The organism is Modestobacter roseus (assembly GCF_007994135.1).
GTDB lineage: Bacteria > Actinomycetota > Actinomycetes > Mycobacteriales > Geodermatophilaceae > Modestobacter > Modestobacter roseus.
Genome location: NZ_VLKF01000001.1, coordinates 1,945,849 through 2,174,390 on the forward strand (window position 1 = coordinate 1,945,849; position 228,542 = coordinate 2,174,390).

The 228,542-nt window shown below is 74.4% G+C and carries 209 protein-coding genes (2 of these 209 only partly in view); 94 read left to right on the top strand and 115 right to left on the bottom strand.

The window, feature by feature from the left end; translation table 11 throughout:
* From JD78_RS09295 to JD78_RS09345, 11 genes are all read right to left on the bottom strand, one after another.
* Positions 1 to 157, bottom strand: partial view of an AMP-binding protein gene (locus JD78_RS09295; RefSeq protein ID WP_153356262.1) — the start only. The gene continues 1,382 nt to the left of window position 1, outside the view; 157 of the gene's 1,539 nt are visible here — the first part of the coding sequence; the start codon lies at positions 155 to 157; its stop codon lies beyond the left edge, outside the window.
* Between the two features lie 106 nt (positions 158 to 263).
* A complete protein-coding gene (locus JD78_RS09300; protein WP_153356259.1) occupies positions 264 to 1,346 on the bottom strand; it encodes an ABC transporter ATP-binding protein in 1,083 nt (360 codons plus the stop codon).
* A complete protein-coding gene (locus JD78_RS09305; RefSeq protein WP_153356256.1) occupies positions 1,343 to 2,506 on the bottom strand; it encodes an ABC transporter ATP-binding protein in 1,164 nt (387 codons plus the stop codon). The genes JD78_RS09300 and JD78_RS09305 overlap by 4 nt, the downstream gene beginning before the upstream one ends.
* On the bottom strand, positions 2,503 to 3,390 hold the full coding sequence (locus JD78_RS09310) for an ABC transporter permease (RefSeq protein ID WP_153356253.1): 888 nt from the start codon (positions 3,388 to 3,390) through the stop codon (positions 2,503 to 2,505). Before JD78_RS09310 ends, JD78_RS09305 begins: the two co-directional genes overlap by 4 nt.
* On the bottom strand, positions 3,377 to 4,414 hold the full coding sequence (locus JD78_RS09315; protein WP_153356250.1) for an ABC transporter permease: 1,038 nt from the start codon (positions 4,412 to 4,414) through the stop codon (positions 3,377 to 3,379). Before JD78_RS09315 ends, JD78_RS09310 begins: the two co-directional genes overlap by 14 nt.
* Entirely contained in the window at positions 4,411 to 5,901 is a 1,491-nt protein-coding gene (locus JD78_RS09320; RefSeq protein WP_228394880.1) for an ABC transporter substrate-binding protein, read from the bottom strand. The genes JD78_RS09315 and JD78_RS09320 overlap by 4 nt, the downstream gene beginning before the upstream one ends.
* A gap of 603 nt (positions 5,902 to 6,504) precedes the next feature.
* Entirely contained in the window at positions 6,505 to 7,506 is a 1,002-nt protein-coding gene (locus tag JD78_RS09325) for an amidohydrolase family protein (protein WP_153356244.1), read from the bottom strand.
* A gap of 10 nt (positions 7,507 to 7,516) precedes the next feature.
* Positions 7,517 to 8,623 (bottom strand): zinc-dependent alcohol dehydrogenase, encoded by a 1,107-nt coding sequence (locus JD78_RS09330; RefSeq protein WP_153356241.1) that lies wholly within the window; start codon positions 8,621 to 8,623, stop codon positions 7,517 to 7,519.
* A 98-nt stretch (positions 8,624 to 8,721) separates the two neighbouring features.
* Positions 8,722 to 9,837: an NDMA-dependent alcohol dehydrogenase gene (locus JD78_RS09335; protein WP_153356238.1), complete on the bottom strand. Its 1,116-nt coding sequence runs from the start codon at positions 9,835 to 9,837 to the stop codon at positions 8,722 to 8,724.
* Between the two features lie 60 nt (positions 9,838 to 9,897).
* Positions 9,898 to 11,376 carry an aldehyde dehydrogenase family protein gene (locus JD78_RS09340; RefSeq protein ID WP_153356235.1) on the bottom strand — a complete coding sequence of 493 codons (1,479 nt, stop codon included), beginning with the start codon at positions 11,374 to 11,376 and terminating at the stop codon, positions 9,898 to 9,900.
* 11 nt (positions 11,377 to 11,387) lie between these two features.
* Positions 11,388 to 12,497, bottom strand: coding sequence for an NDMA-dependent alcohol dehydrogenase (locus JD78_RS09345; protein ID WP_153356232.1), 1,110 nt, complete (start codon positions 12,495 to 12,497; stop codon positions 11,388 to 11,390).
* Between the two features lie 376 nt (positions 12,498 to 12,873).
* Between JD78_RS09345 and JD78_RS09350 the strand changes: the two genes are divergently transcribed.
* The 5 genes from JD78_RS09350 to JD78_RS09370 all read left to right on the top strand — a co-directional run bounded on the left by JD78_RS09350 (position 12,874) and on the right by JD78_RS09370 (position 17,100).
* Positions 12,874 to 13,635: a CoA transferase subunit A gene (locus JD78_RS09350; RefSeq protein ID WP_153356229.1), complete on the top strand. Its 762-nt coding sequence runs from the start codon at positions 12,874 to 12,876 to the stop codon at positions 13,633 to 13,635.
* Entirely contained in the window at positions 13,632 to 14,294 is a 663-nt protein-coding gene (locus JD78_RS09355) for a 3-oxoacid CoA-transferase subunit B (protein WP_153356225.1), read from the top strand. The genes JD78_RS09350 and JD78_RS09355 overlap by 4 nt, the downstream gene beginning before the upstream one ends.
* Positions 14,291 to 15,187, top strand: a complete 897-nt coding sequence (locus JD78_RS09360) for an amidohydrolase family protein (RefSeq protein WP_279526836.1) — start codon at positions 14,291 to 14,293, stop codon at positions 15,185 to 15,187. Before JD78_RS09355 ends, JD78_RS09360 begins: the two co-directional genes overlap by 4 nt.
* Before the next feature lie 30 nt (positions 15,188 to 15,217).
* The gene (locus JD78_RS09365) at positions 15,218 to 16,135 is read left to right on the top strand and encodes an SDR family NAD(P)-dependent oxidoreductase (protein WP_153356221.1); all 918 of its coding nucleotides are present in this window, start codon (positions 15,218 to 15,220) and stop codon (positions 16,133 to 16,135) included.
* Positions 16,136 to 16,245: 110 nt separating this feature from the next.
* Complete coding sequence (locus tag JD78_RS09370; RefSeq protein ID WP_153356218.1) at positions 16,246 to 17,100, top strand: DUF559 domain-containing protein; 855 nt, start codon at positions 16,246 to 16,248, stop codon at positions 17,098 to 17,100.
* A 135-nt stretch (positions 17,101 to 17,235) separates the two neighbouring features.
* Here the strand turns inward: JD78_RS09370 and JD78_RS09375 are convergent, their stop codons facing one another.
* From JD78_RS09375 to JD78_RS09410, 8 genes are read right to left on the bottom strand one after another with little or no spacing between them, the layout of a single operon-like run.
* Entirely contained in the window at positions 17,236 to 18,168 is a 933-nt protein-coding gene (locus tag JD78_RS09375; protein WP_153356215.1) for an SDR family NAD(P)-dependent oxidoreductase, read from the bottom strand.
* A 2-nt stretch (positions 18,169 to 18,170) separates the two neighbouring features.
* Positions 18,171 to 18,401, bottom strand: a complete 231-nt coding sequence (locus JD78_RS09380; RefSeq protein WP_153356212.1) for a hypothetical protein — start codon at positions 18,399 to 18,401, stop codon at positions 18,171 to 18,173.
* A complete protein-coding gene (locus JD78_RS09385; protein WP_153356209.1) occupies positions 18,398 to 19,462 on the bottom strand; it encodes a hypothetical protein in 1,065 nt (354 codons plus the stop codon). Before JD78_RS09385 ends, JD78_RS09380 begins: the two co-directional genes overlap by 4 nt.
* Entirely contained in the window at positions 19,459 to 20,019 is a 561-nt protein-coding gene (locus tag JD78_RS09390; RefSeq protein ID WP_153356206.1) for a UGSC family (seleno)protein, read from the bottom strand. Before JD78_RS09390 ends, JD78_RS09385 begins: the two co-directional genes overlap by 4 nt.
* An 11-nt stretch (positions 20,020 to 20,030) precedes the next feature.
* Positions 20,031 to 20,891, bottom strand: coding sequence for an SDR family NAD(P)-dependent oxidoreductase (locus tag JD78_RS09395; RefSeq protein ID WP_153356203.1), 861 nt, complete (start codon positions 20,889 to 20,891; stop codon positions 20,031 to 20,033).
* Complete coding sequence (locus tag JD78_RS09400) at positions 20,888 to 21,763, bottom strand: SDR family NAD(P)-dependent oxidoreductase (RefSeq protein WP_208104063.1); 876 nt, start codon at positions 21,761 to 21,763, stop codon at positions 20,888 to 20,890. The genes JD78_RS09395 and JD78_RS09400 overlap by 4 nt, the downstream gene beginning before the upstream one ends.
* Positions 21,760 to 22,851 carry a hypothetical protein gene (locus JD78_RS09405; protein ID WP_153356200.1) on the bottom strand — a complete coding sequence of 364 codons (1,092 nt, stop codon included), beginning with the start codon at positions 22,849 to 22,851 and terminating at the stop codon, positions 21,760 to 21,762. The genes JD78_RS09400 and JD78_RS09405 overlap by 4 nt, the downstream gene beginning before the upstream one ends.
* Entirely contained in the window at positions 22,848 to 23,426 is a 579-nt protein-coding gene (locus tag JD78_RS09410) for a UGSC family (seleno)protein (RefSeq protein WP_153356197.1), read from the bottom strand. The genes JD78_RS09405 and JD78_RS09410 overlap by 4 nt, the downstream gene beginning before the upstream one ends.
* 453 nt (positions 23,427 to 23,879) lie before the next feature.
* Between JD78_RS09410 and JD78_RS09415 the strand changes: the two genes are divergently transcribed.
* Complete coding sequence (locus tag JD78_RS09415) at positions 23,880 to 24,644, top strand: IclR family transcriptional regulator (protein ID WP_243731009.1); 765 nt, start codon at positions 23,880 to 23,882, stop codon at positions 24,642 to 24,644.
* A gap of 25 nt (positions 24,645 to 24,669) precedes the next feature.
* On the opposite strand, the gene JD78_RS09420 is transcribed toward JD78_RS09415, so the two are convergent.
* On the bottom strand, positions 24,670 to 25,704 hold the full coding sequence (locus JD78_RS09420; RefSeq protein ID WP_153356191.1) for a phosphatase PAP2 family protein: 1,035 nt from the start codon (positions 25,702 to 25,704) through the stop codon (positions 24,670 to 24,672).
* 240 nt (positions 25,705 to 25,944) lie between these two features.
* Here JD78_RS09420 and JD78_RS09425 point away from each other — a divergent pair, with 240 nt between their 5' ends.
* From JD78_RS09425 to JD78_RS09445, 5 genes are all read left to right on the top strand, one after another.
* Entirely contained in the window at positions 25,945 to 28,809 is a 2,865-nt protein-coding gene (locus tag JD78_RS09425) for an aconitate hydratase (RefSeq protein ID WP_153356189.1), read from the top strand.
* A gap of 7 nt (positions 28,810 to 28,816) precedes the next feature.
* Positions 28,817 to 29,578 carry an SDR family oxidoreductase gene (locus JD78_RS09430; RefSeq protein WP_153356186.1) on the top strand — a complete coding sequence of 254 codons (762 nt, stop codon included), beginning with the start codon at positions 28,817 to 28,819 and terminating at the stop codon, positions 29,576 to 29,578.
* Positions 29,579 to 29,597: 19 nt separating this feature from the next.
* On the top strand, positions 29,598 to 30,323 hold the full coding sequence (locus JD78_RS09435) for a sirohydrochlorin chelatase (protein ID WP_153356183.1): 726 nt from the start codon (positions 29,598 to 29,600) through the stop codon (positions 30,321 to 30,323).
* A 648-nt stretch (positions 30,324 to 30,971) separates the two neighbouring features.
* Positions 30,972 to 31,133: a hypothetical protein gene (locus JD78_RS09440; protein WP_153356180.1), complete on the top strand. Its 162-nt coding sequence runs from the start codon at positions 30,972 to 30,974 to the stop codon at positions 31,131 to 31,133.
* A 333-nt stretch (positions 31,134 to 31,466) separates the two neighbouring features.
* Positions 31,467 to 31,973: an FBP domain-containing protein gene (locus JD78_RS09445; RefSeq protein WP_153356177.1), complete on the top strand. Its 507-nt coding sequence runs from the start codon at positions 31,467 to 31,469 to the stop codon at positions 31,971 to 31,973.
* A 54-nt stretch (positions 31,974 to 32,027) separates the two neighbouring features.
* Here JD78_RS09445 and JD78_RS09450 read toward each other — a convergent pair whose 3' ends face one another.
* From JD78_RS09450 to JD78_RS09485, 8 genes are all read right to left on the bottom strand, one after another.
* Positions 32,028 to 32,405, bottom strand: coding sequence for a hypothetical protein (locus JD78_RS09450; RefSeq protein WP_153356174.1), 378 nt, complete (start codon positions 32,403 to 32,405; stop codon positions 32,028 to 32,030).
* A 28-nt stretch (positions 32,406 to 32,433) separates the two neighbouring features.
* Positions 32,434 to 33,252, bottom strand: coding sequence for a sulfurtransferase (locus JD78_RS09455; protein ID WP_153356171.1), 819 nt, complete (start codon positions 33,250 to 33,252; stop codon positions 32,434 to 32,436).
* Positions 33,249 to 33,719 (bottom strand): SgcJ/EcaC family oxidoreductase, encoded by a 471-nt coding sequence (locus tag JD78_RS09460; RefSeq protein ID WP_153356168.1) that lies wholly within the window; start codon positions 33,717 to 33,719, stop codon positions 33,249 to 33,251. The genes JD78_RS09455 and JD78_RS09460 overlap by 4 nt, the downstream gene beginning before the upstream one ends.
* 101 nt (positions 33,720 to 33,820) lie before the next feature.
* Positions 33,821 to 34,090, bottom strand: coding sequence for a hypothetical protein (locus tag JD78_RS09465; RefSeq protein WP_153356165.1), 270 nt, complete (start codon positions 34,088 to 34,090; stop codon positions 33,821 to 33,823).
* A gap of 113 nt (positions 34,091 to 34,203) precedes the next feature.
* On the bottom strand, positions 34,204 to 36,087 hold the full coding sequence (locus JD78_RS09470) for an ABC transporter ATP-binding protein (RefSeq protein WP_153356384.1): 1,884 nt from the start codon (positions 36,085 to 36,087) through the stop codon (positions 34,204 to 34,206).
* 97 nt (positions 36,088 to 36,184) lie between these two features.
* Entirely contained in the window at positions 36,185 to 36,973 is a 789-nt protein-coding gene (locus JD78_RS09475; protein WP_153356161.1) for an enoyl-CoA hydratase/isomerase family protein, read from the bottom strand.
* A complete protein-coding gene (locus JD78_RS09480) occupies positions 36,970 to 37,200 on the bottom strand; it encodes a helix-turn-helix domain-containing protein (RefSeq protein WP_153356158.1) in 231 nt (76 codons plus the stop codon). Before JD78_RS09480 ends, JD78_RS09475 begins: the two co-directional genes overlap by 4 nt.
* Before the next feature lie 368 nt (positions 37,201 to 37,568).
* Positions 37,569 to 39,170 (bottom strand): ABC-F family ATP-binding cassette domain-containing protein, encoded by a 1,602-nt coding sequence (locus tag JD78_RS09485; RefSeq protein ID WP_153356155.1) that lies wholly within the window; start codon positions 39,168 to 39,170, stop codon positions 37,569 to 37,571.
* A 443-nt stretch (positions 39,171 to 39,613) separates the two neighbouring features.
* On the opposite strand from JD78_RS09485, the gene JD78_RS09490 reads away from it, so the two are divergent.
* Positions 39,614 to 41,464, top strand: a complete 1,851-nt coding sequence (locus JD78_RS09490) for an SCO7613 C-terminal domain-containing membrane protein (RefSeq protein ID WP_153356151.1) — start codon at positions 39,614 to 39,616, stop codon at positions 41,462 to 41,464.
* Positions 41,465 to 41,536: 72 nt separating this feature from the next.
* A complete protein-coding gene (locus JD78_RS09495) occupies positions 41,537 to 41,983 on the top strand; it encodes a hypothetical protein (RefSeq protein ID WP_153356148.1) in 447 nt (148 codons plus the stop codon).
* A gap of 39 nt (positions 41,984 to 42,022) precedes the next feature.
* Here JD78_RS09495 and JD78_RS09500 read toward each other — a convergent pair whose 3' ends face one another.
* From JD78_RS09500 to JD78_RS22575, 10 genes are all read right to left on the bottom strand, one after another.
* Complete coding sequence (locus JD78_RS09500) at positions 42,023 to 42,451, bottom strand: hypothetical protein (RefSeq protein WP_153356145.1); 429 nt, start codon at positions 42,449 to 42,451, stop codon at positions 42,023 to 42,025.
* 151 nt (positions 42,452 to 42,602) lie between these two features.
* Positions 42,603 to 42,983 (bottom strand): metal-sulfur cluster assembly factor, encoded by a 381-nt coding sequence (locus tag JD78_RS09505; protein WP_153356142.1) that lies wholly within the window; start codon positions 42,981 to 42,983, stop codon positions 42,603 to 42,605.
* Positions 42,980 to 43,450 carry a Fe-S cluster assembly sulfur transfer protein SufU gene (gene sufU, locus JD78_RS09510; protein ID WP_153356139.1) on the bottom strand — a complete coding sequence of 157 codons (471 nt, stop codon included), beginning with the start codon at positions 43,448 to 43,450 and terminating at the stop codon, positions 42,980 to 42,982. Before sufU ends, JD78_RS09505 begins: the two co-directional genes overlap by 4 nt.
* Positions 43,450 to 44,787, bottom strand: a complete 1,338-nt coding sequence (locus JD78_RS09515) for a cysteine desulfurase (protein ID WP_153356136.1) — start codon at positions 44,785 to 44,787, stop codon at positions 43,450 to 43,452. The genes sufU and JD78_RS09515 overlap by 1 nt, the downstream gene beginning before the upstream one ends.
* A complete protein-coding gene (sufC, locus tag JD78_RS09520) occupies positions 44,784 to 45,617 on the bottom strand; it encodes a Fe-S cluster assembly ATPase SufC (protein ID WP_323368763.1) in 834 nt (277 codons plus the stop codon). Before sufC ends, JD78_RS09515 begins: the two co-directional genes overlap by 4 nt.
* Before the next feature lie 13 nt (positions 45,618 to 45,630).
* The gene (locus tag JD78_RS09525) at positions 45,631 to 45,972 is read right to left on the bottom strand and encodes a non-heme iron oxygenase ferredoxin subunit (RefSeq protein WP_153356133.1); all 342 of its coding nucleotides are present in this window, start codon (positions 45,970 to 45,972) and stop codon (positions 45,631 to 45,633) included.
* A gap of 1 nt (position 45,973) precedes the next feature.
* On the bottom strand, positions 45,974 to 47,323 hold the full coding sequence (gene sufD / locus JD78_RS09530; protein ID WP_194290380.1) for a Fe-S cluster assembly protein SufD: 1,350 nt from the start codon (positions 47,321 to 47,323) through the stop codon (positions 45,974 to 45,976).
* Positions 47,323 to 48,765: a Fe-S cluster assembly protein SufB gene (sufB, locus tag JD78_RS09535; RefSeq protein ID WP_153356130.1), complete on the bottom strand. Its 1,443-nt coding sequence runs from the start codon at positions 48,763 to 48,765 to the stop codon at positions 47,323 to 47,325. The genes sufD and sufB overlap by 1 nt, the downstream gene beginning before the upstream one ends.
* Positions 48,762 to 49,553, bottom strand: a complete 792-nt coding sequence (locus tag JD78_RS09540; RefSeq protein ID WP_228394879.1) for a helix-turn-helix transcriptional regulator — start codon at positions 49,551 to 49,553, stop codon at positions 48,762 to 48,764. Before JD78_RS09540 ends, sufB begins: the two co-directional genes overlap by 4 nt.
* Before the next feature lie 175 nt (positions 49,554 to 49,728).
* On the bottom strand, positions 49,729 to 52,299 hold the full coding sequence (locus JD78_RS22575; protein WP_153356124.1) for an ATP-dependent Clp protease ATP-binding subunit: 2,571 nt from the start codon (positions 52,297 to 52,299) through the stop codon (positions 49,729 to 49,731).
* A 171-nt stretch (positions 52,300 to 52,470) separates the two neighbouring features.
* Between JD78_RS22575 and JD78_RS09550 the strand changes: the two genes are divergently transcribed.
* Positions 52,471 to 53,430, top strand: coding sequence for a COX15/CtaA family protein (locus JD78_RS09550; protein WP_228394878.1), 960 nt, complete (start codon positions 52,471 to 52,473; stop codon positions 53,428 to 53,430).
* 160 nt (positions 53,431 to 53,590) lie between these two features.
* On the opposite strand, the gene JD78_RS09555 is transcribed toward JD78_RS09550, so the two are convergent.
* Entirely contained in the window at positions 53,591 to 54,514 is a 924-nt protein-coding gene (locus JD78_RS09555; RefSeq protein ID WP_279526837.1) for a heme o synthase, read from the bottom strand.
* A gap of 321 nt (positions 54,515 to 54,835) precedes the next feature.
* Here JD78_RS09555 and tkt point away from each other — a divergent pair, with 321 nt between their 5' ends.
* The 5 genes from tkt (at position 54,836) to JD78_RS09580 (ending at position 62,109) form a co-directional block, all read left to right on the top strand.
* Positions 54,836 to 57,067 carry a transketolase gene (gene tkt / locus JD78_RS09560; protein ID WP_153356121.1) on the top strand — a complete coding sequence of 744 codons (2,232 nt, stop codon included), beginning with the start codon at positions 54,836 to 54,838 and terminating at the stop codon, positions 57,065 to 57,067.
* A gap of 91 nt (positions 57,068 to 57,158) precedes the next feature.
* Entirely contained in the window at positions 57,159 to 58,265 is a 1,107-nt protein-coding gene (gene tal / locus JD78_RS09565) for a transaldolase (RefSeq protein ID WP_153356118.1), read from the top strand.
* Between the two features lie 123 nt (positions 58,266 to 58,388).
* On the top strand, positions 58,389 to 59,912 hold the full coding sequence (zwf, locus tag JD78_RS09570; RefSeq protein ID WP_153356115.1) for a glucose-6-phosphate dehydrogenase: 1,524 nt from the start codon (positions 58,389 to 58,391) through the stop codon (positions 59,910 to 59,912).
* 59 nt (positions 59,913 to 59,971) lie between these two features.
* Entirely contained in the window at positions 59,972 to 61,192 is a 1,221-nt protein-coding gene (locus JD78_RS09575; RefSeq protein ID WP_153356112.1) for a glucose-6-phosphate dehydrogenase assembly protein OpcA, read from the top strand.
* Positions 61,189 to 62,109 (top strand): 6-phosphogluconolactonase, encoded by a 921-nt coding sequence (locus JD78_RS09580; RefSeq protein WP_153356110.1) that lies wholly within the window; start codon positions 61,189 to 61,191, stop codon positions 62,107 to 62,109. Before JD78_RS09575 ends, JD78_RS09580 begins: the two co-directional genes overlap by 4 nt.
* An 89-nt stretch (positions 62,110 to 62,198) precedes the next feature.
* Here the strand turns inward: JD78_RS09580 and JD78_RS09585 are convergent, their stop codons facing one another.
* The 12 genes from JD78_RS09585 to JD78_RS09640 all read right to left on the bottom strand — a co-directional run bounded on the left by JD78_RS09585 (position 62,199) and on the right by JD78_RS09640 (position 77,903).
* On the bottom strand, positions 62,199 to 62,540 hold the full coding sequence (locus JD78_RS09585; RefSeq protein ID WP_153356107.1) for an RNA polymerase-binding protein RbpA: 342 nt from the start codon (positions 62,538 to 62,540) through the stop codon (positions 62,199 to 62,201).
* Between the two features lie 197 nt (positions 62,541 to 62,737).
* Positions 62,738 to 62,971 carry a preprotein translocase subunit SecG gene (gene secG / locus JD78_RS09590; protein WP_153356104.1) on the bottom strand — a complete coding sequence of 78 codons (234 nt, stop codon included), beginning with the start codon at positions 62,969 to 62,971 and terminating at the stop codon, positions 62,738 to 62,740.
* Positions 62,972 to 63,120: 149 nt separating this feature from the next.
* Positions 63,121 to 64,842, bottom strand: a complete 1,722-nt coding sequence (locus JD78_RS09595; RefSeq protein WP_228394877.1) for an ABC transporter substrate-binding protein — start codon at positions 64,840 to 64,842, stop codon at positions 63,121 to 63,123.
* 88 nt (positions 64,843 to 64,930) lie between these two features.
* Positions 64,931 to 65,764, bottom strand: coding sequence for a triose-phosphate isomerase (gene tpiA, locus JD78_RS09600; RefSeq protein WP_153356101.1), 834 nt, complete (start codon positions 65,762 to 65,764; stop codon positions 64,931 to 64,933).
* Positions 65,764 to 66,957, bottom strand: coding sequence for a phosphoglycerate kinase (locus JD78_RS09605; RefSeq protein ID WP_153356098.1), 1,194 nt, complete (start codon positions 66,955 to 66,957; stop codon positions 65,764 to 65,766). Before JD78_RS09605 ends, tpiA begins: the two co-directional genes overlap by 1 nt.
* A 2-nt stretch (positions 66,958 to 66,959) precedes the next feature.
* A complete protein-coding gene (gene gap, locus JD78_RS09610) occupies positions 66,960 to 67,967 on the bottom strand; it encodes a type I glyceraldehyde-3-phosphate dehydrogenase (RefSeq protein WP_153356096.1) in 1,008 nt (335 codons plus the stop codon).
* Between the two features lie 256 nt (positions 67,968 to 68,223).
* A complete protein-coding gene (gene whiA / locus JD78_RS09615; protein ID WP_438861299.1) occupies positions 68,224 to 69,249 on the bottom strand; it encodes a DNA-binding protein WhiA in 1,026 nt (341 codons plus the stop codon).
* Positions 69,250 to 69,336: 87 nt separating this feature from the next.
* Positions 69,337 to 70,266 (bottom strand): gluconeogenesis factor YvcK family protein, encoded by a 930-nt coding sequence (locus JD78_RS09620; RefSeq protein ID WP_228394876.1) that lies wholly within the window; start codon positions 70,264 to 70,266, stop codon positions 69,337 to 69,339.
* Between the two features lie 47 nt (positions 70,267 to 70,313).
* Positions 70,314 to 71,108, bottom strand: coding sequence for an RNase adapter RapZ (rapZ, locus tag JD78_RS09625; RefSeq protein WP_243731012.1), 795 nt, complete (start codon positions 71,106 to 71,108; stop codon positions 70,314 to 70,316).
* Complete coding sequence (uvrC, locus tag JD78_RS09630) at positions 71,023 to 73,317, bottom strand: excinuclease ABC subunit UvrC (protein ID WP_243731013.1); 2,295 nt, start codon at positions 73,315 to 73,317, stop codon at positions 71,023 to 71,025. Before uvrC ends, rapZ begins: the two co-directional genes overlap by 86 nt.
* 153 nt (positions 73,318 to 73,470) lie before the next feature.
* Entirely contained in the window at positions 73,471 to 76,389 is a 2,919-nt protein-coding gene (gene uvrA / locus JD78_RS09635; protein ID WP_153356084.1) for an excinuclease ABC subunit UvrA, read from the bottom strand.
* Between the two features lie 143 nt (positions 76,390 to 76,532).
* Positions 76,533 to 77,903, bottom strand: a complete 1,371-nt coding sequence (locus JD78_RS09640; protein ID WP_228394875.1) for an amidase — start codon at positions 77,901 to 77,903, stop codon at positions 76,533 to 76,535.
* 102 nt (positions 77,904 to 78,005) lie between these two features.
* Between JD78_RS09640 and JD78_RS09645 the strand changes: the two genes are divergently transcribed.
* Together JD78_RS09645 and JD78_RS09650 are read left to right on the top strand one after the other, a co-directional pair.
* Positions 78,006 to 78,683, top strand: coding sequence for an MBL fold metallo-hydrolase (locus JD78_RS09645; RefSeq protein WP_153356078.1), 678 nt, complete (start codon positions 78,006 to 78,008; stop codon positions 78,681 to 78,683).
* 76 nt (positions 78,684 to 78,759) lie between these two features.
* The gene (locus tag JD78_RS09650; RefSeq protein ID WP_153356075.1) at positions 78,760 to 79,167 is read left to right on the top strand and encodes a PNPOx family protein; all 408 of its coding nucleotides are present in this window, start codon (positions 78,760 to 78,762) and stop codon (positions 79,165 to 79,167) included.
* Here the strand turns inward: JD78_RS09650 and JD78_RS09655 are convergent.
* Positions 79,151 to 79,750, bottom strand: a complete 600-nt coding sequence (locus JD78_RS09655; RefSeq protein WP_153356072.1) for a hypothetical protein — start codon at positions 79,748 to 79,750, stop codon at positions 79,151 to 79,153. The two genes, JD78_RS09650 and JD78_RS09655, sit on opposite strands and share 17 nt — an antisense overlap.
* 319 nt (positions 79,751 to 80,069) lie before the next feature.
* On the opposite strand from JD78_RS09655, the gene JD78_RS09660 reads away from it, so the two are divergent.
* Entirely contained in the window at positions 80,070 to 80,318 is a 249-nt protein-coding gene (locus JD78_RS09660; RefSeq protein WP_153356069.1) for a hypothetical protein, read from the top strand.
* 8 nt (positions 80,319 to 80,326) lie between these two features.
* Positions 80,327 to 80,749: a hypothetical protein gene (locus JD78_RS09665; RefSeq protein WP_228394874.1), complete on the top strand. Its 423-nt coding sequence runs from the start codon at positions 80,327 to 80,329 to the stop codon at positions 80,747 to 80,749.
* A gap of 12 nt (positions 80,750 to 80,761) precedes the next feature.
* Here JD78_RS09665 and JD78_RS09670 read toward each other — a convergent pair whose 3' ends face one another.
* Positions 80,762 to 82,804 carry a S9 family peptidase gene (locus JD78_RS09670; RefSeq protein ID WP_153356063.1) on the bottom strand — a complete coding sequence of 681 codons (2,043 nt, stop codon included), beginning with the start codon at positions 82,802 to 82,804 and terminating at the stop codon, positions 80,762 to 80,764.
* 76 nt (positions 82,805 to 82,880) lie between these two features.
* On the opposite strand from JD78_RS09670, the gene JD78_RS09675 reads away from it, so the two are divergent.
* Positions 82,881 to 84,125, top strand: a complete 1,245-nt coding sequence (locus tag JD78_RS09675) for a metal-dependent hydrolase family protein (protein ID WP_153356060.1) — start codon at positions 82,881 to 82,883, stop codon at positions 84,123 to 84,125.
* An 11-nt stretch (positions 84,126 to 84,136) separates the two neighbouring features.
* On the opposite strand, the gene JD78_RS09680 is transcribed toward JD78_RS09675, so the two are convergent.
* From JD78_RS09680 to uvrB, 3 genes are all read right to left on the bottom strand, one after another.
* Positions 84,137 to 85,228 (bottom strand): TerC family protein, encoded by a 1,092-nt coding sequence (locus JD78_RS09680; RefSeq protein ID WP_153356056.1) that lies wholly within the window; start codon positions 85,226 to 85,228, stop codon positions 84,137 to 84,139.
* A 109-nt stretch (positions 85,229 to 85,337) separates the two neighbouring features.
* A complete protein-coding gene (locus JD78_RS09685) occupies positions 85,338 to 86,483 on the bottom strand; it encodes a TerC family protein (RefSeq protein WP_153356052.1) in 1,146 nt (381 codons plus the stop codon).
* 304 nt (positions 86,484 to 86,787) lie between these two features.
* Positions 86,788 to 88,917 carry an excinuclease ABC subunit UvrB gene (uvrB, locus tag JD78_RS09690; RefSeq protein WP_153356049.1) on the bottom strand — a complete coding sequence of 710 codons (2,130 nt, stop codon included), beginning with the start codon at positions 88,915 to 88,917 and terminating at the stop codon, positions 86,788 to 86,790.
* 301 nt (positions 88,918 to 89,218) lie between these two features.
* On the opposite strand from uvrB, the gene glgX reads away from it, so the two are divergent.
* Positions 89,219 to 91,330 carry a glycogen debranching protein GlgX gene (gene glgX, locus JD78_RS09695; RefSeq protein WP_153356046.1) on the top strand — a complete coding sequence of 704 codons (2,112 nt, stop codon included), beginning with the start codon at positions 89,219 to 89,221 and terminating at the stop codon, positions 91,328 to 91,330.
* Entirely contained in the window at positions 91,327 to 93,651 is a 2,325-nt protein-coding gene (gene treY / locus JD78_RS09700) for a malto-oligosyltrehalose synthase (RefSeq protein ID WP_153356043.1), read from the top strand. Before glgX ends, treY begins: the two co-directional genes overlap by 4 nt.
* A gap of 34 nt (positions 93,652 to 93,685) precedes the next feature.
* Here treY and JD78_RS09705 read toward each other — a convergent pair whose 3' ends face one another.
* Complete coding sequence (locus JD78_RS09705) at positions 93,686 to 93,883, bottom strand: hypothetical protein (RefSeq protein ID WP_153356040.1); 198 nt, start codon at positions 93,881 to 93,883, stop codon at positions 93,686 to 93,688.
* A gap of 549 nt (positions 93,884 to 94,432) precedes the next feature.
* Between JD78_RS09705 and JD78_RS22580 the strand changes: the two genes are divergently transcribed.
* From JD78_RS22580 to JD78_RS09760, 11 genes are all read left to right on the top strand, one after another.
* The gene (locus tag JD78_RS22580; RefSeq protein ID WP_153356037.1) at positions 94,433 to 94,990 is read left to right on the top strand and encodes a LysM peptidoglycan-binding domain-containing protein; all 558 of its coding nucleotides are present in this window, start codon (positions 94,433 to 94,435) and stop codon (positions 94,988 to 94,990) included.
* A gap of 131 nt (positions 94,991 to 95,121) precedes the next feature.
* Positions 95,122 to 96,873: a malto-oligosyltrehalose trehalohydrolase gene (gene treZ / locus JD78_RS09715; RefSeq protein WP_153356034.1), complete on the top strand. Its 1,752-nt coding sequence runs from the start codon at positions 95,122 to 95,124 to the stop codon at positions 96,871 to 96,873.
* 2 nt (positions 96,874 to 96,875) lie between these two features.
* Positions 96,876 to 97,586 (top strand): dihydrofolate reductase family protein, encoded by a 711-nt coding sequence (locus tag JD78_RS09720; RefSeq protein ID WP_153356031.1) that lies wholly within the window; start codon positions 96,876 to 96,878, stop codon positions 97,584 to 97,586.
* Between the two features lie 188 nt (positions 97,587 to 97,774).
* Positions 97,775 to 98,848 carry an ATP-dependent DNA ligase gene (locus tag JD78_RS09725; protein WP_153356028.1) on the top strand — a complete coding sequence of 358 codons (1,074 nt, stop codon included), beginning with the start codon at positions 97,775 to 97,777 and terminating at the stop codon, positions 98,846 to 98,848.
* A gap of 297 nt (positions 98,849 to 99,145) precedes the next feature.
* On the top strand, positions 99,146 to 100,705 hold the full coding sequence (locus tag JD78_RS09730; RefSeq protein ID WP_153356025.1) for an alpha/beta hydrolase: 1,560 nt from the start codon (positions 99,146 to 99,148) through the stop codon (positions 100,703 to 100,705).
* A gap of 76 nt (positions 100,706 to 100,781) precedes the next feature.
* On the top strand, positions 100,782 to 101,843 hold the full coding sequence (locus tag JD78_RS09735) for a DNA polymerase domain-containing protein (RefSeq protein WP_153356022.1): 1,062 nt from the start codon (positions 100,782 to 100,784) through the stop codon (positions 101,841 to 101,843).
* Between the two features lie 50 nt (positions 101,844 to 101,893).
* Complete coding sequence (locus tag JD78_RS09740) at positions 101,894 to 102,541, top strand: cyclodeaminase/cyclohydrolase family protein (RefSeq protein WP_153356019.1); 648 nt, start codon at positions 101,894 to 101,896, stop codon at positions 102,539 to 102,541.
* Entirely contained in the window at positions 102,541 to 103,200 is a 660-nt protein-coding gene (locus JD78_RS09745) for a 5-formyltetrahydrofolate cyclo-ligase (protein ID WP_153356017.1), read from the top strand. Before JD78_RS09740 ends, JD78_RS09745 begins: the two co-directional genes overlap by 1 nt.
* Positions 103,201 to 103,284: 84 nt before the next feature.
* The gene (locus JD78_RS09750; protein WP_228394873.1) at positions 103,285 to 104,901 is read left to right on the top strand and encodes a peptide chain release factor 3; all 1,617 of its coding nucleotides are present in this window, start codon (positions 103,285 to 103,287) and stop codon (positions 104,899 to 104,901) included.
* 125 nt (positions 104,902 to 105,026) lie between these two features.
* On the top strand, positions 105,027 to 105,467 hold the full coding sequence (locus JD78_RS09755) for a hypothetical protein (RefSeq protein ID WP_153356012.1): 441 nt from the start codon (positions 105,027 to 105,029) through the stop codon (positions 105,465 to 105,467).
* A 128-nt stretch (positions 105,468 to 105,595) separates the two neighbouring features.
* Positions 105,596 to 105,799 carry a cold-shock protein gene (locus JD78_RS09760; RefSeq protein ID WP_153356009.1) on the top strand — a complete coding sequence of 68 codons (204 nt, stop codon included), beginning with the start codon at positions 105,596 to 105,598 and terminating at the stop codon, positions 105,797 to 105,799.
* A 106-nt stretch (positions 105,800 to 105,905) separates the two neighbouring features.
* On the opposite strand, the gene JD78_RS09765 is transcribed toward JD78_RS09760, so the two are convergent.
* Positions 105,906 to 106,373: a hypothetical protein gene (locus JD78_RS09765; RefSeq protein WP_153356003.1), complete on the bottom strand. Its 468-nt coding sequence runs from the start codon at positions 106,371 to 106,373 to the stop codon at positions 105,906 to 105,908.
* An 89-nt stretch (positions 106,374 to 106,462) separates the two neighbouring features.
* Between JD78_RS09765 and msrB the strand changes: the two genes are divergently transcribed.
* On the top strand, positions 106,463 to 106,900 hold the full coding sequence (gene msrB / locus JD78_RS09770) for a peptide-methionine (R)-S-oxide reductase MsrB (protein WP_153356000.1): 438 nt from the start codon (positions 106,463 to 106,465) through the stop codon (positions 106,898 to 106,900).
* 142 nt (positions 106,901 to 107,042) lie between these two features.
* Here msrB and hemQ read toward each other — a convergent pair whose 3' ends face one another.
* On the bottom strand, positions 107,043 to 107,774 hold the full coding sequence (hemQ, locus tag JD78_RS09775) for a hydrogen peroxide-dependent heme synthase (protein ID WP_194290378.1): 732 nt from the start codon (positions 107,772 to 107,774) through the stop codon (positions 107,043 to 107,045).
* 158 nt (positions 107,775 to 107,932) lie between these two features.
* On the opposite strand from hemQ, the gene JD78_RS09780 reads away from it, so the two are divergent.
* Positions 107,933 to 108,403, top strand: coding sequence for a Dps family protein (locus tag JD78_RS09780; RefSeq protein ID WP_153355994.1), 471 nt, complete (start codon positions 107,933 to 107,935; stop codon positions 108,401 to 108,403).
* Between the two features lie 74 nt (positions 108,404 to 108,477).
* On the opposite strand, the gene hemG is transcribed toward JD78_RS09780, so the two are convergent.
* Positions 108,478 to 109,869, bottom strand: coding sequence for a protoporphyrinogen oxidase (hemG, locus tag JD78_RS09785; protein WP_153355991.1), 1,392 nt, complete (start codon positions 109,867 to 109,869; stop codon positions 108,478 to 108,480).
* Positions 109,866 to 110,930: a uroporphyrinogen decarboxylase gene (hemE, locus tag JD78_RS09790; protein ID WP_153355989.1), complete on the bottom strand. Its 1,065-nt coding sequence runs from the start codon at positions 110,928 to 110,930 to the stop codon at positions 109,866 to 109,868. Before hemE ends, hemG begins: the two co-directional genes overlap by 4 nt.
* A 153-nt stretch (positions 110,931 to 111,083) precedes the next feature.
* Between hemE and JD78_RS09795 the strand changes: the two genes are divergently transcribed.
* The 3 genes from JD78_RS09795 to JD78_RS09805 all read left to right on the top strand — a co-directional run bounded on the left by JD78_RS09795 (position 111,084) and on the right by JD78_RS09805 (position 113,823).
* Positions 111,084 to 111,710, top strand: a complete 627-nt coding sequence (locus JD78_RS09795; RefSeq protein WP_153355986.1) for a DUF3000 domain-containing protein — start codon at positions 111,084 to 111,086, stop codon at positions 111,708 to 111,710.
* Between the two features lie 125 nt (positions 111,711 to 111,835).
* Positions 111,836 to 112,558, top strand: a complete 723-nt coding sequence (locus JD78_RS09800; protein ID WP_153355983.1) for a LuxR C-terminal-related transcriptional regulator — start codon at positions 111,836 to 111,838, stop codon at positions 112,556 to 112,558.
* Positions 112,555 to 113,823, top strand: coding sequence for an HRDC domain-containing protein (locus JD78_RS09805; RefSeq protein WP_153355980.1), 1,269 nt, complete (start codon positions 112,555 to 112,557; stop codon positions 113,821 to 113,823). Before JD78_RS09800 ends, JD78_RS09805 begins: the two co-directional genes overlap by 4 nt.
* Positions 113,824 to 113,845: 22 nt before the next feature.
* Here JD78_RS09805 and JD78_RS09810 read toward each other — a convergent pair whose 3' ends face one another.
* From JD78_RS09810 to JD78_RS09825, 4 genes are all read right to left on the bottom strand, one after another.
* Complete coding sequence (locus JD78_RS09810) at positions 113,846 to 114,313, bottom strand: hypothetical protein (RefSeq protein ID WP_153355977.1); 468 nt, start codon at positions 114,311 to 114,313, stop codon at positions 113,846 to 113,848.
* Positions 114,314 to 114,439: 126 nt separating this feature from the next.
* Complete coding sequence (locus JD78_RS09815; RefSeq protein ID WP_153355974.1) at positions 114,440 to 115,726, bottom strand: sugar ABC transporter permease; 1,287 nt, start codon at positions 115,724 to 115,726, stop codon at positions 114,440 to 114,442.
* 1 nt (position 115,727) lies between these two features.
* Positions 115,728 to 116,522 carry an ATP-binding cassette domain-containing protein gene (locus JD78_RS09820; protein ID WP_153355971.1) on the bottom strand — a complete coding sequence of 265 codons (795 nt, stop codon included), beginning with the start codon at positions 116,520 to 116,522 and terminating at the stop codon, positions 115,728 to 115,730.
* A 72-nt stretch (positions 116,523 to 116,594) separates the two neighbouring features.
* A complete protein-coding gene (locus JD78_RS09825) occupies positions 116,595 to 117,671 on the bottom strand; it encodes a sugar ABC transporter substrate-binding protein (RefSeq protein WP_228394872.1) in 1,077 nt (358 codons plus the stop codon).
* A 252-nt stretch (positions 117,672 to 117,923) separates the two neighbouring features.
* Between JD78_RS09825 and JD78_RS09830 the strand changes: the two genes are divergently transcribed.
* Positions 117,924 to 119,159: a thiolase family protein gene (locus tag JD78_RS09830; protein ID WP_153355968.1), complete on the top strand. Its 1,236-nt coding sequence runs from the start codon at positions 117,924 to 117,926 to the stop codon at positions 119,157 to 119,159.
* Complete coding sequence (locus tag JD78_RS09835) at positions 119,156 to 121,234, top strand: 3-hydroxyacyl-CoA dehydrogenase NAD-binding domain-containing protein (RefSeq protein WP_153355965.1); 2,079 nt, start codon at positions 119,156 to 119,158, stop codon at positions 121,232 to 121,234. The genes JD78_RS09830 and JD78_RS09835 overlap by 4 nt, the downstream gene beginning before the upstream one ends.
* A gap of 102 nt (positions 121,235 to 121,336) precedes the next feature.
* On the opposite strand, the gene JD78_RS09840 is transcribed toward JD78_RS09835, so the two are convergent.
* The 3 genes from JD78_RS09840 to JD78_RS09850 all read right to left on the bottom strand — a co-directional run bounded on the left by JD78_RS09840 (position 121,337) and on the right by JD78_RS09850 (position 124,030).
* Positions 121,337 to 121,639, bottom strand: coding sequence for a thiamine-binding protein (locus JD78_RS09840; protein ID WP_228394871.1), 303 nt, complete (start codon positions 121,637 to 121,639; stop codon positions 121,337 to 121,339).
* The gene (gene dxs, locus JD78_RS09845; RefSeq protein ID WP_153355962.1) at positions 121,636 to 123,558 is read right to left on the bottom strand and encodes a 1-deoxy-D-xylulose-5-phosphate synthase; all 1,923 of its coding nucleotides are present in this window, start codon (positions 123,556 to 123,558) and stop codon (positions 121,636 to 121,638) included. The genes JD78_RS09840 and dxs overlap by 4 nt, the downstream gene beginning before the upstream one ends.
* A 103-nt stretch (positions 123,559 to 123,661) precedes the next feature.
* Entirely contained in the window at positions 123,662 to 124,030 is a 369-nt protein-coding gene (locus JD78_RS09850) for a hypothetical protein (protein WP_153355959.1), read from the bottom strand.
* Positions 124,031 to 124,193: 163 nt separating this feature from the next.
* Between JD78_RS09850 and JD78_RS09855 the strand changes: the two genes are divergently transcribed.
* Positions 124,194 to 124,631: a hypothetical protein gene (locus JD78_RS09855; RefSeq protein ID WP_153355956.1), complete on the top strand. Its 438-nt coding sequence runs from the start codon at positions 124,194 to 124,196 to the stop codon at positions 124,629 to 124,631.
* Between the two features lie 102 nt (positions 124,632 to 124,733).
* Complete coding sequence (locus JD78_RS09860; RefSeq protein ID WP_153355953.1) at positions 124,734 to 125,387, top strand: class I SAM-dependent DNA methyltransferase; 654 nt, start codon at positions 124,734 to 124,736, stop codon at positions 125,385 to 125,387.
* A gap of 81 nt (positions 125,388 to 125,468) precedes the next feature.
* Here JD78_RS09860 and JD78_RS09865 read toward each other — a convergent pair whose 3' ends face one another.
* Both JD78_RS09865 and JD78_RS09870 read right to left on the bottom strand, forming a co-directional pair.
* Entirely contained in the window at positions 125,469 to 126,731 is a 1,263-nt protein-coding gene (locus tag JD78_RS09865; protein ID WP_323368769.1) for a class I SAM-dependent RNA methyltransferase, read from the bottom strand.
* Positions 126,732 to 126,774: 43 nt separating this feature from the next.
* Positions 126,775 to 128,811, bottom strand: a complete 2,037-nt coding sequence (locus JD78_RS09870) for an APC family permease (protein WP_153355947.1) — start codon at positions 128,809 to 128,811, stop codon at positions 126,775 to 126,777.
* Between the two features lie 187 nt (positions 128,812 to 128,998).
* Here JD78_RS09870 and JD78_RS09875 point away from each other — a divergent pair, with 187 nt between their 5' ends.
* Both JD78_RS09875 and JD78_RS09880 read left to right on the top strand, forming a co-directional pair.
* Positions 128,999 to 129,667: a potassium channel family protein gene (locus JD78_RS09875; RefSeq protein WP_153355944.1), complete on the top strand. Its 669-nt coding sequence runs from the start codon at positions 128,999 to 129,001 to the stop codon at positions 129,665 to 129,667.
* Complete coding sequence (locus tag JD78_RS09880) at positions 129,667 to 130,335, top strand: potassium channel family protein (protein ID WP_153355941.1); 669 nt, start codon at positions 129,667 to 129,669, stop codon at positions 130,333 to 130,335. The genes JD78_RS09875 and JD78_RS09880 overlap by 1 nt, the downstream gene beginning before the upstream one ends.
* Positions 130,336 to 130,353: 18 nt before the next feature.
* On the opposite strand, the gene JD78_RS09885 is transcribed toward JD78_RS09880, so the two are convergent.
* From JD78_RS09885 to JD78_RS09915, 7 genes are all read right to left on the bottom strand, one after another.
* A complete protein-coding gene (locus JD78_RS09885; protein ID WP_228394870.1) occupies positions 130,354 to 131,187 on the bottom strand; it encodes a DUF3159 domain-containing protein in 834 nt (277 codons plus the stop codon).
* A 7-nt stretch (positions 131,188 to 131,194) separates the two neighbouring features.
* On the bottom strand, positions 131,195 to 131,623 hold the full coding sequence (locus tag JD78_RS09890) for an OB-fold nucleic acid binding domain-containing protein (protein ID WP_228394869.1): 429 nt from the start codon (positions 131,621 to 131,623) through the stop codon (positions 131,195 to 131,197).
* Positions 131,620 to 132,417: an alpha/beta hydrolase family protein gene (locus JD78_RS09895; protein ID WP_153355938.1), complete on the bottom strand. Its 798-nt coding sequence runs from the start codon at positions 132,415 to 132,417 to the stop codon at positions 131,620 to 131,622. Before JD78_RS09895 ends, JD78_RS09890 begins: the two co-directional genes overlap by 4 nt.
* On the bottom strand, positions 132,414 to 133,265 hold the full coding sequence (locus JD78_RS09900; protein ID WP_153355935.1) for a DUF3710 domain-containing protein: 852 nt from the start codon (positions 133,263 to 133,265) through the stop codon (positions 132,414 to 132,416). Before JD78_RS09900 ends, JD78_RS09895 begins: the two co-directional genes overlap by 4 nt.
* A 1-nt stretch (position 133,266) precedes the next feature.
* Positions 133,267 to 133,824, bottom strand: coding sequence for a dUTP diphosphatase (gene dut / locus JD78_RS09905; RefSeq protein ID WP_228394868.1), 558 nt, complete (start codon positions 133,822 to 133,824; stop codon positions 133,267 to 133,269).
* A 27-nt stretch (positions 133,825 to 133,851) separates the two neighbouring features.
* A complete protein-coding gene (locus tag JD78_RS09910; protein WP_153355932.1) occupies positions 133,852 to 134,793 on the bottom strand; it encodes a hypothetical protein in 942 nt (313 codons plus the stop codon).
* A gap of 88 nt (positions 134,794 to 134,881) precedes the next feature.
* Entirely contained in the window at positions 134,882 to 135,181 is a 300-nt protein-coding gene (locus JD78_RS09915; protein WP_153356348.1) for a DUF4193 domain-containing protein, read from the bottom strand.
* A 272-nt stretch (positions 135,182 to 135,453) separates the two neighbouring features.
* On the opposite strand from JD78_RS09915, the gene JD78_RS09920 reads away from it, so the two are divergent.
* Positions 135,454 to 136,500, top strand: coding sequence for a phosphotransferase family protein (locus JD78_RS09920; RefSeq protein ID WP_153355929.1), 1,047 nt, complete (start codon positions 135,454 to 135,456; stop codon positions 136,498 to 136,500).
* Positions 136,501 to 136,530: 30 nt separating this feature from the next.
* Complete coding sequence (locus JD78_RS09925) at positions 136,531 to 137,073, top strand: LytR C-terminal domain-containing protein (protein ID WP_153355926.1); 543 nt, start codon at positions 136,531 to 136,533, stop codon at positions 137,071 to 137,073.
* Between the two features lie 34 nt (positions 137,074 to 137,107).
* Here the strand turns inward: JD78_RS09925 and JD78_RS09930 are convergent, their stop codons facing one another.
* Positions 137,108 to 137,956, bottom strand: coding sequence for an inositol monophosphatase family protein (locus JD78_RS09930; protein WP_153356343.1), 849 nt, complete (start codon positions 137,954 to 137,956; stop codon positions 137,108 to 137,110).
* 76 nt (positions 137,957 to 138,032) lie between these two features.
* Here JD78_RS09930 and ppgK point away from each other — a divergent pair, with 76 nt between their 5' ends.
* The 5 genes from ppgK to JD78_RS09955 all read left to right on the top strand — a co-directional run bounded on the left by ppgK (position 138,033) and on the right by JD78_RS09955 (position 144,791).
* Positions 138,033 to 138,776, top strand: a complete 744-nt coding sequence (gene ppgK, locus JD78_RS09935) for a polyphosphate--glucose phosphotransferase (RefSeq protein WP_153355923.1) — start codon at positions 138,033 to 138,035, stop codon at positions 138,774 to 138,776.
* 343 nt (positions 138,777 to 139,119) lie between these two features.
* On the top strand, positions 139,120 to 140,433 hold the full coding sequence (locus JD78_RS09940) for an RNA polymerase sigma factor (RefSeq protein WP_228394867.1): 1,314 nt from the start codon (positions 139,120 to 139,122) through the stop codon (positions 140,431 to 140,433).
* Positions 140,434 to 140,995: 562 nt separating this feature from the next.
* On the top strand, positions 140,996 to 141,220 hold the full coding sequence (locus JD78_RS09945; protein WP_208104066.1) for a DUF7455 domain-containing protein: 225 nt from the start codon (positions 140,996 to 140,998) through the stop codon (positions 141,218 to 141,220).
* Positions 141,221 to 141,366: 146 nt separating this feature from the next.
* The gene (locus JD78_RS09950; protein WP_153355918.1) at positions 141,367 to 143,622 is read left to right on the top strand and encodes a VanW family protein; all 2,256 of its coding nucleotides are present in this window, start codon (positions 141,367 to 141,369) and stop codon (positions 143,620 to 143,622) included.
* Positions 143,623 to 143,768: 146 nt separating this feature from the next.
* Positions 143,769 to 144,791, top strand: a complete 1,023-nt coding sequence (locus JD78_RS09955; protein ID WP_228394866.1) for a YihY/virulence factor BrkB family protein — start codon at positions 143,769 to 143,771, stop codon at positions 144,789 to 144,791.
* 154 nt (positions 144,792 to 144,945) lie between these two features.
* Here the strand turns inward: JD78_RS09955 and JD78_RS09960 are convergent, their stop codons facing one another.
* On the bottom strand, positions 144,946 to 145,173 hold the full coding sequence (locus JD78_RS09960) for a DUF3039 domain-containing protein (RefSeq protein WP_153355915.1): 228 nt from the start codon (positions 145,171 to 145,173) through the stop codon (positions 144,946 to 144,948).
* Between the two features lie 70 nt (positions 145,174 to 145,243).
* On the opposite strand from JD78_RS09960, the gene JD78_RS09965 reads away from it, so the two are divergent.
* Positions 145,244 to 146,173 carry a pseudouridine-5'-phosphate glycosidase gene (locus JD78_RS09965; protein WP_228394865.1) on the top strand — a complete coding sequence of 310 codons (930 nt, stop codon included), beginning with the start codon at positions 145,244 to 145,246 and terminating at the stop codon, positions 146,171 to 146,173.
* Complete coding sequence (locus JD78_RS09970) at positions 146,173 to 147,057, top strand: carbohydrate kinase family protein (protein WP_153355909.1); 885 nt, start codon at positions 146,173 to 146,175, stop codon at positions 147,055 to 147,057. Before JD78_RS09965 ends, JD78_RS09970 begins: the two co-directional genes overlap by 1 nt.
* Positions 147,058 to 147,062: 5 nt before the next feature.
* Here the strand turns inward: JD78_RS09970 and JD78_RS09975 are convergent, their stop codons facing one another.
* Together JD78_RS09975 and JD78_RS09980 are read right to left on the bottom strand one after the other, a co-directional pair.
* On the bottom strand, positions 147,063 to 147,407 hold the full coding sequence (locus JD78_RS09975; protein WP_153355906.1) for a DUF3099 domain-containing protein: 345 nt from the start codon (positions 147,405 to 147,407) through the stop codon (positions 147,063 to 147,065).
* Between the two features lie 148 nt (positions 147,408 to 147,555).
* Complete coding sequence (locus JD78_RS09980; protein WP_153355903.1) at positions 147,556 to 148,146, bottom strand: HhH-GPD-type base excision DNA repair protein; 591 nt, start codon at positions 148,144 to 148,146, stop codon at positions 147,556 to 147,558.
* Positions 148,147 to 148,265: 119 nt separating this feature from the next.
* Between JD78_RS09980 and JD78_RS09985 the strand changes: the two genes are divergently transcribed.
* Positions 148,266 to 148,886, top strand: coding sequence for a DUF305 domain-containing protein (locus JD78_RS09985; protein WP_153355900.1), 621 nt, complete (start codon positions 148,266 to 148,268; stop codon positions 148,884 to 148,886).
* 41 nt (positions 148,887 to 148,927) lie between these two features.
* Here the strand turns inward: JD78_RS09985 and JD78_RS09990 are convergent, their stop codons facing one another.
* Complete coding sequence (locus JD78_RS09990) at positions 148,928 to 149,677, bottom strand: hypothetical protein (protein WP_153355897.1); 750 nt, start codon at positions 149,675 to 149,677, stop codon at positions 148,928 to 148,930.
* Between the two features lie 154 nt (positions 149,678 to 149,831).
* On the opposite strand from JD78_RS09990, the gene dtd reads away from it, so the two are divergent.
* Both dtd and sigB read left to right on the top strand, forming a co-directional pair.
* Positions 149,832 to 150,263 (top strand): D-aminoacyl-tRNA deacylase, encoded by a 432-nt coding sequence (dtd, locus tag JD78_RS09995; RefSeq protein ID WP_153355894.1) that lies wholly within the window; start codon positions 149,832 to 149,834, stop codon positions 150,261 to 150,263.
* A 247-nt stretch (positions 150,264 to 150,510) separates the two neighbouring features.
* On the top strand, positions 150,511 to 151,494 hold the full coding sequence (sigB, locus tag JD78_RS10000; RefSeq protein WP_194290377.1) for an RNA polymerase sigma factor SigB: 984 nt from the start codon (positions 150,511 to 150,513) through the stop codon (positions 151,492 to 151,494).
* A gap of 208 nt (positions 151,495 to 151,702) precedes the next feature.
* On the opposite strand, the gene JD78_RS10005 is transcribed toward sigB, so the two are convergent.
* Both JD78_RS10005 and JD78_RS10010 read right to left on the bottom strand, forming a co-directional pair.
* Positions 151,703 to 154,390 (bottom strand): bifunctional acetate--CoA ligase family protein/GNAT family N-acetyltransferase, encoded by a 2,688-nt coding sequence (locus JD78_RS10005; RefSeq protein ID WP_153355891.1) that lies wholly within the window; start codon positions 154,388 to 154,390, stop codon positions 151,703 to 151,705.
* Positions 154,391 to 154,456: 66 nt separating this feature from the next.
* A complete protein-coding gene (locus JD78_RS10010; RefSeq protein ID WP_153355888.1) occupies positions 154,457 to 155,641 on the bottom strand; it encodes an acetoin utilization protein AcuC in 1,185 nt (394 codons plus the stop codon).
* Positions 155,642 to 155,830: 189 nt separating this feature from the next.
* On the opposite strand from JD78_RS10010, the gene JD78_RS10015 reads away from it, so the two are divergent.
* Positions 155,831 to 156,550 carry an iron-dependent transcriptional repressor DtxR gene (locus JD78_RS10015; protein ID WP_153355885.1) on the top strand — a complete coding sequence of 240 codons (720 nt, stop codon included), beginning with the start codon at positions 155,831 to 155,833 and terminating at the stop codon, positions 156,548 to 156,550.
* Between the two features lie 161 nt (positions 156,551 to 156,711).
* Positions 156,712 to 158,814: a S9 family peptidase gene (locus tag JD78_RS10020; RefSeq protein ID WP_228394864.1), complete on the top strand. Its 2,103-nt coding sequence runs from the start codon at positions 156,712 to 156,714 to the stop codon at positions 158,812 to 158,814.
* Positions 158,815 to 158,854: 40 nt separating this feature from the next.
* On the opposite strand, the gene JD78_RS10025 is transcribed toward JD78_RS10020, so the two are convergent.
* Positions 158,855 to 159,919: a DUF4192 domain-containing protein gene (locus tag JD78_RS10025; protein WP_153355882.1), complete on the bottom strand. Its 1,065-nt coding sequence runs from the start codon at positions 159,917 to 159,919 to the stop codon at positions 158,855 to 158,857.
* Positions 159,920 to 160,024: 105 nt separating this feature from the next.
* Entirely contained in the window at positions 160,025 to 160,318 is a 294-nt protein-coding gene (locus JD78_RS10030; RefSeq protein ID WP_153355879.1) for a Dabb family protein, read from the bottom strand.
* Between the two features lie 90 nt (positions 160,319 to 160,408).
* On the opposite strand from JD78_RS10030, the gene JD78_RS10035 reads away from it, so the two are divergent.
* The 5 genes from JD78_RS10035 to JD78_RS10055 are packed head-to-tail and all read left to right on the top strand — an operon-like array spanning position 160,409 to position 165,257.
* On the top strand, positions 160,409 to 161,671 hold the full coding sequence (locus JD78_RS10035) for a glycosyltransferase family 4 protein (RefSeq protein WP_153355876.1): 1,263 nt from the start codon (positions 160,409 to 160,411) through the stop codon (positions 161,669 to 161,671).
* Positions 161,665 to 162,387, top strand: a complete 723-nt coding sequence (locus JD78_RS10040; RefSeq protein ID WP_153355873.1) for a class I SAM-dependent methyltransferase — start codon at positions 161,665 to 161,667, stop codon at positions 162,385 to 162,387. Before JD78_RS10035 ends, JD78_RS10040 begins: the two co-directional genes overlap by 7 nt.
* The gene (locus JD78_RS10045) at positions 162,380 to 163,438 is read left to right on the top strand and encodes a prenyltransferase (RefSeq protein WP_153355870.1); all 1,059 of its coding nucleotides are present in this window, start codon (positions 162,380 to 162,382) and stop codon (positions 163,436 to 163,438) included. The genes JD78_RS10040 and JD78_RS10045 overlap by 8 nt, the downstream gene beginning before the upstream one ends.
* 29 nt (positions 163,439 to 163,467) lie before the next feature.
* Positions 163,468 to 164,325 (top strand): glycosyltransferase family 2 protein, encoded by an 858-nt coding sequence (locus JD78_RS10050; RefSeq protein WP_228394863.1) that lies wholly within the window; start codon positions 163,468 to 163,470, stop codon positions 164,323 to 164,325.
* Positions 164,322 to 165,257 (top strand): glycosyltransferase family 2 protein, encoded by a 936-nt coding sequence (locus JD78_RS10055; RefSeq protein WP_153355867.1) that lies wholly within the window; start codon positions 164,322 to 164,324, stop codon positions 165,255 to 165,257. Before JD78_RS10050 ends, JD78_RS10055 begins: the two co-directional genes overlap by 4 nt.
* A gap of 56 nt (positions 165,258 to 165,313) precedes the next feature.
* On the opposite strand, the gene JD78_RS10060 is transcribed toward JD78_RS10055, so the two are convergent.
* Together JD78_RS10060 and JD78_RS10065 are read right to left on the bottom strand one after the other, a co-directional pair.
* Positions 165,314 to 165,922, bottom strand: a complete 609-nt coding sequence (locus tag JD78_RS10060; RefSeq protein WP_166521102.1) for a TPM domain-containing protein — start codon at positions 165,920 to 165,922, stop codon at positions 165,314 to 165,316.
* Between the two features lie 172 nt (positions 165,923 to 166,094).
* Positions 166,095 to 166,955, bottom strand: a complete 861-nt coding sequence (locus tag JD78_RS10065; protein ID WP_166521103.1) for a 4'-phosphopantetheinyl transferase family protein — start codon at positions 166,953 to 166,955, stop codon at positions 166,095 to 166,097.
* Positions 166,956 to 167,123: 168 nt separating this feature from the next.
* Between JD78_RS10065 and JD78_RS10070 the strand changes: the two genes are divergently transcribed.
* Genes JD78_RS10070 through JD78_RS10080 form a run of 3 tightly spaced genes read left to right on the top strand, consistent with a single transcriptional unit; the run spans position 167,124 to position 173,397 of the window.
* Positions 167,124 to 171,293, top strand: coding sequence for a Pls/PosA family non-ribosomal peptide synthetase (locus JD78_RS10070; protein ID WP_153355858.1), 4,170 nt, complete (start codon positions 167,124 to 167,126; stop codon positions 171,291 to 171,293).
* A 2-nt stretch (positions 171,294 to 171,295) separates the two neighbouring features.
* Positions 171,296 to 172,690, top strand: coding sequence for a heparan-alpha-glucosaminide N-acetyltransferase domain-containing protein (locus JD78_RS10075; RefSeq protein WP_153355855.1), 1,395 nt, complete (start codon positions 171,296 to 171,298; stop codon positions 172,688 to 172,690).
* 2 nt (positions 172,691 to 172,692) lie between these two features.
* Positions 172,693 to 173,397 (top strand): BPL-N domain-containing protein, encoded by a 705-nt coding sequence (locus JD78_RS10080; protein WP_153355852.1) that lies wholly within the window; start codon positions 172,693 to 172,695, stop codon positions 173,395 to 173,397.
* A gap of 77 nt (positions 173,398 to 173,474) precedes the next feature.
* Here JD78_RS10080 and JD78_RS10085 read toward each other — a convergent pair whose 3' ends face one another.
* Positions 173,475 to 174,194: a hypothetical protein gene (locus tag JD78_RS10085; RefSeq protein WP_153355849.1), complete on the bottom strand. Its 720-nt coding sequence runs from the start codon at positions 174,192 to 174,194 to the stop codon at positions 173,475 to 173,477.
* A 752-nt stretch (positions 174,195 to 174,946) separates the two neighbouring features.
* Between JD78_RS10085 and JD78_RS10095 the strand changes: the two genes are divergently transcribed.
* Positions 174,947 to 176,365: a M1 family aminopeptidase gene (locus tag JD78_RS10095; RefSeq protein ID WP_153355846.1), complete on the top strand. Its 1,419-nt coding sequence runs from the start codon at positions 174,947 to 174,949 to the stop codon at positions 176,363 to 176,365.
* 24 nt (positions 176,366 to 176,389) lie between these two features.
* Here the strand turns inward: JD78_RS10095 and pip are convergent, their stop codons facing one another.
* Positions 176,390 to 177,349: a prolyl aminopeptidase gene (gene pip / locus JD78_RS10100; protein ID WP_153355843.1), complete on the bottom strand. Its 960-nt coding sequence runs from the start codon at positions 177,347 to 177,349 to the stop codon at positions 176,390 to 176,392.
* A gap of 124 nt (positions 177,350 to 177,473) precedes the next feature.
* The gene (locus JD78_RS10105) at positions 177,474 to 177,806 is read right to left on the bottom strand and encodes a TraR/DksA family transcriptional regulator (protein WP_153355840.1); all 333 of its coding nucleotides are present in this window, start codon (positions 177,804 to 177,806) and stop codon (positions 177,474 to 177,476) included.
* Between the two features lie 134 nt (positions 177,807 to 177,940).
* Here JD78_RS10105 and JD78_RS10110 point away from each other — a divergent pair, with 134 nt between their 5' ends.
* Together JD78_RS10110 and JD78_RS10115 are read left to right on the top strand one after the other, a co-directional pair.
* Entirely contained in the window at positions 177,941 to 178,909 is a 969-nt protein-coding gene (locus JD78_RS10110; RefSeq protein ID WP_153355837.1) for an ATP-binding cassette domain-containing protein, read from the top strand.
* Positions 178,906 to 179,715, top strand: coding sequence for an ABC transporter permease (locus tag JD78_RS10115; RefSeq protein WP_153355834.1), 810 nt, complete (start codon positions 178,906 to 178,908; stop codon positions 179,713 to 179,715). Before JD78_RS10110 ends, JD78_RS10115 begins: the two co-directional genes overlap by 4 nt.
* Here the strand turns inward: JD78_RS10115 and JD78_RS10120 are convergent.
* The 3 genes from JD78_RS10120 to JD78_RS10130 are packed head-to-tail and all read right to left on the bottom strand — an operon-like array spanning position 179,697 to position 184,982.
* Positions 179,697 to 182,978: an AfsR/SARP family transcriptional regulator gene (locus tag JD78_RS10120; RefSeq protein WP_166521104.1), complete on the bottom strand. Its 3,282-nt coding sequence runs from the start codon at positions 182,976 to 182,978 to the stop codon at positions 179,697 to 179,699. The genes JD78_RS10115 and JD78_RS10120 overlap by 19 nt on opposite strands.
* A gap of 22 nt (positions 182,979 to 183,000) precedes the next feature.
* Positions 183,001 to 183,624: a class I SAM-dependent methyltransferase gene (locus JD78_RS10125; RefSeq protein ID WP_166521105.1), complete on the bottom strand. Its 624-nt coding sequence runs from the start codon at positions 183,622 to 183,624 to the stop codon at positions 183,001 to 183,003.
* Positions 183,621 to 184,982, bottom strand: coding sequence for a YibE/F family protein (locus JD78_RS10130; protein ID WP_153362165.1), 1,362 nt, complete (start codon positions 184,980 to 184,982; stop codon positions 183,621 to 183,623). The genes JD78_RS10125 and JD78_RS10130 overlap by 4 nt, the downstream gene beginning before the upstream one ends.
* 81 nt (positions 184,983 to 185,063) lie before the next feature.
* Here JD78_RS10130 and JD78_RS10135 point away from each other — a divergent pair, with 81 nt between their 5' ends.
* A complete protein-coding gene (locus tag JD78_RS10135; protein ID WP_153362166.1) occupies positions 185,064 to 185,954 on the top strand; it encodes an oxidoreductase in 891 nt (296 codons plus the stop codon).
* Here JD78_RS10135 and JD78_RS10140 read toward each other — a convergent pair.
* Positions 185,939 to 187,093, bottom strand: coding sequence for an MFS transporter (locus JD78_RS10140; RefSeq protein ID WP_228395398.1), 1,155 nt, complete (start codon positions 187,091 to 187,093; stop codon positions 185,939 to 185,941). The two genes, JD78_RS10135 and JD78_RS10140, sit on opposite strands and share 16 nt — an antisense overlap.
* A 24-nt stretch (positions 187,094 to 187,117) precedes the next feature.
* Here JD78_RS10140 and JD78_RS10145 point away from each other — a divergent pair, with 24 nt between their 5' ends.
* From JD78_RS10145 to JD78_RS10160, 4 genes are all read left to right on the top strand, one after another.
* On the top strand, positions 187,118 to 187,723 hold the full coding sequence (locus JD78_RS10145) for a TetR/AcrR family transcriptional regulator (RefSeq protein WP_153362168.1): 606 nt from the start codon (positions 187,118 to 187,120) through the stop codon (positions 187,721 to 187,723).
* Between the two features lie 61 nt (positions 187,724 to 187,784).
* Positions 187,785 to 188,762 (top strand): YihY/virulence factor BrkB family protein, encoded by a 978-nt coding sequence (locus JD78_RS10150; RefSeq protein ID WP_153362169.1) that lies wholly within the window; start codon positions 187,785 to 187,787, stop codon positions 188,760 to 188,762.
* Between the two features lie 100 nt (positions 188,763 to 188,862).
* Positions 188,863 to 189,381, top strand: coding sequence for an Hsp20/alpha crystallin family protein (locus tag JD78_RS10155; RefSeq protein WP_243731017.1), 519 nt, complete (start codon positions 188,863 to 188,865; stop codon positions 189,379 to 189,381).
* Positions 189,382 to 189,454: 73 nt separating this feature from the next.
* Complete coding sequence (locus JD78_RS10160; protein WP_166521106.1) at positions 189,455 to 189,775, top strand: MerR family transcriptional regulator; 321 nt, start codon at positions 189,455 to 189,457, stop codon at positions 189,773 to 189,775.
* Between the two features lie 82 nt (positions 189,776 to 189,857).
* Here JD78_RS10160 and JD78_RS10165 read toward each other — a convergent pair whose 3' ends face one another.
* Together JD78_RS10165 and JD78_RS10170 are read right to left on the bottom strand one after the other, a co-directional pair.
* On the bottom strand, positions 189,858 to 190,799 hold the full coding sequence (locus JD78_RS10165; RefSeq protein ID WP_166521107.1) for a M56 family metallopeptidase: 942 nt from the start codon (positions 190,797 to 190,799) through the stop codon (positions 189,858 to 189,860).
* Between the two features lie 2 nt (positions 190,800 to 190,801).
* A complete protein-coding gene (locus tag JD78_RS10170) occupies positions 190,802 to 191,179 on the bottom strand; it encodes a BlaI/MecI/CopY family transcriptional regulator (protein WP_194290562.1) in 378 nt (125 codons plus the stop codon).
* Positions 191,180 to 191,327: 148 nt separating this feature from the next.
* On the opposite strand from JD78_RS10170, the gene JD78_RS10175 reads away from it, so the two are divergent.
* From JD78_RS10175 to JD78_RS10190, 4 genes are read left to right on the top strand one after another with little or no spacing between them, the layout of a single operon-like run.
* The gene (locus JD78_RS10175) at positions 191,328 to 192,911 is read left to right on the top strand and encodes a cytochrome ubiquinol oxidase subunit I (RefSeq protein ID WP_153362171.1); all 1,584 of its coding nucleotides are present in this window, start codon (positions 191,328 to 191,330) and stop codon (positions 192,909 to 192,911) included.
* A 24-nt stretch (positions 192,912 to 192,935) separates the two neighbouring features.
* Positions 192,936 to 193,952, top strand: coding sequence for a cytochrome d ubiquinol oxidase subunit II (cydB, locus tag JD78_RS10180; protein ID WP_166521108.1), 1,017 nt, complete (start codon positions 192,936 to 192,938; stop codon positions 193,950 to 193,952).
* Positions 193,949 to 197,404 (top strand): thiol reductant ABC exporter subunit CydC, encoded by a 3,456-nt coding sequence (gene cydC / locus JD78_RS10185; RefSeq protein ID WP_166521109.1) that lies wholly within the window; start codon positions 193,949 to 193,951, stop codon positions 197,402 to 197,404. Before cydB ends, cydC begins: the two co-directional genes overlap by 4 nt.
* A 48-nt stretch (positions 197,405 to 197,452) precedes the next feature.
* Positions 197,453 to 198,202 carry a GAF domain-containing protein gene (locus tag JD78_RS10190; protein WP_153362172.1) on the top strand — a complete coding sequence of 250 codons (750 nt, stop codon included), beginning with the start codon at positions 197,453 to 197,455 and terminating at the stop codon, positions 198,200 to 198,202.
* Between the two features lie 38 nt (positions 198,203 to 198,240).
* Here the strand turns inward: JD78_RS10190 and JD78_RS10195 are convergent, their stop codons facing one another.
* The gene (locus tag JD78_RS10195; RefSeq protein ID WP_228395401.1) at positions 198,241 to 198,918 is read right to left on the bottom strand and encodes a hypothetical protein; all 678 of its coding nucleotides are present in this window, start codon (positions 198,916 to 198,918) and stop codon (positions 198,241 to 198,243) included.
* Positions 198,919 to 198,936: 18 nt separating this feature from the next.
* Here JD78_RS10195 and JD78_RS10200 point away from each other — a divergent pair, with 18 nt between their 5' ends.
* Complete coding sequence (locus JD78_RS10200) at positions 198,937 to 199,236, top strand: hypothetical protein (RefSeq protein WP_153362173.1); 300 nt, start codon at positions 198,937 to 198,939, stop codon at positions 199,234 to 199,236.
* A gap of 7 nt (positions 199,237 to 199,243) precedes the next feature.
* Here JD78_RS10200 and eutC read toward each other — a convergent pair whose 3' ends face one another.
* From eutC to JD78_RS10225, 5 genes are all read right to left on the bottom strand, one after another.
* A complete protein-coding gene (gene eutC / locus JD78_RS10205) occupies positions 199,244 to 199,987 on the bottom strand; it encodes an ethanolamine ammonia-lyase subunit EutC (RefSeq protein ID WP_153362174.1) in 744 nt (247 codons plus the stop codon).
* The gene (locus tag JD78_RS10210; RefSeq protein WP_153362175.1) at positions 199,984 to 201,393 is read right to left on the bottom strand and encodes an ethanolamine ammonia-lyase subunit EutB; all 1,410 of its coding nucleotides are present in this window, start codon (positions 201,391 to 201,393) and stop codon (positions 199,984 to 199,986) included. Before JD78_RS10210 ends, eutC begins: the two co-directional genes overlap by 4 nt.
* Positions 201,390 to 202,853 carry an ethanolamine permease gene (eat, locus tag JD78_RS10215; RefSeq protein WP_153362176.1) on the bottom strand — a complete coding sequence of 488 codons (1,464 nt, stop codon included), beginning with the start codon at positions 202,851 to 202,853 and terminating at the stop codon, positions 201,390 to 201,392. Before eat ends, JD78_RS10210 begins: the two co-directional genes overlap by 4 nt.
* A 121-nt stretch (positions 202,854 to 202,974) precedes the next feature.
* Positions 202,975 to 203,925, bottom strand: coding sequence for a pyridoxal-phosphate dependent enzyme (locus JD78_RS10220; RefSeq protein WP_166521110.1), 951 nt, complete (start codon positions 203,923 to 203,925; stop codon positions 202,975 to 202,977).
* A gap of 48 nt (positions 203,926 to 203,973) precedes the next feature.
* Positions 203,974 to 205,332, bottom strand: coding sequence for an MFS transporter (locus JD78_RS10225; protein ID WP_243731018.1), 1,359 nt, complete (start codon positions 205,330 to 205,332; stop codon positions 203,974 to 203,976).
* A gap of 208 nt (positions 205,333 to 205,540) precedes the next feature.
* Here JD78_RS10225 and JD78_RS10230 point away from each other — a divergent pair, with 208 nt between their 5' ends.
* A complete protein-coding gene (locus tag JD78_RS10230) occupies positions 205,541 to 206,506 on the top strand; it encodes a hypothetical protein (RefSeq protein ID WP_153361825.1) in 966 nt (321 codons plus the stop codon).
* 5 nt (positions 206,507 to 206,511) lie between these two features.
* Here the strand turns inward: JD78_RS10230 and JD78_RS10235 are convergent, their stop codons facing one another.
* The 5 genes from JD78_RS10235 to JD78_RS10255 all read right to left on the bottom strand — a co-directional run bounded on the left by JD78_RS10235 (position 206,512) and on the right by JD78_RS10255 (position 212,255).
* Positions 206,512 to 207,111, bottom strand: a complete 600-nt coding sequence (locus tag JD78_RS10235; RefSeq protein ID WP_153361826.1) for a TIGR03086 family metal-binding protein — start codon at positions 207,109 to 207,111, stop codon at positions 206,512 to 206,514.
* On the bottom strand, positions 207,108 to 207,524 hold the full coding sequence (locus tag JD78_RS10240) for a hypothetical protein (RefSeq protein WP_166521111.1): 417 nt from the start codon (positions 207,522 to 207,524) through the stop codon (positions 207,108 to 207,110). The genes JD78_RS10235 and JD78_RS10240 overlap by 4 nt, the downstream gene beginning before the upstream one ends.
* A gap of 5 nt (positions 207,525 to 207,529) precedes the next feature.
* A complete protein-coding gene (locus tag JD78_RS10245) occupies positions 207,530 to 207,688 on the bottom strand; it encodes a hypothetical protein (protein ID WP_166521112.1) in 159 nt (52 codons plus the stop codon).
* 33 nt (positions 207,689 to 207,721) lie between these two features.
* Complete coding sequence (locus tag JD78_RS10250; RefSeq protein ID WP_153361827.1) at positions 207,722 to 208,681, bottom strand: siderophore-interacting protein; 960 nt, start codon at positions 208,679 to 208,681, stop codon at positions 207,722 to 207,724.
* A 148-nt stretch (positions 208,682 to 208,829) separates the two neighbouring features.
* Positions 208,830 to 212,255, bottom strand: coding sequence for a TM0106 family RecB-like putative nuclease (locus JD78_RS10255; RefSeq protein WP_166521113.1), 3,426 nt, complete (start codon positions 212,253 to 212,255; stop codon positions 208,830 to 208,832).
* A gap of 129 nt (positions 212,256 to 212,384) precedes the next feature.
* On the opposite strand from JD78_RS10255, the gene JD78_RS10260 reads away from it, so the two are divergent.
* Complete coding sequence (locus tag JD78_RS10260) at positions 212,385 to 213,398, top strand: LacI family DNA-binding transcriptional regulator (RefSeq protein ID WP_153361828.1); 1,014 nt, start codon at positions 212,385 to 212,387, stop codon at positions 213,396 to 213,398.
* An 11-nt stretch (positions 213,399 to 213,409) separates the two neighbouring features.
* On the opposite strand, the gene JD78_RS10265 is transcribed toward JD78_RS10260, so the two are convergent.
* From JD78_RS10265 to JD78_RS10275, 3 genes are all read right to left on the bottom strand, one after another.
* A complete protein-coding gene (locus tag JD78_RS10265) occupies positions 213,410 to 214,627 on the bottom strand; it encodes an acetyl-CoA C-acetyltransferase (RefSeq protein WP_153361829.1) in 1,218 nt (405 codons plus the stop codon).
* Between the two features lie 117 nt (positions 214,628 to 214,744).
* Positions 214,745 to 215,218 (bottom strand): LppU/SCO3897 family protein, encoded by a 474-nt coding sequence (locus JD78_RS10270; RefSeq protein ID WP_153361830.1) that lies wholly within the window; start codon positions 215,216 to 215,218, stop codon positions 214,745 to 214,747.
* 103 nt (positions 215,219 to 215,321) lie between these two features.
* The gene (locus JD78_RS10275; protein ID WP_153361831.1) at positions 215,322 to 216,107 is read right to left on the bottom strand and encodes an SDR family NAD(P)-dependent oxidoreductase; all 786 of its coding nucleotides are present in this window, start codon (positions 216,105 to 216,107) and stop codon (positions 215,322 to 215,324) included.
* Positions 216,108 to 216,201: 94 nt separating this feature from the next.
* On the opposite strand from JD78_RS10275, the gene JD78_RS10280 reads away from it, so the two are divergent.
* The 4 genes from JD78_RS10280 to JD78_RS10295 all read left to right on the top strand — a co-directional run bounded on the left by JD78_RS10280 (position 216,202) and on the right by JD78_RS10295 (position 219,436).
* A complete protein-coding gene (locus tag JD78_RS10280; protein ID WP_153361832.1) occupies positions 216,202 to 216,792 on the top strand; it encodes a GNAT family N-acetyltransferase in 591 nt (196 codons plus the stop codon).
* The gene (locus JD78_RS10285) at positions 216,789 to 216,998 is read left to right on the top strand and encodes a hypothetical protein (RefSeq protein ID WP_153361833.1); all 210 of its coding nucleotides are present in this window, start codon (positions 216,789 to 216,791) and stop codon (positions 216,996 to 216,998) included. Before JD78_RS10280 ends, JD78_RS10285 begins: the two co-directional genes overlap by 4 nt.
* Before the next feature lie 103 nt (positions 216,999 to 217,101).
* Complete coding sequence (locus JD78_RS10290; RefSeq protein ID WP_166521114.1) at positions 217,102 to 218,112, top strand: alcohol dehydrogenase catalytic domain-containing protein; 1,011 nt, start codon at positions 217,102 to 217,104, stop codon at positions 218,110 to 218,112.
* Positions 218,113 to 218,143: 31 nt separating this feature from the next.
* Entirely contained in the window at positions 218,144 to 219,436 is a 1,293-nt protein-coding gene (locus tag JD78_RS10295) for an MFS transporter (RefSeq protein ID WP_243731019.1), read from the top strand.
* Between the two features lie 3 nt (positions 219,437 to 219,439).
* Here JD78_RS10295 and JD78_RS10300 read toward each other — a convergent pair whose 3' ends face one another.
* Complete coding sequence (locus JD78_RS10300) at positions 219,440 to 220,339, bottom strand: potassium channel family protein (protein WP_208104068.1); 900 nt, start codon at positions 220,337 to 220,339, stop codon at positions 219,440 to 219,442.
* 126 nt (positions 220,340 to 220,465) lie between these two features.
* Here JD78_RS10300 and JD78_RS10305 point away from each other — a divergent pair, with 126 nt between their 5' ends.
* From JD78_RS10305 to JD78_RS10315, 3 genes are read left to right on the top strand one after another with little or no spacing between them, the layout of a single operon-like run.
* Positions 220,466 to 222,130 carry an NAD(P)/FAD-dependent oxidoreductase gene (locus JD78_RS10305; protein WP_208104069.1) on the top strand — a complete coding sequence of 555 codons (1,665 nt, stop codon included), beginning with the start codon at positions 220,466 to 220,468 and terminating at the stop codon, positions 222,128 to 222,130.
* Positions 222,127 to 223,554, top strand: coding sequence for a sensor histidine kinase (locus JD78_RS10310; RefSeq protein WP_166521116.1), 1,428 nt, complete (start codon positions 222,127 to 222,129; stop codon positions 223,552 to 223,554). The genes JD78_RS10305 and JD78_RS10310 overlap by 4 nt, the downstream gene beginning before the upstream one ends.
* Before the next feature lie 10 nt (positions 223,555 to 223,564).
* Positions 223,565 to 223,852, top strand: coding sequence for a UBP-type zinc finger domain-containing protein (locus JD78_RS10315; protein ID WP_153361838.1), 288 nt, complete (start codon positions 223,565 to 223,567; stop codon positions 223,850 to 223,852).
* A gap of 62 nt (positions 223,853 to 223,914) precedes the next feature.
* On the opposite strand, the gene JD78_RS10320 is transcribed toward JD78_RS10315, so the two are convergent.
* On the bottom strand, positions 223,915 to 224,373 hold the full coding sequence (locus JD78_RS10320) for a hypothetical protein (RefSeq protein WP_153361839.1): 459 nt from the start codon (positions 224,371 to 224,373) through the stop codon (positions 223,915 to 223,917).
* 284 nt (positions 224,374 to 224,657) lie between these two features.
* Here JD78_RS10320 and JD78_RS10325 point away from each other — a divergent pair, with 284 nt between their 5' ends.
* Positions 224,658 to 225,446, top strand: a complete 789-nt coding sequence (locus JD78_RS10325; RefSeq protein ID WP_153361840.1) for a TetR/AcrR family transcriptional regulator C-terminal domain-containing protein — start codon at positions 224,658 to 224,660, stop codon at positions 225,444 to 225,446.
* 18 nt (positions 225,447 to 225,464) lie between these two features.
* Here JD78_RS10325 and JD78_RS10330 read toward each other — a convergent pair whose 3' ends face one another.
* Entirely contained in the window at positions 225,465 to 226,133 is a 669-nt protein-coding gene (locus tag JD78_RS10330; protein ID WP_153361841.1) for a response regulator, read from the bottom strand.
* Positions 226,130 to 227,779, bottom strand: coding sequence for a sensor histidine kinase (locus JD78_RS10335; RefSeq protein ID WP_208104070.1), 1,650 nt, complete (start codon positions 227,777 to 227,779; stop codon positions 226,130 to 226,132). Before JD78_RS10335 ends, JD78_RS10330 begins: the two co-directional genes overlap by 4 nt.
* Positions 227,780 to 227,929: 150 nt before the next feature.
* On the opposite strand from JD78_RS10335, the gene JD78_RS10340 reads away from it, so the two are divergent.
* Positions 227,930 to 228,542 carry the 5' portion of a cation:dicarboxylate symporter family transporter gene (locus JD78_RS10340; protein WP_153361842.1) on the top strand. The gene runs 800 nt beyond the window's last position, so 613 of the gene's 1,413 nt are visible here — the first part of the coding sequence; it begins with the start codon at positions 227,930 to 227,932; its stop codon lies beyond the right edge, outside the window.

Consider the following 228,542-nt stretch of genomic DNA (forward strand, 5'->3'; position numbering starts at 1 on the left):
CGGCCTGGACGGCGCGGGCGCGGCGGGCCAGCTCGCGGTGGGTGGTCGGTCCCAGCGACGGCGCCGGCTGGGCCGGCTCGTCGACGACGCCGATCCGGTCGCCGTAGACGAGCTCGGCGCGGTCGAGGAAGTCACGGGTGGTCAAGGGCACGCGCATGGCGGCTCCCGGTGCCGGGGCCGGCTGCACTGCCGGCCGCTGACGTGGTCCCCGTCACGCTAGCGGGGTGCACGGGGGGACGCCGCACCTCGGCGTCCCCCCGTGCTCAACCGGCCGCCGGCCCGCCGACCGCGGTTGCACCGGCCGGACGGCGCAGGCTCTCCTCCAGCCCGGCGAGCGGGAAGTGGCAGGCGACCTGGTGTGCGGGGCGCAGCTCCCGCAGCTGCGGCGCCTCGTCCGCGCAGCGCTGCTCCGCCTTCGGGCAGCGGGTGCGGAACCGGCACCCGCTGGGCGGGTCGATCGGCGACGGCGGCTCCCCGGGCAGCACCGTCGGCCGGTGCGCCCGGCCGGTGGCGGCGTCGACCCGCGGGATCGAGTCCAGCAGCGCCGCCGTGTAGGGGTGCAGCGGCTCCCGGTACATCTGCTCGGCCGGCCCCACCTCGGCCAGCTGCCCCAGGTACATCACCGCCACCCGGTCGCTGACCTGCTTCACCAGGGCCAGGTCGTGGCTGATGAACAGGTAGGCGAGGTCCAGCTCCCGGCGCAGCTTCTCGAACAGGTTGAGCACCTGCGCCTGGATGAGCACGTCGAGGGAGGAGACCGCCTCGTCGCAGATGACCAGCGCCGGGTTCAGCGCGATCGCGCGGGCGATCGCCACCCGCTGGGCCTGACCACCGGAGAGCTCGTGCGGCCGGCGCCGGCCGTACGAGGTGGGGTCGAGGCCGACCAGGTCCAGCAGCTCCGCCACCCGGGCGCGCCGCCAGTCGGCGTTGCCCGCGCCGTAGCCGATCATCGGCTCCTCGACCAGCTCGGTGACCCGCCAGCGCGGGTTCAGCGAGCCGAACGGGTCCTGGTAGACCATCTGCATCTGCCGGCGGGCGTCCTTGAGGTCGCCCCGCTTGAGCGTCATCAGGTCCTGGCCCTGGAACTCCACGGTGCCCGACTTGGGCCGGGGCGCCTGGATCACCGACCGGGCCAGCGTCGACTTCCCCGAGCCGGTCTCCCCCACCACGCCGAGGGTCTCCCCGGCGCAGATGTCGAAGGACACGTTCGACACCGCGTGGACGACGCCGCCCTTGACCCCGCCCGCGGCCCGGACCGGGAACTCCTGCACCAGGTCCCGGGCGCGCAGCAGCGGCGCCTTGCCGCGCACCGCCTCGCCCTCCACGCGCTCGTCGACGGCGGTCATCGCTGCTCCCCGATCTCGGTGGCACGGTTGTCGGTGGCACGGTTGCCGGCCGCACGGTCCTCGGTGCCGCAGGGGTGCCAGCACGCGTACGAGTGCTCCGGCTCGTGCTCGAGGAGGGCGGGCTCCTCCAGGCACGTGTCGGTGGCGTTGGCGCAGCGCGGCCGGAAGGGGCAGCCCTTCGGCAGCGCGGCGAGGTCCGGCGGCTGACCCGGGGTGACCGGCAGCAGCGAGTGCGGCTCCCGCTCCAGCGCGGGGATCGCCCCGAGGAGCGCCCGGGTGTAGGGCATCCGCACGTTGGCGAACAGGGTGCGGGTGGGCGCGTGCTCCACCGCCCGGCCGGCGTACATGACCACGACGTCCTGGGCGTAGCTGGCCGCCAGGCCCAGGTCGTGACTGATCATGATCACGGCCATGCCGAGCCGCTCCTGCAGCTCGACGAGCAGGTCCATGATCTGCGCCTGGGTGGTGACGTCGAGCGCCGTGGTCGCCTCGTCCGCGATCAGCAGCCGCGGTTCGCCGGCGAGGGCGATCGCGATCATCACCCGCTGCCGCATGCCGCCCGACAGCTGGTGCGGGTACTCGTGGAAGCGCCGCTCGGGCGCCGGCAGCCGCACCAGCCGGAGCAGCTCGATGGCCCGGGCGTGGGCGCCCTTCTTGTCCAGGTCGCTGTGCGCCCGGATCGCCTCGGTGATCTGCAGGCCGATCTTCATCGTCGGGTTCAGCGACCGCGCCGGGTCCTGGAACACCATGGCGATGTCACCGCCGCGCAGCTTGCGCAGCTCCCCCTCGGAGAGCCCGAGCAGCTCCCGGCCGTCGAAGCGGATCGACCCGGTGATCTGCGCGGTGGGCGGCAGCAGGCCCATCAGCGCCCGGGAGCTGACGCTCTTGCCGGAGCCGGACTCCCCGATGATCGCCATCATCCGGCCGGGCACCAGCTCGTAGGACAACCCGTTGACCGCCCGCACGCACCGGCCACCGCGGGTGAACTGCACCCGCAGGTCCGTCACCTGCAGCAACGGCTCCCCCGGCACCGGGTCCGGGCGGCCGAGCGCGCCGGAGGCCGACGCACCGGGACGCGAGGCCCCGCGGTCGGAGTCGATCACCCCCGCCGTCACGTGGGTGTCCGCGACCCCGAGGGCCGCCGTCCGCTCGCCGCTCATCGACCGCTCCATCGCGCCCGGAGGTTCTCCCCGAGCAGGTTGAAGGACAGGACGGTGACCAACAGCGCCAGGCTGGGCCAGACCACGAGCATCGGCGTCGCGGAGAGGCTGAGCTGGCCGTCGGCCACCATGTTGCCCCAGCTGGGAGCCGGGGCCGGGATGCCCAGACCGAGGAAGCTCAGCGCGCCCTCGATGATGATCACGATGCCCATGCCGAGCATCGCGAAGGTGATCAGCTGCGGGGCGATGTTGGGCGCCAGGTGCTTGAACAGCACCCGCCACCCCGGCGTCCCCGCCAGCTGGGCCGCCGCCATGAACGGCTGCTCGCGCAGCCGCAGCACCGCCGAGCGGGCCACCCGGGCCACGGCCGGGATGCTGAAGAAGGTCAGCGCGAAGATCGTGTTGACCATGCTGGGGCCGAGCGCCTGCGCCACCGCGAGGGTGAGCACCAGCGACGGGAAGGCGATCAGCACGTCGAGCACCCGCATGATCACGGTGTCCACGACGCCGCCGACGTAGCCCGACAGCGCACCGAGCGTGCCGCCGACGACCAGGCCGAGCAGGTTGACCGTGGTGGCGATCAGCAGCGACGCCCGGCCACCGTGCAACAGCCGGGACAGGATGTCGTTGCCGTTCGGGTCGGTGCCGAGCAGGTGCCCCGGGGAACCGGCCGGCAGGTAGCTCTCCAGCACGCTCCCGCCCACCGGACGGGGCAGGCCGAGCAGCAGCGGCCCGAGGAAGCAGGCCACCACGATGAACGCGATCATCCCCGCGGGGATCCAGGTGCCCAGGTTGGCCGGGCGGCGTCGCCGGCCGGCCTCGACCTGCTCCAGGTCGACGTCCGGGCCGACGGCGGACGCGGCCGCCGGTTCAACGACTGTCATGGCGGATCCTCGGGTCCAGGACGACGTACAGCAGGTCGACGACGAGGTTCGCGATCACCGCGACCAGCGCGAAGATCACGACCGCGGCCTGCACGACGACGACGTCACGGGTGTTGATGGCCTGCAGCAGCATCTGGCCGATGCCCGGCAGCGCGAAGATCTGCTCGATGATCACGGTGCCGCCGATCAGCGCGCCGAGGTTCAGGCCGACGACGGTGATCAGGCCGAACGACGAGTTGCGGAACGCGTGCCTGATCAGCACCTGCCACGGCCCGATGCCCTTGGCGCGGGCGGTGGTGACGTACTCCTCCTGCTGCATCTGGTCGACCAGGTCGCCCCGCAGGAAGCGCGCGTAGAAGCAGAACAGCGGGATGCCGATCGCCGCCGAGGGCAGGATCAGCGGCTTCAGGTTGGCCCACAGCCCGTCCTCCAGCGGCACGAACCCGATCGCCGGCAGGGCGCCGAGCTGCACGGCGAACACCAGCACCAGGAGCAGCGCCAGCACGTAGTTGGCCACCGAGAGCCCCATGGTGCTGACGAACATGCTGACCCGGTCCAGCAGGCCGTTGGGCTTGTAGGCGGCCAGCAGCGCCACCGGGATCGCCAGCGCCAGCGACACCACGAACGCCAGCAGGACCAGTTCTCCGGTCACCGGCAGCCGGTTGGCGAGCAGGTCGCCGACCGGCTGGCGGCTGACGATCGAGTTGCCCAGGTCGCCGGTGAGCGCGCCGCCCAGCCAGTCCAGGTAGCGGGAGACGCCGGACTCGTTGAGTCCGAGCTGCTCCTCCAGCTGGGCGATGTCCTCGGGTGTGGCCTCGGGGCCGAGCAGCTGCTGGGCCGCGTTGCCGGGGATCAGGCTGAGCACCCAGAACGCCAGGATGGTGACGCCCAGCATGATCGGGATCGCCATCAACAGCCGCTTGACCACCAGCCGGAGCACCGGCGAGCTGGTCGCCCGGCTGAGCGGGGAGACCCGCGGGTCCCGGGCGACCGGGACCCGCGGGCTGGTGGTGGCCGTGGTCACTGCTCCTGCCAGACCTCGTCCCAGATGACCCCGGCGTTGACCAGGATCGGCGGGATCTTGGTGGTGATGCCCGGCCCGTACACGCCCTGCGCCGAGAGGTTGGCGGGGGCGAAGGCCAGACCGAACGGTGCGTAGAAGTTCTCCGCGATGAGCTCACCGGCCTGCCGGTAGAGGTCTTCCCGCTCGCCCTCGTCGACCGTGGCGGCCGCGTCGTTCAGCAGCTGGTCCAGCTCCGGGTCGTTCACCCCGCTGTAGGGGACGCCGGAGGCGAAGCGGAAGCCGACGCCGACACCGGCGGCCGGGTCCCAGGCGCCGGCGGTCTGCAGCATCGCCTGCCACTGCCCGCCGGTGAACTCCTGGATGACGCCGGAGAGCTGGTAGTCGTTGATCTCCACGTCGATCCCGGCCTCCTCCCACTGCGTCTGCAGGGCGGTGTTGATCTGGGTGGCGACGTAGTTGCTGATCGTGCCGAGCCGGACGGTCAGCCCGCCGAGCTCGTCCACCAGCTCCTTGGCCCGGTCGAGGTCGTACTCCGGGTAGCCCTCGATCTCCGGCTGGTGGAACTTGCCGCCGGGGCCGGTGAAGCTCTGGCTCACGTCGTACTTGCCGCCGAAGATGCCCTCGTTGATCGCCTCGAAGTCGGTGGCCCGGTAGATGGCCTCCCGCGCCCGGACGTCGTCGAAGGGGGCGATCGCGGTGTTCAGCTGGATGACGTACGGCGACGTCGCCGGCTGGATCGTGACCTGCATCTGGCCACTGGACTGCGCCTGGTCGAGCAGCGGGGTGGTGTTCAGGCCCTCGTACACCTGGGCCTGACCGGCCTGCAGCGCCTGGTAGGCGGGCTGGTCACCGCCGATGGACTGGAAGGTGAGCCCGTCCAGGTAGGGCAGGCCCTCCTTGAAGTAGTTCTCGTTCTTCTCCAGCTCGAGCTTGGAGCTCAGCTGGTTGGAGACGACGGTGAACGGGCCGGCGCCGACCGGGTTGATGGCGAAGTCGTCCTCGCCCTGCGCCTCGACCGCGGCGGGGCTGGCGATCCAGTTCACGTTGCTGGCCGGGAAGGAGGCGAGGATCGCCGGGTAGGGGCGGGTGAACGTCAGCCGGATGGTCAGCGGGTCGAGCACCTCGATGCCGTTCTCGGCCAGCGGCCAGGTCGGCTTGCAGGTGCAGGGGTTCGAGAGGTCGCGCTCCCAGTTCCAGCGCACGGCCTCGGCGTCCAGCGGCGTGCCGTCGCTGAACTCGATGCCCTCGCGGAGCGTCACCGTGAACTGGGTGCCGTCCTCGGAGATCTCGTAGCTCTCCGCCTGGTTGGGGGTGACCTCGGCGTTGCTGCCGTCGTCGTCCGCCGTCAGCAGGAACAGCCCACCGAAGATCGCCTGGTTCATGGCGATGTTCGAGCCACCCGTGGTGTTGGTGGCCGGGTCCAGTCCGGCCGGCCAGGAGCCGGCGAAGGCTGCGTCCTCCAGGACGGTGATCTCGCCACCGCTCACCGGGTCACCGGCCGGGGCTGCGCTCCCACCGGCCGCTGGGGTGGAACCGCCGTCACCGCCACCACAGGCCGTGACCAGCATCAGGGCCGCGGCGACCGGGGCCAGTCTCATCATTCGTCTCACGTGGGTGCTCCCGCTTCAGAAGGCGTCGTTGGCTGCGCGGATCCGGCGGATCGCCGGTGAGCCTCGGTGCTGCGTGCAGCAGGCCGGGCCTAGTGACCGGGCTCACTGCGTTGGACCCAATCTCCCGTGGCGGGGGCCACACGAGGCCCGCCGCTTCCGTCGTACGGGAGAGAAACTGCCCCCCTCGGCGACCGCTCCGGAGCAGGATCACGAGGGGGTCACGAGGGGGTCACGAGACGGTCGACGACGAGGTCGCGGCGTGGCCACGGACCGCCTCCTCGGGCGCCACGACGAGGCGCCGGCGGGGGTTGAGCCGCACGACCTGACGGTGAGCCGCGCCGTGGCACGGCTCCCCGTCGGGTGCAGCGGGTCAACCCGGTCAGCGGCGCCGCCACGGACCGGAGCCAGCCGTGGAACGCACCGGGCCCCGTCCGCGGGTGGCGGACGGGGCCCGGCAGGCTCGGGGGCAGGGGAGGCGGCTCAGGGGTGGTCGATCCCCAGCCAGCGGAACGCGTTGCCGCTCATCACGTCGGCGAGGTCCTCGGGCGGCAGGTCCAGCGTGCGCAGGGTGCGCCCGGCCGGGTCCTCACGCAGCATCGCCGGGAAGTCCGAGCCGACCAGCAACCGGTCGGCACCGAGGTAGTCGACGAGGAACCGCAGCGCGCGGCGGTCGAAGACCATCGAGTCGTACCAGAACCGGCGGGCCAGCTCGACCGGCGAGGGCCCGTCGTCGTGCATCACCGCGCGGGTCAGGTCGACCGGCTCCTCGTTCCACGAGCCACCCCAGAAGTACTGGGCCCGCGGCAGCATCAGCGGGAACCCACCGGCCGCGTGGCTGAACGAGATGCGCAGGTCCGGGCAGGCCTTCGCCGTCCCCCCGGTCACCATCGAGCCGGCCGCGAAGGCGCCCTCCACGCCGACGACGTAGGTGCCCATCGCCGACATGGGCAGCCGCTCCGACGGGCTGGGCATGGCGTGCACGAACACCGACAGGCCCAGCCGCTCGACCTCGGTGAAGAAGGGCAGGAACTGCTCGTGGCCGATCGACTTCCCCAGCACGTTGGAGGCGATCTCCACCCCCAGCAGCCCCTGGTCCTTGATCGCCTTGAGCTCGGCGGTGGCGGCGTCGGGGTCCTGCATCGGCACCATGCCCAGCCCCTTGAGCCGGTCCGGCACGGCAGCGCAGAGCTGGGCGGTGGCCTCGTTCACCCAGCGGGCCAGGGACAGCCCGTCGCCGGCGGGGAGGTCGTACTTCAGCAGCGGCGGCATCGGGCTGAGCACCTCGACGTCCACCCCGGAGGCGTCCTGCTCCTGGATGCGCCGCTCGGCGTCGAAGAAGGCGTCCCGGGCGGTGAAGCGCATCGCGCCGAAGACCAGGGTGCGCGCGGTGTCGCCGTCGACCGGCTCCATCCGGGGGAAGCACTCCGGGGCGTCGGCCGGGTAGTCGCGGGGCAGCAGGTGGGCGTGCGCGTCGACGAGCACGGGTGCCTCCTCAGGCGGAGAGGTTGGGGTGGACCGACACGTGCACCGGGAGCTCCCCCGGCACCTCGCCGGCGAGGGTCTCGATGGCCAGGGCGGTGTCGTCGAGGCCGAAGGTGTGGGTGTGCAGCTTCTCCAGCGGGAAGCGGCCGGACTCGATCAGCGCGATCGCGGCCTCCTGGCCGGCGAAGTCGACGCCGAACGCGCCCTTGACGACCAGCCCGCGGTTGATGATCAGGTCGGTGCTCAGCGGGATCTCCCGGCCGCCCTTCAGCCCGGCGAGCACCACGGTGCCGCCGAACCGGGCGACCTTGAGCGCGTCGGTGACCGGGCCGGCGGCCATCGGGGTGAGCTCCAGGACGACGTCGGCCAGCTCGCCGTCGGTGATCTCCCGGACCCGCTCGACGACGTCCTCGCCGTCCTCCCCCACCACGACGGTGTGGTCGGCGCCGAACTCCCGGGCGAGCGCGAGCTTGTGCTCGTCGGCGGCCAGGCCGGTGACGATGACCGTCCCGGCACCGGCGGCCTTGGCCGCGATCACCGAGGCGATGCCGCGCTGGCCGGCGCCGAGCACCACGACGGTGTCCCCGAGGCCGATGCCGCCCAGGTGCACGGCCCAGCGGACGCCGGCGCCCAGCGGGTTGAACATGACCGCGATCTCCGCGGGGATGGTCGCGTCGATCTTGTGCAGCACGGAGTTCGGCGTCAGGTAGAGGTGCTCGGCGAAGCCGCCGAACAGGCTGGGCTCGACGTCCACCCCGGTGACCCCGTGCCCGAGCGTCCGGTTCGGGCAGGCCTGGTAGTGCCCGGTGAGGCACTTCGCGCAGGCCCGGCAGGGGACGATGACCTCCAGCGCGACCCGGTCGCCGACCTGCACGCCCCACCGCTCGGCCGCGCGGTCACCGATCTCCTCGACGATCCCCATCGGCTCGTGGCCGGGGACGAAGTCGCCGCGGCTCATCGACATGTGGCCCTTGTAGGTCTCCACGTCGCTGCCGCAGATGCCGTTGGCCTCCACGCGCAGCAGCCCGTCGTCGGCGCCGATCCGCGGTCGGGGGAAGTCCCGCAGCTCCATCTTGCGGGGCCCGGTCTGGACCATCGCGCGCACGCTGTCGCTCATCGCTCTCCTCGAGCTCTGGCCGGCGCGCGGACGCGCCGGGTCGCCGGTGCCGCCCGGCAGCAGCCGGGCGGCACCGGACGTGGGTGTCCGGCGCGGGGTCAGTCGTGGACGATGACGCCGCGGATGTTCTTGCCGTCGTTGAGGTCCTGGTAGGCCTGGTTGACCTCGTCGAGGGCGTAGGTGCGGGTGACCAGCTCGTCGAGCTTGAGGTCACCGGCGCGGTAGAGGCCCAGCAGCTTCGGGATGTCGTAGAGCGGGTTGCAGTCGCCGAACAGCGCGCCGCGGACCTGGCGCTGGTAGCCGATGAGCGCGCCGGCGTGGAAGTGCACGGCCTTCTCGGTCAGCTTGCCGACGCCGGTGATGGTCACCTTGCCGCCCTTGCCGGTCATCTGGACCGCGGAGTTGACGATCTCCTCGGTGACGACGCCCGGGGTGAGGATGGCGTGGTCGGCCAGCTGGCCCCACGTCGTCTCCACCACGAAGTCGTGCGCCTCCTTCGCCGAGGCGAAGGCGTGCGTGGCGCCGAAGACGGTCGCCATCTCCCGCTTGAACTCCACCGGGTCGACGACGACGACGTTCTTGGCGCCGGCGTACCGGGCGCCCTGCACGGCGTTGCTGCCCACGCCGCCGGAGCCGAAGACGACGACGGTGTCCCCGGGCTTGACGCCGGCGGCGTAGACCGCCGAGCCCCAGCCGGTGGGCACACCGCAGCCGACCAGGCTGGCGACCTCGAAGGGGATGTCGTCGGCCAGCGGCACGACCGCCCACTCCGAGACCACCGCGTACTGCGAGAAGGTGCCCAGCGAGCAGAAGCCGCCCAGGTCCTCGTCGCCCAGGTGGAACCGGAACGTGCCGTCGAGGAACATGCCGCTGCCGGCGTTGAGGCCCTTGACGCACATGTTCTGGTGGCCGGTCGAGCAGGGCCGGCAGGCCCCGCAGGCGGGGATGTAGGAGCAGATCACCCGGTCGCCGGGCTTGACCCGGCGGACGTCGGGGCCGACCGACTCGACGACCCCGGCGCCCTCGTGGCCGCCGACCATCGGGAAGCGCACCGGGGCGTCGCCCTGGGTGATGTGGTCGTCGGAGTGGCACAGCCCGGAGGCGGCGAACTTGACCCGGACCTCGTGGGCCTTGGGGTCGTCCAGCTGCAGGTCGACCATCTCCCAGCCGATGTGCGGCCCGCGGGCGATGGCGGCGTGCGTGGTGATGCTCATCGGGATGCCTCCCTGGAGGGGTGGACTGGGGCGGGGCGGGCGGGGCCGGAGAGGCAGAGGTCAGACACCGGTGCCGCGCAGCGAGACGGTCTTGACCTGGGTGTAGTCCAGGACGGCGTCGGCGCCCATGGTGCGGCCGAAGCCACTGCGCTTGTAGCCGCCGAAGGGGCCGCCGATGACGCCGGCGCCGAGCGCGGCGTTGACCGCCACCTGGCCGGCCTGCAGGCCGCGGGCGAACCGGACGGCCTGGCCGACGTCGTTGGTCCACACCGAGGCGACCAGGCCGTAGTCGGTGCCGTTGGCGACCGCGAGGGCCTCGGCCTCGTCGGCGACGGGGGTGACCCCGAGGACCGGGCCGAAGATCTCCTCCTGGTGGATCCGCATCGCCGGGTCGACGTTGTCGAACAGCGTCGGCTCGACGAAGAACCCGCGCTCGTACTGCTCGCCGGACGGGCGGCCACCGCCCAGCACGAGGTCGGCGCCCTCCTCCTGGCCCAGCTGCATGTACTTCAGCACCCGCTCGTGCTGCTTGCCGTTGATCAGCGGGCCCATGTTGACCTGCTCGTACCAGGGGCCGACCTTGACCTTCGACATCTGCTCGGCCAGGCGCTGCACGACCTCGGCGTGGATCGAGCGCTCGACCACCACGCGCGAGCCGGCGGCGCAGATCTGGCCGGTGTTCATCGTGATGCCCATGGCGATCGCCGGGATGGCGGCGTCCAGGTCGGCGCCGGCCAGGATGACCTGCGGGGACTTGCCGCCCAGCTCCAGGTGCAGCGGGGTGAGGTTCTGCGCGCACGCGGCCATCACCAGGGCACCGGTGTCCGGCGAGCCGGTGAAGCTCATCCGCCGGATCCGCGGGTGCGCCGGGATCGCGGCGCCGGCCTCGTGGCCGTAGCCGGTGACCACGTTGACCACGCCCGGCGGGATGCCCGCCTCCAGCGCCAGCTTGGCCAGCGCCAGCGCGGTCAGCGGGGCGTCCTCGGCCGGCTTGATCACGATGGTGTTGCCGGCGGCGATCGCCGGGCCGACGTCGTTGACGAACATCGGCGCAGGGGCGTTCCACGGGATGACCGCGCCCACCACGCCGTAGGGCTCGCGCAGGGTGAGCCCGATGGCGTCGGGGGTGTAGGTGGGCAGGGTGACGCCCTGCACCTTGTCCGCCTGGCCGGCGATGAAGTTCAGGATCCGGGACATCGGCGGCGGGCCCCAGCTGGGCCGGCCGACCTCCTGGGACTCCAGCTGGTCCAGCTCGGTCGCGTGCTGGTCGATCAGCTGGGCCCAGCGGGTGATCAGCGCACCGCGGGCGGTGGCGTTGGTGTCCCGCCAGGCGGGGAAGGCGGCCTCGGCCGCGCGCACGGCGGCGTCGACGTCGTCGGCACCGCCGCGCGGGACCCGGCCGAGCACCTCACCGGTGGCGGGGTTGATCACGTCGATGGTCTGCCCGCCCGCGGCGGGGACCCAGTCGCCGCCGATCAGCTGGGCGTCGTCGATGAGCAGGGGCGAGCCGGCCTGCGGGCCGGGAGGGGCGATCGTCATGTCCGGTTCCTTCAGTGCTCGTGGATGATCACGCCGCGGATGTTCTTGCCGTCCAACATGTCCTGGTAGCCCTGGTTGACCTCGTCGAGGCGGTAGGTGCGGGTGATCAGCTCGTCGAGCTTCAGGTCACCGGACCGGTAGAGGCTGAGCAGGCGGGGGACGTCGAACAGCGGGTTGCAGGCGCCGAAGATCGCGCCCTGGATGCGCCGCTGATAGCCGATGAAGACGCCGGGGTGCTCGTTCACCCAGCCGTTGCCGACCGCGGTGACGGTGACCTGGCCGGCCTTGCCGACGACCTGCAGCGCGTCGGCGATGACCTCGTCGTGCAGCACGCCGACGGTGATGATCGCGTGGTCGGCGAGCTCCCCCCAGGTGACCTCGTTGACGAACTCCTGGGCCTCCTTCGCCGTGGCGAAGGTGTGCGTGGCGCCGAAGACGGTGGCCATCTCGCGCTTGAACTCCACCGGGTCGACGACGACCACGCGCTGCGCGCCGGCGTACCGGGCGCCCTGCACCGCGTTGCTGCCCACCCCACCCGCGCCGTAGACGACGACGGTCTCGCCGGCGCGCACCCCGGCGGCGTGCACCGCGCTGCCCCAGCCGGTCGGCACACCGCAGCCGACGAGGGAGGCGACCTCGAAGGGGATGTCCTCGGGGATCGGGATGACGCTGAACTCGCTGACGACGGCGCGCTCGGAGAAGGTGCCCAGCACGCAGAGGCCGCCGAAGTCCTCCCCGTTCTGGTGGAAGCGGAACGTGCCGTCGGGGAACTGCCCGGTGGAGGCGTTCTTGCCCTCGTCGCAGAGGTTCTGCCGGGCGGTGGAGCAGTAGCGGCACTTGCCGCAGGCGGGGATGAAGGAGCAGACCACGTGGTCGCCCACCTTGACCCGGGTGACGCCCTCACCGACGGCCTCGACGATGCCCGCGCCCTCGTGGCCACCGACCACGGGGAAGCGCATCTGCGCGTCGCCCTTCTGGATGTGGTCGTCGGAGTGGCACATCCCCGCGGCCATGAACTTGATCCGGACCTCGTTGGCGTGGGGCTCGTCGAGCTCGAGCTCGGTGATCTCCCACGGCTTGCCCGGCTCCCGACAGACCGCGGCGCGTGTGGTCATGCTCATCTGGGGCCCCTTCCGTGCTGACGACTGGTGGTACGGGCGCTGGCCGGGGGGCGAGAGCCTCGCTGGCACCCCGGGGCGAGACCCGGAGCCGAGAGCGACCCTGCCGCCGCGGACGTGGCGTGGGCCACACGTCATTCCGACCGGCGGAAGACGAGCCGGGTGGACCCCGGTCCGGGTCCCGAGGCGGTCGAGGCCCTGCCTTCCCCCGGGTGGAATCCGTCTTCTCGGGTACTGCGGGGCGTCCATACGTTCGACGACGTCCGGGTGACCCTCGACACATCGCCGTCCCGCCTCCGGCGCGGGCCCGCCGTCGGGATGCGCACCAGTGCACGAGCCAGCGCTACCACCGGGGACTGGCGTGAGAAGGGGACACGGCGTGATCGACAAGTTCCGCGAGGACGTGTTGTCCGTGGTCGACAGGGTGCCGTCGGGTGCGTCGATAGCGGTCGGCGGTTTCGGCAGCTCCGGTCGCCCGGACCTGCTCCTGGACGCCCTCTGCGAGCTGGACAAGCGTGACCTGCACGTCTACGTGAACAACGTGGGCCACGACTTCACCGGCGTCGGGCGGCTGCTGCACGAGGGCCGGCTGCGCCGGGTGACGGCGTCCTTCCCGATCCTGCAGGAGTTCTACGACGAGTACTTCGTCGGCAAGGTGGAGCTGGAGCTGGTGCCGCAGGGCACCCTGGCCGAGCGGATGCGGGCCGGCGGCTCGGGCATCCCGGCGTTCTTCACCCCGTCCGGGGCCGGGACGATGCTCGCCGACGGCACCTTCACCCTGCGCTACTCCCCCGACGGCGGGGTCGCCGAGCACGTGCCGGCCAAGGAGCACCGCCTGATCGACGGGCGCGAGTACGTGCTGGAGACCGGCATCGTCGCCGACTTCGGGATGGTCAAGGCCCACTCCGGCGACCGCAAGGGCAACCTGCGCTTCCGGCTGTCGGCGCGGAACTTCAACCCGCTGGCCGGGATGTCGGGCCGGCACACCTTCGCCGAGGTCGACCGGATGGTCGAGGTCGACGAGCTGCACCCCGACGACGTCCACCTGCCCGGCGTCTTCGTCGACGACGTGCTGCTGACCAGCCCCGCCCGCACCACCACCCCCGACGACAGCCGGCTGATCGCGAGGACCCGCTCATGACCGCCACGCAGACCCCGCCGGTGACCGGCCGCACCCGCGAGGGCATCGCCGAGCGCCTGGCGCAGGACCTGCAGGACGGCTACGTGGTCAACCTCGGCGTCGGCATCCCGCTGGCCGTGCCGAAGTTCATCCCGGCGGGTGTGGAGGTGGTGCTGCACGCGGAGAACGGGGTGCTGGGCCTCGGCCCGGCCCCCGAGGGCGAGGGCGACGTCGACCTCACCGACGCGGGCAAGCAGCCGATCACGCTGATGAGCGGGGCGGCGATCACCGACTCGGCGATGTCCTTCGCGATGATCCGCGGCGGCCACCTCGACGTGACCGTGCTCGGGGCGCTGCAGGTGTCCGCCGCCGGCGACCTGGCCAACTGGTACGTGCCCGGCCGCAACCCCGCCGTCGGCGGTGCCATGGACCTCGTCGCCGGCACCCCGCAGGTGTGGGTGACGATGGAGCACTGCGACCGCACGGGCCGCTCGAAGGTCGTGCCCGAGTGCACGATGCCGCTCACCGGCAGGGCGTGCGTCACGCGCGTCTACACCGACCTGGCGGTCTTCCACGTCGTCGACGGCACCCTGCGGCTGGTGGAGTGCGCCCCCGGCGTCACCCCCGCCGACGTCCGCGCCCACACCGAGGCGCCCTACACGGAGGACCTGCGCTCGTGACCTGGAGCTCGCGCATCGACCTGGACCGGATCACCGCCATCGACGTGCACACCCACGTGCACCGGTCGGTCTCCGCCCCGCCCCCGGCCGGCAGCAACGCCGACGACATGGGCGCCTACTTCGGCATCGGGTCCATGCCGCAGTACACGCTGCCCGAGCTCGCCCAGTACTACCGGGAACGGGACATGGCCTGCGTCGCCTTCGGCGTGGACAGCATCTCCCAGACCGGCGACGAGCTGGTGCCCACCAACGAGGAGGTCGCCGAGCTCGCCGCCGAGCACGCCGACGTCGTCATCCCCTTCGCCAGCATCGACCCCGCCCGGGGCGCCGCCGGCGTCCGCCAGGCCCGCCGGCTGATCACCGACCACGGGGTGCGGGGGTTCAAGTTCCACCCCAACACCCAGGGGTTCCACCCCAACGACCGGAAGGCCTACCCGCTGTACGAGGTGATCGCCGAGCACGGGCTGATCGCGCTGTTCCACACCGGCCAGACCGGGGTGGGCGCCGGCACGCCCGGCGGGGGCGGCATCCGGCTGAAGTACTCCAACCCGATGGACGTCGACGACGTCGCCGTCGACTTCCCGGACATGGACATCATCCTGGCCCACCCGTCCTTCCCCTGGCAGGACGAGGCGCTGGCGGTGGCCATGCACAAGCCGCGGGTGCACATCGACCTCTCCGGCTGGTCGCCGAAGTACTTCCCGCCGCAGCTGGTCCGGTACGCGAACAGCCTGCTCAAGAACAAGGTGCTGTTCGGCTCGGACTTCCCGGTGATCACCCCCGAGCGGTGGATGAAGGACGCGGAGACCATCGGCCTGAAGGACGAGGTCAAGCCGCTGATCTACAAGTCCAACGCCGCACGGCTGCTCGGGCTGCTCCCGCCCGGACGCTGACCCCTCCTCCCACAGACAGGACACACCTCCATGCAGCACGTCGAGGGCAAGGTCGCCTTCATCACCGGCGGGTCCAGCGGCATCGGCCGCGGCATCGGGCTCGCCCTGGCCCGGGCCGGGATGACGGTGGTGATCAGCGGCCGCCGCCAGGAGCACATCGACGAGACGACCGCGGAGTTCGCCGCCGCCGGGCTCCAGGTCGACGCGGTGCAGCTCGACGTCACCGACGCGGCCGCGGTGGAGGCCGCCGCCGCGGCCACGGTGGCGAGGCACGGCCGGGTCGACGTGCTGGTGAACAACGCCGGCATCGGGCTGACCGGACCGGTCATGGGCGCCACCGCCAGCGACTGGGACTGGCTGATCGACGTCAACATCAAGGGCGTCGGCAACGGGCTGCGGGCGTTCGTGCCGCACATCCGGGCGCACGGCGAGGGCGGCCACATCGTGACCACCACGTCGATGGCCGGGCTGCTGCCGATCGTCGCCGGGCTGTACTCGATGACCAAGGCCGCGGTGATCGCGCTGTCGGAGGCGCTGGCGATCGAGCTGGCCCCCGAGGGCATCGGCGTCTCGGCGTACTGCCCGGGGCCGGTGCACTCCAACATCGCCGGTGCGGTCGCCGCCCGGCCGGAGCAGTACGGGGAGAGCGGCTACACCCCGCCGCCGGCGGAGTTCCTCGAGCGGGCCAAGGACCAGCCGTACATGAGCTACGTGGAGGCGGGCGAGCGGGTGCTGCACGGCATCCGGCGCGGTGACCTGTTCATCCTCACCCACCCGGAGTTCCGCGACGGGGTGCGGGAGCGGTTCGAGACGACGCTGGCCGCGTTCCCGGACGAGCCGATCGACACCGCGCGGGCCGCGGCGATCCCGTTCCTCACCGGCTCGCCGGTCTACGCCCCGGAGAACCGCCTCCCCTCCCCCCAGCTCCCCGACCGCGTCACCAGCTGACCCGGGGCGGTAATGGCCATTTACGCCCTCCCATCTGAGGGCGGAAATGGCCATTACCGCCCTGTGGACGACGGCGGCACTCCCGACCGCCGTTCCGCCACCCTGCTGAGGTGTCCAGGGACCTGACCGGGGTGTTCGTCGGGAGCCACGCGATCGCGGAGGGGCTCGTCACCGCCAAACAGCTGCGGCAGCTGAGCTGGCGACGGGTGGTGCAGGGCGTCTACGCGGATCCGGCGCTGCCGTTCGACCACCGGTTGCGGTGCACCGGTGTCGCCCTGCTGCTGCCGCGCGGCGCCGCCATCGGCGGGCACTCCGCCGCCGCCTGGCACGGTGCCCCGTTCGCCGGCCCGCGTGACCCGGTCACCGTCGTCCGCCCGCCGGACGTCGAGTGGAAGGGGCCGCGCGAGGTCCGGGTGCACCGGGCCGAGCTGACCGACCACGACGTCGCCCGGCACGACGGCGTCCCGGTCACGACGGCGCAGCGGACCGCCTGGGACGTCGCCGTGCTCGAACCACTGGGGACGGCGGTGGCCGCGCTGGACGCGATGGTCCGGGCCGGCGCCGTGGACGAGGCCGATCTCGCGCAACTGCTCGCCGCGGGCGCCGGCCGCTGGGGCGTCGTCCGGGTCCGGCGTGCCTTCGGGCTGGTCGACCCGCGGGCGGAGTCGGCACCGGAGTCGTGGGTCCGGGTGGCCCTGGTGCTGGCGGGGCTGGCACCGGTGCCACAGTTCGAGGTACGGGTGGCCGGGCGGTTCGTCGCCCGCACCGACCTGGCCTTCCCGGCGGCGCGGCTGGCGGTCGAGTACGAGGGCGAGCACCACTTCGAGGACACCCAGATCGTGCGGGACGACGCACGGATCCGGCGGCTGGAGGCGGCCGGGTGGCGGGTGATCCGGCTCAGCGCGGCCGACCTCCGCGACCTGGACGCCGTCGTCGCCCGCATCCGCGCCGCCCTGGCCCGCTGAGGGCGAAAATGGCCATTTCCGCCCCGCGGTCGTCGGGCGGAAATGGCCATTTTCGCCCTGCACGAAGGGCGGGGCCCGGACCGGTCGTCACCGGTCCGGGCCCCGCCCTCTCGTGCGCCCGCGGGCCGAGGCAGGTCAGCCGGCGGGGGTCTGGTCCAGCGGGACGAGCGGCACCGGGCCGGTGAGCTCGTCGGGGTCGGCCGGGAAGTAGGCGAAGTTCTTCGCCCGCGCGCCGCCGTCGACGACCAGGTCGGTGCCGGTGATCAGCCGCGCGTAGTCCGAGCACAGCCAGGCGACGGCGTGGCCGATGTCGGTCGGCGTGCCGGTGCTGCCCATCGGCACCAGCGGCGGGCGCTCCCCGCTCCACCGGGCGGGACGGCGCCACGGCTCCTCCCCCGCGCCGCCGCCCAGGCCGCCGCCCTTGCGTCCGGCGTTGAGCATGTCCGCCGGGCGCCCGGCCGCCGCGTACTCGGCCAGCAACTCCGGGTTGTCGACCGTCGGCGCGGTCGGCGTGTAGCTGTTCACCCGGATGCCGTAGGGCGCGAGGTCCATCGCGGCGGCGCGGACGAAGTTGTTCACCCCGCCCTTGTTGAACGCGTAGGCGATCACCCCGGCCGAGCCGTTCCAGCCGTTGGACGAGGAGATGCACACGATGGAGCCGCGGATGCCACGCTCGGCCATCGCCCGGCCGACGATCTTGGTGTTCAGGAAGTAGCCGAGCCCGGACACCTTGATCGAGCGCTCGAAGGTGCCGGCGTCCTCGTCGAGCACGCCCTTGCCGCCGAGCATCGCGGCGTTGTTGACCAGGATGTCGATCCGGCCCCACTGCTCCAGGACGGCGTCGACGTAGCCCTGCACCGCGGCCTCGTCGGTGACGTCGCCGGGGGCGGCCATCGCCTCACCGCCGTTGCGCTCGATCCGGGCCATCGCGGTCTTGATCACGTCGTCGCTGACGTCGTTGCACGCCACCTTGGCGCCGTACCGGGACAGCGCCAGCGCGATGCCGCTGCCGATGTTCGGCCCGACGCCGGTGACCAGGGCGACCTTGCCCTCGAGGCTGACCTCCACGCTCAGTGCCCGTCGACCGGGTACGTGAGGTCGATGCTGGCCGGGTCGACGCCGAGCACGGGGGCGAGCATCTGCTGCATCAGCGGCTTGGGCACCAGGCACTCCTCGCAGGCGTCCGGGCCGGCGACGATGCGCACGTCCGCCCGCTCGCCCGCGAGGTCGACGTCGAGCCGGTAGTCATCGGCCTGCAGCGTCTGCCGCAGCTGGTCCAGTTGCTTCTCGTCGACGGTCACGGGGTGCTCTCCTCGGGTCGGCTGGTCATGGGACTGGGGACGGGAACGGACCGGCCGGACCAGGTGGACCAGCCGAAGGGACGGAAGACCGCGGAGATCGCGGCGTTGGCCGCCCCCGCCACGATGATGGGGATCTCCGCTGCCGACGGCATCATCGGCATCGGGTCCGGGCCGGGGTCGACGTCGTGCGACTCCTTGCCGGCGGCGACCAGGTCGGCCTGCGCCCGGACGGCGTGGTCGTACAGCCAGTGCTGGACGTCGGACCGTGAGTACCCGGCGGCGGCGAGCACCTGCGCGTGCTCCGGGCCCAGCAGGAGCCCGCCGGTGGAGTGCTTCATGCCGAGGTAGGCGCCGGTGCGGGCGAGGGTGTCGGCGAAGTCCCGCAGCAGCGCCTCGACGTCCTCGGTGTGCCGGTTGTCGACGTACTCGACGTCCCGGATGAGCATCGCCGACACCGCGGAGGTGCCGGCCGGCACGCCCCCGGCCACGCTGAACGGCTCCCACGGGGAGAGCTCCTCGTTCTCCCCCACGCACAGCGTCCAGCGGCCGGGCACCCCCTGGGTGGCCTGCTCCAGCTCCTGCGGCTTGATGCCGTAGCCGTTGCGCACCAGCAGCCCGAGGGCCCGGCCGACGGTGGCGTTGGCCCGGAAGCCCGGGCCGAGCACCCCGCCGGCGCAGTTGACGCCGAGCTCGGTGCGGATCGGCCCGTTGACCACCAGCAGCGGCGCCGGCCCGCTCGTCGACTGCCAGGCGCCGCCGCGGGACGACGGCTCCTCGCGGACCGCCTCCCACGCGGCGAGCACCAGCGGGAAGTACCCGGGCAGGCAGCCGGCCATGACCGCGTTGACGGCGGCCTCGGCGACGGTGACCCGGCGGTCCAGGTGCTCCTGGGCGCCGATCACCTCGTCGGGGTCGCGGTCGACGGTGGCGAGGAACTCCGCGACGTCGTCCGCGGTGGCCGGCACGACGGGCAGCCCGTCGGTCCAGCCCTGCGCGTGGCAGTGCTCGATCGCCTGCCGCACCACCCGCAGGTCGGCGGGAGCCTCCGGGGCCGCGGTCACGACGCCGCCGCCACGACCGGGCGGGTGAGCAGGGTGACGATCTCCGGGACGGCGCGCTCGGCGCGGGCCCGCACGCCCTCGCGGGACAGGCTGGCCACCGGGTGCGGGGTGGTGACGTACTCGTAGCCGGCGGTGCCCTGCAGGGCGGCCATGGCGTCGGCGCTGACCCGGAAGGCGTCGCTGACCAGGACGACGGCGGGGATGCCGGCGGCCTCCAGCTGCAGCCCGTCGGCGACGGCGGAGGCGCTGCACGAGCCGCAGTCGCCCACCCCCACGACGACGACGTCGGCCTCGGCGCGCAGCTCGGCGAGCATCTCCGCCGGCGCCGGGTGCACGATGCTCGGCTTCGTGCGCTGGACGGCGATCCGCGCCCCGTGCTGGGACTCCAGCAGCGCGGCCACCTCCTGCACGAAGGCCTCGGCGTTGCGCTTGGTGTTCACCAGCAGCCCGACCCGGAGCCCGGCGAGGTCACCGGGCCGGGCGGCGAGCGCCGTCCGGCCCTTGGCGCTGCCGGCCGGGCCGCGGGTGGGGTCGACGATGTCGTCGAAGAGGGACACGGTGCCTCCAGTCAGCTGCCGGCCGCGACGGCCGGCTCGGGGCGGCGCAGCGGGAAGGGCGTCATCCCGCCGCCGTCGATGGGGATGGCCTGCGCGGTGATGTAGGCGGCCTCGGGTGAGGCGAGGAAGGACACCGCCGCGGCGATGTCCTCGGCCTGCCCGGGGCGGCCGACCGGGATGTTGCGGCCGCGCTGTTCCATCAGCGCGGCCTCGTCGGTGTCCGGGGCCGCGGAGAGGAACGCCCGGCTGGTGGCGACCAGCCCGGGGCACAGCGCGTTGACCGTGATGCCCCACGGCCCGAGGTCCATCGCGAGCGCACGGGTCATGCCGATCACCCCGGCCTTGGAGGCGGAGTAGGCGCCGGAGAACGGGGCGGCGGTCAGCCCGGCCATCGAGGAGATGTTCACGATCCGGCCCGAGCGCTGGGCGCGCATCACCGGCACCGCGGCGGAGCTCATCAGCCAGGGACCGCGCAGGTTGACCGCGATGACCCGGTCGAAGACCTCGATCGGCACGTCGGCGACGTCGGCCCGGTCCGGGCCCTGCGGGGCGGCGGCGTTGTTGACCAGCACGTCGAGCCGGCCGTGCCGGTCGACGGCCGCGGCCACCATGGCCGCGGCGTCGCCGGGGTCGCTGACGTCACCGAGGACGGCGAGGGCGTCGCCACCGGCGGCGGTGATCTCCGCGGCCAGCGCCTCGACCCCGCCCCAGCCGGCCGAGCGCTGCTCCTGCCGGGCGTTGGGCACGCCGGCCGGCTGCAGGTCGGTGACGACGACGGCGTGCCCGGAGGCGGCGAGCCGGCGGGCGATGGCCTGACCCATCCCGTCGGGCTTGCCGCAGCCGGTGACGAGGGCGACCCGGTCGCCGCTCACGCCTGCGCCACCGGCACGGCCTCGGGGGTGACGGTCGCGGGCACCTCGGGCGCACGGGGCCGGGGCGGCTTCCCGACGGCCGGGCCGCCGTCGACCGACAGGATCTGCCCGGAGACCCAGCGGGCGTGGTCGCTGGCCAGGAACAGCACGGCCTGCGCGATGTCCCAGGGGCTGCCCTCGGTGCCCAGCGCGGAGAAGCCCTTGCGGATCTCCCGCATGTCCTCGCTCATGTTGGCCGCGGCGAAGGCGCCCCAGATCGCGCCGACCTGCACGCAGTTCACCCGCACCCCCTGGTCGCCCAGGGTGTTCGCGGCGCCGACGGTGAGGTTCTCCAGGCCGGCCTTGGCGAGGTTGTAGACCATCGCCGGGCCACGGGCGCGCACACCGACCGAGCTGATGTTCACGATCGCCCCGCCGCGCGGGATCCGGGGCGCCGCGTGCCGGGTCATCTGCCAGGCGGTGGTCAGGTTGAGGTCCATCAGCTGGTGGAACCGCTCCGGCGTCACCTCGAAGACGCCGGCCCGGTCGCCCACGGCCACGTTGTTCACCAGGGTGTCGACCGTGCCGAACGCGGCCACCGTCTCCGCCACGGCCCGGCGGCAGTCGTCGTCGTCCAGCAGGTCGGCGACGACGACCACGGCCTCCCCGCCGTCGGCGGTGATCCGGTCGGCGGTGCGCTGGGCGGCCGCGGCGTCCCGGTCCAGGACGGCGACCCGGGCCCCGTGCGCGGCGAGGACCCGGCTGATGGCGAAGCCGACGCCGGGCTGCTCGGTGCTGGTCTGGCCGCCGCCGGTGACCAGGGCGGTGCGGCCGGACATCCAGCGGTCGCCGGCGGCGCCGAAGGGATCGGTGAGCGGGTCGGGTGAGGTCATGCGGCACTCCCTCGTGCGGTGGTGGTGCCCTCGACCGGTACGGAGCTCGCCGACCACCCGGAGAACACCCGGACGACCATCGAGATGCCCGCGTTGCGGGCACCGGCGACGGCGATGGGCAGGACCTCCGGCCCGGCGGCGGCGAACAGCTGGTCGAAGGTGTCGGGCTCGGTGGTGCCGTCGGCGAAGCGGACGCCGTTGCCGCCCACGCCGTCCTTGCCGACCCGGGCCAGGTCGGCCTTGGTGCGCCCGCACCGCTCGACCAGCCAGGCCCGGACGTCGGCCCGGCTCATCCCGGCCCCGGCGAGCAGCTGGGCGTGCTCGGGGCAGAAGACGATCCCGGCGGGCGCGTGGGCGAAGATCAGCGCCCCGCTGCGGGAGATGGTGTCGGCGAAGTCGCCGAGCAGCTGCTCGGGGTCGGCGGTGTGCCGGTTGTCGACGTACTCGACGGTGCGGGTGAGCATCGCGGAGACCGCGCTGGTGCCGGCGGGCACGCCGCCCTCGACCGACATCGGCTCCCAGGGGCTCTCCTCCTCGTTCTCCCCCAGGCAGACCTGCCAGCGGCCGGGCAGCCCCTGGGTCGCCTGCTCGAAGCCGTGCGGGACGACGCCGAAGGCGTTGCGCACGATCAGCCCGAGCGCCCGCGGGATGGTCGAGTTCGCGCGGAACCCGGGCCCGAACACACCGCCCGCGGAGTTGATCCCCAGCTCGGCGCGGACCGGCCCGTTGACGACCAGCAGCGGCGAGGGCCCGCTGGTGCTCTGCCAGCCGCCGCCGGTGGCCGACCGGTCGCGCTGGACAGCCGCCCACGCGGCGAGCACCACGGGGAAGTACTCGGGCCGGCAACCGGCCATCGCCGCGTTGATCGCGGCCAGCTCCACGGTGACCGTGCGGTGCAGGTGCGGCAGCTCGCCGATCACCTCGTCGGGCGCTCGGCCGACGGTGGCCAGGAACTCGTCGACCAGCGTCCGGGTGGCCGGCACCAGCGGCAGGCCGTCGGACCAGCCCTGCGCGTAGCAGTGCTCGATCGCCGCGCGGGCGGCGTCCGGGTCGGCGTCGACGGCCGGCGGGTCCTGCACGGCCGTCACGAGGCGCGCTCCTGAGCCGTGGTCCCGGCAGTCGTGGTCGCGGCGGTCACGGTGGCGAGGACCTCGGGCACCAGGCCGGCGGCGCGCTCGGCGACCGCGTCCGGGGTGAGGATCGCGACCGGGTGCGGGGTGGTCAGGTAGGCGTAGTCCGGGTCGCCCTGCACCTCGGCCATGCCGCTCGCGGTGGCGGTGAAGGCGTCGGAGCAGATGACCGCGGTCGGCACGCCGGCGCGCTCCAGGGCGATCCCGTCGGCGACGGCGGAGGCGCTGCACGACCCGCAGTCCCCGACGCCGACCAGCACCACGTCGCACTCGCGGGTGAGCTCCTCGAGCAGCTCGGCGGGCATCGGCAGCGCGAACGCCGTCTTGGTGCGGCGCAGCACGGTGGTCGCCCCCCGGTCGCGCTCCAGGTGGCCGGCGATCTCGTCCAGCAGCAGCGCGGCGTTGTGCTTGGTGTTCTCCAGCAGCCCGATGCGGGCGCCGGCGAGGTCGGCGCGCCGGGGCGCGAGCGAGCTGCTCGCCACCCGCACCGCGCTCAGGCCGGTGGGGTCCAGGACGTCGGCGAGGGTGGCCATCACGCCGCCCCGACCGGGACGGGGCGGCGGCGCTGCTGCCTCTGACGGGACATCGGACGGTCCTCCTCGGGTGGCGCTCTCCGGTCACCCCGAGGACGTCGGGACGGCCGGACGGGCCGCGGTCTGGTCGTGACCGGGGTCACCTCAGCTCGGTGATCGATCGTGGTCCGGGCGCCGTCGGTGGAGCGAGATCGCTTCCCCCCGGCGGAAGCGCCGTGCGATCCGCGGTGCTTGACAAGCACGCTGGGACAGCCGGAGATTTGTGATCGACGACACCAGAGAACGCCGGTCTGCCCACCCCGGTCCGAGCCAGGAGGACGACATGCCGGCAACGATGCCGCTGCACTCGACCACCACCGACGGGGCCACCCGCCCCAGCCGCCCCTCCGCGACGGGCGGCCCGGGGAACGCCGCCCCGCCTCGCCGGCCACCGCCGCCGGCCGCACCCTGGCGGTGCTCGCCGCCTTCGGGCCCGAGCACGCCTCGCTGTCGCTGTCCGACATCAGCCGCCGCACCGGGCTGTCGCTGACCACCACCCACCGGCTGGTCGGCGAGCTGCGCCAGTGGGGTGCCCTGGAGCGCGGCCCCGACGGCCGCTACGCCATCGGCCTGCGCCTGCTCGAGCTGGGCGCCCTGGCCCCGCACGGGCTGCAGCTGCGCGAGCTGGCGCTGCCGTTCCTCGACGACCTGCACCACGCCACCCGGGCGAACATCCACCTGGCGGTCCGCGACGGCCACGACGTCGTCTACGTGGAGGCGCTGCGCGCCCGCGGCGCGATCCGGGTGCTCTCCCGGCTCGGCGGTCGCTGGCCGCTGCACGCCACCGGCACCGGCCAGGTGCTGCTGGCCTACGCCGACCCGGAGGTCCAGCGCGAGGTGCTCGCCACCCCGCTGCGCCGGTTCACCGCCAACACCATCACCGACGTCGACAAGCTGCGCCGGGTGCTCGCCGAGGTCCGCCGCACCGGCGTGGCGATCGCGGAGAACCAGCTGCCACCGGCCGGCGCGCTGGCCGTCGCGGTACCGGTCCGCGGCCCCGGTGACGAGGTGGTGGCCTCGCTCGGGGTGACCATCCAGCGCGAGGCGGTGAAGAGCCACGCGCTGATCCCGGTGCTGGCGGCCACCGCCCGCGGCATCAGCCGCGCGCTCGGCGCGCCGTCGGTGAGCACGGTCGACCCGCGCACCGTGCGTCGCACGATGGAGCCCGACCTCATCTGACCGGGCCGGCGGCGCAGCGGGTGGCTCAGGCCTCCGGGCTGCGCCGCGGCCGGGGCAGCAGCGCCACCGGCGCCGACGACGCGACCGCCGGGGGCGCCGGACGCCGGGCCGCCCCCGCGCACCACCGCACCAGCCGGGGCAGCAGCGCCCACACCGCGGCGGCGTAGACCGCGCCGAGCAGCGTGTCGACGACGTAGTGCTCCCCGGACCAGACGAGCACGACCGGCATCGACACCGCGTAGCCGGCCAGCGCCGCCCGCTGCCACGCCCGCCGGGCCAGCGGCCAGAGCACCAGGGCGGTCAGCACCGCGAAGGCGGTGTGCAGCGAGGGCACCGCGGCGACCTGGTTGACCTGCGCCTGCCCGGAGGAGAGCACCGCGCCGGCCTTGTGCAGGCCGAGCACCGCCCAGCCGGAGCTGCTGATCCGGTCGACCTGCTCGATGACGCCGTCCCGGGCGGCGAACCACGGCGGGGCGGCGGGGTACAGCACGTAGGTGACCAGCCCGGCCGCGGACAGGCCCAGCACCAGCCGCGCATAGCCGGTCCAGCGGGCCCGGTCGCGCACCCACAGCACGGCGAGGAGCACCGGCGTCACCACGAAGTGGCTGCCGTAGACCAGCGAGGCGAACGCGGCCCAGGCCGAGGCCGTCCAGTGCTCCTGCAGCCAGGCGGTGGGCAGCACCCCGCCGAACAGCCACCGGTCGGCGGCGGCGAGCTCGGCGACGTGCACCGGCATGCCGAGCCCGTCGGCGAGGCCGCGGGTCAGGTCGTAGAGCAGCAGCAGCCCGGCCAGCGGCACCCAGTCGGCCAGCAGCCGCAGCAGCTCCGCGCGCCCCCGGCCCAGCGCGTGCACCACCAGCGCGGCGACCACCCACCCGAGCAGCACCAGCCGGTCGGTGGGCAGTCCGCGCGCCACGCAGGTGCCGAGGAACGCCACCAGCAGCAGGGCGCCGAGTGAGCGGCGGACGACGCCCGCACGAACGGCCGGCGCCTGCCGCGTGACGGCGACGGTGGGGACTGCGGTCGCAGGCGACGGTGCCCGGCCGGTGACGGTCGTCATGGCGGGGCAGGTTAGAGCGGCCTGCGCCGTCGTGGGGCGCCCGCGACCCGGCACGCCGCGAGGCGGGACGCGCGGGGCCGCAGTGACTTCCCGGGCCCGGTCGGCGCCCCCATCCACTCACCGAGGGTGAGGGAAGGGTGGCCTTGCTCCGCATGCACCGGCGCGGCCTGGGAAGATGACGGGTGGCACATCGAGGCGCAGTACAACGCGCGCAGGACCAGCGAGGGTGAGGCGCAAGCAGTGGCAGCCAGCAAGGACAGCTTCGGAGCCCGGTCGACACTCGACGTCGACGGCACCGAGTACGACATCTTCCGGCTCGACGCGGTGGAGGGCAGCGAGAAGCTCCCCTTCAGCCTGAAGGTCCTGCTGGAGAACCTCCTCCGCACCGAGGACGGCGCGAACATCACCGCCGACCACATCCGTGCGCTGGCCAACTGGGACCCGAACGCGGAGCCCGACCAGGAGATCCAGTTCACCCCGGCGCGTGTGGTGATGCAGGACTTCACCGGCGTCCCCTGCATCGTCGACCTCGCCACCATGCGCGAGGCGATGGCCGACCTCGGCGGCGACCCGCAGAAGATCAACCCGCTCGCCCCGGCCGAGCTGGTCATCGACCACTCCGTCATCGCCGACGTCTTCGGCACCCCGGAGTCCTTCGAGCGCAACGTCGAGATCGAGTACGAGCGCAACGGCGAGCGCTACCAGTTCCTCCGCTGGGGGCAGGGCGCCTTCGACGACTTCAAGGTCGTCCCCCCGGGCACCGGCATCGTGCACCAGGTCAACATCGAGCACCTGGCCCGCGTGGTCTTCCCGCGGGCCGAGGGCGACCGCACCCTCGCCTACCCCGACACCTGCGTCGGCACCGACTCGCACACCACGATGGTCAACGGCCTGGGCGTGCTGGGCTGGGGCGTGGGCGGCATCGAGGCCGAGGCCGCGATGCTCGGCCAGCCGGTCTCGATGCTCATCCCCCGCGTGGTCGGCTTCAAGCTCACCGGCCAGCTGCCCGACGGCGCCACCGCCACCGACCTGGTGCTCACCATCACCGAGATGCTGCGCCGGCACGGTGTGGTCGGAAAGTTCGTCGAGTTCTACGGCGCCGGCGTCTCCGCCGTCCCGCTGGCCAACCGCGCCACCATCGGCAACATGAGCCCGGAGTTCGGCTCGACCGCGGCGATCTTCCCGATCGACGGCGAAACGATCACCTACCTGGAGCTGACCGGCCGTTCGCCGGAGCAGATCGCGCTGGTCGAGGCGTACGCCAAGACCCAGGGCCTGTGGCACGACGACGCCCACGAGCCGGCCTTCTCCGAGTACCTGGAGCTGGACCTGGCGACGGTCGTGCCGAGCATCGCCGGCCCGAAGCGCCCGCAGGACCGGGTCGCGATGACCGACGCCAAGGAGGCCTGGCGCGAGGCGCTGCCGGCCTACGTGGCCGACGACGAGGTGGGCGGCGAGGAGCGCACGCCCGGCGTTCCGGCCAACGAGCAGCCCTACGGTGTCGAGTCCGCGGCCGACGAGGCCTCGGCCGAGTCGTTCCCGGCCTCGGACCCGGTCAGCCCGTTCGCGCACGGCAACGGCGAGGCCGGCAAGCCGCACGCCGCCGTCTCCGGCTCGAACACCGGCCGCCCGTCGAAGCCGACCCGGGTGGTGATGGAGGACGGCACCGAGACCTCCGTCGACCACGGGCACGTGGTGATCGCGGCGATCACCTCCTGCACCAACACCTCCAACCCGTCGGTCATGATCGGCGCGGCGCTGCTGGCCAAGAAGGCCGTCGAGGCCGGCCTGACCACCAAGCCGTGGGTGAAGACGACGCTGGCCCCCGGGTCGAAGGTCGTCACCGACTACTACGAGAAGTCGCAGCTCACCCCGTACCTGGAGAAGCTCGGCTTCTACCTGGTCGGCTACGGCTGCACCACCTGCATCGGCAACTCCGGCCCGCTGCCGGAGCCGGTCAGCAAGGCGGTCAACGAGGCCGACCTCGCCGTCGTCTCGGTGCTCTCGGGCAACCGGAACTTCGAGGGCCGGATCAACCCCGACGTCAAGATGAACTACCTGGCGTCCCCGCCGCTGGTGATCGCCTACGCGCTCGCCGGCACGATGGACCTGGACCTGACGACTGAGCCGCTGGGCCAGGGCACCGACGGGCAGGACGTCTACCTGCGCGACATCTGGCCCTCGCCGCACGAGGTGCAGCGGGTCATCGACGCGTCGGTGTCGGCCGAGCAGTTCGGCGACAGCTACCAGGACGTGTTCGCCGGCACCGAGCAGTGGCAGAACCTGCCCACGCCCACCGGTGACACGTTCGCCTGGGACGCGGAGAGCACCTACGTCCGCAAGCCCCCGTACTTCGACGGCATGCCGGCCGAGCCGACCCCGGTGCAGGACATCACCGGCGCTCGCACGCTCGCCGTGCTGGGCGACTCGGTGACCACCGACCACATCTCGCCGGCCGGCTCCATCAAGGCCGACAGCCCGGCCGGGAAGTACCTGCAGGAGCACGGAATCTCCCGCCGCGACTTCAACTCCTACGGGTCGCGCCGCGGCAACCACGAGGTGATGATCCGCGGCACGTTCGCCAACATCCGGCTGCGCAACCAGCTGGTGCCCGGCACCGAGGGTGGCGTCACCAAGAACCACCTGACCGGTGAGACGACGTCGATCTACGACGCGTCCCAGGCCTACCAGGCACAGGGCATCCCGCTGGTCGTGCTGGCCGGCAAGGAGTACGGCTCCGGCTCGTCGCGCGACTGGGCGGCCAAGGGGACGGCGCTGCTGGGCGTCAAGGCGGTCATCGCCGAGAGCTACGAGCGCATCCACCGGTCGAACCTGATCGGCATGGGCGTGCTGCCGCTGCAGTTCCCCGAGGGCGCCGACCGCGAGTCCCTCGGCCTGACCGGCGACGAGGAGTTCACCATCACCGGGATCACCGAGCTGAACGACGGGTCGATCCCGCGCACGGTGAAGGTCCAGGCCCAGCCGTCCGATGGTGCAGCCGTCGAGTTCGACGCCCGGGTCCGGATCGACACCCCCGGTGAGGCGAACTACTACCGCAACGGCGGGATCATGCAGTACGTGCTGCGGTCGCTCCGCGAGAGCTGAGCACCGCATGGACCTGGGGCTGGGCGGTCGCGGGATCTTGCTCACCGGCGCGAGCCGGGGGCTGGGGTTCGCGACCGCCCGGGCCCTGGTCGACGACGGCGCCCGCGTGCTGATCAGCTCGCGCCGCGCCGACTCCGTGGACGCCGCCGTGTCCGCCCTGGGGGGCGGGCCGGCGGCGTTCGGCGTCCCGGCCGACCTGGCCGAGCCCGACGCCGCCGAGGAGCTGGTGACCGCAGCGTTGGACCGGCTGGGCCGGGTCGACGGCGCGCTGCTCTCGGTGGGCGGCCCGGCATCCGGATCGGTGCTCGAGGTCGGCGAGGACGCGTGGCGGTCGGCGGTGGACAGCGTGCTGCTCGGCCCGCTGCGGCTGGTCCGGGCCCTCGTGCCGCACCTGGCCGAGGGCGCGGCGATCGGCTTCGTGCTGTCGACGTCGGTGCGCCAGCCGATCGGCTCGCTGGCGATCTCCAACGGGCTGCGGCCGGGGCTGGCGATGACCGCCAAGGCGCTGGCCGACGAGCTCGGGCCCCGCGGCATCCGGGTGTTCGGCCTGCTGCCGGGCACCATCGCCACCGACCGGATCACCGAGATCGAGGCCGCCTCGGGCGACCCCGCGGCCGCCCGGTCCCGCACCGAGGCGGCGATCCCGCTGCGCCGGGTGGGCCGACCGGAGGAGTTCGGCCGGGTGGCCGCGTTCGCCCTCTCCCCCGCCGCGTCCTACGTGACCGGCACGATGATCGCCGTCGACGGCGGCGTCACCCGCGCGCTCTGACCACCCCGAGGAGTTCTTCGTGAGCGCATCCCCGCAGCCCGTCCTGGTCGCCTGTGCCCACGGCACCCGCAACCCGACCGGACGGCGGCTGATCGCCGAGCTGGCGCTGGCCGCTCGCGCGCAGCGGCCGGGCATCCGGACGACGGCGGCGTTCGTCGACGTGCAGCCGCCCACCGTGGTCGACGTGGTGCGCGGGCTGGCCGACGACACCACCCCCGCGGTCGTCGTCCCGCTGCTGCTGTCCGGCGGGTACCACGTGCACGTCGACATCGCCGGTGCCGTCGCCGCCCACCCGCAAGCGCTGGCCGCCCGCCCGCTGGGGCCCGACCCGCGGCTGGCCGCCGTCCTCACCGACCGGCTGCTGCAGGCCGGCACCGACCCGCGCGACCCGCGGACCGCCATCGTGCTGGCCGCCGCCGGCTCCAGCGACGCCCGCTCGGTGGCCGACGTGGAGCGCACCGCCGGGTTCCTGCAGCGCGACTGGGCCGGGCCGGTGACCACCGGCTACGGCTCGGCCGCGAAGCCCACCGTGCCCGACGCGGTCGCCGCGGCCCGGAAGGCCGGCGCGGAGCGGGTGGTCGTGGCGGCCTACCTGCTGGCCCCGGGACACTTCCACGACAAGCTGCAGGGCGCCGGCGCCGATCTCGTCACCGCACCCCTGCTGCCCGACGAGCGCATCGCCGCCGTCCTGCTCGACCGCTACGACGCCGCCGTCACCCCGGCGTCCGAACTCAGCGCCGGCTGACCGGACCACCACGACACGCACGGGCCGGGATCACAGACGCCGCCCGTGCGGTGTCCGTCTCGTTACGTTGAAAGCGATGAACGCCCGCCGAGCTGGGCCCGGAGAGCCGCCGATCTGGCGCCGAAGCGAGTGGTGGGGGCTGGTGGCCCTCATCCCCTTGCTCCCGCTGCCGGTGCTGGGCATCGTGGGGTGGAAGCACTCGCCGTTCCTGCGTGTCAGCGCGGCCGACGTCTGCCACAGGACCCGGGAGGATGACCGCACCTGGTTGACCACCCCGGCCGAGGGCCTGTTCTCGCAGCCCTTCTCCACGCCGTGCCCGGGAGCCCGCAACGCAGTCCCGTGGTTCGTCAACCCGGGCATCTGGCTCTGCGTCACGCTGATGGTGGTGGGGGCTCTCCTGTGGCTCGTCCTGGGGCTGCGCGAGTGGGTGCGCGATCCTGGCTGGGCGCCTCCCCCCCAGTGGCGGCAGGACGACCGCCGACCGCGGAGCCGTGCGCCGCGGGCCCGGGTCCGACGGCATCGGACTCCCGGCCGCCGACGACATCGAGGACGAGACCGACCGATCGCTCCCGCGCGTCAGCTCACCGCCCGCGCACGGCAGCGCCGGCTGACCGGGCGCGTGCCCGGGCTCGGCTAGCCTCCCGCTTCATGCTGCAGTTCTCGGCGCTCGCCCTGTACCTCGTACTGCTCGCCGGCTTCTTCTTCCTGCTGTACTCGGTGGTCAACCGGGCCGTGCTGAACGCGCTGCGCACGCACCACGGCGAGGTGCGGGCCGAGGAGGAGCGCTCAGCCCGGACCGAGCGGACCTGATCGCGGTAATCCGCTGGGCGGACGGTCCCGCAGGGCGTACCGTCGTCGGCCGGCCGTCAGCAGGCGGCCGACGGGGACGAGGGGTGGACGCGTGCGCAGCGTGGCCGCGGGGAGCGAGGTGGCCGTGCTGGCCTGCCCGACCGCGCGCCGGACCCGCGTCCGACGCCCCTGACCCTCCCCCCAGCACGTCCCGCCCAGCGGTGACGTGTCCGCGGCGAGCGGTCCGGCGGGCGGAGGCGCGGCAGCGTCCCGTTCTCCCCGCCCGCCCGGCGCCGCGCTGTCCGCAGTGACGACGGCCCGGCGGTGCGGCCCACTCGTCTGGAGCCGACCCCCATGAACCCCCTGACCGAGAAGCAGATCCGCTCGTCCTTCGTGAACGCCAGCCGCCGCGAGGCGGGCTCGGCCGTCCTCCCCGACCTCGACGCGGTGCCCTGGGACCGCCTGGACTACCTGGGCTGGCACGACCGGAAGGCACCGCTGGCGGCGTACGCGGTGCTGGAGCTGGCCGGCGAGCCGGCCGGCGTCCTGCTGCGCGCCGGTGCCGCACCGGCGAGCGGCGTCCGCCGGAAGGCGCTGTGCGCCTGGTGCCGCGACCTGTCGTCGGTGCGCGCCACGCTCTACGTGGCTCGCCGTGGCGGCGCCTCGGGCCGCACGGGCAACACGCTGGGCACGCTCGTCTGCGAGGACTTCTCCTGCTCGGCGAACGTCCGCCGGCCACCGACCAGCTCGGAGGCGGGCGACGGCGTCGAGGCGATCAGCGAGCAGCTGGTCGCCGAGCGGATCGCCGGTCTGCGCGACCGCGCCACCGCGTTCGTCCAGCAGATCGCCGGGACGGCCTGACGACCCGGGCCGGGGTCGCCCACCATCCCGGTGCCCGACCTCGGCCCGGGTCGCTCAGTCCAGCGCGAGCACCAGGCAGACGACGGCCAGTGTCAGCGCCACCGGCGTCATGACCAGCCGCTCCGGCCGGCTGCGGGAGGCCGCGTTCATCGCCACACCCAGCGCGAAGTAGCCGGTCAGCACCCAGAGCGCCACGTCGACGAAGCCCTCCGGCACGACGTCGAGCGCGCCGGCCGCCTCGAGCAGCACCAGCGCGATCACGCCGTAGACGGCGATGGAGACCGCGCTGCCGATGCGGAACCCCGTCGGGAGCACGACGTGCTGCCCACCCCAGGCGAAGCGCCCCAGCGGAGCACCGGCGACGAGGGCTGCCTGGAAGACGGCGAGACAACCGAGCACGATCACACCCAGCACGGCGACGGTCGTGGTCACGGCGGCAGGCTACTGGCACGCCTGCCCGTCAGGGGCCGGTCGCCGCGGGACGGGTGGGGTCGTTGGCCCACTGCGACCACGACCCCGGCCACAGCGCCGCCGCGATGCCGGCATGGGCCAGCGCGGCGACCTCGTGCGCGGCGGTGATCCCGGAGCCGCAGTAGACCCCGACCGGCGTCCCCGGCACCGCACCGACCTGGGCGAACTGCCGTCTCAGTACAGCGGCTGCACGGAACCGGCCGTCCGGCCCGACGTTCGCCGTCGTCGGGGCGTTGACCGCTCCCGGCACGTGACCCGCGCGAGGGTCGATCGGCTCGAGGTCGCCCCGGTACCGCTCCCCGGCCCGGGCGTCGAGCAGCACGCCCTCGCCGGGCAGCGCCGCCGCCTCGTCGATGGTGAGCACCGGCATCGCGCCACCGGTCAGCCTCACGTCGCCGGGCACCGGGACGACGTCGCCGGCCTCGACCGGGCCGCCCGCCGCGGTCCACGCCGCCAGCCCGCCGTCCAGGATGGTCACGTCACCCAGCCCGGCCCAGCGCAGCAGCCACCAGGCCCGGGCGGCCGCCGTCGCCGGCCCGGCGTCGTAGACGACGATCCGCGACCCGGCCGAGATGCCCCAGCGCCGGGCGGCCGCTTGCAGTGACTGCACCGAGGGCAGCGGATGGCGCCCGGCCTGCGGCGATGCCGGGGCGGACAGCTCGGTGTCCAGGTCGACGAAGACCGCGCCGGGCAGGTGGCCGGCCAGGTAGTCGTCGCGGCCGGTGTCCGACCCGAGCTGCCAGCGGACGTCGAGCAGCACCGGCGCGGGGTCCCGCAGCAGGTCGGCGACCGACGTCAGCACGGTCACGCCGAGGTGCCCCCGTGCCGCGCCGCCTCCAGCTCCGCGGTGAGCGCGGTGATCACCTCGGCGCGACCGCCGTAGCGGGCCGGGGTGCTCTGCAGCACCGCGATCCGCCAGCGGCCGCCCTCCTCGGCGGCCACCAGCGAGTGCACGGTGTGCAGCGCCGGCTCCAGCGCCTGGGCGCCCGGCGGGACCATCCCCGCGACCGCGTACAGCACCGCCGTGTGGTCACCGAGCGGGCGCAGCGAGCGCACGATGCCGACGAACGTCGGGGTCGCGCGCTCGGCGAACAGCCGCCGCATGTCCGAGGCGATCTGCAGCCGGCCGCTGTGGATCGTGCCGTCGAGCTCGATGAGGTCGCCGTCGTCGGCGAAGACCGAGGAGACCGTGGCGCCGCTGCGCTGGTTCCACCCGGCCAGGAAGCGGGCGTACAGCGCCCGGATCTGGGTGTCGTGGGGATGGCCTGCGCTCAACGCTCAACTCCTGGGACGTGGTGCACGTGGTTCAGGAGTGACGCTAGTCGTCAGCCGACCTCGACGGTCCGCGGCCCGCCGTCGCGGGAACGGTCGACGGCTCAGAACGCGGCGACGTGCTCGGCGGTGAAGCCCTCACCCTGCCGGCGGACGTGCCAGACGCGCACGTCCTTCCCGCCGAGGACGGCCTTCTCGTGGAAACGGACCGTGTCCCCGTCGAGCGGCACGCCGTGCCCGCGGACGGCCAGCGGGCCGCCGGTGCCGTCCAGGGTGAACTCGGCGTCACCGAGGAAGGCCTCCAGCGAATCCGGTGGGGAGATCACCGGGTACGGCTTGCCGGAAGCGACGATGGGCCTGCTGTCAGTGGTCATGGCGGACTCCCTGTTCTCGGAGGGGACGCTGGCGCCGTCGGGCCACAGCCTGCACCTGCCGGGTGCCGCGCGCGCGTCGAGCACGCAGCCGTCACGCCACCGCCGTCCGGCCGCTACACGGCGGTGCGCTCCCCGGCGGCGGGGGCGCCCGCGAACTGGGTCCGGTACAGGTCGGCGTAGTGACCGCCGGCGGCGAGCAGCTCCTCGTGGGTGCCCCGCTGCACGATCCGGCCGTCGTCCACCACCAGGATCTGGTCGGCGTTGCGGATGGTCGACAGCCGGTGGGCGATCACCAGCGACGTCCGGCCGGTCAGCGCGGTGTCCAGCGCCCGCTGGACGGCGACCTCGGACTCGCTGTCCAGGTGGGCCGTCGCCTCGTCCAGGATGACGATGCCGGGCGCCTTGAGCAGCACCCGGGCGATCGCCAGCCGCTGCTTCTCCCCACCGGACATCCGGTACCCGCGGTCGCCGACCACGGTGTCCAGCCCGTCGGGCAGCGAGTGCACCAGCGCCGCGATCCGCGCCCCGGTGAGCGCCGACCACAGCTCCTCCTCGGTCGCGTCCGGCTTGGCGTAGCGGAGGTTGGCGCCGATGGTGTCGTGGAACAGGTGCGCGTCCTGGCTGACGACGCCGATGGCGTCGCGCAGCGAGTCGCTGGTGGCCTGGCGGACGTCGACCCCGCCGACCCGCACCGCCCCGCCGGTGACGTCGTACAGCCGCGACACGAGGGCGGCGATCGTCGACTTGCCCGCCCCGGAGCTGCCCACCAGGGCGACCAGCTGCCCCGGTTCGGCCCGGAAGGAGAACTCGTGCAGCACGTCCGCCGAGGCGCCGTGCTCGGGGACGGCGACGTCCTCCAGCGACGCGAGCGACACCTCGCCGCCGGCCGGGTAGTGGAAGGACACCCGGTCGAACTCGACCGATCGGTCCGCGGTCGGCACCGGGACGGCGTCGGGTGCCTCGGCCACCATCGGCTCCAGGTCGAGCACCTCGAACACCCGGTCGAAGCTGACCAGCGCGCTCATCACGTCGACCCGCACGTTGGCCAGCGCGGTCAGCGGGCCGTAGAGCCGGGTGAGCAGCAGGGCCAGGGCGACGACGTCACCAGCGGAGAGCGAGCCGGTGAACGCCAGCCAGCCGCCCAGCCCGTAGACCAGCGCGGTGGCGAGCGCGGCCACCAGGGTGAGCGCGGTGAAGAAGGCCCGGCCGTACATCGCCGACAGCACGCCGATGTCGCGCACCCGGGCGGCCCGGCCGCGGAACGACTCCGCCTCGGCCTCGGGGCGGCCGAACAGCTTGACCAGCAGCGCCCCGGCGACGTTGAACCGCTCGGTCATCGTGGCGTTCATCGACGCGTTCAGCCCGTAGGACTCGCGGGTGATCGACTGCAGCCGCTTCCCGACCCGCTGCGCCGGCACCACGAAGAACGGCACCATCGCGACCGAGAGCAGGGTGATCTGCCAGGACAGCGTGAGCATCACCCCGGCGGTCAGCACGAGGGCGATCACGTTGGAGACGACGCCGGACAGCGTCGAGGTGAACGCGCGCTGGGCACCGATCACGTCGTTGTTCAGCCGGCTGACCAGCGCGCCGGTCTGCGTGCGGGTGAAGAAGGCGACCGGCATCCGCTGCACGTGGGCGAACACCCGGGCGCGCAGGTCGTAGATGACGCCCTCGCCGATCTTCGCCGAGTACCAGCGCTGGGCCAGCGAGCTGCCCGCGTCCAGCACCGCCAGGCCGGCGATGAACAGAGCGATCCGGACGATCCCGCCGGCGGTGCCCTCGAGCCCGGCGATCCGGTTGACGATGTCCCCGGCGAGCAGCGGGGTGACCACGGCGATCACCGAGGAGAAGACGACGAGCGACAGGAAGGCGATCAGCTCGCGCCGGTAAGGCCCGGCGATCGCGAGGATCCGCCGCACCGTCCCCTTCGGGATCTCCCGGGCGGTGACCGAGGAGTCCCGGCTGAACGACCGCATCGCGGCCATGGAGGTCATCGAGCCGTCCACCCGCGCACCACCTTCCCGCACTCCGCCACGCGCTGTGTAACGGCGTAATCGTGCCGGTCAACCCCGGCTGTGCCGCGGTTGTTCCTCAGCGGCCCGCGAGTGCGGCGAGCCGGCGCACCTGCGCCGCACGCTCGGCGGCGTCCTGCTCCTCGGGCCCGTTGCGGACCGCCGAGCGCAGCAGCGCCAGCGTCTCCCGGGCGGCCCCGGCGTCGGGCGTGAGCAGGGCGGCGACCAGGTCGTCCACGGTTCCGTCGAGCTGGCCCGCCGGGACGGCGACGGTGGCGAGCCCCGTGGCCACCGCCTCGTCGGCGCCCATCGCCCGCCCGGTCAGGCACAGCTCCACCGCGCGGCTGTAGCCGACCAGCTCGACCAGGGTGCTCGTGCCGGTGAGGTCGGGCACCAGCCCCAGGCCCGCCTCGGGCAGCCGCAGCTGCGCGTCGTCGGCGAGCACCCGGAGGTCGCAGGCGAGCGCCAGCTGCGCGCCGGCACCGATCGCATGGCCCTGGACGGCGGCGACCGAGACGATCCCCGGTGACCGCAGCCAGCGGAACCCGGCCTGGTACCCGCGGATCCGGTCCTGCGTCTGCTCCGCCGGCAGGGCCGCCAGCTCCCCCAGCCCGCCGGCCACCCCGGGCTCGACGCTGAACAGCGTGCGGTCCAGGCCTGCGGAGAACGACCGCCCGGCGCCGCGGACGACCACCACCCGCACGGCGTCGTCCAGCGACTCCCCCACCGCGCGGAGCGCCGCCCAGGTGGCGGGCGTCTGCGCGTTGAGCTGGTCGGCGCGGTCGAGGGTGACGGTGAGGACGGCGCCGTTGCGCGCCGTCCGCACCCACCCGTCGGCGTCGGCCCCGGCTGGCGGGGCCGACGTCACGCGGACTTCTTCGCGTTCCGGTTGGCGCCACCCCGGCCGCGCAGTGTGGCCCCCGACTCCGACAGCAGCCGGTGCACGAACCCGTAGGAGCGGTTGGTCGAGCTCGCCAGCGACCGGATGCTCTCGCCGTCGTCGTACCGTGCGCGGAGCTCGTCGGCGAGCGAGTTCCGGTCGTCGCCGGTGATCCGCTTGCCCTTGCTCAGGTCCGCAGTGCTCGAGTCGGCCATGACTCCCCTCCGTGTCAGGGGTCCGCCGACGCCGTCGGTGGTTCCCGCTGATCCCCCGGCGCCGTGTCCCGGTGACCTCGGCGTCCCGGAACCGATGATCACCCACCCGGCGGAGGTCGGCCACCGCAACTAGACCGCGCACCGCCGACTTCAGCAGCGCCCCAGGTCAGGGCCGCGTCGGCTGATCCTCGACGTGGAACCGTTACGCGAGTGAGACAAGGGCCTGAAGGCGCGCCACGGTCCGCCCCTCGGTCGCTGGCGCTCCCTGCGATGCTCCCGCGGCGCTCAGGCCAGTGGGACGAGGGCCTGAAGGCGCGCCACGGTCCGCCCCTCGGTCGCTGGCGCTCCCTGCGATGCTCCCGCGGCGCTCAGGCCAGCGAGACCAGGTCGGCGAGGTCCTCGCTCCAGGTGTCCTCGGTGCCGTCGGGCAGGATGATCACCTTGTCCGGGTTCAGCGCCCGCACCGCACCCTCGTCGTGGGTGACCAGCACGATCGCACCGCCGTAGGTGCGCAGCGCCTCGAGCACCTGCTCCCGGCTGGCCGGGTCGAGGTTGTTGGTCGGCTCGTCCAGCAGCAGGACGTTGGCGCCGGAGATGACCAGGGTGGCCATCGCCAGCCGGGTGCGCTCACCGCCGGAGAGCGTGCCGGTGCGCTGGTCGACCGCCTCGCCGGAGAACAGGAACGCGCCGAGGATGCGCCGCAGCTCGGTGTCGGTGCTGTCCGGCGCCGCCGACCGCATGTTCTCCAGCAGCGTGCGGTCCATGTCCAGGGTCTCGTGCTCCTGGGCGTAGTAGCCCACCCGCAGCCCGTGCCCGGCCTTGACCTCGCCGGTGTCCGGCGATTCGGTGCCGGCCAGCATCCGCAGCAGCGTCGTCTTGCCGGCACCGTTGAAGCCCAGGACGACCACCCGGGTGCCCTTGTCGATCGCCAGGTCGACGCCGGTGAAGATCTCCAGCGAGCCGTAGCTCTTGCTCAGCCCCTCCGCGGTCAGCGGCGTCCGGCCGCAGGCGGCCGGGGTCGGGAAGCGGAGCTTGGCGACCTTGTCCTGCACCCGCACGTCGGCCAGGCCGGCGGCCAGCCGGGCCGCGCGCTTGTCCATGCTCTGCGCGGCCTTGGCCTTGGTCGCCTTGGCGCGCATCTTGTCGGCCTGGCTGGTCAGCGCGTCGATCTTCTTCTCCGCGTTGGCCCGCTCGGACCGGCGGCGGCGCTCGTCGGTCTCCCGAGCGTCCAGGTACCGCTTCCAGCCCAGGTTGTAGACGTCGACGGTCGCCCGGTTGGCGTCCAGGTGCCACACCTTGTTGACCACGGCCTCGAGCAGCTCGACGTCGTGGCTGATCACGATCAGTCCGGCCCGGTGGCTGGCCAGGTAGCCCTTGAGCCAGGTGATCGAGTCGGCGTCCAGGTGGTTGGTCGGCTCGTCGAGCAGCAGGGTGTCGGCGTCGGAGAAGAGGATCCGGGCCAGCTCGACCCGGCGGCGCTGGCCACCGGAGAGGGTGCGCAGCGGCTGCTCGAGGATCCGGTCCGGCAGGCCGAGGTTGGAGCAGATCCGCGCGGCGTCGGACTCCGCGGCGTACCCGCCCATCGCGGCGAACTGGTCCTCCAGCCGGCCGTAGCGGCGCACCGCGCGGTCGCGTTCGGCGTCGTCGGCCGGCTCGGCCATCGCCACCTGCGCCTTGGTCAGCTGGGCCTTGAGGACGTCGAGGCCGCGGCCGGAGAGGACGCGGTCGCTGGCGGTGATGTCCAGGTCGCCGCTGCGGGGGTCCTGCGGCAGGTACCCGAGCTCACCGGTCACGTCGACCTTGCCGGCGTGCGGCACGCGCTCACCGGCGAGGGTGGTGAGGGTGGTGGTCTTGCCGGCACCGTTGCGCCCGACCAGCCCGATGCGGTCACCGGGCTGGACCCGCAGATCGGCGTCGCTGATGAGGATCCGGGCGCCGGCGCGCAGTTCGAGGCCGGTCGTCGTGATCACTGATCCCATGGTAGGCGCTCGACCACGATCGGCCGACCCCTTTCCCGGGTGACCTCCACGTCATCCAGGTGCGACGTCATCCAGGTGCGGCGTCATCCAGGTGCGGCGTCATCCAGGTGCGGCGTCATCCAGGTGCGGCGTCATCCAGGTGCGGCGTCATCCAGGTGCGGCGTCATCCAGGTGCGGCGTCATCCAGGTGCGGCGTCATCCAGGTGCGGCGTCATCCAGGTGCGGCGTCATCCAGGTGCGGCGTCATCCAGGTGCGGCGTCATCCAGGTGCGGCGTCATCCAGGTGCGGCGTCATCCAGGTGCGGCGTCATCCAGGTGCGGCGTCATCCAGGTGCGGCGTCATCCAGGTGCGGCGTCATCGCCGTCCACCCCGCGGGCGACCGGCCCCGCCCGTAGCGTGACGGGGAGCAGTCGCAGCCGGGAGGAGGACCACCGTGCCGTCGCCGGAGGTCGACTACCCGCCCCCGCTGGGCCGGCCGCTGCCGCCGCCCTCCGCCCCGGCCGAGTCCGGCGCCGGCGACCACACGCCCCAGGACATCGCACCCCAGCAGGTGTTGCTCGGGGCCGGAGCGGTCGCCGTGGTCGCCGCCGGCGCCGCGTCGCTCACCGACGCGAGCTCCGTCCCGGGCCTGCTGGTGGTCCTGGTGCTGACCGTCGCCGCCACCCTGGGCTCGCTGCGGGCCGGCCGCCGGGGACTCCGCAGCAGCGAGGAGGCCCTCGCCTCGGCCGCCGTGGTGCTCGCCGCGGTGGGCGCGTGGTCGGCCGGGGACGGCGCCGGCGCCCCGACCGGCGCGCTCCTGCTGCTGCTCGCCGCGGTGTTCGCGGTGCTCGGCCTGATCGGGCGGTCGACGCTCACCTGGCCCATCGCCGCGTGGGGAGGCGGTCAGGGCGCGGTGCTGAGCGCGCTCACCGGCTCCGGGCTCTCGTTGGCCCCGCATGCCAGCGCGGTGCTGGGCACCGCGGTCGTCGGTGTCGCGGTGACGCTGGCCGCCCGCCGGGCCGTTGCCGTGGTCACCTTCGTCACCGCCGCCGCCTGGTGGGTGACCGGGGTGGTCGAGGGCTCCGCGCTGGTGTGGACGACGGAGTCGACGGGCGCCGCCCTGGCGCCGGCGGCGCTGATGCTGCTCGCGGCCGGCGGGCTGCTCGCCCTGCGCCGCCGGCGGGAGCTGCGGTCGCTGCTCGGGCCCTCGGCAGCTGTGCCGGTGCTCGCCGGCCTGGTCACCGGCGCCTCCCTCGCCGGCCTGCTGCAGACCGCGGGGCTGGCCGGGGTGCTGGCCAGCGGCTACCTCGGCCTGGCGCTCGCGACCGTGGTCGGCGCCGTGGCGTCACCGGAACCCCGGGCGCTGCTCCGCCCCACCGGGCTGGCCTGCGCCGCGGTGCTCACCGGGCTGGCCGTCGCGCAGCTGCTCGGCTCGGGGCACTGGTCGGCGCTGGCCGCCCTGCTCGCCGCTGCCGCTCTCCCCGCCCTCGTGGTCGCGGCCCGGCAGCCGGCCGACCGGCCGGGCGCGCTGCCGATCGCCCTGGGCTGCCTGGCCGCCGCCGCGCTGCTGGCCGAGGCCGACGGCACGCTGGCGCCGGTGTGGGCCGGCCGCCTGCTGGTCGCCCTGTGCCTGCTCGGCCTGGGAGCCGCCACCGCGCTGCGCCGGCACCGGGTGGAGCTGCCGCTGACCTGGACCGCCACCGGGGTCGCGGTCCTGGGGCTGGTGCACCTGGCCCGCACCGGGCACCTGACCGGCCTGGCGGTCGGGCTGGCCGTCGTCGGCGCGGGCTACGTGGCCGCCGGCACGGTGACCGACCGGGCCCCGGTCCGCGCGGGCGGCTCCGCCGCGCTGGTCGTCGCGGCCTGGATCGGCGCCGCGGAAGCCGACCTCGGCGCGGCGGAGGCCTACACCCTGCCGGCCGCGATCGTGCTGTGGCTGTACTCCGGACGCCGGCTGGCCACCGGCGCCTCCTGGCCGGCCTGGGGCCCGGGGCTGGTCGTCGCGTTCGTCCCGTCCGTGTGGCTCGCGGTCACCGAACCCGACCTGCTCCGGCTGCTGGTCGTGGTCGTGGCCGCGACGCTCACCGCGGTCGCCGGCAGCCGCTGGGGCGTGCAAGCCCCGCTGGTGGTGGGGGCCGCATCGCTGACCGCGGTGGCGCTGGGCCGGGTGGTGGCCTACCTGCCGCTGACCGGCCTGCTCGCGGTCGGTGTCGCCGGCGCCGTCCTGCTCGCGGCGGGCGCGGCCTACGAGGAGCGACGGACCCGGGCCCGTGCCGCTCTCGCCCGCGTCACCGACCTGCGCTGACGCCCGTTCGTTGCAGCGGCTGCACTCCGTGTCGCCTGGCCGTCGCGGCCCCCGGTGCGCCACGCTGACGGCATGGGTGGCAGACGCGGGGTGGCCGGCGCCCTCGTCGCACTGGCCGCTCTCGGGACGGGCGCATGCGGCGGCGCGAACTCGCCGTTCGTCGCCTCCTGGACACGCGACGGCGTCCCGGTCGACCGGGACGAGCTGGACCTGTACCGCGGCGAGGGGCACTGCGACTGGGAGTCGGCGCTGTTCCTGCACGTGAGCTGGCCGCCGGGATCGGGTGCGCGCCGCCAGTTCGTCCGCGATCCCGACGGGGTCGTCTCGCCGGCCCTCGCGGCGGCCTTCGACGGCGACGTCAGCCCGCCCGACGACACCGTCGACACCGGCTTCGGCACCGAGGACGGCGTCCGGCTGGAGCTGCCGCCCGGCGACGACCCGAGCGAGGTCTACCTGGTGGCCCCCGCCGGGGCGGTCGAGGCGTGGCCGCTCGCCGAACCGCCCGTGGGGTGCGACTGACCGGGGGCGCGAGGTGCTCGCACCCTCGAGGAGCCTGCCTCAGTCCACCGTCAGGGCAACGCCCCATGTGCCCGGGGCGTCGTTGGGCCGGACCACCCGGAACGTCGGCACGTCGTCGGTGAGCCCGAGGCCGTCGAACCGGTGCCCTTCACCGTCGCAGTCGACGGTCACGACCTCTCCGAGCAGGTCGAGGTCCATGCTCCCGCCGCCGGTACAGGCGGCGAAGGCACTGTGGGTGGCGCCTGTGGTGACGGAGTCGAGGGACACGTCGGACATCGTCTGCGCATCGCCGCCGACCGCCGCCGCCGAGTCGACCCCGGCCGACTCGGCGGCCTGCCGCGCGATCTCGCTCGCCTCGACCCCGTCGGCCGCCCGGGGTCCGGAGCCGTCGCCGCCGGCACAGCCGGTCAGGGCCCCGAGCGCACCCAGCACGACGACCCACGCTGCCGACCGGACCTGAGGCTGCATGCGCGCACGGTAGTGGGATGCGAGCGATCCGCCCCGGCATCGAGCGCGCCGCTCCCCCCGTGTCCTGGCCACGGCCAGGGCAGGTGTCGCCAGGACGCACGAGGGCCCGCACCCCCGATGGGGATGCGGGCCCTCGTCGACGCGGGTGTCGCTAGACGCGGAAGCCGAGCGCGCGGAGCTGCTCGCGGCCGTCGTCGGTGATCTTGTCCGGGCCCCACGGCGGCATCCAGACCCAGTTGATCCGGATGTCGCCGACCAGACCGGGGCCGGGGCCACCGGTGAGCGCCTGGCGGGCCTGGTCCTCGATGACGTCGGTCAGCGGGCAGGCCGCCGACGTCAGCGTCATGTCGATGATGGCCACGTTGGCCTCGGTGTCGACGTCCAGGCCGTAGACGAGACCGAGGTCGACGACGTTGACGCCCAGCTCGGGGTCGACGACGTCGCGCATGGCCTCCTCGACGTCCTCCAGCAGGGCGGACTTGCCGCCGACCAGGCCGTCGGAGACGGGGGTCGGCTCGGTGGTCTCGCTCATCGGTTCACTCCCTCGGTCGGGGCTGCGGACAGCGCGCGGGCGCTCGCGTCCTTCAGCGCCATCCAGCTCATCAGCGCGCACTTGACCCGGGCCGGGTACTTGGAGACGCCGGCGAACGCGATGGCGTCCTCCAGCTCCTCCTCCAGCTGCTCGGCCACGGCGGCGTCGCCCTTGCTCTGCATCAGCGTCATGAAGTGCTCGCCGGTGGCCAGCGCCTCGGGCACCGGCTTGCCGAGCACCAGGTCGTACATGGCCGAGACCGACGCCTGGCTGATCGAGCAGCCCATCCCCTCGTAGGAGACGTCGGCGATCGTGTCGCCCTCCAGGTGCACCCGGAGGGTCACCTCGTCGCCGCAGGTCGGGTTGACGTGGTGCACCTCGGCCTCGAACGGGTCGCGCAGACCGCGCCCGTGGGGGTTCCGGTAGTGGTCCAGGATGATGTCCTGGTACATCGACTCCAGCTGCATCAGCTCGCCCCGCCCTCGGTCACAGCAGGTGCAACACCGAAGAAGCGCTGAGCTTCCCGCACCGCGTCGACCAGCGCGTCGACGTCGTCGTAGCCGGTGTGCACGTAGAAGGTGGCGCGGGTGGTCGCCGGCACGCCGTAGCGCCGCACCACCGGCCAGGCGCAGTGGTGCCCGACCCGGACCTCGACGCCGAGGTCGTCGAGGACCTGGCCGACGTCGTGCGGGTGGATGCCCTCGACGGTGAAGCTGATCGCGCCACCCCGGGCCACCGTGTCCGGCGGGCCGATCACGGTGACGCCGGGGATCGCCTGCAGCTGCGCCAGGGCGTACTCGGTGAGCGCCTCCTCGTGGGCGAGCACCTTGTCCATGCCCAGCCGCTCGAGGTACTCCACCGCCGCGCCCAGGCCGATCACCTGCGCGGTCATCGGGACGCCGGCCTCGAAGCGCTGCGGCGGGGGCATGAAGGTGCTGGCCTCCATCCGCACGACCTCGATCATCGAACCACCGGTGAGGAACGGCGGGAGGGCGTCGAGCACCTCGTACCGGCCCCACAGGACGCCGACGCCGGTGGGCCCGAGCATCTTGTGCCCGGAGAACACCAGGAAGTCCGCGCCCAGCGTGGTGACGTCGACCGGCTGGTGCGGCACCGACTGCGCGCCGTCGACCAGCACCAGCGCGCCGACCTCGTGCGCCCGGGCGATGATGCCGCCGAGCGGGTTGATCGTGCCGAGGATGTTCGACTGCTGGGTGACCGCGACCAGCTTGGTCCGCTCGTTGACCACCGTGTCGAGGTCGGAGAGGTCCAGCCGGCCGTCGTCGGTCAGCCCGAGCCAGCGCAGCGTCGCCCCGGTGCGCTCGCACAGCTGCTGCCAGGGCAGCAGGTTGGCGTGGTGCTCCATCTCGGTCACGACGATCTCGTCGCCCTGCCCGACGGCGTACCGGCGGAACTCGGGCTCCTTCGCCGTCGCCGCGTTGCTCAGCGCGTAGGCGACCAGGTTGATCGACTCGGTGCTGTTGCGGGTGAAGACGACCTCGCGCTCCGGGGCGCCGATGAAGGCGGCCACCTTCGCCCGGGCCGCCTCGTAGAGGCCGGTGGCCTCCTCGGCGAGCTGGTGCGCGCCGCGGTGCGGGGCGGCGTTGTGGTTCTCGTAGAAGTCACGCTCGGCGTCGAGCACCGACCGCGGCTTCTGCGACGTGGCGCCGGAGTCCAGGTACACCAGCCGGCGCCCGTCGCGGACGGTGCGGGACAGGATCGGGAAGTCCGCCCGGATCGCCTCGACGTCCAGCGGGAGCGGCACCTGCTGCGCCCCGGCGGGACGCGAGACGGTCTCGGTCATGCGGATGCAGCCTCCGCGGCGGCCTGCTCGTTGGAGTCCTTGACGTAGGCGGCGTAGCCCTCGTTCTCCAGCTTCTCCGCCAGCTCCGGGCCGCCCTCCTCGACGACCCGGCCGGCGACGAAGACGTGCACGAAGTCGGGCTTGATGTAGCGCAGGATCCGCGTGTAGTGCGTGATCAGCAGGACGCCGACCGGGCTGTCGGCCTTGGCCCGGTTGACGCCCTCGGAGACGATCCGCAGCGCGTCGACGTCCAGGCCGGAGTCGGTCTCGTCGAGGATCGCCATCTTCGGCTTCAGCAGCCGCATCTGCAGGATCTCGTGGCGCTTCTTCTCACCGCCGGAGAAGCCCTCGTTGACGTTGCGCTCGGCGAAGGCCGAGTCCATCTCGAGGTTCTCCATCTCGGTGCGCACGTCCTTGACCCAGGTGCGCAGCTTGGGCGCCTGGCCGGTGACGGCGGTGGCCGCGGTGCGGAGGAAGTTCGACACCGAGACGCCGGGGACCTCGACCGGGTACTGCATGGCCAGGAACAGGCCGGCCCGGGCGCGCTCGTCGACGGTCATCGCGAGGACGTCCTCGCCGTCGAGGGTCACCGTGCCGCCGGTGATCGTGTACTTGGGGTGCCCGGCGATCGAGTAGGCCAGGGTCGACTTGCCCGACCCGTTGGGGCCCATGATCGCGTGGGTCTCGCCGCCGCGGACGGTCAGGTCGACGCCGCGGAGGATCTCCTTGGCCTCGGCGCCCTCGCCGACGGTGACGTGCAGGTCGCGGATCTCCAGGACGCTGCCGGCCTGCAGGCCGGGGGCGGTCGGGGTCGCGGTGGGGCTGGTCACGGGTTCTCGCTCCTCAGTGGGTGGCCGCGAGCGGGGCGTCGACGTCGATCAGCACGTCGTCGCCCTCCACCCGGACCGGGTAGACGGGGACCGGCTCGGTGGCCGGCAGGTTGGTGGGCTGGCCGGTGCGCAGGTCGAAGCAGGAGCCGTGCAGCGCGCACTCGATGGTGGGCGCGCCGTCGACCTCCTCGAGATCGCCCTCGGTCAGCGGGATGTCGGCGTGCGAGCAGCGGTCCTCGACGGCGTACAGCTGGCCGTCGAAGTCCACCACCGCGACGTCGACGTCGGTGAGCTCGATCCGCAGGGCGCCGTCCTCGGGCACCTCGGACCGGGCACAGACCCGTTCGAACGCCATCTCAGGCGACCTCGACCGGCTGCTCGTCCAGGTCCGGCAGGGCGCCCAGGCGCCGCTCGATGGTGCCCATCAGCCGGTCCTGCAGCTCGGGCAGGCCGATCTGCTGGACGACGTCGGCGAAGAACCCGCGGACCACCAGGCGGCGGGCGGTCTCGGCGTCGATGCCCCGCGAGCAGAGGTAGAACAGCTGCTCGTCGTCGAACCGGCCGGTGGCGCTGGCGTGGCCGGCGCCGACGATCTCGCCGGTCTCGATCTCCAGGTTCGGCACCGAGTCGGCGCGGGCGCCGTCGGTGAGCACCAGGTTGCGGTTGAGCTCGTAGGTGTCGGTGCCGGTGGCCGCCGGGCGGATCCGGACGTCGCCGACCCACACGGTGTGCGCCTTCTCCCCCTGCAGGCCGCCCTTGTAGACGACGTTGCTGGAGCAGTTCGGCGTGGCGTGGTCGACCCAGAGCCGGTGCTCCTGGTGCTGGGTCTCGTCGGCGAAGTAGACGCCGAGCATGTCGACCGAGCCGCCGGGGCCGGCGTACTGCACGTTGTTCACCAGCCGGACGAGGTCGCCGCCCAGGGTCACCGCGACCTGCTTGAGGCTGGCGTCCCGGCCGATGACGGAGTCGTACTGCGCGCCGTGCACCGCGCCGGGGGCCCAGTCCTGCACCGAGACGACGGTGACCTGCGCGCCGTCGCCGAGCAGGAAGGAGACCGACCCGGCGTAGCGGGCCAGGCCGCTGTGGTCCAGCACGATCGTGGCCTGCGCGAACGCGCCGACCTCGATGACCAGCTGGCCCCACACGACGTCGTCGGAGCCGGTGCCGGCCAGGCCGAGGGTGACCGGGCGGTCGAGCACGGCCTCCTTCGCGACCCGGACCACGGCCGCGCCACCGCTGCGCTGGCGGGTCAGCGCGGCGAGCCGGTCGACCGGCTCGGGCAGGCCCTTGAGCAGCGGGTCGTCGGCCTCGACGCTGGTCAGCTCGACACCCTCGGGGAGGTCGGTGGACCAGGTGAGGTGCGCCTGGGACGGCGCACCGTCGAGCAGCGGGCGGATGCGGCGCATCGGGGTGAAGCGCCACTCCTCCTCCCGGCCGGTCACGACGCCGAAGGCGTCGGGGTCGGTCGAGGTGAACCGCTCGGCCGGCGAACCGGTCGGGGCCGGCCCGCCGTGCGAGTGCGATCCGGGGGGCGTGTCGCCGGCGGACCCGGTACCGGCCGCCGGGGTGGTCGGCGGGCCGGCCTGCGCCCCCACGCCGGGGGCGAAGAGCTCCCCGGCCAGCTGCGCGGTCTCCGCGGCGGCCACGGCCTCCGGGTCCAGCTCGTCGGCGGTGGTCGTGTTCGTGTTCGTGTCGGGGCTCGACATCAGCCGACGGCACCTTCCATCTGCAGTTCGATCAGGCGGTTCAGCTCGAGGGCGTACTCCATCGGCAGCTCCCGGGCGATCGGCTCGACGAAGCCGCGCACGACCATCGCCATCGCCTCGTCCTCGGAGAGGCCACGGCTCATCAGGTAGAAGAGCTGGTCCTCGCTGACCCGGGAGACGGTCGCCTCGTGGCCCATCGCGACGTCGTCCTCGCGGACGTCGACGTAGGGGTAGGTGTCCGACCGGCTGATCGTGTCGACCAGCAGGGCGTCGCACTTCACCGTGGACTTGGAGCCGTAGGCGCCCTCGTCGACCTGCACGAGACCGCGGTAGGAGGTGCGGCCACCGCCACGGGCAACCGACTTCGACACGATCGTCGAGGAGGTGTGCGGCGCGGCGTGCACCATCTTGGCGCCGGCGTCCTGGTGCTGGCCCTCGCCGGCGAAGGCGATGGACATGACCTCGCCCTTGGCGTGCTCGCCGGTCATCCACACGGCCGGGTACTTCATCGTCACCTTGGAGCCGATGTTGCCGTCGACCCACTCCATGGTCGCGCCCTCGTGGGCGACGGCCCGCTTGGTGACCAGGTTGTAGACGTTGTTCGACCAGTTCTGGATGGTCGTGTACCGGCAGCGCGCGTTCTTCTTCACGATGATCTCGACGACCGCGGAGTGCAGCGAGTCGGTCTTGTAGATCGGCGCGGTGCAGCCCTCGACGTAGTGCACGTAGGCGCCCTCGTCGATGATCATGAGGGTCCGCTCGAACTGGCCCATGTTCTCGGTGTTGATCCGGAAGTAGGCCTGCAGCGGGATCTCCACGTGCACGCCCGGCGGCACGTAGATGAACGAGCCACCGGACCACACGGCGGTGTTCAGCGCGGCGAACTTGTTGTCCCCGGAGGGGATCACCGAGCCGAAGTACTCGCGGAACAGGTCCGGGTGCTCACGCAGCGCGGTGTCGGTGTCCAGGAACAGGACGCCCTGCTCCTCGAGGTCCTCGCGGATCTTGTGGTAGACGACCTCGGACTCGTACTGCGCCGCGACGCCGGCGACCAGCCGCTGCTTCTCCGCCTCGGGGATGCCCAGCTTGTCGTAGGTGTTCTTGATGTCGTCGGGCAGCTCGTCCCAGGTGGTGGCCTGGGCCTCGGTGGAGCGCACGAAGTACTTGATGTTCTGGAAGTCGATGCCGGAGAGGTCCGAGCCCCAGTCGGGCATGGGCTTCTTGCCGAAGATCTTCAGCGCCTTGAGCCGGCGCTCGAGCATCCACTCGGGCTCGTTCTTGCGGCGCGAGATGTCGCGGACGACGTCCTCGTTGATGCCACGGGTGGCCGAGGCGCCGGCGGTGTCGGCGTCCGCCCAGCCGTACTTGTAGCGGCCGAGCGCGTCGATCGTCTCGTCCTGCGTCATCGGCGTGCTCACCGGCGGCTGCTGGGTGCTGGTCATGCGGGGGTCCTCTCCCGGTCGATCGAGGGGGTGGATCGAGTGCTGGCGCCAGCCGTCCCGGCTGAGGCGCGACCAGCAGGTACAGGGTGTGGCAGGTCGGCTTTGTTCCCGCCCGGGGCCGTGATGCGAGCCGGTGCGTGCTGGGCGGGGTCCAGGGGCGGGTGGGCGGGGATGTGCGTCGTGCAGATCCCGTCGCCGTGGGCGATGGTGGCCAGTCGCTGCACGTGGGTGCCGACCAGCCGGCTGATCACCGCGGTCTCAGCCTCGCACAGCTGGGGGAACTCGGCGGCCACGTGGGCCACCGGGCAGTGGTGCTGGCAGAGCTGCTCACCGGCGGAGCTGCCGGCCCCGCCGAGGGACAGCGCCAGGGCCGCGTAGCCCTCGGTGGTGAGCGCGGCGGCGACCACCTCGGCCCGGTCGACCGGTCCGGCGGCGTCCCGTTGCGCCTGCTCGACGGCGGCCGAGCAGCGCTCCTCCAGCCCAGCCAGCTGCAGCTCGGCGACCTCGCGCACCGCGTCGGGGCCGCCGTGGGCGGCGACGAAGCGGAGCGCGGTGAGCGCCAGGTCGTCGTAGGCGTGCGGGAACGAGGCCCGGCCGGCCTCGGTGAGCGTGAACCGGCGGGCCGGACGACCGCGACCCCGGCGGCCGGCCGGGGCCTCGCGCTCGGCGACCTGCCCGGCGGCCAGCAGGCCGTCCAGGTGCCGGCGGACGGCGGCCGGGGAGATCCCCAGCCGCGCGGCCAGCTCGGCGGCGGACTGCGGACCGTGCTCGAGGAGCAGGGCGGTCACCCGGTTCCGGGTGCGCCCGTCCTCTCCCGCCGGAGCCGGCGACGACACGGTCCCGGCACCGGCCGGAGCCGGGGTCGGGACACGGGTCGCAGCGGATTCCACAACACGATTGTGTGCTTAATCGGGAGGCCCGCAAGCAAGGTCCCCCTTACCTGCGGGCGTCCCGAGAGGCAGCTCACACCTCGGCCGGAGCCTCGCTCTCCGCAGTCGCCACGGTGTTGGGCTCGACCGCGTCGTCGACGGCGAGGTCCAGCTCGCCGTCCACCACGCTGATCCGGACCGTGCGGCCCGCCGTCAGCTCGCCGCCCAGCAGCATCCGGGACAGCCGGTTGTCGACCTCCCGCTGGATCGCCCGGCGCAGCGGGCGGGCGCCGAACTGCCGCTCGTAGCCGCGCTCCGCCAGCCAGGAGACCGCCTCCGGCGTGACCTCCACCTGGACGTCCTGGGCGCTGAGCCGGCGTCTGGTCTCCTCCAGCAGCAGGTCGGTGATCCGGGCCAGCTGCTCGGCCTCGAGCTGCCGGAAGACGACGATCTCGTCGATCCGGTTGAGGAACTCCGGCCGGAAGGCCTCCCGGAGCCGCCGCATCACCTGGTCGCGCAGGTCGTCGCCGGCGTCCCCGTTGGCGGTGAAGCCCAGCGGGCCCCGGCCGGCGTTGACGATCGCCTCGGACCCCAGGTTGCTGGTCATGATCACCACGGTGTTGGTGAAGTCGACCGTGCGGCCCTGGGAGTCGGTGAGCCGGCCGTCGTCCAGCAGCTGCAGCAGCGTGTTGAACACGTCCGGGTGCGCCTTCTCGACCTCGTCGAGGAGCACGACGGAGTACGGCCGGCGGCGGACCGCCTCGGTGAGCTGGCCGGCGTCCTCGTACCCCACGTAACCGGGGGGCGAGCCGACCAGCCGGCTGACGGTGTGCCGCTCGGAGAACTCGCTCATGTCCAGCCGGACCATCCGGTCGGAGTCACCGAACAGCGCCTCCGCCAGCGCCCGGGCCAGCTCGGTCTTGCCGACGCCGGTCGGGCCCAGGAACAGGAAGCTGCCGATCGGCCGGTCCGGGTCGCCCAGGCCGGCCCGCGAACGGCGGATCGCCTCGGCGACGACGTCGACGGCCTCGTCCTGACCCACGACGCGCTGGTGCAGCACGTCCTCCAGCCGCAGCAGCCGGTCGCGCTCCTCCTCGGTCAGCTGGGCCACCGGCACACCCGTCGCCCGGGAGACCACCTCGGCGATCTCCGCCGTCCCCACCTCCGGGATGCCCGCGGCGCCCCCGGACCGGGCCTGCTCCAGCTCGGCCTGCGCCGCCTGGCACTCGTCGCGCAGCGCGGAGGCGCGCTCGTACTGCTCGGCGGCGACCGCCTGGTCCTTCTCCCGGTGCAGCTCCAGCACGCGCTGCTCCAGCGCGCGCAGGTCGGTCGTGGGCCGTCGCACCCGCAGCCGGGTACGGGCGCCGGCCTGGTCGATCAGGTCGATCGCCTTGTCCGGCAGGTGCCGGTCGGTGACGTAGCGGTCGGACAGCTCCGCGGCGGCGACCAGCGCCTCGTCGGTGAACCGCACCTGGTGGTGCGCCTCGTACCGGTCCCGCAGCCCGCGCAGGATCTCGATGGTGTCCAGCACGCTGGGCTCGGGCACCAGGACCGGCTGGAAGCGCCGCTCCAGCGCCGGGTCCTTCTCGATGTTCCGGCGGTACTCGTCCAGCGTCGTGGCGCCGACGACGTGCAGCTCCCCGCGGGCCAGGGCCGGCTTGAGCATGTTGCCCGCACCGGCCGACCCCTCCGAGCCCCCGGCGGCCACCACGGTGTGCAGCTCGTCGATGAAGACGATCACCTCGTCGCTGTGCTCCCGGATCTCGTCCATCACCTTCTTCAGCCGCTCCTCGAAGTCCCCGCGGTAGCGGGTGCCGGCGACCAGACCGGTCAGATCGAGCTCGACCAGCCGGCGGTCGCGCAGGGACTCGGGGACGTCGCCGTCGACGATCTGCAGGGCGATGCCCTCCACGATCGCGGTCTTGCCGACGCCGGCCTCGCCGATGAGCACCGGGTTGTTCTTGTTCCGCCGGGAGAGCACCTCGATGGTCTGCTCGATCTCCTGCGCGCGGCCGATGACGGGGTCGATCTTCCCGTCCCGCGCGAGCGCGGTGAGGTCGCGGCCGTACTCGTCCAGGGTGGGGGTGTGCGACGGGGGCTGCTCTCCCCCACCGGCACCGCCGGCCGGTACGGGGCCGCCCGCGGCGGCCCGCTGCAGCGCCTCCGGGGTCACCCGGGCACCGCCCAGCACCCGGCCGGCGCCGGACTCCGGGTTCAGCGCCAGCGCGAACAGCAGGTGCTCGGGGCCGATGTAGGTGGAGCCGCTGGCGCGCGACACCTGGTGCGCGTCGAGCAGGGCCCGCTTGGCCGCCGGGGTCAGGGCCGGCGGCTGGCCGGTGGGCTGGCCGCCGCCCAGCTCCGCGGCCAGGGCGTCGCGCAGGCCGTCGACGTCCGCGCCGCTGCGGGCCAGCAGGGTGCGGGTCGGCTCGTGGCCGGCGAGTGCCCACAGCAGGTGGGCGGTGTCCAGGTCCGGGCTGCCCCACTCCGCGGCCTGCCGCGCCGCTGCGGAGACCACCTCCCGGGAGTGCGAGCTCAGCAGCTGGGTGATGTCCACCCGCTGCATGCCCCGGCGCGCACCGGGGCCGCTGCCCGGGCCGAGGAAGGCCTGGAAGAAGTCGTCGAACGGGCTGCCTCCGAAGGGACCGCCCGGAAAACCGCTGCTCATCAGTCGATGGCCGCCTCTCGTGTCGGTGTGGCGGTGCTCACCTACCCGAACCGGGCGCACTGCACCTCGACGGCCTGATCAGCGATCGGCCGCCGGTGGCGGGGCCGGGGCGGGCACCGGCGGCCTTCGCGGCGGGCCGGTGGGGGCACCGCAGTGGATAGCATCGAGGGCGTGCCAGTTCTTCCCAGCTCGGTCCGCTCGGCCTCGGTGCGCCCCTCGACCGTCACCCGCATCGCCCTGGCCAACGTGGTCGCGAACGGGTTGATCGTGGTCACCGGCGGTGCCGTCCGCCTGACCGGCTCGGGTCTGGGCTGCCCGACCTGGCCGCGGTGCACCGACGACAGCTTCGTGACGACGCCGGAGATGGCCGGTCACGGGCTCATCGAGTTCGGCAACCGGCTGCTCACCTTCGTGCTGGCCGCCGTCGCCGTCGCCACGGTGGTCGCGGTCTTCCGCTCGGCCCGCCACGACCTGCGCCGGCTGGCCGTGCTCACCTTCCTCGGCGTCCCGGCGCAGGCGCTGCTGGGCGGGGTCACCGTGCTCACCGGCCTGAACCCCTGGACGGTGGCGGCGCACTTCCTGCTCTCCGCCGTGCTGGTGGCGCTGGCGACCACGCTGTGGCTGCGGTCCCGTGAACCGGGTGTCGGCCAGCTGCTGGTGCGCCGTCCGCTGGCGGGGCTGGCCTGGGGCATCGCCGCGGCCGTGGCCGCCGTGCAGGTGCTCGGCACGGTCGTGACCGGCAGCGGCCCGCACAGCGGCGACGTCGACGAGTTCGACACCCCGACCGGCGACCGGATGGGCTTCGACCCGGAGCTGATGAGCCAGCTGCACGCCGACGTCGTCTTCCTGCTGGTCGGGCTCACCATCGCCCTGCTCGTCGCGCTGCACGCCACCGACGCACCGGAGCGGGTGCGGCGCGCCGCCCGCGCCCTGCTGGTCGTCGAGCTGCTGCAGGGCGTCGTCGGCTACGCGCAGTACTTCACCCACCTGCCGGCCGCCCTGGTGCTGCTGCACATGGCCGGCGCGGTGCTCGTCATCGTCTACACGGCCCGGCTGGTCTGGTCGGTGCGCGGCCCGGCGTCCGAGCTCCCCGTCGACGCCACCCCGGCCCACGAGGCCGCCACCCGCTGACCCGGAGCCCGTCGTTCGACCGGGCCCGCGCCGAACCCGGTGACGCGCGGGAACGGCCACCCTTCAGGGGCCCGCGCCGAGCCCGGTGACGCGCTGGAACGGCCACCCTTCAGGGGCCCGCGCCGAGCCTGCGAGGCGTGGGGGGAAGGGTGGTCCTTCTTCAGACGAGGACGTCGGCCACCAGGGCGATGGACAGCAGCGTCATGTAGGTGATCGACACCGAGAACAGCCGCATGGGGCGGTCGGGGACGCCGGCCTTGATCCGCCGCAGCCAGGCGTGCGACTCGACGACGTACCAGGCACCCAGGCCAAGCGTGGCGATGCCGGTGACCCAGCCCAGCTGCGGCGTCACGGGCACCATCAGCAGCGAGGTGCCGAGGGTGCCCCAGGCCCAGGCGACCGACTGGCGCCCGACGGTGACCGGCCCGGCCACCACGGAGAGCATCGGCACCCCGGCGCGGAAGTAGTCGAAGCGGAACCTGCTGGCCAGCGCCCAGAAGTGCGGCATCTGCCAGCAGAAGACGATGCCGAAGAAGACGAACGCCGGCCAGTCCAGCGAGCCGGTGACCGCGGCCCAGCCGATCAGCACCGGAGCGGCGCCCGGCAGCCCGCCGAAAACGGTGTTGTGCCGGGTCCGGCGCTTGAGCACCATCGTGTAGAGCACCGAGTAGGCCAGCACCGCGGCGGCGGCCAGGGCCGTGGCCAGCGGCGTGGTGAACAGGCCGAGGAGCACCAGGGAGACCCACGCCAGGATCACGCCGAACACCAGCGCGTTGCGAGGCGCGATGACCCCGCTGGGGATCGGCCGGTTCCGGGTCCGGGACATCAGCCGGTCGATGTCCCGGTCGTACCAGCAGTTGACGGTGTTCGCCGCCCCGGCGGCGAGCATCCCGCCGACCAGGGTGGCCAGGACCAGGCCGGTGCCCGGCCAGCCCCCGGCCGCGAGCATCATCGCCGGGAGCGTGGTGACCAGCAGCAGCTCGACGAGCTTGGGCTTGGTCAGCGACACGTAGGCGGCCACCGTCGACCGGATCGGACGTACCGTCCGGGCCGGGCGCACGGAGCGGTCGGCGATCGCCGTCACCGGGAGCCCAGGAGCGCGGCGTCGCGCGGGCAGCAGAGCACCACGAGGTCCTTCTCCGCCGGGGGGATGAGTTCCCGACCACTGTAGCCGGGCCTCCCGCGGGGAATGGCTCGGCACCACTAGGGTTTGATCACGTTGACTCTGCGCGTGATGCGGGTAGGGCGGACGTCGAGGACGACGGCGCGCCCACGCTCACGACCTCCGACCGCGCCGACCGGGGCGGCCGTGGTGTGCACCGTCGTCCGCCCGGGGTGGGTCGACCCCCTGGCCCCCCGGGCGGGTCCGACACCGATCTATCCCCGAGGGAGCTCCGAGCGCCACATGACCAGCGACAACGGAACCAAGAGCACCGCCAGCGAGGCCCCGGCCGAAGCTGCCAGCGACAGCTCCACCGGCGACCCGCGCCAGCCCGTCCCCACCCTCCCCGAGGGCTTCGGCGACCTGGACCGCGCCGCCATCGACACCGCCCGGGTGCTGGCCATGGACGCCGTGCAGAAGGTCGGCAACGGCCACCCCGGCACCGCGATGAGCATGGCGCCGGTCGCCTACCTGCTCTTCCAGAAGTGGCTCAAGCACGACCCGAGCGACCCGAACTGGGCCGCCCGCGACCGGTTCGTGCTGTCCATGGGCCACTCCAGCCTGACCCTGTACGTCCAGCTCTACCTGGCCGGCTACGGCCTCGAGCTCGACGACCTCAAGGCCCTGCGCACCTGGGGCTCGAAGACCCCGGGGCACCCCGAGGTCGGCCACACCGCCGGCGTCGAGACCACCACCGGCCCGCTGGGCCAGGGCGTCGGCAACGCCGTCGGCATGGCGATGGCTGCCCGCCGCGAGCGCGGCATGCTCGACCCCGACGCCGCCGAGGGCGAGAGCCTGTTCGACCACACCATCTGGGCCTTCGCCTCCGACGGCGACCTGGAGGAGGGCGTCAGCGGCGAGGCGTCCTCGCTGGCCGGCACCCAGCAGCTGGGCAACCTCGTGCTCGTCTACGACGACAACAAGATCTCGATCGAGGACGACACCACCGTCGCCTTCACCGAGGACGTCGGCAAGCGCTACGAGGCCTACGGCTGGCACGTGCAGCACGTCGACGACGGTGAGGACCTCGCCGCCGTGGACGCCGCCTTCGCCGCCGCCAAGGCCGAGACGAACCGTCCCTCGATCATCGTGCTGCGCACCGTCATCGGCTGGCCGTCGCCGAACAAGCAGAACACCGGCGCCGTGCACGGCTCGGCGCTCGGCGAGGACGAGGTCAAGGCCACCAAGGAGATCCTGGGCTTCGACCCGGAGCAGACCTTCCAGGTGCGTCCCGAGGTCATCGAGCACACCCGCAAGGCCGTCACCCGGGGCCAGGAGGCGCACCGCGCCTGGCAGTCGGACTTCGACGCGTGGCAGCAGGCCAAGCCCGAGGGGGCGGCGCTGCTGGAGCGGATGAGCACCCGCACCCTCCCCGAGGCCTGGGCGGCGAAGCTGCCCAGCTGGGACGCCGACCCCAAGGGCGTCGCCACCCGCAAGGCCTCCGGTGAGGTGCTGGCCGCCCTCTACCCCGAGCTCCCCGAGCTGTGGGGCGGGTCGGCCGACCTGGCCGAGAGCAACAACACCGCGGTCAAGGGCGAGCCCTCGTTCCTGCCGGCCAGCCGCCAGACCAAGATGTGGACCGGTGGCCCGTTCGGCCGCACGCTGCACTTCGGTGTCCGTGAGCACGCCATGGGCGCGGTCATGAACGGCATCGCCCTGCACGGCGGCACCCGCGTCTACGGCGGCACGTTCCTCACCTTCTCCGACTACATGCGTGGTGCGGTCCGGCTGGCCGCGCTCATGCAGCTGCCGGTGACCTACGTGTGGACGCACGACTCCATCGGCCTGGGCGAGGACGGCCCGACGCACCAGCCGATCGAGCACTACGCGGCGCTGCGGGCGATCCCCGGCCTGGACTTCGTCCGCCCGGCCGATGCGAACGAGACCGCCGTCGCCTGGCGGACGATCCTGGAGAACAACGACCGGCCGGCCGGCCTGGCGCTGTCCCGGCAGAACCTGCCGGTGTTCGACCGGACCGAGTTCGCCTCGGCCGAGGGCGTCGCCAAGGGCGGCTACGTGCTGGCCGAGGCGTCCACCGGCAGCCCCGAGGTGATCCTCATGGGCACCGGCTCCGAGGTGCAGATCGCCGTCGCCGCCCGTGAGCAGCTGGAGGCCGCCGGGGTCCCGACCCGGGTCGTCTCCCTGCCCTGCTGGGAGTGGTTCGCCGAGCAGGACGAGGCCTACCGGCTCGAGGTGCTCCCGCCCTCGGTCAAGGCGCGGGTCAGCGTCGAGGCCGGCGTCCCCATGGGGTGGCGTGAGTTCGTCGGCGACGCCGGCCGGATCGTCGGCCTGAACCACTACGGCGCCAGCGCCAGCTACTCGAAGCTGTACGAGGAGTTCGGCCTGACCGCCGAGGCGGTCACCGCCGCTGCCCGGGAGAGCATCGCGGCCGCGGCCTCCGGTGCCACTCCCCCCAGCGGTGCCGGCGTCTCCCGCGGCGGGGTCTACGGCTCCGACGCCACCGGCGACCACTGAACAAGGACCCCGGTGCCCCCCACGACACGCTCCGCGCGCCGTGGGGCCCTGCACCGGGGCCGCAGAACACACACAGACAGGAGGGCATGAGATGGCCCAGAACGAGAACCTGGCACAGCTGTCCAAGGCGGGGGTCGCCGTCTGGCTCGACGACCTCTCCCGCGACCGCATCCGCAGCGGCAACCTGCAGCAGCTCGTCGACGAGCACAGCGTCGTCGGCGTCACCACGAACCCGTCGATCTTCGCCGCGGCGATCAGCGGCTCGTCGTCCTACGACGACCAGCTGCACGCCATGGCGGTGCGCAAGGTGAGCGTCGAGGAGGCGCTGCGCACCATCACCGCCGCCGACGTCCGGGACGCGTGCGACCTGCTCGCGCCGGTCGCCGCGCGCACCGGCCGCGACGGCCGCGTGTCGCTGGAGGTGGCCCCGGGCCTGGCCCGGGACACCGACGCGACCTCCGCGGAGGCTGCGCACCTGTGGTGGCTGGTCGACCGGCCGAACCTGTTCATCAAGATCCCGGCCACCGTCGAGGGGCTGCCCGCGATCACCGAGACGATCGCGGCCGGCATCAGCGTGAACGTGACGCTGATCTTCAGCCTCGAGCGGTACAAGGCGGTCATGGAGGCCTACATCGCCGGCCTCGAGAAGCGCCTGGCCGAGAACCCGGACGCCTCCTTCGACGGCATCGAGTCGGTCGCCTCGTTCTTCGTGTCCCGCGTGGACACCGAGATCGACAAGCGGCTGGACGCCTCGGGTGCCGACGCCTCGCTCAAGGGCAAGGCCGGCGTGGCGAACGCCCAGCTGGCCTACCAGGCCTACGAGGAGGTGTTCTCCTCCGACCGCTGGAAGGCGCTGGAGGCCAAGGGCGCCAGCAAGCAGCGTCCGCTGTGGGCCTCGACCGGGGTGAAGAACCCGGAGTACTCCGACACGCTGTACCTGTCCGAGCTGATCGCCCCGGACACGGTCAACACCATGCCGGAGAAGACGATGCAGGCCTACGCCGACCACGGCCAGGCCGGCACCCCGGTGCAGTCGGCCTACGCCGACGCCGCCCAGGTGATGAAGTCCGTCACCGACGCCGGCGTCGACCTCGACGACGTCTTCCGCGTGCTCGAGGACGAGGCCGTGCAGAAGTTCGTCGACGCCTGGGACGAGCTGACCGGCTCCGTGCAGGAGCAGCTGCAGGACAAGAAGTGACGGTGCGCCGGCTCCCGGCGCACCCGCACCGCACCACCTGAACCACCCCGCACCACCGACCCGCCGTCCCGCCCGGTCCTCCGGGCCGGACGGCGGGTCGCCCAGCGATCGAGGACGGAGACGATGTCCACCAACCCGTTGCGCGATCCCCGGGACCGGCGGCTGCCCCGAGTTCCCGAGCCCTGCGCTCTCGTCGTCTTCGGGATCACCGGTGACCTCTCGCGCAAGAAGCTCCTGCCGGCCGTCTACGACCTGGCCAACCGCGGCCTGCTCCCCACCAACTTCGCCCTGCTCGGCTTCGCCCGCCGCGACTGGGGTGACGTCGAGTTCTCCGAGCTCGCCCGGTCGGCCGCCCGCGAGCACGCGCGCACCCCGTGGCGCGAGGAGGTCTGGGAGCGGCTGGCCAACAGCGTCCGCTTCGTCCAGGGCTCCTTCGACGACGACAACGCCTTCGACGAGCTCGCCGAGAACCTTGCCGAGCTCGAGGGCAGCCACGGCATCGGCGGCAACGCCGCGTTCTACCTGTCGATCCCGCCCGCGCTGTTCCCGGTCGTGCTCAAGCAGATGCAGCGCACCGGCATGGCCGAGAGCACCCCGGAACGGTGGCGCCGGGTCGTGGTCGAGAAGCCCTTCGGCACCGACCTGACCTCCAGCCGCGAGCTGAACGCGCTGGTCGACTCGGTCTTCACCGCCGACGACGTCTTCCGGATCGACCACTACCTCGGCAAGGAGACGGTCCAGAACCTGCTGGCCCTCCGCTTCGCCAACACGCTGTTCGAGCCGATCTGGAACGGTCACCACGTCGACTCGGTCCAGATCACCATGGCCGAGGACGTCGGCATCGGCGGGCGCGCCGGGTTCTACGAGAAGACCGGCGCCGCCCGCGACGTGCTGCAGAACCACCTCCTGCAGCTGCTCGCACTGACCGCCATGGAGGAGCCGGTCGAGTTCTCCGCCGAGGAGATCCGCACCGAGAAGCTCAAGGTGCTGCGGGCCATCTCCATCCCCGCCGACGGCGACATGGCGCAATTCGCCATCCGCGGCCAGTACGAGCAGGGCTGGCTCGCCGGCCAGCGGGCGAAGGGCTACCAGCAGGAGGACGGCGTCGACCCGGCGTCGACGACCGAGACCTACGCCGCCGTCCGCCTCGGCGTCGAGACCCGCCGCTGGGCCGGGGTGCCGTTCTACCTGCGCACCGGCAAGCGCCTGCCCCGCCGGGTCACCGAGATCGCCCTGTCCTTCCGGCGCGCTCCGCACCTCCCCTTCGCCCCGACCGACACCGAGGAGCTGGGCCACAACCAGCTGGTGATCCGGGTGCAGCCCGACGAGGGCGTCACGCTGAAGTTCGGCTCGAAGGTGCCCGGCAGCGTGATGGAGGTCCGCGACGTCGCGATGGACTTCCTCTACGGCGAACAGTTCACCGAGGCCAGCCCCGAGGCCTACGAGCGGCTGCTGCTGGACGTGCTCCTCGGCGACGCCACGCTGTTCCCGCGCAACGCCGAGGTCGAGGCCTCCTGGGCGGTCATCGACCCGCTGGAGGCCTTCTGGACCGGCACCACCCCGCACTCCTACCGGGCCGGCGAATGGGGCCCGCGGGCCGCCGACGCGATGCTCGAGGCCGAAGGCCGGGCATGGCGCAGACCCTGACCCGCGCCGACCGTGACCTCTGTCCTGCTCCACCCCTCGCGAGCTGAGGAGCTGACCTCGTGACCACGCTGTGGGACACCACCGGATCCGCGGTGGTCAAGGAACTGGCGGCCCAGCGCCGCACCGGCGGCGCCGTGATGAGCGGCGTCGCCCTGACCCTGGTGGTCGTCGCCGACGAGCGCCGGGTCGCCGAGGCCGAGCAGGCCGCCGCGTCGGCCGCCGAGGAGCACCCCTGCCGGCTGCTCATCGTCGTCCGCCGCCAGGTGGAGGCCCCCGTGCCCCGGCTGGACGCCGAGGTGCTCATCGGCGGGCGGCTCGGTCCTGGTGAGGCCGTCGTGATGCGCATGTACGGCCGGCTGGGCCTGCACGCCGAGTCGGTCGTGCTGCCGTTGCTGGCCGCCGACGCCCCGGTGGTCACCTGGTGGCACGAGACCCCGCCGGACCAGATCGCCCGTGACGCGCTCGGCGTCATCGCCGGTCGCCGCATCACCGACTCCTCGATGGCGCCGGACCCGGTCGCCGCGCTGCGCAACCGGGCGCACGACTACCACCCCGGCGACACCGACATCTCCTGGACCCGCAGCACCCCGTGGCGGGCCACGCTCGCCTCGACGCTGGATGCGGTCGCCGGCCGCCGAGGCGAGCCGGTCCGGGTGCTGGGCGCACGGGTGGAGGGCGACCCCGGCAACGCCACGGCCCAGCTGGTCGCCGGCTGGATCTCCTCGCGGTGCGGGTGTCCGGTCGAGGTGGTGCCGACCCCGCGGGCCACCGGCCCGCGCGGCATCGACTCGGTCGTCCTCCGGCTCGACCAGGACGAGGAGGTGCGGCTGCAGGACGACCGCAAGGGCGGCGCGGTCATCGACCAGCCGTTCCGGCCGGAGTCCGTCGTCGCGCTGCCCGACCGCAGCCTGGGCGAGCTGATCGGTGAGGAGCTGCGCCGGCTGGACCCGGACGAGCCCTACAGCGAGGCGCTGGAGGCGGTGTCCGGGCTCTCCGGGCTCTCCGACCGCCCGGACTGCCGCGAGCACGTCTGGTACGACCCGATGCGCCCGGACCAGTCGGCCGCCGCAGCCGAGTCCGAGCTGAACGCGGCGGAGGCGGAGGTGCCCGACGCGGAGGGGACGGCGGCCGCACCGGCCCCCACCGTGCCCGACACCCCCGGGGACACCGACGAGATCGCGGAGAGCGGCGAGCACGACTCCCCCGCCGACGACTCCGACGAGCAGCAGGTCGTGCAGCCCACCGCGGCGCGGCCGGCCAAGAAGGCGGGACGGCGATGAGCCAGGGATCCACGGACCAGGGACCCACGGACCAGGGACCCACGAGCCACGAGTCACCCGGCGACCGGGTCGACGAGGCGCTGGCCGCCGAGGGGCGGCCCACCCCCGACGTGGTCATCGAGCCCGACGCCGACCGGCTGGCCCGGTCCGTGGCCTCCGCGCTCGTCGCGCGGCTGGCCGCCGCCCAGGCCGTCCACGGCACCGCGTCGGTCGTCGTCACCGGCGGCGGGATCGGCACCGCGGTGCTGCAGCGGGTCGCCGACCTGGTGGCCGAGCCCGAGCACGCCGTCGTCGACTGGACCGCGGTCGACGTGTGGTGGGGCGACGAGCGGTTCGTCCCCGCCGACTCCAGTGACCGCAACGAGCTGGGTGCCCGGCAGACGCTCGTCCTGCCGGCCGGCATCCCGCCCGAGCGGGTGCACGCCATCCCGTCGTCCGACGCCGGCTTCGACGAGCCCGAGGACGCCGCCGCCTGGTACGCCGGGGAACTGGCCGCGGCGGCAACGCGACCCGAGCTGATGGCCCCGCCGCAGGGCCCCGACGCGAGCTCGCGAGCGGTGGGGGGCGACGGGGTCCTCCAGCTGCCCCGCTTCGACGTGCTGCTGCTGGGGATGGGGCCCGAGGGCCACGTGGCGTCGATCTTCCCCGACTCCCCCGCCGCCCGGGACGACCGGCCGGTGGTGGCCGTCCGCGACTGCCCGAAGCCGCCGCCGACCCGGGTGAGCCTGGGCTTCTCCGCGATCACCTCCGCGGAGGAGGTGTGGCTGCTGGTCAGCGGCGAGGGCAAGGCCGAGGCCGTCGCCCGGGCGCTCTCCGGGGCCACCCCGCTGGAGATCCCGGCCGCCGGGGCGCGCGGCACGCGGGCGACCCGCTGGCTGCTGGACGAGGCCGCGGCGAGCCTGCTCCCCCGCGGGTAGGCGTCCTCCGCGGACCGACAGCGGCCCGGGTGCTCTCCGCACCCGGGCCTCTGTCGTTCAGCAGCTGCGATCGTTCAGACGGCGGTCGTTCAGGCGCCGCGGCGGGCGCGCAGCCGGGTCAGCGCCTCCTCGAGGAGCGCGTCCCCGTCCTCGTCGGTTCGCCGTTCTCGCACGTAGGCCAGGTGCGTCTTGTACGGCTCGGTCCGGGGCGCCGGCGGCGGGCTCTGCTGGTCGGTACCGGCCGGCAGTCCGCAACGCGGGCAGTCCCAGGTCTCGGGCACCTCGATGTCGGCCGCGAAGGCGATCCGCGACTCGTGCCCGTTGGCGCACCAGAACCCGACGCGGTGGCGCGGCGCCGCCTCACCGCGCTCGGCTTCCCCCATCGGACCAGCACCCACTCGGCTGCCCCGGATCGCGTTCCCACCAGCCATGAACGGCCCCCTGACGTCGGCTCCGTCGGCGGTGACGAGATGATCACCGCGCGGGCAGTCTAGGGCCTGACAGAGGTTGCACAGGTCACGATGCGGACACCGTCAGTACCGGCACGCGATCGAACACCGGACTGCGTGCACCGCGGCCTCCAGCGGCCCGCCGCGAGCTCGCGAGCGGCGGGGTCCTGCCACCGGGATCAGGCCTTGATGAGGATGCCCAGGGCGACGATGCAGACGGTCCAGAGGATCCCGAAGAGCACGGTGACGCGGTTGAGGTTCTTCTCCACCACCGAGCTGCCGGCCAGCGAGGACGCGGCCGCGCCGCCGAACATCGACGACAGGCCACCGCCCTTGCCGCGGTGCAGCAGGATCAGCACGATCAGCCCGATGCTCAGCAGCACCAGCAGCACGTTGAGGGCCGTCTCGATCACAGTTCGTTCGTCTCCTGTCCCGTGGACCGGGGGTGTGGGGCGTGGACCCCAGCCGTGGGGGGCTCTCGACCTGCCAGCCTAACCGATGCCGCGCAGTGCGACCGCCAGCCGGCGCCGGCCCCGCCCTCGCCGCCGTCCGCCTCGGACGGTCAGCGCACGCCGGCGGTGGCGACGTCGTAGCCGCCGTAGGGCTGCATGACCAGGCCGTTGCGCAGCCGCTGCCCGGCCAGCAGCTGCACGCGGTTCTCGGCCAGCGGCACGTAGGTGAAGGTCTGGTCGACCGCCCGCACCACCTGCCGCCACGCATCGGCCGCGATCGCCGGCTCGGCCGCCGCCCGGGCCGCGTCGACCAGCCCGTTCACCTGCGGGTCGTCCAGCCGCGCGTAGTTGGTGTTGCCGACCGGCCGGAGCGACCGCCCGTCGACCAACGGCACCAGGAAGGACGCAGGCGTCGGGAAGTCCGCGGTCCAGGTGGCCAGCACCAGGCCGTACCCGCCGGCGGTCACCGCGTCCCGGTTGCCGATGTCGGTGGCGTAGTAGGTCGCCGGGTCCAGCGGGCGCACCTCGGCCTGGATGCCCACCTCGGCGAGCTGCGCGGCGACCACGCCGGCCATCTCCACGATCGTGGGCACGTCCGGCACGGCGAACACGGTGCTGAAGCCGTTCGGGTGGCCACAGGAGGCGAGCTTCTCCCGGGCGGTCGCCAGGTCCGGCTCGGCGTCCGCCTCGTCCGGACCGCCGTCCAGCGCCCGTGGCCACAACGTGGACGTGCGCACCACGTTGCCCGCCCCGCCCAGGGCCTCCTGCACCTCGCGCCGGTCGACGACCGCGGCGACCGCGGCCCGGCACTCGGCGTTGTCCATCGGCGCGACCGTGGTGGGCAGCGCGAGCAGGCGCAGCGAGCCGGTGGTGACGTCGTCGATGCGGCCGCCGAGACCGCGGTCGACGAGCCGGGCGGTGGTGGCCTCCTGCACGCCCGAGCCGGACAGGTCGATGTCCGCCGAGCCGGCGAGCAGCGCCTGGTCGCGGGCCAAGCTGGACAGCCCGCTGCGCACCACCACCCGGTCCGGCAGCGCGGTGCGGACGTCGTCGGTGGCCGGGTCCCACTCGGGGTTCCGCTCCAGCACCACCCCGGTCTGCGGGTCAACCGAGGTGACCGCGTAGGGGCCGGAGGAGATCGGGTCGGCGCCGTAGCTGCCCGCCGTGTCGTTCTCCGCCGGCACCGGGCTGCTGGAGGGCAGCGCCAGCACGAACGGGAAGTCCGGGGTCGGCGTGGTGAGGGTGAAGACGATCGTCCGGTCGTCCGGGGTGGCGATCGCCGGCAGCCCGAGCCGGTCGGGCGTCTCGTCCTGGTAGGGCCCGGCGTACGGGTCGGCACGGTCGTCGAGCAGGTCGACGACGTAGGTGGGCCCACCGACCACGACGTCGGAGGCGAAGGACCGCTCGATGCCGTACTTGACGTCGCGGGAGGTGATCGGGCGGCCGGTCTCGAACCGCACGCCCTCGCGGAGGGTGTAGGTCCACGTCCGGCCGCCGTCGGTGGTGGTGCCGAGGTCGGTGGCCAGGTCGGGCACCAGTTCGTCGGTGTTCCCCGGCTCGGTGGACCAGGTGACCAGCGTGCGCGCGTACAACCGCATCAGGTTCCACACACCGGGCACGTAGGAGCGCTGCGGGTCCAGGCTGTCGATCTCCCCGGCCAGCAGGCGGAGCGTGCCACCGGGCTCGTCCGAGGGGTTCCGCACGCCGGCGACGCCGCTGTTGGCCTCGCCGCTCTGGGTGGGCACCCCGGCCACCCCGGTGTTGCCGGTGCCGCACCCGGCGAGGACGGCGAGCGCCAGCAGGGCCGCCAGCGCGACGACCGGCCGCGTCACGCCCTCTCGGGTGCGACGACGGACCGGCCGTCGGTTCCTGCTGTGCATCACCGTGGTGCTGCTCCGCCCGGGTCAGTGCCGGCGGCGGTCAGCTCCCGTCGGCGGCGTGTCGGCAGATCGATGCGAACTCGTCAGCGTCCAGGCTGGCACCGCCGACGAGCGCGCCGTCGACGTCCGGCCCGGCGAGGATGCCGGCCGTGTTGCCGGCCTTCACCGATCCCCCGTAGAGGATACGGACGCGGGCGGCCGTGCCGGTGCCGAAGCGCTCGGCGAGCCGCGCCCGCAGCGCCGCACAGACCTCTTGCGCATCATCCGGGGTCGCCACCTCGCCGGTGCCGATGGCCCACACCGGCTCGTAGGCGATCACGATGCCCGGGCCGGCGCCGTCGGCGCCGACGACCTGCTCGGCGGTGAGGCCGTCGAGGGCCGCGTCGAGCTGGGCGGTGCAGTGCGGCACGTGGGTGCCGGCCCGGCGGACGTCGAGCCCCTCCCCCACGCACAGGATCGGCGAGATCCCGTGCCGCAGCGCGGCCTGGACCTTGGCCGCGGCCACCGCGTCGTCCTCACCGTGCAGCGTGCGCCGCTCGGAGTGCCCGACCAGCGCGTACCGGCAGGCCAGCGCGGCCAGCATCACCCCGCTCACCTCGCCGGTGTAGGCCCCGGAGTCGTGCGCCGAGATGTCCTGCGCGCCGTAGCCGATCTCCAGCTTGTCCCCGGCCACCAGCGTCTGCACGCTGCGCAACGCGGTGAACGGCGGGACCACGACCACCTCGGCCGCCTCCAGCTGCTGCTCCTTCAGCGAGAAGGCCAGCTTCTGCACCAGGCCGATGGCCTCCAGGTGCGTCAGGTGCATCTTCCAGTTGCCGGCGATGAGCGGGCGACGCCCCTCGCGGACCGGACGGGTCTCCCTCGTGCGCGCCATCAGTCGGCCAGCACCGTCAGGCCGGGGAGCGCCCGGCCCTCGAGGTACTCCAGCGACGCGCCGCCGCCGGTGCTGATGTGCCCGTAGGCGCCCTCGTCGAGGCCGAGCTGCCGCACGGACGCGGCCGAGTCACCGCCACCGACGACGGAGAGCCCCTCGACGGCGCCGACGGCCTGCGCGACCCCGCGGGTGCCGCCCTGGAACGGCGCCAGCTCGAAGACGCCCATCGGCCCGTTCCAGAACACGGTGTGCGCACCGGACAGCGCCTCGGTGAAGAGCGCGACGCTCTCCGGGCCGATGTCCAGGCTCATCTCGTCGGCCGGGATCTCGGTGGCCGGCAGCACCCGGGTCGGCACGTCGGCGCTGAACTCCGGGGTGACGACGACGTCGACCGGCAGCACGATGCGGTCGCCGGCCTCGGCCAGCAGCCGCCGGCAGGTCTCGACCTGGTCGGCCTCCAGCAGGGACGTGCCGACCTCCAGGCCGCGGGCGGCGAGGAAGGTGTACGTCATCCCCCCGCCGATCAGCAGCCGGTCGACCTTGGGCAGCAGCGCCTCGATCACGCCCAGCTTGTCGCTGACCTTCGAGCCGCCGAGCACGACCACGTAGGGCCGCTCCGGGCTCTCGGTGAGCCGGGTGAGCACCTCGAGCTCCCGGGCGACCAGCCGGCCGGCCGCGTGCGGCAGCCGCTGCGCGACGTCGAACACCGAGGCGTGCTTGCGGTGCACCGCACCGAACGCGTCGTCGACGTAGAGCTCGGCCAGCCCGGCGAGCCGGTCGGCCAGCTCGCCGCGGACGGCGTCGTCCTTGCTGGTCTCGGCGGCCTCGAAGCGGACGTTCTCCAGCAGCAGGACGTCGCCGTCGGCCAGGGCCGCGGCCTTGGCCGAGGCGTCGGGACCGGCGACGTCGGCCGCCAGCGGCACCGCGGTGCCCAGCAGCTCACCGAGCCGCGCGGCCACCGGGGCCAGCGAGAACCGCGGGTCCGGCTCGCCCTTGGGGCGGCCCAGGTGCGCGGCGATCAGGACCCGGGCGCCGGCGTCCCGCAGTGCGGTGATCGTCGGCAGGCTGGCCCGGATCCGGCCGTCGTCGGTGATCGCGCCGGTCTTCTTGTCCAGCGGGACGTTCAGGTCGGCGCGCAGCAGCACGCGCCGACCCGAGACCCCGCCGGCGATGAGCTCGTCGACGGAACGCATGGTCAGGAGAGCTTGCTGCCGACCAGGACGACGGAGTCGACCAGCCGGTTGGAGTAGCCCCACTCGTTGTCGTACCAGCCGACGACCTTGACCTGGTTGCCGAAGACCTTGGTCAGGCCGGCGTCGTAGATGCAGGAGGCCGGGTCGGTCACGATGTCGGAGGAGACGATCGGCGCGTCGGTGTAGACCAGGTACGGCGCCAGCGGACCGGCGGCCGCGGCCTTGTAGGCGGCGTCGACCTCCTCGACCGTGACCTCGCGGGAGAGGGTGACGGTGAGGTCGGTGGCCGAACCGGTCGGCACCGGGACGCGCAGCGCGTAGCCGTCGAGCTTGCCCTTGAGCTCCGGGAGCACCAGGCCGATGGCCTTGGCCGCACCGGTGGAGGTCGGCACGATGTTCAGCGCGGCGGCTCGGGCGCGGCGCAGGTCCTTGTGCGGGCCGTCCTGCAGGTTCTGGTCGGCGGTGTAGGCGTGGATCGTGGTCATCAGGCCACGCTCGATGCCGAAGGCGTCGTTGAGGACCTTGGCCAGCGGGGCCAGGCAGTTGGTGGTGCAGGACGCGTTGCTGATGATCGTCTGCGAGCCGTCGTACTGCTCGTGGTTGACGCCCATCACGATCGTCAGGTCGTCGCCGGTGGCCGGCGCGGAGATCACGACCTTCTTGGCCCCACCGGCGTCGACGTGCTTGCGCGCGTCGTCGGCCTTGGTGAAGAACCCGGTGGACTCGACGACCACGTCGACGCCCAGCTCGCCCCAGGGCAGGTTGGCCGGGTCACGCTCGGCCAGCACCTTGATGGTCTTCTCGCCGACCTTGATGCCGCCGTCCACGACGGTGACGTCCTCGGCCAGCTTGCCCAGGATGCTGTCGTACTTGAGCAGGTGGGCCAGCGTCTCGTTCGTGGTCAGGTCGTTGACCGCGACGATCTCGATGTCCTGACCGCTGGCGGCCGCTGCCCGATAGAAGTTGCGGCCGATCCGGCCGAACCCGTTGATCCCGACCCGTACCGTCACTGCGGACCTCCCAGACCGTGTTGCCCTCACCGAGCCGGTCGGCCCAGCGGCACCGTGGGCCGCGCGTGCGCGCAGCCACATTCCGGGCACACCCTATCGGCCCCCGCGGCCCGCCCGACGCCCCCGGGTGGACCGGCCACCGCGCCCCGGAATACGTCAGCGACGTCTTCCCGACCAGGTCAGGAAGACGTCGCTGACGTCTCTGCACGGACCCCGTCCTCCTCGGAACGGGGCCGAGGCAGGAGCAGTCCCGCCGTTACTGAGCGAGCATGTCGTCCGTGACCACGGATTCCGTGTCCGGGATGCCGAGGTCCTTGGCGCGCTTGTCGGCCATCGCCAGCAGACGCCGTATGCGCCCGGCAACAGCGTCCTTGGTCATCGGCGGGTCGGCGCGCTGGCCGAGCTCCTCCAGCGAGGCCTGACCGAACTCCAGGCGCAGCCGCCCGGCGACCAGCAGGTGCTCGGGCGCGTCCTCACCGAGGATCTCCAGCGCCCGCTCGACCCGCGCGCTGGCGGCGACCGCGGCGCGCGCGGAGCGGCGGAGGTTGGCGTCGTCGAAGTTGGCCAGCCGGTTCGCGGTGGCCCGCACCTCGCGGCGCATCCGCCGCTCCTCCCAGGCCAGCACCGCGTCGTGCGCGCCCATCCGGGTGAGCAGGGCGCCGATGGCGTCGCCGTCGCGGACGACGACCCGGTCGGTGCCGCGGACCTCGCGGGCCTTGGCGGCGATGCCGAGCCGGCGGGCCGCCCCGACCAGCGCCATGGCCGCCTCGGGGCCGGGGCAGGTGACCTCGAGCGAGGACGAGCGCCCGGGCTCGGTCAGCGAGCCGTGCGCCAGGAAGGCGCCGCGCCAGGCGGCCTCGGCGTCGCCGATCCCGCCGGAGACGACCGACGGCGGCAGCCCGCGCACCGGCCGGCCGCGCTGGTCGACCAGGCCGGTCTGCCGGGCCAGGCCCTCACCGTGCTTGGCGATCCGCACCAGGTAGCGCACGCCGCGGCGGATGTTGCCGCCGGCCAGCACGCTCACCCCGCTGGTGTAGCCGTAGACCTCGCTGATGTCGCGGCGCAGCCGGCGGGCCACCGAGCCGGTGTCCAGCTCGGCCTCGATCACCACCCGGCCGCCCACGATGTGCAGCCCCCCGGAGAACCGCAGCAGCGCCGTCACCTCGGCCTTGCGCTCGGACGTCCTGGTGCACTCCACGCGGGAGAGCTCGTCCTTCACCATCGCCGTCATCGCCATGTCGTCCACCCCCGTGCCCGCACGGAGCGACCGGTCCTCGTGCATCCCGTCATCGCCATCAGCGGTGTTCCCTCTCCCCCAGGTGTGCCTGTCGGCCACCGGTGCCCCGGTGCCCGACTCCCCGCCGTCCGTTCACCGCGCACCGACCACGGAGGCCAGTGCCGCGGCGAGCCGCGCCGGGTCGTGCTGTGGTGTTCCGTCGGACGCGGCGACCGGTGCCAGCACCAGTTCTGCCCCGCATCCCTGCACAGCAGACAGGAGACCACGCCGGTCAACAACTGCAGCCGCATCCGCGATCACCGTGTGCAACGACACGCCTCCCAGATGTGCCTGGAGCACGGCGAGGTGCTCCTGCGGGGAGAAGCCGTCGGTCTCCCCGGGCTGCGGCTCCAGGTTGAGCACGACGACGACCCGCGCCGGGCTGGCCGCCAGCGCCGCCCGCAACCGTGGCACGAGCAGGTGCGGCAGCACCGAGGTGTACCAGGAGCCGGGCCCCAGGCAGACGACGTCGGCGCGCGCGATCGCCGTCAGCACCGGCTCGGGCACCGGTGGGTCGGCCGGGGAGACGCGGATGTCACGGACCCGGCCCGGGGTCGAGGCGATGGCCACCTGCCCGCGGATCCGGCGGGTCTCCTGCGGGTCGTCGGGGTCGGTGCTCGCCACGGTGGCCACCAGGTCCAGCGGGACCTCCGCCATCGGCAGCACCCGGCCCCGGGCGCCCAGGAGCTGCTCGAGCACGCCGAGGGCCCGCACGCTGTCGCCGCCGTGCATCTCGGTCAGCCCGGTGAGCATGAGGTTGCCCACGGGGTGGCCGGCGAGCACCCCGCTGCCGCCGAACCGGTGCTGCAGCAGCTGGGCGACCTGCGGGGCGCTGCCCTCCTCCCCGGCGAGCGCCGCGAGCGCCATCCGCAGGTCACCGGGTGGCAGCACCGGCATCTCGCGACGGATGCGGCCCGAGGAGCCACCGTCGTCGGCGACGGTCACCACCGCCGTCAGGTCCTCGGTCAGCCGCCGCCAGGCCGCCAGCGACGCGGCGAGACCGTGGCCGCCGCCGAGCGCCACGACACGGGGCGCTGGGACGCGGAGCGGTGCCTCACCGGGCGCGACCACTACTCGCGCCCCAGATCGCGGTGCCGGGGCGTGGTGGGCACGCCCAGCGCGTTGAGCCGGCGGGCGAACTCCTCGGCGATCGCGACGCTGCGGTGCTTGCCGCCGGTGCAGCCGACGGCGAGGGTCAGGTAGCGCTTCCCCTCGCGCCGGTACCCGGGCAGGAGCAGGTCGAGCACGCGCATGTAGCCGTCGATGAACTCGGCCGCGTGGTCCTGGCCGAGCACGTAGTCGCGCACCGCGGTGTCCTGCCCGGTGCGCGATCGCAGCTCGGGCACCCAGTGCGGGTTGGGGAGGAAGCGGGCGTCGACGACGAGGTCGGCGTCCAGCGGCAGGCCGTACTTGAACCCGAAGCTGAGCACGGTGGCCACGACCTCCGGCGGGGCACCGTCCTCGACGAACGCGGCCTCCAGCGTGTCGCGCAGCTGGTGCACGTTCAGGTCGCTGGTGTCGACCCACAGGTCGGACTCCCCCGCGATGCCGGTGAGCAGCTCCCGCTCGGCCTCGATGCCGTCGATGAGCCGGCCGCTGCCCTGCAGCGGGTGCTCGCGGCGGACCGATTCGTAGCGCCGGATGAGCACGTCGTCGCGGGCGTGCACGTAGACGACGCGCGGGCGGTGGCCGGCGTCGGCCAGCAGCCGGATCGCCTCCTCCAGGTCGCTGGAGAACGCCCGGCTGCGCACGTCGACGACGGCGGCGAACCGGCGCAGGTCACCGCGGGCACCGAGCTCCACCATGGGCGTGAGCAGAGCCGGCGGCAGGTTGTCGACCACGAAGAAGCCGAGGTCCTCCAGCACCCGCCCGGCGCTGTTCTTCCCGGCCCCGGACAGCCCGGTGACGACGACGACGTCGAGCGGGGCGACCTCGGTGCCGGCACCGTCGGCCGAGGGTGGGACGTCGCGCTGCGGGCCGGCGGGGGCGCTGCGGTCGGCCGCGGTCATGCCCCGGCCCCGGTCCCGGCCGCCGGCCGCACCCGGCCCACCTCGGCCATCTCACCGGCCTCCGCGGCGGGGACGGGCTCCGGCGCCGCGGCCGTGGCGGCCCCGGCGCCGACTCGACGTCCGGCTCGGGGTCGGCGGCGGCCGCCGCCGTCGCCGCCGGTTCCGCGACCGCAACGAGGACCGCCTCGGCGGTGCGCCGGCCGATGCCGGGCACCGCCGTGAGCTCCTCGACGGTGGCGGCCCGCAGCCGCTTGAGCGATCCGAACTGCTTCATCAGTGCCTTCCGCCGGGTCTCGCCCAGCCCCGGCACGTCGTCGAGGAGGGAGACCAGCATCGTCGTCGATCGTCGCTGCCGGTGGTAGGTGATCGCGAACCGGTGCGCCTCGTCGCGCACCCGCTGGAGCAGGTAGAGGGCCTCGGAGGTGCGCGGGAGGATGACCGGGTCCGGGTCGTCGGGCAGCCAGACCTCCTCCATCCGCTTGGCCAGGCCGCACACCGCGACGTCGACGATGCCGAGCTCGGCCAGGGACCGGCTGGCCGCGGCCACCTGCGGGGCGCCGCCGTCGACGACCAGCAGGTTCGGCGGGTAGGCGAACCGCCGGGGACGCCCCTCCTCGGCGGCCACGCCCTGCTCGTCCCGGCGGTCCTGCTCGTCCTTGAGGTGCCGGGCGAACCGGCGGCGCACGACCTCGGCCATGGCGGCGGTGTCGTCGGTGCCCTGGGCCACGGAGAAGCGGCGGTAGTCGGCCTTCTTCGCCAGCCCGTCCTCGAACACCACCATGCTGGCCACCACGTTGGTGCCCTGGACGTGCGAGACGTCGATGCACTCGATGCGCAGCGGGGCCTCGGGCAGGTCCAGCGCCTCCTGGATCTCCGACAGCGCCAGGGACCGGGCGGTGAGGTCGCTGGCCCGCTTGACCCGGTGCCGGGCGAAGGACTCCTTCGCGTTGCGCTCCACGGTCTCCATCAGGCTGCGCTTGTCGCCGCGCTGGGGCACCCGGAGGGAGACGCGTGAGCCGCGCAGCTCGCTGAGCAGCTCGGCGTAGACCTCGGCGTCGTCGGGCAGCTCGGGGACGAGCACCTCGCGGGGCACCGAGTCACCCGCCTCGCCGACGCCGGTCTGCTCGTCGACCCCGCCGTACACCTGGAGCAGGAACTGCTCGACCAGCTGGCCGGTGGTCACGTCCTCGACCTTGTCGATGATCCAGCCGCGCTGTCCCCGGACCCGGCCGCCGCGGACGTGGAAGACCTGGACGGCGGCCTCCAGCTCGTCCTGGGCGAAGGCGACGACGTCGGCGTCCGTGCCGTCACCGAGGACCACTGCCTGCTTCTCCAGCGCGCGGCGGAGGGCACCGAGGTCGTCGCGCAACCGGGCGGCCTTCTCGTACTCCATCTGCTCGGCGGCCTCGGCCATCTCCCGCTCGAGCCGGCGGACGATCTGGTCGGTGCGCCCGCCCATGAAGTCGCAGAAGTCGTCGACGATCTCGCGGTGCTCGTCGGGGCTGACCCGCCCGACGCACGGTGCGGCGCACTTGCCGATGTAGCCGAGCAGGCAGGGGCGCCCGATCTGGCTGGCCCGCTTGAAGACCCCGGTCGAGCAGGTGCGCGCCGGGAAGACCCGGGTCAGGGTGTCCAGCGTCTCTCGGATCGCCCAGGCGTGCGCGTAGGGCCCGAAGTAGCGGACGCCCTTGCGCTTGGGACCGCGCATCACCTGCAGCCGCGGGAACTCCTCGTTCAGCGTGACGGCGAGGCTCGGGTAGCTCTTGTCGTCGCGGTACCGGACGTTGAACCGCGGATCGAACTCCTTGATCCAGTTGTACTCGAGCTGGAGGGCCTCGACCTCGGTGCCGACGACGGTCCACTCGACGCTGGCGGCGGTGGTGACCATCTGCCGGGTGCGCGGGTGCAGGCCCCAGACGTCGGCGAAGTAGCTGTTCAGCCGCTGCCGGAGGCTCTTGGCCTTGCCGACGTAGATGACCCGGCCGGCCGGGTCGCGGAACTTGTAGACGCCCGGGTCCTCCGGGATCGAGCCGACCGCCGGTCGGTACGTGGACGGGTCGGGCATGCCCTCAGGTTATGTCGCCCCACCGACAGCCCGGCGGCCCACCGGCGACCTGCACGAACACCGGGGACACCCCCAGCCGGCGCACGGGACGACGACGGAGCCCCGGGCGCCGGTGGGCGCACGGGGCTCCGTCGGGTGACGACCTGGAGGGCGTCAGCTCGCCTTCTCGCCGGCTGCGGCGAGCTGCGACTTCTTCCGGGACCGCTTCTTCGGCTCGGCGGCCGCGGCGATCGCCGCCGGGTCGAGGATGTCGGCGAGGAACCGGCCGGTGTGGCTCTCCGACACGGTGGCGACGAGCTCCGGCGGGCCCTCGGCGACGACGGAGCCGCCGCGGAAACCGCCCTCCGGCCCCATGTCGATGAGCCAGTCCGCGCTCTTGATCACGTCGAGGTTGTGCTCGATGACGATGACCGAGTTGCCCTTGTCGACCAGCCCCTGCAGGACCAGCAGCAGCTTGCGGATGTCCTCGAAGTGCAGGCCGGTGGTCGGCTCGTCGAGGACGTAGATGGTGCGTCCGTTGGACCGCTTCTGCAGCTCGCTGGCGAGCTTGACCCGCTGCGCCTCGCCACCGGAGAGGGTGGTGGCCGGCTGTCCGAGCCGGATGTAGCCCAGGCCGACGTCGGTGAGGGTGCGCATGTACCGGGCGATCGCGGGGATCGCCTCGAAGAACTCGGCGGCCTCCGAGATCGGCATGTCCAGGACCTCGGCGACCGTCTTGCCCTTGTAGTGCACCTCGAGGGTCTCCCGGTTGAACCGGGCGCCCTTGCACACCTCGCAGGGCACGTAGACGTCGGGCAGGAAGTTCATCTCGATCTTCAGCGTGCCGTCACCGGAGCAGGCCTCGCAGCGGCCGCCCTTGACGTTGAAGGAGAAGCGGCCGGGCTGGTAGCCACGGACCTTCGCCTCCGTCGTGCTGGCGAAGAGCTTGCGGACGTGGTCCCAGACGCCGGTGTAGGTGGCCGGGTTGGACCGCGGGGTGCGGCCGATCGGTGACTGGTCGACGCCGACGACCTTGTCCAGCTGGTCCAGGCCGGTGATGGTGCGGTGCCGGCCGGGCACCATCCGTGCGCGGTTCAGCTCGTTGGCCAGCGTGGTGTACAGGATGTCGTTGACCAGGCTGGACTTGCCCGAGCCGGAGACCCCGGTGACGGCGACCATCACCCCCAGCGGGAACCGCACGTCGATGCCGCGCAGGGTGTTCTCCCGCGCGCCCTTGACCACCAGCTCGCGGCCCGGGGTGGGCTCGCGCCGGGTCTTCGGGATGCTGATCTCCCGGCGACCGGACAGGTACTGGCCGGTGATCGACCGCTCGCTGGCCAGCAGGTCCTCGTAGGTGCCGCTGACGACGACCTCGCCGCCGTGCTCACCGGCGCCGGGACCGATGTCGACGACCCAGTCGGCCTGCTTGATCGTGTCCTCGTCGTGCTCGACGACGATCAGCGTGTTGCCCATGTCGCGCAGCCGGACCAGCGTCTCGATGAGCCGGACGTTGTCGCGCTGGTGCAGCCCGATCGAGGGCTCGTCGAGGACGTAGAGCACGCCCACGAGCCCGGAGCCGATCTGGGTGGCGAGCCGGATCCGCTGTGCCTCGCCGCCGGCCAGGGTGGCTGCCGGGCGGTCGAGGGACAGGTAGTCCAGCCCGACGGAGACCAGGAAGGACAGCCGGGCCTGGATCTCGCGGAGGACGGCGTCGGCGATCGCCTTCTCCCGCTCCCCCAGCTCCAGCGCGCCGAGCCACTCCGACGCGTCCCCGATGGACAGGTCGGTGACCTCCGCGATCGACCGCCCGTTGAGCTTGACCGCCAGGATCTCCGGCTTGAGCCGCGTGCCGTGGCAGACGGGGCACGGGACGTCCCGCATGTAGCCCTCGTACTTGTCCTTCATGAACTCGCTGTCGGTGTCCTCGTGCCGGCGCTCGAGGAAGGGCAGCACGCCCTCGAAGGCGGCGTAGTAGCTGCGCTCCCGGCCGTAGCGGTTCTTGTACCGGACGTGCACCTGGTCCGGGGAACCGTGCAGCACGGCCTTCTGCACCTTGGCCGGCAGCCGCTCCCAGGGGGTGTCCATGGAGAAGCCGAGCATGTCGCCCAGCCCGGACAGCAGCCGCTGGAAGTACTCCTTGCTCATCGAGCCGGCCCAGGGCGCGATGGCCCCCTGCTCGAGGCTCTTGGTCGGGTCGGGCACCACGAGGTCGGGGTCGACCTCCTTGCGGGTGCCGATGCCGGTGCACTCCGGGCAGGCGCCGAACGGCGAGTTGAAGGAGAAGGACCGGGGCTCCAGGGCCTCGAACGACAGGCCGTCGTCGATGCACGCCAGGTGCTCGGAGAAGGTGCGCTCGCGGGCCGGGTCGCCCTCGGGGAGGTCGACGAAGTCGAGCAGGACCAGGCCGCCGGCCAGCCCGAGCGCCGTCTCGACCGAGTCGGTGAGCCGGCGCTTGGCGCTCTCCTTCACGGTGAGCCGGTCGACGATCACCTCGATCGTGTGCTTCTCCTGCTTCTTGAGCTTCGGGGGCTCGGTCAGCGGGTGGACGGTGCCGTCGACCCGGACCCGGGAGAAGCCCTGGGTCTGCAGCGAGCTGAACAGGTCGACGTACTCGCCCTTGCGCGCCCGCACCACGGGTGCGAGGACCTGGAAGCGGGTGCCCTCCTCCATGGCCAGCACCTGGTCGACGATCTGCTGGGGGGACTGCCGCGAGATCGGCTTGCCGCAGTTGGGGCAGTGCGGCTGGCCGGCGCGGGCGTAGAGGAGACGCAGGTAGTCGTAGACCTCGGTGATGGTGCCGACGGTCGACCGGGGGTTGCGGTTGGTCGCCTTCTGGTCGATCGACACCGCCGGGGAGAGGCCCTCGATGAAGTCGACGTCCGGCTTGTCCATCTGCCCGAGGAACTGACGGGCGTACGCCGACAGCGACTCGACGTAGCGGCGCTGGCCCTCGGCGAAGATCGTGTCGAAGGCGAGGCTCGACTTGCCCGAGCCGGAGAGCCCCGTGAACACGATCATCGCGTCGCGGGGCAGGTCGAGGTGGACGTCCTTGAGGTTGTGCTCTCGGGCGCCGCTGACGACGAGCCGGTCCATGTGTTCCCTGTCGGTCGCAGTGGTTCTCGCTGCAGTGGTCTCGCTGCAGTGGTCTCGGTGGTGGAACGCCGGTGCCGGCGGGCGGGCTTCCCCACCCCGGTGTCGGCTGGGTCTCCCGACCCCTGGCGGCGGGCCGGAGGTGATCAGCTGGGGACGCCGGGCAGGTGGGGCTCGAACAGGGGCGCGTGCCGGCGCCAGGGCAGCCGGCCTTCCAGCTCTCCGGCGAGCCACAGTAGTCGCGTCTCGCCACCTGCCGGGCCGACGAACTGCACCGACGTGGGCAGCCCCGCCCGGCCCGGGCCGGCGGGCAGGACGAGGGCCGGCAGGCCCGCGCCGTTCCAGGCCGACGTCCACGGCGCCCAGCGGGCGTTGGCCGTGACGTTGGCCAGCAGACCGCGCTCGTGCCACGGGCGCGCGGGCAGCGGCGGGCCGCTGACCACGGGCGTGACGAGCACGTCGACGTCGGTGAAGAAGTCCGCCATCCGGGCCCGGAAGGCGGCCAGCGCGCCAGGGCGGAGCAGGTGGGCACGCTGCACGAGCCGGCCGAGCCGGGTGTGCACCCGGTGCCGGGGCTCGAGGGCGTGCCGGTCGAGCCCCAGGGCGTCGGCGTCGGTGACCGGGCCGGCCAGCCAGCGGGCGGCCACCGCGGCGGCCGCCGCCGGGGTGATCGGCGGATCGCGGTGGACGACGGTGTGCCCCGCGGCCCGGAGCTCGGCGACGACGGCGTCCAGGGCCGCCCTGCCCGCGGCGTCGAGCCGCACGCCGGGGACCGGGGACCGGGTGGACACCGCGATGCGCAGCGGCCCGGCGGGCGCCGGCGGGTCGGCCCAGGGCGCGCCGGCGAGGACGGCGGAGCCGGCGGCGAGGTCGGCCACCGTGGTGGCCAGCACCCCGTGCTCGGCCATGCCGTACCAGCTGTTCGCGCCGACGGCGCCGGGCACGACGCCGGTGCCCGGCTTCAGCGTGACCAGGCCGCAGGCGGCCGCCGGCAGGCGCAGGGACCCCATCCCGTCGTTGCCGTGGGCCAGCGGCACGACCCCGGCCGCGACGGCCGCGGCGCTGCCACCGGAGGACCCGGCCGCGGACCACGCGGTGTCCCACGGGTTGCGGGTGACGGTGCCCGGGCCGTCGGTGGCCGAGTAGACGCAGAGCTCGGGCACGCGGGTGATCCCGACGACGACCGCGCCGGCGGCGCGCAGCCGCGCCACGACCGGGTCGTCCGTCGCGGCCGGGGTGGGCGCGTGCGCGGCGGACCCGTCGGTGACCACCTCCCCGGCCACGGCCACGTTGTCCTTCACCGCGACCGGGACACCGGCCAGCGGCAGCCGAGCGCGGTCGGGGTGGGCGTCGACCGCCGCGGCCTCGGCCAGCGCGGCCGCGGTGCGGACGACCCGGAAGGCACCGATGCGCGGTTCGACGTCGGCCAGGTGCGCCAGGTGGGCGCGCACCACCTCGACGGCGGTCAGCTCACCGGACCGGACCCGGGCGGCCAGCTCGGTGGCGGGCAGCCCCACGACCGGACCCGTCGGCGCGGGAGCTGGGCGCGCGGAACCTGCACTAGCGTCCATGCGGTCGAACCTAACCGGGACCCCCGACAGTTCTCAGATCGGAGCGGGATGAGCGACAGCTACACCGGCGACGTACGGGTCGGCGGACCGGCCGACGTCCGCGAACTGCCCGGCCTGACCATCCGCAAGCTCGCGGTCAGCGAGATGGCGAACAACGCCTACCTGCTGATCGACACCGGCACCGGGCCCGGCACCGGGCAGGCGCTGCTGATCGACGCGGCGGCCGACCCCGAGGCGCTGCTGGGGATGATCGACGCCGCCGACGTGCGCACCGTCGTCACCACCCACGGGCACTGGGACCACCACCGCGCGCTCCCGGAGGTCCTGCGGGCCACCGGCGCCGAGAACGTCGCGCATGCCGCGGACGCCGCCGACCTGCCGACGCCGGTCACCCGCCCGGTCGAGCACGGCGACACCGTCCCCGTCGGGGACCACGAGCTCGAGGTCGTGCACCTGCGCGGGCACACCCCCGGCAGCATCGCGCTGGTCTGGCGCGGGCCCGAGGGCGCGGGCACCCACGTCTTCACCGGCGACAGCCTCTTCCCCGGCGGGGTCGGCAACACCCAGTCCGACGCCGCCCGGTTCACCAGCCTGATCGACGACGTCGAGGTCCGGCTGTTCGGCGTCCTGCCCGACGACACCTGGGTCTACCCCGGCCACGGCGCCGACACGACGCTGGGCACCGAGCGGCCGCACCTCGCGGAGTGGCGCGACCGCGGCTGGTGAACCGGGGCCCGAGGACTCCCGGGACCGGGGCCGAACGCCTCTCGGCCCGGTGGCCGGCAGCCGCCAGGCTGCGGCCATGTCGACGTCGCCACGCGCAGCGGCGGCGCGCCGCACCGGCCGGGTCAACGGCGTGGTCCTGGCACTGCTCCGCTCCCCCGCGCGCCGGCTGCTGAGCCGGCGGGTCTGCGCGCTGCGGTACGTCGGCCCGGTCAGCGGGGCGACCGTCACCCTGCCCGTGCAGTACGCCACCGAGCCCGGCCGGGTGCTCGTGCTGGCCGGCGGGGCGGAGCACAAGCGCTGGTGGCGGGCCTTCAGCCGGCCGACCCGGGTGCAGGTGCTGCTCGACGGCGCGTGGCGGGACGGTGTGGGTGTCGTGCTGCCCGAGCCGGAGCGGGCGGCGGCGCTGGCCGACTACCGGGCGCAGGTCGGGCACGTGCCCGACGACACCCGGGACCCGCTGGTGGAGATCACCCTGGCCGGCTGACCGACTCCGAGGGCACCGGCAGCCGCGCGAGCAGCCCGGACAGCCGCTCCTCCCGCCGCCGGCCGGCCGCCCAGCTCCAGGACACCACCTGCCCCCAGAGCAGCGTCCAGGTCACGACCGGGACGAGCCCGACGTCCAGCACGGTCACCACCAGGACCAGCCACCCGACGCCCACGGCAGCCCAGACCGCGGCCCGGACCGGCATCCGCCGGCGGTTGGCCGCCAGCTCGCGCAGCAGCAGCGGCCGCCACTCGGCGGGGTCCACGCGGGCGGGCAACCGGCCGGTGCGGGTCGCCGTCCAGAACGGCCGCATCTGCTCTCGTTCAGCCGTTCCGGCCTTCACCCGGTGCGCCCAGCGAGGCGCGGCGCCGCCGACCACGGCGCCGATCACCGGACTCAGCGCCCCGACGACGACCAGGCCCCAGTTGACCACTCCGTCGCCCAGGAGCCCCTGGACGGCGAGCATCCAGCCACCGGTCAGCGCAGCCGCTCCTCCGAGCAGGGCGATGATGACCGCGCGCCGCTTCCGACGAGGCAGCGGACGCACCCGGCGCGCCGCCCGGTCCAGCAGTCCGTCCCGCACCACGCCTCCCCACGCCTCCCACGCCTGATCGGCGATGATCATCACCGAGGACGACGTGGTCCGCGACCCGGGGCCCGGGCCAGCTCAGCCCGCAGCCATCCCCTCAGGCTCGGTGAGCTGCTCCAGCAGGCGCCGCAGCCCGCGCTCCTACGTCCGTGATCACGATCGCCCCCACGGGACCGCGCCACGCGAACGGACTCCCAGCGCGCTGGTTCGACGGGAGCAGACCGGGTAGTGCGCAACCGGAGTCGCGGAGCGACGCACCGTGACGTCCTGGCAGAGCCGCATCCCGCGGGCCCGACCGACCGAGGAGAGCTCCATGACCACGTCGACCAGCGACACGGCGACCGGCAAGCGCGACATCAAGTCCCACGAGACCACCAGCTTCGCCGACCTCGGTAAGGAGATGTGGGCCTACCTGACGGGCAAGGGCGCGGCGATCAACTACGAGTTCGTGGACATGACCGTCGAGGTGCCGCGGGAGACCGGCCCCGCCGCCCCGCGCGCCACCTGGAAGCTGAACGGCACGCTGCGGATCACCACCGCCGAGAACGCCAGCAAGGGATGACCCCCGAGGTGACCCGCCTCGACGTGACCGGTGACCTGTCGATCGAGGTCGACGGCGCACCCGTGCGGGTCACCGCCCGGGGTGGTGACGTGCACGTGGTCGCCGACGACGTCCGCGGCTTCGTGCAGGGGCTGCGTGCGGCGGCCACCGCCCGCACCGGCACCCGGCCGGGGCGCGCCGACGTCGCCGGGCTGGCCGGCGCCCTGGCCGGGGCGGGGCTCACCGCCCGGCTCGACTCCCCGTCGCAGCACGTCGTCACCGTCGGCGCCGGCGTCGACTCGCCGCTCGGCGGGGTGCTGCTGGGCACCCGGCTGGCCCGTCCCGAGCCGCTCGGCATCGTCCGGGCGAGCGTCCGGGCCCGGACCGTCGAGACCGCGCTGGCCGCGGCCGTGCTCGCCCTGGGCTACGCGGTGGTCCGCCGCCGCAGGTGAACGCCGCCGGTCTCAGCCCACCCGGGTCGCCTCGACGGTGAGCGGTTCGGTGGTCGGGGGCGGGGTCGCCGTCGCCCCGGCGGGCAGCTCGGCCACCCCGGTCCGGTTCTGGCCGGTGGGCAGCCAGCGCGCCCACCAGCGCAGCACGTGCTCGAGCCGCGCCAACCGGTGCTTCGGCCGTCCGGACCGGGACAGCTCGTGCCCCTCGCCGGGGAACAGCAGCAGCTCGGTGGGGACACCCCGTCGCTTGAGCTCGACGTAGAGCCGGGTGCCCTGCTCCAGCGGGCAGCGCCAGTCCTCCTCGGAGTGGATCACGAACGTCGGCGTGGTGATCCGGTGCGCGTGCGCGAGCGCCGACTGTGCGGCGACCCGCTCGGGGTCGGTGCCCAGGTACTCGTCGGGGAAGAACCAGCCGATGTCCGAGGACCCGACGAAGCTGACCGGGTCGTTGAACGCCCGCTCGCTGATCCCGGCGACGAACCGGTCGGTGCGGCCCAGCAGCAGGGTGGTCATGTAGCCGCCGTAGGACCCGCCCATCAGCCCCACCCGGGTGGCGTCCAGCTGCGGGTCGGTGAGCGCCTCGTCGAGGAAGGCCAGCACGTCGTCGGCGTCGAGCTCGCCCATGTGCTCCTTGATCACCCGGCCGTGCTCCTGCCCGTAGCCGGACGACCCGCGCGGGTTGCACATGAGCACGGCGTAGCCGGCCTCGACGTAGGCCTGGGTCTCGTCGAACAGCGTCCAGCCGTACTGGCTGAACGGCCCGCCGTGCACGGTGAGCAGCACCGGGTGCGGCCCCGGGCCGGGCGGCGTGGTCAGCCAGCCGTGCACCGGGTAGCCGTCCGGGGCGGTCGCGGTGCGCTCCCGCATCCGGTGCAGCCGGCCGGTCTCCTGCAGCGGGGCGCCGAACCCGGTGAGCAGCCGGCGCCGTCCCGGGGTGATCGCGATCAGCTCGCCGGCCGAGCGGTCGTGCGCGACGGTGGCGACGACGACGCCGCCGCCGGCCCCGACACCCCGCACCGTGTACGGGCCGTCGACCAGCGCCTCCGGCTCCCCGCCGTCCAGCGGCACCCGGAGCAGCTCGACCGCACCGCGGCGCTGCACGCCGAACAGCACGCCATCGGCGGTGACGACGGTCGCCGGGGTCTCGTCGCCGCGGTCGGTGGTCTCCGGGTCGAGCACCGGCACGACCGGGCCGCCCGCGGCGGGCACCCGGCAGAGGGTGGTGTTGCGGCCGACGAAGTCCCGCCCGCTGTCGCCCAGGTCGGGCTGTGCGGCGAACCAGAGGGTCTCCCCCGTCGGGTCCCAGGCCGGGTGGGCGACGGCCGAACGGCCCTGGGTCACCCGGCGCAGCCCGGACCCGTCGGGGCGCACCACGAAGACGTCGCTGACCAGGTCGGCGTCGGCCCGCTCGTGGCGGGAGGAGACGAAGGCGAGCAGCGTCCCGGCCGGGCTCCAGGCGACGTCGGCGTCGTCGTGCTCCCCGCCGGTGACCTGGACCGGCTCGGGCAGCGCGACGGCGGTGTCGTCGGCGTCACCGGGGAGGTCGACGACGAACACGTGGGTGCGCCGGTCGGTGGTGAAGCCGACGCCGTCGCTGCGGTACTTCAGGGTGGTGATCAGCCGGGGCGCCTCGGCCGCCGCGGCGACGTCCTCCGCGGTGCCGTACCGCCCGGCCTCGGGCACCCGCGCCGTGTAGGCGAGCCGGCGGGAGTCCGGCGACCAGGCCGGCGTCCCGGCGCCGAGGTGGTGCTCGGTGAGCCGCCGCGCGGCACCGCCGGCGGTGGGCAGCACGTGCAGCTGCGGCGCACCCTTCGGCTCGGCGGCGAGGTAGGCGAGCCAGCGGCCGTCCGGGGAGAAGGCGGGAGCCGAGTCGCGGTGCCCGGAGGTGAGCGGGCGGGCGGGGGCCGACCCGTCGGTGGGCACCGTCCACAGCTGGCTGCGGTACTCGTCGGCGTCCAGGTCCAGCCGGGTCACGGCGACCACCGCCGTCCGGCCGTCCGGGGACACCGCGGGCACACCCGGGACACGCAGCAGGGAGAGGTCGGTCGGACGCATGTCCGCGACGCTAGCCCAGGCCCCGCGCGGGCCAGATGGTGAGCACCGCTAACGGGTGAGGTCCTAGGGTGCGGTCATGACGCGACGCGTGTTCACCGGCGGCCAGGTCCTCGACGGCACCGGCAGCCCGGCCGGGGCCGCCGACGTCGCGGTGCAGGACGGGCGGGTCGTCGAGGTCGGCATCGGCCTGGACGGCGACGAGGTCGTCGACTGCACCGGCGCCACCGTGCTGCCCGGCCTGTTCGACTGCCACGTGCACGTGATGATCAGCGGCGTCGACACCCTGCGGCACCTGCAGACGCCGTTCAGCTACGGCTTCTTCGAGGCCGCGCAGAACCTGCGGCGCACGCTCGCCCAGGGCATCACCTCGGTGCGTGACGCCGGCGGCGCCGACCTGGGCGTGGCCGAGGCGGTCCGGCGCGGGATCACCGCCGGGCCGCGGCTGCAGATCGCGATCAGCATGCTGTCCCAGACCGGCGGCCACGGCGACGGGTGGCACGTCTGCGGGGCCGAGCTGCCGCTGCTGGGGCCGCACCCGGGGCGGCCGCGGACGATCGTCGACGGCCCGGACGAGATGCGCCGCACCGTGCGGGAACTGCTGCGCGCCGGCGCCGACGTCCTGAAGGTGGCCACCAGCGGCGGGGTCCTGTCCGCCCGCGACGACCCGCGCCACCCGCACTTCCGCCCCGCCGAGCTCGCCGTGCTGGTCGAGGAGGCCGACGCGGCCGGCGTCGCGGTGATGGCGCACGCGCAGGGCGCGGAGGGGATCAAGGCCGCCGTCCGGGCCGGCATCCGCTCCATCGAGCACGGCATCTACCTCGACGACGAGGCGATCGACCTGATGCTCGACCGCGGCACCTGGCTGGTGCCCACCCTCGCCGCACCGCGGGCCGTGCTCGCCGCCGCCGACGCCGGTGCCGCCCTCCCCGACGCCGTGGTGGCGAAGGCCCGCGCCGTGCAGGCGGTGCACGACGAGTCGGTGCGCCGGGCGGTCGACGCCGGCGTGCGGATCGCCATGGGCACCGACAGCGGGGTCGGCCCGCACGGGGACAACCTCAGCGAGCTCGGCCTGATGGCCGGCTGCGGCCTGACCCCCGAGCAGGCCTGGCACGCCACGACCCTGTCCGCGGCCCGGCTGCTCGGCGTCGCCGACACCCTCGGCAGCCTGGAGCCCGGCAAGCGGGCCGACGTCGTGGTGCTGGACGGCGACGCCCGAGACCTCACCGGGCTGACCGGGCGGGTACGGGAGGTCTGGCGGGACGGCGTGCTGGTCGCGGCGGGCGGCGCCGTCGTGGAGCCCGGGACGATCCCGCCCCGCTGACCGGCCCCCGGTCAGCTCCGGCGGGGTTCCTCGACCACCTCGGCGCGGCCGGTCTCCGCGGTGTCGGGCACGGTGCGGCCGGTGGCGTCGGTCTCGACCGGCGGCTCTCCGGTGGCCGCGGCCGGGCCGGCCACCGCTTCCTCGCCGCGGGTCTTCAGCAGGCTGGCCACGGTGGCGACGACCAGGACGACGAGGATGACCGTGAGCGACAGCCAGGTGGGCACCGTGGGCACCGCGTCCAACGCCTCGCGCTCCCCGGCGAACGGGTACTGGTTCTCGTGCAGCGCCTCGAGGATCAGCTTCACGCCGATGAACGCGAGGATCACCGCCAGGCCCAGGGACAGGTAGACCAGCCGCTTGAGCAGGCCGCCGAGCAGGAAGTACAGCTGGCGCAGCCCCATCAGGGCGAAGACGTTGGCGGTGAAGACGATGAACGCCTCGCGGGTCAGGCCGAAGATGGCCGGGATGCTGTCCAGCGCGAACAGCAGGTCGGTGGTGCCCAGCGCGAGGAACACCACGATCATCGGCGTCCAGAGCTTCTTGCCACCGTGCTCGACCCGGATCTTGCTGCCGTGGTATTCCGCGGTCATCGGGAGCACCTTCCGCATGCGGCGGATGAGCGCGTTCTCCTCGTAGTCCTCGTCCTCGTCGCGGTGCCGGACCAGGTTGATGGCGGTCCAGACCAGGAAGGCGCCGAACAGGTAGAAGACCCAGATGAACTGCTCGATCAGGGCCGCGCCGGCCAGGATGAAGATCCCGCGGAGCACCAGCGCGATGATGATCCCGACCATCAGGACCTCTTGCTGCAGCTTCCGGGGCACCTGGAAGCGGGCCATGATGATCACGAAGACGAACAGGTTGTCGACCGAGAGCGAGTACTCGGTCAGCCAGCCGGCGTAGAACTCGGTGGCGAACGCCCCGTCGGTGAAGGCGAGCAGCAGCAGCCCGAACAGCAGCGCCAGCCCCACGTAGAAGCTGACCCAGCCGGTCGCCTCCTTCACGGAGGGCTCGTGCGGTCGACGGGCGACGATGGCGAGGTCGGCGAGCAGCAGGACGGTCAGCCCCACGAACGTCGAGATCTCGAACCAGACGGGGAGCTCCACGTGCCGGCACTCTACAAGTCGGTTGCGCCAACCACCCGGCAGACGCGGGGTGGCCCCCGCCACCCCGTCCCGCCGACCGATCCGGAGGTCGGTCGGCGGGACGGAGCGCTCAGCTGCGGTCGGGCCCGTCCCGGTCGGCGACCGCCGCCTGACGCGGCTCCGGCAGGCCGTCCCCGGCCGCCCGCTCCGGGTCGCCGGGGGCACCGATGTTCCGTCCGGTCCGGTCGGCGCCGGGGTCGCCCGCACCGGGGTGGCCGGCCCCTGCGCGCCCGGCCCGACGGGCCTCGTCCTTCTTGTTCTTCCGCAGGCTGGCCACGGTGGTGACGATCAGGGTGAGCAGGATGACCAGCAGGGAGAGCCAGGTCGGGATCTCCGGGATGGCCGTGATGTGCTCACCACCGTTGAGGAACGGCAGCTCGTTCTCGTGCAGCGCGTGGATGACCAGCTTGATCCCGATGAAGCCGAGGATCACGGCGAGGCCGTAGGCGAGGTAGACCAGCTTGTCGAGCAGCCCGTCGAGCAGGAAGAACAACTGACGCAGACCCAGCAGCGCGAAGGCGTTGGCGGTGAAGACCAGGTAGGTCTCCTGGGTGAGGCCGAAGATCGCCGGGATGGAGTCGACGGCGAACAGGATGTCGGCGCTGCCGATGGCGATCAGCGCGATGGCCAGCGGGGTGATGTAGCGCTTGCCCTTGATCTTCGTGGTCAGCCGGTCGGAGTGGTACTCCTCGGTCGTCGGCAGCACCTTGCGGGTCAGCCGCAGGACGGCGTTCTCCTTGAACTCCTCGTCCTCGTCGTGCCCACCGCTGCGCGCCTGCGCGATCGCGGTCCAGATCAGGAAGCCGCCGAAGACGTAGAAGATCCAGCTGAAGTTCTCGATGGCCGCGGCGCCGACGAAGATGAACAGCGTCCGCAGCACCAGGGCGAAGGCGATGCCGAAGAGCAGCACCTTCTGCTGCAGCTCCCGGGGCACGGCGAAGCTGGCCATGATCAGCACGAACACGAAGAGGTTGTCGACCGAGAGGCTCTTCTCGGTGACCCAGCCGGCGAAGTACTCACCGCCGTACGTCCCGCCGGCGAACCAGAGCACCAGCAGACCGAAGACAAGCGCGATGCCCACGTAGACCGCCGACCAGGTGGCCGACTCCTTCAGCGTGGGGGCGTGCGGGGTGCGGACGTGTCCGACGAAGTCGAACACCAGCATCCCGATGATGGCGGCGACGGTGATCGCCCAGACCCAGAGTGGGACGTCCAAGACAGGTTTCCTCCGGTTCACTGGCAGGCGTCAGTACCGGAGGTCTCTCCCGCCGCCCGGGGATCCGGGTCGACCGACAGGGCCGGGGTCGGTGACCCGTGCTGACGACGCCTGCCGCGCAGGGATACTCCCCTCCACGTAGGACTCGATCACCACCGGCAGCGGCCGCGCTGCCACTTGGTGCGCCCGCAGTGCGAGTCCGGGGGTCCCAACGTCCAGCCCGCGCACAGAGTTCCCGCCGCGCCCGGCCCCCTTGCCGGGCCCATCGCGAGCGGGCGAGCGGTCGGGGCGAGGGGGTCCTTGGTCAGGCGTGCGCGGCGTCGAGCTGGCGCAACTCCTTCTTCAACTCGGTCAGCTCGTCGCGGAGCCGGGCGGCGACCTCGAACTGGAGCTCCCGGGCCGCAGCGAGCATCTGGTCGTTCATCTGGGTGATCATGTCCGCGAGCTCGTTGCGCGGCAGGCCCTGGACGTCGATCGACCCCGCCTTCACCTTGCTCTTGGAGGACAGCCCCGGCACCGGCGACTTGCCGCGGGACTGCTGCCGGCCGGAGCCGCCGAGCAGCTCGGTGGCCCCGCCCGTGATCCCCTGAGCCTCCTCCGCCGCCTGGTAGATGCCGTCGAGGATGTCGACGATCTTCTTGCGCAGCGGCTGCGGGTCGATGCCGTGCTCGGTGTTGTAGGCGATCTGCTTCTCGCGACGGCGGCTGGTCTCGTCGATCGCCTGCGCCATCGACGGGGTGATCTTGTCGGCGTACATGTGCACCTGGCCGGAGACGTTGCGCGCCGCCCGGCCGATCGTCTGGATCAGCGACGTGCCCGACCGGAGGAAGCCCTCCTTGTCGGCGTCGAGGATGGCCACCAGCGACACCTCGGGCAGGTCGAGGCCCTCGCGGAGCAGGTTGATGCCGACCAGGACGTCGTACTCCCCCTGGCGCAGCTCGCGCAGCAGTTCCACGCGGCGCAGGGTGTCGACCTCGGAGTGCAGGTACCGCACCTTGATGCCCAGCTCGAGCAGGTAGTCGGTGAGGTCCTCGGACATCTTCTTGGTCAGCGTGGTGACCAGGACCCGCTCGTCCTTCTCGGTGCGCAGCCGGATCTCGTGCACCAGGTCGTCGATCTGACCCTTGGTGGGCTTCACCACGACCTCCGGGTCGATCAGGCCGGTCGGGCGGATGACCTGCTCGACGACGTCACCCTGCACGCGGCCCAGCTCGTAGCTGCCCGGCGTCGCGGAGAGGTAGACGCTCTGGTGGATCCGCTCGGTGAACTCCTCCCACTTCAACGGCCGGTTGTCCATCGCCGAGGGGAGCCGGAAACCGTGCTCGACCAGCGTGCGCTTGCGGCTCATGTCGCCCTCGTACATGCCGCCGATCTGCGGCACGGTCACGTGCGACTCGTCGATGACCAGCAGGAAGTCGTCGGGGAAGTAGTCGATGAGGCAAGCGCCGGCGCTGCCGGGGGCGCGCCCGTCGATGTGCCGCGAGTAGTTCTCGATGCCCGAGCAGAACCCGACCTGCCGCATCATCTCGATGTCGTAGGTGGTGCGCATGCGCAGCCGCTGGGACTCCAGCAGCTTGCCCTGGCGGTCGAGCTCGGCCAGCCGCTGCTCCAGCTCGGCCTCGATGGTCGCGATCGCCCGCTCCATCCGCTCCGGGCCGGCGACGTAGTGCGTGGCCGGGAAGACGAACAGCTCGTCGACCTCGCGGACGACCTCCCCGGTGAGCGGGTGCAGGTAGTAGAGCCGCTCGACCTCGTCGCCGAACATCTCGATCCGGACCGCGAGCTCCTCGTACACCGGGAAGACCTCGATCGTGTCACCGCGCACCCGGAAGGTGCCGCGGGTGAAGGCCAGGTCGTTGCGGGTGTACTGCTCGGTGACCAGCGTGCGGAGCAGCTCGTCGCGGTCGCGCTCCTCCCCCACCTTGATCTTCAGCGCCCGGTCGACGTACTCCTCCGGGGTGCCGAGGCCGTAGATGCAGGAGACGGTCGAGACCACGACGACGTCGCGCCGGGTGAGCAGGCTGTTCGTGGCGGAATGGCGCAGCCGCTCCACCTCCTCGTTGATCGAGGAGTCCTTCTCGATGTAGGTGTCCGTCTGCGGGACGTAGGCCTCGGGCTGGTAGTAGTCGTAGTAGGAGACGAAGTACTCGACCGCGGCGTCGGGCAGGAGCTCCTTGAACTCGTTGGCCAGCTGCGCCGCGAGGGTCTTGTTCGGCGCCATCACCAGGGTGGGGCGCTGCACCTGCTCGATCAGCCAGGCCGTCGTGGCCGACTTGCCGGTACCGGTGGCGCCCAGCAGCACCGTGTCGGTCGCGCCGCTGTTCACCCGCTCGGCCAGCGCCTTGATCGCGGCCGGCTGGTCGCCCGAGGGCTGGAACTCGCTGACGACGCGGAACGCGCCCCGGGTCGGGCGGAGGTCGGGGTTCGTGCGCACGGGACGACGGTACGACGCGGGTGTGACAGAACGGTCCGCCGGAACCGTCGGCGTCCGGAGGAGGCGTGCGGACCGGGGCCGCCAAGATCGTCCCGTGCCTCCGCAGGGGGCACACTGCGAGGTGACCTGCCCGGAACGCCCCGGCGACGTGTCCCAGCCACCGCGGCACAGTGGTGGAGGCGACAGGTGTGATCGCGGCCCGTTGCGGGCATCCGACGGCGAACCCCCGGCCCGGTCACGGACCGGGGGTGTGACGCCAGCCCCCAGCCCGGGGGCCTCAGCCAGGAGGACGACCTCTCCCATGACCACCCAGGTGTGGCCCGGTTCCGACTACCCGCTCGGTGCGACCTACGACGGCACGGGCACGAACTTCGCCATCTACAGCGAGGTCGCCGAGAAGGTCGAGCTCTGCCTCTTCGACGACCAGGGCACCGAGGAGCGCGTCCGGCTGCCCGAGCGCGACGCGTTCGTCTGGCACGCCTTCCTGCCGGGGATCCAGCCCGGCCAGCGCTACGGCTTCCGGGTGTACGGGCCCAACGACCCGGCCCAGGGCCTGCGCTGCAACCCGAACAAGCTGCTGCTCGACCCCTACGCCAAGGCGATCGACGGGCAGATCGACTGGGACGAGTCGGTGTTCGGCTACCACTTCGAGACCGGCGAGCGGAACGACGACGACTCGGCCGCGCACATGCCGAAGTCCGTCGTCGTCAGCCCGTTCTTCGACTGGGGCACCGACCGCCCGCCGAAGACCCCGTACCAGAAGACCGTCATCTACGAGGCCCACGTCAAGGGCCTGACGATGACCCACCCCCGGGTGCCGGAGGACCTGCGCGGCACCTACGCCGGCATCGCGCACCCGGCGGTCATCGAGCACCTCACCGACCTCGGGGTGACCGCCATCGAGCTGATGCCGGTGCACCAGTTCGTGCAGGACGACACCCTGCTGCAGAAGGGCCTGCGCAACTACTGGGGCTACAACACCATCGGGTTCTTCGCCCCGCACAACGAGTACGCCCAGTCGACCGACGGGCAGCAGGTGCAGGAGTTCAAGGGCATGGTCCGCGCCCTGCACGAGGCGGGCATCGAGGTCATCCTCGACGTCGTCTACAACCACACCGCCGAGGGCAACCACATGGGGCCCACCCTGTCGTTCAAGGGCATCGACAACCGGGCGTACTACCGGCTGGTCGAGGGCGACGAGCAGTACTACATGGACACCACCGGCACGGGGAACTCGCTCAACGTGCGCGACCCGCAGTCGCTGCAGCTGATCATGGACTCGCTGCGCTACTGGGTCACCGAGATGCACGTCGACGGGTTCCGCTTCGACCTCGCCTCCACCCTGGCCCGCCAGTTCCACGAGGTCGACCGGCTGTCGGCCTTCTTCGACCTGGTGCACCAGGACCCGATCGTCAGCCAGGTCAAGCTCATCGCCGAGCCCTGGGACGTCGGCGACGGCGGCTACCAGGTCGGCAACTTCCCGGCGCTGTGGACGGAGTGGAACGGCAAGTACCGGGACAGCGTGCGCGACTACTGGCGCGGCGAGGAGGGCACGCTCGGCGAGTTCGCCAGCCGCATCTCCGGCTCCGCCGACCTGTACCAGCACGCCGGCCGCCGGCCGGTGGCGAGCATCAACTTCGTCACCGCGCACGACGGGTTCACCATCAACGACCTGGTCTCGTACAACGAGAAGCACAACGAGGCCAACGGCGAGGGCAACAACGACGGCGAGAGCCACAACCGCAGCTGGAACCACGGTGTCGAGGGCCCGACGAAGGACCCGGAGGTCCTGGAGCTGCGCGCCCGGCAGCGGCGCAACTTCATCGCCACGCTGATGCTCTCCCAGGGCGTGCCGATGCTGCTGCACGGCGACGAGCTGGGCCGCACCCAGAACGGCAACAACAACGGCTACTGCCAGGACTCCGAGCTGACCTGGATCGACTGGGACAACGTCGACGAGGGCCTGCTGGAGTTCACCAAGCTGGTCACCCGGCTGCGCACCGACCACCCGACGTTCCGCCGTCGCCGCTTCTTCCACGGGCGCCCGGTGCCGTGGGAGGAGAGCGACCCGCAGCAGGACATCGCCTGGCTGGGCGCCGACGGCGAGCCGATGGACGACGCGGACTGGTCCGACGGCTCGGCCAAGTCGGTGGCCATGTACCTCAACGGCCACGGCATCCGGGAGATGGACGACCGCGGCGAGTACGTCAGCGACGACCACTTCTACCTGGCGTTCAACGCCTCGCACGAGGCGATGGACTTCACCCTGCCCGGCGAGGACTACGCCGAGGAGTGGACGCTCGTGGTCGACACCGCCGAGCTGGGCGAGGTGGAGCCGGTCACGCTGAAGGCCGGCGCGAAGGTCACCCTGCCGGCGCGGTCGACGGTGGTCCTGCAGGCGGCCGCCTCGTGACGACGCCGTCCACCGACGACCGCGGCCGGGAGGTGCCCTCGGGCACCTACCGGCTGCAGGTGACCGCCGACTTCACCCTCGACGACGCGGCGTCGGTGGCCGGCTACCTGGCCGACCTCGGGGTGAGCCACGCCTACTCCTCACCGCTGCTGCGCTCCGCCGCCGGCAGCACCCACGGGTACGACACCACCGACCACGGGCACATCGACGAGCCGCGCGGCGGACGGGCCGGCCTCGACCGGTTCGTCGCCCAGCTGCACGAGCACGGTCTCGGCCTGGTCCTGGACCTGGTGCCCAACCACATGGGCGTGGCCGACGCGCACGAGTCCGGCTGGTGGTGGGACGTGCTGCAGCACGGCCGCGACAGCGCCCACGCCGGCGCGGTCGACATCGACTGGGACTTCGGCGGCGGCAAGGTCCGCATCCCGACCCTGGGCAGCGCCGACGACGTCTCCGCGCTGGAGGTCATCGACGGGGAGCTGCGGTACTACGACAACCGCTTCCCCATCGCGCCGGGCACCGAGGGCGGGACGCCGCAGGAGGTGCACAGCCGCCAGCACTACGAGCTGGTCGACTGGCGCCGCGCCGACGACCAGCTGAACTACCGCCGGTTCTTCGCGATCAACACCCTCGCCGGGCTGCGGGTGGAGGACCCGGAGGTCTTCCGGGCCACCCACGCGCTGGTCGTCGAACTGGTGGAGAACGGCGCGGTCGACGCCCTCCGCATCGACCACCCGGACGGGCTGGCCGACCCGAAGGGCTACCTGGACGCCCTCGCCGCGGCCACCGGCAGCCGGTGGACCGTGGTGGAGAAGATCCTCGAACCCGGCGAGGAGCTGCCCGACAGCTGGCAGACGGCCGGGACGACCGGGTACGACGCGCTCGCCGAGGTCGACGAGGTGCTCGTCGACCCGGCCGGGGAGCCCGCGTTCACCGCGCTGGACACCGAGCTGGCCGGCCGCCGGGTCGACTACGCGCAGCTGGTGCACGACTGCAAGCGCGAGGTCACCGACGGGATGCTCGGCTCCGAGGTGGCCCGGCTGCAGCGGATCATCGGCGACCTGTCCGGCGTGCCGGCCGAGCAGGTGACCGAGGGGCTGGCCGAGCTGCTGGCCTCCTTCCCGGTCTACCGCAGCTACCTGCCCGACGGCCGCGCCCACCTGGACGAGACGGTGGCGGCGGTCAAGGTGCGACGACCGGACCTGACCGCCGCCGTCGACGCGCTGCACCCGCTGCTCGGCTCGGCCGGCACCGAGCTGGCGACCCGCTTCGAGCAGACCTCCGGTCCGGTGATGGCCAAGGGCGTGGAGGACAGCGCGTACTACCGGTGGGCGCGCTTCGTCGCGCTCAACGAGGTGGGCGGCGACCCGGCGCGGTTCGGCAGCACGGTGGCCGAGTTCCACGACGCCCAGCGGCACCGCGCGGAGCGCCGGCCGGAGTCGATGACCACCCTCTCCACGCACGACACCAAGCGCAGCGAGGACGTCCGGGCCCGGTTGGCGGTGCTGGCCGAGATCCCCGGCGAGTGGGCCGGCCTGGTCCGCGGCTGGCTGGGCCGGCACCCGCTGGCCGACCGGTCGCTGGCGCACCTGGTGTGGCAGAACCTGGTCGGCGCCTGGCCGCTGTCCCGGGAGCGGGCGCACGCCTACGTGGAGAAGGCGGCCCGGGAGGCCGGCACCTCGACCACCTGGACCAACCCGGTGCCGGAGTTCGAGGACCAGCTGCACGCGCTGGTCGACGCGGCGTTCGACGACGCGACGACGCACGCGGAGATCGAGCGGTTCGTGGCCCGCATCGCGCCCTCCGGGTGGTCGAACTCGCTGTCGCAGAAGCTGCTGCAGCTGACCATCGCCGGCGTCCCCGACGTCTACCAGGGCACCGAGCTGTGGGACTTCTCGCTGGTCGACCCGGACAACCGCCGTCCGGTCGACTACGACCTGCGGCGCCGGCTGCTCGCCCGGCTCGACGAGGGCTGGGTGCCACCGGTCGACGCCGAGGGCGCGGCGAAGCTGCTCGTCGTCTCGCGCGCCCTGCGCCACCGGCGGGAGCACCCGGAGGCCTTCGCCGGATACGCCCCGGTACAGGCCACCGGGTCGGCCGCCGACCACGCCGTCGCCTTCGACCGGGGCGGCGTGGTGACCGTGGCGACCCGGTTGCCCGTGCGCCTGGCCGGGACCGGCTGGGGCGACACCGGGCTGGCGCTGCCGACCGGGGCGTGGCGTGACCTGCTCACCGGCACCCGGGTGGTCTCCGACGCCGGCGGCGTCCGGGCCGCGGAGCTGCTCGCGCAGCTGCCGGTGGCCCTGCTGGTCCGCGACTGACCGACGACCGGCGGCCGGGGACACCGGCCGCCGGTCACGCCGCGCGCAGGCCCGCCGGGCCCACCGGCAGGACGGGTCGGCGGGCGCCGGGTGCGCGCTCCGCCACCACCGGTCGTCCGAGCACGTCGACGTCCAGGCCCAGCGGCACGGTGACCGCCGCCGCGACCGTCCAGCCGACCACCCGCGCCACGGCGGCGCACGTCGCCAAGGTCCTCGTCGTCCGCATGCTCATGTCCGTCTCCCGCTCCGTCCGCCGCGGCCCCTGACGGGCAGCGCAGCCGCACCGGACGAGCGTCCGCCGCCGGGCCGTCCGCCGGCATCGGCTCCCGGGTGGATCTGCCGGGGGCACCCGGTCCGTCCCGGGACCGACCCCTAAAGGGTGACCGACCACCACGCGGAGGTGGGCTCGGACCCGGGGGTACCGGATCCGGACGTTCCGTGCAGGGGCCGCTGACAGCCGGTGAGCGGGGCTGGGCCTGTCGCCGGTCGGCCCACCGCGGCGCGGAGAGGGCACCTAGCGTCGGTCGGGTGCCCGGGCGATCCCGGCCGGGCACGGCACCGGACCGCCCAACCCCGTCCGCCGGTGACCTCACCCGAACACCAGGACGGGGGCGGGGGACCCAACTCCGGCGCGACCGCACCGCGTGCGCGCCTCGGGGTGAAGCCGCTCCGCACACCCGACGCCCGGCTCCCGAGCCGGGCCGCCGGGGCGTGTGCGCGGCCGGGCACCGATCGCCCGAACCCGACAGCTCACCTCGCCGGCGGCGATCGGAGGATCACCATGTCCGAGTCCACCCGTACCCGCCGACTGGTCCGCCGCGGCGCTCTCACCACCGGTGCCGCTGCCCTCGCGGTCGGCGCCTTCGCCGCACCGGCGTCCGCCGCGCCCCAGCACGACTGGACCGGCGTCGCGCAGTGCGAGTCCAGCGGCAACTGGAGCATCAACACCGGCAACGGCTACTACGGCGGCCTGCAGTTCTTCCAGCCCACCTGGGAGGGCTACGGCGGCCTGGAGTTCGCGCCGCGGGCCGACCTCGCCACCCCGGCGCAGCAGATCGCGGTGGCCGAGCGGGTGCTCGTCGGCCAGGGCGTCGGCGCCTGGCCGGTCTGCGGCCAGTACCTGACCGAGGGGACGACGCCCGCCGCGGCATCGGCGCCTGCTCCCGCGCCGGCCCCGGCCCCGGCCGCTGCCGGGGCGACGTACACGGTCGCGCCGGGCGACACGCTGGGCTCCATCGCCGCCGCGCACGGCACCAGCTGGCAGCAGCTGTTCGAGCAGAACCGCGACGTCGTCAGCGACCCGCACCTGATCTTCGTCGGCCAGGTGCTGTCGGTCTGACCGATGGCCGGGTGGCCGGGGCCGTCGCCCCGGCCACCCGGCTCCCGCGGGGTGGCGCGCGGCACGGTTGACCGGGCGCCGGGCGGGCATGATCGGGCAGCCATCCCCGTCCCGCCCCAGGAGGACCCCGCATGCCCGAGCCCGTCGAGTTCTCCGTCTGGGCCCCGCTGCCCGAGCGGGTGCGCCTGCAGGTCGACGGCCAGGTGCACGACATGCAGCGCGACGACGAGGGCTGGTGGCGGGCCACGGTGCCCGCGGACGCCGAGAGCGACTACGGCTACCTCCTCGACGACAACGAGACGCCGCGCCCCGATCCGCGCTCCCGCCGGCAGCCCGACGGCGTGCACGGCCTGTCCCGCCGCTTCGACCCCACCGAGTACTCCTGGGGCGACGCCGCCTGGACCGGCCGGCCGCTCGCCGGGGGCGTCGTCTACGAGATGCACGTCGGCACGTTCACACCGGCGGGCACCCTGGACGCCGCGGTCGACCGGCTCGGCCACCTGGTCGACCTCGGCGTCGACTTCGTCGAGCTGCTGCCGGTCAACGCCTTCAACGGCACGCACAACTGGGGCTACGACGGCGTCGCCTGGTACGCCGTCCAGGAGACCTACGGGGGCCCGGCCGCCTACCAGCGTTTCGTCGACGCCTGCCACCAGCGCGGGCTCGGCGTCATCCAGGACGTCGTCTACAACCACCTCGGCCCGTCCGGGAACTACCTGCCGGAGTTCTTCCCGGTCTTCGCCGAAGGGGCGAACACCTGGGGCAACTCGGTGAACCTGTCCGGCCCTGACTCCGACGAGGTGCGCCGCTACATCCTGGACAACGTGCAGATGTGGCTGCGCGACATGCACGTCGACGGGCTGCGCCTGGACGCGGTGCACGCGCTGGTCGATGAGCGCGCCACCCACCTGCTGGAGGAGATGGCGATCGAGACCGAGAAGCTGTCGGTCGCCCTCGGCCGCCCCCTCACGCTGATCGCCGAGAGCGACCTCAACGACCCGCGGATGGTCACCCCCCGGGTCGCCGGGGGCACCGGCCTCGACGCGCAGTGGAGCGACGACTTCCACCACTCGCTGCACACCCAGCTGACCGGCGAGGCGCAGGGCTACTACGCCGACTTCGCCGACGCCGGCCTCGAGGGGCTGGCCCGGGTGCTCACCGGGGCCTACTTCCACGCCGGCGACTGGTCCAGCTTCCGCCGCCGGCACCACGGCCGGCCGGTCGACACCGCGCAGCTGCCGGGCTGGAAGTTCCTCGGCTACCTGCAGGACCACGACCAGATCGGCAACCGCGCCGTCGGCGACCGGATCTCCGCCGCCCTCTCCCCCGGGCTGCTCGCCGTCGGCGCCACGCTGGTGCTCACCAGCCCGTTCACCCCGATGCTGTTCATGGGCGAGGAGTGGGGCGCCTCGACGCCGTGGCAGTTCTTCACCAGCCACCCCGAGCCGGAGCTGGGCAAGGCGACCGCCGAGGGCCGGATCGGTGAGTTCGCCGCACACGGGTGGGACGCCTCCGTCGTCCCCGACCCGCAGGACCCCGAGACCTTCACCCGCTCCAAGCTCGACTGGTCGGAGCCGGCGCAGGAGCCGCACGCCGGGCTGCTGGCCACGCACCGGACGCTGCTGGCGCTGCGCAAGCAGCACCCCGAGCTGCTCGACCCCGACCTGTCCACCACCGGCGTCACCTGGGACGACGAGGAGCGCTGGGTGGTCGTCGAGCGCGGGTCGCTGCGGGTGGTCGCCAACCTGTCGGGTGAGCAGCGCCGGGTCGAGCTCGACGCCCCCGCCGGCGAGGTGCTGTTCAGCACCGGCGCGGCCCCGCAGCTGGACGGCGAGGCCGTGACCCTCCCGGCGGAGAGCGCCGTCGTGGTGAGCACCCGCTGACGATGGAGCCGCTCCCCCGCGACCCCGCCGGCCTGGCCGACGCCTACCGCGTCGCGCCGGGCCGGCACCTGCGGGTCGACTTCATCTCCTCCGTCGACGGCGCGATCAGCGTCGACGGGCGCAGCGGGCCGCTCGGCTCGGACGGCGACCGCCGGGTGTTCCGCACCCTGCGGGCGCTGGCCGACGCGGTGCTCGTGGGCGCCGGGACGGCGTCCGCGGAGGGCTACCGCCCGGTGCTGCCGGACTCCGCCGTCGGCCGGCTCCGCACCACGCTCGGGCGCGAGCCGGTGATGCCGGTGGTGGTCGTGTCCCGGCGGGCATCGCTGCGGCCGGACGACCAGCTGGTCACCGACGCCGTGGTACCGACGGTGCTGGTCACCTGCTCCTCCGCGGACTCCGCGCGGCGGTCGGCGCTGACCGCCGCGGGCGTCGACGTGCTGGTCTGCGGGGACGACGACGTCGACCTGCCCGCGGCGCTGGACGCCCTGGCAGACCGTGGGCTGGCGCAGCTGGTGTGCGAGGGCGGGCCGACGCTGGTCCAGGCCGCGCTGACCGCCGGCGTCGTCGACGAACTGGACCTGTCGGTGTCACCGCTGCTGGTCGGCGGCGGTCCGGGGCTGGTGCCCTCCGCCCTGCCCGGCCCGCTGCGTGCCGAACTGCGGCAGGTCCTGACCGAGGACGGCGTCCTCTTCACCCGGTACTCGCTGAGCTGACGGCCGTTCGACAGAGTCGCCACCGTCTCCCTGCGCGGGTCAACCCGCGCAGGGAGACGTTGAGCCGCGTCAGGACCTGGCTCAACGTCATCGCGACCGGCTCAACCCGTACGAGACCCGGTCGAGCCGGTCCGAGCACGCCGAGTTGGTGCGCTCCCCGACGGCGCCGGGCTGCTTGACTGGCCGGCATGGACCTGCCCGTGCTCCCCCCGGTCAAGCCGATGCTCGCCAAGCCCGCGGCGGCGCTGCCCACCGGCGCGGACTGGTTCTACGAGCCCAAGTGGGACGGGTTCCGGTGCATCGTCTTCCGGGACGGCGACGAGGTGGAGCTGGGCAGCCGTAACGAGCGCCCGCTGACCCGCTACTTCCCCGAGGTCGTCGAGGCGGCGAAGGCCCAGCTGCCCGAACGCTGCGTCGTCGACGGCGAGATCGTCGTCCCCCGTGGTGACCGGCTGGACTTCGAGTCGCTGCTGCAGCGCATCCACCCGGCCGCCTCCCGCGTCACCAAGCTGGCCGCCGAGACCCCGGCGTCCTTCGTCGCCTTCGACCTGCTGGCACTCGGCGACGAGTCACTGCTGGAAGTCCCGTTCGCGCAGCGGCAGGCGCGGCTGCGGGAGGCGCTGGCCCGCGCCCAGGCCCCGGTGCACGTCAGCACGATCACCCAGGACGCGGAGACCGGGCAGCGCTGGTTCCACGAGTTCGAGGGCGCCGGCCTCGACGGCGTCATCGCCAAGCGCGGCGACCAGCCCTACTCCCCCGACCAGCGGGTGATGACCAAGGTCAAGCACACGCGCACCGCCGACTGCGTCGTCGCCGGGTTCCGCTGGCACAAGAGCGGCCCGATCGTCGGGTCGCTGCTGCTCGGCCTCTACGACGACGCCGGCACGCTGCAGCACATCGGCGTCGCGGCCTCCTTCACCATGAAGCGCCGCGCCGAGCTGGTGGAGGAGCTCGCCCCCTACCGCGCCCAGGCGCTCGACGGCCACCCGTGGCAGGACTGGGCCAACGCACAGACCGGTGAGGACGGCGAGCACCGGATGCCCGGGGCGACCAGCCGCTGGAACGCCGGCAAGGACCTCTCCTGGGTGCCGCTGCGCCCGGAGCTGGTGGTGGAGGTCAAGTACGACCAGCTGGAGGGCAGCCGGCTCCGGCACACCGGCCACTTCGTCCGCTGGCGCACCGACCGGGACGCCCGCTCGTGCACCTACGACCAGCTCGAGGTCACGGTGCGCTACGACCTCGCCGAGGTCCTCGGCGGCTGAGCCGGGGCGGCAGAGCGGCTGAGCCGGGGCGGCAGAGCGGCTGAGCCGGGGCGGCAGAGCGGCTGAGCCGGGGCGGCAGAGCGGCTGAGCCGGGGCGGCAGAGCGGCTGAGCCGGGGCGGCAGAGCGGCTGAGCCGGGGCGGCAGAGCGGCTGAGCCGGGGCGGCAGAGCGGCTGAGCCGGGGCGGCAGAGCGGCTGAGCCGGGGCGGCAGAGCGGCTGAGCCGGAAGCGTCACTGAGGGGCACGCCACGGTCGTTGCGGCAGCCACCTCCGCGATCGCCTCCTACGCTGGACGATCATGAACAGGCACCGCCGTCCGATCGCCGCCCTGGGCGGGGCACTGCTCACCGCCGCTGTGGCGTTGAGCGGCTGCACCTCCTCCGGTGACGACGCCGACCAGGCCAGCAGCTCCCCCACCGCCCCGGCCGAGCCGGAGGCGCAGCCGATCGAGTGGACCGACTGCGACGCCGACATCGACCAGATCATCGCCGGCCGCCCCGGCTCCGAGCGTGAGCTGCTCTTCGAGTGCGGCACCACGACCGTGCCGGCCGACTACGACGACCTCGACGGCGGTGACCTGCAGCTGTTCCTGGTCCGGGCCGCGGCCGCCGGCCAGACGGACCGGATCGGCTCGCTGGTGGTCAACCCCGGCGGGCCGGGGGTCTCCGCCAGCGACGCGGCCATCCAGGCCGCGCTGACCCTGCCGCCCGAGGTGCTCGCCCGGTTCGACGTCGTCGGCGTCGACCCGCGTGGCGTGGGGCTCTCCACACCGGTGGAGTGCATCACCGACGAGCAGAAGGACGCGCTGTTCGCCAGCAACCCCCGCGCGCTCGACGAGGCGTCGCTCTCGGCCACCTTCGAGCAGGTCGACGAGGTCGCCGCCGCGTGCAGCGAGGAGTACGGCGAGGCGCTGGGCGCCTTCACCACCGTCGACACCGCCCGCGACATGGACCTCGTCCGGGAGTCCCTCGGTGACGAGCAGCTGACCTTCCTCGGCTACTCCTACGGGACGACGCTGGGCTCGACCTACGCCGAGCTGTTCCCCGACCGGGTCCGCGCCCTGGCGCTGGACGGCGCGGTCGACCCCACCGCCACCGCCCAGGAGCAGGCCGAGGCGCAGGCCGCCGGCTTCGAGACGGCCTTCGACGCGTTCGCCGCCAACTGCACGGGCCTGATCAGCGGCTGCCCGCTCGGCGAGGACCCGCGGGGGGCGCTCAACGCCCTCCTCGACCAGTCGGCCGCCACCCCGGTCCCCAGCTCGCGGGAGGGCGAGACCCGGCAGGCCACCGCGGGGCTGGTGCTCAACGGCGTCCGGTCGGCGCTCTACCAGCCCAGCGCCTGGCCGCAGCTGGCCCAGTCGCTGGCCGCCGCGCGCGACGGTGACGCCGCCGGCATCCTCACCCTCGCCGACACCTTCACCGGCCGCAGCGACGACGGCAGCTACAGCAACGTCGTCGACGCGAACCTGGCGATCAGCTGCGCCGACGGCCAGGAGCAGTTCACCACCGAGCAGGTCTCCGCGCTCGCGGCCGACTGGAACGCCCGGTACCCGCTGTTCGGCGCCGACGCCGCGCTGGGGCTCTACACCTGCTCGGCCTGGGAGGCGCCCACCACGCCGCTGCCCGAGCGGGACGCCGCCGGCAGTGCGCCGATCATGGTGATCGGCACGCAGGGCGACCCGGTCACCCCGCCGCAGGGCGCGGTCGACCTGGCCGCGGAGCTGGACAACAGCTCGCTGCTGACCTGGGAGGGCAGCGGGCACACCGCGTACCCCAAGACCGACTGCGTGACCCAGGCGGTGAACGCCTACCTGATCGACCTGGTCGCGCCGCCCGAGGGGGTCACCTGTCCCGCCTGATCTTGCGCGGGCGGCCGGTGGGCCGGAAGCTGACCAGCCGGAGGACCAGCCAGCGCAGGTGAGCGGACGGAGCCCGATGGCCAGCAGCAAGGACGCCGTGGTCCTGGAGGTCGACGGGCACGAGGTCCGGGTGAGCAACCCGGAGAAGCCCTACTTCGCCGAGAAGGGCATCCGCAAGATCGACGTCGTCCAGTACTTCGTCTCGGTCGGCGAGGGCATCCTGTTCGCGCTGCGCGACCGGCCGACGACGCTGGAGCGCTGGCCCGGCGGCGTCTTCGAGGGCGCGCGGCTCTCCACGCGGATGGACAACTCCGGCGACGCCTTCTACCAGAAGCGGGTGCCCAAGAACGCCCCCGACTGGGTGCCGACCGCGCACATCACCTTCCCCAGCGGGCGGACCGCCGACGAGATCGCGCCGGACTCGGTCGCCGTCGTCGCCTGGTGCGCCAACCTCGGCACGCTCACCTTCCACCCGTGGCCGGTGAGCAAGGGCGACGTCGAGTCACCCGACCAGATCCGCATCGACCTGGACCCCCAGCCCGGCACCGACTTCGCCGACGCCGTCCGGGTGGCCCCGCACGTGCGGGAGCTGCTGCACGAGTTCGGGATGGAGGGCTGGCCGAAGACCTCCGGCGGCCGCGGCGTGCACGTCTACGTGCCGATCCTGCCGCGCTGGACCTTCCCCGAGGTGCGCCGCGCGGTGATCGCCTTCGGCCGCGAGCTGGAACGGCGCATCCCCGACCGCGTGACGATGAACTGGTGGAAGGAGGAGCGCGGCGAGAAGATCTTCATCGACTACAACCAGATGGCCCGGGACCGCACGATCGCGTCCGCCTACTCCATCCGGCCCAAGCCGCACGCGCCGGTCTCCGCCCCGGTCGACTGGGACGAGCTGCCCGACGTCTCCCCGTTCGACTTCGACGTGCTCACCATGCCCGGGCGGGTCGCCGCGGTCGGTGACAAGCACGCCGGCCTGGCCGACCACGCCTTCGACCTCACCCCGCTGATCGAGCTCGCCGACCGGCAGGAGCGAGACCTCGGGCTGGGCGAGATGCCCTACCCGCCGGACTACCCCAAGATGCCCGGCGAGCCGATGCGGGTGCAGCCCAGCCGGGCGCGGAAGGCCCCCACCACCTGAGGCCCGCGTGACGGCTCGCCGGTGTGACCGCCGGCTGGCACAGTGACCGCATGACGACGCCGGCGGACGCGCCCGAGGTCGACGTCCAGCCGCTGGGTGAGTTCCTGGGGCAGCTGGCCGCTCGCCTGCCCGCCCCCGGGGCGGGCGCCACCGCGGCCATCGAGGCGGCGCTGGCCGCATCGCTGGTCGCCATGGTGGGCCGCTTCACCAGCGGCGACGGGTACGCCGAGCACCGGGACGTCGTCGCGGCGGTGATCGCGCAGGCCGACGCGGTGCGGACCACCTGCCTGGCGGCCGCGGCCGCCGACGAGACCGCCTTCACCGCGGTCACCGAGGCCTACCGGCTGCCCCAGGACACCCCCGAGGAGCAGGAGACCCGGCGCGCGGCCGTCCACGCCGCCCAGGTCGAGGCGGCCCAGCCGCCACGGGACGTCATCGAGGCGGCCGCCGCCCTGCTCCCCCTGGCCGAGCAGCTGCTGCCGATCGCCAACCCGAACGTCGTGAGCGACGTCGCCGCCGCCACCGCCGCCGCCCGCGCGGCGGCGACCACGGCCCGCCTGGCCGTGGAGGTGAACCTGCGGGGCATCACCGACGATGCCGCGCGAGCCGACCTCAGCACGGTCGTCGACCGGGTCGAGGAGCTGATCCGCCGGGCCGATGCGGTCGAGGCCACCGTCCGCGAACGCCTCGCCCGCTGATGGCCTCGCCAGGTGGATGGGCAGTCGCCGCGGGCGGGGACCACCACGACGGGGCGCAGGCCAAGACCGCCTACCGGCGGGAGCTGCTGGCCCGCCGTGCGGCCCGCCCCGCCGGGGACCGGGCGGCGGCCGCCGCCGCGATCACCGATGCCCTGCTGGCGGGCCTGGCCGGGGCGCGCACCATCGCCGCCTACGCCCCCGAGCCGGTCGAGCCGGGCGCACCGCTGCTGCCGGCCGCGCTCGACCGGCTCGACGCCCGGGTGCTGCTGCCCGTCATCCCGGCCACCGGCCGCCAGCTGCAGTGGGCGGTGGCCACCGCCCAGCTCGTCGCCGGGCGGTACGGGCTCCTCGAGCCGGTCGGCCCCCGGTTCGGGCCGTCCGAGCTCGCCACCGCCGACGTCGTCGTGGTCCCGGCGCTGGCCGTGTCGCGGGCGGGGGTGCGGCTCGGCCGCGGGGGCGGGTACTACGACCGGGCGCTGCAGCACGCCCGGCCGGACGCGCTGCTGGTGGCCCTGGTGTTCGACGACGAGCTGGTCGACCACCTGCCCGCCGAACCGCACGACCAGCCGGTGTCCGCCGTCGTCACCCCCTCCACCGGCTGGCTGCGGCTGCCGGCGCCCCCGGCCCATGCCGACCCCCGCGACGACCAGCCGCGCTGAGCCCGCGGGCCGTACGGCCTACCATCGGGATCACCGGCGCACGTCCTCCCTGGCCGACGCATGCCCGGCGAGGAGGAGTGCACCGTGAGTGAGCAGGCAGTGCTGGAGCAGGCGGTCCTCGATCAGGCGGGCCGGCGGCGGACGTTCGCCGTCATCAGCCACCCCGACGCCGGCAAGTCGACGCTGACCGAGGCGCTGGCGCTGCACGCCCGGGTGATCGGGCAGGCCGGGGCGGTGCACGGCAAGGCCGGGCGCCGGGGCACCGTGTCGGACTGGATGGAGATGGAGCGCGACCGCGGCATCTCCATCACCTCCGCGGCGCTGCAGTTCGAGTACGGCCCGGCCGGCGGCGACAAGGCCGTCATCAACCTGCTGGACACCCCCGGGCACGCCGACTTCTCCGAGGACACCTACCGGGTGCTCACCGCCGTGGACGCCGCGGTGATGCTCGTCGACGCCGCCAAGGGCCTGGAGGCCCAGACCATGAAGCTGTTCGCGGTGTGCAAGCACCGCGGCATCCCGGTGATCACGGTGGTCAACAAGTGGGACCGCCCGGGGATGGACGCCCTCGCGCTGATGGACGAGATCGCCGACCGCACCGGGCTCACCCCCACCCCGCTGACCTGGCCGGTGGGCATCGCCGGGGACTTCCGCGGCGTGCTCGACCGCCGCGACGGCAGCTACCGGCACTTCACCCGCACCGCCGGGGGCGCGACCATCGCCCCGGAGGAGGTGTTCACCGCCGAGCAGGCGCTGGACCGCGAGGGTGAGGCCTGGGCCACCGCGGTCGAGGAGTCCGAGCTGCTGGCCGAGACCGGTCAGGTGCACGACCAGGAGCTGTTCCTGGCCCACGCCACCACCCCGGTGCTGTTCGCCTCCGCGGTCTCCAACTTCGGCGTCGGCCAGCTGCTCGACGTGCTGGTGACGATGGCGCCGCCCCCGGCCGACCGCCCCGACGTCGAGGGCAAGCCGCACCCGATCGACGCCCCGTTCAGCGGCTTCGTCTTCAAGGTGCAGGCCGGCATGGACACCGGTCACCGCGACCGGCTGGCCTACATCCGGGTCTGCTCCGGCGTCTTCGAGCGCGGCATGGTCGTCACCAACGCCCGTACGGGCCGCCCCTTCGCCACCAAGTACGCCCAGCAGGTGCTCGGCCGCGAGCGCGAGACCATCGAGACGGCGTACCCGGGCGACGTCGTCGGCCTGGTCAACGCCGCCTCCCTGGGCATCGGCGACACCCTCTACGCCGACCACGCCGTCAGCTACCCGCCGGTGACCACCTTCGCGCCGGAGCACTTCGCGGTGGTCCGGACCGCCGACACCAGCAAGTACAAGCAGTTCCGCAAGGGGATCGACACCCTGGGCGGCGAGGGCGTCGTGCAGGTGCTGGTCTCCGAGCGCCGCGGCGACGGCGCCCCGATCTTCGCCGTCGTCGGCCCGATGCAGTTCGAGGTGGCCGCGCACCGGATGGAGCACGAGTTCGGCGCGCGCATCTCCCTGGAGAACCTGCCCTACCAGATCGCCCGGATCACCGACGCCGAGTCCGCGCCCGAGCTCGCGAAGGCCCGCGACGTGGAGGTCATGACGCGCGCCGACGGCGAGCTGCTGGCGCTGTTCACGAACAAGTGGGCACTGGGGGTGCTGGAGCGGAACAACCCGCACCTGACGCTGACCCCGATGGTCGCCGCGCAGCTCAGCTGACCCCCCGCCCGGCCCTGGTCTCACCCGTTCGGGTGGTCCCGGCCCCTCCACGTGCCCCGCGGGCTCTCCCGCGGTACCCCAGCTGTCGTTGAGCGGGAGTCAGTTCCGACGACAGGGGTGCAGGGATGCGGGTCTCGTTCTTGGTGTACGCCGTGCTGTACGTCGTCATCGAGATCATCGGCTACCAGCTGGAGCGCATCGGCTGGCCGGAGCTGACGCCGCTGGACGTCGCCACCGCGGTCACCAACGCGATGCTCGCCGTCGCCGTGCTCGTGGCCGCGCTGGTCGGACTCGACCTGCTCGGACACCGCTGGCGCCGGTGGGTCCGGGCGCATCGCGAGGAGCAGGCCCGGCTGGCCCAGGAGCTGTGGGCCGCCGCGCAGCAGCCCATCGTGGCGCGATCGTGGCGGCCGGCCCGCTGGGCACTGCCCGCCGCCGGACCGGCCCTGCCGTGGACGCCCACCGACCATGCGGAGACGGCGTCGCCGCGCTCCCCGGTCAACGCCTACGCCCCTGCCGCGGGCTCGCGGCACGCGTTCCCCGAGGACGACGGGCGGCTGCTCTGACCGGCTTGCCCGTGCCACATGTGTCCCTGACCCCCCACGGATCGCCGAGAGCCGCTAGGGTCCTGGGTGTCGGGAAGGCCCTGCGCACTGGCAGGACCCCGATGCACCACCGCAGCTAGGAGCGAGCAATGCCCGAAGGAACAGTGAAGTGGTTCAACGCCGAGAAGGGGTTCGGCTTCGCCACCCCTGACGGGGGCGGCCCGGACGTCTTCGTCCACTACTCGGCCATCCAGTCCAGCGGGTACCGCTCGCTCGACGAGGGCCAGCGCATCTCGTTCGACGTCGAGCAGGGCCAGAAGGGTCCGCAGGCGGCGAACGTCAACCCGCTCTGACCTCGTCAGAGCTGGGCTGATCGCGGCCCCAGGAAGACCTGCAGCGCCCCCGTCCGGTACGCCGGACGGGGGCGCTGTCCTTCGTGCGGAGTCCGTCCGCCCGAACTCAGTGGGCGCGCGGCACGTACCCGCCGATGAGCGCCGACATCAGCAGTGCGCCGTCGTGCGGGCCGACCGCGGCCGCGGCGTCGGCGAACGCCCGCCACCGGTCGCGCTCGACGTCGCTGAGCGCGTTCGCCGCGCGCACCTCCAGCTGCTCCAGCAGCCGCTCCCACTCCCCCTGCGGCGTCGGCCAGAGGCCGGCCAGCCGGCGCGCCTCGGCCGAGGCGGAGGTGAACCGGACGACGTCGCCGGCGTGGTTGGTCAGCGCCACCACGTACCCCGCCGAGACCAGCGCGTTGGCCGCCGACACCACCTGCGGCTTGGGCAGGCCGCTCGCCGGCACGACCGCACCGAGGTAGGGGGCGCTCCCGTGCGGCGGTTCGTCGAGCAGCCGCACGATCGCCCGCAGCACCGGCAGGTCGCGGGTGAACCACACGTCGGACAGGGGCTGCTGCGGATCGGGGGCGGTCATCGGTCCAGTGTCCGCCGTCCCGGCCGGGAGCGGGCCACCCGGGTCACTCGACCGGGTCGCCGGTGGCGCCCCCGCCGTACCGTGGGGGCATGACCACATCCGCCTCCCAGCCGACCACCCCCGCCGCCCAGCCGCCGGTCGTCAAGAGCGACGAGGAGTGGCGCGCCCAGCTGTCGCCGGAGGAGTACGCCGTCCTGCGTCAGGCGGGCACGGAGCGGCCCTGGACCGGTGAGTACGTCGACACGAAGACCGTCGGCACCTACTCCTGCCGGGCCTGCGGCGCCGAGCTGTTCACCTCCGAGACCAAGTTCGACTCGCACTGCGGCTGGCCGTCCTTCTACGAGCCCACCGCCGCCGACAACGTCGTCCTCCGCGAGGACCGCGCGTTCGGCATGGTGCGCACCGAGGTGCTCTGCGGCAGCTGCCACAGCCACCTGGGCCACGTCTTCGAGGACGCCCCGCAGACCCCCACCGGCGACCGGTACTGCATCAACTCCGTCAGCATCAAGCTCGACCCGCAGGACTGAGCAGCACCCACGGACGACGGCGGCGCAGCCGCCTCCGTGATCCGGGCGCGGTGCCGGAGGCGCCCGCCCGGATCACGGGCAACAGCTCAGCTCAGCCGGGGCGCGGCACGTGGCCGCGGTGCGGTCCGGCAGGACCGCCATATCAGGGCAGGTCGGCGATGAGCTCGGCGACGGGCTTGCGCGTGCCGGTGTAGAACGGCACCTCCTCGCGCACGTGCCGGCGGGCGCGGCTGGCGCGCAGGTCGCGCATCAGGTCGACGATGCGGTGCAGCTCGTCGGCCTCGAAGGCGAGCATCCACTCGTAGTCGCCGAGCCCGAACGAGGAGACGGTGTTGGCCCGCACGTCCGGGTAGGGGCGGGCCTGCATGCCGTGCTCCTTGAGCATGTCCCGCCGCTCCTCCTCGGGCAGCAGGTACCACTCGTAGGAGCGGACGAAGGGGTAGACGCACACGTACCGTCGCGGCTCCTCCTCGGCGAGGAACGCCGGCACGTGGCTGCGGTTGAACTCGGCCGGCCGGTGCAGCGCCAGCTGGGACCAGACCGGCTCCAGGTGCCGGCCGAGCGCGGTGCGGCGCAGCCGGGTGTAGGCCTCCTGCAGCGCCTCCGGGGTCTCGGCGTGCCACCAGACCATGACGTCGGCGTCGGCACGCAGGCCGGCGACGTCGTAGACGCCGCGGACGACGACGTCCTTGCCGGCGAGCTCCTCGAACAGCCCGCTGACCTCGTCGGCCAGGGCGGTGCGCTGGTCGTCGCCGAGCGGGCGGGCGAGCTTGAAGACCGACCACATGGTGTAGCGGATCAGCTGGTTGAGCTCGTTGGCCCGCTTGCCGACGCTGCGCTGCTCCGGGGTCGTGTCGCTCTGCTGCTCGCTCATGCGCTCCATTGTCGCCCTGGGTGCGGGAGGCCGGTCAGGGACCTTCGTCGATCACGGTCGTGAGCCTGGACACGGGCGTTTTCACCGGCCGGCGGGAAGGGTAGCGACCCGTTGGATCTTGTACTGGCTGCACCGTCAGCCCGATTCGAGGAGGACAGATGGCCGTCATCAAGAGCCCGTTGCCCGAGGACGTGCAGAAGGTCGCCGGTGAGGCGCTGCAGGGCGCCGTCGTCGACCTGATCGACCTGAGCCTGGTCGCCAAGCAGGTGCACTGGACGCTGGTGGGCCGCAACTTCCGCAGCATCCACCTGCAGCTCGACGACGTCGTCGACACCGCCCGCGAGTACCAGGACACCGCCGCCGAGCGGGCCGCCGCGATCGGCGTGCTGCCCGACGGCCGCGCCCAGGCGCTGCGCGGCACCGCGCTCCCCCAGCCGCCGGTGGCCTGGGTCCACGCCGACGACGCGATCCGCTACTTCGTCGAGGTCTTCGAGGTCGTCGTCTCGCGCATGCGTGAGCGGATCGCGGCGACCGAGGACGACGAGGTCACCCAGGACCTGGTCATCGAGATCACCGGTGCGCTCGAGAAGCACTGGTGGATGTGGCAGGCCGAGGCCGCCCAGGACTGAGCGACCCCGCGCCGACGCCGGAGGCCGGTTCCCCCACGGGGGAGCCGGCCTCCGGCGCGTCCGGGCGCGGGTGGTCAGGCGATCGCGGCGACCGCGCGGCGGGCGTCGCGGATGCAGGCCGGCACCCCGACGCCCTCGTAGGCGGCGCCGGCCACGGCGAGGCCGGGGACGGCGGCGACCGCCGACCGGACGGCGGCGACCCGCGCGGTGTGCCCGACGAGGTACTGCGGCAGCCCGTCGGTCCAGCGCACCAGGTGGGTGTCGACCGGCTCCGGTCGGGCCAGGTCGAGCAGCTCGGCGACGTCGGCCACCACGGCGGCGGTCAGCTCGGCGTCGGTGCGGCGCAGGTCGGCGTCGTCGCCGGAGCGGCCCACCGACGAGCGGACCCGCAGCACTCCCCCGCCGGACAGGTGCGGCCACTTCGCTGAGGAGACGGTGACGCCCTTGACCAGCCGGCCGGTCACCGGCGGCACCAGCAACCCCGACCCGGCGGGCACGTCCTGGGCGGGGAACGCCATCGCGACCACGGCCATCGACGCGTAGGGGATCCCGCGCAGTGGCTCCACCGCGTCGGGGGCGACGTCGGCCAGCAGCGCCGCGGTCGGCCCGGCCGGGGTGGCCAGCACGACGGCGTCGGCGGTCAGCTCCTCCCCCGACGCCAGCGTCACGGTGAAACCCGCGGCGGTCCGGGCCAGGCGCGCGGCGCGGGTGCCGAGCCGGACCTGCGCCCCGCTGGCCTCGACGAGCGCAGCGGGGAGCGACCCGATCCCCGGTTCGACGGTGACGAACACCGGGCCGTCGACGTCGCCGCGGCTGCGGGCCCCGGCGTCCCGCGCGGCGGTGGCCCCCTCGAGCACGGAGGTCGACCGCCGCAGGTGGGCGGCCAGCGCGGGCATGGTGGCGTCCAGGGAGAGCTCGTCGGGGCGGCCGGCGTACACGCCGCCGAGCAGCGGCTCCACCAGCCGGTCGACGACCTCGTCGCCGAGCCGCTCGCGCAGCAGCCGGCCCACGGAGACGTCGCCGTCCAGCTGCAGCGGCGGCAGGTCGGCCTCCGCGGCCACCCGGGCGACCCCGGCCGGGGTCAGCACGCCGTCCAGCCCCTCGGCGGAGGTGGGCACGCCCTGCACGGTGCCCGCGGGCAGCGCGAAGCGCCCCTCGGGCAGCACGATCGACGCCTGGGTGGTCTGCGGCGCCACGAGCTGGTCGCCCAGTCCGAGCTCCTGCACCAGATCGACCGCCTCCGGCACGCGGGCGAGCATCGCCTCCGGGCCGGTGTCGTACCACTGGCCGGCGAGCTCCACCCGGTCCAGCTTGCCGCCGAGCCGGCCGTCGGCCTCCAGTACCACGATCTCGTCGTCGGGGTGCGTGCGGCGCCACTCCCACGCCGCGGCGAGGCCGGTGAGCCCGCCGCCCACGACCACGAGCCGGTGACCGCTCGCCGGGGTGGTGCGGGTGGGGGGCGTCATCGCGCGGTGAGCTCGTGCACCAGCTCGACCACCCGGGTCAGCGCATCCGGGTCGGTGTCCGGCAGCACGCCGTGGCCCAGGTTGAAGATGTGGCCGCGGGCGGCGCGGCCCTGCTCGACGACCCGGCGCACCTCGCGCTCCAGCGTCTCCCGGTCGGCCAGCAGCACCGCCGGGTCGAGGTTGCCCTGCAGCGAGTAGCCCGGCCCCACCCGGCGGGCGGCCTCGTCCAGCGGCACCCGCCAGTCGACGCCGACCACGTCCGCGCCGGCGTCACCGATCAGCGGCAGCAGCTCCCCGGTGCCGACGCCGAAGTGCACCTTCGGCACGTCCGCCTCGTCACCCGCCCGGCCCGCCCTGAGGCCGTCGAAGACCGCGCGCGAGTGCGGCAGCACCCGGGAGCCGTAGTCGGCGGCGGAGAGGACGCCGGCCCAGGAGTCGAACAGCTGGACGGCGCTGGCACCGTTGTCGACCTGCACGCGCAAGAAGGTCGCCGCGCTGACCGCCAGCCGCTCCAGCAGGCGCTGCCAGGCGGCCGGCTCGGCGTACATGAAGGCCTTGGTGCGGGCGTGCTCCTTGGAGGGGCCGCCCTCGATCAGGTAGGTGGCCAGCGTGAACGGCGCACCGGCGAAGCCGATCAGCGGCGTGGCGCCGAGCTCGGCGACCAGCCGGCGGACCGCGGTGGCGAGGAACTCCAGCTGCTCGGGCTCCAGCGCCGGCAGCGCGTCGACGTCGGCCACGCTGCGGATCGGCTGGGCCACCACCGGCCCGACGCCGGGCTTGATCTCGATGTCGACCCCGGCCACCACCAGCGGCAGCACGATGTCGGAGAAGAGGATCGCCGCGTCGACCCCGTGCCGGCGCACCGGCTGCAGGGTGATCTCGGTGACCAGGTCGGGGTCCTGACAGGCGGCCAGCATCGCGGTGCCCGCGCGCAGCGCCCGGTACTCGGGCAGCGAACGGCCCGCCTGGCGCATGAACCACACGGGGGTGCGGGAGACCGGCAGGCCCCGTGCCGCCCGGACCAGATCGGAGTCGGCGGCCGGTGCCGCTGGGATGCCCACGGCTGCCCATCCTCCCAGACGCCGCAGGGGCCGCCTCCGGCGCCGTTGGTGAGGTCGCGGGGCCCACTCCGGGAGCCCACCGCCGAGGTCACGGGGAGGTCGCGCCGCGCGTCGGGCACTGGCGGACCGTCGTCCGCCACCTACCCTGCGGACGTGGTACAGCAGCGCACGCGCGCGGAGCAGGGGCGACCGCCCGAGGACGCCCCGGCGCGCCCGCCCGAGTTCGAGGCCGCGCTCGCTGCCCTGGCCACCGTGCACCCCCGCCCGGAGGTGGAGCTGGAGCACATCCCGGCGCCGCAGCGGCTGGCGCCGTTCGCCGCCGCGATCGGCGCCCGGGTCGCGGCCCCCGACGACGCGGACGACGACCTGGCCAGCGGCCGGTTCATCCTGCTGCACGACCCCGAGGGCCACGAGGCCTGGGCGGGCACCACCCGCTGCGTCGGCTTCGTCTCGGCGCTGACCGACGAGCACCTGGTCGACGACGCGATGTTCTCCGACGTCGCCTGGAGCTGGCTGACCGACGCGCTGGCCGACTCCGGTGCCCGGCACCACGCGGTGGGCGGCACCGTCACCCGCACCGCGTCCACCCGGTTCGGCTCGATCGCCGCGCCGGAGCACACCGTGGAGGTGGAGATCCGCGCTTCGTGGACCGCGCAGGACACCGACCTGGACCGCCACCTCACCGCCTGGCTGGAGGTGCTCGCCAACGCCGCCGGCCTGCCACCGGCCGGGGTGCACCTGCTCGGCGTGAACGGGCGGGTCGACGACGACCACGCCTAGACTCTCCCGCGTACTCCACTCGGCGTAACGGTTCTGCGGCCGAGTGATCGGACACGCCGGACGGGGAGCCGGCCTGGTCGCCCTGCGGCCGGGTCACCCGCATCCGGCCCGCGGCGGGAGGGTCGATGGGGGCAGGTGGGGCGGCGGCCGGGTCGTGGCCCGACGGCGCACTCTTCGGTCCGCACGCCGGCGCGCTCGTCGTCGACCCCTCGCCCCTGCTGCGCGAGGCGCTGACCGGTCGCCTGCGCGCGCTGGGCGCCCGGGAGGTCGAGGAGGCCGCCTCGCTCGAGGAGGCCCGGGTGCGGGCGCACGTCTCCGGGCCGCGGGCACTGTGCGTGCTGGAGGTCGACCTGCCCGAGACCGGGCCGGAGACCGCCGGGCGCGGCGGGGACCCGGGGCGCGGGCTGGAGCTGCTCCCGACCCTGCGCACGGAGGGCTGGCCGGTGACCGTGGTGCTGACCGCCGTCACCGAACCGGCGGTGGTGCGCACCGCTTTCCTGGCCGGCGTCCAGGGGTACCTGCTGAAGACCAGCCCGCTGGCCGTGCTCACCGACGGGCTGCGTGCTTCGCTGTCCGGCGAGGTGTACGCCGACCCGGGGATCGCCAGCAGCCTCGCGCAGGGGCTGACGCAGAGCGGCGTCGCGGAGGCCGTCGGCGAGCTCTCCCCGCGTGAGCGGGACATCCTGCGGCTGGTGGCCGACGGGCACACGAACAAGGAGATCGGCGAGAAGGTGGACCTGTCCGCACTGACCGTGAAGAGCCACCTGGCGCGCATCGCGCGCAAGCTGGGCACCGGCGACCGGGCGCACATGGTGGCGCTCGGCATCCGTTCGGGGGTCATCAACTGAGCACCGACCCGCAGCCCCTCGAGGACGCCGTCCCCGCTGGCGCTGCCGCTGAGGACTCCGCCGCCGAGGACACGGCGACCCCGCTGCTCGCCCCGCGCGACGGGCTGCCCCCGGTCGTCGAGACCTCGACGGCGCTGGTGGCCTACGCCGACGCGCTGGCCGCCGGCACCGGGCCGGTCGCCGTCGACGCCGAGCGGGCGTCGGGCTACCGGTACGGGCAGCGCGCCTACCTGGTGCAACTGCGCCGCGCGGGCGCCGGCACCGGCCTCATCGACCCGGTGCCGCTGCCGGACCTGTCGGTGCTGCAGGCCGCGATCGCCGACGCCGAGTGGGTGCTGCACGCCGCCAACCAGGACCTCCCGTCACTGGCGGAGATCGGGCTGGTCCCGGCCCGGCTGTTCGACACCGAGCTGGCGGCGCGGCTGGCCGGCCTGCCCCGCGTCGGCCTGGGCGCCGTGGTCGAGTCGCTGCTGGGCTTCCGGCTGGAGAAGGGGCACTCGGCCGCCGACTGGAGCACCCGCCCGCTGCCGGAGGACTGGCTGGTCTACGCCGCGCTGGACGTCGAGGTGCTGGTCGACCTGCGCGACGCGCTCGCCGCGCTGCTCGAGGAGCAGGGCAAGACCGAGTGGGCCCGGCAGGAGTTCGACGCGATCCTCGCCGCCGGCCCGCCCGCGCCCAAGGCCGACCCGTGGCGGCGGACCTCGGGCATGCACGGCCTGCGCAGCCGCCGGCAGCTGGGCATGCTGCGGTCGCTGTGGCAGGCCCGCGACGACCTGGCCCGCCGCCGTGACGTCGCGCCCGGGCGGGTGCTGCCCGATGCGGCGATGGTCTCCGCGGTGCAGGCCGACCCGGCGAACGAGGGCGCCCTGCTGGAGCTGCCGGTGTTCCGCGGCCGGGCCAACCGCAAGCTGGTGAGCACCTGGTTCGGGGCGCTGACCCGCGGGCGCGAACTGCCGGAGACCGAGCTGCCGCTGCACAGCAAGCCCGGGGACGGCCCGCCGCCGGTGAACCGCTGGGCCGACCGCGACCCGGCGGCCGCCGCCCGGCTCAAGGCCGCCCGCGCCGGGCTCGCGCAGGTCTCGGAGCAGTGGTCGGTGCCGGTGGAGAACCTGCTCTCCCCCGACCTGGTCCGCCGGCTGATGTGGACCCCGCCGACGCCGGCCGACACAGACGCCGTCGCCACCGCGCTGCGTGCCGGCGGTGCCCGCGAGTGGCAGGTCGGGCTGACCGGCGAGCTGCTCACCGACGCTATCGCCCAGGGCTGACGCCCCGGTCGAGCGGCCGGCCTCAGCCCCTCGCGGGGTCGGCCAGCCTGGTCCGCAGCTCGCGGACCAGGCGGCGGGGGTCGTCGGCGAACAGCGCGACCGCCGTGGCCGGCAGCGGCTGCCCGTCCAGGGTGACGGACGCGCCGGGGCGCACCGTCAGCCGGACGCTGGTCTCGCCCATGACGCTCAGCGCGACCTGGTCGTCGGTGACCTCCAGGTTCCAGTAGACCGGGCGGGGCAGCGCCGCCTCGGCGCCGGCGAGCACGGCACTCCCCCGGCTGCCCCCACCCTGCCGGATCCGCCGGTAGGCGCCGCGGAACAGCGCCGCCTCGGCGAGGAACACCCCGGCGAGGAGCACCTCCAGCACGACGGCGACGACCACCGCGGTGCGGACGGGGAGCACGTCGGCGACCACGAGCCCGACCTGGACCAGCGGGACGAGCACGGCGAGCCAGGGCGCCACCCGCCGCAGCAGCTGCCTGGTCCGCATCGCCACCCCCGCGCCGGTGCCGACACCGTAGCGGACGTTCCCGTCCGATGGGGCGGACACGGCGGAGGGGCGGCCACCGGGATCCCCGGTGACCGCCCCTCGCGATCGGTGGTGCGCGCCGGAGCGCTAACTTCGCCCGGCGGCCGCGCGGCGGCGGGCCAGGGCGTCCACGGAGGCGGCGAGCAGCAGCACGCCACCGGTGATGATGTAGTTCAGGTACGCCGACACGCCCAGCAGCCCGAGGCCGTTGTCGATGATGGCGATCACCAGGCCACCGAGCACCGCGTCCCGCACCCGACCCCGGCCACCGAAGAGGCTGGTGCCACCGATGACCGCCGCGCCCACCGCGTAGAGCAGGGTGTTGCCGCCACCGGAGCCGGGCGTCACCGAGCTGAGCCGGGCCGCCGCCACCAGACCGCTGACCGCGGCCATGGAGGAGGACAGCACGAACACCATGATCCGGATCCGGACGACGTTGATACCGGCCCGGCGGGCGGCCTCCTTGTTGCCACCGACCGCGTACACGTGCCGGCCGAACGTGGTGCGGCCGAGCAGGAAGGTCAGCGCGAGCAGCAGGATGACGACGACCGGGATGGCGTACGGGATGCCCTGGAGGTCGATCGCGGCCGACAGCGCACGGTCGGCGTTGAGGATGGCGGTCAGCCCCACGACGACGACCGCGATGAGTGCGATGCGGGCCAGCACGATGCCCAGCGGCTGGGTCGTCAGCCCCTCGGCGTTCTGCCGCCGCCAGCGGTTCAGCGTGAGCGCCGCGTAGAGCACGATGACCGCGGCGGCGAGCACCCAGCCGATCCCGACCGGGATGTAGCTGTTGGTCAGCGCCCGGATGACGTCGTCCCGGATCGGCACCGTGCCGCCCTGGCCGATGATCCGCAGCGTGACCCCCTGGAAGGCGAGGAACAGCGCCAGGGTCACCACGAACGACGGGATGCCGATCATCGCGACCAGCGTGCCGGTGAACAGACCGATCACCGCGCCGGTGAGCAGCGCCGCCAGCACCGCGATGTACCAGGGGACGCCGACCTCGGCGAGCAGCTGGGCCAGCACCGCGGCACACACGCCGCTGACCACCCCGGCGGAGAGGTCGATGTCGCCCAGCAGCAGCACCCAGACCAGGCCCATCGCCAGCAGGGTGATGGGCGCGGCCTGGATCAGCAGGTTGGTGATGTTCAGCGGGGTCAGGAACGTCTCGGGCCGCAGCGAGAAGAACAGCGCCGTGAGCACGACGATGCCCAGCACCGCGGGCAGCGCGCCGAGGTCGCCGCCGCGGAGGCGGTCGAGGTAGCCGCGCACGGCGCCGCCGACGGTGCCGTCGGAACGGTCGTTCTCGAAGCCGGAGGGCGCCGACTCGCCGGGCTCGACGTCGCTGGTGGGGACGGTGTTGCTCGCCATGTCAGGCCCCCTCGAAGACGGACTGGTCCAGGCCCAGGTCGCCGGAGCGCCCGGACGTGATGAGCTCGATGACCTGCGTCCGGTCCACCTCGGAGATCGGGACGTCGGCCGCCATCCGGCCGAGGTACAGCGCGGCCACCCGGTCGGCGACCTCGAAGACGTCGACCATGTTGTGGGTGATGAACAGGACGGCGTGACCGGTGTCGGCCAGGCGCCGGACCAGGTCGAGCACCTGGCGGGTCTGCGCGACGCCGAGGGCGGCGGTCGGCTCGTCGAGGATGACGAGCTTGGACTCCCACAGCACGGCCTTGGCGATGGCCACGGTCTGCCGCTGGCCGCCGGAGAGGCTGGAGACCAGCTGCCGCACCGACTTGAGGGTGCGCACCGAGAGCGTGGTCAGCGTGTCCTTGGCCGCCTGCTCCATGGACACCTCGTCGAGCACGGCGCCCTTGGTCCGCTCGCGGCCGAGGAACATGTTCTGGACGACGTCGAGGTTGTCGGCCAGCGCGAGGTCCTGGTAGACGACCTCGATGCCCAGGTGCGCGGCATCCCGGGGCCCGGTGACCTGCACCCGCTCGCCGTCGAACCAGAACTCACCGCTGTCGATCGGGTGGATGCCCGCGATCGACTTGATCAACGTGCTCTTGCCGGCGCCGTTGTCGCCGACGAGCGCGGTCACCGAACCCGGGTAGACCTTCAGGTCGACCCCGTGCAGCACCTGGTTGGCGCCGAAGCTCTTGGTCACCCCGCGCAGTTCGAGGATCGGGGCACCGTCCTCGGACCTCGGAACGGACATGCGTGGTCCTCCCTGGGAACACGACTGCGGGGCGCCCTCCGCGAACGGAGGGCGCCCCGAGACGGAGTGGGCTTACTGGATGCCGAGTTCGGTGCAGGCGGCGGCGTACTCGCCGGTGCACAGGTCCTCAGCGCTGACCTGGCCGTCCTCGACGACCTGGCTGACGTTGTCGCGGGTGATCGTGACCGGGTCGAGCAGCACCGAGGGCACCGTGCGGTCACCCTCGGGGTCCTCGGACTCGCCGTTGATGATCGACGGGTCCTCCTCGCCGTTGATCAGCGCGATGGCCAGCTCGGCCAGCGCGTTGGCCTCCTCGGCCGCCGGCTTGTAGACCGTCATGCACTGGCGGTTGGCGAGGATGTTCTGCAGGCCCTCGACTGAGGCGTCCTGCCCGGTGACCGGGACCTGGCCGGCCTGGTTGTTGCGCGCCAGCACCTGGATGACGGCGTTGGCCAGCGTGTCGTTGGCCGCCAGGACGCCCTGGATGTCGCCACCCTGCTGGGTGTACATCTGCTCGAAGATGGTCAGCGCCTCGGTGGGCTCCCAGCCGGGCACGGCCTGCTCGGCGACCTGGGTGTACTGGGTCATCGGGTCGAGCACCTCGTGCGCACCGTTGGAGAACGAGGTGGCGTTGCTGTCGTCGGGCGAGCCGTTGAGGAAGGCGATGTTCGCCGGCTCGTCGCCCAGGCAGTCGGCCAGGCCCTGACCCTGGAGCCGGCCGACCTCGGTGTTGTCGAAGGAGACGTAGTACTCGGCCGAGCCACCGAGGGTGAGCCGGTCGTAGTCGATCGTCGCCACGCCCTGCTGGGCGGCCTGGTCCTGGATCTGGGCGCCGGAGGCGTTGTCCAGGTTGACGATCGCCAGCACGGTCGCGCCGTTGGTGATCATCTGGTTGGCGATCGTCTGCATCTGCTGCGCGTCGCCCTGCGCGTTCTGGATGTCGTACTCGACGCCGGCCTCCTCGAAGGCGGCCTCCAGCAGGGGGCGGTCGAAGGACTCCCAGCGCGGGGAGGACTCGGTGTCGGGGAGGATCACGCCGACCTTGCCCTCGGCCTGGGCGTCGCCGCCACCACTCCCGCCGGTGCTGCCACCGTCGTCACCGCCGCAGGCGGCGAGGGGGAACACGAGGGAGGCTGCGAGAGCAGTCATCAGGGTGCGCCGTCGCGCCATGAGCTTTCCTGCCATTTCGTCGAGTTTCCGGAAAGTGCCGTGGGGGATCGTGCGCTCCCTCACATGTGGTGGCAAGCACACTGCCGGACCGTTGCCGGACCGTGATCCAGAACCGCGCGGCCCGGTCACCCCGACGGGGGTGGCACTCGCCCTCTCGGTTACCAATGGGTAACTTCGGCGACGGCCGGCTCGCCCCCCGATCCGGCGCCCGGACTCGACGCGGAGGTCTGCGTGTCCCACCCCCAGCAACGGCCGCACGCGCAGCGCCACGGCGGGCGCCCGGTCGTCTTCGTCGACGGCGTGCGCACCCCGTTCGGCAAGGCCGGTCCCAGCGGCATCTACGCCGAGACGCGCGCCGACGACCTGGTCGTGCGCTGCATCCGCGAGCTGATGCGCCGCAACCCCACGCTGCCCGCGGACCGGGTCGACGAGGTGGCGATCGCCGCCACCACCCAGATCGGCGACCAGGGCCTCACCATCGGCCGCACCGCCGCGCTGCTCGCCGGGCTGCCGACGAGCGTGCCCGGCTACGCGATCGACCGGATGTGCGCCGGTGCCATGACCGCGGTGACCACGACGGCGTCCGGCATCGCCGTCGGCGCCTACGACGTCGCCATCGCCGGCGGCGTCGAGCACATGGGCCACCACCCGATGGGCGAGGGCGTCGACCCGAACCCGCGGTTCGTCAGCGAGAGGATCGTCGACGGCTCCGCGCTGGTCATGGGCTCGACCGCGGAGAACCTGCACGACCGCTACCCGCACCTGACCAAGGAGCGCGCCGACGCCTTCGCCGTCGCCAGCCAGCAGAAGTACGCGGCGGCCGTGGCCGAGGGCCGGATCGGCCCCGAGCTGGTGCCGGTGGCGACCCGCTCGGCCGAGGCCGGCTGGGGCCTGGCCACCGTCGACGAGCCGCCGCGGCCGGGCACCACGGTCGAGGGCCTGGCGACGTTGAAGACGCCGTTCCGCCCGCACGGGCACGTCACCGCCGGCAACGCCGCGGGGCTCAACGACGGCGCCACCGGGTGCCTGCTCGCCGCCGAGGACGTGGCCCAAGAGCTGGGCCTGCCTGTCGGCATGCGACTGGTCGGCTTCGCCTTCGCCGGGGTCGAGCCCGAGGTGATGGGCGTCGGCCCGGTCCCGGCGACGGAGAAGGCGCTGGCCCGCGCCGGGCTGACCATCGACGACATCGGCCTGTTCGAGCTGAACGAGGCCTTCGCCGTCCAGGTGCTGGCCTTCCTGGACCACTTCGGCATCGCCGACGACGACGCGCGGGTCAACCCGTGGGGCGGTGCGATCGCCGTGGGTCACCCGCTCGCCTCCTCCGGCGTGCGGCTGATGACCCAGCTGTCCCGGCAGTTCGCCGAGCGACCCGACGTCCGGTACGGCCTCACCGCCATGTGCATCGGCATCGGCATGGGCGGCACCGTGATCTGGGAGAACCCGAACTGGGAAGGGGCTGTGGCATGAGCGCCGTCTTCGCCGACGAGGTCGTCACCGCATCGAAGGTGCGGTACCTGCGCGTGCCGGGGCTGGCCGGTGAGCTCGCGCTGATCACCCTGGACAACGGGCACGACCACACCCGCCCGTCGACGTTCGGCCCCGGCGGGCTGGCCTCACTGGACGCCGCCCTCGACGAGGTCGCCGCCCGCTCCCCCGCCCCGGCGGCCATCGCGGTCACCGGCAAGCCGTTCGTCTTCGCCGTCGGCGCCGACCTCTCCGGCGTCCCGGGCATCACCTCGCGCGACCAGGCCCGGGAGATCGCCGAGACCGGGCACCGGGTGTTCCGCCGGCTCAAGGACTCGACGATCCCCACGTTCGCGTTCGTCAACGGCGCGGCGATGGGCGGTGGCCTGGAGCTGGCCGTGCACTGCCACCACCGGACGATCGCCAGCACCGCCGTCGTCGCCTTCCCCGAGGTCTTCCTCGGCCTGGTGCCCGGCTGGGGCGGCACCCAGCTGCTCCCGGAGCTGATCGGCATCGACGCCGCGGTCACCGTGATCGTGGAGAACGCGCTGGCGCAGAACAAGGTCACCCCGGCGCCGAAGGCGGCCGCGCTGGGCATGGCCGACGCGGTCTTCGAGCCGGCCGACTTCCTGGAGCGCTCGCTGGAGTGGGCGGCCGGGGTGGTCTCCGGGGACGTCGCCGTCCGCCGTCCCGAGGTCGACCGGACGGCGTGGGACGACGCGATCTCCCGCGCCCGCCAGCTCGTCACCGCCCGCACCCGCAACGCCTCCCCCGGCGCGCTGCGTGCGGTGGAGCTGCTGGACCGGGCCCGGGCCGGTGACGCCGGCTTCACCGCCGGGACGGCCGCCGAGGACGACGCGCTCACCGACCTGCTGATGAGCGACGAGCTGCGGGCCGGCCTGTACGCCTTCGACCTGGTCAACAAGCGGGCCAAGCGCCCCGCGGGTGCGCCGGACCGGAAGCTGGCGCGGAAGGTCACCAAGGTCGGCGTCGTCGGCGCCGGGCTGATGGCCTCCCAGCTGGCGCTGCTGTTCCTGCGCCGGCTCGAGGTGCCCGTCGTGCTCACCGACGTCGACCAGGCCCGCGTCGACAAGGGCGTCGGCTACGTGCACGGCGAACTGGAGAAGCTGGCCGGCCGCGGGCGGCTCTCCCCCGACGCCCTGAACCGCCTGAAGGGCCTGGTCACCGGCTCGCTGGACAAGGCCGCCTTCGCCGACGCCGACCTGGTGATCGAGGCTGTGTTCGAGGAGCTGTCGGTCAAGCAGCAGGTGTTCGCCGAGGTGGAGGCTGTGGTCTCGGCGGAGTGCGTGCTGGCCACCAACACCTCGGCGCTGTCGGTGACCGAGATGGCCGCACAGCTGCAGCACCCCGAGCGGGTCGTCGGGCTGCACTTCTTCAACCCGGTCGCCGTCCTGCCGCTGCTGGAGGTGGTGCGCGCCGAGCGCACCGACGACGCCACGCTGGCCACCGCGTTCGCCGTCGGCAGGGCACTGGGGAAGTCCTGCGTGCTGGTCGCCGACGCCCCGGCGTTCGTGGTCAACCGGCTGCTGACCCGGTTCCTCGGCGAGGTCACCGCAGCCGTGGACGCCGGCACACCGGTGGCGGTCGCGGAGACGGCGCTGGAGCCGCTGGGCCTGCCGATGACGCCGTTCGAGCTGCTCACGCTGGTCGGTCCGCCCGTCGCGCTGCACGTGGCCGAGCGGATGCACGAGGCCTTCCCCGACCGCTTCGGCGTCGGCGCCGGGCTGCGTCGGATGGTCGAACTCGGCAAGACCTCGGTCTTCACCGAGCCCGGGGTCATCGACCCGGACCTGGCCGGCATCGACGCGGGTGACTCGCCGCTGACCGCCGACGAGCTGCGCTCGCGGGCCGAGCGGGCGCTGGCCGAGGAGATCGGGCTGATGCTGGAGGAGGGCGTCGTCCAGGCCGTCCAGGACATCGACCTGGCCATGGTCCTGGGCGCCGGCTGGCCGTTCTGGCTGGGCGGGATCTCGGCGTACCTGGACCGGGCGGGCGTCTCCGAAGCGGTCACCGGTCAGCGGTTCCTGCCGCGCGGCGTCGCCTCCCTGCCCGGCTGAGCCCCCCGTGGCTTCGATCAGGTGACCTGATCGAACGGCGTCCCCCTGCACGGAAAGTGGTGCGGGGGGACGCCTCCTGGTGCGGGGGGCCGGGCCGCCGGGTCAGCGGAACTTGTGGGTGAGGCTGTCCATCGTGCGCTGCACGGAGGCGATCTTGACGTGGGAGAGCCCGCCGTCGGCGCCGGCCAGCATCATCGCCTCGTGCGCCGCGCGCAGGGTGTCCCAGACGACGTCGGCGTCACCCTCGAGCGTGGTGCCCAGCGCACCGACCTCGTGCCGCAGGCCGGATGCCTGGATCACCCGGACGGCCGCCTCGACGAAGGCGTGCCGGTCGTCCGGCGTGCCCGGCGGCGAGGGGGCCACCTGGATCTCGGCGATCACCCACTCGCCGGTCGGCTCGGTCACTGCTGCTGACCCTCGATGTCGGCCACCCGGTTCTCCCCGGCGCCGCGGTCGGCGACCCGGGCCGCCCACTCGACGATGCGGCGGGCGACGTCCTGCTCGGTGAGCCCGGCGTCGGCCAGCACCTGCCCGCGGCTGCCGTGGTCGAAGAACCGTTGCGGCAGGCCCAGGGTGCGCACCGGCACGTCGCAGTCGCGGTCCTGCAGCGCCTGGCTGAGCGTCGTACCGACGCCCCCGGCGCGGCCGCCGTCCTCGACGGTGACCACGAGCCGGTGCTCACCGGCGAGGGCGACCAGCTCGTCGGCGACCGGCAGCACCCAGCGGGGATCGACGACGGTGACCTCGATGCCGTGGTCGGCCGCGCGCTCGGCCACGGCCAGGCACATCGGCACCAGCGAGCCGACGGCGACCAGCAGCACCTCCGGCGACGCTGCCCGGCGCAGCACGTCGACCGGGCCGCGGCGCTCCAGCGCGGGCACCTCGACCGGCAGCGCGCCCTTCGGGAAACGGACGACGCTGGGCGCGTCGGCGACCTCCATCGCCTCGCGCAGCGCCTCGCGCAGCGTCGGCTCGTCGCGCGGCGCGGCCAGGTGCAGGCCGGGGACGACGGAGAGGATCGACATGTCCCACATGCCGTTGTGCGAGGCGCCGTCGGAGCCGGTGACCCCGGCCCGGTCGAGCACCACGGTGACCGGCTGCCGGTGCAGCGCGACGTCCATCAGCAGCTGGTCGAAGGCCCGGTTGAGGAAGGTCGAGTAGACGGCGACGACCGGGTGCAGCCCGGCCATCGCCAGCCCGGCGGCCGAGGTCAGCGCGTGCTGCTCGGCGATCCCGACGTCGTAGGTGCGGTCGGGGAACCGCTCGGCGAACGGTGCCAGCCCGGTCGGGTGCAGCATCGCCGCCGTGATCGCCACGACGTCGGAGCGCTCGGCGCCGATCCGCACCAGCTCGTCGGCGAAGACGTCGGTCCACTCCGGGCCCTTGGCCGCCGAGGAGAGCCCGCTGTCGGGCTCGAAGACGCCGGTGGAGTGCCAGGCGTCGACGGTGTCGGTCTCCGCCGGCGGGTAGCCGAACCCCTTGGTGGTGACCGCGTGCACGATCACCGGCCCGCCGAAGGAGCGCGCCCGGCGCAGCGCGTGCTCCATCATCTCGACGTCGTGGCCGTCGACCGGGCCGACGTACTTCATGCCGAGGTCCTCGAACATGCCCTGCGGGCTCAGGACGTCCTTGAGGCCCTTCTTGATCGCGTGCAGCGCGTCGTAGAGCTTGGTGCCCACCACCGGCGCCTTGTGCAGCGCCTGCCGGACGGCGGCCAGCGCCTCCTCGTAGCCGGGCCGCAGCCGCAGGCTGGCCAGCGCGTCGGCGACGCCGCCGATGGTCGGCGAGTAGGAGCGGCCGTTGTCGTTCACGACGATGACCACCGGACGGTCCTGGGCGGCCGCGATGTTGTTCAGCGCCTCCCAGGCCATCCCGCCGGTGAGGGCGCCGTCACCGATGACCGCGGCCACCGGCCGCACGTCGCCGCGGACGGCGAAGGCCTTGGCCAGCCCGTCGGCGTAGGACAGCGAGGTGGAGGCGTGGCTGTTCTCGACCCAGTCGTGCTCGCTCTCCGCCCGGCACGGGTAGCCGGACAGGCCACCGCGCTGGCGGAGCTGGGTGAACCCCTCCTGCCGCCCGGTGAGGAGCTTGTGCACGTAGGACTGGTGGCCGGTGTCGAAGACGATCGGCTCGCGCGGGGAGTCGAAGACCCGGTGCAGGGCGATGGTGAGCTCGACCGCGCCGAGGTTGGGGCCCAGGTGCCCACCGGTCTTCGCCACGCTGGTGACCAGCGCGTCGCGGATCTCGGCGGCCAGGACGGGCAGCTGGTCCGGCCGCAGCGCCCGGAGGTCGGCGGGCCCGGTCAGCGAGCTGAGCAACGACACGACGGGGCAGGGTCCTCTCGACGTCGGCAGCGCCTGGGCGGGCACGGCCGGTGGGATCCCAACTGTAGCCGCGAACCGGTGGACTGCCCGGTGAGCGGCGGATCTACAGCCGCGGCACCCAGCGCTCGCCGCGCAGCGCCCCGGCGACCACCTCGACCCCCCGGGCCGCGCGACCCAGCCGGGCGCCCTCGCGCTCGTAGGCGGTCATCGCGGCCTCCATGGCGTCCGGTGGCAGCTGGTCGGCCAGCTCCACGCGCACCGTGCGCCAGCCGGCACGGGCGGCCTCCAGGCCGGCGGCGACGTGGTCGGCGGCGAAGCGGGCCAGCAGCACCGGGTACCGGCGCAGCACCTCGTGGGCGCGGTAGTCCGGCGGCACCAGGTCGTAGAGCCAGGCGACGGCGGTCTGCTCCCAGTCGGGGGCGCCCGGCGGCGCGACCTCGTCCGGCCACCCCGGGGGCAGTGCGTCGCTCACCGACCCAGTGTGCGGCCGGCCCGACTCCGCGCCGACACCGGATCGCACGTGTGTTCGAACCGTGACTCGGGCCGTCGTCCGCCACCCTGCACACGGGGCCACCGTCGACCATGATCATCACCGCCCGGGGCGCTCGGGCACGACTTCTCGGACGGGAGCTCGGGTGGACGGCGGGACGGCTTCGATCAGCGGCGGGTGGTCCGGCATCGCGATGACGGTGGTCACCGTGGTCCTGGTGGGGGTCTTCCACCGGCTGCGCGACCGGCGGGTACTCGCCGGCGACGCCCGCGCGGTCTTCTCCCCCGGCCTGGCCGGGGTCTACCTCGCCGGCGTCGCGCTCTTCTGGGTGGTCCAGGTGGCCGCGCTGGGCTGGCTGGCCGTGACCGGCCGGACGTCGGCCAGCACCTCGGAGCCGCTGGTCGTCCTGCCCGGACTGCTGGCCGTCGCGGGCTACGTCGTCCTGGTGGTGCTGGTCTGGCGACGGGTGGGGCGGGCGGATCCCGAGCTGACGGGTCCGGTGGCCCAGCTCGGCCGGTACATCCGCGTGGCCTACGGATCGGCCGCCCCCGCCGCCTGGCGTCGGCTCCGCGCGAGCGCCTGACGCCGCAGGCGAGATCTCCGGTCTCGCGGCTCAGCGCACCCGCTCCACCGTGCTCGAGTGGCGACGCGTGAACCGCCGGCAGGCCGCCGTACGGTGCCGCGGGTGGGCGAACCGGAACACGTGACCGAGACCCGCGCCGCCTACGACACGGTGGCGGCCTCCTACGAGCAGCTGGTCCGGTCACTGCTCACGGAGAGCCCGATGGACCGGGCGCTGCTGGGCGTGTTCGCCGAGGAGGTGCTCGCCGGCGGCGGTGGACCGGTCGGTGACCTCGGGTGCGGCCCGGGCCGGCTCACCGCCCACCTCGCCGGCCTCGGCCTGGACGCGTTCGGGGTCGACCTCTCCCCCGGCATGGTCGAGGTCGCCCGCGCACGCCACCCGCAGCTGCGGTTCGCGGTCGGCACGCTCGAGGCCCTCGACCTGCCGGACGGCGGCCTGGCCGGGGCGCTCGCCTGGTACTCGGTGATCCACACCCCGCCGGAGCGGCAGCGGGCGGTCTTCGCCGAGCTGGCTCGGGTGCTGGGCTCGGGGGCGCCGCTGCTGCTGGCCTTCCAGGCCGGGGTCGACGATCCGGTGCACCACCGGCAGGGCTACGGCCACGAGATCTCGCTGCACGGCTGGCGGCTGGACCCCGGCCGGGTGGAACGGCAGCTGGCCGACGCCGGCCTCGCCGTGCGGGCCCGGGTGCTCCGCGAGCCCGACGGCTCCGTCCACGAGAAGTCCCGGCAGTCGTACCTGCTGGCCGTCCGGCGGTAGCCCGCCGAACGGGGGTCCAGCGCGATCTGCGGACTCGTGGCCTCCCGGCTCCGGAGAGCCCGAGAGCGCAGCAGTCGCGGCTCAGGCCGGCACGAGCAGCGCCACGCACTCCACGTGCGCGGTCATCGGGAAGGCGTCGAAGGCGCGCACCTCGGCCAGCCGGTACCCGGCGCGACCGAACGCGGCGACGTCCCGCGCGAGCGACGCGGGGTCGCACGCCACGTAGACGACCGCCCGGGGTCGGGCGCCGGCGATCACCCGGCTCACCTCCGGCCCCGCGCCGGCCCGCGGCGGGTCCAGCACGACGACGTCGGGGCGGCCCAGGTCGCCGAGCAGCTCGGTGAGCCCGGCGGCGTCGACGTCGCCCTGCCACACCTCTGCCTGGGCCAGGTCGGCCAGGTTGGCGTCGGCTGCGGCGCAGGCGGCCTCGTCGGACTCCACGCACACCACCCGCCCGTCGACGCCGACCCGGGGGGCCAGCGCCCCGCCGAAGAGCCCGGCGCCGGCGTAGAGGTCCAGCACGGTCTCCCCCGGCTGCACCGCGGCGAACCCGGCGACGGCGGCGACGAGCGCGTCCGCGGCGGCCGGGTGCACCTGCCAGAAGCCGGTGCCCTCGACCTCCCAGTCCCGGCCGCCGGCGGTGCGCTGCGCCCGGCCGGCCGGCTCCTCGGGCACCTCGGCGCCCGGCCGCAGCACCTGGGTCTCCAGCGGCCGGCCGCGGCGGTCCAGCGTCGTCGTCGTGACGACGCCGGCGGAGTCGAGGGCGACGTCCACCGCGCCCGCGCCCGCGTCCAGCCAGCGGCGGGACAGCACCGCCTGCGCGGCGGGCTCGGCGGTGATCGGGCAGTCGTCGAGCGGGACGACGTCGTGCGAGCGGTGCCGGCGCAGCCCGGGCGACCCGGTGCGGTCGACGGCGAACCGGGCCCGCGACCGCCAGCGCAGCGGCCCCCCGGGCAGCGGCTCGACCGTCACGTCGACGTCCAGCCCGGCCAGCCGGGACAGCTGCTCCCGGACGACGTCGGCCTTCAGCCGGAGCTGGCCGGCGTGGCTGACGTGCTGCCAGTCGCAGCCGCCGCAGCGCCCGGGCCCGCTGGACCGGCAGGGCCGCTCGACCCGGTCGGCAGCGGCCGCCAGCACCTCGACGGCGTCGGCGCGGCAGAAGCCCTTCTGCCGGTCCTCGGTGACCTCGACGACCACCCGCTCGCCGGGCAGCGTGTGCCGGACGAAGACCACCCGGCCCTCGTGCCGGGCCACGCAGTGCCCGCCGTGCGCGACCGGGCCGACGGTCACGACGAAACGTGCCCCGAGCCAGTTACCGTCACCCGCCGCACGGCCCCCGTGCAGGGGCCCGCCGCGAGCTCGCGAGTGGTGGGGGGCACGGGGGTCCTTACCCATAGGGCGTGTGCTCGTTCTCGTCGGTCAGACCGCGCCGCAGGTCGCCCGGCGCCGGGCCCCCGGCGGGGGCGCCGTCGTGGCCCATCGAGCTCTCCAGCTGCCACGGCACGCTGGTGATCATCACGCCGGGCTGGAACTGCAGCCGGGTGCGCAACCGCAGCGCGCTCTGGTTGTGCAGCACGTTCTCCCACCAGTGGCCGACGACGTACTGCGGCACGAACACCACGACCAGCTCCCGCGGGCTGGAGCGGCGGATGTCCTTGACGAAGTCGACGACCGGCCGGGTGATCTCCCGGTAGGGCGACTCCAGCACGGTCAGCGGCACCGGGATGTCGTAGCGGTCCCAGTCGGCCTGCAGCCCCCGCGTCTCGGCGTCGTCGACGTTGACCGTCAGCGCGGTGAGCACGTCCGGTCGGGTGGCCCGCGCGAACGCCAGCGCCCGCAGCGTGGGCTTGTGCACCTTGGAGACGAGCACCACCGCGTGCACCTTGCTGGGCAGCGTGCGGGCGTCGGTGTCGGGCACCAGCTGGCGGGAGACGTTCGAGTAGTGCCGGTTGATCGCCCGCATCAGCAGGTAGATGAACGGCATCACCAGGATGACCAGCCAGGCCCCGCGGGTGAACTTGGTGATCACGATGATCGCCAGGACGATCGTGGTGATCGAGCCACCGATGGTGTTGATCAGCTGCGAGCGGCGCATCTGGGCCCGCTGCTGCCGGTCCTCGGTGCCCCGCAGCTCCCGGTTCCAGTGCCGGACCATGCCCCACTGCCCGATGCTGAAGCTGGTGAAGACGCCGACGATGTACATCTGGATCAGCCGGTTCGGGTCGGCGTCGAAGGCGACGATGAGCAGCGCCGCGAAACCGGCCAGCAGCAGGATCCCGTTGCTGTACACCAGCTTGTCGCCGCGGGTGTGCAGCTGGCGCGGCATGAACCGGTCCTGGGCGAGCACCGAGCCGAGCAGCGGGAAGCCGTTGAACGCGGTGTTGGCCGCCAGGATCAGCACCAGCGCGGTGGCCGCCTGGATGTAGAAGAAGCCGACCGAGGTGTCCCCGCCGAAGGTGGCCGCGGCCAGCTGGGCGATCACCGTGCGCTGCGGGTCGGTCTCGCAGTCGCCCGGGAAACCGACCAGGTCGCAGGTGTGCTCGGCGTACTTGACGTCGGCCAGCAGCGCCATCGCCGTCACCCCGGCGAACATGGTGGCCGCGATGCCGCCCATCAGGGCCAGCGTGGTGGCGGCGTTCCTGCTCTTGGGCGGGCGGAAGGCCGGCACCCCGTTGGCGATCGCCTCGACGCCGGTCAGCGCGGTGCACCCGGAGGCGAAGGCGCGCAGCACGAAGAAGACCAGCGCCAGCCCGCCCAGCGTCTCGTAGCCCGGCTCGGGGGTGATCGACCACGAGGCGCTCTCCGCGACGACCGGGGAGTCGGTCATGAAGTCCCGCACCAGGCCGGTGACGATCATGACCATGATCCCGGCGACGAACAGGTACGTCGGGACGGCGAAGGTCTTCCCCGACTCGCGCAGCCCGCGCAGGTTGGCCGCGGCCAGCAGCGCCACCAGGCCGACGGCGATGAGCACGCGGTGCTCGTTGAGCGTCGGGAACGCCGAGATGATGTTGTCCGTGCCCGCCGACACCGACACCGCCACGGTGAGCACGTAGTCGGTGAGCAGGGCGCTGGCCACGGTCAGCCCGGCGAACTGGCCGTGGTTCTTCATCGCGACCTCGTAGTCGCCACCGCCCGAGGGGTAGGCGTGCACGACCTGGCGGTAGGACAGCACCACCACGGTGAGCAGCAGGACCACGAGGACGGCGAGCCACGGCGCCAGGAACAGGAACGCCGTCCCGGCCAGCGTCAGCACGATCAGGATCTCCTGGGTGGCGTAGGCCACGGAGGAGAGCGGGTCGCTGGCGAAGATCGGCAGCGCGAGGTGCTTGGGCAGCAGCGACTCGCCGACCCGGTCGCTGCGGACCGGCCGGCCGAGGACGAGTCGCTTCGGGAGTTGTCCGAGGTCGGACAGGCTTGGCACGGCGGCGATGGTACGGACGCGCGGGGCCGCTGGACGCCGCGACGGGGCGACCTCACTCACACGGGCCCCCGGGCGGGTCACCGGCGGCCCTGCGCGGCCGCCCCGGCCTCCTCGCGGGTGTAGCTTCGCCCGCTGGAGCCCGGGCGCTGCGCGCGGGCACGAGGTGTCGATCAGGCGGGGTGGGACAGTGCACGTGGTCGTCATGGGCTGCGGCCGCGTCGGGTCGGCGATCGCCCGGCGCCTGGAGACGATCGGGCACAGCGTCGCGGTCATCGACCAGGACCCCGAGGCGTTCCGCCGGCTCGGCCCGGAGTTCGGCGGCCGGCAGGTGACCGGGCTCGGCTTCGACCGGCAGACGCTGCTCGACGCCGGCATCGATTCCGCGGGCGCCTTCGCCGCGGTCAGCAGCGGGGACAACTCCAACATCATCAGTGCCCGGGTGGCCCGGGAGACCTTCGGCGTCGAGCACGTCGTCGCGCGCATCTACGACTCCAAGCGCGCGGAGGTCTACGAGCGGATGGGCATCCCGAGCGTGGCCACCGTCCCCTGGACGGTGAACCGGCTCATGCGCGAGCTGCTGTCGGTGAAGGTCAGCGAGATCTGGCGCGAACCCACCGGGCAGGTGCTGCTCATGCGGGTCACCGTCACCGATGCCTGGGTGGGCCGGCCGCTGACCGAGCTGGAGGCCGCCTCCGGCGCCCGCGCCGCCTGGCTGCTCCGCTTCGGGGACGCCCAGCTGCCCACCCCGACCACCGTGCTGCAGACCGGCGACCACCTGGTCGTCGCCGCCACCGACGACATCACCGACCGGGTGCACCAGACGATGCAGGGCCCGGCCGCAGGGGGGCACCACTGATGCGGGTCGCCATCGTGGGGGCCGGCGCCGTCGGCCGCTCCATCGCCACCGAGCTGCTCGGCAACGGGCACAGCGTGATGCTCATCGAGCGCAACGGCTCCCGGGTGAAGCCCAAGGCCGTACCGGGCGCCGAGTGGGTGCAGGCCGACGCCTGCGAGGTCTCCTCCCTCGAGGAGGCCCAGCTGGCCACCTGCGACGTGGTCATCGCCGCCACCGGGGACGACAAGGCCAACCTGGTCGTCTCGTTGCTGGCCAAGACCGAGTTCGCGGTCAACCGCGTCGTCGCCCGGGTCAAGGACCCGCGCAACGAGTGGCTCTACACCGAGGCGTGGGGCGTCGACGTCGCCGTCTCCACCCCGCGCGTGCTGGCCGCCCTGGTCGAGGAGGCGGTCACCGTCGGCGACGTCGTCCGGCTGATGAGCTTCCGCAAGGGCGCCGCGAACCTGGTGGAGATCACGCTGGCCGAGGACACCCCCTGGGTGGGCCGGCCGCTGCGCGAGGTGCCGCTCCCCCGCGAGACCGTGCTCACCACGATCCTGCGCGGCGACCGCGTGATCACCCCGGCCCCCGACGAGCCGCTGGAGGCCGGTGACGAACTGCTGTTCGTCACCCACGGGGACATCGAGGAGGAGCTCCAGCGCACCCTCTGCCCCGACGGGAGCTGCTGACCGGGCCCCGCCGGCCGGTCAGGCCGCGGGACGCTGCTGCTCGTCGGCCGCGGGTTCCGCGGCGCGGTGCCGGTGCAGGCGGGCCACCACCCAGAGCGTGACCACCAGCTGGACGGCGGTGACCGGCAGGCCCAGCACCACCGACGAGGTGCCCAGCCAGCCCACCTCGTTCTGCCACCAGAACAGCCCCTGGACCGCCGCGCGGAGCAGGAACACCGCGCCCCACAGCACGGTCAGCCACGAGTAGGCCCGCAGCATCCGCGGGTCGTCGCGCCAGTGCACCTCCGGGGCCACGTCCGGCTCCCGCGCCCGGACGACCTCCTCCGCGGCGGCGTCGACGTCGACCGCGGGCACCGGGGCGCGGCGACCGGGGAGCCGGTCGCGCAGCGACGACAGCCGGTGACCCGACATGGCCCCCAGGTGGCTGGGCGCCAGCCACTCGGCGACCACGCCGACCAGGGGCCGGCGGAACAGCAGCGACCCGAGCAGCACCAGCGCGATGCCGGCGTTGCGCACGATCCCGAGGACGAAGAAGTCCCGGGCCTCCCCCGTGCGCCAGGCGATCAGGACGGCGACGGCGACGGCGAACAGGCCGCTGATCGCCTGCTGGACGGTCTGCCGGCGGACCAGCCGCAGCAGGAACACCAGCACCGCGGCGGCGACCGCGGTCCAGATGCCGACCCGGAGACCGCCGACGGCGTTGGCCACGACGAAGGCGACGGTCGGCAGCGAGGCGTCGACCATGCCGCGCCAGCCGCCGAGCTGGTCGAGCACCATGTGCCGGTCGAACGTGAACGCCGGGTCGCCGGCCGGACCGGAGCCCGAGGGACCCGCTCCCGTGGGCCCGGTCACCGTCGGGTCATCCGGCGCACAGCTCGTACCGCGGGTTGTAGATGACCCGCCGCCCCTCGAAGGCGCCGAACCGGCCGTGGGCGGTCAGCCGCCGGCCGGGCTCGATGCCGGGGATCCGCCGCCGGCCGAGCCAGACCAGGGTGACCGACCCGGAGCCGTCGAACAGCTCGGCCTCCAGGGTGGGGACCGTCTCGCGCGGGGTGTAGACCACCGACTTCAGCCGGCCGGTGACGGTGACCACCTCGCCCTTGCGGCACTGGCTCAGCGGCTCGCAACCGGCGGAGGCGACGTCGGACTGGAGGGCCCGGGCATCGACCTCGTGGTCGTCGGCGGTGAGCTTCTGCAGGGTGCGGGACAGCCAGCCCCGCGCGCCCGGCTGGGCGGCCGGTGCCCCGCTGCGCGCATCGGCCCCGCCCTGGGTCCTGGTCTCGGTCACGAGCCCAGGGTAGTGCCGTGCCGGGCGGCTGTCGGGCGTGTGCTGAGCCACGCGACGGTGCGTCGCCAGGGGCCGGCGGCGACGTCGATCAGGACCATGTGGTCACCGGGCACGAGGTCGACGTCGACCCGGTCGCCGGCCCGCCCGGCCGCCGCGGCGTACCGCTCGCTCTGCGCCGGTGGGACGGAGGTGTCCTGGAGGCCGTGCACGCAGAGGGTCGCCGCGCCGGTGGGCAGCAGCCGCGCCGGGTCGGCCACGGCGTACCGGTCGGGGACGTCGTCCGGGCCGCCGCCGAGCAGTTCCTGGGTCGCACCGTCCCCCAGCCCCGCCGCGGCTGCCGCGGCCAGGTCGAGCACCCCGGCCTGGAGCACCGCGGTGGCCACCCGGACCCGGGGCCCCGCACCGAGGGCACCGGGCGGCAGCGCGCCACGCCCGGCCAGCCAGGCGGCCAGGTGCCCACCCGCCGAGTGGCCGATCACGGCCACGTCGTCGAGGTCCAGGCGGTCGGCCCCGGGCAGGTCGGGCAGCGCGTCCACCGCGGCCGCGACGTCGGCCAGCGTGGTGGGCCAGCCGCCGCCGGCACCGACCCGGCGGTACTCGACCGCGACGGCCGCCCACCCGCGACCGGCGAGGTCGGCGGCGAGCGGGCGGGCCAGTTCGATGCCGTAGGGGGCCCGCCAGAAGCCACCGTGCACGACCACCGCCACCGGAGCCGGCCCGTCGCCGTCCGGCAGGGTCAGCTCGAGGAACTGGTCGCTCGCGGGCCCGTAGCGGTGCACCGCCGGGGCGCTCACCCGGCGGCGCCGGCCGGGGGTGTGGGCGGGGTGACCGGCGACGCGGGGGGCGGGGTGGCCGGCGGCGTGACCGGCGGGGTCACCGGCGACGCGGGGGGCGGGCTGACCGGTCGGGCAGCGGGCGGGGTCACCGGTGGCGCCGCCGGGCGGGCGGCCCGCGGGGCCGCCGCGCGACCGGCCTGCTGCTGGCGGGCCAGCTGCTCGGCGGCCTGCGCCGGCAGCTTGAGCGGCAGCGGGTCGCGCACCGGCATCGGCTCGCTGCCCCGGACCACCACGATCTGCCGGAACGCCTCCTCGAGGGCGGACGGGTCGCCGTCCGGGGCCGCGGCCGGCCCGTTCAGCAGCCCGCGCAGGAACCACCGCGGACCGTCGACCCCGAGGAACCGGGCCGCCCGCCGCTCCGGCTTCGGCGCGGGCTGGCCGGGCTGCCCGGCCGTCGTCGCCACCACCGTGCCGGAGAGCTCGGGGCCGAACGGGCCCTCGGACTCGGCCAGCCGACCACCCTGGCCACTGGCGCTGCGGGCCAGTTCGGCACGGACCTCGTCCCACAGCCCGCCGGCCCGCGGGGCGGCGAACACCGAGACCTGCAGCAGCGACTCCCCCGCCCGCAGCGTGGCGGCCACCACCTGCTGCTGCTGGTTGACCTCCACGCGCAGCTCCATGCCCGGGACGGCAGGCAGCCGCAACGAGCCGAGGTCGATGCGCGGCATCCCGTCGTCCGGGGCGTCGGCGGCGTCCCACGGCCCCGCGGTGCCCACCTCCACCCGCTCGCGGATCTGCGGGTCCGGGGGGACGCCGCGCTCGCGCAGGGTCCGGTCGATCCGGTTGCGCCGTCGTCCGATGGGCATCTCAGGGCCGTCCTTCCACGTGGTCTGGGGTCGGCGCCGTGTCTGCGGCGTGCGCCGTGGGGTCTGCGGCCAGCGCCGTGGCGCCGCCCGTGGAGCCGTGGCCGCCGCTGCCGCGCTCGCTGCGCGGCAGCTCGGTCACCGGCACGAACCGCGCCCGCACCACCGGCTGCACCACCAGCTGGGCGACCCGGTCGCCGCGGGAGAGCCGGAGCGTGGTGCGGGGGTCGAGGTTGACCAGGTTCACCTTGATCTCACCGCGGTAGCCGGCGTCGATCGTGCCGGGGGCGTTGACCAGGCTCAGGCCCAGCCGGTGGGCCAGCCCGGAGCGCGGGTGCACGAACCCGGCGTACCCGGCGGGGATGGCCACCGCCACCCCGGTGCCGACCAGCGCCCGCTGGTGCGGGGCGAGCTCGACGTCCTCGGCCAGGCAGAGGTCGGCGCCCGCGTCACCGGGCAGGGCGTAGACCGGCGCCACCGCACCGGCCCCGGTGAGCAGCACCGGCACGTCGACGACGTCGTCGTCGGCCGGGACCGGGGAGCCGGGAGGGAGTGCGGACACGCCGCGAGGCTAGCCGCGCCGCGCGGTTCAGGACCGGGGCGGGGGCAGCGGCGTCCGCAGGTCCGCGCGCACCCGGTCGGCCAGCGCGACGGTCGCCTTGCGGTTGCCCCGCGCCGCCAGCGTCGCACCGACCAGCAGCGGGGCCAGCGACGTGGTGCTGCGCGCCAGGCGGCGGGTGAGCTGGCGGCGCAGCGCGGCCGCGCCGGCCGAGCCGATCATCGCGAACAGCCCGCCCGAGGAGGCCGCGCCGACGGCCCGCTGGGTGCTCCAGCTGGCGAGGTAGGCGGAGGCCCGCCGGCGTGCGTCCCCGGGGGCGGGCCGGCCGGCGAGCTCGTGCAGCTCGCCGACGAGGACCACCTCGACGGCGGCGGTGAGGGCCGTCTGCGCGCCCAGTTCCAGCGGCACCGCGAGCATCGTGGGCGGGGCGAACCACTGGGCCGCGGCCAGTCCACCGGTGGCCGCGCCGACGCCGCCGGTCAGGCGGGCCGCCCGCGCGACCAGCGCCTCGGCGATCTCCTCGTCGGTGGCGCCAGGGTGGGCGGCCCGCAGCCGCGCCCGGTCCCGGATGGGCAGCCGCGGGGCGGCCGCGTCGAGCAGGTCGCCCAGCAGGCCGCCCGGCGCCGTCGCCCCGTGGGACCTGCCCCCCTGCGACCGGCCCGCGCCGGCGGCGCGGTCCTCGCCGTTGCGCGCCGAGCGGGCGGCACCGGCGAGGGCGCCGGCCACCTCCGACAGCACCCGCCCGGCGGCCGCCGCACCGCCCCGGTCCTGCGCCGACCCGGCGGTCGCCGACGGGCCGGGCGCCGCGTCCCGGCCCAGCAGCGCGGCGACGGCGTCGGCCAGCGCCCGGGCCGCCGCCCCGAGCCCCGGGCCGACGACCTCGCCGACCACCGGCTCCTGCTCGGTGCCGCCGACCGGGCGCGGCGGCGGGACGTCCCGCGGCGCGCTGCTCCGGTGATCGGACTGGCTCATGGTCTTCCCCCCGGTGAGGTGGTGGAACGGCCCCCGCGCCGGGTCCCGCCGCGAGCGTGCGGGCGGCGGGGGGCACGGGGGTCCTCCGTCAGGAGCAGTCGCGGCAGAAGAGCTGGTCGCCACGGGTGCTGGCGAGCCGGCTGCGGTGCTGCACCAGGAAGCAGCGCGAGCAGGTGAACTCGTCCTCCTGCTTGGGCAGCACCCGGACGGTCAGCTCCTCGTTGGAGAGGTCGGCGCCGGGGAGCTCGAGGTTCTCGTTGAAGTCGGTCTCGTCGACGTCGACCGAGGACGACTGCGCCTCCGCCCGGCGGGCCTTGAGCTCCTCGAGGGAGTCCTCGCCGAGCTCGTCGGCCTCGTTGCGGCGGGGGGCGTCGTAGTCGGTGGCCATGGGGTGCCCCTTCTCTCTGTTCATCGCGGGCGTGCTGCCCGTTCGTCGCCGGCGGCACCTGAGCACCACCGGCCGGTGGTCCCGGCTGCCGGAGCGGCCGGAGGGTCTGTCGCCGGCCGGGGCCCACGGGTGGACGCCAGCACTCCGGCAGGCCCCCCAACGTGGTCCGGCCCCGGTTTGTGCCCGCCCGTGCGGGGGCGACACATCGGGCGCACGGAGCGGCCGCCGGACGGCCGCTCAGCACGGGGAGCGCCAGAGGCTACCCTGCGCCGATGGCGACTCCGGTGGGTGCCGATCCGGCCGTCCTCGGGCCTCATCTGGCCCGCGTGCTCGGCGACGACGCATGGCGTTCGGTGCGGGTGGAACTGATCACCGCGGGCATGTCCAACCTCACCTACGTCATCACCCCCGCGGGCGGGTCGGCAGACGACTCCCTGGTGCTCCGCCGGCCGCCGACCGGCGCCGTGCTGGCGACCGCCCACGACATGGCGCGCGAGCACCGGGTGATCTCCGCCCTGGCGCCCACCCCGGTGCCGGTGCCCCGCACCGTGCACCTGGAGACCGACCCCGGCGTGCTGGGTGCGCCGTTCTACGTCATGGAACGGGTGACCGGCGTGCACGTGGCGACCGCCCTGCCCCCCGGCTACGCCGACGAGCCCACCCAGCGCCGCGCGGTGGCCGACGGCCTCGTCGACGTGCTGGCCGACCTGCACGCGGTCGACCCCGCCGCCGTGGGCCTGGCCGACTTCGGTCGGCCGGAGGGCTTCCTGCAGCGGCAGGTGCGCCGCTGGACCACGCAGTGGGAGGCCACCCGGGACACCGACCGCCCGGAGCTGGACGCCCTCGCGGCCGAGCTGGCCGCCCGGGTGCCGATGAGCACCCGGTCGGGCATCACCCACGGCGACTACCGCCTGGACAACTGCCTGCTGGACCCCGCCGAGCCGGGCCGGGTGCGGGCGGTGCTGGACTGGGAGATGTCGACCCTGGGCGACCCGCTCACCGACCTGGGCATGCTGTTCGTCTACTGGCCGCAGGCCGGTGAGGACGCCGGGCTGACCATCTCCCCGGTCACCGCGCTGCCCGGGTTCCCCACCCGCCGGGAGCTGGCGCAGCGCTACGCCGATCGGACCGGGGCGGACCTGGGCGACCTGTCCTGGTACGTCGGCTTCGCCTGGTTCAAGTTCGCGGCCATCGTGGCCGGGGTGGTGGCTCGGTCCCGCGCCGGGGCCATGGCCGGGAAGGACACCACGGGTTTCGCGGAGAAGATCGGCCCCTGCGTGGACCGGGGACGCGCCGCACTGGCCGACGGTGCGCTCTAGCGACCCCACCCGCCACTAGAGTCACACGCCGTGAGCGAGCCGGGAAGTGACAGCACGCGGCGTCCCCCCGGCACCCGGGGTCGCCGCCCCCTGCCGGCGCTGGTCTTCCTGCTCGTGCTCGCCCTCGCCGCCCTCGGCGTCTGGTGGAACGTGCTGGGCGACGAGCGCGCCCGCGACCGGGCCGAGGCGGCCGCGTGCAGCGACGCCGACGAGGCGCCGCCGTCCCTCGACCCGGCGACGGTGACGCTGCGGGTGCTCAACGCCACCGACCGGGGCGGGCTGGCCGGTGAGGTCTCCGAGGCCCTCGTGGCCCGCGGGTTCGTCGTCGACGAGGTCGGCAATGACGACTCCGGGGCCGAGGTCACCGGGGTGGGTGAGCTGCGGTTCGGCTCCCGCGGCCGGGAGGCGGCCGACTTCCTCACCGTCTTCGTGCCCGGGGTGACCGAACGCCCCGACACCCGCGCCGACGCGCGGGTGGACGTGGTGCTGGGCCCGGACTACGCCGAGCTCGCTCCCCCGGAGCAGGTTGCCGCGGCGCTGGCCCCCGCGGCGAGCGCCGACCCCACCTGCTGAGGTCGGGCCCCGCGCGGTCCGCGGACCGGACCGCTCAGCGGTCGGCGTGCAGCCGCTCCAGCAGCTCGACCAGCGCCCCGGCGACCTGCGGCGCCGCCGCCACCGCCATCGGCTCGGCGAACGGCCGGCCGGCGGTGCCGGTGACCACCAGGCCCGCCTCCTCGGCCACCAGCGCCCCGGCCGCGTGGTCCCACGGCTTGAGGTCCAGCTCGTAGTAGGCGTCGACCCGGCCGGCGGCGGCCGCGCAGAGGTCCAGCGACGCGCAGCCGACCCGGCGGATGTCGCGCACCTCGGGCAGCAGCTGGGCGACGACCGCGCCCTGCAGCCGGCGCTGCTCGGCGCGGTACCCGAACCCGGTGGCCACCAGCGTCTGCTCCAGCGACGCCGGTGCGCTGCCGTGCAGCTGGGTCGCCGCGGCCCCGGGCGCCGTCAGCCAGGCGCCCCGGCCGCGGACGGCGGTGAACTGCTCCCCCGTGGCCACGTTGAGCACCACGCCGACCTCGGTCCGGCCCTCGACCTGGGCGGCGATGGAGATCGCGTACGCCGGCAGCCCGTAGAGGAAGTTGACGGTGCCGTCGATCGGGTCGACGACCCAGCGCACCCCGCTGGTGCCCTCGTGGGCGGCGCCCTCCTCGCCCAGGACGCCGTCCCCGGGCCGGGCCTCCAGCAGCCGGCGCACGATCAGCGCCTCGCTGGCGGTGTCCACGGCCGTCACGACGTCGACCGGGCTGGACTTGGTGTCGACCTGCTCGGCCGCCGTGCTGCGACCGGCGCCGACCAGGGCCGCGGCCTCCTCGGCGGTGGCCCGGGCGAGCTCGAGCAGCTCGGTGGACAGGTCGGGCGAGTCCGGGCCGGGGGTGGGCGTCGTCGCGCCGGAGGTCATCACGGAGAGGGATCCTGCCCGACCCGTGCACCGGACCTGCGTGCCCTCGTCCCGGGGAGGTCGCTAGCCTCCCCCCGTGCAGGGCTTCGGAGTGGACATCGGTGGCAGCGGCATCAAGGGCTGCGTGGTCGACCTGGACAAGGGCGAGCTGGTCGGGGAACGGGTGCGCATCCCCACCCCGCAGCCGGCGCTGCCCGACCCGGTCTACGCCGTGGTGGCCGACATCGTCGGCCAGTTCGGCTGGGAGGGGCGCATCGGCGTCACCTACCCGGGGGTGATGAAGCACGGCGAGGCGTACACCGCCGCGAACATGGACAAGAGCTGGATCGGCACCGACATGGCCGCCGGGCTCGAGGCGGTCATCCCGGGCACCGTCCAGACGCTCAACGACGCCGACGCCGCCGGCATCGCCGAGATGGCCTACGGCGCGGGCCGCGAGGAGCGCGGCCTGGTCCTCATGCTCACCTTCGGGACCGGCATCGGCAGCGCGCTGTTCATCGACGGGCGCCTGGTACCGAACACCGAGTTCGGGCACATCGAGGTCGACGGCGAGGACGGCGAGAAGCGCGCCTCCGCCTCCGCCCGCGAGCGGGAGGGCCTGAGCTACCCGGAGTGGGCCAAGCGCGTCGACCGGTACCTCGACGTGCTCGAGCTGAGCCTGTGGCCGGACCTGATCATCGTCGGTGGCGGGGTCAGCAAGAAGTCCGACAAGTGGGTGCCGCTGCTGTCCACCCGCACCCGGGTGGTGCCCGCCCAGCTGCTCAACGACGCCGGCATCGTGGGCGCGGCCCTCGCCGCGGAGCAGCACATCGGCCAGTGAGCGCGCCGGGGGCCGGCGGCGGTGCGGCCGGGCCCCCGGTAGGTCCCCGGGTCTCCCCCCGCGGGGGGACGGCGCAGGTGACGGGGCCCCTTCCCGGCGAGAACCAGTGGACCGGTGCCGGGGCGTCGCTACAATGGAAGAGCCCCACCATCGCCTCTCCCCCAGCCAGCAGGACATCCCCTGTCGATCACCCGGCCAAACACCGGGGGTTCCGTCGTCGGGTCCTGCCGCCGGGCCGGCGCCGGGGCCGCTGCCCGCGGGCCACACGGTCCTCGAGGAACGCACCGCAGTACGGGAAGGAACCTGAGTGCCCGCCGATCAGCAGGGTCCGGAAGCAGCCGCCGTGAGCCGCCCCAGGACGGTCGCCGCGCGCTCCAGCGCCACGTCGCAGTCCACCGCAACCGTGACCGCAGCCGCGAAGAAGGCCCCGGCCAAGAAGGCAGCCGCCAAGACCACGGCGAAGAAGGCCCCGGCGCGCAAGCCGAGCATCACCCCCTCTCCCGGCACCGGCGAGGGCACCGTGCTGACCGCCGTCGCCTCCGACGGCGCCGCGGTGGCCGTCGTCGACGCCGGCGCGGAGGGCCTCAAGCTCGACGAGACCGTCGTCACCGGCAAGGACGGTGTCGCGGTCACCGAGCCCGAGGAGAAGGAAGCCGAGGGCGGCACCGACTTCGAGTGGGACGACGAGGAGGAGTCCGAGGCGCTGCGCCAGGCGCGCAAGGACGCCGAGCTCACCGCCTCCGCCGACTCCGTCCGCGCCTACCTCAAGCAGATCGGCAAGGTCGCGCTGCTCACCGCCGAGGAGGAGGTCGACCTCGCCAAGCGGATCGAGGCCGGGCTCTACGGCGCCGAGCGGCTGCGCCAGGTCGAGGAGGAGGGCCAGAAGCTCTCCCCCCAGATGCGCCGCGACCTCAACTGGATCGTCCGCGACGGCGAGCGCGCCAAGAACCACCTGCTGGAGGCCAACCTCCGCCTGGTGGTCTCGCTGGCCAAGCGCTACACCGGCCGCGGCATGGCGTTCCTGGACCTGATCCAGGAGGGCAACCTGGGCCTGATCCGCGCGGTCGAGAAGTTCGACTACACCAAGGGCTACAAGTTCTCCACGTACGCCACCTGGTGGATCCGCCAGGCGATCACCCGCGCCATGGCCGACCAGGCCCGCACCATCCGCATCCCGGTGCACATGGTCGAGGTCATCAACAAGCTCGGTCGCATCCAGCGCGAGCTGCTCCAGGACCTGGGCCGCGAGCCCACCCCGGAGGAGCTGGCCAAGGAGATGGACATCACCCCGGACAAGGTGCTGGAGATCCAGCAGTACGCCCGGGAGCCGATCAGCCTCGACCAGACCATCGGCGACGAGGGCGACAGCCAGCTCGGTGACTTCATCGAGGACTCCGAGGCGGTCGTCGCCGTCGACGCGGTCAGCTTCACCCTCATGCAGGACCAGCTCACCAGCGTGCTGCAGACCCTCTCGGAGCGGGAGGCCGGCGTCGTCCGGCTGCGCTTCGGCCTCACCGACGGCCAGCCGCGCACGCTGGACGAGATCGGGCAGGTCTACGGGGTCACCCGCGAGCGGATCCGGCAGATCGAGTCCAAGACGATGTCCAAGCTCCGGCACCCGAGCCGGTCGCAGGTCCTGCGCGACTACCTGGACTGAGCACGGACCCCGTCCTCCCTTGGACGGGCCGACAGCGGGGCCTCCGAGCGGTTCGCTCGGGGGCCCCGCTGCGTTTCTGCTCCGGCCACGCGCCTCCAGGGGCCGGCCGTGCCCTCCGGGATGGCGTCCTCCGGGATCGGGTCCTCCGGGATGGTGTCGCGCCCGGCAGCGGCGGCCGCACGGGCCTCCGCGTCGTCCGACGGCGCCACGTGTCGACATTGGCCGGGCGACGCGCCCGCCTCTGACGGGTGACGGCGCGGTGTGCGGCGGCGCGGACCGGGTAGACGGCGTAGCGTGGGCCCCGTCAGAACAGCAGCGGACCCACCGCCGGCCTCGGCCGGCGCAGCACGACCAGTACGTGAACAACCCGGACCGAGTTCCGGAACCAGTGTCGTCCCCTGCTGACCCGATCACCAGCACCACTGCGCCCCGTCGGTCACGTACTCATCTCAATCGGCGAGTCCGTGCACACCGGAGTGTGGATCGGGAACACGAGGGACCATCCTGGCGCTGTGCAGGAGGCCGATCCGCAGCCGCGGGTCCGTGCGGTAGAGAGCGAGTGATGAGCCAGATGACCCAGACGCTGACGACGACCCCGCCCACCGACGACCTCGTCGTTCCCTTCCACTGCGACCGCTGTGGGGCTCTGGCCAAGGTGCGCGTGGTCCTCGGTAACGGTAGCGACCTCGTGTTCTGCGGGCACCACGCCCGCGAGTACGACAGCAAGCTCCGCGACATCGCCGTCGACATCATCGACACAGACGGCGAGGCGCGCTTCAGCAACTGAGGAGGGCCTCTATCGTCGCGCCAGCGATGAAGCCCTCACTCGACGAAGCCGCCGACTCCCCGCCCCCGCCTCGCGCGGACGGGGGGCCGGCGGCTTCGTCGTCCCCGGGACGGCCCGGCCGTCCCGACCGAGCAGGAGTGCGTGTCATGCCGCAGGACCCCGCCCGAGACAGCGACACGGTGCGGTTGCACCCGGACGGCACGGTGAGCAGCGGCCGCCCCACGCCGCCGCCCGCCGCCGTCTCCCCTCCCCGCGCGACCGAACCGACGGAGCCCAGGGCCGCCGAGACGCCGGCCGGCTCCGCGGACCCGGCCGAGGTGGTGGCGCCCCCGGCGGCGGACGAGACCGTCTCCTGGTCGGCCACCCCGCCGGTCGAGGCGCCCCCGTCCGCCACCCCCGTCGCTGAGGAGGGCACCGCAGCGGACGACACCACCGCGGAGAGCGGGTCAGCCGCCGGTACCAGCTCGGCCGGCGACTCCCCGGGATCCGACCCCGGGGAGTCCACGAGCCTGCTCCCGGTCGACCCGGGCACCCCGGGTGCCGGCGATGACACAGCCACTCCTCCCCCGCCCGTGGACGGTGACGGCGACGGGCCCGAGGGTCCGCCGGCCGGCGACGCCGGCTCCGGCCGTCCCTGGTGGCGGCGCACCGCGGTGCTGGCGCCGGTGGCCGCCGTCGCCGTGCTCGGCGCCGCGTACGGCATCGACCTCGCGGTCTCCTCGGGCGACGTGCCACGGAGCACCGTGGTCGGCGGGGTGGACATCGGTGGGCTGAGCCCGGCGGCCGCGGCGACGCGGCTGGAGGAAGAGCTGGGGCCCCGGGTGAGCGCGGACCACCCGGTGCTCGCCGGCGACGTCGAAGGCGTCGTCCACCCGCCGGCGGCCGGCATCACCCTCGACGTGCCGGCCACCGTCGACGCCGCCGACGACCAGCCGCTCAATCCCTGGACGCGGCTGTCCACGCTGTTCGCCGACCGCACCGTCACCCCCGTGCTCACCGGCGACGAGACCGCGCTCACCGCCCAGGTCGACCAGCTGGCCGCCACCGTCGACCAGCCACCGGTCGAGGCGACCGTGGTCATCGAGGGCACCAGCCCCCGGCTGGTCGAGGCCGCCGACGGCCGTCGTCTGGACCGCGACGGTGCGGCCGAGGCGATCACCGCTGCCCTGGCCAGTGGCGGTGACCCGACCCGGGCCATCGAGCTGCCCGTCGACGTCGACCCGGCCACGGTGCCCGACGCCGAGGCCCAGCGCGTGCTCGACGAGACGGTCACCCCCGCCCTGGCCGCACCCGTGCGGGTGGTGGGCGCCGACGGCGCCGACTCGGCGGAGATCCCGGTGGCGGCCATCGCCGCGTCGCTGACCTTCACCCCCCAGGAGGACGGCACCCTCGCCGTCGCCGTCGACCCGCAGGCGCTCAAGTCGCAGATGGGCGAGCAGTTCGCCGTCTTCGGCTCCCCCGCGGAGGACGCGCGCTTCGAGGTCTCCGGGGACTCCATCGCCGTCGTCCCGTCGGTCGACGGCGAGGGCATCAACCCCACCGACCTGGCCCAGCAGCTGCTCCCCGTGCTCACCCAGGCGGCTCCGCGCGAGGTCACCGCCGTCCTCGGCCCCGTGCCGGCCGAGTTCACCACCGAGCAGGCGCAGGCGCTGGGCATCGAGGAGCAGGTCAGCTCCTTCAGCACGAACTTCACCAACACCGCCAGCGGCACCAACATCCGCGTGGTCGCCGCCGAGGTCGACGGCGCGCTGGTGCTCCCCGGGGAGACGTTCAGCCTCAACGGCTACACCGGCCCCCGGGGCACCGCGCAGGGGTACGTACCGGCCGCGGTGATCAGCGGCGGGGAGCTCTCCCAGGCGGTCGGCGGCGGGATCAGCCAGTTCGCGACCACGATGTTCAACGCCGTCTTCTTCGCCGGCCTGGAGGACGTCTACCACAAGCCGCACAGCTTCTACATCAGCCGCTACCCCGCCGGCCGGGAGGCGACGGTGTACGAGGGGCAGATCGACCTGCAGTGGCGCAACGACACCGACACCGGCATCTACGTGCAGACCGAGTGGGTGCCCGGGTCGATCACCGTGACCTTCTGGGGCACCAGGTACTACGACATCGAGTCGATCAGCAGTGACCGCCGGAACCTGCGCGCCCCGGCCCAGCAGGAGAAGATCGACGACGGCAACTGCACCCCCCAGTCCGGCTCCACCGGGTTCGACATCACTGTGACCCGGGTGTTCCAGGACCTGAACACCGGAGCCGAACTGCGGCGGGAGGCCTTCGACACCCGGTACGCCGCCGAGGCGATCATCCGGTGCGTCCCGCCGCCGGCCGAGCCGGCACCGGGTGACCCCGCGGCGTCCGGCGCACCCACGCCGACGCCCACGCCGACGCCGCCGGGCGGCTGACCGCTCCTCCCCCGCCCGGGGGCGTCCCGACCGGTGGACCGGGGTCGCGGCGGCAGACAGGCGTGCACACTGGGCAGGTGGCGTCCGCTGTTCCGCACCCCTCCGTGGAACAGGTGTCCCCGGAGAGCGAACCGGAGCCTGCAACCGTGGACGACCCCGGGGACGCCGAAGCGTCGGTGGACCCGGCACCGCCGGGTGCCACCCGCGTCCGGCGCACCCGGGTGGCCGGCTGGCCGGCGCCGATCCGGATACCGCTGCACGTGCTCGGCCGCACGGTGGCCAAGGCCTGGAACGACCGGATCCTGGGGCTCTCCGCCGAGGCCGCGTTCTGGCAGATCCTGTCGGTCCCCCCGCTGCTCATCGGGCTGCTGGGATCGCTGGGCTACCTCAGCTCGTGGATCGGTCGCGAGGCGGTCGAGCAGGTCGAGGCGGAGCTCGTCGCCGCGTCCGCGCAGGCGCTCACCGAAGGCGTCGTGGCCGACCTGGTGCAGCCGACCCTCAACGACATCCTCGGGTCGGGGCGACTGGAGATCGTGAGCTTGGGCTTCCTGATCTCGCTGTGGGCCGGGTCGTCGGCGACGGCGACGTTCATGAACACCATCGTCATCGCCTACGACCAGCGCGACGTCCGCGGCCCGATCCGCACGCGGCTCAAGGCCCTGTGGCTGTTCGTGGTGGGCCTGGTGATCGCCGTGTTCACCCTGCCGCTGCTGGTGCTCGGCCGCGGGACGCTCGTCGACCTGCTGCCGGCCGACTGGCAGGGCACCGCCACGGTGCTGGTCAACGCCGTCTACTGGCCGCTGGTGGTGATCGGCCTGGTCCTGGCGCTGACGAGCTTCTACCACGTGATCCTGCCGCGGCGGATCCCCTGGCACCGGCACCTGCCCGGCGGGCTGTTCGCCGTGGCCTTCTTCATCGCCGCGGCGGTGGTGCTGCGCGGCTACGTGGCCGACATCCTCACCACCGCGCTGCCCTACGGCGCGCTGGCGGCACCGATCGCGGCGCTGCTCTACTGCTTCCTGCTGGGCTTCTCGATGCTGCTGGGTGCCGAGCTCAACGCCACGATCGAGGCCCGCTGGCCGGCGCCGCGCAAGCGCCACGACGACCGGCGGCAACGACGCCGGGCCGCGAAGATCGAGCTGGAGGCCCACAAGCTCGGGATGCGCTGAGCACTGTGCTCCTGGTCGGCCTGCCGGCCTCCAACCGCGGCCAGGTGCCGTCCCGGACCGGGTGGAGCCCCGCCGCTGACGGCGGGAGCCTCCGGCCCCGCGCCGCCGGCGCGGACGCGCTGACGCGCGGAGATCAGAGGGCCGGTTCCCCCTGCTACTTCTTGAGCTGGTTGTAGACCTCCTTGCAGGCCGGGCACACCGGGCTGCCGGGCTTGGGGCTCTTGGTCACCGGGAAGACCTCACCGCAGAGGGCCTCGACCATCGTGCCCATGACCGCGCTCTCGGCGATCTGGTTCTTCTTGACGTAGTGGAAGACCTCGTTGGCGTTGCCGGTGTCGGCGTCCCGGGTGTCCGGGCGCTCGAGGATGTCGGCGCTGCTCATGGGCTGCTCCCTCAGTTCTCGGGTTCGGACCGGCATCCGGTCCGTAACGGGCCGCCACCATGATGACAGGGTGCCGAACCCCTCCCCCTCCTCCGCGTCCGTCGTCTCACCCGAGGTGGCCGACGCGCTCGCCGCCGGCCGCCCCGTCGTCGCCCTGGAGAGCACCCTGCTCGCGCACGGTCTCCCGCGTCCGGAGAACCGGGCCGCGGCGGACCAGGTGGAGGCCGCCGTCCGCGCAGGCGGAGCCGTGCCCGCGACCATCGCGGTGCTCGACGGGGTGCCGCACGTCGGGCTCACCGCGGCGGAGGTCGACCGGGTCTGCGCCGACGAGGAGCTGGCCAAGCTGGGCGTGCGCGACCTGCCGGTCGCCGCCGCGCTGGGCCGCAGCGGCGCGACCACCGTCTCCAGCACCGCGCTGCTGGCCGCCCGCGCCGGCATCGGCGTCTTCGCCACCGGCGGGCTCGGCGGGGTGCACCGGCTCGCCAGCGAGACCTTCGACGAGTCCGCCGACCTGGTCGCCCTGGCCCGCACGTCGCTGGTCGTGGTGTGCGCCGGGGTGAAGTCCATCCTCGACGTCCCGGCCACCCTGGAGCGCCTGGAGTCGCTCTCGGTGACCGTCGTCGGTTACCGCACCACCCGGTTCCCCGGCTTCTACGTGGCCGACTCCGGCTCCCCCGTCGACTGGTCGGTGGACAGCGCCGCCGAGGCGGCCGCGGTGTTCGCCGCCCGCCGGGACCTGGCGCCCGGTGCGGTCGTCGTCGCCAATCCGTTGCCCGCCGACCAGCAGCTGGACACCCGGCTGCACGACCGGGTCATCGCCGACGCGCTCGCCGCCGCCGATGCGGCCGGCGCCCGCGGCAAGGACGTCACGCCGTTCATCCTCGGCCACCTGCACGAGGCCAGCGGCGGCGCGAGCCTGGCGGTCAACGTGCGGCTGGTGCTGCGCAACGCCGAGCTGGCCGGTCAGATCGCCGCCGAGCTCGCCGCGCTGTCCCGCTGATGAGTGCGCCGCCGGTCGTGGTCGTGGGCGACGTCTGCACCGACGTCGTCGTGCTGCTCGCCGGGGCCGCGGCGCCCGGCTCGGACCGGCCGGCGCGGATCAGCAACGCCGGCGGTGGCGCCGCGGCGAACGTCGCCGCCCACCTGGCGGGGCTCGGCACACCGGTGCTGCTGGCCGGCTGCACCGGGGACGACCCAGCGGGCCGGGCGCTGGCGGCCGAGCTCTCCGCGGCCGGCGTCGGGCTGGCCCTGCGCACCGTTCCGGGCGCGGCCACCGGCACGGTGATCAGCCTCGTGGAGCCGGACGGCGAGCGCAGCATGCTCGCCGACCGCGGCGCGAACCTCGCCCTGCACCCGGACGACGTCCCGACGCCGGGAGCCGGCGGGCACCTGCACCTGTCCGGCTACACCCTGCTGGACCCCCGTCCTCGGGCCGCGGGGCTGGCTGCGCTGGCGGCGGCCCGGGCCGCCGGGTGCACCGTCTCGATCGACCCCGCCTCCACCGGCCCGCTGCGCGGGTACGGGGTCGAGCGCTGGCTGGCCGACACCGCGGGGGCGACGCTGCTGCTCCCGAACGCGGCCGAGGCCTGCCTGCTGGCCGGCACCAGCGACCCGGTCGCGGCGGCCCGACTGCTGGCCGGCCGCCACGAGGTCGTGGTGGTCAGCCTCGGCGCCGACGGTGCGCTGTGGGCGGCGGGGGACGTGCTGGTGCACCGGCCGGCGCACCCGGCGACCGTCGTCGACACCACCGGCGCCGGGGACGCGTTCGCCGCCGGTGTGCTGGCGGCCTGGCACGAGGCCGGCGGCTCGCCCGACGCGGGCCCGGCGCTCGACGCCGGTCTGGCGCGCGCCGCCACCGTCGTGGGGCGGCCGGGCGCGCGCTGAGCCGCTCACACGTCGATGACGCGCGCCTTGCTGCTGCCGGACTCGAGGATCCGGTCCGGCGGCGAGGGCCGGTAGCGGTTCGGGTCGAGCTTCTTCTTCGGCGGGCGGTCGTTGGCCATGACCACCGCGATCCACGGCAGGATCGTGCCGAGGACCGCGAAACCGATCATCAGCCACAGCGAGTACTGGTAGCTGACCGCGGCCGCGATGACGCTGAGACAGCGGATGCCCATGGTGATCAGGTACCGCCGCACCCGGGCGTCGTGCTGGTCGGAGACGCTGGGTTCCGCCTCGGTGATGAGCACCGGCTCGCTGCGCTGGTGCCGGCTGGTGGACTGGCTGGAGGCCACGGACGCCCTTCCCTGGACCGGGCCGGGGGAAGGGCGGCGGTGGTCGGCTGGAGTTGGTGCTGGGTGGAACGACCGGCCCCCGGAGCCCCCGGCTCCTCGCTGCCCATCGTGCCACTCGATCGCGCGCCACGCAGGCGCTCCGGGCGAGTCAGCCGCGGGCGGCTCTCGCCTCCTTGGCGGCCTGCTTCACCGCCTGCTTGTGGGCGCGCACCTCGGCCAGCGAGCCGGGGTCGGTGATGTCGGCCACCGAGCGGCGGGAGCCCTCCTCGCCGTACTCCCCCGCTGCCTCGCGCCAGCCCGCCGGGGTGACGCCGTACTGCTTGCCCAGCAGGGCGAGGAAGATCTTCGACTTCTGCGCCCCGAAGCCCGGCAGCTCGCCCACCCGCCGGAGCAGCGTCGCGCCGTCCGGCGCGTCCGCCCACAGCCGTTCCGCCCGCCCGTCGTAGCGCTCGACGAGCAGCCGGCAGAGGTCCTGGGTGCGAGCGGCCATCGAGCCCGGGTAGCGGTGGACGGCCGGCGGTCCCTGGAACACCCGCGCCAGGTGCTCCGGGTCGGCGGTGGCGATGGCCGTGGCGTCCAGGGTGCCCACGCCCAGCCGGTCGGCGAGCAGCCGGGGGCCGGCGAACGCCCGCTCCATCGGGAACTGCTGGTCCAGCAGCATCCCGATCAGGAGCGCCAGCGGGTCCCGGCCGAGGAGTTCGTCGGCGGCGTCGTCCTGGGTGAGGCGGAGGGTCGGCACCCCGACATCCTGCCGCACCGGGACAGCCCGTTTACCCGTGCGCCCGCACGGGCAAGCGGATAACTTCCGACCACCGCTGGACCCCTCGACCGACCACGCGAGAACGGAGAACCGGCCAGATGGCGACGAAGAAGGACGACGCGGGCACCGAGCAGGAGCACGGCGGCGGCATGTCGCACCAGACGAAGATGTACCTGCGCTTCGGCGCCATGATCCTGACCGCCATGGTGGTCATGTACTGGACCATGTTCGCCTCCACCTGGGAGTGGAGCCACGTCCAGTTCAGCGAGAGCCGGGTCTTCATGGCGATCACCATGGGCGGCACCATGGGGCTGGTCATGCTGGCCTGGATGCTCAACATGTACAAGGACATGAAGGGCAACATCGCGATCGTCGCGGCCAGCCTGCTGCTGCTGGGCGGCGGCATCGCCCTCGACCGGAGCCAGGCGACGGTGGCCGACACCGACTGGATGCAGGCGATGATCCCGCACCACTCGCTGGCCATCACCCGTTCCGAGCACGCGGACATCGACGACGTCCGCGTCTGCCAGCTGGCCGTCGAGATCATCGTCGCCCAGGAGCGGGAGATCGCCGAGATGGAGTGGCTGATCGAGGACATCGAGGAGAACGGCGAAGCCGAGACGGTCGAGGAGGCCCTGGCCAGGGCCGTCCCCGAGTTCGACGGCGCCGCGCTGCGGGACTGCCCCGACCTCCCGGCCTCGGAGTCCGACCAGCCCTGAATGACCCGGGGAACGCAGCCTGGACGGCCGGCGCGACCGGGTCAGATCGCGAGCAGCAACGCCGTGAAGGCGAGGCAGGCGGCACCGAGCACCGGGACGTGCGCACGTCCGGAGGCGGGCAGCTGCTGCTTGAGGCTGGTCAGGACGATCGAACCGCTCAGCAGCGCGGAGAAGACGCGCACGGCGGCATCGCCCAGGTCGACGGCGAGGCCGACGCCCCAGCCCACCAGCACGGCCGCGGCCAGCGCCCACCGCACCCACCGGTCGTAGGCGCGCGGGTCCTCGTCGCGCAGCGAGATCTCCCCGGTGAGGTACCGGGCGGACAACGCGACCGTGTACAGCGCCAGCTCGGCCGGACCCGGGCGCACCTGGTGCACGAGCAGGTAGCCGACGAAGAGGTTGAAGACCAGGTAGAGAGCGCCGCTCGCCCAGAACGGCCACGGGGTCGGGGGGTGCCCCTGTCGGCGCTGCTCGCGACGGTCCCGGTCCTGGGCCCAGTCGAGCACCGCGTAGTACAGCAGCAGGCCGGCCAGCGCGACGAGGAACGAGTGCCGGGTCAGCACCCCGAGCAGCCCCTGGTCCGCGGTCGCCGGCTGGGCCAGGTCGGGGAGCAGCCGGGCGAAGACGTAGGCGAGCCCCAGCCCACCGGCGACCGACTGGAACCAGGCCGACCCGGGCGAGATCGCCTCGCGCGCCCTCGGCACCAGCAGTTGCACCAGCACCAGGACACCGGCGGCCGCCAGGGTCGCCAGCGGTGTGCCGCTGTCGGTCATCGGAGCGGCCGTCGGCACGGGGTGGCGCTCCTTCTCACTGGTGGGGTCCTGCCCCACGAGCACGCGAGCGCCGGTCGGACGGAGCCGGGGAACCCGGCCAGTCTGCCTGCTGCCAGCCGTGACGCGTGGGCCGCGCCGGGTCCGCCGTCGACCCGTTCGTCAGGATGACCCCGTGCGCGCGGTGGTGACGAGGGTGAGCTCGGCGTCGGTGACGGTTGACGGCGAGGTGGTCGGGGCGATCGGAGCCGGGCTGCTCGCCCTGGTCGGCGCCGGGCGCGACGACGACGCCGACCGCGCCCGGGCGCTCGGGCGGAAGGTGCACGAGCTGCGCGTCTTCACCACCGACGACGGCGCCCGGTCCGTCGGCGACCTCGGGCTGCCCGTCCTGGTGGTCAGCCAGTTCACGCTGTACGCCGACACCCGCAAGGGGCGCCGCCCGAGCTGGCAGGACGCCGCGCCCGGGGAGGTCGCCGAACCGCTGGTGGCGGAGGTCGTCGCCGAGCTGCGTCGCCGCGGCACGACGGTGGCGACCGGGCGGTTCGGCGCACGGATGCAGGTGGCCTCGGTCAACGAGGGCCCGATGACCTTGCACCTGCAGGTCTGATCCGGTCACCGCCGGGTACGGGAGACGGTGCTGTCAGTCACACCTGGCCATTGCCTGTGAGTTCCGCCGGGTCGGAACACCCTCCCGACCCGGTCCGTTGCACACGACGTACCACACAGGACCTCACGGGCGGAGAGCCACCCCGGACACCACCGGGCCGACGCTCTGACCGACGACGCCGGGGTGCACAGCGGGCCGACACGGGCCGCGGTGCATCCGGACACCGAAGCAAGGACGAAGACTCATCGTGACGCTGCTGCAGTCCTCCACCACCGACACCCTCGAGGTGCGCTCGCCGCGCCGTGCCCCGGACACCAGTGGCCTGGTGTCGACGGACCTGGTGCGCGTCTACCTCAACACCATCGGCAAGACCGCGCTGTTGACCGCCGAGCAGGAGGTCGAGCTGGCCAAGCGGATCGAGGCCGGCCTCTACGCCGACCGGCTGCTGGGCGAGAAGAAGCTGACCCCGGCGCTGACCCGCGACTACAAGCTGCTCGCCGCCGACGGCAAGGCGGCCAAGGCCCACCTGCTGGAGGCCAACCTCCGGCTGGTCGTCTCGGTGGCCAAGCGGTACACCGGCCACGGCATGACGTTCCTGGACCTCATCCAGGAGGGGAACGTCGGCCTGATCCGCGCCGTGGAGAAGTTCGACTACACCAAGGGCTTCAAGTTCTCGACCTACGCCACGTGGTGGATCCGCCAGGCCATCACCCGGGCGATGGCCGACTCCGGCCGCACCATCCGGCTGCCCGTGCACCTGGCCGAGCAGGTGAACAAGGTGGTGCGCACCCGTCGCCGGATCCACCAGGAGCTGGAGCGGGAGCCCACCCCCGAGGAGCTCGGTCTCGAGCTCGACATGACCCCGGAGCGGATCACCGAGCTGCTCGAGTACTCCCGCGACCTGGTCAGCCTCGACCAGACCGTCGGCGCCGACGAGGAGTCCCGGCTCGGTGACTTCATCGAGGACGCCGACGCTGCCGTCGCCGAGGACGCCGTCGCCTTCCAGATGATGAAGGGCGACGTGCGCAACGTCCTGGAGACGCTGGAGGAGCGCGAGCGCGACGTGGTGATCATGCGCTTCGGTCTGGACGGCAACCAGCCGCGCACGCTGGAGCAGATCGGCAAGCAGTTCGGGCTGTCCCGCGAGCGCGTGCGCCAGATCGAGCGGGAGACAATGACCAAGCTGCGCGACCCGCAGCGCGCCGACGCCCTGCGGGACTATCTCGGCTGAGCACATGGCGATCCTCCGGATCGCACCGCGGCCAACGGCCGTACCCGCGCTGCGCTGAGCCGTTGGCCGTGATCCGGGCGGGAGTCTCCGGCCCCGCCCGGATCACGGACCGTCCTACGGCCGGGTTCTCCGTACTCGTTCCCGGCTGAGCCCGTCCCGACTGAGCAGTGCCAGAGCCGCCGTCCCCTCCGGGGGACGGCGGCTCTTCTCATGTACCCGGGCGGAACATCCGGCGGGGACCGGCGTCGAGGCGGGCGGTGGGCGGGCCGACCCGGACGGCCGCGCCGGCCACCACCAGGGAGCGGCCGCCGTGCCACGCCTCGGCCGGGCCGACGATCACCGGCTCGAGGGTCAGCCCGAGCACCTCCGGCAGGTCGTCGGCCAGCCGGGCCACCCGCAACAGCAGCTCCTCCAGCGCCGCGGTGTCCACCGGCGCACTCCCCCGGTAACCGTCGAGCAACGGCCAGGCCCGCGGCTCCCGGACCAGTTCGTGGGCGTCGAGGTCGGTCAGCGGCAGCGTCCGGTAGGCGCGGTCACCCAGCAGGTCGGTCGCCACGCCACCGAGCCCGAAGCTGACCAGCGCGCCGAAGGACGGGTCGTCGACCACCTCCACGACCGTGCCCACCCCGGGCGCTGCCTGCTCCTGCACGATCACCGGGTCGCCGGCCGGGATGGCCGCGAACGCGGCGCGCACGTCGTCGGCGTCGGCCAGGTCGAAGCGCATGCCACCCAGGTCACGCCGGTCGCGCAGCCACGGGGCGGTCGACTTCATGACCACCGGGTAGCCGATCGCCTCCGCCGCGGCGACCGCCGCGTCGGCGTCGTCGACCCGCCGCGTCCCCAGCACCGGGATGCCGTAGGCCCGCAGCAGGGCCATCGTCTCCTCGTCGGTGAGGTCCCGGCCGGTGGGCGTGCCGTCCAGCGCACCGAGCACCGCCGCGCGACCGGCGTCCTCGTCGACCCCCGCCAGCTCCGGGACGACGCCGATCGGGCGCCGCCGCCACCGGGCGTACTCGCTGACCTTGGCCAGCGCGATCACCGCCCGCTCCGGGGTGGAGAACGACGGGACCGAGCCGCGCGCCGGCATGCCGTGCTCGTCGTGCACCGCCAGCTCGTCGGGGATGCCGTCGGTCGACAGGTAGTTGGCGACCACCGGCTTCGCCGATCCCTCCGAGACCTCGCGCAGCACCCGGCCGAAGGTCTGCTCACCGCTCAGCAGCGGCGGCAGGAACACCGCGACCACCGCGTCGACGGCGTCGTCGTCGACCGCGGCCTGCAGCGCGGCCCGGAAGTCCTCGGGGCCACCGCCGGTGCCGATGTCGACCGGCCGGTCGTGGGCCAGCTGCAGCCCCTGGTCCAGGACGGCGTCGGCGACCAGGACGCCCATCGCCGTGGAGTTGCCGACGATCGCCACCCGGTCACCGGCCGGCAGCGGCTGGTGGGCCAGCAGGGTGCCGACGTCGAACAGCTGGGCGAGGGTGTCGACGCGGATGACGCCCGCGGACGCGAACAGCGCCGCGACCGACTGCTCCGGCACCGCCACGCTGGTGCCGGCCAGACCCGCGGTCATCTTCACGTGCCGGCCGCTCTTGACCGCGACCACCGGCTTGGTGCGCCCGACGCTGCGGGCCAGCCGGGCGAACTTGCGCGGGTTGCCGAAGCTCTCCAGGTGCAGCAGCACCACCTCGGTGGCCGGGTCGGTGGCCCAGTACTGCAGCAGGTCGTTGCCGCTCACGTCGGCGCGGTTGCCGGCGGAGACGAAGCTGGACAGCCCGATCCCCCGGCCCCGGGCCCGCTCCAGCAGCGCCACGCCCAGCGCGCCGGACTGGGCGAAGAACCCCACCCGGCCGCGCCCGGGCACGTGGGGCGCGAGGCTGGCGTTGAGCCGGACCGCCGGATCGGTGTTCACCACGCCCAGGCAGTTGGGACCGACCACCCGCATCCCCGACGCGCGCGCCGAGGCCACCAGCGCCCGCTCCGCGGCCCGCCCCTCCGGGCCGGTCTCGCCGAACCCGCCGGAGATCACCACCAGGCCCTTGACCCGCTTGCGGCGGCAGGCCTCGACCACGCCCGCGACCTCCTCGGCGGGCACGGCGAGCACGGCCAGGTCGACGTCGTCGGGGATGGCCTCGATGTCGGCGTGCGCGGGCACGCCACGCACGTGCCGCACCGCGGGGTTCACCGGGTAGATGGGCCCGGCGAAGCCGTACTCCAGCAGGTTGTGCAGCACCGCCGACCCCACCTTGGTCGGGTCGTTGCTCGCACCGACCACCGCCACCGACCCGGGGGTCAGCAACCGGCCGATGGAGCGCGACTCGCTGCGCTGCTCCCGCTCGTGCGCCACCGCCAGCGACTTCTCGGTCGGGGCGATCGGGAAGCTGAGGTGGACGACGCCGTCCTCGTAGGACCGCTTGGCCGAGTAGCCGGCGTCCTGGAACACCCGGATCATCCCGGAGTTCTGGCTGAGCACCTCGGCGACGAACCGGGTGATCCCCCGCTCCTGCGCGGCGGCCGCCAGGTGCTCCAGCAGCACCGACCCGAGGCCGCGGCGCTGGTGGGCGTCCTCGATCAGGAAGGCCACCTCCGCGTCGGCGGTGCCCGGCAGCCGGTCGTAGCGGCCCACCCCGATCAGCTCGTCGCCGAGCAGGACGACGAACGCGACCCGGTCGACGTGGTCGACGTGGGTGAACCGGTGCAGGTCCTTGTCCGCCAGGCGCCGCACCGGCCCGAAGAACCGGTAGTAGCGGGTCTGCTCGCTGCTGCGGTCCATCAGCCCGACGATGCCGTCGGCGTCCTCGGGCGTGATCGGGCGCAGGTGCACGGTGCCGCCGTCGGCGGCGACGACGTCGGCCTCCCAGTGCGGCGGCGGCGCAGCCGGTTCCTGGCTCGTGGTCACAGGTCCTCCCGGCCATCCAGCAGGGGCCCGCCGCGAGCTCGCGAGTGGTGGGGGGCTGGATGGTCCTTAATCACGGGGGTCGTCCGGGTCGAGTCCGAAGTAGGGGAAGGCGGCGGTGCGGGTGCGCAGGATGGCCCGGTCGACCCGGTTCTCGGTGAACGGGTCCCACCGCGAGAAGCCGGTCCAGCCGCCCTCGGTCATCGAGTCGGGGGGCTCGGCCCGCAGCCCGCGCCGGCGGACGTCGTCTCGCCAGCTCTGCGGGATCTCCGTGTGCGGGGCCAGCCGGTCACCGCTGGCCTCGGCGATCAGGTGGGTCCACGCCCGCGGCACACAGCGGACCAGGCCGTAGCCACCACCGCCGAGGGCGATCCAGCGGCCCTCGCACACCTCGTGCGCCAGGTCGTGCACCGCCCGGTAGGAGGCGCGCTGCCCGTCGACGGTGAGGCCGAGGTCGGCCAACGGGTCCTCGTGGTGGGCGTCGCAGCCGCACTGGGTGACCAGGATCTGCGGCGCGAAGGCCCGCACCACGCTGGGCACGACGGCGTGGAACGCACGCAGCCAGCCGGCGTCGTCGGTGCCGTTGGGCAGCGCCAGGTTCACCGCGCTGCCCAGCGCCTTCTCCGGGTCGCCGGTCTCCTCGGGGTAGCCGGTGCCGGGGAAGAGGGTGAGCGGGGTCTGGTGGACGCTGACGGTGAGCACCCGCGGGTCGTCGTAGAAGGCGGCCTGCACGCCGTCGCCGTGGTGCACGTCCAGGTCGACGTAGGCGATGCGCTCGTAGCCCTGGCGCAGCAGCCAGGCGATCGCGACCGCGGCGTCGTTGAACACGCAGAACCCCGAGGCCGCGTCGCGCATCGCGTGGTGCAGCCCGCCGGAGATGTTGACCGCGTGCTGGGCGCGGCCGGAGTGGACCTGCTGGGCGGCGAGCACGCTGCCGCCGGTGATGAGCGCGGCGGCGTCGTACATCCCGGGGAAGACCGGGTTGTCCGCGGTGCCCAGGCCGTGCCCGGCGGCGGCCGGGTCGTCGGGGGCGCGCCGCACCGCCTCCAGGTAGGCGGGGTCGTGCACCAGCGTGAGCAGGTCGACGTCGGCCGGGGTGGGGCGCAGCACCTCCAGCCGGGGGCGGTCCAGCACGCCGAGCGACTGCGCCAGCCCCATGGTCAGCTCCAGCCGCAGCGGGTGCATCGGGTGGTCGCCGCCCATGGTGTAGCCGAGCAGGGCGTCGTCCCAGACCACCGCGACGGAGTCGCTCACGGGCCCTCCCTCGCTGGTCCTCGTCGGTGCTGGTCCGTCCCCCCGCTCCCCGGTGAGCGGGCGTGCACCGCCGTCCCGGACGCTACCGGGGAGCCGCCCACCTCGCGCCGCCGCCGGCGTCGGGCTCGTCGGAGCCCGCCGGGTGGCCCGGGCCTCGTAGAATCGGCGGCACCTGACGGAGGAGTGGACGTGAACGACCTCATCGACACCACGGAGATGTACCTCCGGACCATCTTCGAGCTCGAGGAAGAGGGGATCACCCCTCTCCGGGCCCGGATCGCCGAGCGCCTGCACCAGAGCGGGCCGACCGTGAGCCAGACCGTGGCCCGGATGGAGCGCGACGGGCTGCTCTCCGTGCAGGGCGACCGGCACCTGCAGCTGTCCGACGAGGGGCGCGCCCTGGCCACCGCCGTCATGCGCAAGCACCGGCTGGCCGAGTGCCTGCTCGTGGACGTCATCGGCCTGGACTACGCCGACGTCCACGAGGAGGCCTGCCGCTGGGAGCACGTGATGAGCGAGGCGGTGGAGCGCAAGCTGCTCACCCTGCTCAACAACCCCACGGTCTCGCCGTTCGGCAACCCGATCCCGGGCCTCGACGCGCTGGGGGGCGACACCTCCGCGGTGCTCGACGCGCTCACCCTGCTGTCGACGACGGCCACCCCCGAGGGGCGCCAGGTCGTCGTCCGGCGGATCAGCGAGCAGCTGCAGGAGGACGGGCAGCTGCTCCGGTCGCTGGCCGACCTCGGCGTTCGCCCGGGCTCGACGGTGACCGCGTCGCTGTCCAACGGCACCGTGCTCGTCGACGGGCAGCCGCTGGAGGCAGGCGTCGCCCAGCACGTGTTCGTCAGCGCCGTCGACGACGACCTGACCCCCGTCGAGGCCGCCGAGGCGACCGCCGGCGTCAGCTGAACCGCCTCCCGCTCCGCCCGTGAGCCGCGACCCCGCCCGGGGTCGCGGCTCACGTCGTCCCCGGGGCCACCCCGGGGGCGTCCGGTCAACTCGTTCGCCGAGCTCACGATCCGCTCACTAGGCTCGGCGCACCCGCCCGGACGCACAGAGAGAAGGCACCGGTGAGCGACTCCCCAGCACCCCCGCATGGCGCAGCCACCTCCGGCGAGCAGCCGCAGGACACCCCGCCCACCCCGTTCCACCGGCTCGCCGACTTCATGGCCCTGCCGCGACTCGGCGGGCTCGCCCTCTCCCCCGACGGCACCCGGCTGGTCACGGCGGTGGCGACGCTGGACCCGGCGGGCACCGCCTGGCAGTCGGCCCTGTGGGAGGTCGACCCGGCGGGCCGGCGCCCTGCGCGCCGCCTGACCCGCGGCCCGGTCGGTGAGTCGTCGCCGGTCTTCACCCCGGCCGGCGACCTGCTGTTCACCTCCGCCCGCCCCGACCCCGACGCGGGCAAGGACGGAGGCGAACCGAAGTCCGCGCTGTGGAGCCTGCCGGCCGACGGCGGGGAGGCGCGCTTGGTCCTGCAGCGTCCCGCCGGCATCAGCGGGGTGCTGGTCGCCGCCGACACCGGTGAGGTGGCGGTCCTCGCCTCGACCTCCCCGGGGGCGGCGGACGCGGCCGCCGACGAGCAGCGGCGCAAGGAGCGCAAGGACGCCGGCGTCACCGCGGTGCTGCACGAGAGCTACCCGGTCCGGTTCTGGGACCACGACCTGGGGCCGGCCGTCCCGCACCTGTTCTGGGCCGGACGGCTGCCCGCCGATCCCACCCCCGGCAGCCGGCCGGAACCGGCCGAGTGGCGTGACCTGACCCCGGGGGCCGGGGCTCCGCTCGGCTCCGGTGACGACGTCGCCGTCTCCCCGGACGGGCGGTTCGTCGCGCGCGGCGAGGACGTGCCCGACGGCCCGGCCGGGCGCCGGTCCCGGCTCGTGCTCACCGAGGTCGCCACCGGGGAGACCCGGGTGATGGTCGACGACCCGCAGGCCGACGTGCACTCCGCACGCTTCTCGCCGGACTCGACCCGGCTGGTCTGCGTGCGCGAGTCGGCGTCCACGTTCAGCGAGCCGCCGGACTACACACTCCTGCTCGTCGACCCGGCCACCGCCGAGACCCGCGACCTCACCGCCGGCTTCGACCGCTGGCCCAGCGCGCCGCAGTTCTCCGCCGACGGCGGGAGCGTCTACTTCCTCGCCGACGACGACGCCCGGCACGCGGTCTTCCGGGTCACGCTGGACGGTGCCGCGCCGGTGCGGCTGACCGGCGACGGCGCCTACAGCGACCTGCAGGTGGCCCGGGACGGCAGCGCGCTGTACGCCCTGCGCTCGGGCTACGACTCCCCGCCCGTGCCGGTGCGGCTGGACCCGGTCGCCACCGGCCAGCAGCCGGCTCCACTGCCCAACCCCGGCACCGTCAGTGCGTTCCCCGGCACGTTGCGGGAGCTGGACGCCACCGCCACCGACGGCGCCCGGGTGCAGTCGTGGCTGGTGCTGCCCGAGGGCGCGAGCGCCGAGCGGCCCGCGCCGCTGGTGCTGTGGGTGCACGGCGGCCCGCTGATGAGCTGGAGCTCCTGGTCGTGGCGGTGGACACCGTGGCTGCTGGCGGCCCGCGGCTACGCCGTCCTGCTGCCCAACCCCGCCCTGTCGCAGGGCTTCGGTCAGGACTTCGTCCGCCGCGGCTGGGGCGACTGGGGCGGCGCCCCGTACACCGACCTGATGGCGGCCGTGGACGCCGCGGAGGCGCTCCCGGAGATCGACCAGACCCGGACCGCGGCGATGGGCGGCTCGTTCGGCGGCTACATGGCCAACTGGATCGCCACCCAGACCGACCGGTTCGCCGCGATCGTCACCCACGCCAGCCTGTGGCACCTGGACCAGTTCGCCGGGACGACGGACTCGGCGTTCTACTGGGAGCGCGAGTTCGGTGACCCGCTGACCGAGCCGAAGCGGTACGAGCAGAACTCGCCGCACCGCTTCGCCGACGCGATCCGCACGCCGATGCTGGTCATCCACGGCGACAAGGACTACCGGGTGCCGATCGGCGAGGGCCTGCGGCTCTGGTACGACCTGCAGAAGCGCGGGGTGCCGTCGAAGTTCCTCTACTTCCCCGACGAGAACCACTGGGTGCTCACCCCCGGGAACGCGACGGTCTGGTACGAGACGGTGCTGGCATTCCTGGCCGAGCACGTGCTGGGCCAGGAGTGGGAGCGCCCCGGGCTGCTGTGACCAGCCACCGCCGCCGTCACCCCTCGTCTCACCAGACCTCTCACCAGGGCCACCAGGCCGGCGCCGCCGATCGCGCCCGGGTCGCGACCGGTGGACCCGCGGCGGCCTCGCGGACCAGGTCGCGGATCGCCGCCGGCGGCAGGCAGGCGTCGAGCGCCTGCCGCAGCAGCACCGCGAGCCGGTAGGTCGGCTCGCTGCTCAGCGCCCGGTCCAGGGCGACGTTCGCCAGGGCCCCGGCGCCCCGGGCCCAGGCGGTGACGGCGAGCAGGGTGGCCGGCGCCGCGTCCAGCGGCGCCGGCGCCCGGCGGGTCAGCTCGGTGAACACCACCTCCGCGCCTGCCGCCGAGGGCCCGGCGCACAACCCCATCGCCCGGTCCCGCACGTCGACGTCGCGCAGGCCCCACGCCAGCCGGGCCACGTCGGCGTCGGGCAGCCGGGCGGTCGACCCGGGCCCGGACCGGTCGACGGCCGCCCGGAGCAGCGCCCACGACTCCTCGGCCACCTCCTCCCAGGCGGTGCCGAGCAGCCGGCGGGCCATGACCTGCCCGACCTCCTCGCAGGAGCGCGACATGCCCTCGGCCGCCAGGAAGCCCACCGGGGCGAGCCGCCGGACCAGCGCCGCCCGGTCGGGGGCGACCACCTGGCCGGTGACCGCCCCGGCCGCGGCCAGCGGGGTGTCCGCCGGCACCGGGGTGCCGGTGGGGTCCGGGCGCTCGTAGGACCACCACCGGCCCCGCCGCACCAGCAGCACGTCGGCGACGGCAATCCCGACGTCGGTGAAGCCCTGCACGGCCCGGTGCACGAGCTCCAACTGAGGGAGGAGCGTCCCGGCGTCGTCGTCCGCGTCGGTCACCACCGCGACGACCACCGCGCTCACCTCGTCGCGCAACAGCGAGCGGACCAGGCGCTGCACCGCCTCCTCCCGGTCCTCGGGAGCCGGCAGGTCGACCCGTGCGGTCACCCTGACCGCGCGCGCCGGGGAGCCCGTCAGGCCCACCACGACCAGCGACTCGGCCGGGTGGAAGCCGACCAGGTGCGGCAGGGCGGCGGCGACGTCGCCGGGGTCGGAGATACGGACGGTGATCGGGCGCTCGGCTGCGGGCATGCCGACGACCCTGGTCCGGCGGAGGCCGCCGGGGACCGGCCCCGGACGAACTGTGGACGGCGCCGCCGGCTGTGGACGACGACCGGCCGGGGCCCCTCCGCGGTGCTACACCTCGTACTGGACCGCACTCCGGCTGGCCAGGTGCGGCCGCACGTGCTCGGCGATCACTGCCAGGTGCCGGGGGTCCTCGGCGTAGGCGCGGAAGGCCTGCACGTCGGGGAAGTCGGCGACCAGCGCGGTGTCGGCGTTGCCGTCGACCAGGCCGGCGTCCGGGCCCACGGCGAAGGAGGTCATGCCCCCGACCTCCTCGGGCAGGCGGCGCAGCGCCTCCAGGGTGGCGAGGCGGACCTCCGGGGAGGTGTCGGGGTTCCAGGTGAAGAGCACGACGTGGCGCAGCATGCCCGCACCCTGCCAGGCCACCGGGCGGGGTGCGACGGGGCGGTCGCGGGCCGCGCCGGAGCCGTCGGGCGCGCTGGTTAGAGTCCGGGCATGGGACGGTCGTTGCGCGTCGCACTGCTGTCCTACCGGAGCAAGCCGCACGGCGGCGGTCAGGGCGTCTACGTCCGGGCGCTCTCCGCCGAGCTCCGCGAGCTCGGCCACCGGGTCGAGGTGTTCAGCGGCCAGCCCTACCCGGAGCTGGCCGACGGGGTGCCGCTGACCGAGGTGCCCAGCCTGGACCTCTACCGCGAGCCCGACCCCTTCCGCACTCCCCGGCCGCGGGAGTTCCGGGACCTGGTCGACGTCCTGGAGTGGACGACGATGTGCACCGCCGGCTTCCCCGAGCCGCTCACCTTCAGCCTGCGGGCGGCCAGGCTGCTGCGCGGCCGCGCGGGCGACTTCGACCTGGTGCACGACAACCAGTCGCTGGGCTGGGGCCTGCTCGGCCTGCGCCGCGCCGGGCTGCCCACGGTCGCCACCGTGCACCACCCGGTGGCGATCGACCGGGACCTGGAACTCGCGGCGGCCACCGGGCTGCGGCGGCAGCTGACCCTGCGCCGCTGGTACGCCTTCACCGGCATGCAGGCACGGGTGGCCCGGCGGCTGGACGGGATCACCACCGTCTCGGAGAGCAGCCGGCGGGACGTCGAGCGGCACATGGGGGTGCCCGCCGACGCCGTCGACGTCATCCCGGTCGGCATCGACCCGGACGTCTTCCGGCCCGGCACCACCCCCCGCGACCCGGCCACCGTGCTGGTCACCGCCAGCGCCGACGTGCCGCTCAAGGGGCTGGTGCCGCTGTTCGAGGCGGTGGCCAAGCTGCGCACCGAGCGGGAGGTGCGCCTGGTCGTGGTCGGCACCCTCCGCCCCGGTGGACCGGCCGCCGCCGCACTCGACCGCCTGGGACTGCAGGACGCCGTGCGCGTCACCGGGCCCGTGCCCCAGCCCGAGCTGGTGCGGCTGCTGCAGACCGCCACGGTGGTCGCGGTCCCGTCGCTGTACGAGGGCTTCTCGCTGCCAGCGGTCGAAGCGATGGCCTGCGCCACGCCGCTGGTCACCACCGACGCCGGGGCGCTGCCGGAGGTGGTCGGCTCGCACGCCGGCGTGCAGGTGCCCGCCGGCGACGTCGACCGGCTGGCCGGCGCGCTGCAGCTGGTGCTGGACCACTCCTCGCTGCAGGACCAGCTGGGGCGGGCCGGGCGCACCCGCGTCCTGGCGAACTACACCTGGCGTCGCACGGCCGAGCGCACCGCCGGCTGGTACGAGGACGTGCTCGCCCGGCGGGCACCGGCCGGGAGCGCCCCCGCGTGCTGACCGTCGACTACGACCTGCTCGACGTCGGCCCGGGCATGCGGGTGCTCGACCTGGGCTGCGGCGAGGGGCGGCACGCCTTCGAGGCTTTCCGCCGCGGCGCATCGGTGCTGGCCATCGACTGGGGCGCGTCCGAGGTGGCCACCACGCGCACGTGGCTGCACGCCATCGCCGCCGCCGGCGAGGCCCCGGCCGGCGCCTCGGCGGAGGTCACGCGCGCCGACCTGCGCGCCCTCCCGGTGCCCGATGCCAGCGTCGACCGGGTGATCGCCTCCGAGGTGCTCGAGCACATCGCCGACGACCGGGCGGCGATCGCCGAGATCGCCCGGGTGCTCAAGCCGGGGGGCCGGGTCGCGGTCACCGTCCCCCGCTACGGGCCCGAGCGGGTGTGCTGGGCACTGTCCGACGAGTACCACGCCAACGAGGGCGGGCACATCCGCATCTACCGCGGCGACCAGCTGGAGGAGCGGCTGGCCGCCGCCGGGCTCCGACCGACCCGCACCCACCACGCGCACGCGCTGCACGCGCCCTACTGGTGGCTCAAGTGCGCGGTCGGGGTCGACCGGGACACCCGGGCCACCCGGGCCTACCACCGGGTGCTGGTCTGGGACCTCGTGCACCGCCCGTGGGCGACCCGCACCGCCGAGCGGCTGCTGGACCCCCTCATCGGCAAGAGCCTCGTCGTCTACGCGGAGAAGCCGGGGTCCACCGGTGACTGATCGGCTCCCCGAGGTGCCCGGCGTGCTCTCCGCCGACCAGGTGCGCGCGACGGTGGCCGCCATCGCCGCCGAGCAGGCGGGCGACGGCGCGCTGCCCTGGTACCGCGGCGGGCAGCTCGACGCCTGGGACGCCGTCGAGGCGGCGATGGCCCTCGACGTCGGCGGGGAGCACGCCCGCGCCGCGGCCGCCTACGACTGGCTCGCCGCCCGGCAGCGCCCCGACGGCTCGTGGGCGGCGGAGTACCGGGACGGCGCCGTCGTCGCCCCCGGCACCGAGAGCAACCACGCCGGCTACCTCGCCGTCGGGGTCTGGCACAGCTGGCTGTCCAGCGGCGACGCCGGCCTCGTCGACCGGCTGTGGCCGGCCGTCCGCCGGGCGCTGGACCTGGTGACGGCGATGCAGCTGCCCAGCGGGGCGATCGGCTGGGCGCTGCGCCCCGACGGCACCCCCGACGACACGGCGCTGCTCACCGGGAACGCCAGCCTGTTCCAGTCGCTGCGCTGCGGGATCGCGCTGGCCGACCTGGTCGGCGAGCCCCATCCGGACTGGGACCTCGCCGCGACCGGTCTGGGCACGGCGCTGCGCGAGCACCCCGCGGTCTTCGCCGACCGGTCCCGCTGGTCGATGGACTGGTACTACCCGGTGCTCACCGGCGCGGTCACCGGCCGCGCGGCGGAGGAGCGGCTCGCCGCCGGTTGGGGCACGTTCGTGGTGCCCGGGCTCGGCGTCCGCTGCGTCGCCGACCGCCCCTGGGTCACCGGGGCGGAGACCTGCGAGCTGGCGCTGGCGCTGGCCGCCTGCGGACGCCGGGACGACGCCGCCGCGCAACTGGCCGCCATGCAGCACCTGCGGGCCGACGACGGGTCCTACTGGACCGGCCTCGTCTGGCCCGACGACGCCCGCTGGCCGGTGGAGCGGACCACCTGGACCGCGGCCGCCGTGGTGCTCGCCGCCGACGCGATCGACGGCACCGGCCCCGCCGGCCGGGTGTTCGCCTCCCCCGCGCACCTCGACGCCCCGGTCGCCGATGTGATCCAGGACCGGGGTTGATCGTCCCCCGTACCGGGCACCGTGCGCAGGTGATCACCGAGCTCGACCCCACGCGGCCGGCGGTGACCTGCGTGGTCGCCAGCCGCAACCGGCGGGAGGACCTGCTGGCGAGCCTGCCACGGCACGAGGCGCCCGTGGTCCTGGTCGACAACGCCTCCACCGACGACACCGTGGCGGCCGTCCGCGCCGCCCGCCCCGAGGTCACCGTCGTCCCGCTGCCGGACAACACCGGCGCCCTGGCCCGCACCGTCGGCGTCGAGCGCGCGGGCACGCCGTTCGTCGCCTTCACCGACGACGACTCCTGGTGGGCGCCGGGCGACCTGGCGAAGGCCGTGGAGATCATGCGCGCCCACCCCCGCCTCGGGCTGCTCGCGGCGCGCATCCTGGTCGGCCCGGAGGAGCGCCTGGACCCGGTCTGCGAGGTGATGGCGGCCAGCCCGCTGGGCACCGACCCGGACCTGCCCGGCCCCTCGCTGCTGGGCTTCGTCGCCTGCGCCGCGCTGGTGCGCGCCGAGGCGTTCACCGCCGCCGGCGGGTTCGACCCGGTGGTCCGCTTCCCCGGCGAGGAGGAGCGGCTGGCGCTGGACCTCGCCGCCGCCGGCTGGGGGCTCGCCTACGTCGACGAGGTCACGGTGCACCACCACCCCTCGACCCGCCGGGATGCCTCCGCCGTCCGGCAGGCCGGGCTGTGGCGCAGCCGGGTGCTGACGGCGCTGATGCGCTACCCGCTGCGCGACCTCGCCGGCCAGGTGCTCAGCGCGCTGCGCGCCGGGCGGCCGGGTCTGCGGGGCCTCGCCGGCGCGCTGCCCCGGGTGCCCGCCGCGCTGCGTCGGCGCCGGGTGCTGCCCACCACGGTCATGTCCGGAGTACGGGAGCTGAGGTCGTGACGAGCGAACTGGTCGAGCCGGACACCACGGGAGCGGGCGCCGACCCGCGGGTCGCGGTCGTCGTCATCACGCACAACCGGCGTGACGAGCTGCTGCTCGCGCTGACCCGGCTGCGCGGGCTGCCCGAGCAGCCGCACGTGGTGGTGGTCGACAACGGGTCGTCCGACGGCACCGCCGACGCCGTCCGCGGCGAGCACACCTGGGTGGAGCTGATCGCCAGCCCGGAGAACCTCGGCGCGGTGGGCCGCAATCTCGGCGTCGCCCGGCTGGACACCCCCTACGTCGCCTTCTGCGACGACGACACCTGGTGGGATCCGGGCTCGCTGCGCGCCGCCGCCGACGCCTTCGACGCCCACCCGCGGCTGGCCGTGGTCACCGCGCGGATCCTGGTCGAGCCGGGCGGCACCGAGGACCCGATCGTCGCCGAGCTGCGCGACTCCCCCGTCGTCGGCGCCGACTGGCTGCCCGGCCCGGCGCTGGGCAGCTTCCTCGCCGGGGCCAGCGTGCTCCGCCGCGAGGCGTTCGACGAGGTCGGCGGGTTCGACGAGCGGCTGTGGCTGGGCGGTGAGGAGGAGCTGATGGCCGGTGACCTCGCCGCCCGCGGCTGGGAGCTCTGCTACCTGCCCGAGCTCACCATCCACCACCAGGCGAGCACCGCCCGCGACCCGCACAAGCGCCGGGCCGACGGCATCCGCAACACGCTCTGGACGACGTGGCTGCGCCGGCCGTTCAAGCCCGCGCTGCGCCGCACGCTGCACCTGCTGCGCACCGTGCCCAAAGACCGGGTGACCGCCCGCGGCCTGCTCGCCGCGCTGCGTGGGCTGCCGTGGCTGGTGCGGGAGCGCCGGGTGCTGCCCCCGCACGCCGAGGCACGGTTCGCCGCCCTGGAGGCCGCTCAGCACCGGTCCACCGCCCGCCGCTACGTCAGCTGAGGCCGGGGCAGGTCGACCGACGCCGGAGCGGGTCGGCGCACGTCCGGTGAGCGAGCTCAGCTCGCTCGTGCCCCGGTGCGCTCGGACGCCCGGCCGACCGGGGTGCCGCGGCGGGAGAGCAGGTAGACCCCGACGAGCGCGCCTACCAGGGCGCCCACCGTCACCGTCGTGCGGACCGCCGACCACGCGGGCATCGCCGGGTCGACGATCTCGGTGGACCGCAGCCCGTCGGCGAGCGCCACCCCCGCGCCGGACCAGTCCCCCACCACGACCGCGGGCTCGACGCGCTCACGCACCATCCTGCCCACGGCGTTCGGCTGGAGCGTCGACTCCGCCCCGATCCACCACTCGTACTCGGCATCGTCCGTGGCCACGGCCAGCAGCACCTGGTCATCGCCGAGCCCGGACTCCACAGCGGTCAGCTCGGCCCAGTCGGCACCCTGCTCCTCGCCGTCGAAGGACGGCACGAAGACCGTGGAGAGGACGATCCCCGTGCTCGAGCGGAGCTCGGCCACGGCCTTCTCGACCGCCGCGGTCTCGGTACCGAGCACGCCGGACTCGTCCGTGACCGGGGCGTCGAGCGCCAGCGGCTGTGCCGCACCCGCCACGCCGGCAGGCAGCAGGACGGCCAGCGAGACCGCGAACAACGCAATTCGGGTGCGCACCCGACACTTCCTTACACTCGGTGATTGGATGATTTCCTCGAGCAGCATCTGCGGCGCCCACGAACGCACGTGCTGCCACGAGCGTGATCGGTGGCGGCGGGCAACGAGAGGCCGCGTCGAGCCATTGCTCGACACGCCGCCAACCCTTACTCCTGAGTAGCGAAAAGCGAACTCAGGGTTGTTCACACTGGTCACCATCCGAGATGTTCGACGCCCCCGGCCGGCTGTCGACACCCATCCTGGCGAGGTCCGCGACCGAGCAGACCACGGGTGGGCCGGCACCGGCGACCGCGATCAGCACGCGCCGATCCGGGTCGCACCAGTCGACCAGACGGTGGTCGCCGTACCGGCTCACCGACCAACCGTGCCGGCGCCGCGGGCGAGCCAGCCGGGAGAGGTCCACCTCGTGGAGTCCGGCCAACGTCGCCACCCCCACCTTGACCAGACACTCCTTGCGCACCCAGTACCGGAGGCCGAGCAGTGCGGGATCGACGGCCGCCGCCACCCGCCGCTGCTCGGCCGGGGACAGGCCGAGGGCAGGACCGGGAGCCGCCACGCCGGCAGGAGCGGCCGGCATCCTCTCGACGTCCACCCCCACGGGGTGCCAGGCAGCGGTGGCGACCACCGCCCCCCGGGTGTGCGCCCAGCTGACGTGCACGCCGGGGACCTCGGTGAGGGAGGGCCGCCCGTGCCCCGTCACGCCGCAGGTGGCACACCACTGGCGCACCATCAGCTCCGCCGCGGGTCGTCCGGTCAACGCCGCGGCGCACCGGCGCACCAGCAGGTGTGCGGCTTCGTATGCCGCCCGGTCGGCGGGGTCCCGCATCGAGGCGCTACGGGCCCGTTCGCCCGCACTCAGCAAGCCGGGGTCGCAGCCCTGGAACACCTCGTCGGGCGTGGCCACCGCGACCAGCGGTCGCAGGGCCGCACGACGGCACATCCGCACGTCGACCCTCCTCTCCTCCCGACCCTCCTCCGTGCGACGCCCCCGGGACGGTTCAACGCTTCGAAGGCGAACGATCACGACGAGCAATTTCGCTCGTGGTCGATCTCCAGAAAATGCAACGTGCAGACATCGGGCAACCACGGGACGTGATGATCTTGCGCCATGTCGACCATTCCGGACGAACCGGTGGCACGACGCTCCGTTGATACCTAGCGTCGACACGGATTCCAGATTGTCAACTGCGAGAGCGAGCCGATGACGACCGAGCACGACACCTCGGACTTCATCCCGGGTTTCACCTCCCCGAGCGATGAGCGGGTCGACTCCCCGGACCGGGCCTTCTCCTTCGCGGGCAACATCGCCGCACCCCCGTCCCCGTCGCGGCAGGGCACGACCCGGCTCGCCGGGTTCTTCGAGCGTTCGTGCGATCAGAACCCCGCGGCGACCGCACTGGAGTGCGACGGCGAGCGACTGAGCTACACCGACCTCGACCAGCGGGCCAACCGGCTGGCCCACCACCTGCTCGGCCTCGGCGTCCGGGCGGGCATGCGGGTCGGCATCCTGCTGGACCGATCGGTGCACACCTACGTCACGCTGCTCGCGGTGACCAAGACGGAGGCGACCTTCGTCCCCATCGACCCGGCGGCACCCGCCGACCGGGTGCAGTTCCAGGCCGAGGATGCCGGCCTCGGCCTGGTGATCACGACCACCCCGTTCGCCGAGACCTGCCGTGCGCTGCCCTGCCGGCCGGTGTACCTGGACCAGCTCGGCGGCGATCTCGCAGCCGCACCGAGCTGGCGCCCCGACCTGGACACCGGTGGCGACCCGGTCGCCTACATCATCTACACCTCGGGCTCGAGCGGGCGCCCGAAGGGCGTCGAGATCGCCCAGTCCAGCATCTGCAACTTCATCGGCATCGTCCCCGTGCTGTACGGCGTGGAGCCGACCGACCGGGTCTACCAGGGCATGACGATCGCCTTCGACTTCTCCATCGAGGAGATCTGGCCGACCTGGGCGGTCGGGGCGGCGCTGGTGGCCGGACCCACCGACGGACGGCGGGTGGGCACGGGGCTCGCCGACTTCCTGGCCGAGCACGAGATCACGATGATCTACTGCGTCCCCACGGTGCTGGCCACCCTCGACCGCACGCTTCCCCTGATCCGCACGGTGAACGTCGGCGGCGAGGCCTGCCCGCGCGAGCTCGTCGACCGCTGGGGCCCGGGCCGCCGAATCCTCAACACCTACGGTCCGACGGAGGCCACGGTCACCTGCACCATGGCCGAGCTCCACCCCGGCAAGCCAGTGACCATCGGACGACCGTTGCCGACGTACCGGATCACCCTGCTGGACGACGAGCGACGGCCGGTGGCCAATGGCGAGGTCGGCGAGATCTGCGTCGGCGGCCCCGGGGTTGCCCTCGGCTACGTCAACCGACCCGACCTGACCGCCGACCGCTTCCTGCCCGACCCGAACGGCTCGCCCGGCGAGCGGCTCTACCGCACCGGCGACCTGGGGCGCTTCCTCCCCGACGGCGAGCTGGAGTACCTCGGGCGCGCCGATGCCGAGGTCAAGGTCCGCGGCCACCGCGTCGACCTCGGCGAGATCGAGGGCACGCTGCTGCAGCACCACCGGGTCACCGCCGCGGTGGTCACGCTGCTGCCCGCGCCGGACACCGGCGGGGAGCTCGCCGCCTACGTGATCCCCCGCGCCGGGGACGACACCGACGATCTCGTCGCCGAGCTGCACGACATGGTGCTCGACCAGCTGCCGCCGTACATGGTGCCGTCCTACCTCGACGTGGTCTCCAGCATCCCGATGCTGCCGAGCGGCAAGGCCGACCGGAAGGCGCTCCCCGCACCCCGGGGCCCGCGCCTGATGCGCAGCACCGGGGAGCACGTGGCACCGGACACGCCGGTGGAAGCCTGGATCGCCGGGGTGTGGGAAGAGGCGTTCGGGCTGCCCGCCGGCGCGGTGTCGGCCGATGCCGACTTCTTCGACGCACTGGGTGGCCACTCCCTGCTGGCCGCTCGGATCGTCTCCACGCTGCGCTCCAGCGACCTGGGCGCCGGGTTGTCCATCCTGGAGCTCTACCGGAACCCGACGGTCCGCTCCCTGGCCGCACACCTGGAGGACGCCGCAGAGCTGGAGGACGCCGTGCGAGCCGGCGCCGCCGGCACCGAGCCGCGCCGCCGCCCGGCGCCGTCCGCGCGCGGCCGCATCTCCGCCTTCGGCTCGGCGCAGCTGGCCAGCCTCTACGGCATCGTCCTGCTGTTCCTGCTGCCGGCCGCCGTGCTGTACCAGCTCAACGGCGGGGAGCCGTCGACGACCTTGGTCGCCCAGCTGGTGGTCGTCCTGCCGGCGTTCTTCCTCCTCGTGCGCTGGGTGCTCCCGGTCGTCGGCTCGCGGCTGCTCTCGCGCGGGCTGCGGCCCGGTGACCACGCGCTGTGGAGCTGGACCCACCTGCGGGTCTGGATCGTGCAGAAGCTGATGATCATCTCGCCGATGACCGTCCTCAGCGGGTCCCCGTGGGCGGCGACCTACCTGCGGCTGGCGGGCGCCCGGATCGACGACGACTGCCACATCGGAACGGCGGAGATCAGCCTTCCGGTGATGCTCGACGTGCGCCCGGGCGCGACCGTCGGCTACGGCACACAGCTGCACGGCCACCGGATCGCCGACGGGGTCCTGTCGCTCGGCACGGTCACCCTGGGGGCGGGCGCCACCATCGGCTCGCAGTCGTTGCTGGAGGCGGGCTCGGCGGTCGAGGAGGGTGGCGTGCTGCGCGAGCAGTCGCTCCTGCCGGCCGGGCAGGTCGTCCCCGCCGGCGCCACCGGCACCGGGTCACCGGCCCAGGTCTCGGCTGGGACGACCGACCCGGTGCTCGACCTGATGATCGGGTGCGCCCGCGCCCCGCGCACCTGGTCGCGCCAGCTGCGCACCGGTTTCGCCGCCGGGATCACCATGCTGGAGCTGCTTCCCTTCGCCGTCCTGCTGCCCGTGGTCGGGCTCGTCTGGTGGGTGCTGCTCACGTTCGGCCTCGGCCCCGCTCTCGTCGCCACCGCGCTCTCCGGCCCGGTCTTCGTGGCGGGCTCCCTCGCGCTCGTCCTCGGGTGCCGACGGCTGGCCCTCACCGAGACCCCGCCGGGCGTGCACCACCTGCGCTCTCAGCTGGGGCTGGAGAAGTGGCTCGGTGACAAGCTGCTGGAGATGAGCCTGACGCTCAACAACAGCCTGTACGCCACCCTGTACACCTCGATCTGGCTGCGGGCCCTGGGCACCAAGGTGGGCCGCGGTGCCGAGGTCTCCACCATCGCCAACATCGACCCCGACCTGCTCACCCTCGGCGAGGGCAGCTTCGTCGCCGACATGGCCAGCGTCGGCAGCGCCACCTACGCCAACGGGCACGTGGCCTTCCAGACCACCGAGATCGGCGCCCGGGCCTTCGTGGGCAACGCCGCCTTCGTCCCGTCCGGGTCGCGGCTGGGCGACGGCTCGCTGATCGGCGTCCGCAGCCTCCCGCCGACCGGGGGCGCCCCGGCGGACAGCTCGTGGCTCGGCTCCCCGCCCATCAACCTGCCGCGCCGGGAGACCTACGAGGGGTACACCGAGGAGGAGACGTTCGCGCCCAGCCGTCGTCGGGTCCGGGCCCGGTACGCGATCGAGTTCCTGCGCATCGTGCTGCCCAGCTCGATCCTGGCCCTGGCGATGTTCGGCACGCTGTACGGCGTCTCCGTGCTCGCGGCGAACCAGGGCCTGCTCGTGACGGTGCTCGTCGCGCCGCTGATCGCGCTGCTGTCCAGCCTCGCCGTCGTGGTGGCGGTGGCCCTGCTCAAGTGGGCCGTGATCGGTCGCTACCAGCCGCGCGTCCGGCCGCTGTGGAGCGGCTTCGTCCGCCGCACCGAGTTCGTCACCGGCATCTACGAGGCCGCCGCCGTGCCCGCCCTGCTGACCTGGCTGACCGGCACCCCCCTGCTCGGCCCGCTGCTGCGCCTCTACGGGACGACGGTCGGCCGGCGGACGCTGGTCGACACCACCTACGTCACCGAGTTCGACCTCGTCACCCTGGGCGACGACGTCACGGTCGGCACCAACGCCTCGCTGCAGACCCACCTGTTCGAGGACCGGGTGATGAAGATGGACCACGTCGTGGTCCGGGACCGGGCCAGCGTCGGGGACAAGTCCGTGGTCCTCTACGGCTCCATCGTGGAGGAGGACGCCACGATCGCCGACCTCTCGCTGGTGATGAAGGGCGAGGTGCTGCCCCCGGGCACCGCGTGGAGCGGCATCCCCGCCCAGAAGGTTGGCCGCGCGCCGGCCAGCACGCTGCCGGTACGGGACGACGTCTCCCTCGACGCCGCCGGGATCGAGAACCCCGCGACGGAGAGCCGGCAGCTCAGCACCGCGTCGACCGAGAGGGGAGCGTGACGGTGTCCCGGACCAGCGAGCACCAGAACATCGTGGCCCCGCTGCCACCCGAACCGCCGGACGCACCGGCGACCCCGGCGCTGCCGCACAGCTGCGCACCGGCACCGGCCGGTGACGTCGCCGGCACGCCGGCCGAGGGTGCTGCCGGTACGCCGGCCGAGGGCGCTGCCGGACCTCCCGCCGAGGGTGCTCCCGGCGGTCCGGCGGCCACGGCCCCCCGGCGACGGCGGGTGCGGCTGGTCGGGATCGACGCCGCCCGCGGCCTCGCCCTGATCGGCATGATGTCGGTCCACCTCATCGACCCGGCCACCTCCGACAACGACGTGTCGCTGGCCTGGGCCCTGTCCAACGGCACGGCATCGGCGTTGTTCGCGCTGCTGGCCGGCGTCGGCATCGCCTTCTCCACCGGTGGACGACGCCCGCCGACCGGCCGGGCCTGGCGGGCCGGCGCGCTGTCGCTGCTGACCCGGGCGGTGATCATCGGCGCGATCGGCCTGGTCCTCGGGTACGTCGTCGGCGTCACCGACGCCGCGGTGATCCTGGCCTACTACGGCGTGCTCTTCGCCCTGGCCATCCCCTTCCTCCGGCTGTCCACCCGGGGCCTGGTCGTCGCGGCCGCGGCGGCCGCCCTGGTCATGCCGCTGGTCAGCTACGCGGCGCGCAGCGCGATCGACCCGGTCGGGGCGAGCAACCCGACGCTGACCGACCTGGTCACCGACCCGCTGGGGCTGATGTCCCGGCTGACCCTCACCGGGGTGTTCCCCGCCCTGGTCTGGATCTCCTACCTGCTCGCCGGGATGGCCGTAGGGCGGTCGCTGCTCTCCTCGCGGCGGGTCGCCGGCATGATCATGCTGCTCGGCGTGGCGCTCGCCCTGGCGTCCAGCCTGCTGTCGATGCTCCTGCTGACCGTCGGCGGTCTGGGCAGCCGGCTGCGGTCGGACGCGCTGCAGACCATGGACTTCGAGGTCTACCAGGACACGCTGACCTGGGGGCCCTCCGGCACGACGCCGACCAACAGCCCGTGGTGGCTGGTGGCCATGGCGCCGCACAGCGGCAGCCCGCTGGACCTGGCGTTCACCATCGGGGTCGCACTGGCCGTGCTGGGGGCCTGCCTGCTGCTCGGCCGGGGGCTGCAGCCGCTGCTGCTCCCGCTGGCCGCAGCCGGCAGCATGACCCTGACGCTCTACGGCGCGCACCTGCTGCTGGTCGCCGCACCCTTTCCCGGTGGGGTGCTCACCTGGGTCGGCCAGGTGGTTCTGGTCGTCGCCTTCGCCGTCGTCTGGAACCGGCACCGGCTGCGCGGGCCGCTCGAGGAGCTCGTCTGGCGGGCCACCGACGCGGTGCGCCGGAAGGTGCTCGGCGGGGGCGAGCCGCGGCGCACCGCCACCGGGCACTGATCATGGGCACCCGTCCCGGCGACCGACCGCTCGCCCTCGTCTACCGTGGTCCGGCCTCCACGGACGGGTGCCCGGAGGCCGTGGCCGGCGCCCTCTCCCGGAGCCGGTGGGGCTTCGACGTGCGGTTCGTCGGGCCGAAGGAACGGCTGGCACCGGAACCGGACGTGCTCGCCACTGCCGCCCTCTACGCCCAGCCCGGCGGCGGCGAGCTGGACAGGGCCTGGCGCAAGCTGCGCACGCGGGGCCCGGCGATCCGCGAGTACGTCGCAGCGGGCGGCCGCTACCTGGGCTTCTGCCTCGGCGGCTACCTCGCCGGGGGGACGCCGGGGTTCGGCCTCCTCCCCGGGGACACCGACCAGTTCATCTCCTCCCCCGGCGCGCGGCCGACGCACACCGACGACGCGGTCGCCACCGTCATCTGGAACGGGCGCCGCCGCGAGATGTTCTTCCAGGACGGCGCCTGGTTCGACCTGGATCCCGCCCGGGGGCCGGCCGAGGTGCTGGCCACCTACGAGAACGGGCTGCCCGCGGCGGTGGTCGCGCCCTTCGGCGCCGGCGCGGTGGGCGTCGTCGGCCCGCACCCCGAGGCGACCCCCGACTGGTTCACCGACAGCGGCCTGCCGGTGCCGGCGGACCTGCGGGCCGACCTCACCCAGGACCTCGTCGACCGGGTGATGCTCCTCCACCGGGCGACCTCCGCCGGCTGACGCGCTCCGGCCACCGCCACGAGCTGCGGGCTCGCGACGGTGGCCGGTGGGTGTGGCGGTGACGCGCCGCCGGAGGTTCAGCCCTCGTCGAGGAAGGTGCGCACGATCGAGCCGAACTGCCCCGAGCGGTTGTGCCCGACCCCGGCCGGGGCGACCAGGCGGGTGTTCAGCCCCTGAGCCGAATACCACTGCTGCCCGGCCTGGGCGCCCCAGGGGCCGGAGAGCGCGTCGAACCCGCCGCCGGCGCCGGTGTCCAGGGCACCGGTGTCCCAGCGCATCACGACCTTGCCCTTCACGTCCGCCGGGATGGCAGCGCGACCCGCCGGCGCGCCACCCCCACCGATGGCGATGACCCCGCCACCACCGGACCACAGGCCCGGGTGGGCCGGGAAGACGAAGCGGGTGGCTGCCTGCGCGCCCGACGAGTAGCCGGCGAACCACAGCTCACCGGCGCCGAACTGGGCCTTCGTCTGGCTGATCAGCTCGGCCAGGTACGCGGCGTACCCGGGGGCGTCCCCGCGCTCCCAGCACTTGCACGAGCGGTTCGGGCTGAACGGAGCCAGCAGGACCATGTTGTGCTCCCGCGCCACCGCGGCCAGCCCGTTGGCCCCGCCGATGGCGTAGGACTGGGTCGGGTTCTCGAGTCCGTACTCACCGGTGCCGTCGGCGTACACCAGCAGGCCGATCGGCTTCGCCGGGTCCACACCTTCGGCGAAGATCCGGTAGTCCGCGGTGTGGCCGGCGGCGCTGAAGGACGCGGTCCGGTTGCTCGTCGCCGCGGCAGGCGCCTGGCGCACCGGGGTGTCCGCGACCGGAACCGGCGCAGGGGCCGGGGCCGGCGCAGGGCCGGGGCCGGCGCAGGGGCCGGGGCTGGGGCCGGCGCAGGGGCCGGCGCTGGGGCTGGGGCCGGCGCTGGGACTGGGGCCGGCGCAGCCGGGGAGGTCGTCGTTGCGGTCGCCGGGGGCACCGGGGCGGGGGTGCCGCGCCGGACCCGGTCGGCAGCGTCCCGCGAGGGCCGTTCGGCGCGGGCCGCATCGACCTGGACCGTGCCGGGTGCCCGGTCCGCGCTGACCGCGCTGCCCGCCGTCGGCCGGTCGGTCGCCCCGTCCCCGACGGTGGTCGCCCCCGCGGCGGCGGTCATGCACAGGACGGCAGCGACGGCCCAGCTCCGCGCGTGCCGGCCACTGCGGCTGGAGAGGGCGGACAGGAAGCGGCGGCGACGGCCACCACCCCGGATGCGACGTCTGGACAAGAGGCGACCCTTTCGGACGTCCGGTACCGCGGTGCCGAACGGTGTGCAGCAATTACGGAACGAATCGTTACACGCACTCCGCGCATCCGTAAGGTCACGCAGCGGCCACAGTCACCTCGTTCGCCACAGCAGTCACACCCACCTCTGTGGCAGGTCGCCGGCACCCGTCAGCTGCCGATGACGTCGGTTGGCCCACGTGGCGGGCAGCCGGGAAGATGGTGGTGCACGGGGTGCTCCCGTCATCGGTCACGAGAGGCGGAGATGCGCGCGGTTCGTCGTCGGGCCGCGGTCGCTGCAGTGACCGGAGCCGCCTTCACCGGGGTGGCCGTGCTCGCCGGCTGCTCCCCGGGCGGCTCTCCCGCTCCCCGTCCGACGTCCTCACCCGCCCCGGATGCCGCGCCGTGGACGGAGCCGTGGGCGGACCGGCCGGTGGTCGACCTGCGGTTCGAGATCGCCGAGGACCTGGCGACGGTGTCCGGTCAGGAGCGGGTGGTCTTCACCCCCGACCTGAGCACCTGCGTGCTGGTCTTCCGCTCCTGGCCCAACAAGCCGGCGACCGCGCGGGCGGGCAGTGGACTGACCGTGTCCGAGGTCGTCGTCGACGGCCGTCCGGCGGAGGTGCGCGACGTGCCGGCCGGCGCACCGGAGAGCGCACCTGCCGGCACCCTGCAGGAGGTGCCGCTCGCCGAGTGCGCCGAACCCGGCGACGAGATCACCGTCGAGCTGGAGTTCCAGGTCCGGCTCGGTGCCGACGTGAACGAGCGGGTGGGCAGCTCCACCCAGGTCGAGGCCGTCTGGTTCGCCACCGCTTTCCCGTTGCTCGCCTGGGAGCGCGAGCAGGGGTGGGCCCGCGACGAAGCCGTCCCCGTCGCCGGTGAGATGGCGAGCAGCGAGGACTTCGAGCTCGCCTCGCTGGAGGTGGTCGCGGACGCCGACCACGAGGTGCTGGGCACCGGGCGGCTGGTCAGCACGTCCGACGGTCCGGGTGGCACGACGGTCCACGAGTTCACCGCACCGGCGGTCCGGGACGTCGCGGTGACCGTCGGCGAGCTCGACGTGGAGACCACGGAGATCGACGGCGTCCGGGTGCACCTCGGCCTGGACCGAGGGGTCGACGAGGCGACGCCGGAGGAGTGGCTGGCCCGGCTCGAGGAGTCGATGGGCGCCCTCGTCGAGCTGCTGGGGCCCTTCCCCTACGACGACCTCTGGGTCTCCGTGCTGTCGGCCCAGACCAGCGGCATCGAGTTCCCCGGTGCCATCCAGTTCGGTGACGTCGACCCGGACTTCCGCCGGGCGCTGGTCTCCCACGAGCTGGCGCACATGTGGTTCTACGGCCTGGTCGGCAACAACCAGGGCGTGCACCCCTGGCTGGACGAGTCGTTGACGACCTTTGCGCAGATGGTGCTGCACGGTGAGGGTTCGGCGGACCTGGCCGACGTCCCCGGGGCTGCCCGGCACGCGGTGGGTGCGTCGATCGACTACTGGGAGCAGTTCCCGAACGCCAGCTCGGCCTACTTCGACACCGTGTACAACCTGGGTGGAGCAACGCTGGTGGCAGCTCGCGCCGAGGTCGGCGCCGATGCCTTCGACACGTCGCTGCGGGAGTACATCCGCGCCAACGCCTACTCGATCGCCACCCCGGACGACGTCGCGGAGGCCTTCGCGGCGCTGCCCGAGGTGATCGCCGCGCTGGAGGACATCGGCGCGCTGCCCTGACCCGGGTGCCCCCGGCCCTGCCGGTCATCCTCCGGCGGCGAACCGGTCGAGGGCTGCGGTCACGGCGTCCCCCATGCTCCCGCCACCGTGCCCGGCATCGTCGAGGACCACGAGCTGACTGCCCGCCCATGCCCGGTGCAGCTGCCACGCGACGTCCAGCGGGCCACTGACGTCCAGGCGTCCGTGCACCAGCACCCCCGGGATACCGGCCAGGCGGTGCGCGTTCCGCAGCAACTGGCCGTCGTCGAGGAAGCAGCCGTTGCCCCAGTAGTGGGTGACCAGCCGGGCGAAGCAGAGCTGGAACGCCGGATCCGCCCCGGACAGGTCGGGGGCGAACCCGCCGGCCAGCGAGACGTGCGTGTCCTCCCACCGGCACCACTCGTGGGCGGCGGCCGCCCGGACCGCCGGGTCGGGGTCGTGCAGCAGCCGGCTGTAGGCCGCGGCCAGGTCGCCGTCCCGTTCGGCGGGCGGCAGGTGGTCCCGGAACCGTTCCCACTCGCGCGGGAACACCCGCCCCATGTCCCGGGTGATCCAGTGCAGCAGCCAGCGGTCACCCGAGGTGATCGCGCCCAGCACCAGCTCGGTGACCCGCTCGGGGTGGGCCTGCGCGTACGCCAGCCCGAGCGTCACGCCCCACGAGCCGCCGTGCACGAGCCACCGCTCGATGCCCAGGTGCGCCCGCAGCCGTTCCAGGTCGGCGACCAGGTGCGGGGTCGTGTTCGTGGACAGGTCGACCTCCGACTGCCCGGCCCAGGGAGTGCTGCGCCCGGCGTTGCGCTGGTCGAACTGCACGATCCGGTAGCGGGCGGGGTCGAACTGCCGCCGGGTGCCCGGTGAGCTGCCCGAGCCGGGGCCGCCGTGCAGCAGCACCGCGGGCTTGCCCGCCGGGTTGCCGCTCACCTCGTAGTGCAGCGAGTGACCGTCCCCTACGTCGAGCCTCGCGGTCGCGTACGGCTCGATCGGCGGGTGACGGCGGTCGCTCACCCGGCGCAGCGTAGGCGCACGGAACGGCGCCTCGATCTGTTGATCATGGGCGTATCGCCGTCCGACCCGCGGCCGACGGCGTGTCCCGCGACCGGACGCCCATGATCGACACCGGGGGACGGCGTCAGGCGGCGCAGGTGATGCAGGTGCGGGCCTGCGGGCGGGCGGCCAGCCGCTCGGCGCCGATGGGTCCCCCGCAGCTCGCGCACCGGCCGTAGTCGCCGGCGGCGGCGCGGGCCAGCGCGTCGTCGACGTCGGCCAGCCGCCGGTGCGCGGACTCCAGCAGCGCGGCGAGCTGCTGCCGCTCGAACGCGATGGTCGCGCCCTCCGGGTCGTGCTCGTCGTCGGCGTTCGACGCCGCGGACGCCGCCACCACCTCGTCGAACTCGCGGGTGAGCGCCGCGATCTGGGCGAGCGCCTCCGCCCGGGCGCGGGTCAGGTCCTCGGTCACCGTCACCGGTCCATCGTCCTCTCCCCCACCGACACCGTCAGCGCCCGTCAGCGCCCGTCAGCCGCCGTCAGCGCCGCATCGGCGGCGCGTCAGCGCTGCGGCCGAACCTGTCCGACGTCACCACGACTCCGGAGGAACACATGGAGAACACCATCGAGGCCGTCGGCCTCGAGCTGAGCTACGGCACCACCCGGGCGCTGGACGGGGTGGACCTCAGCGCCCGGGCCGGCTCGGTCCTCGGCGTGCTGGGCCCCAACGGTGCGGGCAAGACCACCGCCGTCCGGGTGCTGGCCACCCTGCTGCGCCCGGACGCCGGCAGTGCGCGGATCTGCGGGCACGACGTCGTCGGCGAACCGGGCCGGGTCCGCGAGCTCATCGGCCTCACCGGCCAGTACGCCTCGGTCGACGAGGACCTCACCGGCCGGCAGAACCTGGTCATGATCGGCCGGCTGCTGGGGCTGAGCCGCCCCGAGGCGCACGCCCGGGCCACCGACCTGCTGGCCCGGTTCAGCCTCACCGACGCCGGCAGCCGCTCGGCCAGGACCTACTCCGGCGGCATGCGCCGGCGCCTGGACCTGGCGGCGAGCCTGGTCAACCGGCCGCGGGTGCTGTTCCTGGACGAGCCGACCACCGGTCTGGACCCGCGCAGCCGCACCGAGGTCTGGGACACCGTGCGCGGCCTGGTCGACGACGGCACGACCGTGCTGCTGACCACGCAGTACCTGGAGGAGGCCGACGAGCTCGCCGACGACATCGTCGTCATCGACGGGGGCACCGTCGTCGCCCACGGCACCAGCGACGAGCTCAAGCACCGCACCGGCGCGCAGACGCTGACCGTGCGCCCCCGCGACCGGGCCGACCAGCCGGTGGTCCTGCAGGTCCTGGAGCAGGTCACCGGCGCCGTCCCCACCACCGACTCCCGCGGCACCGCCGCGGTCCCCGTCCCCGACGAAGCGCTGCTCGGTGCGGTGCTGGACCAGCTCACGGTGGCCGGGATCGGCGTCTCCGAGCTCGCCGTCCGGTTGCCCAGCCTCGACGACGTCTTCTTCGCCCTCACCGGCCGCCCGGCCGAGCAGACCACGCCCACCGCCGAGGAGGCCCTGGCATGAGCACCACCCTGACCGCCCCGATCGCGACACCGTCCGCCACCGAGCGGCACGGCTCCGCGGTGCAGCAGTCGCTGACCCTGGCCTGGCGCAACGTGGTGACGATCCGCCACCAGCCCGAGGCGCTGATGGACGTCAGCCTGCAGCCGATCGTCTTCACCGTGCTGTTCGTGTTCGTCTTCGGCGGCGCGATCTCCGGCGACTGGCGCGACTACCTGACCTACCTGGTGCCCGGGATCATGGCCCAGACCCTGCTGTTCGCCACCGCCGGCATCGGCACCGCGCTGAACAGCGACATCAGCAAGGGCGTGTTCGACCGGTTCCGCAGCCTGCCGATCGCCCGGTCCGCGCCGCTGGTCGGTGCGGTGCTCGCCGACGTCGTCCGCTACGTCACGGCCGTCGGGGTGCTGCTGGCCTTCGTCACCGCCCTCGGCTTCCGGACGACGGAGGGGCTCCCGGCGGCCGCGCTCGCGGTGCTGGTGGCGATCGCGTTCGCGATGTGCCTGTCCTGGGTGTTCGTCTGGATCGGCCTGGTCGTCCGCTCCCCCGGCGCCGTGCAGGGCATCGGCTTCCTGGCGATGTTCCCGCTGGTGTTCGGCAGCAACGCCCTGGTGGACGCCGACACGCTCCCCGGCTGGCTGCAGGCGTTCACCCGCAACAACCCGGTGACCCACCTGATCGAGGTCGTCCGCGGGCTGCTGCTGGGCGGGCCGGTGGCCGAGCCGCTGGCCTGGACGGCGGGCTGGGCGGCGCTGCTGCTGGTGGTCTTCGTGCCGTTGGCGATGCGGGCCTACCGGCGCCGGGTGTGAGCCCTCGCCCCCGGGTCGGACCCGTCCGGCAGCGGGACCGGCAGCCAGCCGCCGGTCGGGTCCACCCCGAGGGCGGCGAGCACCTCCTCCCGGGGAACGGCCTCACCGGCGGCCCGCAGCTGCTCGAACCGGGCCTCCCCCAGCTCGGCCTGCAGCCGCGCCTCCGTGACGTTGGCGAGCGCGTTGCCGCGGTCGCGTCGGCCGCGGACCGCGCTCGCCCGGCCGAGCAGGTCCGCCGCCCGCACCGGGTCGCCGCCCACCCGGGCGACGGCGGCCAGCGCCGAGACGACGCCGGCGGCGATCGGCATGTCGCCGGCGGCCTCGACGGCCAGGCGCAGCGCGGTCGTCAGCCGCCGGTGCGCCTCGTCCAGCAGGCGCGTCGCCGCCTCCGGGTCCGCCCCCGCCAGGGCCTCGGCCCGGGCAGCCAGCGTGAGGGCGGTGCCGTCCTGGACCATCGCCTCGATCTGCGGCGGGCCGGAACCGGCGTCCCGGACGTGCTCCAGCGCCTGGGCGTGCCACCGTTCGGCGTCCGCCAGCCGCCCGGCCAGCAGGGCGAGCTCACCGGCCGCGGACTCCGCCATCGCCAGCTGCATGCCGCCGCCGTCCCGGCCGAGTTCGGCCAGCACCCCCGCGATGTCGGCCTCCGCCCGGGCGAGGTCACCGGCCAGCGCGTGCGCCTGCGCCAGCCGGACCCGCATCAAGGGGGTGTCGTCGTCGGTGCCCAGCTGCTCGGACAGCTCCAGCGCCCCGGAGAACCAGCGGACGGCGGCGCTGCTGTCGCCGTCCACCAGCGCCAGCTGACCCAGGGCGGACGAGGCGAGGGAACGGCCCCACCGGTCGCCGATCCGGGTGAACGCGTCGTAGGCCTCGCGCAGGTCGGCCTCCAGCCCGTCCAGCTGACCGATGTTCTCCGCCACCTGTGCCCGCATCGCGTGCGCGGCAGCGACCACCCAGGGGTCGGGGTGGTCGGCCAGCAGCTCCAGCCCCTCGACGGACCGCAGCCCACCGCTGAAGACGGTGGCGATCGCCCAGGCGACGGCGCCCAGCGGCTCCGCCGACCGGTGGGTGTGCTCCGGTGGCAGCTCGGCGACCCGCCGCAGTTCCGGCACGGCGTCCTGCCAGTTCCCGAACTCGGCGCTGCCCATCGCGCTGAAGGCCCGGCAGGCCGCGCGCAGCGCCGGTGGCCCACCCGGTGCGGTCAGCGCCTGGGTCACCCACCGGCCGGCGGCCACCTGGCGGCCGGTGAGCTGCCAGAACCAGCTCAGCCGGGCTCCGAGGTGGACGGCGAGGTCCCCGTCGCCGGCGGCGACCGCACGCTGGAACACGGCCAGCAGGTCGTCGTGCTCGGCGCGCATCCGGGCCATCGCCACCAGCTGGCCCGGCCCCCGCAGCTGCGGGTCGTGCTCGTCGACGAAGGCCAGGCACCAGGTGGCCTGCGCGGCCTCAACCGCCGCCCGCTCCCTCGCGGCGGTGAGCTGCTCGGCGGACCAGGCCCGGATGGTCTCCAGCATCCGGTACCGGATGCCGCCGCCCTCGGGGTCCTCGACGGCCAGCAGCATCGACTTCTCCACCAGCCCGGTGATCGCGTCGAGCACCGCGCCGCGGCCCCAGCCGGGGTCGGCGCAGACCTGCTCGGCGGTGTCCAGGGTGGCGCCCCCGGCGAACACCGACAGCCGCCGGGCCACCGCCTGCTCGCGCTCGTCCAGCGCCTCCCAGCTCCACTCGACGACCGCGCGCAGCGTCTGGTGCCGGGGCAGGGCGACCCGGCTGCCGCCGGTGAGCAGGGCGAACCGGTCGTCGAGCCGGGCGGCGATCTGCCCGATGGACAGCGTCCGCAGCCGCGCCGCGGCCAGCTCCAGCGCCAGCGGCATCCCGTCCAGCCGGCGGCAGACCTCCAGCACGGCGGGCAGGGTCGCGGCGGTGACGGCGAAGTCCGGCCGGACGGCGGCGGCCCGGTCGGCGAGCAACCGGACCACGGGGGCGTCAGCGGCCGCCTCGTCGCCGGGCGCGGGCACCTCCAGCGGCCCGACCGGCAGCACCGCCTCCCCGGGCACGCCCAGCGGCTCCCGGCTCGTGGTGAGCACCTGCAGCCCGGGGCAGTGCGCCAGCAGGTCGTCGGTCAGCGCCGCCACCGCGGCCACCAGGTGCTCGCAGTTGTCCAGCACCAGCAGCGCCCGCCGGTCGCTGAACGTCTCCTGCAACCGGGCCCCGGCCTCGACCATCGTGGGCACCCGCTCCAGCGAGGTGCCCTCGCGCTGGCCGACCGCCGACAGCACCGCCGCCGGCAGCAGCCGAGCGTCGGCCACCGGCGCCAGCTCCACCCACCACACGCCGTCCCGGACCCCGGCGGCGCGGCGGTGCGCCGCCTCCAGCGCCAGCCGGGTCTTGCCCGCCCCACCCGGCCCGAGCAGCGTCACCAGCCGGGCGCCGTCGAGCAGCGCGGCGACCGCGGACAGCTCGTCGTCCCGCCCGCGGAAGCTGGTCAGCGGGGTGCGCAGCGCCGTGCCCGGCCGGGACGCCGGTGCCGGCGGCTCGGCCCGCAGCACGGCCAGCTGCTCGGCGCGGAGCTCGGGTGAGGGGTCCAGACCGAGCTCCTCGGCCAGCGCCGCGCGGCACCGCTCGTAGGCGGCCAGCGCCTCGGCGGGGCGGCCGAGCAGCCGCAGCGCCCGCACCTGCAGCCGGCAGAACGGCTCCCGCAGCGGGTGCGCGGTGACCAGCTCGTCGAGCTCGGCCAGCGCCGCGGCGGCCGAGCCGGTGGTGAGCACCGCGGCCAGCCGCTGCTCGGTGGCGGTCAGCCGCAGCTCGGTCCAGCGGGCGACGGGGGCGGCGGTGAAGGCGAGGTCCCGGAGGTCGGCCAGCGCGGGCCCGCGCCACAGCGCCTCGGCCTGCTCGAGCAGCTCCACGACGAGCCGCGGGTCGGTCGCCTGCCGGGCCCGGGCGAGCAGCTGCTCCCACTCGGTGGCGTCGACGGCCGCCGGGGCGACGTCGAGCAGGTAGCCGTGCCCGGCGGCGCGCACCGGCACGTCGGGCAACGCACGGCGCAACCGGGAGACCAGCGCCTGCAGGGCGTTGCCCGGCGCCGCCGGCAGGTCCTCCTCCCAGACCGCGGCCAGCAGCTCGTCGGCGCCGACCACCCGGCCGGGGTCCAGGGACAGCCGGGCCAGCAGCGCGCGGGCCCGGGGGCCACCGACGTCGACCGGCCGGCCGTCGTCGGTGACGGCGACCGGGCCGAGGAGGCAGATGCGGACGGGCACGGCGGCCATCGTCCTCCACCGCCCCGCGGGATCAGGCGGAGCGGCGCAGCAGGCGCAGCGAGCCGGTGCCGGGCAGCTCGGTGAACTCCCCGGACGCCAGCACCCGCGAGTACACGCCGAAGGGGGCCTGGCCGCCGTCCGCGGGGTCGGGGAAGACGTCGTGGATCGCCAGCGTGCCGCCGACGGCGAGCTTGCCGACCCAGGCGTCCTGGTCGCGACGGGCGGAGGCCTCGGTGTGGCTGCCGTCGAGGAACAGCAGCGCCAGCGGGGTCGACCACAGCGGCGCCAGCACCTCCGACCGCGCGACCACGGCGACGACGACGTCCTCCGCGCCGGCGGCGGCGATGGTGCGCCGGAAGCCGGGCAGCGTGTCGATCCGGCCGACGAGCGGGTCGACGAGGGACGCGTCGTGGTACTCCCAGCCCGGCTGGTGCTCCTCCGAGCCGCGGTGGTGGTCGACGGTGATCACCTGCCGCCCGGTCTCCCGGGCCGCGGCGGCCAGGTACAGCGCCGACTTGCCCAGCCAGCTGCCGACCTCCAGCAGCGGACCGGGCACCGGCACCGCGCGGGCGGCCTCGTACAGCGCGCGCCCCTCGTCGGCCGGCATGAAGCCGGGCGCCGCGGCGGCCGCGGCGAGCAGCGCCTCGCCGGTCACCGCGGGTCCCGCGGCCGCGGCGGGTCGCTCCCCTCGGCGGCGGCCTGCCGCATCGCCCGCAGCCGCTCCCGGCGGCGCTCGGCCTCCTGCTCCTCGGGGGTCGGCTCCGGCGTCGGTGCGGCGCTGCCCGGGGCCGGGGCCGCCGAGCTCGCCGCGGTGGCCACCAGCGCGCCGACGAGGGTGGTCACCGGCACGGCCAGGACGAGCGCGATGCCACCGACCAGGGTGCGGATGACCTCCTCCCCCACCTCCGCGCCGGTGAGGGTGGTCCAGAACGGCCGCTGGTAGATCTCGAACAGCATCAGCAGCGGCAGCGCGGCCCCCGCGTAGGCGAAGACGATCGTGTAGACGGTCGAGGCGATGTGGTCGCGGCCGATGGCCATGCCGCGGGCGAACAGCTGGCGCCAGCCCATCTCCGGGGAGACGTCGTGCAGCTGCCAGACCGCGGAGGCCTGGGTGATGCTGACGTCGTTGAGGATGCCGAGCCCGGCCACCACGGTCGCGGCGATGACCAGGCCGGAGAAGTCGAGGCTGCGGTCCAGCTGCAGCAGCTGCAGGTTCTCCTCGTTGTTGAACCCGAGCAGCCGGGCCGCGCCCACCGCCACCGTGCCGAGCACCGCGCTGAGCGCCAGCCCGAAGAGGGTGCCCACCAGCGCCGTCGTCGCCCGGGCGTTGAACCCGTGCGCCAGGTACAGCACCACGAACATGATCGCCGAGGAGCCGATCAGGCTGATCCACAGCGGCGAGCCGCCCTCCAGCAGCGCGGGCAGCATGAACTCGAGCAGGACGACGAAGGCGAAGCCCAGCCCCACCAGCGAGAGCAGCCCGCGCAGCCGGGCCACCGCGCCGACCACTAGGGCGAACGCCAGCGCGAGGACCACGATCGGGGTGCCGCGGGCGAAGTCGGAGAACTGGTAGGTGGCCTGACCGCCCTCGACCGGGTCCCGGGTGAGCACGAGCTCATCGCCGGCCGCCACCCCCGCGCTCACCACCTCGGGGGGCAGGTCGACCTGCACGAAGTCGCCGCGGCTCTCCCCCTCGCCCACGACCATCACCGCGGTGGCGCAGGTCAGCGCCTCACCCCCGGGGTCGGAGCAGTCGTAGGGCTGCAGCGACGACACGGTGGCCACCGGGTAGGTCTGGCCGGGCGGGAAGAAGTCGTCGGCCGCCTGCTCGGCCGCGGTCGGTTCGCTGCTCGGCCAGAACACGACCAGGCCGGCGACGGTGGCCAGCCCGACCGGGACGAGCAGGTAGAGCATCAGCCGCACCGCCCAGCGGCGCCGGGCGACGGCGGCGGGATCGGGCGGCGGCAGCTCGCCGTCGGTGGCCGGTCCGTGACCGTGGGAGTGGGCCGTCACCCGGTCAGGCTAGGCGGCGCCCCGCCCGGATCGTGGCGGGACAGGCGGACCCGGCGGACGCGGGGCGCCTACGTTGGGGGGATGAGCAGCGCCTGGAGCCTGGCCGACGTCCCGCCGCAGCAGGGCCGGACGGCGGTGGTGACCGGCGCCAACAGCGGCCTGGGCCTGGAGACCGCGCGCGCCCTGGCCGCGGCCGGCGCCCGGGTGGTGCTGGCCGTGCGGGACGTGTCCCGTGGCGAGCAGGCGGCCGCCGGCCTGACCGGGGAGGTCGAGGTGCGCCGGCTGGACCTGGCCGACCTCGCCTCGGTGCGCGCGTTCGCCGCGGGGTGGACCGGGGACCTGGCCGTGCTGGTGAACAACGCCGGGATCATGCACGTGCCGGCCGGGCGCACCGCCGACGGTTTCGAGCTGCAGTTCGGCACCAACCACCTCGGGCACTTCGCGCTGACGGCGCTGCTGCTGCCGCACGTCACCGACCGGGTGGTCACCGTCTCCTCGATGCTGCACCGGTCCGGGGAGATCGTGCTCGACGACCTGAACTGGGAGCAACGGCCGTACTCGGCCACCGGCGCCTACGGGCAGTCGAAGCTGGCCAACCTGCTCTTCACCCTGGAGCTGCAGCGCCGGCTCACCGCGGCCGGCGCGCCGGTGCGGGCACTGGCGGCGCACCCGGGCTGGGCGGCCACCAACCTGCAGGGCCGCACCGGCAACCGGGTGAAGGACGCCGCGATGGCGGTGGCCAACCGGGCCTTCGCCACCGGCGCCGAGCAGGGCGCGCTGCCCACGCTGTTCGCCGCCACCGCCGACCTGCCCGGTGGGGGCTTCACCGGCCCGGACGGGCGGACCATGCGGGGTGCGCCGACGCTGGCCGGCCGCAGCGCCGCGGCGTCGGACCCGGAGCTGGCCCGCCGCTTGTGGACCGCCTCGGCCGAGCTCACCGGGGTGGACCTCCCGGCTCAGCTGCCCGGCTGACGCGCCGCACGCTCCGCGGCCGGCGCCGCCACGAGCACCAGGACGGCGGCCGCTCCGAACGCCGTCCGCAGTCCGGTCGCGCCCGCGACCGCGCCGAGCACCAGGGCGCCGACGGCCTGCCCCACGGTGAGGGCGATGAAGAGCACCGCGGCGGCCTGCGGTGCCGCGGCGGGGAGCCGGTGCCCGCCCCAGACGATGAGCACCCCGCTGAGCGCGACGAACGCGGCGCCGAAACCGCCCAGCGCAACCCCCGCGACGACCGGTGCGCCGGGCAGCGCGGCGAGCAGCGCGGTGGCCGCGGCGGCGATCGCGGTCGACCACAGCCAGGCACGGCGCAGCCCGAACCGGACCACCAGGTCGCCGCTGAGCCCACCGACGAGGCCGGCCCCGCCCAGCACGCACCACAGCAGCCCGGTCGTGCCGGCGGGCAGCCCGCCGTCGGCGGTCATCAGGTCGCGCGCGAACGTCCACACGGCAGCGCAGCCGGCGCCGGCCACCAGCGCGGCGACCAGCGGCCGGGCGAGCGCGCGCACCGGCACCTCCGGTCGGGCCTCGGCGACGGTGGGCCAGCGGCTGGACCGGTCGGCCCACGCGGTGACGAGCACGGCCGCGACCGCGAAGCCGGCCCAGGCCGGCCGCCAGACGTCGGGCACGCTGAGCACCAGCAGCCCACCGACGACGACGCCGACCCCGGTGCCGCTGTTGACCACCGCCTGCGCCCGCGGCTGGGCGTCCGGCCGCACCGTCGCCGCCACCGCGGCGACCAGCGCCGGGGTGGCCGCCCCCGCCCCGCTGCCCGCCAGGAGTGCACCGACGGCCAGGGCCGGGACCGACCACGCGGCGGCCACCAGCAGCGACCCCAGCGCGGCCGCGCCCCCGGCCAGCCACAGGGTCGTCCGTGCCCGCGCCCGCCCGGTGAGCCGCTGGGCGACGGCGGCGGCCAGGCAGTAGGCGAGGTAGCCGGCTGCCGCGATGCCCCCGGCCGTGCCCGGTGAGATGCCGAACGCGTCGCGGAACTGCGGCAGGTAGAGCCCGAAGCCGTACCTGGCCAGCCCGTAGGTGACCGCGATGACGGCCAGCCCGGGCACGACCAGGGCGGCCGGCCGGTCGACGGGCCGCGACTGTAACGATCGTTTCATCATAACGAGCGTTACAGTAGGCGCATGAGCACCCGCCCCGCGACCCGACCGGCCCGCGAACGGCTGCTCGCCGCCGCCGGCGAGCTCTTCTACGAGTCCGGCATCGCCGCGACCGGGGTCGACGCGGTGCTCGCCCGCGCCCGGGTCGCCCCGGCCACGATGTACGCCCACTTCGCCGGCAAGGACGGCCTCGTGGCGGCCTACCTGCAGCGGCGGTACGAGCTGTGGGAGCAGACCTGGGACGAGGTGCTCGCCGAGCGCACCGACCCGGTCGACCGGTTGCTGTCGGTCTTCGACGCCGTCGACCGGTTCCGCGAGCGGGAGGGCAGCGGACGCGGGTGCGCGTTCCTCGCCGCAGCCACCGAGCTGCCCCACGGACACCCCGGCCATCCGTGGCTGCAGGCCGACTCCCGACTGCTCACCCAGCGGCTGCGCGAGCTCGCCGCCGCCGCGGGCGTGACCGACCCGGACGAGGTCGCCACCACCCTGCTGCTCTGCTACGACGGCGCACTGGCCCGGGCGGCCCGCGAGTCGACCAGCCCGGAGCTCGCCGCCGGGTCCTCGGTCACCCGGGCGCGCGCTCTCGCCGCCGGCTGGCTCGCCGCCCGCGGCCACCTGCGCGCCGGCTGACCCCGGGGCACCGCCGCGGGTTCGCGTGGTGTCGGGACCGGGCTCGTGGTGCAGTGAGGCCGTGCCCGTCGTCGACAAGCTCGATCGGTTGCAGCGCAGACACCGGGCCGCCGGGTTCCCCATCGCCGTCGTCTACAAGTACGTCGACGACTCCGGCCCCTACCTCGCCGCGCTGATCACCTACTACGCCTTCGTCTCGCTGTTCCCGCTGCTGCTGCTGTTCTCGACCGTGCTGAGCAACGTCCTGGTCGACAACCCGGAGCTGCAGGAGCAGCTGCTGGACTCCGCGATGAGCCAGTTCCCCGTCGTCGGCGAGCAGCTCGGCGAGCCGCGGGGCCTCAGCGGCGGCGTCCTCGGGGTGGTCGTCGGCATCCTGGGTTCCCTCTACGGGGCCCTCGGCGTCGCCCAGGCGATCCAGTACGCGATGAACACCGCCTGGGCGGTGCCGCGCAACAGCCGGCCCAACCCCTTCCTCGCCCGCGGGCTCAGCCTGCTGCTGGTCGTCACCGCGGGGGTGGCGGTGATCGGGACGACGGCCCTCGCCACCGTCACCGCCGGCCACGCCGGGTCCCTGGGTGCGGCATCCCGGGCCCTGACCGTGCTCGGCTCGGTCGCGATCAACGCGGTCGTCTTCGTCTTCGCCTTCCGGCTGGCCACCGCCCGGCCGCTGACGATCCGCCAGGTGCTCCCGGGGGCGTTCATCGCCGCGGTGCTGTGGCAGCTGCTGCAGACCTTCGGCGTCACCTACGTCAGCCGGGTCGCCAGCGGTTCCAGCGCGACGAACGGCGTCTTCGCCCTGGTGCTCGGGCTCCTCGCCTTCCTCTACCTGGCCGCGGTGGTCGGCGTGCTCTGCGTGGAGATCAACGTGGTGCGCGTGCACCGGCTGTGGCCCCGGGCGCTGCTCACCCCCTTCACCGACGCGGTCGACCTCACCCCCGGCGACCGGCGCAGCTACACCGGCATGGCGAAGGCGCAGCGGACCAAGGGCTTCGAGACGGTGCACGTCACCTTCGACCCGCCGGACCGCGACCCGGACTGAGGTTTACTGCGATCGCCCATCGAGGTATTCTGCAGTCGTCGCTAGAGGTTCCTGGCGACGAGCCACCGTCCCACCGCACGTGTTCTGGAGGTAACCAGCCATGATGCTGACGTCCTACGACCCCTTCGCGTCCTCGTCGTCGCTGTTCCGGGCACTGGACCAGCTGACCGGCCGCACCGGCACCACGACCGCCCGGCCGCTCGCCGGCATGCCGATGGACGCCTACCGGGTGGGCGACAACTTCGTCGCCCACTTCGACCTCCCCGGCGTCGACCCCGGCTCCATCGACCTGCAGGTCGAGGGCACCACGCTGACCATCAGCGCGGAGCGCTCCGTGCCGCAGATCGAGGGCGCCCAGTGGCAGGTCGCCGAGCGCCCGTTCGGCAGCTACACCCGCCAACTGGTGCTCGGCCGCAGCCTGGACACCGACCGCCTGGACGCCAGCTACCACGACGGCGTGCTCACCGTGAGCATCCCGGTCGCGGAGCGGGCCAAGGCCCGCAAGATCGCCGTGACCCGCGCGGACACGCCGGCTGCGGTGGATGCACACACCATCGACGGCGAGCAGCCCGCGATGGAGTCGGCCGCGCCCGCGGCGGAGCAGCCGGCACAGGGCTGACGCCGACCGACCCTCGACGGGGGCGGGGCCCGACGGCCCCGCCCCCGTCGTCGTCCCGAGCACTGGAGGACCCATGGGCAGCGACCCGCTCGACCGGCTGGACGACCCCGACCACCCGGTGCTCACCATGAGCCAGGCCGCCGAGCTGCTCGGCGTGCAGGCCGCGTTCCTGCGCAGCCTGGACACCTCCGGCGTCCTCCACCCGCACCGCTCGGCCGGCGGCCACCGCCGGTACTCCCGACATCAGCTGGAACTCGCCGCCCGGGTGCGAGGGCTGCTCGACGACGGCCACCTGCTGGCCTCCGCGCAGGTGATCGTGCAGCTGGAGGACGACCTCGCCGAGGCCCGCGACGAACGCGACACCGCCCGCCAGGAGCTCCGCGACCGCGACTGAACCCCGTCCGGAGGGCGAAAATGGCCATTTTCGCCCCGCGTCGGAGGGCGAGGATGGCCATTGTCGCCCAGGGGGGGACGGGTCAGGCGACGGCGGGGAGCAGCAGCAGGACGGTCGGGACCAGGAGCAGCCCGAGCGCGGCGGCGATCGCCCCGGCCCGGCCGGCCGGGGGCAGCGGCGCAGCCGGGGCCAGCAGCCGGCGCACCCGGGCGGCGACCGCTCCCCCGGTGACCGCCAGCGCCCCGGCCGGCACCCCACCGCCGGCGCCCCCGGCGGAGGCGACGATGGCCGCGGCCAGCGTGCGGCGCGGGTCCGGTCCGGGCAGCGCGGTCAGCGCCACGTCGTCGGCCCGCATCTCGACCAGGTCGCGGACGGCGTCGTGCGCCCGGTCGGCGGCCGGCAGCACCGGCAGCGCGGCCCGCCAGGCGACGAACGGCAGCAGCAGCAGGTGGTGGTGCTCGCGCAGGTGGGCCCGTTCGTGCGCGACGACGGCGGCCAGCTGCTCCCCGGGCAGCTCGGCGACCATCCCGGAGGAGAGCACCAGCAGCGGCCTGGCACCGGGGATGCAGAAGGCGACCGGGGCCGGGTGGTCCAGCAGCAGGGTCTCGTCCGGGTCGGGCGCCGACGAGCCGGGCCGGACGACGAGCTCCAACAGCTCGCGGTGCCGCCGCCGGGTACGGGCGGTGCGCACCCAGGAGAGCGCGAGCACCCCGAGCAGCTCCAGCGCGAGCACCGCGGCCAGGGTCTGCGCCACCCAGTGGTCACCGCGCACCGGCTCGACGGCCGGCTGGCGGGTGACCCAGTGCCACCACGCCTCGGGCAGCGAGTGCCCCCAGGGCGCCAGGCCGTGCACCAGCAGCGCGCCGATGATGGACAGCCCACCGGCCAGCCCGATCGCCTGCCAGCAGACCAGGGCGGCCAGCGGGTCGCGCCGCGCCCAGCCGGCCCGGGCGAGCGCGGCCGGCACCGGCCAGGCCAGCAGTGCGGCGAGGACGGCGAGCGCGGTGGCGGTCGCGGGCAGCACGGTCAGCGGCCGCCGGCGTCCTGCCCGGGCCGGTCGGCGCCGGCCAGCAGCGCCCGCAGCATCTCCGCCTCCTCGGCGTCGACCCCGCCGACGAAGCGGGCGAGCACGGCCTGCCGGTCGGCGGCCTGGCCGAGCACCTCGCGCATCAGCCCGGCCGCGTGCTCCTCGCGCGAAGCGCGCGGGGCGAACCGCCGGGGGCGGGCGTCGTCGTGCACCAGGAAGCCCTTCTGCTCCAGCCGGCCCAGCACCGTGTGCACGGTGGTGAGAGCGAGATCACGGTCCCCATCGACGGCATTGAGGCCGTCGCGCACTTGCGCAGCGCTGACCGGGCCGCCCGCCGCCCAGAGCCAGTCCATGACGGTGCGTTCCAGCTCTCCCATCGAGGCCAAAGGTCCCTCCCCTGTCCGGCGTCTCACAGCCGATCGTCTCTACCGGTCGTAGAACTTCGGTTCTACGAGGCGTAGAAAAGGGTTCTACGAACCGTAGAAGAACGTGTCGATCGTACGACGCGAGAAGAGGGGCAGGCCCGTGGACGTCCTGGACGTGGCGCGCTGGCAGTTCGGGATCACCACCGTCTACCACTTCCTGATGGTCCCGCTGACCATCGGGCTGGGGATCCTGGTGGCGGTCATGCACACCATGTGGGTGCGCACCGACAAGCCCGAGTGGCTGCGGATGACGCGCTTCTGGGGGCGCGTCTACCTGATCAACTTCGTCCTCGGCGTGGCGACCGGACTGGTCCAGGAGTTCCAGTTCGGTCTGGCCTGGAGCGAGTACAGCCGCTTCGTCGGCGACGTCTTCGGCTCGCTGCTGGCCCTGGAGGCCCTGCTGGCCTTCTTCCTGGAGTCGACCTTCCTCGGCCTGTGGATCTTCGGCTGGGGCCGGATCCCGAAGAAGCTGCACCTGGCCTCGCTGTGGGCGGCGGTGATCGGGTCGATCATCAGCGCGTACTTCATCATCGCGGCCAACTCCTGGATGCAGCACCCGGTCGGCGTGGTCACCAACGACGCCACCGGCCGCCCCGAGCAGGTCGACTTCTTCGCGGTGCTGACCAACAACACCGCACTGGCCGCCTTCAGCCACACCATCGCCGGCGCGCTGATGGTCGCCGGCGCGGCGCTGGTCGGCATCGGCCTCTACCACCTGCGCAAGCGGCGGCTGGCCGGCCGCTCGCCCGAGGAGACCGATCACGCGGTGTGGCGCCGCTCGGCCCGCCTCGGTGGGTACGTCTCGCTGATCGCCTTCGTGCTCGTCGCGATCACCGGCGACTACCAGGCCAAGCTCATGTACGAGCAGCAGCCGCTGAAGATGAGCTCGGCCGAGGCGCTCTGCACCACCGAGGCGCCGGCCCCCTTCTCGATCTTCGCCTTCGGCAAGCTGAGCGACAACGAGTGCGACGACGTGCACTCCTGGACCGTCCCCTACCTGCTCTCCTACCTGGCGCACGGTGACTTCTCCACCGCCGTCCCCGGGGTCAACGAGCTGCAGGAGGAGTACTCGGCCGCCTACGGCGCCACCTACCCCGACGACCCGTCGTTCGGGGACAAGGCGGGCGAGCCGATCGACTACACCCCGGTGCTCGCGGTCACCTACTGGAGCTTCCGGCTGATGATCGGCATGGGCATGGTCTCGGCCGCCGTCGGCGCCTACGCCCTGTGGTCCACCCGGCGCGGGAGGGTGCCGACGTCCGCGATCGGCGTCTACGGCTCGCTGCTGGCCATCGGCACGCCGTTCCTCGCCAACGCCGCCGGCTGGATCTTCACCGAGATGGGCCGCCAGCCCTTCGTCGTCTACCCGAACCCCGACGTGCCCCGCGAGGAGCAGGTCTACTTCTTCACCGCGCAGGCGGTCTCCCCCGGCGTGAGCGCCGCCGAGGTGTGGACGTCGCTGATCGCCCTGACCCTGGTCTACGGGGCGCTCGCGGTGGTGGAGCTGTGGCTGCTCACCCGCTTCGTGCGCCGCGGCGTGACCACCAGCGACGGGGCCCCGACCCCGGGGCACACCCCCGAGGGCAGCCCGGACGACGACGTCAGCGGCGGCGCCGACGTCACCCCCGGCAGCGCCAGCACCCGCCGCAGCGACGAGGACGACGTCCTCTCGTTCGCCTACTGATCCGCGATCCAGGGAGACGAGGACATGGACCTGCAGACTGTGTGGTTCGCCGCTGTCGCGGTGCTCTGGACCGGGTTCCTGCTGCTGGAGGGCTTCGACTTCGGCGTGGCCGCCCTGCTGCCGGTGATCGGCCGCAAGGAGGCCGACCGCCACCTGATGCTGCGCAGCATCGGCCCGCTGTGGGACGGCAACGAGGTGTGGCTGATCACTGCCGCCGGCGCCGTCTTCGCCGCCTTCCCCGGCTGGTACGCCACCTGGCTGCCCGCCCTGTACCTGCCCTTCGTGCTGGTGCTGTTCGGGCTGATCATCCGGGCGGTGGCCTTCGAGTGGCGACACTCGCACCACACCGCGGCCTGGGACAGCACCTGGACCCACGTCATCACCGCGGGCTCGCTGATCGCCGCACTGGGCATCGGTGCCGCGCTGGGCGCCACCACGCTCGGCCTGCCGATCGACGGCGACGGCAACCGGGTCGGCGGCGCGTTCGCCGGGGTCGGCTGGCCGGCGCTGCTGGGCGCGGTGGCGGTGCTCGCCTACTCGATGGTGCACGGTGCGGTCTTCCTCGCGCTGAAGACCGACGGCCCGGTGCGGGTGGCCGCCCGCCGGTTCGCCACCCGCTGGGCGCCGGTGGCCGCCCTGCCGCTCCTGCTGTGGGCCGGGCTGGTGCACCTGCGTTCGGGCACCGTGGTCACCGCCGGGCTGTGGCTGGTCGCCGCGCTGGCGGTGCTGGTCGCCTGGACGTTCATCCGGGTGGACCGGGAGGGCCCGGCGTTCACCGCCTGGGCGGTGGTGATGCTCGGTTCGGCCGCGACGATCTTCGGCGCCGCCTACCCGGTCGTCGTCCCCTCGACGGTCGACAGCGCCTTCGACGTCACGATCGCCGACGCCTCGGTCAGCGACTACACGCTGACCGTGATGACGTGGGCGGCCGCCGTCGGCCTGCCGATCGTGCTGGGCTACCAGGCCTGGACGTACTGGGTGTTCCGCAAGCGGCTGACCGCCGAGCCGGTCGAGCCCGCGGGGGAGACGGTGTCCGCGTGACCTCCCGCAGCACTCGGCGCCGGAGGGGCCCCTCCGGCGCCGAGGGGCGGGGGCCGCTGGGTGCCCTGGCGGGGGTGCCCGGGCTGCCCGGGGCGCTCGCCCGGTCCGCCGTCCTGGCGCTGGTGCAGACCGCCGGGGTGGTGTTGCTGGCCGCCGGGCTCGCCCGGGCGATCGCCGACGTGTTCTCCGGCACCACCCCGACCGCGGCGCTGGGGGTGGCGCTGCTCGGCGCCGCGGTGCGGGCCCTCGCCGGTGGGCTCGGCACCGTCGTGGCCACCCGGGACGCCCGCCGTGCGGAGGACACGCTGCGCCGCCGGCTGCTGGCGCGGCTGCTCGGCGGGCAGGGCGAGGCCGTGACCGCGGCAGGTGGCACCGGCCCGGCCGCCGTGCTGGCCACCACCCGGCTGCACGACCTGGGCCCCGCGCTGGCCACCTACCTGCCGGCGCTGGCGCAGACCGCCGTCGTCCCGCCGGTGCTCCTCGTCGTCCTCGGGGTCACCGACTGGCTGTCCGCCCTGCTGGTGGCGGTGACCCTCCCGCTGGTGCCGCTGTTCATGGCGCTGGTCGGGCTGCACACCCGCGACCAGACGGCCGAGTCCGCCCGGGCGCTGGACCGGATCGCCGGGCACGTCGCGGAGCTGGTCCGCGGGCTGCCGGTGCTCAGCGGCCTGGGCCGCGCCGCCGACCAGCTGACCGCCCTCGCCGAGCTCGGCGAGACGCACCGCCGGCGCACGCTGGCCACGCTGCGCACGGCGTTCCTCTCCTCCCTCGTGCTCGAGCTGCTCGCCACCCTCTCGGTCGCGCTGGTCGCGGTGACGGTCGGCGTGCGCCTGGTCGAGGGCGGCATCGGCCTGGACGTCGGGCTGCTCGCGCTGCTGCTGGCCCCCGAGGCGTTCGCCCCGCTGCGCGCGCTGGGCTCGGCCCACCACGCCTCGGAGGACGCCGCCGAGGCCGCGGCCGCCGCGCGCGGGGTGCTCGCCACCCCGCTGCCGCGCCCGGTCGTCGGCCCCCCGCCGGCCGGGGAGCCCCGGGGCATCACCGTCGCCGACCTGACCGTGCGGTTCCCCGGCCGGGGCGGCCCCGCCGTCACCGGGGCGGCGCTGACCGTCGCGCCCGGTGAGCTGGTCGCGCTGCGCGGGCCCAGTGGCTCGGGCAAGTCGACGGTGCTCGCGGTGCTCGCCGGCCAGCTGGGCGACGGCGCCGGCGTCGAGGTCACCGGCACGGTCCGGCGGCCGGAGGACGTCGCCGTCGTCCCGCAGTTCCCCCGCACGGTGGCCGACACGGTCGTGGACGAGCTGCGCCGGCACGCCGGGGACGTGGAAGACAGGGACGGGGACGCCGACCGGGCCACCGGGCTGGCGGAGACCGCGCTCGAGTGGGTCGAGGGCGGGCACCTGCGCGACCGGGCCTGCCGCACCCTCTCCCCCGGCGAGCTGCAGCGGGTCGCCCTGGCCCGCGCGCTCGTGCGCGTGCAGCGCGGCGCCCGGGTGCTGCTGCTCGACGAGCCGACCGCCTCCCTCGACGCCGCCGCCACGGCCCGGGTCGCCGCGGTGCTGCACCGGCTGCGCGGCTCGCTGTGCACCGTGCTCGTCACCCACGAGCCCGCGCTGGCCGCGCTGGCCGACCGCACCGTCGAGCTGCCCGCCCCGACCGGCACCCCGCCCCTGACCTCCGTTCCGCCCAACCTCCACCCCGCGGACGAAGCCCCCTCCCCGGGTTTCGGCGCCGAAACCCGGCCGGGTTTCGGCGCCGAAACCGGGAGTGCGACGGCGGGGACGGCGTCCGCGGGGCTGGGCTGGCCGCGGCGGGTGCTGGCGACGGCGGTCGGCTACGGCGCCGCCTCCACCGCGGCCGGCGTCGCCCTGACCGCGGTCTCCGGCTGGCTGATCGTGCGGGCCGCCGAGCAGCCGCCGATCCTGACCCTGCTGGTGGCCACCGCCGGGGTGCGCGGCTTCGGGCTGGCCCGGGCGGTGCTGCGTTGGCTGGAGCGGTTGGCCACCCACGACGCCGCCTTCCGGCTCGCCTCGACCACCCGGCTGCGGTTGTGGCGGGCACTGGTCGCCCAGGGGCCGGCCGCCGACCGCACCCCCGGGCGGGCGCTGGCCCGGCTGGTCGGCGACGTCGGCCTGGTGCAGGACCTGTCGGTGCGGGTGGTCACCCCGCCGCTGGTGGCCGGCTCGGTGCTGGTGCTGACCACCGCCGTGCTCACCGTGCTGGACCCGCTGGCCGGCGGCCTCGTGGCCGCGGTGCTGGAGGCCGCGGTGCTCCTCGTGCTGCTGGTGCACCGCTGGGCCGACCGGGGTGCGTCCCGCGCCGCCGCCGAGCTGCAGACGGTGACGCTGCGGGAGACCACCGCCGCCCTCGACGCCGCCGCCGACCTGCGCGCCCACGGCCTGGTCGCCGGAACGGTCGAGCGGCTGGACGCATTGGGCCGCCGGCAGGGGCGGGCGGCCCGGGCGGGCGCCGCCGCCGTCGCGGTCGGGGAGGCGCTGGCCGCCTTCGCCACCGGGTCCGCCGCGGTGCTGGCGCTCGCCGTCGGCGCGGCCGCCGTGCGTGCCGGTGACCTCTCCACCCCGGTGGTGGCCGTGCTGGCGCTCGCACCGCTGGCCCTGCTGGAGCCGCTGGCCGCGATCAACGCCGCGCTGCGCCACCGGCGGGCACTGTCCGACGCCCGGTCCCGCATCGCGGCGGTGCTGGCCGAGCCGGTGGCCGCCGATCCGGCGCCGGCCGAGCGGCTGCCCGCACCGCGGCCGGTCCGGGAGCTGGCCACCGAGTCGCTGTCCGCCGGCTGGCCGGGCCGCCCCGGGGTGCTCTCCGACCTCGACCTGGTCGCCACCGCCGGCACCGGCTGGCTGGTGGTCACCGGACCGTCGGGCACCGGGAAGTCGACGCTGCTGTCGGTGCTGCTGGCCGCGCTGCGGCCGTCGTCGGGCGAGTACGTGGTCGGCGACGGGCGGCGCCCGGTGCCGGTCTCCCGGCTCACCCGGGCCGACGTGCAGTCGGCGATGGCCTGGTGCCCGCAGGACGCGCACGTCTTCGACGCCTCGCTGCGGGCCAACCTCGCGCTGGCCCGGCCCCGCGGGGAGCTCACCGGTGCCGACGGGGAGACGGCGATGCGCCGGGCCCTCACCGACGCCGGGCTCGGCCCGCTGCTCGGCACGCTGCCGGCCGGGCTCGACACCCCGGTCGGGGCGGGTGGGACGTCGCTGTCCGGCGGGGAACGGCGGCGGCTGGCCGTCGCCCGCGCGCTGCTGGCCGACCGGGAGGTCGTGCTCCTGGACGAGCCGACCGCCCACCTGGACCCGCCCACGGCGGCGGCGCTCGTCGCCGACCTGCGCCGGGCGCTGGCCGGCCGGCTGGTCGTCTGCGTGACCCACGACCCGGCGCTGCCGGCCGGGGAGGACAGCGTGGTGGACCTCGGCACGCACGCACAGGTGGCGGCGCGCCGCTGATCGTTGCGAGACCCTGTGGTCCGCTCCCACCACGGTGATCATCGGGTCGTGAGCCTCGACGACCGCTTCGCCGCCGCCCTCGCTGCGGCGTCCCCCGACCCCGGCGAGCCGGCACTGCTCCCCGACCGGCTGGCGCGGGCCGCCGCCCGGGTGCTCGCCGTGGACGGCTCCGGGTCCGACGTGGGCGTGGGGTTCAGCGTGCGGGCAGGAGCCCGGGGCCGCACCCCGCTGGCCGCGAGCTCCGCCGAGGCCGGCCGGGCCGAGCGGCTGCAGTTCACCGTCGGCGCGGGTCCGTGCACGGCGGTCTACGACACCGGGCAACCGGTGTTCGCGGTGCCGACGGACCTGCGCTCCCGCTGGCCGGCCTACGCCGACCTGCTGTTCGCCCGCACCCCCTACCGCGGGGTCGTCTGCCTACCCCTGCGGTCGACGCTGACCGGCATCGGCGTACTCGACGTCTTCCTGGCCGAGCCGGCGGACGTGCCACGGCTGGACGTCTTCGACGCACTGGCGGTCGGCGAGCTGATCACCTCGGCGCTCGGCGATACGGCGCTGTGGTCGTCGTGGACGGCGGCGGACAGCCCGGCGTGGCTGCACACCCCGGCCGCTCTCCGCCGCGCGGCGGTCTGGGAGGCGGTCGGCCGGGTGGCGGCGGCGTGGGACGTCGACGCCCCCGCGGCGCTCGCCCTGCTCCGGGCGCACGCCTGGGCCACCGGCCGGTCGGTGGACTCGCTCGCCGCCGACCTGCTGGCCGGCCGGCTCACCCCCGCCGACGTCGCCGGCCGCCCCGCGGACTGACCGGCGTCAGCGCGGCTGGGGTGTCAGCGGCAGGGGCCTCAGCAGCAGGGCGAGTCGAGCGCGACGTCGACCCGCACCTCCGGTCCCAGCTGCGCGTCGATCAGCTCCAGGGCGTCGCCGGACCAGAAGCTGCCCGGGTCGTAGGCGCTCAGCGGCCGGTCGGATGGCAGCAGCCCCATCGCGGTGTAGGTGGCGGCGACCAGCTCGGCGCAGAAGACCGTGTCGTTGGTCTCGTGCCGCCGCAACCGGCCGTTGACCCAGCCGCGGGCCAGCCCCCGGGTGGTCGGGAACGGCTTGCCGTCCAGCCGGGCGATGGTGCGCAGGACGGCGTCCTCCATCTCCCGGGTCACCCCGCCGTCGTCGGCCGGGCCGACCAGCTGGCGCAGCCACGCCTGCTGGCCGTACCGCTTCTTCCAGACGCAGACGGCGTCGGCGAGGTCGTGCAGCTGCACGCCCCGCTGGTGCCGGCCGGTCCAGACGTCGGCCAGCGAGTGACCGAGCTCGGCGTGCCACAGCAGCGGTGGCAGGTCGTCGAGGACGACGGCCATCCCGACGTGGTTGACCGGGGCGTTGGTGACCGTCTGGATGGCGCGGTCGGCCAGCGAGCCGCCGCGGAACACCCACACGTCACCGGTCCGGGTCAGCTCGCCGGCCTCGTGCAACGAGAGGGCCCGCGCGGAGGTGCCACGCACGAACCCGGTGCGATTGTGAGCCACACCACTACGGTATCGGTCATGCGGGTCGGGAAGCTGCTCGGAGTCGCCGGGATCGTCGGGGTCGCCACGACAGGGGCGGTGCTGCTGCGCCACGAACGGCACCGCCGCGCCTACTCGGCCGAGGAGGTGCGGGCCCGGCTGCAGGGCCGGGTGGCGGAGGTGGCCGAGGCCCCCGCCGACCCGGACATGGTGCCCGACTGGCCGGCCGAGGTGCAGCGGCCGCAGCGCCACCCCATGGAGGTGCTGCTCAGCTCGGTCATGCGGATCGGGCCGCTGCGCCGGCTGGAGTTCCCCACCCGCGCGCACGCCGACCGCTGAGCCGGGCTCAGCCGCCGGACGGCAGCGCGATCCCCTCGTCCTTGAGGACGACGCCGCTGGCCCCGAGCTGCCGGGCGGCCTGGAGCAGCGCGACCAGGGTGTCGGCCGCCTGCGCGTAGCCGAGGCCGTGCGGTGGGCGCACGTTGGAGATGCAGTTGCGCTCGGAGTCCGCCCGGCCCGGCCGCGGGTCGTGCGTCAGGTACAGCCCGAGGCTGTCGGCCGAGCTCAGCCCCGGCCGCTCCCCCACCAGGACGACGACGATCGCGGCGCCCAGCGCGGCACCGACCGGGTCGCCGAGGGCCACCCGCGCCTGGTGCGCCAGCACCAGCGGCGCCACCGACCAGCCCGGCAGCCGGTCGAGCACCGCCGCCACCGTGCCGGCCGCGTGCTCGTGCACCGCCCGCGGGGAGAGGCCGTCGGCGATCACCAGCGCCAGGTCGCAGGTGCCGCCGGGCAGCGTCGTGCCGTCGGCGAGGCGGCGGCCGAGGTCCGGTCGCTGCAGGTAGGTGCCCCGGTCCGGGGCGGCGCTGTGCACCTCCAGCACGTCCAGGCCGACGCCGGCGGCGGTGAGCGCGGCGCGCACCCGGTCGCCGTCCAGCGCGGTGTGCACGGCGTCCCGGGCGGCGGCGTGCGCGGCGCGGAACTCGAGCTCGCGGGCCGTCGGCAGCCCGTCACCGGCCCGGCCCAGCGCGACCCGCGCCCGGGTCGCGTTCCGCAGCACGCCCCACGGGTCGGGGGCGACGTCGCTCATCGGGCCGCCGCCAGGAGCGCGCGGGCGGCCGGGGCGTCGGGGGTCAGCGCGCGCACCCGGCCGGCGTCGTCGAGCAGGTCCATCCGGGCCAGCCACGCCTCGAACTCCGGCGCCGGGCGCAGGTCCAGCACCGAGCGGGCAGTGAGCACGTCGGTGAACGACAGCGACTGGTAGTGCAGCATCACGTCGTCCGAGCCCGGGACGGCGATGACGAACGCGCAGCCCGCCGCCCCCAGCAGCAGCGTGAGCACGTCGGTGTCGTCGCCGTCGACGTCGGTGTGGTTGGTGTAGCAGACGTCCACGCCCATCGGCAGGCCGAGCAGCTTGCCGCAGAAGTGGTCCTCCAGCCCGGCCCGCACCACCTGCTTGCCGTCGTAGAGGTACTCCGGCCCGATGAACCCGACGACGGTGTTGACCAGCAGCGGGTCGAAGTGCCGGGCGACGCCGTAGGCGCGGCACTCCAGGGTCTGCTGGTCGACCGGCCCGTCGACGCCGTGGTGCGCGTCGGCGGACAGCGCCGACCCCTGCCCGGTCTCGAAGTAGGTGACGTTGCTGCCGACCGTGCCCCGGCCCAGCTCCAACGCCCCGGCCCGGGCCTCGGCGAGCTGGTCGAGGGTGACGCCGAAGCCGCGGTTGCCCGCCTGCGTGCCGGCCACCGACTGGAACACCAGGTCGACCGGGGCCCCGGCCTCCAGCGCCCGCAGCGTGGTGGTCACGTGCGCCAGCACGCAGGACTGGGTGGGGATCTCGTACCGGCTGATCACCGCGTCGACCAGCTCCAGCAGCGCGATGGTCTGCGCCGGGGAATCGGTGGCCGGGTTGATCCCGATCACGGCGTCGCCACTGCCCTGCAGCAGCCCGTCCAGGATCGAGGCGGTCACACCGACGGCGTCGTCGGTGGGGTGGTTGGGCTGCAGCCGGGACGCCAGCCGGCCGGGCAGCCCCAGCGTGCTGCGCAGACCGGTGACCACCCGGGTCCGGCGGGCGACGGCGACCAGGTCGGCGTTGCGCATCACCTTGGAGACCGCGGCGGCCATCTCCGGGGTCAGCCCGCGGGCGAGGCCGGAGATGGCCGCCTCGTCCCGCTCGGCCGCCCGGGCCAGCAGCCAGTCGCGGAACTCCCCCACCGTCAGCGCGGCGACCGGGGCGAAGGCGGCGCGGTCGTGGGTGTCCAGGATCAGCCGGGTGACGTCGTCCTCGTCGTAGCCGACCACCTGCTCGGTGAGGAAGGTGGCCAGCGGGACGTCGGCGAGCACGTGCTGGGCCGCCACCCGCTGCGCCTGCGACTCCGCGGCGACGCCGGCCAGCACGTCGCCGGAGCGGGCCGGGGTGGCCTTGGCCAGGACGTCGCCGAGCGAGCGGAACTCGTACGTGTGCCCGCCCAGCGTCGTCCGGCGCACGGTCATTCGAGCTCCTCCTCCGCCGCGGCCAGCAGCGCGAACTCCTCCTCCGGGGCCGAGGCGACCAGGTGGTGGCGGCTGTGCAGGGCGAAGTAGGCCAGGAAGGCGAGGAACGCGCCCAGGGTCCACAGCGCCGCCGTCCGGTCGACCAGGAACGTGGCGACCACCGCCGCGGCGGCGAGCACCAGGGCCACGCCCGTGGTGACCGTGCCGCCGGGCGTGCGGTAGGGGCGGGGCAGGTCGGGCTCGCGGCGGCGCAGCACGATGTGGCTGACCATCATCAGCACGTAGGACACCGTCGCCCCGAAGACGGCCATGTTCAGCAGCATCGCGCCCTGCCCGGTCAGCGAGAGCGCGAAGCCGATCGCACCGGGCACCAGCAGGGCCAGCGTCGGGGCCTTGCGCCCGTTGGTCACCGACAGGGACCGGGGCAGGTAGCCGGCCCGGGAGAGCGCGAAGGTCTGCCGGGAGTAGGCGTAGATGATCGAGAAGAAGCTCGCGACCAGGCCGACCAGCCCGGCGTAGTTGATCACCGTGGTCAGCGCGCTGGAGGCCCCGGCCACCTCGAGCGCCTCCACCGGTGGGTTGCCGCTGGCCGACATCGCGGCCGAGCCGCCGGCGCCGGCGGTGAACACCAGCATCAGCACCGCCAGCACCAGCAGCAGCCCCATCGCCGCGACGATCCCGCGGGGCAGCGACCGGGCCGGGTCGCGGGCCTCCTCCGATGCCAGCGGCACGCACTCCACCGCCAGGAAGAACCAGATGGCGAACGGGAAGGCGGCCCAGATGCCGATCAGGCCGAAGGGCAGGAACTCCGAGGCGCCGGCGGCGTCGGTGGGCGCGATGTCGGTCAGGTTGGCCGCGTCGAAGGCCGGGATCGCGCCGACCAGGTAGAGCACCAGGCCGGCCACCGCGACCGCGGCGATCACCAGCATCACCTTCAGCGCCTCCCCGACGCCGAGCAGGTGGACGCCGATGAACAGCGCGTAGGCCGCCAGGTACACCCACCAGCCGTCGGTGATGCCGAACAGGCCGAGGGACTCGACGTAGGCGCCGATGAAGGTGGCGATCGCCGCCGGGGCGATCGCGTACTCGATCAGCACCGCCACCCCGGTGGCGTAGCCACCCCACGGGCCCAGCGCGCGGCGGGCGAAGGTGTAGCCGCCGCCGGCGGTCGGCAGCGCCGAGCCGAGCTCGGCCAGCCCGAAGACCATCGCCGAGTACATGACGGCCATCAGGACGACGGCGATCAGCAGCCCGCCGAACCCGCCCTCGGCCAGCCCGAAGTTCCAGCCGGCGTAGTCACCGGAGATGACCGCGGCGACCCCGAGACCGGCCAGCAGCACCCAGCCGGCGGTGCCCCCGCGGAGCTGGCGCCGCTCCAGGTAGCCGGTGCCGACCGTCTCCGCCTCCACCCCCCGCCCCGGTCCGTGCGGTGCGTGGGTGGGTGCGGGCTCGACGGTCATCGCGGTCCTCCGGCTCGGGTCCCCCGGGTGAGGTGGCAGCCAGCGTCTTCCGGTCCACCCCGCCGGTCAACGGGGTGCGAACGATCGGAACACCGAGTTCACGAGCGGCGTCACCGACGGCTCATGCACCGTCCAGCGCGGCGGCTGCCAGCTCGGTCGCGTACGGGTGGCCGAACAGCCCGGCGAGGCCGCCGGTGTGCAGGAAGACGGTGCGCCCGCCCGGGCGCAGGGTGCCCTCGGTGACTGCCGCGACCAGCCCGGCCAGCGCCTTCGCGGTGTACACCGGGTCGAGCACCAGGCCCTCGGTGCGCGCCGCGGTGCGCAGCGCCGCCGCGGCCGCCGCCGTGAGCACCCCGTACCCCTCGCCCACCTGGTCCCGCCGCAGCCGCAGCGCACCGGGGGTGGCACCCAGCGCCGTCGCCAGCTCGTGCACCCGGGCCTCCGGGTCGGGCACCGCACCGGTGTCGACGCCGACGACGTGCTCGGCGCCGAGCCCGGCGACCAGGCCGGCCATCGTGCCGCCGGAGCCGACGGCCACCACCACGGTCTGCAGGTCGGGGAGTTGCTCGGCGAGCTCGGCGGCGCAGGCCAGGTAGCCGCGCGCCCCGGTCGGCGTCGACCCGCCCAGCGGCAGCACGGCGGGCACCTCACCCGCCGCCCGCAGCTGCCCGGCGACCGCGGCCATCCGCTCCTCGGCGTCCTCGCCCGGTGCGCAGACGACGACCCGGGCGCCGAAGAGCTCGTCCAGCGCGAGGTTGCCCGGTCGCGCGGCGGAGGGCTCCCCGGTGAGCACCAGGACGGCGCGCAGACCCCGCTGGGCCGCTGCCGCGGCGGTCATCCGGGCGTGGTTGCTCTGCACGCCGCCGGTGGTGACCAGCACCGTCGCCCCGGCCGCCTCTCCCGCGGCGACGAGGTGCTCCAGCTTGCGCACCTTGTTGCCCCCGCCGAAGGACGTCAGGTCGTCGCGCTTGACCCAGAGGTCGTCCGGGCCGAGCCCGACCGCCCGGGCGAGCCTCGGGGCGGGCTCCAGCGGGATGGGCCAGGACGACAGCCGGACGGGTGCGGTGCTCACGGGAGCACAGCCTGGCCGGTCCACCCTCGCCTGGCCAGTGCCGTGCGGTCAGCGGAGCTCGAGCAGCTCCAGGTCCCGCACGTAGCTGCACACCCCGAGGTGCGCGCGCGCCGCCGCCGGGCGCAGCACCCCGCCGACCGGCCGCAGCACCACCGCGACCGGACGCCGCCCGAAGGACACCGGCTGCGCCCAGCCCCACGCCGGCAGCACCGGTCGCCGCACCTGCTCGCCCTCGACGCCGAGGACGAGCACCGCGGCCAGCACCGCGGCCAGCGACACCGTGCCCAGCGCAGCGGGCAGCCCGGCGTGCTCGGCGAGGAAGCCGATCACCGGCGGGCCACCGAGCAGCCCGGTGTAGCCGACCGTGGTGGCCAGCGCCACGCCCGAGGGGCCGCCGAGGGCGCCGGCCCGCGCGATGGCCAGCGGGAAGACGTTGGCCAGGCCGAGGCCGACGAGCACGAAACCGGCCAGCGCGACCGGCAGCGACGTCGTCGTCACCGCGGCCAGGGCGCCGGCCGCGGCCAGCAGCGCGCCGCCCACCAGCAACCGCCGCTCACCCAGGGCGAGCACCAGCCGCCCGCCGGCCAGCCGGCCGACGGCCATGGCCGAGGAGAAGCCGGCGTACCCGGCGGCCGCGAGGGCCGGCGCGGCGGCCACCTGCTCGCGCAGGTGCAGCGCACCCCAGTCGCTGAGCGCGCCCTCGCCGTAGGCGGTCGCGCCGGCCACGGCGCCGAGCAGCACCAGCACGCCGGTGGGACGGCGCCCGGGCACGACGTCGGCAGCGGGGCCGGTCGCGGCGGTCACCGGCCGGCCGGTGTCGCCACCGAGGAGCACCGGCCCGGCCCAGGCCATCGCCGCCAGCCCGACGACCGCCACCGCGGCCAGGTGCGGGGCCACGCCCATCGCGGCGGCGGCGACCCCACCCAGGAGCGCACCGAGCAGCCCGCCACCGCTGAAGGCGGCGTGCAGCCCGGACAGCAGCGGGCGGCCGGCCCGCGCCTCCACCTGCACCCCGACGCTGTTGGCGGCGACGTTCACCGCACCCGTGGCGGCGCCGAAGAGGACCAGCCCGGCGCACAGGGCCGGCACCGACCCGGCCAGTCCGGGCAGGACGGCGGTGACGGCGGCGCCCACGCCCGCCAGCGCCGCCACCCGCCCGGTGCCGAACCGGGCACACAGCCCGCCGGTGACCTGCATGCAGGCGAGTGCGCCGAGCGAGAGGCACAGCAGCGCGACACCGAGGGCGGTGTGGTCCGCGCCGGTGGCGACGCTGACGTCGGGCACCCGGGCGGCCCAGCTGCCGAACACGAACCCGTCGAGACCGAAGAGGACGGCGACGGCGGTCCGCAGCCGGCGCAGCGAGGGCGGCGGCGGGGCGGGGCGACGAGAGGGCAGGGAGAGGACCACGGCAAGACCTTCGGGGAGTGGGCGCGCAGCACCGCGGAACGGCTGGCGGGGGTCGGGGAGCACACGACCTCGGGCGCTGTCCTCCACGGTGCCAGCCCAGCGTGTGCGCCGCCGGTCCCGACGCCGTGAGAGCGCCCACGGTGTCGCCCCACCGGGCCCACCCGGCCCTGCGGTTGCCGGTTGCCCGATCCCCGCGCAGGGTCGGACCATGACCGGGACCTTCACCCGCGGCCTGCTCGCCGGCGCCGCCGGGACCACCGCACTCAACGCCGCCAGCTGGCTGGACATGGCCGTGCGCGGCCGGTCGGCCAGCGACCTGCCGGCGCGCACCACCGACGCCCTGGCCGACGCGGCCGGGTGGTCGATCCCCGGCCGGGGCAGCGAGCGGGAGTCCCGCCGCACGGCGCTGGGCGCGCTGACCGGGATCGCCAACGGCCTGGCGCTGGGCGTGGTCTCCAGCGCGGTGCGGTCGGCCGGTGTGCGGCTGTCCTTCCCGGTCGGCACGGTGGTCAAGGGCGCCGCGTCGAGCGCGGCGACCAACCTCCCGGTGGCGGCGCTCGGGGTCAGCGACCCGAGGTCGTGGAGCCGGCAGGACTGGCTCTCCGACGCCCTCCCGCACCTGGCCTACGGGGCGACCGTGCAGGCGGTGGTCTCCGGGCTGCCGACGCCGCGGGAGCGGGCGCTGCCCCGGCAGAAGGCGCGCGCCGGGCTGGTCGGCCGGTCGTTGCTGCTCGGGGTGGCCGCCGGCGGTCGCAGCTCGCTGGGCGTCGCCGGCCCCACCCTGACGGCGCAGGACACCGGGGTGGTCAAGAAGCTGGCGTCGCTGGCCGCGGTGGCCGGTGAGGTCTACGGGGACAAGCAGCCCGGCGTCCCGGCGCGGACCAGCCCGCAGGTGCTGCCCGGCCGGCTGGTCAGTGGCGCCGGTGGCGGCGCGCTGCTCGCCCGGCGGGCCGGGGCGAACGCCGCCCTGCCGTCGACCGCCGGGGCCCTCGGCGCGCTGGCCGGCTCCTACGGCGGCCTCGCCTGGCGGCGGTGGGCCGGGTCGTTCATGCCGGACTGGCAGGCCGCCGTCGTGGAGGACGCCGCGGCCGTGCTGCTCAGCCTCACCGCGTGCCTGCCGGGACGGCGGCGGTCGACGCGCGTCACGCGCGTCTACCACCCGCCTCGCGCCTGAGCCGGTCAGCCAGTCCAGTCGGGGTCGCGGCCGGTGAGCGCCAGCGCGCGGTCCAGCGGGTTCGCGTCTTCCGGCACCGGGACGGCGGGGCCGTACCAGCCGCCGTCCCGGCCCATGGGGGCGACCTGCTCGACGGCCGCGAGCGTGACCGGGGCCAGGGTGGCGGAGAGGAACAGCGGTGCGCCGACGGCCGTGGCCAGGTCCCAGCCGTGCACGACGAACTCGGTGAGCATCAGCGGGCCGACGACGGCGGCAGGCACCGTGGCGCCGCCGAGCACCGTGTCGCCCTGCCAGGCGGCCGGGTCGGCCCAGGCGTCGGCGGCGGCGTCCAGCTCGGGGGCGATCGCGGCCGCCCACTGCTCGGGCAGCAGCCCGTCGAGGAACGGCGCGGGCCGCCCGGGCGTCGGTGGGTCCAGCGGCATCCGGGTGGCGGCCCGCTGGGAGATCAGCGCCGCCCAGGCGAGGTGGTCCAGCAGCGCGCGGACGTCGAAGTCGGCGCAGGGGGTGCGGGCGGTCAGGTGCTCGGGGCGGACGGCGGCCAGCGCGCCGGCGGCCAGGTCGGCGGCCGAGCGGACAGCAGGAGGCCCGGAGACGGGGTCGGTCACGGGGCCTGATCCTGCCCGGTGACCGAGTCGGCCGCAGCGAGCAGCCAGCCGGGGCCGGTGACCCGGGCAGCGGCCGGGAGCCGGGCGCGCAGCCCCCGGTCGGCGGTCACCACCAGGACGTCGTCGTCGCCGTCGGCCAGCTCCCCGGCGGTGGCGGCGAGCGCGTCGTCGCCGCTGCCCGCGGCGCGGACCAGCCGGATCCCGGCCGGGGACTCGACGTCCCGGGCCTGTCCCTCGACGACGGCGACCAGGGCGGTGACGACGACCGGCGCACCGTCGGGCCCGTCGAGGGTCGACGTGCGCAGGGCGGCGAACCGGTCCAGCAGCCGGGCCGTCGCGCCGGCCCGGTCGCGCCACCAGCCGTCGGGGCGGGAACCGAGCACGTTGGCGACGTCGACCAGCAGGACGGTCACGAGGGTCAGCGCCGGCGGGACGAGTTCAGCATGGCGGTGCCGGCGACCACGGCCAGCGCGACGACGGCGAGCCAGAACAGGCCCTTGAGCACCCAGCCGACGATGCTCAGCGCGACCCAGACGAGCACCACCAGGGCCAGCAGGAGCAGCAGTGTCCGCAGCACACCCCGACCGTAGGGCTCCTGGGGCGGCTCCGCTCAGCCGCCTTCGGCCGCGCCGATGCGCCAGTACCCCATGAACGCCACCGAGGTGCGCGGGACGCCGAGATCGCGCACCAGCCGGCGGCGCAGCTTCTTGACCATCCCGGCCTCCCCGGCCAGCCACGCGTAGCAGCCGTCGGCGCGGGCCTCGGGGACCTCCCAGAGCAGCCCGTGCTCCAGGTCGACGTCCTCGGGCTCCAGGCCGGGGGTGGGCTTGGCGACGCCGAGCTCGCACAGCGCAGCGTGCACGGCCGGGCCCAGCGCCTCACCACGGGCACGGGCGCCGCGGACCAGCCAGCGGACCTCGACCCCCGCGGGCACGCGCAGGGAGAGCACGTCACCGGCCACCGGGACCTCCAGCACCGCGATGGTGCGGCGCCCGGCGGGCAGCGCCTCCACGATCGCGCTGATGGCCGGGACCGCGGTCTCGTCGCCGGCCAGGAAGAGCGTGCCGTCGGCCGGCGGGGCCCACTCGACGCCCCAGGCGCGGCCGGTGCCCGGCCGGTCGGGGCCGAGGACGACCATCCGGTCGCCGGGCACGGCGTCGGCGGCCCACGTCGCAGCCGGGCCGGCGTGGCCGTCGTCGATCCCGTGCAGGACGACGTCGACGTCGAGCTCGCCGAGCTCGGGGCGGACGGCGCGGACCGTGTAGGTACGCAGGTACGGGCGCCGATCGTCGGGCAGCGCGCAGTACTCCTGGTACCAGCCGGGGCCGTCGGTGAGCAGCTCCTCGACGGGGGCGCCGTCCCGGGAGAGGACCAGCTTGATCCGCTGGTCCGCGCCGCCGGCGCCGAAGCCGGCCAGGTCCGGGCCGGCGAAGGTGAGCCGCAGGAAGGTGGGGCTGAGCCGGTGCACGCGGGCGACGCGCACGGAGAAGAAGCGGTAGCCGGGCGCCGTGGCCGGAGCCGAGACCGCCGACGCGGTGCGGGCGGGACGTTCGGTCGTCGCCGTGCTCATGGTGCTCCCCGGATCGGCAGACCGGCGCTGCCGCGACCGGACCCAGGTGAGGTTAGCCTAACCAGCCCGCCCGAGGGAACCGCCTGCCGAAGATCGCAGCTCCGCACGTCCACGGCCCACCTTGCCACCTGTTCTGGGCCACTCGCGTTCAGTCCTCGCCGGTCGCGGTCTCCACCAGCCGGCACAGGCCGTTGACCAGCCGCAGCTGCTCCGGGGTGTGCACCGGTGAGGTGAGCAGGGCGGGGCTGCCCACCAGGTAGGCGACGGTCCTGGCGCGGGACAGCGCGACGTTGAGCCGGTGCCGGTCGAGGAGGAACTCCAGCCGGCGCGGCACGTGGGCACCGCTGGAGGCGGCGAGCGAGAAGATCGTCACCGCGGCCTCCCGGCCCTGGAACTTGTCGACGGTGCCCACCTCGACCGTGCCCAGACCGGCGGCGGCCAACGCGCTGCGCACCTGGTTGACCTGCGCGTTGTACGGCGTGACGACGAGGACGTCGGCCTGACCCATCACCCGCTCGCGGCCCCCGGCACGCCACGGCCGGCCCATCAGGTCACCGACCAGCTCGGCGACGACGGCAGCCTCCTCCACCGACGCCGCGCCGTTGCCCTCGTGCACCACGGGCACCCAGCCGAGCCCGGCCGGCGCCGCCCAGCGCGCCGGCGCGTCCAGCTCGTTCTCCGCGGTCACCCAGGCCGGCTGCAGCTGCCCGTCGTAGGCCAGGCCGCTGACCACCGAGCACAGCGCCGGCGCCATGCGCCACGACCGGTCGAGGAAGACCCCGCGGTCGGCGGGGAGCACCTCGTCGTCGCCGAGCACGTGCTCCAGCGCGGAGCGGTCGGCGCCGTCGGGGTGGATGCCACGGCCGGGCTGCCGCAGCTGTTGCGGGTCGCCGAGCAGCACCAGGTTCCGCGCGGCGCGACTGACCGCCAGGGTGTTGGCCAGCGACAACTGCCCGGCCTCGTCGACCACCAGCACGTCGAGCCGCCCGGCGAGCTCCTCGCGGGCGAACAGCCACGAGGTGCCGGCGACCAGGTCGACGTCCCCGGCATCGAGGGCGTCGACGACCTGGCCGTTGCTGCCGACGCACTGCACGTCGCGGTCGCTGCACCGCTGCAGTTCGTCGGCCTTCTGCAGCGCCCGGACCGGCACCCCGGCCTCCCGGGCGGCGGCCATCACCGCGTCGAGCAGGTTGCCGATCACCTTGTGGCTGGAGGCGGTCAGCCCGACCCGACGGCCGGCGCGGACGAGGTCGACGACCGCCTGCGCGCCGGTGTGCGTCTTCCCGGCGCCGGGCGGCCCCTGCACGGCCAGCACCCCGCCGTCCAGGGCCGCGGCCAGCCGGCGCACCGCCACCCCCGGCTCCTCCCCCGGCTCGCGCAGCCGGGATCCGGGAGCCAGCCGCGGCGGGCGCCGCAGCAGCAGGTCGCGGGCGGCCCGCCGGGGGCCGTCGGCGTCGATGCCCGTGACGGCCACCTGCTCGCCCAGCTCGGCGAGCGCTGCCCGGAACAGCGCGTCGCTCGGCGGCGCGGTCGGCAGCAACCCGGTGGGGTGCTCGGCGGCCATCGCCGTTCCCCGGGCGAGCACGACCCAGCCGGCGGTCGGGTCGACGTCGACCACCGAGCTGGTGACCCGTGACCCGTCCGCGGCCGGCAGCAGGTGCTCGAACCGGGAGCCCGCCGACACCTTGGTCTCCTGCGGCGGGAACGAGTAGCGCCAGTGCTGCGAGCGCCGCTGCGCGCCGAGGAACTCGGGGTCGGTCAGCGGGCCGAGGGCGGCGGTCTCCCGCTCCAGGTCGTCGGCGGGGAGGTCGCGCAGCCGGAAGTACTCCCACCAGGCCGACCGTGCCTCGCGGGCGTGCCAGCCCAACTGCTGGGCGAGCAGCCAGGTCCCCTCCTGCTCGGGAGTGCGCCCGGCCGGCGGCAGCCCGGTGGTCAGCCGGTCCTCGAGCTCCTCGCGCATCGCCTGCGCGGCCACGAGCTCCGCGGACGCGTCCGGGTCGCCGTCGGCCGGCCGGCGCAGCTCCGCCCCGGACCGGAGCAGCTCGGTGCTGCGCTCCTCCAGCCAGTCGCGCAGCTGCTGGGTGGAGACGCAGTCGTCGCGGTTGTAGGCCTCGATCTGGTCGAGCATCCCCTGGTCGCGGGTGGCCAGCCAGCGTTCGAAGGCGACGATGCTGTCGCCGGCGTCGGAGACCTCGTCACCGTGCGCGCGGGTGTGACCGCGGTAGTAGTCCTCGACCTGCTTGATCGAGTACGACTCCTTGCTCAGCCGCAGCCCCTGCCGGACCACGGCGTACAGGTCGACCAGGACGTCGGCCCGCAGCAGCCGGTCGACGTCGGCCTCACGGGTGCCCAGCCGGGCGGAGAGGGTCTTGAGCCGGGTCGGCTCGTAGGGCGCGTAGTGGTAGACGTGCATGGTCGGGTCGGCCGCGTGCGCGGCGGTGAGCTGGTCGACCAGCGCCTCGAAGGCGCGCTGCTCGGCGGTGGCGTGGTCGTCGCCGTCGGGATCGCAGCCCCAGTGGGCGGTGAAGCCACCGGCGGTGTCGAGGACGCCCCACAGGTACTCCAGCCCGGCGTCGCCGGCGAACGGGTCGCCCTCGATGTCGAAGAACAGGTCGCCACGGCTCGGCGGGGGCAGCAGCTCGAACCCGCGGCCAGGCTCCCGCGGGAGGAACTCGTAGGACGGCTGCCCGGTGGTGCGCTCGGCCACCTGCAACCGGGCCTGCTGGGTGAGCCGCTCCCGGGAGGTGCGGCCGATCGCATCGGGCAGGGCATCGGGGCCGCGCCCGGCGAGCGCGCGCACCGTGGGGATGCCCGCCTCGGTGAGGGCGAGGGCGTGGTCCCGGCGCATGAACGCCACCAGCGACAGGGAGTCCTCCTCGCGCCAGCGGTCGGTGCACGTCTCCCGCCACGGGCAGACGCCGCAGTGCGCGTTCGGATAGGGCGGCGCGAGCGCGCCGTCGTCCAGCCGGTCGAGGAACCGCTGCCGGGTGCTCCGGGTGTAGGCCTCCGCGTCGGCGTAGCGGAAGACCAGTTCCTGCTGGTCGCCGGTGACGACGGTGAGCAGCTCCGGCGGCGTGCCCTGCAGCGCCGCCAGCAGGTCGCCGTAGAGCGCCATCTGCAGGAGGGCGGGGACCTTGATCCGACGGGCCAGCTTGGTGTCGGCGACGTCGTAGGCCCACGGCCCCAGGTCACTGACCCGGTCGGTGCGCTTGAGCAGGAAGTCGGCATGCCCCCGCCAGGTGCCGTCGGTGAAGGTGGCCTGGTAGACCACGTCGGCGCCGGCGCGCATCGCGGCCAGGGTGTCGGCCTGGGCCCGGCGCAGGGCGGCGGGGTCCTTGCCCGTGGGGGCGGCGATCTCCACGACCGACAGCCCCCGGTCACGCAGCCGCTGCAGGTGCCGGGCCTCGTGCTCGATGCCGTGCGCGGCGACCAGCTCGGTCATCGGGTCGACGGCGGGCGGCCGGGTGCGCTCCCCGCGAGCCACCTCCAGGGAGAGCCGGGTCAGGTGTTCGCACTCCAGGAAGCCGGTCAGGTCGCTCGCGCTGACCACCAGCCCGCCGTCGATCTCGTACACCGCGCCCCCGTTCCCTCCCCCTGGCGGAGGAGCTGCGGACGACGCTAGGGGCAGGGTCCGACGGTTCCCGGCGGGGGCACCTCGCCGATCGACGGAACGATCATGGACCGGTACCTATAGTCATGAGTCGTGTCTGCCACGCTGTCCTCCGTCGCGGCCTACGCCGGGGTCAGCACCAGCACCGCGAGCCGGGCGCTCTCCGGCCACCCCGCGGTGCTGCCCTCCACCCGGGCCCGGGTGGAGGCCGCCGCAGCGGCGCTGCAGTACCAGCCGAACCGGATGGCCAGCGCGCTGCGCACCCGCCGGTCGGGGCTGATCGGCCTGGTGGTCAACAACCTGCGGAACGCGACCTTCCACACCATCGCCGAGACGCTGCAGAACTGGGGCGCCGGCCAGGGCTACCAGGTGCTGGTCTGCACCACCGGCGGCGACCCCGCGCGCGAGGCGGCGTTCCTGCACACGGCGCGCACCCACCACTTCGACGGCCTCGTCGTCGCCGGGTCCGGCGCCAACACCGACCTGGTCAACACCCTGGTCACCGACGGGCGGGCCGTGGTGACGATGAACCGCGAGGTGCCCGGCTCGCTGGCCCCGTCGGTCATGTCCGACTACCGCACCTCGGCCCGGCTGGCCACCGAGCACCTGCTCGCCCTCGGGCACGAGCGGATCGGGGTGGTGGAGGGCCGGGCCGACGTCACCTCCGGCAGGCTCAGCGACGCCGGCTTCCGCGACGCCATGAGGGCCGCCGGCGTCCCGGTCTCCCCGCAGCTGGTCGCGTGCGGCCCCTTCGTCGTCGACTTCGGCCAGCAGGCGGCGGCGGCCCTGCTCAGGCTCCCCGAACCACCCACGGCGCTGCTGGTGACCAACCACGAGGCGTCGCTGGGCGTGCTCCAGGTCATCGCCGCCACCAAGGTCCCGGTGCCCGAACGGCTGTCGGTGGTCTGCACCGAGGACGAGCCGGCCTGGGCGTGGTGGACCCCGCAGATCACGACCGTCGACAACCGCGCCGACCTGCTCGCCGAGCGCGCGGCGGCCGTCCTGCTCGCCCAGCTGGTGGGCGCCGAGAGCGCGTACCCGGTGAGCCGGGAGGAACTGGTCGAGCCGGCGCTGGTCGAGCGGGCCTCGACGGCGCCGCCGGCCTGACCGGGCCGCCCTCAGACCACCCGCTCGAAGACGGCGGCCAGCCCCTGCCCGCCGCCGATGCACATCGTCTCGAGGCCGTAGCGGGCCTCGCGCCGGCGCATCTCGTGGGCCAGCGTGGCCAGGATCCGGGCACCGGTGGCCCCGACCGGGTGACCGAGGGAGATGCCCGAACCGTTGACGTTGACCCGCTCGCGGTCGTCGGCGCCCAGGCCCCACGCCCCCAAGCACGCGAGCACCTGGCTGGCGAACGCCTCGTTGAGCTCGATGAGGTCCATGTCGGCGAGCGTCAACCCGGTCCGCTGCAGCACCGCGGCCGTGGCCGGGACCGGGCCGATGCCCATGGTCTCCGGCGGGACCCCGGCCACCGACCACCCGACCAGGCGGACGAAGGGCTCCCAGCCGCGCCGGTCGGCCTCGGCCCGGGTGGTGACGACGCAGGCCGCTGCACCGTCGTTCTGCCCGGAGGCGTTGCCGGCGGTGACGGTGGCCTCGGGATCGACCCGGCCCATCACCGGCCGGAGCTTCGCCAGGTCCTCCATGGTGGTGTCCGGCCGCGGGTGCTCGTCGTCGAGGACGACGCGGGCGGGGGTCTTCCGGGTGCCGGGCACCTCGACGCCGATGATCTCGTCCTTGAACCGGCCCTCGCGGATCGCGGCGCCGGCCGCCTGCTGCGAGCGCAGCGCCCAGGCGTCCTGCTCGAGCCGGTCGATCCCGTGCTCGCGACGCACGTTCTCCGCGGTCTCCAGCATGCCGCCGGGCACCGGGTGGTCGACTCCGCCGGCGGTCTCGCGGGCACGGGCGAGGCGGTCGTGCAGCATGACGCCGTCACCCTTGGCGCCGGTGCGCAGCCCCAGGGCGTAGTGCTCGACGTTGCTCATCGACTCCACGCCGCCGGCGATCACCACCGTGCCGGCGCCGGAGGCCACCTGCATGGCCGCGTAGACGACGGCCTGCAGCCCGGAGCCGCAGCGCCGGTCGACCTGCAGCCCCGGCACCTGCACGCCCAGGCCGGCGTCGAGGGCGGCGATGCGGCCGATGGCCGGGTTCTCGCCGCTGGGGTTGCAGTGGCCGAGCACGACGTCGTCGACCTCGCCCTCCGCCAGGCCGGTCCGCTCGGCGAGGGCGCGCAGCGTGGTGGCGGCGAGCTGGTTGGCGCTCAGGCCGGCGAAGACACCGCCCATGCGACCGACGGGCGTGCGCACCGGGGAACAGATGACGACGTCGTCCATGGACCCACTGTGCCAGCCCTCCCCCGGTCCGGCGCTGCGCAGAGCTCCGCTGGACGGAAGCCGAACGCGCCGACGCCCCGCCCGGCGGACCGGGCGGGGCGTCGGCGGGGCGGAACGTCAGAGGGAGGTGGTGCAGTACACGTGCCCGCTGTCGCCCAATCCGTACCAGAGCGCGGAGTCAGCCTCCTGGAACCGGCCGCACAGCTCCTCGCCGCTGGCGGCGTCGAAGGCGTCCTCGGTCATGTCCTCCGCGGTGCCGACGACCCGGAACTCGGCGTCGGACGAGGAGCAGTCGACGACGTCGAACTCGGTCGGGCCGGTCTGCTGCATGCAGTCGCCCACCTCCGGGTCACCCGCGCCGAGCAGGAAGCTCGCGGCGCCGAGGACGACCACGAGCGCGACGAGGCCGCCGATGATCGCCTTCACCTTGCCGCCGGACGTCTTCTGCGTGGGGGCGGTGGCGCCCGCCGCCGGATCCCCGGCGGCCCATGCCTGCTGATGCGGCTGGCCGGCGGGCGGCTGCTGTCCCCAGCTCTGCGGGCTGGGGTGCTGCTCGGACGGCTGGTGGCCGCCCGGGCCGGGGGTGCTCACATCGATCTCCTCGGTCTACCGCGGGGTGGTCGCGGGTGATCGTGGCGCATCGACGCGGTTCTGCCCGGTTCCGCCACCCGGACGAGTGGCGGAACCGAGGAGGTCAGTCGCGCGGCTTGGCCATCGCCTCGTGGGCGGAGCTCTTGAAGGCGTCGGGCAGCACCTTGTTGGCGGCCCCCTGGACCTTGGTCTTCAACGAGGACGCAAGGACCTTGTCCTTGCCCGCCATCAACGCGTCGAGACCCTGCTTGGCGACGTCGGCGGGGTCGTCCTTGGAGCTCTGGCCGATGGCGGTGTCGTCCAGGTCGGCCCGGGAGAAGAAGTCGGTGTCGGTCGCTCCGGGCATCAGGGCCGTGACGGTGACGGCGGAGTCCTTGAGCTCCTGCTGGACCGCCTCGGTGAGCGACTGCACGAAGGACTTCGAGGCGTTGTAGACCGGCTGGTAGGGGCCGGGCATGGTCGAGGCGATCGAGGAGGTCACCAGCACCCGGCCGGAGTTGCGGCCGGTCATCTCCACCAGCACCAGCTTGAGCATGGCCGCGGTCGAGACGACGTTGAGCTGCATGACCTCGAGGTCGTCGGCCCAGTCGGTGTCGACGAAGGCGCCACCACGGCCGACGCCGGCGTTGAGCGCAGCCGCCTCGAGGGGCCGGCCGAGGGCTTGGACCTGGCTCCACAGCTGGGCGATGCCGTCGGGGGTGCGGAGGTCGGCCCGGATGGGGATCACCTCGGTGCCCTCGGCCCGCACCTTCGCGGCCGCCGTGTCGATCTGGGTGTCCTCGGCGTTGATCACGACGTCGTAGCCGCGCTGGGCGAACTGCCGGGCGAGCTCGAACCCGATGCCGCTCGACGCGCCGGTGACCAGGGCGAGGGGCTTGGTCTCAGTCATGGGCGTGCGGGTACCCGGTGCCACGGAACGGAACCGTGCGGGCGGGTCGGGAGCGGCCGCGGTGCCGTCACAGCGGAACGGCACACTGCTCACCATGGCCAGTGCACGGGGGAAGCAGCCGACACTGACCGGGTCGGCGGTCGTACTCCGCCCCTGGGCGGCAGCGGATGCCGACGCGGTGTTCGCCGCCTGTCAGGACCGCGAGATCCAGCGGTGGACGACCGTCCCGTCGCCGTACTCGCAGGCGGACGCCGTCGCCTACGTCACCGAGGTGGCAGCCGCTGCCTGGGAGGACGGTGGCGCGGTGTTCGCCGTCATCGACGGCGCGACCGGCGACGTGGTGGGCAGCATCGGTGCGCACGACATGCGGGACGGAGTGGCCCACGTCGGCTACTGGACCGCGCCAGCAGGTCGCGAACGCGGGTTCACCAGCGACGCGCTCCGGACGCTCACCGGCTGGTTCCTCGGCGACGGCGGCGCCGCCCGGGTGGAGCTGGTCGTCGAGCCGACCAACGGCGGGTCGCTCCGCGTCGCGGAAGCTGCCGGGTTCACCCGGGAAGGACTGCTGCGCCAACGCCTCGTCGTGCGGGAACGTCGCGCCGACGTGGTCATGTACTCGATGCTGGCCGGTGACCCGGCCATGGCCGCCGCGGTCGACGAGCGGCCCGGCACACTCGACCGGTGACCGACGCGACGACCCCGGTGATCTGTTCGGCCAAGGGCTGCCCCCAGCCCGCCCGCTGGCGCCTGGTCTGGAACAACCCGAAGCTGCACACCCCGGACCGGGAGAAGGTCTGGACGGCCTGCGACGACCACCGCGAGTCGCTCTCGCACCACCTGGCGATCCGCTCGTTCCTGCGCCGCGTCGAGCCGTTCGAGCACGCGGGGTAGGTTCTCGGCTGCACACGGGAGCCCGGGCGCGGGCTGAGACGGCGGACGACCCCCGCCGACCGTCCAACCTGATCCGGTTCGTACCGGCGGAGGGAGCTGCCCGATGCTCGCTGCCCGTTTCCACGCGGCACACCGACCACTGGCCCTGGACGACGTCCCGGTGCCCGAACCCGGCTCCGACGAGGTGCGCGTGCGCATCGGCGCCGCCGGGGTCTGCGGCACCGAACTGCACTTCACCGACGGCCTGTACGCACCCGCGAAGACCCCGATGACGCTGGGGCACGAGGCCGCCGGCACGGTCGAGGCGGTCGGCTCCGCGGTCACCGGCTGGGCCCCGGGCGACCGGGTGGCGGTCTACTACTACCTGTTCTGCGGCGCCTGCCGCTGGTGCCTGCGCGGGCGGCAGAACCTCTGCCTGGCCCCGCGCGGCGTGCTCGCCTTCGCCGCGGACGGCGCCTTCGCCGAGCAGCTCGTCGTCCCGGCGCACTGCCTGGTCCGCCTCCCCGACGAGCTGTCGTTCGAGCAGGCCGCCCCGCTGTGCTGCGCCGGCACCACCGCGGTGCACGCGCTGACCGAGGCCGACGTCGAGCCGGGTGACCTGCTGGTGGTGATGGGCAGCGGCGGGGTCGGGCTGGCCACGGTGCAGGAGGCCCGGCGCCGGGGCGCCACCGTGGTCGCGGTCAGCCGGGACGACGCCCGCCGGGTCGCCGCCCGGGCGGCCGGGGCGACCGCGGCGGTCTCCCCCGCCGACCTGCCCGACACGGTCGCCCGGCTCTCCGCTGGCCAGGGCGCCGACGTCGTCGTGGAGCTGGCCGGCGTCACCGCCACGCTGGAGCTCTCCACCGCGGTGCTGGGCAGGCGCGGCCGGCTGGTCCTGGTCGGGTACAGCGCCGACCAGCTCACCGTCAGCCCGCTGGCCATGGTCGTCGCCGAGCAGCGGGTCGTCTCCAGCGTGGGCAACACCCTCGCCGAGCTGGAGCAGGCGGTGGCGCTCGCCGCGGCCGGCCAGCTCGCGCCGCCGGTCGCGGGCACGCTGCCGCTGGCGCGGGTCAACGACGCGCTGGACCGGCTCCGTGCCGGGGACGTCGCCGGCCGACTGGTGCTCACCCCGTAACTGTCGGGGGGCCGTGTCAGGATCGCTCCTCGTGCGACACCGCCGCGGGGAGACCACACTGCCCCGCGAGGTCGGCGTGCTGGCCATCGTCGCCTTCGTCGTCGCGCTCGGCTTCGGCATCGTCGCGCCGGCGATCCCGCTGTTCGCCCGCTCCTACGGCGTCGGGACGACGGCGATCGGCTTCGCGGTGAGCGCCTTCGCCTTCTTCCGGTTCGTGTCCGCGTTCGCCGGCGGCTCGCTGGTCGAGCGGATCGGCGAGCGGCTGGTGCTGGCGGCCGGGCTGGTGATCGTCGCGCTGACCACCGGCGCCGCCGCACTCGCCGCGACTTACCCGGTGTTCGTGGCCTTGCGCGCCGCCGGCGGCGTCGGCAGCGCGATGTTCACCGTGGCCGCGCTCTCCCTGCTGCTGCGCACCGCCCCGGCTGCGCAGCGCGGCCGGGCCGCGGCGACCTACCAGGGCGGTTTCATCCTCGGCGGCATCGCCGGCCCGGGGGCCGGCGGCTTCCTCGCCGAGATCTCGCCGCGGCTGCCGTTCTTCGTCTACTCCGGCTTCCTGCTGGTCGCCGGGGCGGTGGCCCTGGTGCTGCTCCGGGTGCCCCGGCGGCCGGCCCCCGCGGCGCCGGCCGGGCCGGTGGCCCCCGGCGTCGACCAGGGCGGCGGCGCCGACCCGGCGGCCGTCCCCGGATCCGAGTCGACCAGCGCGGAGCCACCCGGCGCGGGGGCGACCGGCACGGACGCGACCGGCGGCCTGCGTGCGGCACTGCGCTCCCGGGCGTACCTCGCCGCGCTGGCGGCCAACCTCGGCGTCGGCTGGGTGCTCTTCGGGGTGCGCAACTCCCTGGTGCCGCTCTACGTGACCGAGGAGCTCGGCAAGACGGTCGCCTGGGCCGGCGCCGGGCTGCTGGCCGGCTCGGTCGCCCAGGCGCTCGGCCTGCTGCGCGCCGGGACGCTCGCCGACCGCTGGGGCCGGCGCCCCGCCCTCGTGCTCGGCGCCGCCCTGGCCACGGCGTCGCTCGCCGTCCTGGTGCTGCCACCGGCCACGGGGGCGTTCCTGCTCTCCATGGCCAGCTTCGGCCTGGCCGCCTCCCTGCTGGCCAGCGTGCCGGCCGCGGTGGTCGGCGACGTCAGCCCGGCCCGCAGCGGCCGGGTGGTCGCGGTGTTCCAGATGGTCGCCGACCTGGGCGCGGTCTGCGGCCCGCTGGTCGCCGGCTGGCTGACCGACACCTTCTCCTACCAGTGGGCCTTCGGGGTGAGCACCGCCGTCCTCGCGCTCGGCCTGGTCATGGCGCTGGCGATGCCCCGCACGGTGCGCCCCGTGAGCTGACCGTCAGCCCGCCCGGACCACCCGGTGGCCGTGGTCGTCCGCGTAGGCCTCGAGCACCTCGGTGACCCCGGCGTCCCGGTGCAGGTACTGCTGGTCGAGGATCCCGGCGAGGTCGTGGACCGCCAGCCCGAGCAGCTCCCCGGCGACCCGGACGTCCTCCCGCGGCGCGTCGCGGGCCGCCTCGGACAGCTCCTGGGCCGTGCCGAGCATGGCCGCCAGCGACGTCTCCTCGGTGCCGTCCCGGAAGTAGTACGTGGAGGAGTACTGGGTCAGGTCCACCCGCGCCTGCACGACGCCGGCGGCCAGGCTCTCCAGCACCTGCGCGGCGAACTGGCCGTCCGGGTCGCCGACGAACCGGGCCGGGCCGACCCGGTGCAGCCCGGCGAGGCGGAGCGCCAGCACCCGCCGCCGGACCAGCGCCGGGTAGATCTGCATCACCCAGGTGGCCGCGGCGGTGAGCGTGGCGAACCCCAGCAGTGCCTGCCCGGGGACGACGACCCGCAGCCAGCTGGCCGACGGCACGATGTCGCCGTAGCCGAGCGTGGCCAGCGTGACCGTGGACGCGTAGAGCGCGTCCAGCCAGCCACCGCGCCGGGACGGGTCCAGGGAGCTGCCGAGCAGGAAGCCCTCGGGCATGTGCGGGGCGTAGACCAGCGTGAAGCCGACGACGAGCACCACCACCCAGGCGACGATGGACAGCACCATCGCCACCGGCCCGGCCAGCACGCCGGGGCGCCCGCGCTGCTGCTGCGACCGGGCCAGCCGCCAGACCGCGGACATGACGTGACCGCTCAGCCAGCCGGTGCCGGTCGGGTGCCACAGCGTCTGGAAGACGTCCCGCAGTCCGACGACCACCACCAGTCCGCCGACCGCGGTCACCACCCAGCCCCATGCCCCGTCCACCGTCGCCAGCCTGCCAGGGAGCGCGACGGCTTCCGGCAGGCGACCCGGAGGAGTTGGATGGGAGGAGCCACCGGGGGCGCCCCCACCGGCGGGGTGACCACCCTCGCGGCCTCGACCGGAGGTGCCGTGCCCGCAAGACCCGTCCTGCTCACCGTCGACGACGACCGCACCGTCAGCCGCGCCGTCGCCCGCGACCTCCGCCGCCACTACGGCGACCGCTACCGCGTCGTCCGCGCCGAGAGCGGCCCCGATGCGCTCGCCGTGCTCCGCGAGCTGACCGCCCGCGGCGAGATGACCGCGCTGCTGCTCGCCGACCACCGGATGCCGGGGATGACCGGCGTGGAGTTCCTGGAACAGGCGATGGACCTCGTGCCCAGCGCCAAGCGCGTGCTGCTGACCGCCTACGCCGACACCGACACCGCGATCCGGGCGATCAACGACGTCGACCTGGACCACTACCTGCTCAAGCCGTGGGACCCGCCGGAGGAGAAGCTCTACCCGGTGCTCGACGAGCTGCTCGAGCAGTGGGGCCGGGCGGCGCCGGCCTCGTTCGAGGGCATCACCCTGCTCGGCCACCAGTGGTCGGCCGAGACCCAGGAGCTCAAGGAGTTCCTCGCCCGCAACCAGGTGCCCTACCGGCACCTGCAGGGCGAGGGCGCGACCGCCGTCCGCACCGCCGCGGAGCTCACCGACGACGCCCTGCTGCCGGCCACCGTCTTCCCCGACGGCACGGTGCTCAGCCGCCCCAGCCTGCGCGACGTCGCGGAGCGGTGCGGGCTGCCCACCAGCGCCGGCAGCCCGTTCTACGACGTGGTCGTCGTCGGCGCCGGCCCGGCCGGGCTCGGGTCGGCCGTCTACGCCGGCAGCGAGGGGCTGCGGACCCTGCTGGTCGAGCGGACGGCGACCGGCGGCCAGGCCGGCACCAGCAGCCGGATCGAGAACTACCTGGGCTTCCCCCGCGGGGTCTCCGGCGCGGAGCTCGCCATGCGGGCGCGCGACCAGGCGGTGAAGTTCGGCGTCGAGGTGCTCACCACCGCCGAGATCACCGAGATCGCCCCGCACGGTGACGGCCGGGTGCTGCGCTTCGCCGACGGCAGCGAGGTGACCGCGCACGCCGTCGTGCTGGCCACCGGGGTGCAGTGGAGCCGGCTGCCGGCCACCGGCGCGGAGGAGTTCTCCGGCCGCGGCGTCTACTACGGCGCCGACCCACACGAGGCGCTGAGCTGCCGGGACGAGGAGGTGTACGTCGTCGGCGCCGCCAACTCCGCCGGCCAGGCGGCGCTGCACTTCGCCAAGTACGCCCGCCGGGTGGTGATGCTCTGCCGCAGCCCGGACATCCGCCGCGGCATGAGCGAGTACCTGGTGTCCCGGATCGAGGCCTCCGACGTCATCGAGGTGCGCACCTGCACCCAGGTGGTCGCGGTCGAGGGCGCCGACCACCTGGAGCGGCTGGTGCTCAGCGACAGCTCGACCGGCGGCACCGAGACCGTCGCGGCGTCCCGGCTGTTCGTCTTCATCGGCGCCCGGCCGCTCACCGACTGGCTCGGCGACGCCTTCTCCCGCGACGACCACGGCTTCCTGCGCACCGGCCCGGCGCTGCTCGACGGCGACGGCCGGCCACCGGCGGGCTGGCCGCTCACCCGCGCCCCGTACCACCTGGAGTGCTCGGTGCCGGGGGTCTTCGCCGCCGGCGACGTCCGGGCCGAGTCGGTCAAGCGGGTGGCCGGCGCCGTCGGCGAGGGCGCGATGGCCGTGACGCTCGTGCACCGCTACCTGGAGGGGACCAGATGACCAGCACCACCCCGCGGATCGACGTCGAGGAGCTGCGGTCGCTGTTCCTGTTCGAGTCCCTCGACGACGACGTGCTGGCCTGGCTCGCCGCGCGCGCCGAGGTGCGGGTCTTCGACGCCGACGCCGTGGTCTTCGCCGAGGACGAGCCGGCCGAGGCGCTGTTCGTGCTGCTGGAGGGCGGGCTGCTGCTCAGCAAGCACGCCACCGGCGAGGATCTGGTGATCAACGAGACGTCGCACCGCGGGACCTACGCCGGCGCCGTCCGGGCCTTCACCGGCGGACCGCCGCAGCGCTACCAGACCTCCATGCACGCGACCCGGCCGAGCCGGTTCCTGTGGCTGGCCGCCGCGGACTTCGCGCAGCTGGTCCAGCAGCAGTGCCCGATGGCGGTGCACCTGCTCGACGGCATCTACGAGGGCGTGCGGGCGACCGAGTCGACGATGCGCCAGCGCGAGCACCTGGTGCAGCTCGGTGTGCTGTCGGCCAACCTGGCCCACGAGCTGAACAACCCGGCGGCCGCCGCCGTCCGCGCCACCGAGCAGCTGCGCACCCGGATCTCCGGCATGCGCAACAAGCTGAGCCTGCTGGCCAAGGAGGGGCTGTCGCCGGAGATGGTGGCCAAGCTGGTCGCCGTGCAGGAGCAGTCCGTGCAGCGGGCGCAGAAGCCGCGGCCGGAGCTCACCGCCCTGGAGGAGAGCGACCTGGAGGAGGAGATCTCCGACCGGCTGGAGGAGCGCGGCGTCGCGCACGCCTGGGAGCTCGCCCCGGTCTTCGCCGCCGCCGGGCTGGACGCCACCTGGGTGGACGACGTCGTCGAGCAGGTCGACGGCGGGGTGAAGTGGGACGCCGCCTTCGGCTGGATGCGCTACACGCTGGAGACCGAGGCGCTGATGAGCGAGATCGAGGAGGCCACCACCCGGGTCTCCGCCCTCGTCGGTGCGGTCAAGCAGTACTCCCACATGGACCAGGCCCAGCACTCGGAGGTGCCGCTCAAGCCCGGCCTGGAGAGCACCCTGGTGATGCTCGCCCGCAAGCTGACCGGGATCGAGGTGCGCCGCGAGTACGCGGCCGACCTGCCCCTGGTGCCCGGCTACCCCGCCGAGCTGAACCAGGTGTGGACCAACCTGATCGACAACGCCGCCGACGCGATGGCCGGCGCGGGTGTGCTCACGCTGCGCACCCGCGCCGACGACAGCTCGGTGTTCGTGGAGATCGGCGACGACGGGCCGGGCGTCCCGGCCGAGCTGCAGCCCCGGCTGTTCGAGCCGTTCGTCACCAGCAAGCCCGCGGGTCAGGGCAGCGGGCTGGGCCTGGAGAACGCCAAGCGGATCGTCGAGCGCCGGCACGGCGGTTCGCTCACCTACACCACCGGCCCGGCGGGGACGACGTTCTGCGTCCGACTCCCCCGGCGGAGCGGCTCCTGAGGAGGCTGCGATGACCACCTGGGAGGTGCAGGACGGCGGCGCCTGCGAGCACACCGACGGGCTGCCCGAGCCGCCGGGGCCGGCGTCGGCGTGCCCGGACTGCCTGGCGATCGGCGGCACGTGGGTGCACCTGCGGCGGTGCCTGAGCTGTGACCACGTGGGGTGCTGCGACTCCTCGCCGCACCGGCACGCGACGGCGCACTTCACCGCCACGGCCCACCCGGTGGTCGCCTCCGCCGAGCGGTCCGAGCACTGGGCCTGGTGCTACGCCGACTCCGCGGTGCTGCTGCCGCGCTGACCCGGCGGGACGTGCGACGGCGCCCGGCCCCCTCGGGGGACCGGGCGCCGGAAGCGGTGGACCTAGGCGGGGCGGGAGCCGGCCCACTCACGCGCCGCGGTCACCGCCGCGGCGTCCAGGGCGTCGGCGTCGCCGCCCCTGCGGGCCTGCTCCTGACCGTCGAGCCAGGTGGTGTGGTCCTCCCACGCGTCCCGCGGGGAGACGCCCAGCGCCCGGGCGACCTGCACCCAGTCGGCACCTCCGCGCAGGGCGGCGCGGATGCCCAGGTGCCGGCTGTCGTGCGCCTTGCGGGCCACGACCTCACCCAGGGCCAGCAGCTCCAGGGCCTCCTCCACGTCGAGCGAGGTGCCGACGTCCTTCAGGGACAGCCAGTCGTCGTCGGTGTCGGCGTTGTCGGTCGGCGCGTCGATGGCGACGTTGTCCCGGCGGCTCAGGAAGTCCAGCCGGGTCACGGCGGTCATGAGCGACAATTCGCTCTCCAGCACCTCGGGGGTGATGGCGACCTCAGGCGGTGTGGTCATGAGGCACTGTGTTTCCCGACCGACCCGTCACGTAACCGTGATCCACGCGACACCGGATCGCAACCGGTCGGTCGCGCCGGTGGGTGACCAACCGTGGACGCCCGGCGCGTGCCCCGACGGGCGCGCGCGGACCCGGGTCCGTCGGTCACGCCGGCGGCCGCCCAGGCCGTCGGCCGCCGTGCACATCGACTCCCCCGGGCGGAGTACCCGGTCGGGGACGTGACCGGCGACCTCGAGCGACAGGGGACACTGGCCCCGGGGGCGAGTCGAGGAGACGGACAGCGGTGGAGAAGACGAGCGACGACGAACGCGACCCCGATCTGGTGGCGGTCACGGAGGGCACCGAGGCGGCGACCGAGCTGACCCGCCCATCGGGGCTGGACCGGGACCGCATCCTGCAGGCGGCGATCGGCTTCATCGACGAGCACGGCCTGGCCGCGCTGACCATGCGCCGGCTGGGCGCGGCGCTGGGCGTGGAGGCGATGGCCCTCTACCGCTACGTCCCCGGGCGGGAGGACCTGCTCGACGGCGTCGTGGACACCGTGGTGGAGAGCCTGTTCGACGACGACGACGTGCACCTGGAGCACGCCATCGGCTGGCAGGACCACCTGATGCGGCTGGCCCACGGCGTGCGCCGGATCGCGCTGGCCCACCCGGCGGTCTTCCCGCTGGTGGCCAGCCGCCCGCCGGCCGCCCCCTGGGTGCGCCCGCCGCTGCGCAGCCTGCGGATGGTCGAGTCCTTCCTCCGCACGCTGTGCGACAGCGGCTTCTCCGACCAGGCCGCCGTCGCCGCCTACCGGGCCTACTCCAGCTTCCTGCTCGGGCACCTGCTGCTGGAGGTCACCCAGATCGGCGCCCAGGTCAGCCTGCTCGACCAGCCCGAGGGCGATGCGGAGGCCCAGCGGGCCACCGACCTGACCGACTACCCGGCGCTGATGCGCACCGAGCCGCTGCTGAGCCAGGACAAGTCGGCCGCGGAGTTCGAGGACGCGCTGGAGAACCTGCTCGACCGGCTGGAGCGGGTGCTGCACGAGGCGAAGAACTCCGACGACGGCTCGGTGCTGGACCTCTGACCCGCCGGCCGGGGCCGGTCACCGCCAGCGGTACTCGTGCTCCGGCCGCCCCGCGCCGCCGTAGCGCGGCCCCCGGTCGGCCACCCCGCTGTCGGCGAGGTACTCCAGGTAGCGGCGGGCGGTGATCCGGGAGACGCCCACCCGGGCGGCCAGCTCGGTGGCCGAGAGGCCGTCCCCGGCGCGCAGCGCGGCGACCACCCGGTCCAGCGTCTCCCGGCCCATGCCCTTGGGCAGCGCGCCGGGCAGCGGCGCGCGGACCGCGCCGAGGGCCCGGTCGACATCGTCCTGCCCGGCCACCTCTCCCCCGCCCCGCAGCCGCTCCCGGTACCCGGCGTACGTGGTGAGGCGGTCGCGCAGCGCCGGGTAGGTGAACGGCTTGAGCAGGTAGCCGACGACACCCTGGGCCGCCGCCGCCCGCACCGTGGCGAGTTCCCGGGCCGAGGTCACGGCGAGGACGTCGACCTCGGCCCCGGCGCCGCGGATCCGCCGGCACAGCTCCAGGCCGGTGGTGTCGGGCAGGTTCATGTCCAGCAGCACCAGGTCGACCCGCACCCGGGCGAGCGCGTCCAGCGCCACCGCCCCGGTGCCGGCGACCGCCGCGGTGGTGAAGCCGGGCGTGCGGTCGACGTAGGCGCGGTGCGCCTCGGCGGCCACCGGCTCGTCCTCCACCACCAGCACCTGGATCACGACGGCACCCCACCCACGACCGCACCGGTGCGCAGCGGCAGGGAGACCTCGAACCGCGCGCCGGGGCCCGGCCGGCAGGTCAGCGTGCCCCCGAGCCGGTGGACCGCCGCGTCGACCAGGGCCAGGCCCAGTCCGCGGCCCGGTCCGGCCGGCCCCGCGTCCGCGGTCCCGCCGTCGGGCCCCTTCGTCGTCCAGCCGCGCCGGAAGACGTCGGCCAGGTGCGCGGCGGGCACCCCGGGGCCGGTGTCCTCGACCCGGATCTCCAGCCGCTCCGCGGCGGTCCACACCGCCACCTGCACCTCCCGCGGCGGGTCGCCGGCCAGCGCCGCCTCGATGCCGTTGTCGACCAGGTTCCCCACGATCGTCACCAGGTCCCCGGCGGGCAGCCCGGTGGCGGTCACCGCGGTGGCCGGGTCGATCTCCAGCAGCACCCCCCGTTCGTGGGCGGCGGCGGCCTTGCCCAGCAGCAGGGCGGCGAGCACCGGCTCGTCGACGGCGGCGACCACCCGGTCGGTGAGCTCCTGCGCGGTGGCCAGCTCGGCGACGGCGAACCGCACGGCCTCCTCCGCGCGGCCCAGCTCGACCAGGGAGACGGTGGTGTGCAGCCGGTTGGCCGCCTCGTGGGCCTGGGCGCGCAGCGACTCGGCGAACGCGCGGACGCTGTCCAGCTCGCCGGTGAGCGCCTGCAGCTCGGTGTGGTCCCGCAGGGTCACCACCACCCGGGCCGACCGGCCGGGGTCCCGCGCCTCGGTCTGGTTGACCACCAGCACCCGGCTGCCGGTCACGTGCACCTCGTCGACCGCGGGCCGCTGCCCGGCCAGCAGCTCGGTGAGCTCATCGGGCAGCCCGAGCTCCTCGACCCGCCGCCCGGTGGGGTCGCCGTCGAGCTGGAGCAGCCGGCGCGCCTCGTCGTTGACCAGCTGGACCCGCCGGTCGCCGCCGACGAGGACCAGCCCCTCGCGCACCGCGTGCAGCACCGCCTCGTGGTATTCCAGCGCGCGGCCGAGCTCGCGGGCGGAGAGGTCGTGGGTCTGCCGCCGCAGCCGCCGGCTCAGCGCCCAGCTGCCGGCGGCGCCGACGGCGAGCGCCGCGGCCGCCGTCCCGATGATCCCCGGGAGGGCGGTGGTCAGGTCCGCGCCGATCCGGTCGACCGTGATGCCCGCGGAGACCAGCGCGACCACCTCGCCGTCCGCGTCGCGCACCGGGCCGGTGGCCCGCACCGACGGGCCCAGCGTGCCGGTGTAGGTCTCGGTGAAGGTGTCCCCGGCCAGGGCCGGCGCGATCGTGCCGAGGAACGGCCGGCCGATCTGGCCGGGGTCGGGGTGGGTGAACCGGGTGCGGTCGGGCGCGAACACGGTGATGAACCCGACGCCTGCCTCGGTGCGCACCCGCTCGACGTAGGGCTGCAGCCGGGCGGTCGGGTCCGGGCCGAGCACGGCGTCGAGCACCGACGGCGACGAGCTGAGGGTCTCCACGACCGCCGTGGTCCGCGCCTCCGCCTCCTCCACCACCGACTCGCGGGCATCGAGCCACGCGACCACCGCCGAGGTCAGCACGACGACCGCGACGACCAGCGCCTGCAGCAGCAGCAGCCGGCGGGCGAGGCCGGGCTCCCGCCGGCGTCGGCTCGGCTTCCGGGTGGGCACCGCTGCAGTGTGCTCACCCGCCGGGGTCGCGCGGCGACCGGTGAACGAAATGACCGAATGCGTGACCCGGGTCACGGGGTGCCGCAGGGTGCGGGGCGACCATCCCGGGAGCCTGCGCGGCTCCTCCCGGCCGACTCCACAGGAGCAGTCATGGCCTCCAGCACCGACACCCAGCCGCCGCCGGCGAAGCGGCGCGACCGCACGCACTGGCTCTACCTCGCGGTGATCGCCGCGGTCGTCCTCGGCATCGCCGTCGGCTTCGCCTTCCCCGAGTTCGCGACCAGCCTCAAGTGGCTGGGCACGGCGTTCGTCGGGCTGATCCGGATGCTCATCGCCCCGGTCATCTTCTGCACCATCGTGCTCGGCATCGGCTCGATCCGGCAGGCGGCGAAGGTCGGCCGGGTCGGCGGGCTGGCCCTCGGCTACTTCCTGCTGATGTCCACCGTGGCGCTGGCCATCGGCCTGCTGGTGGGCAACGTGCTGCACCCGGGCAACGGCCTGCAGCTCAGCGCGGACCTGCGCGGCGCCGGCGCCGACCTGGCCGAGACGGCGGAGGAGAGCGGCGGCACCACCGACTTCCTGCTCGGCCTGATCCCCGAGACGCTGGTCTCCGCGCTCACCGACGGCTCGGTGCTGCAGGCGCTGCTGGTGGCGCTGCTGGTCGGGTTCGCCATCCAGGCGATGGGCCGCTCCGGCGAGCCGATCCTGCGCGGCATCGGGCACTTCCAGAAGCTGGTCTTCCGGGTGCTCGCGATGATCATGT

What these genes read in the sequence shown, in the direction of transcription:
- JD78_RS09300 (WP_153356259.1), bottom strand. Translation starts at nt 1,346, where the DNA reads ATGACCGCCGTCGACGAGCGCGTGGAGGGCGAGGCGGTGCGCGGCAAG.
- JD78_RS09305 (WP_153356256.1), bottom strand. Translation starts at nt 2,506, where the DNA reads ATGAGCGGCGAGCGGACGGCGGCCCTCGGGGTCGCGGACACCCACGTG.
- JD78_RS09310 (WP_153356253.1), bottom strand. Translation starts at nt 3,390, where the DNA reads ATGACAGTCGTTGAACCGGCGGCCGCGTCCGCCGTCGGCCCGGACGTC.
- JD78_RS09330 (WP_153356241.1), bottom strand. Translation starts at nt 8,623, where the DNA reads ATGAGCGACAGCGTGCGCGCGATGGTCCAGACCGGGCCCCGCAAGATG.
- JD78_RS09335 (WP_153356238.1), bottom strand. Translation starts at nt 9,837, where the DNA reads ATGAGCATCACCACGCACGCCGCCATCGCCCGCGGGCCGCACATCGGC.
- JD78_RS09340 (WP_153356235.1), bottom strand. Translation starts at nt 11,376, where the DNA reads ATGACGATCGCCCCTCCCGGCCCGCAGGCCGGCTCGCCCCTGCTCATC.
- JD78_RS09345 (WP_153356232.1), bottom strand. Translation starts at nt 12,497, where the DNA reads ATGAGCATGACCACACGCGCCGCGGTCTGTCGGGAGCCGGGCAAGCCG.
- JD78_RS09355 (WP_153356225.1), top strand. Translation starts at nt 13,632, where the DNA reads ATGACCGCCACGCAGACCCCGCCGGTGACCGGCCGCACCCGCGAGGGC.
- JD78_RS09365 (WP_153356221.1), top strand. Translation starts at nt 15,218, where the DNA reads ATGCAGCACGTCGAGGGCAAGGTCGCCTTCATCACCGGCGGGTCCAGC.
- JD78_RS09400 (WP_208104063.1), bottom strand. Translation starts at nt 21,763, where the DNA reads ATGACCTCACCCGACCCGCTCACCGATCCCTTCGGCGCCGCCGGCGAC.
- JD78_RS09410 (WP_153356197.1), bottom strand. Translation starts at nt 23,426, where the DNA reads ATGGCCACCCTCGCCGACGTCCTGGACCCCACCGGCCTGAGCGCGGTG.
- JD78_RS09420 (WP_153356191.1), bottom strand. Translation starts at nt 25,704, where the DNA reads ATGACGACCGTCACCGGCCGGGCACCGTCGCCTGCGACCGCAGTCCCC.
- JD78_RS09430 (WP_153356186.1), top strand. Translation starts at nt 28,817, where the DNA reads ATGGACCTGGGGCTGGGCGGTCGCGGGATCTTGCTCACCGGCGCGAGC.
- JD78_RS09440 (WP_153356180.1), top strand. Translation starts at nt 30,972, where the DNA reads ATGCTGCAGTTCTCGGCGCTCGCCCTGTACCTCGTACTGCTCGCCGGC.
- JD78_RS09445 (WP_153356177.1), top strand. Translation starts at nt 31,467, where the DNA reads ATGAACCCCCTGACCGAGAAGCAGATCCGCTCGTCCTTCGTGAACGCC.
- JD78_RS09465 (WP_153356165.1), bottom strand. Translation starts at nt 34,090, where the DNA reads ATGACCACTGACAGCAGGCCCATCGTCGCTTCCGGCAAGCCGTACCCG.
- JD78_RS09470 (WP_153356384.1), bottom strand. Translation starts at nt 36,087, where the DNA reads ATGACCTCCATGGCCGCGATGCGGTCGTTCAGCCGGGACTCCTCGGTC.
- JD78_RS09480 (WP_153356158.1), bottom strand. Translation starts at nt 37,200, where the DNA reads ATGGCCGACTCGAGCACTGCGGACCTGAGCAAGGGCAAGCGGATCACC.
- JD78_RS09495 (WP_153356148.1), top strand. Translation starts at nt 41,537, where the DNA reads ATGGGTGGCAGACGCGGGGTGGCCGGCGCCCTCGTCGCACTGGCCGCT.
- JD78_RS09500 (WP_153356145.1), bottom strand. Translation starts at nt 42,451, where the DNA reads ATGCAGCCTCAGGTCCGGTCGGCAGCGTGGGTCGTCGTGCTGGGTGCG.
- JD78_RS09505 (WP_153356142.1), bottom strand. Translation starts at nt 42,983, where the DNA reads ATGAGCGAGACCACCGAGCCGACCCCCGTCTCCGACGGCCTGGTCGGC.
- sufU (WP_153356139.1), bottom strand. Translation starts at nt 43,450, where the DNA reads ATGCAGCTGGAGTCGATGTACCAGGACATCATCCTGGACCACTACCGG.
- JD78_RS09515 (WP_153356136.1), bottom strand. Translation starts at nt 44,787, where the DNA reads ATGACCGAGACCGTCTCGCGTCCCGCCGGGGCGCAGCAGGTGCCGCTC.
- JD78_RS09525 (WP_153356133.1), bottom strand. Translation starts at nt 45,972, where the DNA reads ATGGCGTTCGAACGGGTCTGTGCCCGGTCCGAGGTGCCCGAGGACGGC.
- sufD (WP_194290380.1), bottom strand. Translation starts at nt 47,323, where the DNA reads ATGTCGAGCCCCGACACGAACACGAACACGACCACCGCCGACGAGCTG.
- sufB (WP_153356130.1), bottom strand. Translation starts at nt 48,765, where the DNA reads ATGACCAGCACCCAGCAGCCGCCGGTGAGCACGCCGATGACGCAGGAC.
- JD78_RS22575 (WP_153356124.1), bottom strand. Translation starts at nt 52,299, where the DNA reads ATGAGCAGCGGTTTTCCGGGCGGTCCCTTCGGAGGCAGCCCGTTCGAC.
- tkt (WP_153356121.1), top strand. Translation starts at nt 54,836, where the DNA reads ATGACCAGCGACAACGGAACCAAGAGCACCGCCAGCGAGGCCCCGGCC.
- tal (WP_153356118.1), top strand. Translation starts at nt 57,159, where the DNA reads ATGGCCCAGAACGAGAACCTGGCACAGCTGTCCAAGGCGGGGGTCGCC.
- zwf (WP_153356115.1), top strand. Translation starts at nt 58,389, where the DNA reads ATGTCCACCAACCCGTTGCGCGATCCCCGGGACCGGCGGCTGCCCCGA.
- JD78_RS09580 (WP_153356110.1), top strand. Translation starts at nt 61,189, where the DNA reads ATGAGCCAGGGATCCACGGACCAGGGACCCACGGACCAGGGACCCACG.
- JD78_RS09585 (WP_153356107.1), bottom strand. Translation starts at nt 62,540, where the DNA reads ATGGCTGGTGGGAACGCGATCCGGGGCAGCCGAGTGGGTGCTGGTCCG.
- tpiA (WP_153356101.1), bottom strand. Translation starts at nt 65,764, where the DNA reads ATGGCGCGCACGAGGGAGACCCGTCCGGTCCGCGAGGGGCGTCGCCCG.
- JD78_RS09605 (WP_153356098.1), bottom strand. Translation starts at nt 66,957, where the DNA reads ATGCGTTCCGTCGACGAGCTCATCGCCGGCGGGGTCTCGGGTCGGCGC.
- whiA (WP_438861299.1), bottom strand. Translation starts at nt 69,249, where the DNA reads ATGCACGAGGACCGGTCGCTCCGTGCGGGCACGGGGGTGGACGACATG.
- uvrC (WP_243731013.1), bottom strand. Translation starts at nt 73,317, where the DNA reads ATGCCCGACCCGTCCACGTACCGACCGGCGGTCGGCTCGATCCCGGAG.
- uvrA (WP_153356084.1), bottom strand. Translation starts at nt 76,389, where the DNA reads ATGGACCGGCTCGTCGTCAGCGGCGCCCGAGAGCACAACCTCAAGGAC.
- JD78_RS09645 (WP_153356078.1), top strand. Translation starts at nt 78,006, where the DNA reads ATGAGCGACAGCTACACCGGCGACGTACGGGTCGGCGGACCGGCCGAC.
- JD78_RS09650 (WP_153356075.1), top strand. Translation starts at nt 78,760, where the DNA reads ATGTCGACGTCGCCACGCGCAGCGGCGGCGCGCCGCACCGGCCGGGTC.
- JD78_RS09660 (WP_153356069.1), top strand. Translation starts at nt 80,070, where the DNA reads ATGACCACGTCGACCAGCGACACGGCGACCGGCAAGCGCGACATCAAG.
- JD78_RS09670 (WP_153356063.1), bottom strand. Translation starts at nt 82,804, where the DNA reads ATGCGTCCGACCGACCTCTCCCTGCTGCGTGTCCCGGGTGTGCCCGCG.
- JD78_RS09675 (WP_153356060.1), top strand. Translation starts at nt 82,881, where the DNA reads ATGACGCGACGCGTGTTCACCGGCGGCCAGGTCCTCGACGGCACCGGC.
- glgX (WP_153356046.1), top strand. Translation starts at nt 89,219, where the DNA reads ATGACCACCCAGGTGTGGCCCGGTTCCGACTACCCGCTCGGTGCGACC.
- JD78_RS09705 (WP_153356040.1), bottom strand. Translation starts at nt 93,883, where the DNA reads ATGAGCATGCGGACGACGAGGACCTTGGCGACGTGCGCCGCCGTGGCG.
- JD78_RS22580 (WP_153356037.1), top strand. Translation starts at nt 94,433, where the DNA reads ATGTCCGAGTCCACCCGTACCCGCCGACTGGTCCGCCGCGGCGCTCTC.
- treZ (WP_153356034.1), top strand. Translation starts at nt 95,122, where the DNA reads ATGCCCGAGCCCGTCGAGTTCTCCGTCTGGGCCCCGCTGCCCGAGCGG.
- JD78_RS09720 (WP_153356031.1), top strand. Translation starts at nt 96,876, where the DNA reads ATGGAGCCGCTCCCCCGCGACCCCGCCGGCCTGGCCGACGCCTACCGC.
- JD78_RS09725 (WP_153356028.1), top strand. Translation starts at nt 97,775, where the DNA reads ATGGACCTGCCCGTGCTCCCCCCGGTCAAGCCGATGCTCGCCAAGCCC.
- JD78_RS09730 (WP_153356025.1), top strand. Translation starts at nt 99,146, where the DNA reads ATGAACAGGCACCGCCGTCCGATCGCCGCCCTGGGCGGGGCACTGCTC.
- JD78_RS09735 (WP_153356022.1), top strand. Translation starts at nt 100,782, where the DNA reads ATGGCCAGCAGCAAGGACGCCGTGGTCCTGGAGGTCGACGGGCACGAG.
- JD78_RS09740 (WP_153356019.1), top strand. Translation starts at nt 101,894, where the DNA reads ATGACGACGCCGGCGGACGCGCCCGAGGTCGACGTCCAGCCGCTGGGT.
- JD78_RS09745 (WP_153356017.1), top strand. Translation starts at nt 102,541, where the DNA reads ATGGCCTCGCCAGGTGGATGGGCAGTCGCCGCGGGCGGGGACCACCAC.
- JD78_RS09755 (WP_153356012.1), top strand. Translation starts at nt 105,027, where the DNA reads ATGCGGGTCTCGTTCTTGGTGTACGCCGTGCTGTACGTCGTCATCGAG.
- JD78_RS09760 (WP_153356009.1), top strand. Translation starts at nt 105,596, where the DNA reads ATGCCCGAAGGAACAGTGAAGTGGTTCAACGCCGAGAAGGGGTTCGGC.
- JD78_RS09765 (WP_153356003.1), bottom strand. Translation starts at nt 106,373, where the DNA reads ATGACCGCCCCCGATCCGCAGCAGCCCCTGTCCGACGTGTGGTTCACC.
- msrB (WP_153356000.1), top strand. Translation starts at nt 106,463, where the DNA reads ATGACCACATCCGCCTCCCAGCCGACCACCCCCGCCGCCCAGCCGCCG.
- hemQ (WP_194290378.1), bottom strand. Translation starts at nt 107,774, where the DNA reads ATGAGCGAGCAGCAGAGCGACACGACCCCGGAGCAGCGCAGCGTCGGC.
- JD78_RS09780 (WP_153355994.1), top strand. Translation starts at nt 107,933, where the DNA reads ATGGCCGTCATCAAGAGCCCGTTGCCCGAGGACGTGCAGAAGGTCGCC.
- hemG (WP_153355991.1), bottom strand. Translation starts at nt 109,869, where the DNA reads ATGACGCCCCCCACCCGCACCACCCCGGCGAGCGGTCACCGGCTCGTG.
- JD78_RS09800 (WP_153355983.1), top strand. Translation starts at nt 111,836, where the DNA reads ATGGGGGCAGGTGGGGCGGCGGCCGGGTCGTGGCCCGACGGCGCACTC.
- JD78_RS09810 (WP_153355977.1), bottom strand. Translation starts at nt 114,313, where the DNA reads ATGCGGACCAGGCAGCTGCTGCGGCGGGTGGCGCCCTGGCTCGCCGTG.
- JD78_RS09815 (WP_153355974.1), bottom strand. Translation starts at nt 115,726, where the DNA reads ATGGCGAGCAACACCGTCCCCACCAGCGACGTCGAGCCCGGCGAGTCG.
- JD78_RS09820 (WP_153355971.1), bottom strand. Translation starts at nt 116,522, where the DNA reads ATGTCCGTTCCGAGGTCCGAGGACGGTGCCCCGATCCTCGAACTGCGC.
- JD78_RS09825 (WP_228394872.1), bottom strand. Translation starts at nt 117,671, where the DNA reads ATGACTGCTCTCGCAGCCTCCCTCGTGTTCCCCCTCGCCGCCTGCGGC.
- JD78_RS09835 (WP_153355965.1), top strand. Translation starts at nt 119,156, where the DNA reads ATGAGCGCCGTCTTCGCCGACGAGGTCGTCACCGCATCGAAGGTGCGG.
- JD78_RS09880 (WP_153355941.1), top strand. Translation starts at nt 129,667, where the DNA reads ATGCGGGTCGCCATCGTGGGGGCCGGCGCCGTCGGCCGCTCCATCGCC.
- JD78_RS09900 (WP_153355935.1), bottom strand. Translation starts at nt 133,265, where the DNA reads ATGCCCATCGGACGACGGCGCAACCGGATCGACCGGACCCTGCGCGAG.
- JD78_RS09910 (WP_153355932.1), bottom strand. Translation starts at nt 134,793, where the DNA reads ATGAGCCAGTCCGATCACCGGAGCAGCGCGCCGCGGGACGTCCCGCCG.
- JD78_RS09915 (WP_153356348.1), bottom strand. Translation starts at nt 135,181, where the DNA reads ATGGCCACCGACTACGACGCCCCCCGCCGCAACGAGGCCGACGAGCTC.
- JD78_RS09920 (WP_153355929.1), top strand. Translation starts at nt 135,454, where the DNA reads ATGGCGACTCCGGTGGGTGCCGATCCGGCCGTCCTCGGGCCTCATCTG.
- JD78_RS09930 (WP_153356343.1), bottom strand. Translation starts at nt 137,956, where the DNA reads ATGACCTCCGGCGCGACGACGCCCACCCCCGGCCCGGACTCGCCCGAC.
- JD78_RS09945 (WP_208104066.1), top strand. Translation starts at nt 140,996, where the DNA reads ATGAGCCAGATGACCCAGACGCTGACGACGACCCCGCCCACCGACGAC.
- JD78_RS09950 (WP_153355918.1), top strand. Translation starts at nt 141,367, where the DNA reads ATGCCGCAGGACCCCGCCCGAGACAGCGACACGGTGCGGTTGCACCCG.
- JD78_RS09960 (WP_153355915.1), bottom strand. Translation starts at nt 145,173, where the DNA reads ATGAGCAGCGCCGACATCCTCGAGCGCCCGGACACCCGGGACGCCGAC.
- JD78_RS09970 (WP_153355909.1), top strand. Translation starts at nt 146,173, where the DNA reads ATGAGTGCGCCGCCGGTCGTGGTCGTGGGCGACGTCTGCACCGACGTC.
- JD78_RS09985 (WP_153355900.1), top strand. Translation starts at nt 148,266, where the DNA reads ATGGCGACGAAGAAGGACGACGCGGGCACCGAGCAGGAGCACGGCGGC.
- JD78_RS10025 (WP_153355882.1), bottom strand. Translation starts at nt 159,919, where the DNA reads ATGCCCGCAGCCGAGCGCCCGATCACCGTCCGTATCTCCGACCCCGGC.
- JD78_RS10030 (WP_153355879.1), bottom strand. Translation starts at nt 160,318, where the DNA reads ATGCTGCGCCACGTCGTGCTCTTCACCTGGAACCCCGACACCTCCCCG.
- JD78_RS10035 (WP_153355876.1), top strand. Translation starts at nt 160,409, where the DNA reads ATGGGACGGTCGTTGCGCGTCGCACTGCTGTCCTACCGGAGCAAGCCG.
- JD78_RS10070 (WP_153355858.1), top strand. Translation starts at nt 167,124, where the DNA reads ATGACGACCGAGCACGACACCTCGGACTTCATCCCGGGTTTCACCTCC.
- JD78_RS10080 (WP_153355852.1), top strand. Translation starts at nt 172,693, where the DNA reads ATGGGCACCCGTCCCGGCGACCGACCGCTCGCCCTCGTCTACCGTGGT.
- JD78_RS10110 (WP_153355837.1), top strand. Translation starts at nt 177,941, where the DNA reads ATGGAGAACACCATCGAGGCCGTCGGCCTCGAGCTGAGCTACGGCACC.
- JD78_RS10115 (WP_153355834.1), top strand. Translation starts at nt 178,906, where the DNA reads ATGAGCACCACCCTGACCGCCCCGATCGCGACACCGTCCGCCACCGAG.
- JD78_RS10120 (WP_166521104.1), bottom strand. Translation starts at nt 182,978, where the DNA reads ATGGCCGCCGTGCCCGTCCGCATCTGCCTCCTCGGCCCGGTCGCCGTC.
- JD78_RS10135 (WP_153362166.1), top strand. Translation starts at nt 185,064, where the DNA reads ATGAGCAGCGCCTGGAGCCTGGCCGACGTCCCGCCGCAGCAGGGCCGG.
- JD78_RS10140 (WP_228395398.1), bottom strand. Translation starts at nt 187,093, where the DNA reads ATGAAACGATCGTTACAGTCGCGGCCCGTCGACCGGCCGGCCGCCCTG.
- JD78_RS10145 (WP_153362168.1), top strand. Translation starts at nt 187,118, where the DNA reads ATGAGCACCCGCCCCGCGACCCGACCGGCCCGCGAACGGCTGCTCGCC.
- JD78_RS10155 (WP_243731017.1), top strand. Translation starts at nt 188,863, where the DNA reads ATGATGCTGACGTCCTACGACCCCTTCGCGTCCTCGTCGTCGCTGTTC.
- JD78_RS10160 (WP_166521106.1), top strand. Translation starts at nt 189,455, where the DNA reads ATGGGCAGCGACCCGCTCGACCGGCTGGACGACCCCGACCACCCGGTG.
- JD78_RS10170 (WP_194290562.1), bottom strand. Translation starts at nt 191,179, where the DNA reads ATGGGAGAGCTGGAACGCACCGTCATGGACTGGCTCTGGGCGGCGGGC.
- cydB (WP_166521108.1), top strand. Translation starts at nt 192,936, where the DNA reads ATGGACCTGCAGACTGTGTGGTTCGCCGCTGTCGCGGTGCTCTGGACC.
- JD78_RS10200 (WP_153362173.1), top strand. Translation starts at nt 198,937, where the DNA reads ATGCGGGTCGGGAAGCTGCTCGGAGTCGCCGGGATCGTCGGGGTCGCC.
- eutC (WP_153362174.1), bottom strand. Translation starts at nt 199,987, where the DNA reads ATGAGCGACGTCGCCCCCGACCCGTGGGGCGTGCTGCGGAACGCGACC.
- JD78_RS10210 (WP_153362175.1), bottom strand. Translation starts at nt 201,393, where the DNA reads ATGACCGTGCGCCGGACGACGCTGGGCGGGCACACGTACGAGTTCCGC.
- eat (WP_153362176.1), bottom strand. Translation starts at nt 202,853, where the DNA reads ATGACCGTCGAGCCCGCACCCACCCACGCACCGCACGGACCGGGGCGG.
- JD78_RS10230 (WP_153361825.1), top strand. Translation starts at nt 205,541, where the DNA reads ATGACCGGGACCTTCACCCGCGGCCTGCTCGCCGGCGCCGCCGGGACC.
- JD78_RS10250 (WP_153361827.1), bottom strand. Translation starts at nt 208,681, where the DNA reads ATGAGCACGGCGACGACCGAACGTCCCGCCCGCACCGCGTCGGCGGTC.
- JD78_RS10265 (WP_153361829.1), bottom strand. Translation starts at nt 214,627, where the DNA reads ATGGACGACGTCGTCATCTGTTCCCCGGTGCGCACGCCCGTCGGTCGC.
- JD78_RS10275 (WP_153361831.1), bottom strand. Translation starts at nt 216,107, where the DNA reads ATGACTGAGACCAAGCCCCTCGCCCTGGTCACCGGCGCGTCGAGCGGC.
- JD78_RS10280 (WP_153361832.1), top strand. Translation starts at nt 216,202, where the DNA reads ATGGCCAGTGCACGGGGGAAGCAGCCGACACTGACCGGGTCGGCGGTC.
- JD78_RS10290 (WP_166521114.1), top strand. Translation starts at nt 217,102, where the DNA reads ATGCTCGCTGCCCGTTTCCACGCGGCACACCGACCACTGGCCCTGGAC.
- JD78_RS10310 (WP_166521116.1), top strand. Translation starts at nt 222,127, where the DNA reads ATGACCAGCACCACCCCGCGGATCGACGTCGAGGAGCTGCGGTCGCTG.
- JD78_RS10315 (WP_153361838.1), top strand. Translation starts at nt 223,565, where the DNA reads ATGACCACCTGGGAGGTGCAGGACGGCGGCGCCTGCGAGCACACCGAC.
- JD78_RS10320 (WP_153361839.1), bottom strand. Translation starts at nt 224,373, where the DNA reads ATGACCACACCGCCTGAGGTCGCCATCACCCCCGAGGTGCTGGAGAGC.